We start from the raw sequence: 230686 nt of genomic DNA, 5'->3' as shown, positions 1-230686 counted from the left end.
CGGACGAAACTGTGCCATGTCCGGCGTAAACTCGCGCAAAGGGCCATAGCGACCTTCATACAGCGACCAGTACATCACCAATTGCAGTGCCGGGATATCGATGTTGGTTGCGTTTTCAATAAAATGAACGACCCCATCACCCACTGGTTGATTGACCCCGATCAGGATCGCATTACTGAAGCGCGTATCGATAATGTACACCTGTGGAAACACTGCGATCATGGTAGAAGCCAACGCATTGACCAGCCGATCATCACCGCTTGCCGGTCGTCCGGCATTCACCACTGCAACCCCACGAGGCGTGAGCTTCGCTTTGACTTCACGAAAAAATTCAATCGTTGTAAGGTGAAAGGGAATGTACGGCTGATGATAGGCATCCATTCCAATCACGTCATACTGGCGGTCGGTCGTCGCCAACCAGTACCGTGCATCCTCGTTGTAAGTCGTAAAGTAAGGCGCCTGTGGGGTACCATCGGCCATATCGAAGTAACGACGGCCAACGTCGCTAATTTTTGGATCGATTTCTACTGCATCAATCACTGTATCGGGTCCATAAATTGCCAGAAACTGTTGGGCAATACTACCGGCTGCCGCGCCGAGCAACGCCAGTGAACGAATATCGTCTGGCCGGGTGTTGGGATAAAGGTAGGGTGCAACGCTGAAGTAATCCCATGGGCCGCCGTCGGTGAGGAGATCAAGCGGATCACCGGTTTCGCGGTATTTAAGGCGATAAATGGAATGGAGTGCCAATCCTTCATTAAGAATGAGTACTCGTCGCCGATCAACCGCGCCGTTGTTGTAGAGCACCTCTTGTTCGGCAACTTGAATGTAGTTGTAGCCCGACTCAAATTCTGCAATCAATCGACAGTTGCGACAATCAGCAGCTTTGATCGTTCCTGTAGTGAGCTGATATGCCCCCGCCAGGAGTATAACGGTGAGCACGAACAGCAATTGGCGAGGATCACGCAAGCCAATCAGACTAAGCACGACCAGAAACGCAGCGAAGAGAAAGAGCGTACTGCTAACCCCAATGGTGGGAATCAGAACCAGTACCGTTAGAAAGGTACCGACGATAGAGCCAATCGTTGAGAGCGCTGAAATCGTACCGGCAGTACGCCCGGCGTGTTCAACATCGGTCGCCTGTCGCAATTGCAGCCGAATTGCAAACGGACCAACCATTGCCATTAAGGTCACCGGCACTGCAAAAAGCAGGATTACCCCGATCAGCGCAGCTAAAAAACCACCGGCGGCCACGCTCCGCAGCGCTCCCTGGGCAAAACTGAGGATAGGACGGGCAACAAAGGGGATTACCGCACAACTGATACCGGCCCAACCGATGAGCTGAAATAATAACCGCCAGTCTGGTCGGCGGTCGGCCAGCGTACCACCTAAACGATAGCCTATCGCCAGATAGACCAGCGTCATCCCAATCACAACTGCCCAGATCGGCTGGGAAGTGCCAAAAAAAGGTGCCAGCATGCGCGGCATCACCATTTCAATGCCAAGGGTACCGATTCCGGCCAGAAAGACCACCGTCAGTAGGAGTCGATCATTCACCCTGGTCTGTTCCCTCAACAATAGCGTTTCCTGAGCCATGCGCTATTTCCACTTATCCGCTTGCCGAACGTCTCTCCCACACCCCGCGCCTATCCCTGGCATATCAGTTTGGCTCTGACTTCACCCAACACAGTATCCGACTTCGATCCGACGGTGCCGTGCTCAGATCAGGATGCGTATACTGATGCCGTCCGAGGTGTGATGTGAGTTGGCCGACATCTCACCTGATCGCACTGATAATCAATCGTTCGAGAAGCTGCAAGAGCAGCATTGCCACAATTGGCGAGAAATCGAACATCCCTATATTAGGCATAATACTCCGAATAGGCCCCAAAATTGGCTCGGTAATTTCGTGTAAGACACGAGTCACAGGAAAGTTCCCCTGTGGATCGATCCATGAGGCAAGAACGCGCCCTAGAATCGCATAAAATAAGACTGTAAAGAGAATACTTACGAAACTGATCAAAAAACCCGACATTTTACTCCCTCCCATCGGTATCTGGCGCCTCAAAACGCGCCCGCACTGCTGCGGCATGGGCAAACAGCCCCTCGGCTTCAGCAAGCCGTATCGCTGCTGGACCGATTCGGTTTAGACCAGAGCGATTCAATCCGACCAGTGAAATCACTTTCCGAAAACTATCAACATTGACCGGCGAAGCATAACGAGCGGTTCCCTCAGTTGGCATAATGTGTGACGGGCCAGCTACATAATCACCGAGAACCTCAAACGACTCTTCACCGAGAAAGACGCCACCGGCATTGCGTACAAGACCAACATACGACCATGGATCGGCAATCAATAGGCAGAGGTGCTCAGGAGCGTAGTCGTTCGCCAATTCAAATGCCGTCACCAGATCGGGCACTACCACAATACCACCACGTCGCGTTACTGCATCACGGGCAGCCTGTGCATTCGTCGGCGGGAGTGTTGTGAGTTGTCGTTCAACTTCTTGCTGAACCTGTTGCGCCAACTGCGGATCCGGTGTCAATAAAATCGCGCTGGCCTCGACATGCTCGGCCTGAGCCAGAAGATCGGCAGCAACTGACCTGGGGTTCGCCGTGTGATCGGCAATAATAAGCGTCTCGGTTGGCCCTGGCAAACTCACGACGCCGACTGTACCGTAAACCAACCGCATCGCCTGGATAACGTAACGATTCCCTGGCCCCGCCACAGCTTCGACCCGTGGCACGCTGGCAGTACCGTATGCCAGCGCAGCAATAGCCTGTGCTCCACCGATGGCAAACAAGCGGTCAACCCCGGCCAGATGAGCAGCCGCCAACACAATCGCTGCTGGTTCACCAGTTGCTCGTTGCGGCGGTGAGCAAACGATAATCTCACGTACACCGGCAACCCTGGCCGGTACAGCCGCATGGATCAGCGACGACGGCAATGGGGCAGCACCGCCAGGTACATAAATCCCAACCCGATCAAGTGGCCGCACTAACTGGCCTAACGCTCCTTCGACGGTAAACTCGACCCAAGAGTTGCGCAGTTGCCGTTCGTGAAAGCGGCGAATTTCACCAATGGCCAGCAAGAGTGCATGACGCAGAGTTGGATCGAGATCAGCCGCTGCCGCTGCCCAACGCTCACGTGGAATCTCAAATGTCTCGCACGCTACTCCGTCAAAGCGTAACGTGTACTCGCGTAATGCCGCATCACCATGCTGTCGAACCGCTGCAATGATCTCAGCGACTACAGATGTTGTGTCCGTATCATCATCAAGCGACCTACGACAGAGAATCCCAGCACGGGCGGCATCAAGATCGTTAATGATAGGAATTGTCATCACTGATCACTCGCAAACTAAAAACCGAAACCTGGCAACCAACCTTTACGGCTGCTGTATCATTGTACCGTATTCGCATGATTACGGTCGCGCTGCCAGCGTTACCGTCACATCAAGCTGCTCACTACCACGTTGGATCTTCAGTACGACCTGATCACCAACCTGCAATAAGTCAATCATACCGACCAGTTGATCGCTTGAGAAGATCGGTGCCCCGTTACAAGCGATGATAATATCACCTCCGATTCGCACCGGCAAACCACGATAGGTTGCGGTGGTTGACCCACCCTGCAGACCGGCTGCGGCTGCCGGACTCCCTTCCTGAACTGCACCAACGAGGACGCCCCGATTGATAGCAAGACCAAACCGATTCGCAAACAGGGTGTCAACCGTCGTCATGCTGATGCCCAGCCACGGATGATCGTAACGTCCTTGCTTGATTAACGCTGGCACCACACGAGCTACAGTTTGCGCCGGAACAGCGTAGCCAACTCCTTCAAAATTACTCCCGCCGAGACTGACGGCAATTGCGGTGTTGACCCCGATCACTTCACCTCGCAAATTGAGGAGTGGGCCGCCCGAATTACCCGGATTAATCGCGGCATCTGTCTGTATCACGTTCGGAATACTGAAGCTACCAACACGACGTTCTGGGCCACGCAATGTACGCCCCAATCCACTGATAACACCAACGGTGAGCGTATTCCGCTGACCAAAAGGGCTGCCAATGGCAACTGCGGTTTGCCCGACCTGTAATGTTTCGCTATTCCCAAACGGTAGCGGTTTCACGCCTTCTGGCAGACTGTTTACCTTGATCACTGCCAGATCACTGTCGGGATCACTACCGATCAGATCGGCAATAACCGTTGCACCATTCGCAAAACGTACCTGGATCTGAAATGCCCCCGCAATCACGTGGTGATTTGTCACGATATGTCCCTGATCATCATACAGAAACCCTGAACCCTGACCACTTGGGCCATCTGGAGTAATCGGGGGGTGACCAGGTGGAAGATTAGCACTCTGATCAACCACTACATCTAGACTTACAACGGCTGGATCGACACGTCGGTAAAGATCAACTAACCGTTGTTCAGACTCACTCAATTCTGTTTCCACCTCAACCGAAGTATTTCCAACCTCTATCGGCAGCAGCGGAGCATCGGTTGGCCGAATCGGTGGCGACGTTGGAGTCGGCGCTTCATTACTGGTAACTACCGTTAGATTGGCACGCGCACAACCGGTGACGATAAAAAGGAGCAATATAAGGAGAACCCGTCGCATAGTGTCATCTCCGTCATGGTGAATAGCACAATGGTACGTTTGCAGGTTACACAGTTCATCATACCAGAGAAGAGAGGTGAAGGCTAAGAGAAGTCATTTCCGAACAAGGCGTTGCCGAGTTCTCAGCTTTGGGTCACCTGCGCTGATCAGACAATGCCCAAGCAGAGTGACACCGAGAACTGTACGTATCCGCTCCTGATGACTCGCGAATCGCCTGGATACGCGACTGGAAGGCATCGCCTCTGAGGGGATTGTGGGAGCACAAACCTCTAGAGCGTGAAATCTCCCCTACTGTGCACTAAAGGGCATAATCGGCGCACCAATGAGAGTCTGCGCACCACTGCGTGCGCTGCAGACGGGTGGGGAACTAATCCCGATTGCGCAGCTCTTTTGCTCTTTCCCCATTACCACTGTTGGGAGGAAAAGGACGTTACAAGCCCGCAGTCGCCCTTTACCCCGGTTCCTCTTCATCGTGAAAGAGCGGAGCCAGTGCAAGCGACTGCCCGGAAGGAACGGTATTCTACTACCCCTGGCCAACCGCTCCTTGTTGAGCAGAGGACGGCCATAACCCAGGCCAGATCGAAGCAAAGAAAAGGCCAGCGGCAAAACCGGCTTGCACACCGTTGATCAGCAAAAGCCAAAGAGGTGCAAACCACCAACCGCTATAATGTCCGATAATCTCAAGCGGCCAGAGTAAAAATGGTAGGGCTGCCAATACCAGACGCTGTGACCAGACTAACGACCGATACCAGCGTAACAACGAAGGCGCCCGCTCGCCGATCATCAGCCGGGCCAACCAGAGACCGATAGTAGCCCCCCAACAGCGAGCACACACCGCCATCGGCCAGCCCAACAACCATAACGAACGTTCTGGCGTTGGACAGATATACGTTGCCAGCAGATCACGGGCGAAGGTACCGGTCTCACTCACGAGGGGTAAACCGGTTGCGCGCAAGAGCGGTGAAGCTATCGGTCCCAAAAAGAGAATCCAGAGTATTAGATCGTACACTTGGGGTGACCAGGAACGTTGCGAGTGTGGCGTTGGTAGAGCGTATACAGTCATAGCGCTGTCCATTTCACGATAGCAATCCATCGGTGTGTCATAACCTCATTGTACCAGAGATTATTGATATGCAACACACCCGTGAAATGAGACAGTTCAACGAGAACGAGACAACATCTTCGACAGGCACCGCATATCCCACCAGATACGCGGCAGACGAGCAATCTTCTCGCGTAGCGGGAGATACGCACGTCGGGTATACGAGTCGTAACGATTTTGCTCTATTTTATCGAGAATACCGCGGTAGACACGTGCAGCAGCCGCGACCGCCAGACGTACCTCTGGCGGCAACAGTGCAATGCCGGGCCAACTTTCGTCGTACAACTGATGAGCACGTGCCACCTGGAACTTCATTAACGCAATAAACCGCTCATCATACACGCGGGCTAGAATGTCATCAGCAGTGAGACCAAAGCGTGCCAGTTCATCTTCAGGCAAATACACTCGCTGGCGATCAGCATCCTCGCCGATGTCGCGCAAAATATTGGTAAGCTGCAACGCAACACCGAGCTTGATCGCATAAGGTTGTGCACCAGGTGCTGCACCGGTAATGCCGATCACCAGCAAGCCTACCACCGACGCAACACGATAGCAATAGAGCCAGAGGTCGGCAAACGTGGCATAGCGTGAAATGGTGAGATCCATTGCGACCCCTGCCAGCAATTCGTCGATCAGACTCGGCGAAAGGTTATAACGCTGGCAGGTATCGGCCCAGGCCAATAATACTGGGTGTGAGGTATCAAACCGTGGCCGACGTGCAATCCGGATCCATTCGGCTAATGCCCGTGCCGGATCAGATTCGGCCATGTCAACAGTATCATCGGTAGTGCGACAAAAGGCGTACAATGCCCGCACAGCACGACGCTGCCCTGGTGGCAGAAATTGGGTACTGAAAAAGAAACTCTTTGAATGACGACGAATGATCTGATCGCATATCGCGTAAGCCTCGGCTAACGTTCGCGTTGGCGGTGGCGGCAACTCGTCGGTATGCGATGAGGCAGGAAGATCGCTGAGATGAAGGAGTTGGGCAAGCTGCTCATCTGCTGGCAGCGCCTGGCTCACCGGTAAGCCGTTTCCTCGCGTAAAGATCGAGAGCGAATTCAGCGACACACTGCACTCCTTTTGTCACATATCACGCTTATTTGTAATATACGCAATATTGCGTTTACCGGCAAGTACGAATCACACAGGATCGACCGCTATAAGAACGATCTCTGTGCACGGTTCACCTTCACCATTAGCGACTGCGACTCAGGAGTGACGCAACATTCTCAACGGCTTCCTGGGCATCACGACCTAAAAATGTTCCCGGCATCTTATGCGTCAAGACCGGATTAAGATTGAATGCGCGGCCACCATAGCCGAAGAGTGGCGTAGGCGGTGGCAATTGTTGAATCGCTCGACCGATTTCGAGCAACTGCGTAGCGGTTTCGGTTGTAGAAGCGGACAAACACACTAAATCAGGCTGAATATGACGCACCGCATCAAGCAGGTCCTTCACCGGCACTTCCGGCCCAAGGTAGATCACCTGCCAGCCATGACGAACAAAAAAGACTGATAACATCAGTGCGCCCAGATCGTGCTGTTCACTCGGCGCACAACCAACGAGAATTAACCCTCGCCCCTCTGTAACGTTATAGGTATTGAAGAGACTCGACAACTTACGCCGAATGAACTGGGTTGCAAAATGTTCTGCTGTCACCGAAATGCGTCCAGCGTGCCACTGCTCACCGATTTCAACCATCGTCGGCTGGATCAACTTCAAGAAGACATCTTCCAGCGGGTAGAGTGCAAATGCTTCACCCAGAATCTGCTCGGCGCGTGTCGCATCAAAATCGGTTAACGCAGTGATCAGCCGCGCCTGCATCCGCTCCCACGTATGTGGCTCGGTGTCGACCGCAGTGTTTAGCCACGAAAGACTGGTGTCGCTGCCCTCCATCATCAGGGCAATGGCTTGACTGATAGTAAGACCCTCGGCTGTACGGTCACGTAGCCAGCGAATGGTCGCAATATCACGCTCCGAGTAGAGGCGATGACCACCTTCCGTTCGCTGAGGACGGGGAACGCCATAACGACGTTCCCATGCCCGGAAGGTGTCCGCTGGCACACCCGTCTCCTGTGCGACAGCCTTCGTATTGTATCGTGGCTTGTCTGAGAATTGGGAGAGAAAATGCTGCGGTGCCATAGTTCCGCGACCCTTCACAGTGCTCACAAGGTGAGACAACAGTCTATAAGCATTGATACCTTAGTTCTGCTATACCATCGTTCACGAAAACGTTTGCGCTTATCACGGCCTTGTCACGACCAACCGTGAAGCGTGGTACAATGTCACTAATATTGTATCATGTTGCACAATCACTGTCAATAAATTGCACAATTATACTTTATCTTCGTTGCATTTAATCAAAGCTTCACTCCTATGCGGGCACTTATTACCGGAATTAACGGCTTTGTTGGTGGTCATTTGGCCGAATATCTGCTTGCCGATGGACGGTGGGAAGTTTGGGGACTGTCGCGCTCACCGCACCTGACTCTGCCCCATCTGATCGGCAAAGTAGAGCTTGTCCAAGCCGATCTGGCCGATGCCGAAGCAACCATGCGGGCGCTGGTGCGGGTACGACCAAATGTTATTTTTCACCTTGCCGGTCAACCATTTGTTCCTGAATCGTTTCGTGACCCGGCCGGAACCCTGGCTGCCAATACACTAGGGGCATTGCACATTTTCCTTACCCTGATCGAATACCGTATGGCGACGCGGGTGCTAGTGATCGGTACCAATGAGGAATATGGCAAGATCGATCCTGACGACTTGCCGATTGATGAAGATACCCCTTTACGACCAACGAGCCCGTATGGGGTCAGTAAAGCAGCTCAAAGTCTCCTTGCTTTGCAATACTACTACAGCCACGGCCTTGATCTGGTGCGTGTCCGACCCTTTACGCACATCGGCCCTCGCCAGAACGAACGATTTGTCACCGCCGCCTTCGCCCGCCAGATCGCCCGCATCGAGTTAGGGTTACAACCACCTGTCGTGCAAGTAGGGAATCTGTCTGCCCAGCGTGATTTTACCGATGTACGTGATGTGGTAGCCGCCTATGCCTTACTGGCCGAATACGGTGAAAGTGGGATGGTATACAACGTTGGCTCTGGACGTGCGGTGATGATTCGTGAAGTGCTCGATATGCTGCTGGCAGAATGTACTGTCCCGGTTGAAGTGCGCTTGAACCCAGAACTGATGCGCCCCATTGATGTTCCGCTCGTCGTCTGTGATGCGTCTCGGCTGCGTATGCGTACTGGCTGGCAGCCACACTACACGTTGGCCGAAACCCTGCACGATATTCTGACCTATTGGCGTGAACGGGTACGCACCGAAGTAACAACTACCACTGGCTAAGAAAATCGTCACCAGCGTACCATCTTTTGTAAACTGTTTGTGTTCTGTTCACGTTATACTACGCTCATCATCGACCGGTAGAGAGCTATTTGTAACCTAGCACGAGCAGAGTAGTCTATGAAAGCAGTCATTCTTGTTGGCGGTCAGGGTTCGCGATTACGTCCACTCACCTGCCGCACACCCAAACCAATGCTACCGCTGGTCAATCAACCGTTTATCGAGTGGATGTTGTTACGTCTGCGCGATTATGGAATCCGTGAGGTCATCCTCGCTGTCCAGTATCTGGCCGATCGCTTCCGAGCTGCGCTTGGCGATGGTTCACGGCTGGGTATGAATCTGCACATCGTCGAGGAACCGGAACCACGCGGTACCGCGGGCGCCGTCAAGCATGTTGAACATCTGTTAGAAGGCACAACCTTTGTTTTTAACGGCGACGTGATGACCGACCTTGATCTGCAAGCAATGCTCGATTTCCACCGCGAACGCGGCAGTAAGGTGACCATTTCGCTTACCCCTGTTGACGACCCTACCCAATTTGGGCTGGTTGAAACCGACCGCGACGGTCGTGTCCGCCGTTTTCTTGAAAAGCCACGAGCCGAAGACATTACCACGAATCTGATTAATGCCGGGACGTACCTGATCGAGCCGGAGATCTTCCGTTATGTGCCACCCAATGAATTTTATATGTTTGAGCGTGGTCTCTTCCCGGTGGTGCTACAAACCGGCGATCCGATGTATGGCTTCCCATCACGGGCTTACTGGACCGACATTGGTAAACCGCAGACCTATCTCGATGTTCACCACGACATTTTGATCGGGAAAGTGCAATATCATTTCCGTGGTCAACAAATTGGCGAACGGATCTGGGTGGAAGGCGAAGCCGAGATTCACTCCAGCGCCCACATCGTTGGACCGGTTGTGATTGGTCACGGCACGCGCATTGGACGAGGGAGTCGCATCGTCGGCCCAACCGTCATTGGTTCCCACTGCACAATTGGTCCTGAATGTCAGATCGAAGGCGTTGTTATGTGGGATGGAAATATCATCGAAGAGGGAACAATCCTGCGCAACTGTGTGCTGGGGTACAGTAATCATATCGGTGAACGTAGTCATATCAGTGATGGGGCAATTATCAGCGACGAGTGCCGGATCGGGCAGGAAAACCGCCTTGAACGCGGTATTCGCATTTGGCCAGGCACAACCCTCAATGATCGGGCGATTTCCTTCTGAATACTATTTCGCGGCCAGTAAATCACGGATTTCGATACGTAGACGCTCCGTCAGGGTGGGTTCAGTTGGCGCAGGTGATGCCTGCGCCTCAATTGATGACTTCTGATCCTATTTCGCGGCCAGTAAATCACGGATTTCGATGAGCAGACGCTCGGTGAGGGTAGTCTCAGTTGGTGCAGGTGATGCCTGCGCTTCACGTAGCCGTATCTTCCTGATAAACTGCACAATCAAGAAGAGCACAAACGCAATCAATAAAAAGTTGATAACAGCCGTCAAAAACGCGCCATACGCCAACACCGGCCCGCTCGCCCGCGCTTCAACCAGGGTTGTTGCAGTCTGTCCACCAAGCGGAATAAAATAGTCGCTAAAGTCCGCTCGCCCGCCAAAAAGCAGACCGATGATCGGATTGATAATATCGGTTACTAATGAGTTAACAATTGCCGTAAACGAAGCGCCAATTATCACTCCAATCGCCAGATCGACAACATTTCCTCGCATGATGAACTCACGAAACTCTTTGAACATACGATCCTCCTGATAGGTTGCACACTGTCTTATTGACACTATAGCCCATTCGAGGGAGAAGTGTTCAGATGAAAGCTCCTTCCCCCTGTGTAATGAACAGAGCAACACGCGCAATGAATCTCAATCCAGTCGCTCAAAATGGTTCCTGACCCACAGATTTTCTGAGAGCACAAACCGCTAGCTCACGTTCTACGCACGCTAAAAACTATCGTTCGTTACATCAGCATTGAGGTCGGGTTTGAAACTGTCTTATCGCTGTGATGAGCAGCATACTTACCGGCGATCATCACTTCTCCTCTGTTCATCTTCATTGAAACCATGATAAACGCAGAAAATTCATTTGATTTCAGAGCTAAAAGTCGAGCAATCGAAAATTGATTATTAGTCTAAAAATCTTCACACACGGTTATGAGTTACAGCACTCTACCCTGACGAGTTTGTGATACTGTGTACATAGAACTATGATCGGCAAGAAGTTGTTGGAAAAGAGTCTGCTATGGCACGCCCAAAACGACCGCCTCATCCAATGATTGCCCGTGCTCGTGCGCATCTACGAGCAATTGCACCCGACTTGCAATTTGCACCGTTGATTTTGCGCACGCTCGACGGGCCACCAGGCAGTCCACGTTACGCTGTTTCCGTAGCGCGCTGCCAGAATGTAGGGGCATGTCCTTATGAAATGGCAGACCCTTCGGTCTGTACCGTGCCAAGCTGTGATCTACGCCGTTCGCTACGCCTGTTGCTCAACGCCGATGGCAGCCTGGCGCAAGTAATTGAAGGGCACCGACGCTGGAATCCACGGCCACCTGATGACGTCACGCCCTGACCGGAAGGCAACAAGGAGGTTGCTATGTACCGCCACATTCTCGTTCCGCTCGATGGTTCGGCGCTCGCCGAGCAAGTTTTGCCTCACGTCCATGCCCTGGCCGCTAATGAAGGCACGGTCAAAATCACGCTGTTGCGTGCCGTGCCGCCAATCTTCACAACTACCGTCGATTACAGTGGTTTATTGGCTGCGACGACCGAAGCGCTAAATACGATGGAACAGGAGGCACTCGAATATCTCCAACAGATTGCGAAGCAGTTTCAAAGTGAAGGATATCAGGTACATACCGAGGTTAGTGCACTTCCGCCGGCTGAGGCAATTATTGAGTACGCCGAGAATCATGATGTTGATCTCATCGTGATTGCCACCCACGGTCGGAGTGGGATCAGTCGCTGGGTGTTCGGCAGTGTCACGCAAAAAGTTGTTCAGGTAGCGCCAACACCGGTGTTGGTGATTCGACCAAAGGAAGGGAAATAGTTCGGATCATAGGGATTCGATCAGCCCTTTCACCCCTGGCAGCAGAGCATGACAAACTGCGATAACGGCAGGACAACGCGATGAACAGAGAGTAGTGCCGGTGATTAAAAGGCGAGAGGTGGGTTATGAACCCACCTCTTGCCTCCGAGCGGTACTGGTGAGCCGGGTGGGGATCGAACCCACGACCCTCTGATTAAAAGTCAGGTGCTCTACCTCTGAGCTACCGGCCCGCCAAGGAGTAGTATAGCTGAGTCTGGCTCAGGCGTCAAATGAATGCCAGCGCATTGTGTCGAAGTGATAATGAAGTGTTTGATCATCCTCGTTAAAGAATCTGAAACACCCCAGCACGACTCGGCGCTACGTATTCTCTACGCGGTGAAATGCCTCGGCCAGCGGCAAACCAAACTCCCGCCCACGTTCAGCCGCCCACTGGCGTACCATCTCAGCCAGTTGGGTTTGATCAATTCCTAATTGGGAAACGTGGCAACGCAGTGCCGCCAGCTTCTGCTCGATAGTCGCACTAATGTCTACCACGAAATTCAATACTGGGGCGCCGGTAACAAAGACTTCACGAACTTTGCTCGGTGGATAACCTTCGGCCAGTAATTCGGGAAAATCCCAACTGTTCTGCGCCGCCGGGTATACCGCTGCCAGGGTTGCGTTAGCTGCTGCGAGATGATCGGGATGGAAACGTGGAATTGAATACTGCGGTGTCCATACCCGATCTGGCGACTGACAAACGACACGCTGGGCGCGAATTCGTCGAATCTGACGCACAATGTCGCGGCGCAATTCGAGTGTTGGCTGCAACATGCCGTCTGGGTAATCGAGGAAGATCACCTCTTTCAAACCGAGAACCCGAGCTGCTGCCTGCTGTTCCGCTTTACGAATGTCGCTAATCCGACGCCGTGCTGCCGGACCAACATCGGTAGCATCATCAGGCCCACCACCACTACCATCGGTACAGATCACCAGCGTAATTTCCCACCCTTCGGCAGCCCAGGCCGCAAGCGTCCCACCACAACTGAATTCAGCATCATCAGGGTGAGCAACAACGACCAATGCAGTACGCGGTTCAACGGGTGAATGTTGCATGGTTGCTCCTTAAGACGTTGTTATACTGTGAGGTAGCATACCATAATTTCATCAATATCTTTTCAGTGTTGCTGCCCACACCTGCTTGAAGCGTCCTACTCACTTGCCCGCCGTACCTCAGCCGCTGCTGCTCGTACACGCGCCAGTGCATCACTCGATGGTGGCGGCGCTGGTGAGTTTAGAGTCTGCTCAAATGTCTTGCCAAAATCGGTGAGCCATTGACTGAAACGCTCCATCGATTGCCACGGATTGATAATCCGCCCTAATCCAATGGTTGTAATCGCATTGAGCATATTCCACGGATAGCCTACTAGTTGGTCAATACTTTGCCGGGTAACATTGCCCACGAACGCACCGGCATTAGCGACGACTGTTGTTCCGGCAGGTGGATTGATCACGGCAAATGCCTGCCGTCGTAATTCTTCAGCGTTGGTGATAACGGTGATCGGATCTCTGCCACGTACCGAAGCCTGACAGCCAAGGCGCCATCCAGCCTGTAAGTTTTCATCGCTTAGCCAGATTTTTTCGCGGTCGTTAGGTGGACTAAGCGACTCGGCTCCGGCCAGCACGCGCACTTTGCAGGTCTGACAAAAGCCGGTACCATCACAAACAAAACCAATATGCGCACCATTCCGTCGCGCAACGTCCAGAATTCGCTCACCAGGACGGGCAGTCATCTCGACATCGTTGATAATTACTGATGTCATAGCATTCTCCTTCATAGGGAAAGGGTGTTTATTCTTATTGTAACGCGGTTTTGGTCTAAATAGTGGTATGATTACAATAGAGAGTGAATACAAGACAACGCTTTGCCGTGTTGCACGACGACCCAGTGCTCAGCAAGACCTCCACGGTTTTTCTACGCTGGGTTGTCTGCTGCTGACAGCCAATGTCATTCTACGCCGTCTTACAGCATAATACACCAGTGCTTACACCCCCAGCTACCTCGTCGGCGCTGGCCGATCTAATCTGGCTCAATACTGCCGACATGCTACGCGGTTTTGGGATCAGTCGTCCACCTTGGCTACACGGGCTGGCAACCATCCTGGCTCGCCCGGCAGCACGTCGTTTTGCCCGCCAGCTTCTGACATTCGATGCTTTGGTTGGCACCTCTGGATTACCCACCGCTAGCGCCTGGATTTGTTCACATTTCGCTCCCGGATTAGACATTCTTGGGTATCCCCCGCCAAACACAGGGCCACTCCTGGTTGTTGCTAACCATCCCGGATTGCTTGATGCTGCGGCGCTGATGACCACTCTCAATCGTAGCGATCTCAAAGTGATTGCCATTGCCCGACCACTGTTGCGCGCACTTCCCCACACGAGGGCTACCATCATTCCGGTCGGTACCACTGTGCAACACCGTATGAACGCTGTACGCCACGCTATGCGCCACTTGCAGCAGGGAGGAGCAATCCTGACCTTTCCGGCCGGACGCATCGAACCCGATCCGGCACACGATCTCACGGCGATAGCCAGCTTAACGGCATGGTCTGCAAGTCTCGATCTCTTCGGGCGCATTGCAATCGGGCTACCGGTAGTGACTGCCATCGTCAGTCATGTACAGGCCCCGGCTGCGTTACACCATCCGCTTACCCGTTTGCGTCGCAATCCAGCCGACCGCCAGTGGCTGGCTGCGATTCTGCAAGTGTTGTGGCCGCACCTGGCAACAACACCAGTGCAGGTTCGATTTAGCCCACTACTTCATGCCGATCATGATCTGCGAACAAACGTACAGTTCTGGGCAAAAATCCTTATGCAACAGGCCAACACAACGTGTTTATAGAGGAGTTTCATGGATCGCCGCCATTTCATTGTCGCTAGCTCGGTGCTGGTTGATATGATGGGTTACGGCCTGATTATGCCGTTATTACCCTTCATCGTTAAGACCTGGACGAGCGATGCTTTCATTGTCGGGATGCTCGGCTCGTTGTATGCTGCAACGCAATTGCTGGTTGCGCCCATCTTGGGTAGCCTATCTGACCGCATTGGTCGGCGTCCGGTGCTGCTGCTATGTCTCTTTGGTTCAGCGCTGGCCTATCTGAGCATAGCGCTAGCCAACTCAATCACCTTGCTCGCAGCCGCCATCGCTTTAGGCGGGGCTGCCGGTTCAAGTATGCCGGTAGCGCAGGCCTACATTGCCGACACCACCACACCACAACATCGCGCCCGTGGTTTAGGGCTACTAGGTGCAGCCTTCGGCCTGGGACTGATCGGCGGAGCAGCGATGGGGGGATTCCTGGGTCAGTACGGATTAGCGATACCACCGGCTCTGGCGGCTGCAATTGCACTAGGCAATGCACTGTACGCAACCATTGCCTTGCCCGAATCGCTCCCACCACACCATCGTCACCATTCGACATACTGGTTACAGCTTTTCGCACCTGTATATACCGCCATGCAGATACCAACAATACGGCCACTACTCTTTGCGGTTGTGCTGCTTAACATCGCATTTGCCGGTTTGCAGAGCAATGTTGCTCTCTTCACAATGACCCGCTTTGGGTGGGGGCCAACCCAAAATGCGCTGCTTTTTGTGTTCGTTGGAATATGGGCCGCGATCACGCAAGCCGGACTGCTCAAAATCTTGCATCCCCTGCTCGGTGAAACGCGCCTAGCCGGTGGTGGTATGGGCTTCATGGCCCTGGCGTTTCTGCTGGTTGGTATGGTCAAACAGAGCGACTGGCTCCTCTTCCCACTGGCCGCAATGCTGGCAATTGGGATGGGGCTTGCGGTACCAACGCTGACCAGTATCATCTCACAGCGTGCCGGGAACAATCGCCAGGGAGCTGTTCTTGGCGGTATGCAGGCGCTTATTAGCCTGGCGCTCATCGTCGGGCCGCTCAGCTTTGGTTTTCTCTTTGACCGCTTTGGCCCCGACACCCCCTACCTCATCGGTGGTACGCTGCTCACCGGTGCATGGCTGGTGGTGGTATGGACGTTTCTCCAACCGATACCTGCCCTGCCACCAATTGCTTCTCGTCCTGTGGAAGACTCAGAGGCCTAACTATGACAACTCTCACTCCAATTACCCGTGCAGCGATGGCAGATTTGCCAACCAGATTTGGTCATTTTCAGATCGCAGTTTACCTCGATGCTGAACAAAAAGAACAAGTTGCCCTGTTCTGCGGCCAAATTGACAACTCAGACCCAGTCCTCACCCGTCTTCACTCTGAATGTCTTACCGGCGACATCTTTGGCTCACACCGCTGCGATTGTGGCGAGCAACTAGCTGCCGCACTGACTGCCATTCAGCAAGAAGGACGCGGCGTGTTACTGTATCTCAGACAAGAGGGACGTGGGATCGGGTTGGTGAACAAGATTCGCGCTTACGCGCTTCAGCAACAAGGACTCGATACAGTCGAGGCCAATCGTGCGCTGGGATTTCCCGATGATATGCGCGATTACAGCATCGCTGCCGCCATCCTACGTGATCTCGGCATCACCAGCGTGCGTCTGCTTACTAACAATCCTGCCAAAATGACCAGTCTCGAACAGCACGGGATTCATGTGCTTGAACGAGTACCGCTGCAAGTTCCGGCAACGACCTATAGCGCTAGCTACCTACTCACCAAGCAGCTTCGTATGGGGCATTTGCTCGACAGCCGGTTGTTGTAGGAAAGAAGGGTGACGGTAGGCAGTGTATCACCTGCGGTGTGAACAGATTGAGAAGCCGCTCCTAATGCTTAACCATACGTTGCCGAAGCGCTTCAAACAAAATGATGCTTCCGGCTACACCAGCGTTGAGCGACTCAATCGAACCAACCATTGGAATGGCAATCAAGTGCTGGGCCAGAGCACGAGCGGATGAACTCAAACCGTGAGCTTCATTGCCGATAATTAGTGCTGCGGGTTGACGCCAATCCACCGCGTAGTAAGGCTGTTTACCCGTGCTATCAGCCGCATAGACGGTCAACGAACGCAGCTCGGTACTTACCATTTCCCACGACCATATTCGCAGGGGCAACAGAAAGTGTGCACCCATTGCTGCACGAGCCACTTTTGGATTGAAGGGATCGACAGTTCCAGGAGCACAGATAACGAGACCAACTCCAGCAGCAGCAGCCGAACGGAGAAGGGTTCCCACATTGCCAGGGTCTTGGATAGCATCTAAAACAAGGCGCAGACCGGGTCGCGGTGACAATTCAGGCCAGCGCACAGCCGCCACAACTCCCTGGGGCTGTTCAGTATCGGCAGCGGCAGCAACAGCGGCAGGAGTTGCCGGATAGCAGTTTGGTAACTGACGCAGACGATTCAACAGCGCCGTACCGGCAGGAGTGGATGACAGTTGTTCAGGAGCGTACAGCGCAAGGCGCAACTCAGCTCCGGACGACAGCGCATCGCTAACGAGACGAACCCCTTCGATAACGAAACTCCGCTCGCTTCGCCGATGACGTGCCGATTCGGCGAGCAAGCGGAGCCACTTCACATGCTGGTTTGCAGAACTAGAGATCACACCGGCAGGGAACAGTGATCGGTTCACGCAACAGCAGCCGATTGCGCCTGGGCAACGATCCGAGCAAAAGCTTGCGGATCGCGTACCGCAAGATCGGCCAACATCTTGCGGTCAATCACAATGTTCGCTTTCTTCAGGCTATTCATTAGGCGGCTATAGGTTGTACCGTGAAGGCGGGCCGCTGCATTGATACGAATAATCCACAGACGGCGAAAATCACGCTTACGTCGACGTCGGTCACGATACGCATCAGCAAGTGCGTGCATCACCGCCTCGTGCGCCACCTTGTAATGGCGACTGCGCGCACCGCGATACCCTTTGGCCTGAGCTAACAGTTTCTTGTGGCGCTTACGCACCATTATGCCACGCTTGACACGAGTCATAATTTTTCTCCTTTAACGGATAGGTCAGGGGGTGGCAAACCAAACCCTGAACTTCACCCGCGATCAACTAAAGATATTCCTGCGCGAATAATAATGACCTGACACAGTACTTCCGTGCCGAGCCTACTCTAACCCGTAAGGCAGTGCTCTCTGCAACAAGCGACGGTTAGCAGGGGAAACCGGATGCCCCTTCCCCCAGGCGCGTTGCGAACGGCTGGGTCGGTTACGCTTGTTTCCACGCACACCACGCTGTTGAAGAAACTTACCCGACGCTGTTACCTTAAAGCGCTTTTTCGCGCCTTTGTGCGTCTTCATTTTCATCTTAGGCATTGAACAGCTCCTCTAGTGCCACCGGATGGCGTAACACCGACCGGTATTGCATCAGTTATCGTCGTCTTCGGCGTCCCCGTTCTGCTTCCTCTTCTTCGTCGAAATCGTCTTCCTCGTCGTCGTAATCTTCGTCGAAGAAATCTTCATCTGCTTCAGTATCCTCGATCTCCTCGACTTCTGCGCTACTATCCTCGACGAGTTCTTCTTCCGCAACGACTTCTTCTTCGGCTACCGGTGCCGCCGCAGCCGCATCAGGTTTCGTGCTGGTTGTCCCGCTCTGTGCAGCGCGCTGAGCGGCTGCCTTTTGCGCCTGTTGAGCTGCTTTCAACACTTTTGCCGTTGGCGCCAGCAACATTGACAAGACACGGCCCTCCATGAGCGGTTTCTGTTCGATGACGGCAATATCACTCAACTGCTCAGCAATCTGATCGAGCATCTGCCGCCCAATTTCGGGATGAGCCATTTCACGACCACGAAAGCGCAAGTTGAATTTCACTTTGTCGCCGGCCAATAAGAAGCGCCGCGCCTGATTCGCTTTTACTGCAACATCGTGATCGTCAGTCTTTGGCATGAGCCGAATTTGTTTGAGTTCCGACTGTTTTTGATTACGACGCGCTTCACGCTCTTTCTTGCTCTGCTCGTAGCGAAATTTGCCATAATCAAGCAAACGACATACAGGTGGGACTGCATTTGGCGCGACTTCAACGAGATCGTACCCGCGTTCTTCAGCCATCGCCAGTGCCTCGCGAAGCGGAACAATCCCTACCTGCGTGCCATTCTCGTCAATGAGACGCACTTCACGAGCACGAATACGATTATTGATGCGAAACCGGTCTCTAATGGCGCGACTCCTTCGTCTTGCAAAGGGTGACAGACGCGACAAGCAGGATAGTTATGGTTGCTTACTGTCACCACAACCTGACTTTCCAACTTTTTGACAACAAGATAACATCGCCCCAGAGCGATGCTACGTCAATGCGGCATTATACCAGTCTGTACGAGGTTCGTCAAACGTTGCGGGCAGGAAAACAGGAGTTTCAGCATGCACAGCTTCGAATTACCAGCCGCCTCGAAAGTGCAGGCATCTGGCCTGCGTGAAGTGGAGCTATGACGGGAAGGCGTTGGCTGCCGTATCTTCCTGCGAGAGGGGCAGTGGGAAACTCGCTAGGAGCGTGGGCATCCAGCCTGCGTTAGGTAGCCGTTCTTCAGAAGCGTATTTTAGGGTCTAACCCGCTACAATGACGAACTAGATCGGCGATGAAACAGGGTCTGGCCGTAGATGCTTGTTGGTACGGGAAGCTGCGCAGCGCTTCATACGCGGCGAATAGTTCGTAAATACTCCATTCCCCTCTCCCTACTGCAACCGGAGCGCTAGAGAAATGCGAATGGCTTGCAGGGAATACGTGGTCGTGGTATCATTAAATCTATGCCAGGGGAGCCTGGGTGAACCGGGCTGAGAGGGTGTCTCCAGCGTTACGCTACCGACACCGACCCTCTGAACCTGATCTGGGTTATGCCAGCGGAGGGAGGAGCAAACGGTGCAGATGTACGATCTGCGATTAGTGTATCCGTCCTGCGGTGGCAGGGCGGTTTTTTTACCCCTTCAATCGTTGCCGTCCGTCTGCTGGCGCAAGGAGGTACGCATGACACTCAATGAACGGATTGCCGTATTACGTGAGCAGGTACGCCAGCAGCGTCCCCTCATTCACCACATCACGAATTTTGTGGTGATGAACGACACCGCGAATGTGACCCTGCACATCGGCGGGTTGCCAGTGATGGCGCATGATCGGGCAGAAGTTGCCGAGATGGTAACGGCTGCTGGAGCGCTCGTGCTCAACGTGGGTACGTTGTCGCCTGATTGGATCGAAGCGATGTTGATTGCAGGGCGGCGCGCCAACGAGCTGGGCATTCCCATTGTGCTCGATCCGGTCGGCGCCGGCGCCACTACGTTGCGCACAACGAGTAATCGCCGCTTACTCGAAGAGCTACAGATTTCAATTGTGCGTGGCAATTCGGGTGAGATTGGCGCATTAGCCGGGATGGGTGGCGTGGTAAAGGGTGTTGAGACCGTTGTTGAGGTTGATAACCCACTTGCTGCCGCCCAGGCATTGGTCCGCCAGTACCAAACCGTGGTGGCGGTAACCGGTCGGCGCGACATCGTCACCGATGGGACACGAGTGTTTATGGTCGATAATGGTCACGAATGGCTTAAAACGCTCACCGGCACCGGCTGTTCAGCAACAACGGTGATTGCCGCATTTGCCGCGGTCGAACGTGATTATCCGTTGGCCGCAGCAGCCGCACTTGCCTGTTTTGGGTTGGCAGCCGAAATCGCGGCTCCAGCCGCACGTGGGCCAGCCAGTTTCAAAGTGGCGTTCTACGATGCAATATACCACCTTTCAGCCGACCAGATTCGGACAGGCGCACGAGTGACATTGGGAACAGAGTGAGAGCGTAGCGTCCTAGCCTGATTGAGAGCGTGTCTGAACAATACGCCTCTGGTCTGAAAGAGGAGTGTTTCAGACCCACCCCTGGAAAGGAAACCGTGATGAGCACGGCAAGAACAGTTGACTGGCGGCTCTACGTGATAACCGATGCTGGCCTAGCCCGTGGTCGTTCACATCGAGAGGTGATCGAGGCAGCGATCCGCGGTGGCGCGACTGTCGTGCAATATCGGGCGAAACATGTTTCCACCCGGCAGATGGTCACCGAGGCACAAGAACTGCGTGAACTGACCTATCGTACCGGCGTACCCTTCATTGTCAATGATCGGGTAGATGTGGCGCTCGCAGTTGATGCTGATGGTGTACATATTGGTCAGGACGATATGCCGGTGGCGCTTGCCCGCAAATTGATCGGCGACCGGTTGTTAGGTGTTTCGGCGCACAGCCTGAGCGAAGCGGTACAGGCAGTACAAGATGGCGCCGATTACCTCGGTGTGGGACCAGTCTTTGCGACGCCGACTAAGCCCGATGCTGCCCCACCGATAGGCATCGATGGCCTGACAACCATTCGGCGGCAGATATCGATCCCGATTGTCGCCATTGGTGGCATCAACCAGACAAATGCTGCTGAAGTCATACGCACGGGTGTCAATGGTATTGCGGTGGTTTCGGCAGTGGTGGCGGCAGCAGATGTTACTGCTGCTACCCGCCAACTGATTTCGATTGTATCAGCAGTTCAGGAGCAGATACTATGACGTTACCACGCTGTTTAACAATTGCCGGTTCTGATTCTGGCGGTGGCGCCGGGATCCAGGCCGATCTGAAGGCGTTTGCCGCTCTGGGTGTGTACGGAATGAGCGCGTTGACAGCCGTCACTGCCCAAAATACGGTCGGTGTCCAAGGAGTGATTGAACTGCCAGCGGCGTTTGTTGGTCAGCAGATTGACTCGGTGGTAACCGACATCGGCGTTGACGCTGTAAAAACTGGGATGTTGGCTAACGCCGACATTATTGCCGTTGTCGCTGAAAAGGCCCGTACTTACCACTGGCCGCATCTAGTTGTTGATCCGGTCATGATGGCGAAGAGTGGTGATCCCTTGTTACGGCCAGAGGCTCAACAGGCGTTGATCTCGCTCTTGTTTCCGCTGGCAACGATAGTAACGCCGAATATTCCAGAGGCGCGTGCCCTGACCGGACTTGCGATCACGACAGTGACGGAGATGGAACAGGCAGCACAGATGATTCATGCGATGGGGCCGCGTTGGGTACTGGTGAAAGGTGGACATCTGCAAGGTGACAGTGTTGATGTCCTCTTCGACGGCGCACAGTATCAGTACTTCACCGCGCCACGGATCGAAACCAGGCATACGCACGGCACTGGCTGTACGTTCGCTTCAGCGATTGCTGCCGGCCTGGCAAAGGGGCTGACAGTACCTGAAGCGGTTCAACAGGCAAAGGATTATATTACCACTGCGCTGCGCCATGCTCCTGGTTTGGGGAACGGACACGGCCCGGTACACCACTTTGCGGCCTGGTACGGCGTTAGTGAGGCGTAAAAGGATTGCGTTCCAGGTATACTGACCAGAGGGCAGACACCTGGAACGCAAGAGGAGAATACACAGGGTGCGTTAAGAAGCGCGCCCTTACTTCTTTTCAACCGTGCTGTTGACCACACCCATCAACACCTTACCGAGTTCGGCCTGGGCCTCGATCACTCGCTGCATTGCCTCTTGCCAGCTCTGCATCACCTTTTGCATCTGAGTCGTATCCCAACCACGAGCGATGGTCGTCGGATCTGACTTCTTAAGCATCTCGAACCATCCCTCAATAAACCGGCTCTGGCTCTCGGTAAAGTTGCGCGTCATCTCCAGCACTTGTCGGCTCCATTCCACCAGCGAGGTTGGTGTCATCGGATTGAGACCGGGGATGGTCGGTACACCTGGCACAGAGGGCATCGTCGGCATATTGACACTATTCGCCGCCACTGCCTCGGCCCACATCCGGGTTAGCTCAACCTGCGCCTCAAGGGTCTGCTTCACCGTTCCGCGCCAGCTATCAACCGTCTTCTGCCATGCCTCCGGACTCTGCGGAGATGCCATGTATTGCATTGAGGCCATCCAGCTTTCCCACACCTTCTGCTGCGTGCCCGTCCACATCTTGATCATGTCGTTTACTTGCTTCGACCAGTCCATTGGATCCTCCATTCAGCGTTATGCGCTGTCTTCCCATCGTTGCACCGCACATCTCATGCGGGTCTGTTGTCAGGGTAGAATAGTAGGTTACAATGGAGTTACTAATGCGTTTCATTGCAACCATTTGACAGAAGGAACGCAAATCTCTACCATACTGTCAAATAGTACCGTTGCATCCCAAGAGTTCATGCTGCCGTTTTGGATTCCCGGTAGCGCGCCGACCATTACCATGAGATACCAGGGAGGTCAATGATGACCACAATGGAGATTGCCACACTTCCCAACTTCGTGCATATTCGTGAAGTGGGGCCGCGTGATGGGTTGCAGAATGAGCCGGTCATTCTCAGCACAACTCAGAAGATAAAACTAATCGATCTGCTCGCTGCCACCGGGCTACGGGCAATTGAAGTGGGAGCTTTTGTGCGGCCTCAGAATGTTCCCCAGATGGCCGATACCGAAGCTGTATTTGCCGGTATCGAACGACGACCGGGGGTCGTATACAGTGCAATCGCACCAAATGTTGTCGGGGCGCGACGGGCAATTGCCGCTGGTGCAGATGTTGTTCAGGTATTTCTTAGCGCCAGCGAGAGCCATAATCGAAGCAATGTGAATATGAGTATCGAACAGTCGCTGATACAGGTGGCCGAGATGGCAACACTCGTCCACGCTGCGGGTAAGCCGTTCGATGCCGTTCTGTCGGTAGCGTTTGGCTGTCCATTTGAAGGCGATGTACCAATTGAGCGGGTCATGGATCTGTGCCAGCGGTTGCTCGATCTGGGAGCCGAGCAGTTAACGTTGGGCGACACCACCGGAATGGCACATCCACTCCTGGTACAAGCAGTGGTGCGCGCCTTTCGCGAACGCTTTCCACGCCAGCCGTTACGTCTGCATCTGCACAGTGCGCGTGGCGCCGGACTGGCTAATCTACTGGCCGCATTACAATTAGGTGTAGATATGTTCGATTCGAGCATCGGCGGTATCGGTGGTTGTCCGTTTGCCCCTGGCGCACCCGGCAATCTTTGCACGGAAGACGTGACCCATCTGCTCCACGAGATGGGGATTGCAACTGGGCTGAATTTGCCGGCCCTGATGGCAACCGCCCGTGAACTTGAGCGCATGTTAGGGCATGAGGTGCCGGGTCAGACCATCAAAGCCGGTATCTGCAAGCACTTGCGAGATCGGGGAGAAGGATAGGCAGCGGAGGAGATGTTGCTGCAATACAGAGGTGAACAACGTGGATCCGCGTGATCGAGTAGTCATTATTACCGGCGCTTCAAGTGGGATTGGTGCGGCGACGGCGCGTTGTTTTGCAGAGGCCGGTGCCCATCTGGTGCTGGCGGCTCGTTCGCACGAGGCGTTAGAGCAGGTAGCAGCCGGCTTGCCACGAGCAATAGCTGTGCCAACTGATGTCACCGATCCGGTAGCTTGTGCCCATCTGGTTGAACGTGCTGTTGAAGCGTTTGGACGAGTTGACATCTTGATCAATAACGCCGGAATCGGATTGACCGGCCCAATCACTCATCTGGCTCGCGCCGATCTCGAGCGGGTATTGGCGGTTGATCTGCTGGGGCCGATCTGGTTAATTCAGGCCACAGTACCACTGATGCGTACTGCCGGTCGCGGTCAGATTATTAACGTTTCTTCAGTACTAGCAGCACAGCCATTACCTTTTCTGGGTGGTTATGCAGCGGCCAAAGCTGCACTTGAACAGATCAGTAACGCGCTCCGGATCGAGCTACACGGAAGCGGTATCACCGTTACGGTAGTACGTCCTGGTACTACCCGCACTGCGTTTAATCAGCGAAGGCTAGGACATGGCCGTGAACGACGACGAATTGCACCGCCTGGAGTACCACCAGAAGCAGTGGCGCGCACCATTCTCCGTGCTGCCCGCACTGAGCCACGAATGGTATATGTGAGCTGGAGTGATCGCCTGGCATTGTGGATTAGTCGGATGGTTCCGGGCTTGATCGATTCCATACTAGCCCGTGCGTTTGTTTGGGAAGAGCATTCGGTTCAGCATTGAGGGTATTTCGAGGAAATAACCGTGAATACACCGTCTGTGTTGTTGCGCCAACCGGCTCTCGATCCTGATGGTCAACAGCTTGCCTTCATCGCCGCTGGAGATGTCTGGCTGGTCTCAATCGAAGGTGGAATTGCCGAACGTCTGACCGCTCATCCAGCACGCCATTACCAGCCGCGCTTCAGTCCTGACGGGCAGCATCTGCTGTTTGGGGCCGGACGTGATGGTGCCGGTGATCTTTACGTCCTTGATCTGGCAGGTGGCGCACCGCAACAGCTTACCTTCCAGGATGAACCGTGCTACCCGCAGGACTGGGCAAGTGACGGTGAAGCAGTCTATTTCACCAGTGATATTGAACAGATGGGGTATGGCATCTATCGTGTTGGTATATCTGGTGGGACACCGGCACCAATCTATCTTGAACCATACGAACAGCTCGATCAGGTCGCTGTCGCGCCAGATGGGCAGCAACTGGCATTTGTAAACGTGCGTGAACGCTGGTGGCGACGTGGTCCACACCCCTTTTCGCCCAATGAAGTCTGGTTAGGCCCAGCCTATCCCGACTATCGAGCGCTCTGTCAATATGCGGGTCCTTACGGTCAGAGGTTTCGCTATGCCGGCAAACTGGGGTGGCCGCTGTGGGCGCCCGATGGACAGGGATTGTATATTGTCTGCGATTATGACGGGCACGAGAATCTCTGGTATCTTCCGTTTGGCGAAGGTGAGCCACGTCAGATTACCTGCTTTCGTGATGGCAGATTGTTTTTCCCAACCATTGCCCGCCGGAACGGTGCCATTGTTTGCGAACGAGGTGACGGGCAATTGTGGCGTATTGATCCGTCGAGCGGTGAAGCAGCGCCTATTCCTATCCGGGTACGGATCGATAGCAAACGTACTCCGGTGCGGATCGAGCGCTGGACGAGTGGCTACAGCGAAGTCCATCTCAGCCCTGATGGTAAGAAGCTGGCCTTTGTCGCCCGTGGTGATGTCTTTGCCGATTTTGCCGATAAGGAGACGGATCGCGATCTACGGCAGGGACCGGCTTTTCGCATTACCAACACGCCAGCCCGCGAGCGGAGCGTTGCCTGGACACCCGACTCACAGCGCTTAATTTACCTTTCTGACCGTCACGGTGAAGTTGAACTGTTTCGCTACGACTTCAGCAGCGGTCAGGAATGGCAACTTACCCACGATGGCCGACCGAAAATGTTACCGCGAATTGCGCCTGACGGGAAGGCCATTGCGTACATCCGCGATCAGATGGTCATTGAGGTCATCGATATTGAGGGCAAGTCACCACGTGAGGTATGTCGAGCAAGGTTTGCCGTGGCCGCCGATCTCTGTTGGTCACCTGATTCACAATATCTAGCCTTCGTCGCGCAAGATAGCCGCCTCTTCAGCAATGTCTATGTAGTGCCGGCAAGCGGTGGCGAGCCACGTCAGATCACCTTTCTCAGTAACCTGGAAGGCGGGAATCTGTGTTGGGCGCCAGATGGTAGCTTCATCATCTTCACTACCGAACAGTATCGTTTAGAAGCTCAGATCGCTCGTGTCGATCTCCGTCCTCCACAACCGGTTTTTCGCGAAACGGCTTTTGAACAGTTGTTTGTGAAAAAGGAGGAGCAACCGGCCAAAACCGATGATCAATCTGCCACCAATGCCAGAGCACTCGAACCGCCAAACACATCTATCGTCTTTGAAGGGATTGATCGTCGTCTGCGCCTGCTCACACCACCACAAATGAACGCGATGGCGGGAGCCATCAGTCCCGATGGGAAAGACCTGTTATTTCTGGCGTCAGTAGCCGGCAAGGTCGATGTCTGGACCCTCCCCCTCGATGAGCCTCGAGCCAATCAGCCGCCACGCCAGTTGACTGCCAGCGACACGCGCAAGGGATTTCTACAATTTGCCCCTGATGGTCGTAGCTTCTACTATCTTGAAGACGGGCAGGTAGTGGTGCGTCGCTTCCCCGGCGGGAATGAACCAAACCGGCTCTCATTACGGGCTGAAGTAGAGGTTGATTTTCATCGCGAAAAAGAACAAATCTTTATCGAGGCCTGGCGCGAACTCCGCGATAGCTTCTACGATCCGACATTCCGTGGTCAAGACTGGTATGCGGTTCGTGAGCGCTTTTCCCCCCTGATTGGCGCGGTACACACGACCGGAGAATTACATACGCTGATCAACCTGATGGTTGGTGAACTACGGACTTCACACCTGGGCAGTGGCTTCTACGGTGGTGAGAGTGATGATGGCTTTATCGGTATTCTGTTTGCCGCCGAACCACTGCTGCGTGAAGGTAGGCTTATCGTTGAGCGTATCTTACCCGACGGCCCGGCAGCCCTGGCGTCTGCACCACCGCAACCCGGTGAAGAGCTAATTGCGATTGATGGCACACACCTGAATGGTTCCATTTCTATCCATAAGCTCCTCTTGCGCAGTGCCGGTCGGCGGGTACGAATCAGATTGCGTGCAAATGACGGCAACGAACGTGAAATCGTTGTTCGTGCGATCGGTCAAACTGCATACCAGGAATTGCGTTACCGCGATTGGGTGTTAACCAACGAGCAGTACGTCCATCGGCTCAGTAAAGGACAGATCGGCTACGTCCATATTGCTGAGATGAGCTATCGCGCCTATCAGCAATTTTTGGTCGATCTCGACGCTGAAACGCACAGCAAGGCTGGTGTCATCATTGACGTGCGGTACAATACAGGTGGGCATACAGCGACGTTCATTCTCGATGTGCTGATGCGACGTTCGGCACTGCGTAGCGGTTTTCGCGATCTTGGCACGACTGACGCCAGTCATCTGGCAGGTAATCGCGTGCTTGACCGACCAACTGTACTAGTGACGAACGAACGTTCGACAAGCAACACCGAGATGTTGAGCGAGAGTTACCGACGGCTGAAGCTCGGTAAAGTAGTAGGCCGCCCAACTGCTGGTGCAGTCATCTGGACGTATGAGATTCAGTTGCTCGATGGCGCATGGCTAAGCCTGCCTCGATTATATGTGGTTACGCCGGAGGGTGAAGACTTAGAGGGACGAGGACGACCGGTTGATGTTGATGTTGCTCGGCCACTGGGTGAATGGGCCACAGGACGCGATAGTCAGCTCGAAGCAGCAATCACCACCTTGCTCAAAATCGTTCGGCGAAGACGCTCGTGAAGTGGCGCTTGAACGGTAATGAGCGCCGGGCTAAAAATGACCGTATGTCGTACATCGTTATACGCCGACAACAGTATAATAAGAGCTGTGCATTGCAGAGAAACCTGACCGGCCAACCGCTTACAAGCGCTGTGCGTCTTCACGTCGCTATCGCGGGTCGGGTTACGCGATAGCGATACTTGTGCAGAAAAGTGAGGTTGAAGATGTCGACCCTCGCACCGCTCCGCTTCTCAGTCTGTCTCGATATGATCTTCACCGATCGCCCGTTTGAGCAGCGCCTCGAACATATTGCCGATCTGGGCTTCCGCGCCTACGAATTCTGGACGCGGCGGGGCAAGGATATGAATATCACGATTGCCCTGCAAACGGCATTACGCTTGCACTGTGTAGCCATCTTTGGTAGTGAAGCCTCACCGAATGATCCCGATCAGCGCGCCCTCTTTCGTGAAGAAGTGACGCGCAGCGCTGCCCTGGCAGTTGATCTCGCCTGCGATAATATCATCGTACACGGTGGCATCAGTCGTGCAGACCTGGATTATGCCAGCCAACGGGCATGTCTGATCGATGCGCTACACGAGGCTGCCGAAACAGCGGCTGATGCCGGTTTAAACTTGCTGCTCGAACCGCGTAACCCACTCGACCATCCGAGGAGTTTTCTCTGGTCATCTGATGAGGGGTTCGCGATTATTCGTGAGCTTGGGAAACCGCACGTTAAGTTGTTATTCGACTGCTACCATCAGCAGATCAGTGAAGGCAATCTGACCCGTCGCATTCTCGCAAACCTCGATCTTATCGGTCACATCCATGTGGCCGATGTTCCAGGACGGCACGAGCCTGGTACTGGCGAGATCAACTACGAGCACATTTTCGGGATTCTCCGTGAACACGCTTACAGTGGCTATGTTGGCCTTGAATATACGCCACGAATCGATTCCGCTGCCAGTTTACGTGCAGTACGGATGTTGAGCCAGTGAAGAACGGTGATGATCGATTGCGTTGGGTAAGAATGGGGCGAAGACCAAATCTACGCACCACGGCGCAAGTTTTGTCTGTCCTTGCACATCACCACGAAAGGGGCAGCAGCCAATTGCACGCCAACCGGCAATCGCAACAATAAAAACACGCCGACAATCCAATGTATAATAGCAGTGCACATACCACTCGTGATTGAAATGCTATGGTGTTCCATGACCACGTTGCTCGATGAATTAACTGCGCTCGAACAAGAAGCCCTTACCGCACTTGAAGCCGTTAGCGATGTCACTGCGCTCACCGAATGGAAGAGCCGTTTTATCGGAAAGCAGGGTCGTCTTTCCCGCCTGAGTCGCGGCCTCGGTGCCCTACCGGCAGACGAACGACCACTGGTAGGACAGCGGGTAAATGCCTTACGTGAACAGCTCGAAACCGCATTTGCGGCTGCCAAAGAGCGGCTGGAGGCCCAGGCCATTGCCGCCGAGCTGGCCGCAGAGCGGATTGACGTGACAATGCCCGGTCGTCGTCCTGCGGTTGGCTATGTTCATCTCACCAACCAGATTCTGCGTCAGGTTCAGCACATCTTTGCCGAGATGGGTTTTCAAGTCTGGGAAAGCCCTGAAGTTGAATATGACGCTTTCAATTTTAGCCTGCTCAATTTCCCCGACGATCATCCCGCACGCGACATGCAAGACACCTTTTACATTGAAATGCCAGCAGGCGCGCCTTCAGTGCTCTTACGAACCCATACCTCGCCCGGACAAATCCACGCGATGCGGCGCAATGCCCCTCACCCGTTACGGGTCCTGATTCCCGGTAAGGTCTACCGTAACGAACAGGTAACGGTGCGGAGTGAGATGATGTTCCATCAATTTGAGTTCTTAGCGGTTGGTCGCAACGTCACGATGGCTGATCTGAAGGGGACACTGAGCTTTTTCGCCGAGCGTATGTTCGGGCCAGGCACCCAGGTGCGCCTGCGTCCCAGCTTCTTCCCCTTCACCGAACCCAGTGCCGAGATGGATGTTACCTGCTTCCTCTGCGGCGGAAAGGGTTGTCGCATCTGCAAGTACGCTGGCTGGCTTGAAATCGGTGGTTGTGGAATGGTCCATCCGAATGTGTTACGCAATGGCGGTTATGATCCGGCAGAATTTAGCGGTTTCGCTGGCGGATTTGGTCCTGAACGGGTCGCAATGCTCAAATACGGTATCGATGACATTCGCTGGTTCTACAGCGGTGACCAACGCTTTGTCGAGCAGTTTGGATAATCTATGCGCCGTGATGAATTGAATCGAGCAATTCACGATCTCTACCGTGCCGAACACGAGGCACTCGGTGAACGTGGTGGCTATGAACTGCTTGATGAAGCGCGCCGGTGGGATTTGACTTCCGTCTTAACCAGTGGCGGAGTTATTGTTTTTCCCCATGCTGGTGTTGCCGATTGCGGTCATCAGATAGCAGCGGCCGTCCATGCCTGCCTCGATAGTGGCGCCGATCGCGTACTTGTGATCAGTGTGCTACACGCCTGGAATGATGAAATGGAGCAGGCACGCCGTCGAGTCGCGGCTAGTGGCTCACCTTCAGCCGAGCGCTATTGGGGCATTCAGGGGCCGGGTCTCGACCGGGGGAATGAATGGCAGCTTGATCACGCGCTCTACAGTTTTCGCTTCTTTTGGCAGCTTGAAACACGCCGTCGCGGCATCCGTGGCCCACAAGTGATAGAGCGCTACCCCTACCTGGCCGGCGGTCATCCTGAGTCGCTACCCGGCATCGAAGAGCTGGTAGAACTGGCTCGCGATGCAGTCATCGTTTCAACTGCCGATCCGTTTCATCACGGCATCGGCTACGGCGATCCGCCTGAACAGTCACTGGCTCCAGATGAAGGTGGCCTCGAACTGGCGCGACGCACTATTGAAGAGGGAATTTCCCTTTTAGCAGCCGGTGATTATTGGGGCTACAATCAACATTGTGTGCGGGCTAAAAGTGATGCACGAGATGCAGGTCAAGTGTTCCGTTTCTTACGAGGGCCGCTTCAGGGTGAAATTCTCGATCTGGTCGCGAGCGACGCGACAACACTGTACCAAACCCCACCACCGACATGGGTAGCTGCACCACTTGTGTGCTGGACGAGAGTAATTCCATGAATCGACATCGCTTGTGGCTGTACACTGTCCTCTTTGCCGGTGTACTGATCGCCTCAACTGCATCAATCCTGATCCGCTATGCCCAGGGTGCCGGTATGTCGTCATTGAGTATCGCTGCCGGAAGACTGGGTTTAGCGGCGCTGATCCTGACTCCGCTGGCGCTCAGCCGATCCAGCAACGAAATACGTCGACTCGCCCGTCGCGATGTTCTCTTCGGCATGGGAGCCGGCGTGTTTCTTGCCCTTCACTTCGCCAGTTGGATTAGCTCACTTGAGTATACCTCGGTTGCCAGCAGTGCGGCGCTTGTTTCTACGAACCCGCTCTGGGTCGGGTTGGCTTCATTCTTCCTCTTCCGTGAACGATTACACTGGACGACTCTGATCGGCATTGCGCTGACCTTAGTAGGAACGATCGTGATTAGTATCAGTGATAGCACCAACACCACGCAGAGCAATCCGTTGCTTGGCAACACGCTGGCCTTGATCGGCGCGGTTACCGCCAGCGGCTATCTGCTTATCGGTCGTAACTTGCGCCAACGACTCTCGGTATTAGCGTACATCTGGCTCGTCTACACCAGCGCAGCAGTGGTACTGGTGGTATGGGCTATCGTCAGTGGTCAGCAATTCTTTGGTTTTGCACCTTACGTGTACCTGATTGTCCTCGGTCTGGCGGTTGGCCCCCAACTCCTTGGTCATACCGCCTTCAACTATGCGCTCAGCGGCTTATCGGCCACTTACGTAGCAGTGGCAATTCTCGGTGAGCCAATCGGCTCATCCCTGCTCGCCTTCATCCTCTTCCGTGAAACTGTCGCACTGTTGCAGCTCGTTGGGATTATTCTCTTGCTCACCGGTATTGCCGTGGCCTCAATTGCTGAACAACAACCAACCAGCGAGGGGCAACCCGCCCGGCAGTCTGCCGACTGATCACGGTGTGAGGACGCGCCGCTGTGCACGACTGTACTCTGTCGCACCGCCCGCAATGCGATTACAACAGCACGTTCGGATTGATGACGCACCGCTACCTGTGCACGACTGTACTCTGTCGCACCCTTATCCTAGAGCATGATCAAAAACTCGCATTTCTCACAGGGCTCGTACTGTGACCATGCAACCATTGTGTGGAAGGTTACCACTATTCTTTCGCTCCCGGTTGCACCCTCCCCCTTCCTCTCCCGCAGTGCGGGAGAGGAAGGGGGCCGGGGGGTAGGTGAGGGGGGCCGTTCCCCGCACCATTCTAGAGATGCCATAAAGCCCAGGTTTTCGACCATGCTCTGAGATCATGAAGCGTATAATCCACGATACACACCGTAGAACGCATAGACCGCCCACACATAATGGCGTGTTTCGCTAAAATCAATTGTTTCGACAAACCGATCCGGGTCGGCAACAAGATTGCCACCAGCCCAGCGCTGCGCATTCCCTAAACCGCCATTGTATGCAGCCAGCGCACCGTGCAGACTGCCGCTCATGTCACCGATTCGCCGCCCAAGGTAGAAGGCGCCAAAGCGAATGCTGAGGTATGGTCGGTAGAGATCATCGAGATTGAACTCACTGATACCGAGATTCTGAGCAATGCCGCGACCGGTATCAGGCATGACCTGCGTCAACCCACGTGCACCTACCCATGATGTTGCTGTCGGGTTAAACAGGCTCTCTTGGCGGATGAGCGCGTACAGGAGCAGTGGATCGACGCCGAAACGGCTGGCCTCTCGTTGGACAATGGCCGCATACGGGGTGGGAAAACGGAGTCGTTGCAGGGCGAGTGGGAGAGGACCAGCCTCCGCAGGAGCCAGTCTGGCAATGCGTTCAGCGGCTAGCAACGCCGGATAGATCATCTTTTCCTGATAGGCATAGCGGGCCAGCTCCAACAGACTGATAGGTGTTTCGCCTGCCCGCCGCAGACCATCGAGCCATTCGCCCTGTGCTTCGCTGTACAATCCCACTTCACGCAATAGCCGTGCCCGTTCGGCCACACCGGCTAGCATCGGATCGGCTTCATCGTCTGACCAGTGCTGTATCCAGGCGATAGCTGCACTCCAGTCATCATCGCTGATCGGTGAATCGATGGGTATCGTACCCACCGGTACTGCGTTCAGCTCTTCCGCCGCACGCGCCGCGTAGTAGCTCTCCGGAGCTGCCTGCAACACCTGTTGAAAGAGAGTAGTTGCTCCTTCTTCTCCCAGTTGTTGGGCTACCCGACCGGCCCAGAAAGCACCTAACGCCTGACCGATCCCCTGTCCTCGTTCAGCCAGCATACGCCACAGATCACCAGCACCAGCAAGATCGCCGTTGTCGAAGCGCTGCAAAGCGACCCGATGTAACGCTGCAATGCCAAGGCTAGTCGTTGGATACTGCTGACCTAATGTGAGACGAATTGTCGTAGCGGCTGTGCTTTCTCCTAGCCGGTCGTACAACTGAGCAGCCCGGTCAAGAGCAACCGGCGCCCGCGGATCGCTTGGTTGCTCGGCGGCATATTGCTGGTAGAGAGCGGCTGCTTCTGCCACTGCACCGCTTTGACCATAGGTTTGAATCCAGTCTAGCGCCGCCTGACGACCAGTATCGCTATCCGGTGCCTGGTCACGGGCTGCGGCCAGATCGCTCAGGGCGCCATTGAAATCACCCAGTGCCCGCCGGGCCAGCCCAAGTTGACGGAGCGCTTCAGCCGGATTTTGCGCGTTTGCGATGGCCAGATCGAGCATGGCAATTACATCATTCCATCGCTCTACAGAACGGTACGCCTGAGCAGCAGCGAAGGGATCGAGCAACATATCACCAGTTGCCCGAAGTGCATCGACTACCGCTACCGTCTCTGGGCCGGCAAAAGCAGCTAGCGCCTCACGGCGAAGCGCATTGGCTCTGGTCACATCACCGGCGGCAGCATACAGATCGGCAGCTCGCACGAGAATGCGTGCCCGGTAATCAGACTGGCTGGCGAAGGAGAGGATTGCCTGTGCATACATGAGAGCCGTCTCTGATCGACCCTGATCGATAGCCAGCGCCATTGCCTGTTCGTAAGCGGCAGCCCGCTGCCCGGCAGCCAGCTCACCGTCTGCCGCTCGTACATAGCTTGCTTCGGCTTCAACAAGCCGATTCAATACTTTCAACTGCGCGGCCGCACGGATTGCCGCATACGGTGCCAGTGGTGTGTTCAACGCTTCGTATTGAGCATAGGTCGCAACTGCCGCCTCGTGCATCCCGGCAGCCTCGTGGGCACGCGCCGTTAGAAACAGGGCTGGTGCATACGTCGGCGTGGCTGGGTTTTGTAACAATGGTCGTAACACTTCCACGGTCGATGTCCAGCGGCCTCGATCAGCAAATGAACGGGCCAGGAGCAAACGAGCAGTATTCGTTTCAGGTGCACCTGGAAAGAGTTGTACCACCTGACTCAGCAGGTTCGCAGCCGTCTCGTCATCACCGATTTCAACCGCAGCCAACGCATCTTGCAGCAAGGCAGTGGCTGTTACCGGTGTAGGGATCGGTGTCGCTGGCAGGGCGGCGGGCGTGGCAGTGGGTGATGATTGGGCTGTTGGCGCAACGCAAGCCACAAGCATGGAACAGAACCAGCAGATTACCAACAATTCGGTAACACGACGACAGGATCGTATCAGTGCCATACCTCTTTCCTTCTGTCTGAAAGCAGTATAGCACGTTGGTCCAGTCTCCGACGGTTTCACCGCAGAGGGTGTAAGAGGAGTGAGAACGAGAGGTGGAGGAAGGTTCCCAACCCCGGCGTGTGCGAATGCGATTATAGATGGAGGCCACCTGCTGACCTCTTGCCGTTATTCCGCCAGCAAGGCCCTGACCACCCGATCCCACGTAATGTCACCGACTAGAGGCTTTCCGGCAGCACCCAGCCGCGCCGCAGTTGCTGGATCGCTGGCTAGCAGGTCAAGATGAGCGGCTATCGCTACCGGATCGGGCAGGGAAATAAGGCCATTTTCGTTATGGCGTACAAACTCTAACACACCGCCTGCATCGTCGGTTGTAATCACCGGACGACTGGCGCCAAACGCCTCGACCGTCGCAAAGCCATAGTCTTCATCAACCGGTGCGTAGTACACGGCACGGGCATGCGCGTAAAGGTCGATCAATTCATCATCAGATACGAAACCACGGAAGCAGACTCGTTCACCTAGCCCGTAGTCGGCAGCAAGACGTTGCAGGCGTTCACGGTCGGGGCCAGTACCAACAATGATGGCCCGTACTGCTGTGGAAGTGTGCGTCAGTGCAGCTAAGAGCAGGTCAATGCGTTTGGCTCGATCAAGGCGAGCGGGCGAAAGAATGTAATCGTCATACGACCCCGCCCACAAACGTCCGGCGTAGCGGCTCGGCGGGTAGAGTGGTGTGCTACTCAGACCGTTAAAACGTTCGAGCCGCCGACTCACATTGCGCGAGATCGTATAGCGAGCCCGACATTCACGCAAGGCGCGTTCATCAATCCGAAAGATTTGTTCACGAATAGCGCGATGGGATGGCGAACCATCAAAATCGCTCAACGGCGTACCGTACCAGTCGTAGGCCTGCCGATGCTGGTGTACCAGCCAGAGCACTTTGCGCGGATGGCGGATCAGGTACGAAGGGAACTTCGTGGCGATCACCAGATCCACCGCTTCGCCATTGACATGGCTGACATCGATCAAGCGCCAGGCAAGTGCACTATCGATGATACGTTCAACCGGATGCCACTGAAAGGGAAGAGCAACGACATCAACGGTATGTCCACGCTGCCGCAATTCGTCGCGCAGACTTTCAACCAGATATTCGGCGCCACCCCGTACAAACGGTACCTGTGTTGCACAAATGAGAATACGACTCATGATAAGGGGGGAGATTGCTGCATTTGTGCACGCAAAGCGGCCAATTCGGCGCGCAAAGCCGCATTCTCGGCTACCAGCAGGCGAATGGCACGGGTGGCCGTATCGTTAAAGGCGTTCTGTTGCTCAACAATCGGGTTAATATACCAGCGTAAATAGCGCCGCACGACCTTGTTCACAAAGGCTACGACCTGCTCAAACACATTGCGACCTTCGAGTGGCCAATGTGCACTAACCACTCGCGTATATTCCAGCTCTTCAACCACCCGCTGCAATTCACGCTCAGCCGGTGTTGGTTCGGCAGTCGGCAATGCCGCACGTCGGGCACGAACTTCATCCCGCAACGCAGCGAGCGTAGCGGCGACATCAATCTCGGTACTCATGAAACACCCACACTGGCCCGTTTGAGCAATTCATTCAGACGTTGACCCCGCACCTGGGCAATGTCATCTTGATACTTCAAGATGGCGCCTAGTGTATCCTCCACTGCCTGCGGTGTCAACTCAGTTTGGTCAAGCGCAACTAGCGCCGTCACCCAATCGAGCGTCTCGGCCACACCTGGCAGTTTGTAGAGATCCATGCGTCGCAGCTCCTGGACGACCAATACCACCTGGCGCGCCAACCGCTCACTGGCGCCGGGAACCCGCGCCTTGACGATCTGAATCTCTTTATCCAGAGTCGGATAATCCACCCAGTAGAAGAGACAGCGACGCTTCAACGCATCGTGCACTTCGCGTGTACGGTTCGAGGTAATGATCACGGTCGGCGGCACCTCGGCCCGAATAGTTCCGATTTCTGGGATCGAGATTTGCCAGTCGGAAAGCAATTCTAGCAAGAAGGCCTCAAACTCTTCGTCGGCACGGTCGAGTTCATCAATCAGCAAAATTGGCGGTTGATCGCCGCGTGCCTCAATTGCCTGGAGCAGTGGACGCTTGATCAAAAACTCTGGGCCAAAAATACTCTGCTGGGCAGCGGTATTTTGCGCCGCTCCCTGCGCTTCTAACAGTCGAATCTGAAGCATCTGCCGGGCATAATTCCACTCATAAATGGTCGTATTGACGTCAAGCCCTTCGTAGCATTGCAAACGGATCAACTCGCGTCCCTGCATACGAGCCAGGGTCTTGGCAATCTCGGTTTTACCAACACCGGCTTCACCTTCGAGCAAAAGCGGTTTATTAAGCTTCAGGGCAAGAAAGATCGCGGTCGTTAAGGCACGGTCGGCAATATAGGCATGGGCTGCCAGTGCCGCTTGCAGTTCGTCAATCGACTGAAAAGAGGTATACGTCATAATCAAGCGCTCCACGGCATTATTGTTTCTATTTCATTGTACACCGACTCATCAATCCCGTGCTCAAAGGTCTTCAAGAGCGCCCTGCAACCTTTCATCGGTATTGGCGAGCAATCACATGGGGCGATACCCCGATCAGATATTGCCACCACAACCAGAAATCGTGCAGCAGTTGACGCACAATGCCATTCGTGCGGAAGCGACGCGCCGAGGTAACAACTTGCGCCGGTACAACATAAATGGGTGTTACCGCCCGTGCCCGACGAAAGAGTTCCACATCTTCAAAGAGTGGCCAGTCAGGAAACCCACCCAACGCGGTGAAGAGTTCGCGGCGGATCACCATACACTGATCGCCATAACTGGTGAGCAGCGAGTCAAACCACATGAACCGAGCGACCAGCGCCAGCAAGCAGTTGTTGTCGTCGAACGAAAGCCGAAATTTCGCAATCTGCACGTGTGGATCGGCAAATATGTGTGTAAGGAGCGTGAATGCCTGTGCCGGTAATCGGGTATCGGCATGCAAAAAAACGAAGATGTCACCGCTCGCAACAGCAGCTCCGGCATTAAGCTGTACACCACGTCCACGTGGTGCTGCGACGACCCGCGCTCCGCTTGCCTGCGCTAAGGCTGGCGTCTGATCTCGGCTACCACCATCGGCCACAATCACCTCAACGTCTGGATCGAGCTGACGTACCGCCTGGATACATGTGGTGATCTGATCAGCTTCGTTAAGCGTTGGAATAATTACACTATATCTGGTCATTGTCCCCCTCCACGACAACACTCAGCGCCGACACAGCAGAAAGATATATTCGTGCTTGAAGACATAGAAACCGCCTGCTAGTGCCCGATAGCGCCAGAGTTCCGCGCTCCCCCGCTTCCCCAGAGTGCTGGTAAAGTTCTTAACAATAATACTCTTCAGCCGAAAACCGCATGCCTTAATCGCTTCCATCGCGTAAAAGCCGAGTGGATACCATTCCCCATGGCGGTAGATGTCACCAATCACTAACACTAGATAGCGCTCATGGTCAAGGACAGTGGCTACCCGCCTGGTCAAAGTTACCAATCGCTCGAGAAACTCTTCGATACTCGGTGCATTTGACAAATCGCGCGGGTCATCGCTAAAGCGAATAATGTCGTAGTACGGTGGATGCAGGAAGACCAGTTGCACACTCCGCGCCCCGTGGCGTGCGAGCAGATCGGCAAAATCAACGGTCAGGCTATCGCCCTGTTCGATGGCTGCAACTGTCCCGTGTGGAGCTGGCTCGGCAGCCAGCAATTCCTGCACATGCTGCACCATCGCCGGTTGCAATTCTACCCCCAATGCATGGCGACCGAGCCGCCGTGCTTCGATCAACGTTGTTCCTGATCCGGCAAATGGATCGAGGACCCATTCACCAGGTCGGGTGTAGCGCCGGATAAATTGATGAGGAATCTGAGGCACGAAATTGCCCCAGTAATCGGCACGATGCACTCCAGAGCTATCACGACGCTCGATCAGCCAGAGGCTATCGGTCAGAATGTCATCATATTCTTTCCAGCGATGTAAATCGATGTCACTGGCTGGTGCAAAGCGCGGGCCATCGAGCGCACGTTGCAAGCGTTGGACATAATACCGTGCCCGCTCTAATGTTTGTGCCGTAGCAACCTGATCCAGCTCGGCCAGCAGCACCTCGGGTAAAAAGAGAACTGCCTGGCCATCAGGGGCATGGAGTGGATCGTTCGGATCGGCGAGCCGCTGACGAACGGTTGTCAGCCTGGCACGTAATTCAAGCAGATTTGACGCATCGAGAAGGAATGCTATCGCTGCTGTCAGCGCCGCCCGGTTGAGCTGCCATTGTGGCGAATCGGCATAAAACGGCGACTGAGCCGAAGGCGAACGTCCTGTCATGAACAGTATTCCTATCAGACATAGCTTTTGTTGTAGGTAGTGTATCACAAAATGAGGCATATCTGCCACTTCCCGCTTACTTGCTGAGGGGGCACAGGCGCTCTCGTTTACTGCCCAATTGGGTACCCCCAGAAGAAATACTCTGTGTCCTCTGTGCTCTCCGTGGTGACATATCCACGTCACGGCAATTCCAGGGATTGGCGTGGGGCAATGATATGTTATAATATAAACTGGTAAAGCTAAATATGCGAAGGTAAGCGTGTGACAGCCGAAAATACACTATTTGCAATTGCACAAGAAGTGCAGAGCTGCACCGCATGTAATTTGCATAAAGGACGCACCCGTGCAGTGCCCGGTGAAGGGCCAGCCAATGCACGGATTATGTTGATCGGTGAAGGACCCGGATACCACGAAGACCGGCAGGGTCGGCCGTTTGTTGGTCCCTCCGGCCAATTCCTGACCGATCTGTTGGCGATGGCTGGGTTGCGGCGCGATGAAGTATATATTGCGAACGTTGTGAAGTGTCGTCCGCCGCAGAATCGTGATCCCGAACCAGACGAAATTGCGACATGTACTAAATTATTTTTGATGCGCCAGATTGCGGCCATTGATCCGGCAGTGATTGTGACGCTGGGCCGCTTTTCGATGGGCCTGTTTCTACCTGGTGAGCGGATTTCGCGCATCCACGGTCAACCACGTCTTGTCAACGGCAGACTGATCGTGCCAATGATCCATCCGGCTGCTGCGCTCCACCAGCCCCAAAACCGGCCATTGTTGGAAGCCGATTTTCGTCGTCTGCCTGAGATTCTGGCCGAAGCCGAACGTCTCCATAAGCAGGCTTCGTTCCTCTCTCCCCAGGCCGACGAGCCGCCCGAGCAGCTCCGTCTCTTCTGAGCATTGGCCGCAAGTCGCTTGTGTGCGACGAAGCGATGTCACAGTGTTACCGCCTTTCGCCGATTGGACGGCGAGACAATTTGTTGATGATTATTGTGGCAATGATCCTTTGGGTTTTCGCAGTGTGGAGCATTGCCAGCACACTACGATTGCGTCTGCATCCCGCGGTTTTCTGGTTCGATCTGCAACAGGTATTCACCCAGCCACCCGCGATTGAACAGGCTGTGCCAGCATTGCTGATGCTGGTATTGATCGTTGCTACACCACTGCTGCTCTGGAACTTGATCGCCGAATGGGATGCAACCTTTCGTTTAACCAACGAGGGCCTGGAGTATCAGACGCTGGGATTTCGCTTGTGCTATCACTGGCATAATATTCTCGCTATTCAACCACAACCGGTCGCAGCCGATGAAGCGGTTGTGATTGTGTGTCGGTATGATCCGGTAGATACGTTAAAAAATCCGCTTCACCGCTGGCTTCACCGACAGATGCATGGCCGGCAACGATTGCTGATTGGGCCGGGGATAGAACGGCGTGCAGAATTGTTGCAAGCAATTGAACAGGCAATGGTCACTGCCCAATCCTCGGCAACCACAGCAACCACCGGTATACCGTTAGGGTAGCAATTCGGATGGGCATGTCAGGGTCATGCAGGCCCTGTAAACATACGGCAATGCAACAGCGCATGCGCTATGCGCTACCTGAGTGAAACAAACAGAACAGAAAGGAGTAGGGGGTCGTGTTCAACCGACCCTGGTAGGAACCTATGGCCAAACAACGTCTCCGTGTGATTCCACTCGGTGGCGCCGGAGAAGTCGGCCGGAACATGTGGGTGGTTGAGTATGGCGATGACATCGTCATTCTCGACTGCGGTGTCATGTTTCCCGATGCCGACATGCTCGGCGTTGACCTCGTGTTGCCCGACATCACCTATTTACGCGAGAAGACTGACCACATTCGCGGGATTCTGATCACGCACGGTCACGAAGACCACATCGGCGCAGTACCACATCTGATCGCCGACCTGGGCTTTCCCCCCGTGTACGGCACCAGGTTGACCCTTGGGCTGCTCAGTAACCGATTGCGCGAACATCGTTTACAAGATAAGGTAAAAACCGTCTTAATTACGGAACGTGAACCGTTCCAGGTTGGTTGTTTCACCGTCGAGGCGTTTCATATCGCACACTCGATCCCCGATACGGTTGGCTTTGCAATCACGACACCGGCCGGTCTGCTTATCTATCTCACCGACTGGAAACTCGATCATACACCGGTTGATGGGCGCCCAACCGATCTGGAAAAGATTGCTGAACTTGGCAACCGAAAGCCTTTGGTCCTCATTACCGACTGTGTGCGCGTTGAGTCGAAAGGCTATACCCCCAGCGAAGCAACGGTCGGTGAAGCTTTTGATAACATCTTTGCCACCGCTCCTGGGCGCATTATTGTGGCAACGTTCGCCTCAAATATCAGTCGGGTGCAACAGGTGATCGACTCGGCGGAAGCGTATGGGCGTAAAGTAATGCTGGCCGGTCGTAGTATGGAAACCAATGCTCGTATTGCGTTCGAGCTAGGGTATCTGCGTGCCGATGAAAGCACGATGATCCGGCCTCATGAAATGGCAGCTTACGCCGATGAAGAGATCGCAATTGTGTGTACCGGTAGTCAGGGTGAGCCAATGTCGGCCCTCAACCGCATGGCCAACCGCGATTACCCGCATGTCAAGATTAAGCCCGGTGATACGGTGGTGTTATCGGCCACGCCGATTCCCGGCAATGAGGTAAGCGTTAATAAGGTCATCAATAACCTCTTCAAGCTCGGTGCTGAGGTGATCTACGGCCCTGAAGCCAGGGTTCACGTTTCCGGACACGCCGCCCAAGAGGAACTCAAACTGATCCTGGCCTTGCTCCGCCCCAGCTTTATTGTGCCGTTCCACGGGGACTACCGCCATCTGATGCTCTACCGCAAACTGGCAATGACGGTGGGTGCAGTCCCCAATAGTGAGCATGTTCTGCTGGCTGAAGGCGGATCGATCATGGAGTTTTCACCCGGCTTTGGCAAGATTACCGGTAAGGCGCCGGTCGGGTATATCTACGTTGATGGCACAACCGTTGGCGATGTTGGTAATGTGGTCGTCCGTGACCGCCAGTTACTGGCGAAAGATGGCATGTTGATCGTGGTGGTGAGCATCGATAGCGCGACCGGTCAACTCGTGGCCGGGCCAGACGTGGTCTCGCGCGGGTTTGTCTATATGCGCCAGAGTCAAGACCTGATTGAGGCGACAAAAGAGACGGTACGTGCTGCATTAACTAACAAAAACGGGGGTAATCCTTCGTTCGATGCGGCCTACATCAACCGCAAGATTCGCGACGTGGTCAGCGAATTCCTCTACCGCGAGACTCGTCGCCGTCCTATGGTGTTACCAATGGTCATGGAAGTGTAGCTGTCGTCGCCTGTGCAAGCCGTTGCGGTTTGCCACAACGGCTTGCACACCACGTTATGGATCGATCCGCGGTAAGACAATGCCTGTCTGTCCCTGATACTTCCCCTTCTTGTCGGCATACGAAATCTCGCATGGTTCATCGCTTTCCAGGAACAAGACCTGACCGATACCCTCGTTGGCGTAAATGCGTGCTGGCAGTGGCGTGGTGTTGCTGATCTCAATCGTGACATGCCCTTCCCATTCCGGTTCGAGCGGAGTCACGTTGATGATGATTCCACAACGCGCATACGACGATTTACCGATCACAATGCAACATACGCTCCGAGGGATCCGAAAGTATTCGAGCGATTGCGCCAACGCAAACGAGTTGGGCGGAATATCGACATAATCGGCCTGAATATCGACGAACGAACGCGGGTCAAATCGTTTGGGATCGACTAGAGCATTATAGACGTTGGTGAACACTTTGAAGTGGTTGGTGACCCGCATATCATACCCATACGAGGTCAAGCCATACGAGATGACTCCCCGGCGGACCTGATGATCGACAAACGGCTCAATCATCCCATGTTCCAAGGCCATCCGGCGGATCCAGCGATCAGATTTAACCGACATGGGTAACTCCTATTCTTGTTTCAACCTGCTATATACAATGGCTGCGGGATGCACTATCTACCGTTCACTATCATGATGAACGTGCGTACTACCCCGTTGGCTTCGCTTCCCTTTCCGTTTCTCACGATCCGACGGACGAAACCTGATAGATGTACGAGCAGCGCTGTGCCCCAACCGAATCTTCTTCTGCAACAGGGTATTCTGGATAGACACTTAGCCACTATCATTCACCATCGCCTGATAGACTGCCACATGGCGCCGGGCAATTGCTGCCTGTGTAAACTCAGCCAGGACCCGCTGCCTTCCACGCTGCGCCAACTCGGTACGCAACCTGTCATCATCCATCAATCGCAGCAGAGCGGTACGCAATGCAGCCAGATCACCCTCAGGGAAGACAATCCCAGCATCACCGATCACCTGTGGAATTTCACCACACGTCGAACCAACAACCGGGACACCACAGCTCATTGCTTCGATCAGTACCCGCCCAAACTGCTCTTTCCAGTTCGATTGTGTCCGCGATGGTAACACCAGTACATCAAGCTGGCGCATAACGTCTGGGACGGCGGTGCTGCTCACCGCTGGCTGTATGTCGATCCGCTCCCGAACCCCTATATCGGTTGCCAGTCGCAGCAAACGCGGTTGTTCACTCCCATCACCAACTAGCCGCAAACGGGCCTGCGCCGGTAAATCGGCCAGAACCCTCACCAGATCGGCTACCCCCTTTTCTGGAACCAGACGCCCGACGTAACCGATAGTGAAGGTATCTTGTTGACGAATGGCATCGGACGGAGCGAACAAGTTCGGATCAACCCCGAACTGGGGAATGACACTTAGCGGACCGCGATAGCCGTGCCGCCGCAAAATTGCTGCTGCCTCTTGATTACCGGCAATCGCATGTGATGCGTGACGCAAGTTGTACCGTTCAAACCAAGAGAATGGAGGGGGATAGCGGCGGTCGATGTTTGCCCAATTGTAGAAACAGCAACGTGCACCAATCGCCACACCTACTCGCATGGCCAGGAACGTAGCCAGATTAAAACTCTCTTCATCAATGTGAAACACCTGTGGACGTAACCGATTGAGCAGCGGACGTAGCCCCAGATAAAAGTGAATATGATGATGTCCATTCCAGACAATTGGCAGCGTCAGTAGGGTGTAACCGCTCGTGAAACGACGCTCAAGCGGTATCAATCCAACCCGTGGTTCACGCCAGCCGGTTGGCGCCAGCACGGTTAATTCTACGCCGAGCCGTGCAATCTCCTCCAACTTGCGCTGGTAGGCACCGGCAACCACGGCCTTTGAAAGCATCACAACACGCATACAATGCCTATGCTACGATGGTTATGTCGAAAGCGACTGCCAGACACAACCGGCAATCGTGCAGGCGCATTATAACCTGAGTATTGTATGTGTTTGTTCCGGTGCCTGAAAAAAGCGGGTTGGGAACCCGCCGCTCGTGAATCAAGTCGTTACTCATTCCGCCATCCCCCCGCTTGCGGGGAGATTGCGAGGGGAAGGGAGGACACCAGCAACGTGGACAGGATGATACTCGGTTTACACAAACAGGATTAGTATTAGAGGAAAGGCACAGTTCCTGAATGCCCAGCACCGTGACTTCTAGCAGCGCATTGGCAGAAACTCAATCAGACGGGGGTCTACTCGCTTACGTCAGGACACCAGCCAGAGCCTCGCAATCCCAGGTCACAGTGGTATGCGCTCTGATCAACCCGCTTGCAGTCTGCTAGAATGACAGCGATGAGCGATCTAGAGAGCAATGAACGTGTCACGTTCCCCCTAGGTGGTATCAAACGGATGCAAAAATCGTTGTACCTCCAGCCGATAACCGTCAGGATCGCGGGCAAAGAAATGATAAATCCGGTAACGTGGATTCTCGCGGGGCGGGCCATCAGTGGCTATCCCAACAGTAATCAGCCGCTGATAGATTGTATCAACATCCGCGCTGACAATCGTCAAGATCAAACGATCATCAGCAATCGGTGGCGCCAATTGTTGACATAACCCAAGATACCCACCCCGTGCCACTCGATAGATATGAATCCCGCCCTGATCAAGCACGAGCGGCAAACCGAGCGCAGTCCCATAACAGACTGCACTCGCCTGCAAGTTGGTTACCGGCACAAAGGTGATCGCCGCTGCGTAGGGAAACTCATCCATACCGTCGTGCAAACTCGCGCATAAAGTCGGCTAATACCCTGGCCGATTCAAGCGATACCGCATTGTAGAGCGATGCTCGTATCCCGCCAACCGAACGATGACCGGCCAGACCAACCATCCCGGCTTCCTGAGCTTCGGCCAGAAATTGCTTTTCCAACTCAGGGGTAGCAAGGCGGAAGGTTACATTCATCAGCGAACGCGCCGCTGGTACTGCATGGCCTCTGTAGAAACCATCACTATCATCAATCGCAGCATAGACGAGTGCAGCTTTCTGCGCATTGCGTTCGGCCATTGCCGATAGACCACCCTGATCCTTTATCCACTCCAACACCAGATTGACCATGTAGACAGCAAAAACCGGTGGTGTATTATAGAGCGAGTTGTTTTTAGCAAAGGTTGCATAGCGCATAATCACCGGCAAATCTTTGCGCCCTCGCTCGATCATGTCCTGGCGAATAACCACAACCGTCACCCCAGCCGGTCCTAGATTCTTTTGCGCACCGGCGTACATCAGTGCAAATCGGTTAGCGGTAAAGGGGCGCGAGAGAAAATCACTGCTCATATCGGCAATGAGCGGCACTGCACCAAAATCGGGAAGTTCCGCCGGCCATTGCACACCTTGAATCGTCTCATTTGTGGTCAGGTGCAGGTAAGCGACCTGCGAATCAGGCTCTGGGACGTCAGTCGGTAGACTGCGGTATCCATCAGACGATGTACTGGCCAGCAGATGAACCGTACCCAACCGTTGCGCCTCTTCGTAAGCTTTTTCGCCCCATGTACCGGTGATAATGTAAGCAGCAGTTGCACCTGCGGCGAGAAAGTTGAGCGGGATGAGCGCAAATTGCATCGACGCGCCACCCTGCATAAAGAGCACTCGATACTCGTCACCCAGGCCTAACAACGCTTTTAAATTAGCTTCGGCAGTAGCGTTAACCGCTTCGTACTCCTTACTCCGATGGCTTATCTCGAGGATCGACATGCCACAGCCGCGATAATCGGGCAATTCTGCCTGGACACGCGCAATTACTTCGGGCGGTAAGGCCGCCGGGCCGGGATTGAAGTTGTGGATCATTGGTTCCCCCTTTTCCCTTGCGAGCAGGCTTGCTGTGAAACATAGTATACTCGATATGGTAACGTCTTTCGCTAGCTAGAAGGAAGGAGTTCATGCAGATACTTGTCATCGGTGGTGGAGTAGCCGGCCTGGTATGCGCACGAACACTGCATCGCAAGGGATATGAGGTCACGTTGATCGAAGCCGACGATGGTCTAGGTGGGCGAGTACGCTCGGATCGGGTTGAGGGCTTCACCCTCGACCGCGGGTTTCAGGTACTTTTCACCGCGTACCCTGCGGCACAACGACAACTCGATTTCACTGCCCTTGATCTACGCGCCTTCGATCCAGGAGCTATTGTAGCCTGGCAAGGCCGACACTACATGCTCACCGATCCACTTCGTGACCGCGAGCCAGGTGCACTCCTTGCAGCAGTACTGGCGCCGGTTGTCCCCTTCAGTGATAAGCTACGCACCTTGCAAGTATCGCTGCGCATGCGGCGCCAGACGATAGATGAACTACTGGCCGGTCCTGACCGCACCACCAGTGATGAATTGCGGGCACTCGGCTTCAGTGATCAGATGATTGATCGCTTTTTCCGTCCTTTCTTTGGTGGCATTTTCCTTGACCGCTCGTTACAAACCAGTGCCAAGTGCTTCCGCTTCAATTTCAAGATGATGAGTGATGGTGCAACGGTTGTCCCAAATCGCGGGATGGGTGCTATCGCCGAACAATTAGGCAGCGAACTACTGAAAGCCGGGCGAGTATGCCTCAAGACACGCGCTACTGCGCTATTGCACAACGGTGACACGGTCATCGGTGTCCGTCTGGACGATGGGAGTGAACGCTTAGCCGATGCGGTAGTACTGGCGACACCCGCTCCTGAGACGGCCCGTCTGAGCCAACTGCCGGTGCCAACCGGACAACTCGGTTCATCGTGCGTTTGGCTGGCTACCCGCACCCCATTGTATCGGGGTAAAAAACTCCTGCTGAACGCTGACCAAAATGCCTTCGTCAACACACTTGCCCCCTTGAGCGCAGTTGCCCCAGGATACGCACCTGACGGATGGCACCTGTATGCAGCGGCGATTCTTGGTATTCCCCAAAGTGATGACAGTACCGTCATTGCCCGCACAATGGTGGATCTGAACCGCATATTCGTCAACGACCGCGCAGCAACGACAGCGCTGGCAAATGCTCGCATACTACGGGCCAATCGCATTCCGTTCGCTCAATTCCCTCAACCTCCCGGTCTGCATCCGACACTGCCCGCTAACCGCACAACTCGACGTGGTCTCTACCTGGCCGGCGAATTAACTGAAGCGAGCAGTATCAACGCTGCAATGCTCAGTGGCGAACGTTGCGCCGAAGCAATTCAGAGCGATCTACCCAGGTAAATCACGAGCATACATCTAGAGCCGATCCGAACAATCGTCTCACAGTACAGCGGATGAAACCTGATACCTGATAGATGTACGGGCGCAGCGCTGCTGCGCCCCAACCGATTCTGCGCCAGGGTCTTCCGAATAGGCACTTAGCGCCGATCCGAAAAACCGTTCCCTGACCCATCACGCAGCACGACATAATTTGGCAAATTACCACAACCCATGCTATAATATAGCAGCTTATATCAGGAACGCCGGGCTGCGCCAGCCCGTGCGCGATTACACGAGGAGGAATTGCTCGTGGCGCTCGAAAAAGAAGAAAAATCACAGATTATCAACGACTATCAGATTCATGAGTCTGATACCGGTTCGCCCGAAGTTCAGGTGGCACTGCTGACCGAGCGTATCAACCAGTTGATCGAACATCTGCGCGTGCATACGCACGATCACCACTCGCGTCGTGGTCTACTTAAGCTTGTTGGGCGCCGACGACGGCTGCTGAACTATTTACAGTCTAAGGATCGCGAACGCTATCGTAACGTCATCAACCGGCTCGGTCTACGCCGCTAGTATGATAAGGGTATTCGTTGGTGTGAAATAAGCGACAAAGAGCGCCAGCGGCCTCCGCCGCCAGGCGCTTTTTGCATATTGTCAGGCGCGGCAGTTCGGGATTGGCGTATGCGCATGAACAGGATGCCTATACGCCAGTACCGAACACCGCGCCCCGGTCGCAAACGGCGATTGGATTCGTTGCAAAAAGGGCGCAAAGGGCGCCCCAATCAGGTACGAAACACAGGAGCAGTAGAAGCGTATGACAGAACGTAATATCTATACGGTGAGCGCAGAGATAGCTGGCCGTACCTTAACCTTGGAAGCCGGACGTTTTGCCGAGCAGGCCGATGGCGCGGTTGTGGCTCGCTACGGCGATACAATGCTGTTAGCGACTGTGGTGTGCGCTAAAGAAGTCCGTGAAGGAACTGATTTCTTCCCACTAACCGTTGATTACGAAGAGAAGATGTATGCGGTGGGCAAGATACCCGGTAACTTCTTCAAGCGCGAGGGACGCCCCACAACAACCGCCATTCTCACTGCCCGGCTTACCGACCGACCGCTACGCCCCCTCTTTCCCAAGGGTTTTTACCACGAAGTGCAAGTGATCGTTACCACGTTCTCTATTGATATGGAAAATGACCCCGGCCCGCTGTCAATTATCGCAGCATCAGCCGCGCTGTGCATCAGTGATATTCCCTTTGCCGGTCCGGTTGGTGCGGTACAGATGGGGCATCTTAACGGTCAGTTGGTGGTAAATCCGAAGATGAATGAGATCGCCAACAGCCGTCTCGATCTGGTAGTCGCCGGTACCAAGGACGCTGTGTTGATGGTTGAGGCTGGTGCTTACGAGTTAACCGAAGACGAGATGCTGCAAGCCGTTATCGAAGGCCATGCCGTCTGTAAGCAGATCTGCGACTTGCAAGAGCAACTCGTGCAGCTCTGTGGAAAACCAAAGCGTCCATTTACCCCACCGGTGGTCGATACCTCGCTGGAAGAGGCAATCAGTGCATGGATGGGTGATCGCCTGCGCAAAGCGGTGCGTAGTCCTGTTAAGCAAGAGCGTGAAGCCCAAACCGAAGCCCTGAAGGCAGAGGTGATTGCCCACTTCACTGCGGATGAACCGGAAGAAGAAATCCCTAACCGCACCAAAGAGGTAACAAAAGCTTTTGAAAAGCTGCTCAAGGACGAGGTACGTAATGCGATTCTCGATGAGGGGATTCGGGTAGATGGTCGTCGGATTGATGAGATCCGTCCTATTAGCATCGAGGTAGGCCTCATTCCACGAGTGCATGGTTCGGCGCTCTTTACCCGTGGTCAAACCCAAGTTCTGACGATTACAACTCTCGGTTCACCCGGTGAAGAGCAAAAGATGGACGATCTTGGGATCGAGACGGCCAAACGCTATATCCATCACTATAACTTCCCGCCGTTTAGTACCGGTGAAGTACGCCGGGTAAGCACGCCACGTCGTCGTGATATTGGCCATGGCGCTCTCGCAGAGCGTTCGTTGTACGCCGTGTTGCCCGATGAGAAGGATTTTCCCTACACGATCCGCCTGGTTTCTGAAGTACTCTCTTCTAATGGCTCCTCATCGATGGCCTCGGTGTGTGGTTCGTCGCTCAGTTTGATGGACGCTGGTGTTCCAATCAAGGCACCTGTCGCTGGTGTAGCAATGGGCTTGATCACCGATGAGAGCGGGCGCTGGCAAGTGTTAACGGATATTCAGGGTATTGAAGATGCCCTCGGCGATATGGACTTTAAAGTAGCCGGTACCGCTAAGGGTATTACTGGGCTGCAAATGGATATCAAGACGACCGGAATCACCTACGAGATTATGCGGCAAGCGTTTGCACAGGCGCGTGCCGGACGCCTATTTATTCTCGATAAAATGAATGCGGTGATTAGCACGCCACGGCCAGAGTTGTCGATCTATGCACCACGGATTATGACCATTCAGATACCGGTTGACAAGATTGGCGCCCTGATTGGGCCTGGCGGCAAGACGATTCGCAATATCTGTGATACAACCGGCGCCCAAATCGATATCGAAGATGACGGCCGCGTCTTTATTACCGCACCCGATGGCACCGCCGCCAAACAAGCTATCAGTATGATTGAGGGATTGACCCGCGAAGCCAAAGTGGGTGATATTTTTCTCGGTAAGGTGGTGAGTATTAAGCCCTTTGGTGCGTTTGTTAACATCTTGCCCGGCAAAGATGGCATGGTTCACGTTTCAGAACTCGATGACAAGCGGGTCGAGAATGTGGAAGATGTGGTTTCACTCGGTGATGAGATCAATGTGATGGTCATCGATATTGATCGCGCCACCGGGAAGATCAGCCTCAGCCGACGTGCCGTTCTGACCGGTGAGACACCTGAAGAACGCAAGGCTGCTGGCGCTGCACCACGTCCTCGTCCACGCGAGGAACAACGTGGTGGCCGTGAAGAACCGCGCAGTTTGCGCGAAGAGTTACGTGGACCGCGTCGTGAAGCTGACCGACCTCGACCACGCCGCCGCGATGATTAGGGTGGCATTCGGACGTTGCGCGTGCCGTGCGCCGATATTACCGCGCACGGCCCCTTCATATAACGCGGTTGCCCTTCAACGTATCTTATGACAACACAAACCGCTCTTACACCATATTGTGAGCTCGGGGGTTCCGGCCCCCGTCTCATCCATATCGCGCCTGCTAATGGCTTTCCGCCAGAAGCGTATGTCCCTCTCGCCGCCGGCCTTGCGTCGTTTGGGCGCATCCTTGGGTACCGGCCACGTCCGCTGCGTGTCGATGGGGATTCGCAGCCGGGAGGGACATGGCGCGATTTGGCTGCTGACCTGATCGCCGACTTACAGACCGTAACCAGCGAACCTGTCATCGGTATTGGTCATTCGCTAGGGGGTATTCTCACCTTATATGCAGCCGTGGCACGCCCTGATCTTTTTCAAGGGATTGTGCTGATCGATCCGGTACTCTTCCGGCGACGCTTGCAGGTGCTGATATGGCTTCTCCGTCAGAGTGGCCAGGGATACCGCTTCCCGCTGGCCCAGGGTGCATTACGACGCCGCGATCATTTCGCCAGCGTCGATGAAGCTCGACAACGCTGGCGTGGACGTGGTGTGTTCGCCGATTTTACTCCAGAGGCGCTCGAAGGATACCTGAGCGGTGGGCTGCGGCCGCATCCGCATGGTCAGGGTTATACCCTGGCATGGCCGAAACGCTGGGAATCGCATATCTTTGCCTCTTCACCAATCGACGCCTGGCGTGATCTGCGCCGTCTCACGCTGCCGCTGTTGATTGTGCGCGGCACACGCTCTGATCTGATAACTGACTCGGTCTGGCAACGACTCCATCGGGTTGTTCCCAAGGCCACCTTTGCCGAGATCGAAGCCGGTCATATGCTGCCGATGGAACGCCCCGATGATGTCGCCGGAATTATTGCCCGCTGGTTAACACAAATCATTCTGCCAGGCAGCAACGATCATCGGGTACGTATCGCTTGATGCTTATCAGAATGTTCAGCGATTTCAGTTTTGCATATCTTGACAGCATCTTACCGGCGCACAACTGCCACGTGCGATGAACATCATTTGATTCACAGGTATTTATCCTGATACCAATGCTATCTGTGCAAACCGCGTGTGATGCCCCTACCCACAATTCTTCAGGGCGTGAAACACGATAACCGGCGGTGGATGTCGTTTCAACGTTCTCATCACACCCCGCAGCAATGAGGTAAGGCGAGTGGAGAAGGCTGGTGGACAGCCCTGCCGACCAACTGTTCATTTCACTCGGCATTCCGCTAAAGAAAGCGTATCTTTTTTGTCTCTCAAACGGTTTTATATATAGCATGTTCGTTTCGATATGCTACATTCACTGCCCAGAACGCTATGCGAACTCTCTAAGGTAAAACAAACTTTCGGCAACGAAACATGTCTTATGTCAAATCAACAACACCATCACCAACCATTGTTGCCACCTGAAGCCACCACCATATTGCGGGATGTTTTCGGCTTCAGCAAATTCCGTTCTTACCAGCAACAGATCATCGCACGTGTCCTGCATGGCAAGTCCACGCTAGCTATCTTACCGACCGGTGCCGGGAAATCTCTGACATACCAACTACCGGCGCAATTACTACCGCAAGCTACGGTTGTCATCAGCCCACTGATTGCATTGATGAAGGATCAGCTTGACCGACTACCGCCAGCTCTGCAACAACGTGCGACTGTCATCAATTCAACGTTGAGCGGACACGAAATGCGTGAACGCTTGCGGGCCATCGCAGCTGGTACTTACAAACTGGTCTACATCGCCCCAGAACGATTACGACAGCGTTCTTTTCTGTACGCGCTGCGTCGCTGCGGAGTAGCACGGCTTGTCATCGATGAAGCGCACTGTATCAGTTTGTGGGGTCAGCACTTTCGGCCCGACTATCTGTTCATCAGGCGGGCAATTACCGAATTGGGAACACCACCGGTTCTAGCAGTCACGGCTACTGCGGCGACCGATACGATCAACGCCATTAAAACCATGCTGGGGCCACTCGATGTTATCCAGGCCCCTATCTTCCGGCCTAACCTCTTCTTTCAAGTAGTGCGGATACGATCAGGCATGTCGAGAGTGCGCAGTGTGATTGAACTTTGCCAGCAGATCAATGGCCCGATCATCATTTACGCCCGTGCCCGTCAGCGGTGCGAGGAGCTGGCCTGTGAATTGCGCCTGGCCGGAATCGCTGCTGACCACTACCACGCCCTCCATCCTGATCGAGAAGCCGTACAGGAACGATTCATGAATGGCAAGACGCGGGTGTTAGTGGCAACAGTCGCTTTCGGGATGGGTGTTGATAAAGCCGATATTCGTGCGGTTATTCACTACAATTTGCCGCCTTCGCTGGAAGCCTATTATCAAGAGGCAGGCCGCGCCGGACGTGATGGATGGCCGGCACGTTGTATTCTTTTTTTCAGCGAGAGTGATGCCAATACCCTCCGCCAATGGTTGCAGTCTACCTTGATTACACGCCCAAAGCTACGCGAACTGTATCGGCATATTCGGAAGATGATCGAGTACCCGGTAGGAGTGATCGATCTCAATGCCTTGCAGGATCAATTGGGTAGCGACGGTGAAACACTGGTTCGAGTAGGGATCAGTGTACTCGAACAGGTCGGTGTTTTACGCCGTCATTTCGATCTGCCACTCTCGGCTATCGTCGAGCGTCGCACTGCTAATCTTCATACACCAGACTGGTTAAGACAGTTTCCGCAGGAAGCAGTTGAAATTGATCTGGTGATGCTTGCCCGTCAATACAACCTTCCGGTGCCACAGATCGAAGCCGTGCTGCTCGAAGCCCAGGCCAGTGGTCAACTGTTGTATCGTCCTGGCTTACGATTGCCACTCATCGAATGTTTACCTGTGCCACCTGATGTCGGTGATCGAATTGATCACTGGCTAGCAACGGCGCAACAGTGGCAAGAGCGACGAATTGAAGCAGCAGTCAATTATGCCCGCCAGGCGCGGTGCCGTCATCAGCTTCTGGCAGCCTACTTTGGGCAGCAACTCACGGCATGTCGTACTTCGTGTGATGTCTGTGCTCCGTCACACGCCCTCAGTGTCGGGATACGGAAACGGCACGGTTGATGCAGAAAGGAAGCTCTAGAGCGTGTTGATGCGACCATACGCCGTTCATCTCAAGATGGACATGCTCTCAGCCAGCCTCGGTTAAATACCAGCGACCATCGACCCGAATAACCGGTAGTCCATTTGCTTCGCGACCAATCAGACGCAGCAGGGCACCGCTGCGTTCAAAAACGACATTCCCTGCGGCATCACGCCAGCGTACTGTCATCACCCCATTGACCACTTCAACCAGTGCCGTCATTTCATCGATCCGATTCGCACGGGTACGGTCGTAAGTGATAACCACTTCAGCCTTACTCCCACGTACTGGTTGGAGGTTGTTACGAGCGAAGCTGTCGAACATTTCGCGCATGACCAGACGCTGATCGGCACGTTCGCTGGGCGCAAAATAGCTTGCCAGACGGTTAGCCCACACCTGTCGGGCCGTTGGCTCGCTAAGCGCCGGATCAGCCAGAGCTGTGTTGAAATCCTCGAGAAAGCTCTCTACTACTGCTTCAGGCGTGACTCCGCCTAAACCAATATCTTCATCCAGGCTGACCGTACTACAGCCACTGATCAGCAATAGCAGGCAGCAGCAAAGGAAAAACTGTTTCATCGCAGAGCTTCTTCACGAAAACTACGCGGTGGTGGCGGCAACTCAGCGCGCATGATGTCACCACCACTGGCAATGTAGAGGATCGGACGAGCACTACTGGTATCAATGCTCAATGCCATCAATTGGCTCAGATTCAGATCGTTCCCGACTCGTATTCGTAACTGCTGGATCAGCTCGCCAGTACGTTTGTCGATCTGCAAGATCCGCTCGTTTACTGGTTCAAGCATAAATATGTATCCGGCATCGGGTGGACCGGTGATCACAAAGCGAGTCACTTCGACAATTGGTGGTGAGACATTGCGTGGCGTGATCTGACCTACCTGTTGACCGAAACTAAAGACCAACACCGTACCGTTTTTCTGGAGCAGATAGATACTGCCATCAACGGCCATATCAATCGCCGAGAGCACGGCTGCATCGCGCGTAACACTGGGGTTAAGCCAGAACTCAGGTGTGTCGCCATAGCGCCCCGACGAGAATTTCAATACTTCGCCCGGCTGGACACCCCAAACGTAAAGATTACCGGCATATTCCTCAACATCGAGACGTTCGGGGTTGATCCATATCTCAGAACCACCCAACTTCGAGTAGTTCCACGTGTCATTTTGGCGAAAATAGTAACCGAAGCCGTTTGACGCTTGATCGATTGCGACCACCTGATCGATTCGCCAGAGTGCGGCACGCAATGAACCCACTACAGCGGCACCTACGATTTGTCCTGGTTCGAGATACGGTTCTGGTACTCCACCATCGCGTGGAATCCGATAGAGACGAGCAGCATTGGGGGCACTATCTAGCGCATACAGGTAACGCAGGGCGGTCAGACGTGCCGTATCCGTAACACTACTTGTTGCAGGTGGAACAATAACGCTGCTAAAAACACCGTTGGGGAGCGGATGGGTTGCCAGCAACACGGGTTCGAGGAACGAGATGCGATCAACAGCAGCTAATAACCGTTCGTATTCACGCTCGAGTTCGCTAAAGCGTAACCATAACCCTGGATTCGTCGTCGTGATCTCAGGGCTAGTGCGGGCCGTTTCGATAGCCTGTTGCGCAATGATCAATGCTTCACGGGCGGCGGTTTCATCAGGCGCTGTACGGACTGCCGCTACTCGTTCTTCAGCGGCTACCAGATATTCAGTAGCCAGTTGCAGGTTATTCTGCTGCGAGAGGTTGATCCCGTACAAAATAGCAATCCCCACCACTAAGATGGTAACTACTATCAGTGACCACGGAAATGGCGGAGCAGTGCGGCGATAGGTGAGACCCCGACCACGGGGCACATAACTGCTCACGGTGAGGGCTTTCCGCCGCAATACTCGCTCGCGTCGCCACTCGCGGATCAGATCGCTTACCACCAAGAGAGGCCAGCTCAGTCGTTCAAGCAACGTCAGGGTTTCTGGTGGTCGGAGCGGGCGGCGCAGACCGTATGGACGAGCATCGGTAAACGTATCACCCAGATCAATCGGCGGTGCTGATGGTGGATTTTCGCCTAACATACTCGATGGCGGCAGCGGCATCTGCTGCTGGGCTACTCGTTCGGCCAGCGACTCACCGAGATCAATCGGTGCTGGTCGGGGGGACGGGTTTGATGAATACGTCGGTTGTGATGGTAAGGTAAAAAGTGGATCAGGCTTTGTTTCAGGGGATGCAACAGACTGCACCGGTTTATGGTTCGGTCGCTGAAAAAACTGATGTCTATGCTCTGCCTGGGGTAGAGATGCTGCACGTGATGCTGCCGCATGAACGGTGAAGGCCAGTAATTCGATCTCCGCGAGCTGATCGATGCGCGACTGCACCGCATCCAGAATGGCTGCAACATCAGTCTGGGCAAGGAGCGCCGCCATCGTCGGTGAATCAAATCGCGTGATCAAATCACTATTACTGAGGAGAACCGCATCACCGGGCTGTAATACCGCTCGAAAGAACTCGGGTTCAACGAACAGACTGGCGCCGAGCGCGCCGCTTAATGCAAGCTGTGCGGCATTGACTTGCCCTGGCTCCCAGGATGGATGGGGAGGAATAGCCCGAAGCTTGTTACAGCACCGTAAGAAGACCTGTGCCGGTTGCACCTGAGCGATAAAGAGATCGCCATCAAGTCGTGCAATTGCAGTCACCCCAACAGTCACGCGGTGAGCAGGCGCACACCGCATATTGTCTTGATACAGCGCCTTATTAGCGGCAACTATCGCCAGTCGCAGTGCGGATGCAACACTGGTTGCATCACTCTCATAAAAGACCTGGCGGATACGTTGGGTAACGACCCGACAGGCATGCTCGGCACGCTCAGCCGGACCAATCGGTTCACACAACACAAAAAGTTGCCCACGGGCAGCGGCTGCCAACTGCTGAGGGGCAGGTGTCACGACCAGTGTGCGAGCACTTTCCGCTAAAGTTGTCCCGGCCACCACGACACGGTGGTCAATTTGAAGCTCAAGTGGTTGCATACCACAATGATTATACCAGATGAAGCCATTGTGGTAGCACCGGCAACGTCAGATCGGTCGGGGCGCAGCGTCGCTGCGCTCGCTCGTCAGGGGTCACTCGTGGAGGCAAAGCATCGTCTGGCTTCGCTATGCAACACCATCGAGATCAGGCTGTACATCCATCGTGTTCCAGCCATCGCCTGGGTTGATGCGTTATGACGTGACGACGAATGTCTGGATAGACTCTCACACTGTAGAAAACCGTTACCGACAACGGGTAAGAGGTTACACCCCGGCTCTGTGTGTTGTGCATCGTCGCTCGCTCATCGGCATACCGGCTTCGCCATCCACCTCATCGCGGCCTGCTTTGTCGATTATTTCCCACCACATGAGGAGCAGTACCCCGACGTTTCAAAGCGTAATCGATGCCCTCTTGCAATGTTGCGCGCGTCGTCATATCACGCAACTCAGCACCAATATGCACCAGGGTCTGGGCAATCTCTGGGCTAATTCCGGTCAGCACAACTTGAGCACCGAGCATACGTGCCGCCTGTGCAGCCCGTACCAGTGCACCGGCCACCTGGGTATCAACCACTTTCACGCCGGTAATATCAATAATGGCGACCTGCGCACGATATTCGGCTACCCCATTCAGGAGCGTCTCCATGATTTGCTGGGCGCGCATCGTATCAATCGCCCCGATCAGCGGCATTGCTATCACACCATCGGCAATCGGCATCAGCGGTGTACTGAGTTCGCGCAATGTTGCCTGCTGGGCCGCAATGATCTGTTCTTGCATCTCGGTGCGCTCACGTTCAATGCGGCGCTGTTCGGTCACATTGCGCGACAGAATCAGAATGTCGCGATCACTGAATACCATGCGCGCTTCATACTCTAGTGTCTGATCGCCAATGATAAGCTGGTAATCGAATTGTTGCATTTCATTGGTGCGCTTGAGCTGATCCATATGGTGTAGCACCTGCGCGGCTAGTGGTGGCGGCAGCACTTCGTCAACTCGCTTGCCTAAAAATGCTTCTGGCGGCATAAGCAACTCACCGCTATAGTCGGCTTTGTAGTCGAGAAATACGCCGTCTGGCCTAAGCAAAAACATTAAGTCGGGAATTGCGTCGAGCAATGCACGCTTACGCCGTTCGCTCAAGCGGAGATTCTCTTCAGCTTGCAACTGCTCGGTGATGTCACGATTAATCGAAGCGTAGCCGGTCAGATTGCCATGCTCATCGCGTAACGCCAGTGCTGAGGCCTGAATCGTAATCAGGGCACCATCACTGCGCACATAACGAACCGTTTCCCGTGGCGTCAGGCCCTGCATCACCTGTTGTGCTATCTGTTCGAGTATCGGAAGATCAGCCGGGTAGACAATTTCGGCAACTGCCTTGCCTACCAGTGAAGGATACTGGAGCATCTTCGCCAAAGCCGGATTGTTATAGGTTATAACCAGATGGGGATCAGCTATCGCAATCCCGTCAGGGGCGTTTTCCACGAGCAATTTGAAGGTGCGCAGCTCTTCGGCTTGCAGCTTAATATCGGTAACATCTTCATACATGCCAAGAACACCGATTACCTCACCATCGCGCTGCAACGGTAGTTTGCTGGTGCGCAACCAGATCGTTGTGCCATCACTGCGCGTCAGCGGCTCCTCAATATTAAGTTTGGGGCCATTGCACATAACCTCTTGATCATCGGCCCGATACGCATCGGCCTGATCGCGCCACGGCATTTCAAAGTCGGTTTTGCCAACGATCTCTGCTTCAGAGCTGAGACCGGCATCACGAAGCAGTTGCTGATTACAACCAAGAAAACGCCCGTCACGATCTTTCCAGAATACTGCCTGTGGCAAACTATCAATGATCAGGCGTAACATTGATCGACTTTCGGCTAATTCGTGGCGCAGGCGTTGGATGTGACTGATGTCATGCGCAATCGATGTCGCACCGGCAAACTGGCGTTGATTATCATAACGAATCGCGATTGTCCAAAGTATAGGAAAGATAGCACCCGAACGGTGTACCACCCGATTCTCAACCGTGACCGTCCGCTCACCCCGTTGTACCCATTCGCCCAGCGCCCGTTGTGCTCGCTCGCGATCGTCTGGATGCAAAAACTCTAGCGAAGAGCGACCGATACAGTCTTGAGGAGGATAGCCAAAGAATCGTTCCGCTGCCGGGTTGACATAGGTAAAGATACCATTGCTGTCAACCTCGGTGACCAGTTGATCGGTATCTTCAACAATCCGTTGAAAGCGTGTTAATTCGGCTACCTGTGCCTGCAAACGTTCACATTCTGCCTGCAATATCGCTACCTGAGAATCCTGCATAGTGTTACCTCAGAACAACTTCGTTGGGAATGATTGATTTGCGGGACTGGCGATGGAAGCGACGTGGCTGTATATGGTGCTGCCCCATTATACCGAGAAAACACAGAGACTTCAATGGTTTAGAAAACATCATTACTTTGCAATTGCGCTACATACGTACACCATCGTCACATCCATCCTGGGTAGAGCGAAAAGAACGCAGCCAAAGTGACACCAACGAACATCACGCACCCGCTGCTCATTTCTGCCGAGTACGTGCATTGACGTGTGCCTGCTTCACTCGTACAATGGAACCAGCAATAGCATTGGGTAATACACTCGTAGAAATGAGTTTGACCTATGTTTGAGAGTCTCTCCGACCGACTACAGGCCGTTTTTCAAAAACTCGGTAGTAAAGGAATTTTGACCGAAGATGATGTGCGCGAGGCGATGAAGCAGGTACGCCTTGCGCTGTTAGAAGCTGACGTCAATTTGCGCGTCGTTAAAGATTTTGTGACAAAAGTCACCGAAAAGGCGATTGGTGAAGAGGTCACCAAGAGCCTCACCCCCCACCAGCAGGTTATTAAGATTGTTCATCAAGAACTGATTAATCTATTGGGAACCGAGCACGTGCCATTACAAGAGGCCCGTCCCGGCCCAACCGTGATCATGCTGGTCGGTTTGCAAGGCACCGGTAAAACAACGCTGGCCGCCAAATTAGCGCTCCATCTACGTAAGAAGGGGAAGCGGGTATTACTGGTTGCGGCTGACGTATATCGCCCGGCAGCAATTACCCAGTTGCAGGCATTGGGTCGGCAACTGAATATTCCGGTCTACAGCGAAGGAACGCAGGCCAGTCCTCCAGATATTGCCGAACACGCGGTCGAACATGCCCGCAAAGAGCTATTTAATGTGGTAATCATCGACACTGCTGGTCGGCTCCAGATCGACGAACCGCTCATGCAAGAGCTGGAACAGATTGAGAGCCGTGTGCATCCGATTGAACGCTTGCTGGTCGTTGACGCAATGACCGGTCAAGAGGCGGTGCGCGTGGCCGAAACCTTCAATCAGCGGGTGAAGCTGACCGGCGTAGTGATGACGAAGATGGACGGCGACGCACGGGGTGGTGCGGCCTTGTCGGTACGGGCCGTTACCGGCGTACCGATCAAGTTCCTCTCTACTGGTGAGAAGGTCGATGGTAACACGCTCGAAGTCTTTCACCCTGACCGGCTGGCTTCACGTATTCTGGGCATGGGTGACGTGCTCTCCCTTATTGAGCGTGCTGAACAGCTCTACGATGCCGAACAGGCAAAGAAGATGCAGAAGCGCTTGAGCAAGGGTGAATTCGATTTTGAAGATTTCCTGACCTCGCTCCATCAAATGCGCAAGCTCGGCCCACTACAGCAGATTATTGCGATGATTCCCGGCCTGAATCAACTGGCCCGTAATGAGGAGCTACTCGATGAACGACACATCAAGCGGGTTGAAGCGATTATCTATTCGATGACGCCTGAAGAACGTCGGCGACCGGAAATCATTAAGGGTAGTCGCCGCGAGCGGATTGCCCGCGGCAGTGGCACCTCGGTGCAAGAGGTGAGTCAGTTGGTGAAACAGTTTCAGCAGATGCAGCGGATGATGAAGCAACTTGCCGGTAAAGGTGGTAAAGGCCGAGGCGGGATCGATCCAAATGAACTGCTACGGCGATTACGCTGATCTGTTGCAACAAAAACGCAAATCTGTGTTATACTCTAGGGCTAGTGTGTTATTATTGGTCTGAGTATGAGGAACAAAACGACCTATGGTTAAAATTCGTCTGCGCCGCACCGGCAAGACTAAGCAGCCAAGCTATCGTATTGTGGTTGCCGATTCGCGCTCACCGCGTGATGGTAAATTTATCGAGACCATCGGCTACTATCTTCCAACCCGCCAGCCCAAAGTGCTGGAAATCAAGCCCGACCGTGCTCGTTACTGGCTCAGCGTTGGCGCCCAACCAACTGAGGTTGTCGTCAGGCTGCTAAAGCAGGTAAACATTCTCGACGAGCAGGGTAAGGTCGTAGCCGAGGCGTAATCACTATTACCGGAGGGGCCTCTATGAAAGCGCTCCTTGAATACATCGCCCGCAATCTGGTTGATACACCTGAAGCTGTGCGCATCAAAGAGCGAAGTGGGCGTTTTACTGTTACGTACCATCTTTCCGTTGCACCTTCCGAAACCGGTAAGGTGATTGGGCGCAATGGCCGGGTCGCCAAGGCGATCCGTGATCTAATGGGTGTAGCCGCCGCCCGCCAAAAGAAGCGGGTCCATGTTGACATCGAATAGGTGTAAAGAGGGTGGTAGCGGTCGGTCATTCTGACTGACCGCTTACTCTGCTGTTGGCTACTATGGATGATCTCTTGTATATCGGTGCTCTGGGTGCTCCGTTCGGTGTGCGTGGTCAGATCAAGCTCCATTCTATTTCGAGCCATCCCGAGCATCTGATCCGCCACCTGCGCACCGTTTTCATCGGTCCGAAACGGATTCCACATCAGGTTACACGCCTCTTCATGCACAAACCGGGCCTGATCATTATCCAACTACAAAGTATTACCGATCGCGATGCTGCTGCCGAACTTCGCGGCGCCGAGGTTTATATCGCTGCCAGCGATGCTGCTCCGCTTGCTGACGATGAGTTTTTCTATCACGATGTGATCGGCATGCAGGCTATTACCGAGAGCGGAGAGGGTATTGGTGAGGTGTGCGATATTCTCGAAACAGGTGCTGGCGAGATTGCGGTGATTAAGCGACGCGGACGTGCCGACGCACTTGTCCCAATGGTGCGCGATTTTATTATAGCCATCGATCTGCTTGAACGGCGATTGGTGATTCGCCCAATTGCTGGTCTGTTAGATTAGCAATCGTTCAGCGGGCAACTGGAAGGATCACACGGAACGTTGTTCCCTGATCGGGTTGCGACCGTACCAGCAACTCACCGCCGTGAAAATCTATAATGCTGTAGCAGAGCGGCAGCCCTAAACCGAGACTGTCGAACCGCGTCGAATAGAACGGTTCAAAAATCTTGGGTAATTCCGCTTCAGCAATACCTACCCCAGTGTCACTGATCTCCAGCACAACCGCCTGATCAGATAACTGCCGCGATCCGCCACCAGCCCGCCAGAACAATGCCCGATCTGGTTCGCCATCAGGGGGTCGAGGATAGGTGCGAATATGGAGCGTCCCTCCGTTCGGCATCGCCTCAATCGCGTTCTGAACTAGCGTCTGACAGACCTGCTTGAGATGGCCGATCACTGCGGTGACCCATGGTAAGGTTGAGGTCAGTTCACCGATATACCGAATCCCACGAGCATTCATCTGCGGTCGATAGGCGATAATTACATCATTGATCACCTGATTAAGATCAACCGGACGCCGCCCGTCTAGGTTTGGACGCGAGATGTCGAGAATTCGTTGCACGCGATGAATCAATCCGTCGAGTTCAGCCGCAGCTTTTGTGAGGTAGAGTTCTCGTCGCTCGGGTGGTAAATCGGGGTTTTGCAACAGGCGTATCGTACTGGAAAACGCCTGAAGAGGATTATTAATTTCGTGGGCCATCGCCGCCGAAAGACGACCAATAGCCGCCAGTTTTTCCACTTGGGCAAGCTCGCGCGCTAGCCGTTGTCGTTCGCTGATGTCGCGGGCAATAACCAAAAAGAGGTGTTGTTCGCCTTCAGGTACGACGCTCACACTTACGGCTACCGCAGTCTCGTGACCATCAGCAGTACAAAGCGTTGTCTCAATCTCGTGCTGTTCACTTCGACCATTGACCGCAGTTGCTAACAGGCCAGGCAGGGTAGGGAGTAATCGGTGCGGGTGAAGCTGTAAGAGGGTTTCGTGCGGATAACCTGACAAACGAGCCAGAGCCAGATTGGCATCAAGGACATGAGTACCGGTGACATCAAGCAAGAGCACCGCATCGTTCGCGTGGCGTAGTAAAGCGCGATAGCGTGCCTCCGAGCGCGAGACCTCAGCGTAGAGGCGAGCATTCTCGATCGCAACCGCTGCCTGCCGCGCCAACAGTTGTAGCAATTCTTGATCGGCAATCGTGAAAGCAGTATCCGGTGCCGCCTTGGCTGCATTGAGGACCCCTAAGACGCGCTCACCAGCCATAATCGGTACCGATAAAGCAGTGGTCAATTCAGGGGCCAACAGGTAATGGCGTAGTTCGGCAAACCATGGTGATGAAGTCAATCGTTGATCAATCAACAAAGACTGACGATGACGCACAACCCAACCCGATATACTGCTTGCAACCGGGATCAGTGTACCGATGCCAACGGTATCGGGTAAACCGGTACACGCCACAATTCGTAACGACTGCTCATCAGGCTCCAATAACAGAAGTGACGCCCGTTCGGCGTGCACTTCGCTCCGCACCGTTTCGATGATTAAGGCATAGAGGTGTGACTGATCAAGTTCGGTTAATAAGTGCTGACTGATCTGCAACAGCGGTCGGAGGGTTGCCAACCGGTCACGGGTACGAACTTCCTGCCGTTTACTGACCAATTCGTGCGCAATACTGGTCAGTTCTTGGGCGTGGAACGGTTTGATCAACAAACCGCGCGCCCCAAGACGCATGGCCTGGACAATTTGCTCAACCGAAGCGATACCACTGACTATTAAGATAGGGACGCTAATATCGCGTAACCGGATCAATTCAAGGAGTTGGATACCATCGACGCCCGGCATTGCCAGATCGACGATGACCAGATCAAAGATGGTCTGTTCGAGGGCCTCAAGAGCTATCGTTGCATTGGCGGCAGTCACCACAACAAACCCGGCACGTGCCAGGGTCTGTCGGCATAGATCACGCAAGAGCGGATCATCATCTACAACCAACACTCGACCAGCCCAATGATGCATACAGTTATCCCGCAATCATCTGCGATTACGAGGCCTGATAACGACGGGTCAGCTCGGCCCAAACCGCTTCGGTGGTTACCCCCTGTTGTTCAAGTAGGACCAGGCTATGGTAAATCAGGTCGGCCAATTCGTAGGCTATCTCTGCCGGATTTCCATTTTTCGCGGCGATGATCAACTCGGCTGCTTCCTCACCGATCTTCTTACCTATACGGTCAATACCGCCGTGGAGCAGTCTGGCAGTGTACGAGGTAGCAGGATCGGTATCGCGACGGTCGTGAATGCGGTCAGCCAAGCGGGCCAGAATTGCCACGGCTGGCAGCGGGCCATTCACTTCGCTCTCGCTCAGATCACGGAAGAAACAACTTGGCCGGCCCGTATGACATGTTGGCCCAGCCGGTTCCGCCAGGATAAGAAGAGCATCGCCATCACAATCTTGCAGGATTTCGACAACGCGCAACGTGTGGCCGCTAGTTTCACCCTTCTGCCATAGCCGCTGACGTGAACGACTATAGAACGTCACAAAGCCACTTGTGCGAGTCGCAGTCAGTGCCTCTTCATTCATGTATCCCAGCATCAACACTTCACCACTGCGAGCATGCTGTACGATAACAGGTAGTAACGAAGGTTCAGCAATATCAACCATGGGCTTACTCTGTCTCCGTGTCTGTTTGATAAGGCAGCGGTGGTCACCGCTCCTCGTTAATGGCGGAAATGGCGGCGGCCGGTAAAGACCATTGCTGCACCGGCAGCATCAGCCGCAGCAATTACCTCTTCATCACGCACCGAACCACCGGGTTGAATAATCGCCGTAGCACCGGCAGCAATCGCCGCTTCAACTCCATCGGCGAAGGGAAAGAGCGCATCACTGGCCACCACACTCCCGCGCAGATCAAGGCCGGCCTGCTGCGCTTTCCATACTGCCAGGCGCGAACTATCAACCCGACTCATCTGACCCGCACCGATACCCAGAGTACGGTCGGTAGCTGCGTAGACAATCGCATTTGACTTCACGTGTTTCACAACACGCCAGGCAAAACGTAACGCAGCAACTTCGGCATCGGTTGGTGCCCGTTTGGTTACCACCCGCCACTCCTCGGCTGCCAGCGGAGCACTATCCGGTTCTTGCACCAGCACCCCACCAGGAACGCTGCGGATTTGCCAGCGGGCAGCCCCGGCAACCGGTCGCAGACTCTGTAAAAGACGACGATTCTTCTTGCGCTGCAATAATGTTAAGGCATCAGGATCAAAAGCAGGGGCAATAATAATTTCCGAGAAAATCTCGTTGACCGCTTCGGCAAAAGCGAGATCAACCGTGCGATTGACCGCAATAATGCCCCCGAAGGGGGCATCTCGGTCGGTGGCAAATGCTGCTTCCCAGGCACTGCGGAGATCAGGGGCGACGGCAACACCACACGGATTGGTATGTTTGATGATAGCAACTGCCGCACCCTCATGAGGGGGAAACTCCTCGATCAACTCTTGCGCGGCTGCGGTGTCGAGAATATTGTTATAACTCAGTTCTTTGCCGTGCAACTGGCGGAAAAACGTTCCGAAATCACCATACAGTGCGGCTGCCTGATGCGGATTTTCGCCGTAACGCAGCGATTGATACTTACGCCACGCGAGCGGCAAAATTTCAGGAAGGGGTTCCGTACAGAGATAGGCTGCAATTGTAGCATCATATTCAGCCGTATGGGCAAAAGCCCTGGCAGCCAGTCGTCGTCGCTCGGCAAGTGGCACATCACCGGTACGCAAACCATCAAGCACAACCGGATAATCGGCGGGATCAACGAGGACGATCACATCTGAAAAATTCTTCGCCGCTGCACGCAACAGCGCGACTCCACCGATGTCAATCTGCTCTTGAGCTTCAAGCAAAGAAACATCAGAGCGGGCAATCGTTGCCGCAAACGGGTAAAGATTGACGACAACCAGATCAATCGGTTTGAGCTGATGGGCGGCCAGTTCGGCCATGTGGGTTGGGAGATCGCGGCGGGCCAGCAAGCCAGCATGAATGGCTGGATGCAACGTTTTGACTCGGCCATCGAGAATTTCAGGAAACCCGGTTATCTCACTCACTGCCAGCGCCGGAATACCGGCCTCTCGTAACACTCGCTGTGTTTGACCAGTGGAGATAATCTCAACACCGAGGTTGTGTAATGCCTGTGCGAACTCAACGATCCCTGTCTTGTCGTAAACGCTCATCAACGCACGCACAACATACTCCTCACCCTATTCAAGACCAAACCCTGCCCGCGGCGACGGGCAGGGTCGTGTATCGCCATTGTACCACAAATCAAACCAGCGCCTCACGCGCTCGCTCGCGTAGTTGGGCAGCAGCCTGACTGGCGCGATCAGCACCGATCAAGCGACGCGCTTCGGCTTCAAACGCATCGGCTGCGGCCAACATTTCGGCTGCCGACGCCCGTGAAGGATCGGTGACCCCGGCAATCCGATACGCTTCCTGAAGCAGCACATTGGCGCCAGCGCCAAGATAACCGGCCGCAATCTGTTCAAATTCGGGTGCCAGTGACTCTCCGGCTGCCGTTTCGCGACGCTCGATCAGCCCGCTCTGCATCAATTTTGCAATAATCTCGCAGGTTCGTGCTTCTCCCAGACCACTACGCTGAGCGATCTGACCAACTGTATGTTTGCCGTTGATCATCGTCAGCACCCGCCACTCTTCCGCATCGAGACTAATCTCGACGGTACCTGAAGACGGGTTAGGAACCAGACGGGGCACCATCGACAACGTGGGCGCTGCTTGTTGCTGCGACCAGGTCTCTTGACGATGGATCCCTTCCATGATGATCGACTCATTGCTAACGGTAATCGTGACCTGGGGCGACGTCACACCTTCGTGGAAACGAAACGGGCCGCTCGTCACGGTAAAGAACGCATAGACCGCTTCCAGTGGTTCTAAACCGGGCAGCTTTGCATCAACAATCTTTCCATCACGAAAAAAGATCCAACCGGCCAACTTCTGCGCACCACGCCGGCCATCAATTTCAACTCCACCGGTCTTCTTACTCAATTGCAACAACTGGATGAGGTCAGTGAGCGAAAACTCGCTCAAATCACCTGCCAGCGCCATAGCTGCGCCTCACCTTTGACTAGCGCGTGCGACGTTGCAGAGCAACATCACAGCTTGCTAATGACAACCCGACTGATTGCCCGCAGCGTTTCAAAGACCCCCACGCCTTTGGTAGCGATTGCCTCGATCCGCGGCCAATTCATCTTATTCACACCGAGGAAATGATCCATAGTTGCCACTGGTGTGAGCACCTCTGGCGGCAAATCCCGCTTGTTGTACTGCAATACGATCGGAAAATCGGCAAATCGCTTATTCTGGCGGGTAATATTCTGGGCCAACTCACGCAGGCTGTTAATATTTTCCTGCATTTTGTTCTTGTGCGAGTCGGCCACGAAGACCACCCCATCAGCACCGTTCAACACTGCCACCCGTGTCCGCTCGTAGAGTACCTGCCCCGGTACGGTATACAGATGAAAGCGCGTTTGAAATCCGCGCACCTTACCGAGGTCAAGTGGCAAGAAATCAAAGAAGAGCGTTCGTTCAGTTTCAGTTGCAATAGAGAGGAGATCGCCTTTTACCTCTTTTGGCACCTGGCTATGGATATACTGCAAGTTCGTTGTCTTGCCGCACATCCCAGGCCCATAGTACACAATCTTGCAGTGTATTTCACGCGCAGCGACATTGATCAGAGCCATAGATTCTCTCGCGGAGCCGGTCGGATCACACCCCGACACGACCAATCAGCAGGATGGAAGCGCGGCTAATCACGGAACAACAGATCAATGGTATCTTCCATTGAAGTACGGAAGGCGGAACCAAGCACTTCATCACGCGCCTTATGCTGTTGCCGTACCCGTTCGAGAACGGCAGCCAACTCATCGGTCGCCTTCTTGGTTAGCACCTTCACTAGACCGATATGTGTGCCCTTGTTGAAGATGATACACAGAATCCATTGTTCCTCGATCAACGCGATGAAGATATTTTCGCGCACCCCTTGCTGGAACGATGCCCGAAAATCGCGTTCGCGCAAGAGCTTGGCCACCTCTCGCGAGGAAGCGAACACACCGGCAATTAGGGCACCTAGCGCAGTAATGTCTTGCCGGTCGCCATCGCCTTTCGAGGAGATGACCTGACCACTTTTATCGAGGAGCAATGCATAGTCGCTGCCGGTGTCTTCCACCAGCCGGGAGAGACACTCTTCGATCTGAGCGATCTCTTCCGAAGGTACGATGATACTTGTCAACTGAGGATCCATCGCAGCCTACCTTCACGTATGAGAGTGGCGGGTGTCGATGCGTTACTGCTTCAAATTATAACATACCGTTGTCAAATTGCGCTGAGCGCATCGATCATCTCGTCTCGATGTTTGGCAGCAAGAAAGCGAAGCAAGCCGAGATCATCGCGTGAGTTGGTCAACAACAAGAGCATAGCATCACTACTGATCGGTTCAATAATGACCAGGCCGTCATCGTATTCGAGCACTGCCTGAACGGTACGTCCCTTGGCAACTTCCCGTCCCAGCGCATCAGCCATTGCCAGCCCATTGGATGCTACCGCACCGATAGCATCAATGTCCACCCCCGGGCGAGTGATGCTTTCGATCAAAAGGCCATCAGTGGCCACCACAGCGGCAGCTTCAACGCTCTCGACCATGCGAAATCGGGTTAGAAGCTCTTTCAGCTCGCTACTCATGCTGCCTCACTTTACCACACGCACTGTGTATTATACACTGTCGTTGAACCAGGATGTTTCCATACTATCACTCAATTTCACCAGTTGTATTGTTGCGTTCACGATCTTTCGGGGGGCGACCAGTACGAATATTCCGCAGGGAGTGGATAGTTGCGGCCAGGGCCCGATCAGCCCAACCATAGATGGTTGGGCGACTTTTCTGTAGTTCATCGGCAATTTGGGTGACGTTAGCCCGATAGCCGGGATCAAATGTGGCGAGGTTGATACGTGCAGCCGCAATGATCTGCTGAATCTCTTCGGGCGTTAATTTGTGTTCGCGAATGAGTTTTTGGGCACGTTTGCTGCTTTGGTTGATTTTCATGCCGATCTCCTCGCCACACCGGATAGCAATGGCTTCGCTGCCTGTGCCAGGCATTGGTGGTGAATACTTGCTCACCTACCCTCCTCGCGCTCAGGTTAAACGGCCTACGGTTACCGATCTCCGTCACGTATACCCGTGTACTCAGGAATTCTGAATGTAATGTTATTGGTTGACGGTATAATTTTTTATCATCATACCACGTATCAGCAATATTGTCGAGTCGTTGTGTAAATAGTAACCGGGTGGGCAGAACGGAGGAGAGACCATGCGCACGATACGCCATTGTATGAGACAAGGATTATCACACCGATGTTGAGATACAAGGGCTGTACGCACTTGTGTAATATTTGACAACGACACCTTCTGCGTGGAATAAGAAGTGTAAAAGTTTACACATGCTCACGACGATAGGAGCGTACACTCCTGTGTTACAATAGACGATTATGACCGATCTACGCCTCCGACAACGCGAATATCTACTGCAAATTAGCCGGGCCCTCACGGCACAGCTCGATCTGGGCAGTGTGCTAAATCTGGTGATCACGTATGCGGTCGAATTATTAGCCGGCACACTCGGCTTTATTGCCCTGTTCGACGAAGAAGATGGAATGCTCCGTATTCGAGCCTCAGCGCAATTGCCGCGCGATCTCTGGCCCGCCTTTGCCCCGCTGCTGCACATCCCGATTGCCGAGCTCAGTCGCTACGGCCCGCAGGTACTGCGTGAGGTCTCCCTTGATACCGGTATTCCACTGCGCCAGATGATCGCATTACCACTGACGGTTCGTGATACCTCACTCGGTGTGATCTACGTTTTCCGTGCTGCTCTCAATGTGGCATTCTCGGCTGATGATCGCCAGATTCTGCAAGATTTCGCCGATCAGGCAGCTATCGCCGTAGGAAATGCTCGCCTGTTTCAAAGTGTGTTACGCGAGAAACAGCATCTGAATGCGCTAATTGAGCAGTCAGCCGATGGGGTGATGATTATCGATGGCCGCTGGCGAATTACTACCTTCAACCACACGATGGAATTATTGACCGGCTGGTCACGTGAAGAGGCAATCGGCCGTCCATGCGCCGAAATCCTTGGGATTCGCAATGCACAGGGAGTAAATATCTGCCTAAACGAGTGTCCGCTGCAACGCCATCCCGACCTCGCCAACCCTGTCGTTGAAGGTTGGATTACTACTCGTGATGGGCGTGAGTTGTTTATTCAGAATCGCTATGCACCGCAACGGGGAAGCCACGGCCAACTGTTGAGCGCCATCGCAAATGTACGTGATGTTACGGACCAAAAGATTGAGGAAGAGCGCCAGAACACGTTCATTTCGGTCATTTCGCACGAGTTGCGGACACCAGTGAGTATCATCAAGGGCTTTGCCGAAACGATGCTTCGTCCTGATGGTCAGTTCACGGTCGAACAATACCGCGAAGCACTCCAGGTCATCGGCGAAGAGGCTGACCGCCTGGCTCGTCAGATTCAAGATTTGCTCGATGTCTCACGCATTGCTGCCGGAGGACTACGGCTCGAACGAAGTGATGTGTCATTGCATCTATTGGTGACCGAGGTAGTACGTCGCTTCGCCACCCAGGTTGGTGAGCGGATCGAATTCGAGATACGGGTACCTGATGATATGCCGCCGGTCTACGCCGATTACGAGCGGATTCGCCAGGTGCTGAATAATCTGATCGAAAATGCCGTCAAGTACAGCCCAAATGGCGGCGTCGTTCGGATCGGCGCCCGCGCCGAAGGCGACATGGCCATTGTCTATGTCGCCGATCAGGGGATCGGTATTCCGCCAGAAGAACAAGAGTTGATCTTTGAACGTTTTTATCGAGTCGATACGCGCCTGCGGCGTGACCAGCCCGGCAGTGGTCTGGGCCTGTTTATTGCCAGAGCAATTGTGGAAGCGCACGGCGGTCGCATTTGGGTTGAGAGTCAGGTCGGTCGTGGCTCACGGTTCTTTTTCACCATCCCCTTGAGCCGACGCCGATTACCCGGTGAATAAACGAGATATGATATCGTTATGATACTGGCACTCTTCGTAGTGTTTATCCTGGCACTGATCTTTCGTCAGTCAGCACTGGCGTTGTTGGTGGCAACGATCCTGGTCAGTCTTGGCATGGCCCGTCTCTGGCAGCGCTGGGCATTGCGACGGGTGGAATATCGACGCACGTTGAGTCAACTTCGTGCGTTTCCCGGTGATGAGCTTACACTGACGATCACCATGACCAATCGGAAGCTATTGCCGCTGGCACAGGTTCAGGTGTTCGATGCCATTCCCAACGGGATCACGGTGGTGGGAGCGCCGGTGATCTTTAGCGGAAGTCGCCAGGTCAGCATCATCCGCAGAAGCACCGGCTTACGCTGGTACGAACGGGTCATCTGGCGGTACCGATTACACTGCGAGCGTCGCGGTGCATTTCGCTTCGGGCCGGCCCAGGTGCAGAGTGGTGATCCGTTTGGTCTCTTTCGCACGGCAGAGACCTTTGCTGCCGATGTGACGTTACTCGTTTATCCAAAACTCCTCAATCTGACCGATCTTGGTTTACCGGCCCGCGATCCACTTGGGTTGACACGAGCAGCGGCTCTTGTGCGTGACCCGTTGCGAGTAGTCGGAGCACGTGACTATACGCCTTCAGACCCGCTTAAAGATGTGCACTGGGCTGCTACGGCGCGCACCGGTACCCTCCAAACCCGCGTCTACGAACCGACAACCGCTCACGTGCTGGCACTGGTTCTCGATCTCGATACGTTTGAGTTCTACTTTCAGGGTATCGATCCTGAACTGGTCGAACATCTGATCGGCGTAACGGCTACGCTGGCTCATCATAGTATCAATGCAGGCCATGCGGTTGGATTGTACGTCAATGGCGCGCCGGTTGAAGATGAACATCTGGTACGATTGCCGCCCGGTCGTAGTCCCAACCAGCTTGCTCAGATCATGGAAACCCTGGCCCGACTGACAGCCTATTCAGTGCTACCCGTTGCCCGCTTGCTCCGGTTGATCACCACCGACCTGCATCCCGGGGCTACGATTGTGTTGATCGGCGCAGTCGCGTCTGAACCGGTTCAGGCCGCACTATTGCGGTTGCATGAGCTTGGGTTTCGAATCGTCTGGCTTTTCTGCGGCGACCGACCACCACCACCGATACCCGGCGTCCAATCCCACTGGACACCACGACGAATTACTGATCAACAAGCAATAAATCAATCCCATACCCCAGGGGGGTAATCTGGATTACAGACAACAATCGCCAGGACGTGCTATACTCCCTTTTGTGAGCGACAACAGAGTTGTCGCAAGAGTGATTATGTGTCGAAATTGATACCAGGAGATTGCTGTCGTATGCATCACAAAGTTGTTATCATTGGTTCGGGTCCAGCCGGTCTGACGGCGGCCCTCTATGCGGCACGGGCCAACCTAGAGCCGCTAGTCATTCGCGGTTTGCAACCCGGAGGTCTGATTGCCACCACCAGCGAAGTAGAGAATTATCCGGGCTTCGTAGATGGGATTGGTGGTTTTGAGCTGGCCGAGGCCATGGAGAAGCAGGCAGCCCGTTTTGGTGCAACGTATCTCGATACGATGGTGACGAAGGTAGAAGTAGACCAACGCCCCTTCGTGATCCATACCGATAGCGGCCAGATCGTGACCGCCGATGCCATCATCGTCAGTACGGGCGCTTCACCACGTAAACTTGGGGTACCTGGTGAGGAGGAGCTGGCGAATCGGGGGGTGAGCTACTGTGCAACCTGCGATGGTTTCTTCTTCCGGGGCAAGAAAGTGGTGGTCGTTGGCGGGGGTAACAGTGCGCTCGATGAAGGGCTGTTCCTTACCCGTTATGTCGATGAGCTGGTCATCGTTCATCGACGCGACACTCTCCGCGCCGATCCAATTTTGCAGGAACGCGCCTTCAGTAATCCAAAGGTACGTTTTATTTGGAACTCGGTTGTGATTGCGATCAACGGCAAAGATAAGGTTGAGTCGGTCACATTACGCAATCTGAAGACCGGCGAGGTGAGTGAGCTGCCAACCGACGGTGTCTTCCCGTATATCGGGCACGTACCAAATACCGATCTGTTCCGCGGTATCCTTGAGCTTGATGAAGGTGGCTACATTGTTACCGATGGGCGTACCCGCACAAACATCCCCGGTATCTTTGCTGCCGGTGACGTGACCGACCACATCTATCGTCAGGCGATTACTGCGGCCGGCGATGGTTGTCGGGCCGCAATGGAAGCAACCTGGTATCTGGCCGAGCAGGAACATGCTCGCACTAAAGCAACTACAACCGCCGTCTGAAATAGTTGCCAATTTTGCTCTTCACAGCGTGCGCCGGTGCCAATATAATAGTGCTGAGAGCATACAACGAGGAGGTGCGATATGGCAACGATGCCTGAAAAAGATGAAGAGCTGGTTGATGTCGGCGCACGCGAAGGTTACGAGCACCTCGAACAAGCTTACATCCTGGAGTATCTACACAGTCAAGGACTGACCCTTGAACAAGTACGGGCTATGCCCAAAGAGCAGGCCAAAGAGATTATGCGCGCGGCCTCGCTCTATGCTTCGACCCAAATGAGCGTTGTCGAGGCACGTGCGCATTTGGTGGAAGAACTACACGGTGGGCCACGCTCGTTGTAGGACGGTGAAGATGTCTTGCCAGTAGGAGCGCAAGAGCGGGTTTTCAACCCGCTCTTCTTGTGAGAACTTCAGCAAATCTCTATCACCAAAGAAAACACCATAAACGACGCTAAACTACCCCCTTGCTTCCTTCTGTTGCACAGCTACAACAATGTCTTGTATACTACAGCCGTTACAGGAGCCTTTTCGTTCAGCATAGGAGCATACCGTGACGTCTCAATTCCATGGCAAAGTTGCACTTGTTACCGGGGCCGCATCTGGCATCGGACGGGCCAGTGCCCTCGCGTTTGCCCGTGAAGGGGCACGAGTTGTTGTGGCGGATATTCAGGTCGCGGGGGGTGAAGAAACGGCACAGATGATTACTTCGATGGGTGGTGAAGCACTCTTTATTAAGGCTGACATTTCAAAAGCGGCGGAAGTTGAAGAGTTAATTCGACAAACCGTCACCCATTATGGACGGCTTGATTTCGCCCACAACAATGCAGCCGTTGAAGGTATTATTGCACCTACCGCTGATTATCCAGAAGATGACTGGGATCGCACCATCACCACGAATCTCAAGGGAACGTGGCTCTGTATGAAGTATGAGATACGCCAGATGCTACAACAGGGCGGTGGTGCAATTGTCAATACGGCTTCTGTGGTGGGCTTGGTAGGTGCACCGGGGCTACCGGCGTACTGTGCTGCTAAGGGAGGCGTCGTACAACTCACGAAGGCAGCGGCAATTGAGTATGCTAAGGCAGGCATCCGCATTAATGCTGTTTGTCCGGGATCAATCTATACCCCGATGCTTGAACGTCTCCTTGCCCAACCTGGCGTAGAAGCCAGTGCGCTGGCAACCTTGCCGATTGGCCGAATTGGCACCCCTGAAGAGGTTGCCGGGGCAGTCGTATGGCTCTGTTCGGCGGCTGCATCGTATGTGATCGGACATCTGATGGTGGTTGATGGTGGCCTGGTAGCGCAGTAATCAGTAAAACGTATCACTTGCCTGATCTGGAATGATTTCTGGGGCGGGTACCCAACCCGCCTCTCGCCAATATCGGTTGCACATTTCCTACATCACGTGTTCACGTACCCAACACCGCTTTCAGTACGGCTGAAGTATCGCTGAGATCAGGGAGTAGTGCGTCAGGACGATGCCAGGACAGTTCGGTCATTGTGAAGGGACCGGTTGCCACGGCTACAGTACGAGCGCCAAAGCTTTTGCCACAAGCAATATCACGCGGGGTATCACCGATAATCACGACGTCAGCGGGTAAAAAGTTATAACGATAACGACTAGACGCACGAACGGTTGCAATCAGCGGTAGCGCCAGCCGATCAAAGTGGTCGTCGCCATACGCACCGGCTTCGAGATCAAGCCATGGGAGCAGGCCGGTACATTCTAACTTGATGCGCGCCGCAGCCACAACGTTTCCGGTCAGTGGCGCCTGACATCCATATTCAGTCAAGGCTTGGAGAGCTTCAACAACTCCCGTAAAGACAGTAGAGCGCGCAATTAATGCTTCACGTTGCGCATTCAGCTCGGCAGTATACAATTCGATAAACTCACGCAGGCGCTTATGGGCAGTTGCTGCATCGAACGAAGGGATACTCTCGCGGATAATCTGCCAGTCAGTCTTCCCGGCATACGAAGTCCGCTCGAGATGTACACCGGGGCCTATCAGCTTACGGAGGGCAGTACGCATCGCCTCAGCCGCAATACCATCAGTTGAAAGAAGAGTTCCGTCAATATCCCACAAGATGAGACGTCGTGCGATTGCTTTCATTGCCAGCCACACATCTAGTATGGAGAAGATTGCTCTGCTAATTCGGTAATCACCTGCATCAATTCATCGAGATCAGTAGGTTTCGTGAGGAAACGGTCGAAACCTGCGGCCAACGCTACCCGACGATCACTCTCGCCGAGACCACTCAGCGCAATCGTCGGGCAACGGTGATACACCGGATGGGCACGTAGTTGTTGCACAAGGTCAAATCCATTACAATCGGGCAAGCGCAAGTCGATGATAAACACCGCCGGAAGTGGCACCGATACGGCCAATGCCGCAGCGCCGGTAGCAACGACCGTTACGTTACATCCCTGCCCCTGTAGGAAGATGGTGAACAGTTGCTGCATTAGCGGATTATCCTCGACAAGCACAATCTGCATAACTCCTCCTGCCCGGTGATGCAGCGAGGGTCGACCAGAGGAATCGAACTTGGCGCTGCGTCACAATCCCTTTACGGATAAACGCCACGAGTGAGATTAGCGTCGGCGACTCGTTGTACGGCCAGGAGATACGCTGCGAGCCGTAATGGAATCTGTCTTTGCCCAGCCATCGCGTACACCTGTTGAAATGCACCAACGATAATCCGTTCGAGTTTCTCGTTAATATCTTGTTCGTCCCAGAAGAACTCTTGCAAGCCCTGCACCCACTCGAAGTAAGAGACAATCACACCACCGGCATTTGCCAGAATATCAGGCACAACGATGATGCCTCGTTCACCAAGGATGGCATCGGCTTCTGGTGTCGTTGGCCCGTTCGCCCCCTCGACGATCAGGCGAGCACGGATTCGTTCAGCGTTCTCGCCGGTAATCTGATTCTCGAGCGCTGCCGGTATCAATACATCACACTCTAGTTCGAGCAATTCGCTGCCACTGATCCGTTCGACGCCGGCTGCTCTATAGCCGTCGAGCAGACGGAACGAGTGTTGTTCGGTATGGGCACGCATTGCCGGAATATCAAGTCCCTGCGCGCAATAGTAACCACCGGAGGCATCGGCCACCCCGATCACCTTGCAACCGAGTTGATGCAGCAAATAAGCGGCGGTGCTCCCCACATTTCCGAATCCCTGCACCACCACGCGCAATCCATCGAGCGACCAGCCTAACTGCCGTGCCATCTCACGCACCATCAGCATGACACCACGACCGGTTGCCTCAACCCGACCTAACGAGCCACCAACATTCACCGGCTTACCGGTAATGACAGCGGGTACCGTGTAGCCACGATGCATCGAGATGGTATCCATAATCCAGGCCATGATCTGGGCATTGGTCCCCACATCAGGTGCAGGAATATCCTTTTCAGGGCCGAGCAAGATACTGATCTCAGTAGCAAAACGTCGGGTCAGTCGTTCAAGTTCACCAGGCGAGAGTTGCTTAGGATCAACAATCACGCCACCCTTGGCACCGCCGTAAGGAATATTGACCAGCGCACACTTCCAGGTCATCCACATCGCCAGGGCACGTACTTCATCGATATCAACACTCGGATGGTAGCGAATACCTCCCTTCACCGGGCCACGGCTCAGGTTGTGCTGGACTCGATAACCGGTAAAAACCCGTGTACTACCGTCATCCATCTGTACCGGAAAATTGACCGTCAATTCTCGCTGGGGCACGCGCAGAATTGCCCGAATGTCATCCGGGAGATGGAGCATTTCGGCTGCCTGATCGAACTGCTGTTGGGCAACGTGAAACGGATTGATACGGTGAGACGTCATTGTCTGTGTTCTCCATTGGTATTTAGCTGTTGCTGCTGATACCTGTGCATAATCCGGACGTACAAGAGCAAGGGTTCAACAGTGATGGTTGGCACCGTGCCGGTTACCAGACGTTTCAATCCAGGTCTTTGCGCATGTAGATCCAACCACTTTGACCAAAGAACAAGCGACCAAAGAACGAGTGCCGTACATACAGCGCTTGAAAGCCAAGCCGCTCGTACAACGTGCGGGCCGGCTGGTTCGTCTCGCGCACGTACAGGCCAAGGTAGGTCAGGGCACGTGAGCGAGCATACTGTTCGGCCTGTTGCAACAGTGCACGAGCTACCCCGCGTCGGCGCCAGGCCGGTGCGACCGCAACATCGGCAATAAACCCTTCACCGTGCCCGATCTGGTGATCGAGTAACGATAGCGCGAAGAGTGAGCGAAGCGCCCCCCACCAGCCCAGAATTTCAAAGAATGCCGATTCGGCAAAGCCGCCGCCACTCATCATATCACGAGTTCGCAAACTGGTAGTACCGATGACCTGATTGTCGTATTCGGCCACGAGCATCCCTTGCAAGGCGGCTGCACCCTGCCGGCGCCAACCAACCGCCAACGCTTGGGCGCCACGCTCACCGCCGTGCGGGCCAAACGCAGCGCCAAAGGTGTCGGCAAAGGCTTCACGATGCAGGGCGACGATAGCATCAATATCACTCAGACGTGCCGACCGAATGACAATACCGTTGGCTGATACACCAGACGATATATCAGAGGCGACAGACATGCTCACGTACACTTACTGAGTCTTGAGGCCGGCAAGCTGTAGTTCCAGCCGCTGGGCTATATCGCGGTACATATCACCACGACGCTCGGCAGCGGCTAGCTTGCGTTGCAGGAATACGATATATCCCAACGCGATACCAAAAGCAGCGAGTATAATCCAGCGCATACGCCTCCTCTCTGTTCTTACGTTGCGTATTCTAGCGCAGACCCAATAGAGCTTCAAGTCAGAGGAAATGATCCTGTCTCAGTCAGCAACCGGGCGATGGCGTTGACGCCAGGCGTAGTAGATAGCGATACTCCCCGCGATCGCTGCATTGAGTGATCCAACCTGGCCAATTATCGGTAAACGAACCAGAAAGTCGCACCGCTCGCGCACCAGGCGAGCAATGCCGGTACCTTCGGCACCGATCACGAGTGCCAGCGGCAGATCGAGATCAACCGCATCGATGTCTTGCGCCTGATCGTCCTGTTCGAGACCAACCACCCAGACACCAGCTCGTTGCAATTCTTCAATCGTCTGGTTCAAGTTTGACACCATTGCTACCCGTAGATGCTCGACCGCACCGCTGCTCGCATTAACAACGGCTGGAGTAATTTCAGCCGCCCGCCGACCGGGAATCACGACACCATGACATCCGACAGCCTCTGCCGTGCGCAGGAGAGTACCGATGTTTTGGGGGTCTTGCAGATGATCGAGCAATAGCAGTAAGGCCGCTTCCCGTCGTTCTGTCGCAGCATTGAGACAGGTATCAAGATCAACGTAAGGGTAGGGGCCAGCTTCGAGCATTACCCCTTGATGATTAACATCGCGCAACTGGCGATCCAGCATTTGGCGTTCGATACGCTCCACCGGAATACCGGCTTGTTGCGCCAGATGAATAATTTCGGCGATGACGCCACTTTCCTGGACGCTCCGCGAGAGAACCAAACGGCGCAATGTACGGCGACGAGCACGCAGTACCTCGCGCACCGCATTGCGCCCATAGAGGAGTTCCGTTGTCATGACTATTCACTCAGTACTCAAGCTCACAAAGGTTCCATCGGCGCGAACAGACCTGGCTGGATGTGAGCAATGTTTCACCCAGCCGCCTCGACCCTCTCGCCCCCTCATCGCACCTGAGATTGCAGGTGAAACCGCAATGCCACTACCGTGGTTTACAAACCAAACGCATCTTTAATCCGCCCAAAGAACCCATCGTCGTGGTTGTCGTCGTGGGACGCAAAGGTTTGGGCCAATTCCTGGAAAAGGCGACGCTGGTGATCGGTCAGTTTCGTCGGAACCTCTACCCGAATCACTACGATCTGATCACCGCGACCCTGTTGCCGCAAATAGGGAACCCCCTTCCCACGTAAGCGGAAGGTTTGGCCGTGCTGGGTGCCAGGTGGAAGACGCAGCTTTTCTGTCCCTTCGAGCGTTGGCACACTGACTTCTCCACCCAACGCGGCCTGAGCAACATTGATGGTCAGATTGAGAATAATGTCGTTGCCATCGCGCTCGAAAAGGGGATGCGGCTGAATATCAAGGGCAACGTAAAGGTTCCCCGGTGGCCCACCACGCGGCCCGGCCTCACCTTCACCACTAATCCGAATCTGTTGTGAACTATCGACACCCGCCGGTACGCGCACCGTGATTTTGCGGGTCTGTCGTACCCGACCTTCACCACGACATTCACGACAGGGAATAGGGATTACGTAACCGGTGCCACCACAGGTATCACAGGTCGTCACCGTCACCATATTGAAGATGGGTGCACGCTGACGGATTTCACCGGTACCGCCACAACGAGGACAGCGCGTTGGTTCGGTACCAGGTTCGGCACCAGAACCATAGCATACCGGACATGTTTCGAGACGACGGAACTCGATCTCCTTTTCGGTCCCGAACACTGCCTCTTCAAAGGTAAGCCGCAGTGTATAGCGCAGATCGGCTCCGCGCAGCGGCCCACGGGTGCTGCGTCCCGCCCCGACACCACCGAAAAAGGCATCGAAAATCGAGCTAAAGGGATCAACACCTCCAAACGGATCAGCGCCAACGCCACCGAAACCGGGCGGATTGTGACCAAACCGATCGTACATCGCCCGCTTCTGTTCGTCAGAGAGCACCTCGTAGGCCTCGTTGATCTCTTTGAACTTCGCCTCAGCGTCCGGCGATTTATTCACATCGGGATGATATTGGCGGGCTAGCCGACGATACGCCTTTTTGATTTCATCGGGCGTCGCACTCCGACTCACCCCGAGTACTTCGTAATAATCACGTTTGGCTCCCGCTGTCATACGGTGTCCTCACGACGTGTGCTACCGGCCAGTAGCCTGGTATAAGCCTACTCGCCTACCGATTCATCAACAACGGTACCGGCAGCACCGTTTGATGTTGCCCCGGTTGAGATATGCTGTAACGCAACGGCCAATTCAGCGATACGATTCCGAATCGTCTGCTCGTCATCTTCGGCGACAACACTGCGGAGCGCCATCATCTTCTCTTCGACGGTCGCCCGCACATTTGGATCGACGTGTTCGCCAGCTTCGCGTAACGTCTTTTCCGCAGTGTAAAGCAGGCTATCGGCGTGATTACGGGCGGCAATCAACTCACGGCGGCGACGATCTTCTTCAGCATGAAGCTCAGCATCGCGCACCATCCGCTCAATCTCTTCCTGCGAGAGGCCTGAAGAAGCCGTGATAGTAATACGCTGTTCTTTACCGGTCGCCTTATCGCGAGCACTGACACTCACAATCCCGTTGGCGTCAATATCAAACGTCACTTCAATCTGCGGGACACCACGGGGAGCAGGGGGAATCCCCGACAACTCAAAGCGGCCCAGGCTCTTATTGTAACGCGCCTCCGCACGCTCACCTTGTAACACATGAATCTCGACGCTCGTCTGGTTATCGCTGGCGGTAGAAAAGATTTGGCTCTTGCGGGTCGGGATAGTGGTATTGCGCTCAATCAACGGCGTCATCACACCACCGAGCGTCTCGATACCGAGCGTTAGCGGCGTCACATCGAGTAAGAGCACATCTTTCACTTCGCCGGCCAGCACACCAGCCTGGATCGCTGCGCCGATGGCAACTACTTCATCAGGGTTAACGCTGCGGTTTGGTTCTTTGCCGAAAAAGTTGCGCACGGCTGCCTGGATCGCCGGCATGCGGGTCTGTCCTCCTACCAGAATAATTTCATCGATCTGACCTGGTTGGAGACCTGCATCGCGCAGTGCCTGTCGGACTGGCCCCATACTGCGTTCGATCAAATCAGCGCAGAGTTGCTCAAGGCGGGCGCGGGTGAGCGTTGCATGCAGATGCTTCGGACCGCTCGGATCGGCGGTGATAAAGGGCAGGCTGATCTCGGTCTGCATCAACGAGCTAAGCTCCATTTTGGCCTTTTCTGCCGCCTCTTTCAACCGTTGCAGCGCCACACGGTCGGCGCGCAAATCAATCCCATGCTCCTTTTGAAACTCATCGGCCAGCCAGTCGATAATGCGCTGATCAAAGTCATCACCACCAAGATGCGTATCGCCACTGGTGGCCTTCACTTCAACCACACCATCACTGAGTTCAAGAATGCTAACGTCAAAGGTGCCGCCACCCATATCGTAGACGACGACCAGTTCATCTTTGCCCTTCTTGTCAAGCCCATAGGCAAGGGCACTGGCCGTTGGTTCGTTGACGATCCGCAGCACTTCGAGACCAGCAATCTTACCGGCGTCTTTGGTAGCCTGACGCTGGCTATCATTAAAGTAGGCCGGTACTGTGATCACCGCCTGCGTCACCGGCTCGCCGAGATAGGCTTCAGCATCAGCCTTCAATTTTTGCAGCACCATCGCCGAGATTTCAGGTGGCGCATACTCACGACCGGCCATCAACACGCGCACATCGCCGTTGGGTGCAGCGGTGATCTGGTAGGGAACCAGCTCTTTGTCTTGTTGCACTGAGGGTTCGTTAAACTTCCGACCGATAAAGCGCTTCACGGAAAAGATGGTATTTTCAGGATTCGTTACCGCCTGCCGACGGGCCACCTGACCAACGACGCGCTCGCCAGATTTGGTAACGGCCACCACCGACGGGGTCAGACGCGACCCTTCAGCATTGGGGATAACAACCACATCACCGCCTTCAACCACAGCGACCACCGAGTTGGTTGTGCCCAGATCAATCCCAATTACTTTTGGCATGGGAGCTTACCTTCATCTCAAAAAACGTTCTAGTTCCTAACCGCGACCCACCTTAACCATACTCGGACGGATGACACGGTCGTGGAGCAGATAGCCACGCTGTAATTCAGCAATGACTTTGCCTTCTTGCCCTTCTGCTTCTTCGTAGATCACCGCCTCGTGCAAATTGGGGTTAAAGTCCTGCCCCAACGCCTCAATCGGCTTGACCCCTTCGCTTTCGAGGATTGTACGTAATTTTTGAGCAATAAGTTGCGTTCCCTGCCACCACGGTGTTTCGGCAATCTCAGGTGGCACATTGGCAATCGCCCGCTCGAAGTCATCGAGGACCGGTAGCAACTTCAAAATAAGTGCTGCACCGGCATTACGTATCAGCTCACTGCGTTCGGTTTCGGTACGGCGCTTGAAGTTGCGATAATCAGCCACGGCCCGCATCCACTGATCTTTATATTCGGCAACCTGAGCTTCAGCCTGAGCCAGGCGGTTTTGCAGATCGGCGATCAACGCCTCCGAGTCAACCACTCCGCCATCGGCGGTAGCCACCGATGGCTGAGCCGTCGTCGCGTCTGCTCCTTCGTTCTGCGCATTAGCAGCCGCGTCTTGAACTGCTGTATCGGGTTTCACTTCTTCCGTATTTGCCATAGTTCCCTCACAAGGTATATCTCAATTCACGAAGTTGCAGGAGTATCAACATCTGGTTCCGAAGGACGAGGATTCGCGTAATAGAGATCGGCCAACAGGTTACTCATCAATGATGCGATATAGCGCACTGTTGAGATCGAACGTGGATAGGCCATACGGGTTGGCCCAATCACACCGAGCACACCAACCAACGCCCCCTCGACGCCGTAGCGCGCCAAGATCACACTGTAATCGCGCATAGCGTCTTCGCCGTGTTCGCCACCAATAATCACCTGCACCCCACCGGAGGCGAGGGCCTGGGGAATGAGTGGACCAAGACCGCGGCCACTCTTAAGAATTTCGAGAGTACGGCGTAATCGTTCAATGGCTCGCTCGGCATCATCACGGCCACTGGCAGGCATGAACTCAGGCTGACTCAACATCTCAAGCAGACCATCAGAATAGATCTGCTCTTGCGCCTGCTCTTCAAACGCAATCATCGCTCGCACCACCATATCAACCAGTGTCCGCTCAAACTCGCTGAGAGTGACACCGTTGAAGGTCGCCACGGCAGCCAGCTCTTCAGCCCGGGTTAAGGTTGCATCAGCGAGCAGATCGCTTACCACACCAGCAGCCCGACGCAGGTCCTCTGGTGTACGACCCGGCTCGATGGGCAGGGTCTGCTGTTTGATAATCCCGCCGTGAAAGACGATAACCGCCAGTGCCATTGTTTCGTGGATTGCGATCAACTCCAGGCTCTTGAAGCGAAGCTGCTCGGCGCGGGGAGCGGTGGCAACCGAAGCGTTATGCGCTGTACGGGCAAGCACAGCACATGCCAGTTGCACCCACTGATCAAGTTCGCCACGTACCTGGTAAAACTGGTGGCGAATCATGCGCTGTTCGGCAGGAGAGAGCGATGTGCGCTCCATCAAGTTCTCAACGAAAAAGCGATAACCCGCATCAGTCGGGATACGCCCGCCTGACGTGTGCGGATGGGTCAGAAAACCCAACTCTTCGAGTGCGGCCATATCATTCCGCACCGTCGCAGGCGAGACGGGGAGGCGATATTTGCGCACCAGCGTCTCGGAAGCGACCGGCGTTGCCGTATCGACAAACTCTTGTATGACCAGCTTGAGAATCATCTGCCGGCGTTCGGTCAGAGGTCCGCTCATCGCTGTATCCTGCCTTGCAGGTCAATTGTTAGCACTCGCTAAGTGAGAGTGCTAATGCTTCCAACGTAAAAGGTTGGCGTGCATCTGATGCACGCCGATAAGAAGTATACCATAAGTTGTGCCAATTGTCATGAGGTCATGCCCCCCATTCGCGTTCGCGGGCACCACCGCCGAGGAGGCGTCGGGTTGAAGGGGCATACCCTTCTGGCATCGTGCGGAGCGCAACTGACAGGGTGACCAAATCTGATACGTACACGATCCGAAACCAGAGTGGCAGGTAGGCGATACGGACACCATGGCGGTGCAAACCGCTCAGCCATAGCCGTACCTCTTCCGAGACAAGCGGAATTGTTCCGACAACTGACAAATGGCGGATACCCAGCAAATACCAGGAGCCACGATCGCATAACCCTATCACCACATCGGTGCCACTGTCTAAGAGGGTATAGGCATCGCGAACCCGTGACTCAGGTAGATGTGGCGTATCACCACTGAGGATCAGTAATGGTCCTTCGCTGGCTTCCGTAGCGATTTGAATGGTTGAAGTAACATACGCGGTCGAGCCAGTTACACGAAGTACCAGCGCCTGAAGATCGGCAACAAACGCATGAACCCACCAATTGGCTTCAGGGCCAAAGGTTTCGCGCAGAGCAGCCGATCGGTCGAGGATCAAGGTTACGCGCTGCATGCGCTGCTCCATCTCTGTAGAACACGAAATCACTCTTATTATAGACTGTCGTAGCACTCGCTAAAACAGGAAAATGGCACGAAAGTTAAAAAATTGATGAACATTTTCCCACCGCTTCTATCACTAGAATGAAGCAATCATTACTGATGGTTGCCTGAGTTTTATCAGAACTATACTGCTACCCCTCCTATACTGATACAGAGCAGGCATCATGACCTCTGCTTGCAGGTAAGGAGGAACATAATGGGCACTCGACGAGTCACTCTCGATGGCAATGAGGCGGTTGCGAATGTTGCCTATCAATTGAGTGAAGTGATAGCAATTTACCCAATCACCCCTTCCACGCCAATGGGTGAACTGGCTGATGCATTTGCTGCTAGCGGTAAGCCCAATCTGTGGGGAGTAGTACCGACCGTTTACGAGATGCAGTCGGAAGGTGGCGCCGCAGGCGCCCTCCACGGGGCAATGCAGACCGGCGCCCTAACCACGACGTTTACCGCTTCGCAGGGTCTGCTTTTGATGATTCCCAATATGTATAAGATGGCCGCCGAGCTAAGACCGGGCGTCTTCCACGTTGCGGCCCGGGCGTTAGCAACGCAGGCTCTTTCCATCTTTGGTGATCAGTCAGATGTTATGGCCGCACGAACTACCGGCCTTGGCATGTTGGCATCAGCATCGGTACAAGAGGCGCAGGATATAGCCCTGATTGCCCACGCCAGCTCGCTGGCCGGGAAATTGCCGGTGATACACTTCTTCGATGGCTTTCGTACCTCGCACGAAGTGAATACGATCATCCTGCTCGAAGAGGAAGAGATTCGGGCAATGATCAAGGACGAATGGATTCACGATCATCGCGCTCATGCCCTTTCACCAGAACAGCCGGTGATTCGTGGCACGGCGCAGAACCCTGATGTTGCTTTTCAGGCCCGTGAGCGTATCCAGCCGATCATCGATGCCTTCCCAGCCGTTGTACAAGCACAGATGGATCGGTTTGCCGAAATTACCGGTCGGCAGTACCACCTATTTGACTATTTCGGTGCTCCTGATGCCGAGCGGGTGATAGTAATAATGGGTTCAGGAGGTGAGACAGCCCGCGAAACTGCTTTCTACCTGAACCAGCAAGGCGAGAAGGTCGGGGTCGTGCAAGTGCGTCTCTTCCGACCCTTTGCCGAGGCCGCATTTCGTGCCGTATTGCCACCAACCGTGAAGAGAATTGCCGTACTCGACCGCACCAAAGAGCCGGGGGCTTCTGGTGAGCCGCTCTTCCTCGATGTCGTTGCGGCACTCCGTGGTCAGCCGATCAAGGTGATCGGCGGGCGCTATGGCCTTTCATCGAAGGAGTTTACGCCGGGGATGGCAGCCGCCGTTTTTGCCGAGCTGGCAAAGGAACACCCCAAAGAGCACTTCACGGTTGGGATCATTGATGATGTCAGCCAGAGTAGTCTGAGTTACGATCCCGATCTCTGCATCGATCCGCCCGGTACGGTGCGCTGTGTCTTCTGGGGTCTTGGTTCTGATGGCACGGTCGGCGCCAATAAGAATAGCATCAAGATTATCGGTGATAGCAGTGAGGGCGAGGCTGAGCGTTACGCGCAGGGCTATTTCGTCTATGACTCGAAGAAATCGGGGTCGGTGACGATTTCCCATCTCCGTTTTGGGCCATCGCCGCTGGCAACACCGTATCTGATCGGTAAGGGACAGGCCCAGTTTGTAGCCTGCCACCAGTTCAGTTTCCTCGAACGATTTGATGTATTGCAGTATGCAGCACCGAATGGTGTGTTCTTGCTCAATAGCCCTTACGGTCCTGATCAGGTCTGGCATCAGTTGCCGTCGGTTGTCCAGCGTAAAATTCGCGAGCTGAACCTGCGCTTCTTCGTGATTGATGCAACTGCTGTTGCCAATGAAGTGGGTATGCGCGGACGCATCAACACCGTGATGCAGACCTGCTTCTTCGCAATCAGTGGCGTCTTACCCCGTGAAGACGCAATTGCGGCGATCAAGCAGTCGATCAAGAAGACCTACGGTCGGCGCGGCGAGGCCGTGGTCAAGCAGAACTGGGCAGCAGTTGACCGCACGCTCGACCGGCTGTACGAGGTACCGATCCCACCGCCGACCGAGGACAATGGGTTGCCGATGCGACCACCAGTACCGGCTAATGCACCGCCGTTCGTGCGTGATGTGTTGGGACCGATGATCGCCGGGCGGGGCGACGAGTTACCGGTTAGTGCAATCCCCATCGATGGCTCTTTCCCGACCGGAACGACGAAATGGGAAAAGCGCAATATTGCGCTTGAAATACCAATCTGGGACCCGGCTATCTGCATCCAGTGCAACAAGTGTGTCTTTGTGTGTCCACATGCTACCATTCGTGCGAAGGTCTACCCCGAAGAGGCACTTGTTGGCGCTCCCGAAGGATTCCAGAGCGCACCGGCCCGCTTTAAAGAGTTCCCCGGTCAGCGCTACACATTACAAGTTGCGCCCGAAGACTGCACCGGCTGTGGCCTCTGTGTTGAAGCGTGTCCGGTCAAGGACAAGCGTGCAACCGGTCGTAAGGCGATCAATCTCCAACCGCAACCGCCTATTCGTGCTCGTGAAGCTGCATATTGGGATTTCTTCCTCTCGTTGCCGGATGTGGATCGCACCCAGATTCCGTCTGGCAGTGTAAAGCATACGCAACTGTTTGTGCCGCTGATGGAATTTTCAGGGGCCTGTGCCGGTTGTGGCGAGACACCTTATCTCAAGCTGCTGAGTCAGCTCTTTGGCGACCGCGCAATTATTGCCAACGCCACCGGTTGTTCGTCAATCTACGGCGGTAATTTACCAACAACACCATGGACAACCAACGCTGAGGGGCGCGGGCCAGCATGGTGCAATTCACTCTTCGAGGACAATGCCGAGTTTGGGTTGGGGATGCGCTTAAGTATTGACCAGCAGCTTGACCATGCCCGAATGCTGCTTAATCGCCTCCGGCCCATTCTTGGTGCTGAATTTGTCGAAGACCTGCTGCATGCTGATCAACACAGTGAAACCGGCATTCGTGAGCAACGCGAGCGCGTCGCAATCCTTAAACAGCGTTTGCGTGAACTGCTGAGCAGTGATCCGCCAGAGGCAGCGCAAATGCGTGATCTGCTAGCCCTGGCCGATGTGTTGATCCGACGCAGTATCTGGATCGTCGGTGGTGATGGTTGGGCCTACGACATCGGCTTTGGTGGGCTTGACCATGTGTTTGCGTCAGGGCGCGATGTCAATATCCTGGTGTTAGATACGGAAGTCTACTCTAACACTGGCGGGCAGGCCAGTAAATCAACACCAACTGGCGCTGTCGCCAAGTTTGCAGCCAGTGGGAAAGGTGGGGTCAAGAAGGATTTGGCCCAGATTGCAATGACCTACGGTGATGTATACGTGGCCCGAGTGGCCTTTGGTGCCGATGATGTCCAGACGCTACGCGCCTTCCAGGAGGCCGAAGCGTATCCTGGGGTCTCGCTCATCATTGCCTACAGCCACTGCATTGCCCATGGCTATGATCTACGTCGTGGTCTAGAGCAGCAACGGCTGGCGGTTGAGTCTGGTGTCTGGCCACTCTATCGTTACAATCCGGCCATTCACGAGGGTTCACCATTGACCATCGACTCGAAAGCACCGACCATTGATCCAGAGGTCTATTTGCGCGGTGAAGGTCGTTTCCAGATGTTGCAACAAGCCAACCCGGCTCGCTACGAACAACTGGTCGCCAGCCTACGGCGGCAGGTAGCATTGAAGTGGGCACATTTGCAGTGGATGGCCAATGAGTTAGCTGCCGAGACGAAGGAGGGGCTGCGATGATCGATCTGAGTACGACCTATCTGGGGATGCGGCTGCGCACACCGTTAGTCGCTGCCGCATCACCCATCAGTCGCAACGTTGAGCTGGCTCGTCAGCTCGAAGAGGCTGGCCTGGGAGCGATTGTTATGTATTCGCTCTTCGAGGAGCAGATCATTCAAAACAGCCTTGAGATTGATCGCATGCTTAGTCATGGGGCCGAGAGCTTTGCCGAAGCGCTCAGCTATTTCCCCGAACATGGTGTGTATAGCGTCGGCCCCGAACGGTATCTGGAACAGGTTGTAGCACTGAAAAAAGCGTTGAGCATCCCGGTCATCGGTAGTCTCAATGGCGTCTCGGCAGGCGGATGGGTTCATTATGCCCGTCTCATACAAGAGGCGGGTGCTGATGCACTCGAACTCAATATCTACTTCATCCCAGTTGATACCACCATCACCAGTAGCGCACTCGAGGATATTTACGTCGAGCTGGTGCGTGCAGTACGGGCCGAAATCACGATCCCGCTGGCGGTAAAGATTGGCCCATACATCACAGCACTGCCACACTTTGCTACCCGTCTGCGTGAAGCAGGAGCAGATGCGCTGGTGCTGTTCAATCGCTTTTACCAGCCCGACTTCGACCTTGAACAATTGGAGGTACGACCGAACTTGCAACTGAGTAGTTCGGCTGAATTGCGACTACCGCTGCGTTGGATCGCCTTACTCTACGGACGTGTCCCGCTTGAATTTGCGATCAGCAGTGGTGTCCATAGTGCGATTGATGCCCTCAAAGGGCTAATGGCCGGAGCAAATGTGGCAATGATGGCATCGGCGCTCCTCCGTGGCCGGGCGCCTGATGTGTTGCGCGGTATTCTACACGATCTGGAAGCGTGGCTCACCGAGCACGAGTACGAGTCGATTACCCAACTACGCGGGAGTATGAGCCAAAAAGCGGTAGCTGAACCGGCAGCCTTCGAGCGGGCCAACTACGTGCGCGTCCTTGAAGATTATCGTCCGCCTTATGCGCTGGGCAGTCACACCGATCTAACCGGTCGGATGCTGTATCCCTTTATTGATGAGGTGTAGCCAGAAACGTTAACGGGACGCAGTGCAAGTCACTGCGTCCCGCCGATCACGTGGGGTAAGTGCCGATCAATCGGCGGCAAGCATCCGCTGCTTTTCGATCACCGTTAACCCCAACTGCTCGCGCAACGGTGTGCGAGGTCGCAGGTAATTGCGCACTTCACTGACAATAATCTCAGCGGTCATACGCAATTGGGCCAACCAGGGCGCTGGTGCCATCTTCTTGTGCATGTAGCTATCAAACGTTAACCGTTGCACATCAGGGTTACGGCACATTTCAGTAAAGACCTCCATCTGACGCTCGTTACCATAGCCCCAGATTTGCAAAAAGCGCAGGAAGCGATACATTGTGCCGTATTCTTTCCACCAGCGGCGCTCGTAGTGGCGCAGGTTTGCAGCACTAGGCACATCGAGATACTCGGCCAGGGTCTGCGCAGCCATCTGACCACTCTTCATTGCCCAATAAATGCCTTCACCGGAAGTATGCACCACCAATCCGGCGGCATCACCGATCAGCATTGCCCGATCAAAAGCCATGTGCGGACGCGGTTCCATCGGCAATGCATGCGCTTCGCGCAAAATGACCTGACCACCATCGAGGGCCGAACCAAGGCGACGTTTGAGATTAGCCAGCAATTGTTTGGCAGCCGATCCATGACCAGGACCGGCGCCGATACCTACCGCAATATGGTCACGTTTGGGAAAAGCCCAGGCATACAGATCGGGGCTGACTTCGTGGCCGAGGTAGAGATCAGCAGTTTCTTCCCAACGCGCCATCTTATCAGGTGGCAGCTTGATCCGCTCTTGCATTGCCACAGCCCGCGGCAGATTCGGCAGGCCGAGGAATTTTGCGGTTGGTGAATAAGCACCATCAGCACCGATCACCACATCGGCCCAAACCGAACCCTCATAACCTGAAGGAGTACGGTAGGTAGCCGTCACCCCATGCCGATCAACCCGTAAACCGGTAACCTGAGCGTGGATCAATTCTGCCCCACGTTCCTGCGCACGCTGACGCAAGAAACTATCAAACACCTCACGCCGCACCATCGCCACATAATCATCATCACTAGGCACAGAACCGGCTACCGGCACGTGAGTCTCTTGACCCGACGGCGAAACGATCAGGCACTGACGAACCTTACGATCAATCAGGCTAGTCGGTAAGTCAAACTCACGGAACGCTGCTGGTGGGACAGCGCCGCCGCATGGTTTGGCCTTACTCAGCTCCTTCTCGATCATGATCGTCTCGATACCAAACGACCGCAGCGTAATCGCTGCGGTTGCGCCACCCACCGATGCGCCAACGATCAGAACTCGTGGTGCCATCGAACACACTTCTAGGGGCTGATGCCCATCAAGCTGCCAGACCAATTGCTGCTGCTAACATGCCCCACACATAAAGCATGATCGCAGTTGCATTGAAAAAGACCTCATTGTTCTCTGGATCACGGATGAAGCGCGCATTCGGGATACTCTGCGCTGCCAGTAAGATGGCAACAACCGTTGCCGCCACAGGATGGCCCCAGTAATAGAGTAAACCAATGACTGCAATTTGGGCCACTCCCATAGTTATCACCACCATCCGCGCAGCGATAACCTTGCCATACTGTACCGGAATGGAACGGATACCCATCAGCGTATCGCCACGGATGCTCTTAAAGTCATTAACCGTCATAATCCCGTGGGCGCCGAGGGAATAGAGCAAAGCAATCGTGACGCTCTCGCCGGTGAGTGGAGCAAATGCCGAATGACCGGCCATCCAGGCCAGGCCTTCGTATGAAATAGCAACCAGCGCATTACCGATCCAGCCATTACGCTTTCCGCGAATCGGTCGTAGACTATAGGCCAGGGCGAAGATCAGACCAAGCGCGACAAAAAAGGCCACATTTCGCCCCAAAAATAGCGCAATACTCGCGCCAAGCCATGTCAGCACTGCCGTCAGAATATAGACGTGACGCAACGAAACCTGACCAGATGGAATAAGCCGGTGTGGCTCATTAATGGCGTCAACATCACGATCAGCGTAATCGTTGACCACCTGCGACAAACCGCACAATACCGGGCCAGCCATAAACATACCGAGCAGAAGGCGGCCAATCGATTCGTTCCATCCCAGAGCACCGCTGGCAATTGCCCCACACATAAACGCCCACGTCGGCGCAAACCAGGTTACCGGCTTCATGAGCTGGATGGATCGCGTTAGCCAGACCAGGCGTAGCCGCAGACGTTTGGGTAGCGGAAGTGAAGGTGGTGAAGTCAAACTGGTTCGGTCGCTCATATCGCTCATAGAGCATCGCTCTCTAGCGCGCCAGCGGCGCGGGGGCGCCCAAGCGCCCCCTTCAAGGAGTAGGTTAGCGGCCTCTAATCTGCGGTGGTAGGATCACGACACCGGCATCGTTATCGGGGATGTCGGCCTGATTGATCGAAGCCAGCGGGATATTGTTTCCACGATGGCACGTGTAACAACCGGGAACGTTGTACACCTGTCCATCGCCAAGGCGCTGGTATGAATAGCGACTTGCCGCCCCGGGGCCGGTAGGAATCTCAGGCTTCCCAATCGCACCGTAGCGCGTCCAGTTTTCGGCCAGCCATGTCGTGAGCAGCAACATCCGCTGCGCCTTCAGTTTGTTGTACGCATAAGCCGGGTTAAGCACATTGTCACCGGCGGGATTCAGCTCATAGGCAACGAAATTACGTGAGTTGTGGCAGAACGTACAACCAACCCCCAGCGACCAGGACTGATAGTTCATCACATTCTGGTTAATCGTCACCTGATCTTGTGTGCGCCCGCCATCGTAGGTCAGTGCCAGCGAGCCGCGACCACTTTCCGGATCATTTGGATCGAAAGGTTTCCAGACCTGATAGTTATAGATGTAGTAGAGAATAGCATCCTTCAACAAGACCTGGTCGCGAATAGCTTCGGGCTTCTGAGCAGGATCGAGGATTGCACGTCCATTGGCATCAAGCGGATCAACAGTCACCTTAATCGGTGGTATCGAGTTGATAAATTGGGCGCCGAAGCTTTCAAGATTGTTTGGCGCGTTGTTGTGGCAGGTTGCGCACTGAACGTAGTTACCCTTCCAGGCCGGCAAGTTGACAATAAACTCGGCGTTGACATCACGCACCAGACGCAGCATATTGCGCGCTGCAATCTTTTGCGGATACTCATCACTAGCGAAATTGTTGATATTGTGGCAGTACTGGCAACCAACCCCAAGCGCACCCGAAACGTATTGCTGCATGTACGTCCAGATCTGGGCCGAACTCATCCCGACCAGAACTTGTACATTAACCGTATTCGGATACTTTTGAACCCAGGCCTGACCGGCCTGAACTCCCTCATTCCATGCTTGCGTACCCAGCCAATTCTGGCGGCCATCAGTGGGAGTAACCGGCTTCGACTCGGTGATCACCTTAATACCATCGCTGAAGCTCCAGCGCGCACCGGCTGTTTTCGCAGCCTCCCGTTGGGCACGGCCTAGTGTCAAATCGTAGACCCACCAGAAGGTGGCTGTTGTAATCACTGCGACAACGAGTCCTACCGCCACCGAGACAACGATCGCGAGTTGCCGATCACTTGGTCGTGACGATTGCATGGGTCTCTCCTGATCCAGATCGGCGTCCCCAACATAGTGACGCCAATGCAAGCGTGAGATTGCGGCGGAAGGGCGACGCCGCCCCTAACGATCCTAATAACCAGTATACACCGATTCTCAGTATACACGAATTATTTCTAAAGGTCAATTTTTTATCTATGTGCAAAAAGCCGAATCTCAACCGCCTGCGAACAACAACCGCCAGCAGAGGCGCTGCTGGCGGTTGCCGTCTTACGCGAGCCGTAGCCAGCCCGCCACCACATCAGACTCCGAACAACATACGCACGGTGCTCAGGAGCAGCGCCCCGCTCTCGGCATTCGATAGCCAATTGTACTTCGGGCTGCTCAGCACGATGAAATGGATAAGTAGCGCCACTACAAAGCCGAGAATAGTAAAGATGACGATATTCGTCCGCACTGGGCTGCGAGGTTGCATGAATAATCCCTCCTCATTTTACTCTACACTAAGGAAGCCACGGTTTCCACAGATAGACCAGCAGGTGCGCGATTGCGGCGATGACACCGAAGCCGTAGAACGACTTCACCACAATATCGTGCAGCAGCCAGTCTTGATTGTTAAATAGCGGACGCCATTTCGGTGGAACCAGATCGTCGTCGTCGCGCATGGGCGAACCTCCACTTTTCTGCTATTAGCGAGATTGCGACCGACACCCGGCTGGTCTCCCGCGAAACTTCCGCTACATTCGAGCGCCCTTCAGCGGTATTCGTTGAAGACCATGCAACGGTGGTGTGTTGCCTAAATTATATAGGAATCAACGAAAAATGTCAATCCGTTGCTTTTAAGAAAAAAGATAATCGTAGGTTGCGATTTTTCCCGCATTTCTCGCTTCGACCTCGGCCACCTCTGTGGAAGGCATCATCCTTCATCGCTGCGACTACGAGAGGCACTTCCCGCGCCAGGCAAGGGCATCTCCAGAATGGTTCCGGGAACGGTTGCAGGCAACACAGGCTTCTCTTCGCCGCGGTAGCAACGGGTGGCACCGAGTTCAGCGCCAGTGCTGCGACGCACGCCTGGCGCCCCTCACCTTCCCCCTGCCCTCCCTTCCGCTCCCACACAGTTGTAAAGAGGGGACGAAGTGTGGCTGATGCGAAAGTATGTTAGCACCTCCACACAAAATGATAGGCAGGTTCGCTACATGCCCAATGAGAAATCTGGGCTTTTGATCAGGCTCTTAATCATCTACAAAACCTGGCCGAGATACCCGAATTGCAGGCGAAGATCAATGGGAGAGGTTCGCAAATCACTTCTCCGGCAAGACGGCATCTTGCCCCACCATGCACTGATCGTCCATTGTGTGCCATTCATCGCCTGGGTTTATCTGTTATGAGGCGATAACGCTTATGCGGAACGGGAAGCAGCGCACCTGCATACACACCGTGAATGGGTATGCCAGGGCGCACCCTTTCATAGCCCGGCAATGTTCGTCCTAACAATTGGCTGCTGCGCCGCTTTGTCATACACTGCCCTCCATCACGCATTATTTTTGCACAAACATCGCACTAGTTATCACAATAAAAAGGGCATTGCAGTGCGATTGTGGCAGTGCTATGATAGGGACAATCCATCTCTCATTTGCTTTATGTACCAACGCAGGTACAAAGCAACGAAGCTGCGGCGAGGTTGCCATGATTCAGAAGGAAGATATCGTCATCCGCGTAGCTGGCGAAAGCGGTGATGGCAGCACGGCGACGGGCGAGATGCTCGCGCAAGCGGCTGCCCGTTCTGGTTTGCATGTCTTTACCTTTCGGACCACTCCAGCCGAGATCAAGGGTGGCCCGGTGATGTTCCAGGTTCGTGCGTCGAATAGCCCGGTACGCTCAATGGGCGATGCGGTTGATGTGCTCTTCGCATTTAACCGTGAAGCGTGGGATTTACACCATGCTGATTTGGCTTCGAACGCGGTACTCCTCTACGATCCCGAAGAATTTGAGCTGCCAACCGAGTTTCGTGGTGTCGCTTATCCGGTACCAATTGGCGCCATAGCGCAGGAGGTCGGCAATCGCCGTGGAAAGAATGTGGCAGCGCTCGGTGTGGTGGCCGCGTTGTTTGGCTTAGGTTTGAATAAGCTCGAAGACATTGTACGGGCAAAATTGGGCAAAAAAGCCGACTTGCTAGAGAGCAACCTGGCAGCGTTGCGCGCCGGCATTGCCTATGCTCAGCGGCTGGAGAAACGCGATCCATTCTGGATGGAGTCGGTCGCCGAACACGAACGCTACGTGATGACCGGTAATCAGGCGATTGTCGCCGGTGCGCTACACGCCGGAGTTGAATTCTTTGCCGGTTATCCAATTACTCCCGCTTCGGATATTATGGAGGGAATGGCAGCGATGCTCCCTCAAATCGGTGGCGGTTATATGCAAGCTGAAGATGAGATTGCAGCGATTATGGCTTGCATTGGTGCTTCGTATGGCGGTAAGCGCGCCATGACCGCAACCTCTGGGCCAGGGCTATCGCTGATGAGTGAAGCAATCGGCTATGCTAGTATGACCGAGATACCGGTGGTGATCGTGGATGCTCAGCGAGGTGGTCCCAGCACCGGCCTACCAACCAAGATGGAGCAGTCGGATTTAAATATTGCGCTGCACGGGGGCCACGGTGATAGTCCGCGGATCGTGCTTGCTCCGGCCAGCGTTGCCGAGTGTTTTCATCTGACGGTTTGGGCGTTTAATCTGGCCGAGCAATATCAGACGCCGGTTATCTTACTCAGCGATTATTCGCTCTCGTTCCGCACCGAGACCGTCGAACCATTTGATCTGAACAAGTATCCGCGCGTTGATCGCTTGCGACCAAATGGTGCACTGGCGCCCAAACAGTATCGCCGTTACGAGATAACCGCAAACCTGATTTCGCCGATGGTTGCGCCGGGCGTGGCGTATGCGCAATACACTGCAACCGGCCTTGAACATAATGAGTATGGCAACCCCGATTACACACCGAAGAATCACGCATTAATGACCGAGAAGCGCTGGGGCAAGCTGGCCCCCTTGCAACATTCACGCGAGTACGTTCGCCGCTTTGGCGCCGAGCGGGCCAAAGTAGGAATTATTTGCTGGGGAACTACTGCTGGCCCATGTCGTGGTGCAGTCTATCTGGCCGGTCAGGAAGAAGTACCGGTAGCAATGTTGCAGGTTCAGATGCTGGCGCCACTACCGGTTGATGCGATTAACGAATTTCTTGAACAGGTCGAGATTGTGCTGGTACCGGAAGTGAATTTCCAGGGTCAGTTTGCTAAATTACTCCAGGCTGAACTGGGGATTAAAGTGCTCTCAATGACCAAATATACCGGTATGCCGTTCTCGCGATTAGAGATTCTACGCCAGATTCACGTCCTAAATGGGCTTGCTGAACCGGTATTGTCTTGATGACGATATGCTTCACACGTAGCTTAGATGCGGAGACAATTATGACTGCTGTACCAATTACTACGCCGCCCGTTGTTTACAAACCGTCCGATTACCGCAGCGATCTGAAACCGATCTGGTGTCCAGGTTGTGGTGATTTCGGCGTTTTGGCTGCTATTCAGCAGGCGTTGGCCGCAACGCAAATTAATCCGAAAGACCTGGCTGTGGTCTCCGGTATCGGTTGTAGTTCACGACTACCCGGCTTTTTGCAGACATACGGATTGCATACGGTACACGGTCGTGCGTTACCGGCAGCAATTGGGCTGAAAATTGCCCGCCCCGATTTGACCGTGATGGCAGTGGGTGGTGATGGCGATTTCTTCAGTATCGGGCTGGGGCATTTACCGCACGCTGCACGGCGTGATCTCGATATTACTGTTGTGGTGATGGATAACGCGATTTATGGCCTAACGAAAGGGCAGACGTCTCCGACCTCACCGCGCGGACATGTGACCAAGAGCACGCCTTACGGTCAATCAGCCCAGCCTCTTCACCCACTAGCGATTGTATTGTCGAGCGGGGCTTCATTTGTTGCCCGTGGTTTTTCGAGTCAGCCGAAGCAGTTGGCAGAACTGATTAAAGCCGGGCTTGAGCATCGCGGTTTTGCCTTTATTCACGTGTTAAGTCCATGCGTCACCTTTTACGATACGTATAAACTGTATAAGGAGCTGGTGTACAATTTGCCCGCAGATCACGATCCATCAGATCTCGATGCAGCGATGCACTACGCAGTTGAGCGTGAACGACTGCCGCTTGGCATTTTTTATCGTCGGCCACCACTTGAACCGCTGCCGCGTCCAACTCCAAAGCCGTTTGATACCCAGGCTTATCTGGAACGCTTCCGAGTGTAGCCGTCAATTCTGTCTGTTTCATTGCACAGGAGGGAGGGAAACCTGCCCTCCCATTTTGTTGCAAGTTCGGAGAGAAGTTACGGAACAATCCCACCCCACTGGCGTACTGCGGCGCTACCAAGAGCTTCCGACCGGCAAGGCGCGGGCCTGTGGCCCGCGCTACAAGGCAAGCTGCTCCGCCTCCTGCCGGGTGCTGGCTATACACCGCAAGGCGCAGGCCACAGGCCTGCGGCGCTCCACAAACGTGTCCGACCGGTAAGGCGCAGGCCACAGGCCTGCGCTACCAGGCCTGCGGCGCTCCACAAACGTGTCCGACCGGTAAGAGACGGGCCACAGGCCCGCGCACCCAGGCAAGCGGGCAAGAGGCGGGCCGGAGGCCCGTGCGCCCAGGGAAATAGTGCAGGTTACGCCTGAGCGACCTTTTGATACAATCTGTACACTGGTATTGAATTTTTCTGCTGAGCACGTGAATATGATTCGTATCTACATCTGTCTTGGCCCTCATTGCCGTAGTCGGGGATCAGCCGACATCCTATCAACGCTTGAACAACAACTCCGCCAGGCTCATTTGTTGCAACGGATCGAGTGTATCGCAGGCGGCTGTCAGGATCGCTGTGCACTCGGACCGAATCTACGTATCTATCCAGGTGGACGGAAGATGCACTGCGTCACATTGCAGGCAATAGGGTCACTTGTAGCACAGCTTATCGATGGCGGTGTATAATGCCAGCGTGTACGCTATTGTTATCTATGCGATCCATTATTAGACAAGATGCGTGGACTTTCCGAGAGAACCACTGTGCGACAGGCTGTAACCCGTTATCAGCCATGGGTCGTCCGCCTCGGGCTGACGGCCATTTTACTGTTGGGAATCTATTTTCGGACTCTCAACCTCTTCGACTGGGATTCGCGAACCGGTCAACATCCTGATGAGCGCTTTTTCACCTACGTTGCCTCAACTGTTCGTTTACCAGGATCCATCGGTGAATTCTACGACTCCAGCCGCTCACCGCTCAATCCGCGTAACTATGAGCAGTTTCCGCTGTACGTCTATGGGCCATTGCCCATTATGCTTACGCGGGTTGTGGCAGTACTGTTGACGCCGACTGAAGTATTGCCAGCCCAAGTGCTGACTATCACCGGGCCACCACGAGTTGGAGCGAACCCGACAGCGCCAACCGAAAAACGCACCGATTATGGGCCATTGGTGAATAATCCCGAACGAAACTGGCCGCGGTTGATCCCTCTCATCTGGTTGTTGAATCCGGACAGAGTTGACCTCACCAGTTATGGTCAGATCGTCAATGTTGGGCGAGCGTTGGCAGCAGCGTTTGATGTTGGGAGCATCCTAATCGTCTATCTGATCGGGCGACGTTTATTCAACCGCAAGATTGCGCTCCTAGCGGCACTGCTGACTGCGCTGACGGTGATGCACATCCAGCAAAGTCATTTTTTTGTGGACCCTGCCTTCTCAACCTTTTTTTGTCTGTTGGGGCTGTACTGGACGGTACGGATTGCCCAAGGGGGTGGTATCGGCTCGTATCTGGCTCTCGGTCTCAGCATTGGTGCGGCTACAGCCAACCGCATTACGATGGCGACCATTGGTGGGTTGGCCATTGTGGCAACCATTATTGCCGCACAACGAGCCTTGCGCGGACGTAGTTGGAGCGAGTTGATTAATCGCTGGTTGCAACGTGAAATCTGGCTACTCATTCTGGCCGGTAGCATCTCGTTGGTGACGTTTCGGGTACTGGCTCCTGATGCGTTTATCGGCTCACGTCCTGACTCACCGCTCATTGAAGGCCCATCATTCTTGCATGGGGCTGGATTCTTCGATATTCGACTCGAACCGCGATTTCGCGAGAATCTGACAACGGTGCGGGCGCTGGTTACCGGCGAATACGACTTTCCCCCTGGTCAGCAATGGGTTGGACGACCGGCGTACCTCTTCCCATGGATCAATATGGTTGTGTGGGGGATGGGAGCATTCCTCGGTCTGGCGGCCTGGGGCGGTTGGTTCCTCTTTGCCGGTCGGCATATTCGGCGTGGCTGGCAATGGGCGGTGCATCCTGCACCGTTGATCGGACGTTCGTGGCATCCGGCATGGGTGTTGTGGTGTTGGGTGGCCTTCTACTTCGGGTGGCAAGGCAATCAATTCGCGATCACGATGCGGTATTTGTTGCCGATCTATGGTGCACTCACGATCCTGGCCGCGTGGGCACTGGTCGTGCTGGCGCGCTGGGGACGATGGCGACAACGTACATCTTCACATACCAGGGTCACTAACCGGTTTCGGCGCGTTGGCCTAACAATAGCGCGTATCCTGGTCTGGTCGGCCAGGTATGCGCTCCCGGTAGTACTGGTAGCAACGGCACTATGGGCATACGCCTTCTCGCGCATCTATACTGTGCCGCATTCACGGGTACAGGCAGCACGCTGGCTGGCCGATCATGCACCTCCTGGCAGCTCTGTGATGTACGAGCGCTGGGATGATCCGTTACCGTTGCAGGCAACGAGAAACGCGGCCTGGAACGTTACCTTCTTTGGTATCGAGTCATCACCGTATGCCGAGGATGAACCGGTTAAATACTTTGGTCGTGGGGATGAACCTGGGCTGCTCGATCAGCTCGATCAGGCTGATTACATTACGCTGACCAGCAATCGGGTCTACGACAGCACCTCACGGCTGCGTATGCGTTATCCGGCGTTAATGCGCTACTATCATTATCTTTTCAACGGTGAACTCGGTTTTGAGTTAGTCGCGGAGATTACCTCATATCCAACGATACTCGGCATTCGCATCCCTGATTGGATGGCGGAAGAGGCGTTTAGCGTCTATGACCATCCGCGTGTGTTGATCTTCCGTAAGACACCGCTGTATAGTCGCGAACGGGCTGAGCGACTGATTACCGAGCATGTGGAATGGGGGGAAGTGTACAAATCGCCGTTGTTGATTGCCGACCGGAATCCAACCGCACTGCGCCTGACCGAGAGCATCTGGCCGCGTTATACGAAGAGTGGAGACTGGTGGTCATGGCTGGGAACAGCGCCGTTTACCGCACTATGGTGGATGTTCTGGCTCGAAACACTGGCCCTAGCCGTCTTTGCGGTGATTGGGCCACGGTTGCGCCACCTTCCCGATAGTGGTTTCAGTCTGGCAAAAATCCTGGGATTATTGCTGGTAGCGTATCTGGCGTGGCTAGGGGGTAGCTTGCGTCTGGTACCGTTTAGTCCAACAACCCTCTGGTCAATTGGGCTGATCATACTGGCGCTCGGCGGGGTATCCGGCTGGCGCGAACGAGCGATTCTGCGCCGCATCTGGCAAGAACGCTGGCCGGTTCTGTTCACAGCAGAAATTATCTTTTTGGGCTTTTTGCTGCTCGGTATCACGTTACGCTGGTTGAATCCAGATCTCTGGCATCCGGCACGTGGTGGCGAAAAGCCAATGGATCTCGCCTATCTGAACGCCGTCTTACGTAGTGCAGCTTTCCCGCCATTCGATCCGTGGCATGCTGGTGGATACATCAATTACTACTATTTCGGATTTGTGCTGGTTGGCGCGCTCATTCACCTCAGCGGAGTTGCGCCGGCGGTCGGATACAATCTGGGGGTTGCGACTATCTTCGCACTGACTGCGCTAGGGGCCTTTGGCCTCGTATATAACCTGGTAGCGACACAGGCCCCACAATCCCGACGGACCAATGTAGCCTTGATTGCCGGTGTTAGTGCACCGGTATTGATGTTGCTGATCGGGAACCTGGCTCAGGTTGGCTGGTTCTTGAATGGCTATGCAGCCGAGCAGATGAGGAAGGGCCGCTACGAGTGGGCCTTCTGGGATGCCACCCGAATTGTGCCGGGAACGATTAACGAATTCCCCTTTTTCACCTTTTTGTTTGCCGATCTCCATGCCCATATGCTCGTGATGCCGCTCAGCCTGGCCGCGTTGGGATTGGCATTGGCGTGGATGCGGCAGGGAACGGTACGCCACTGGTGGATTATCGGCTGGTTGGGACTGGTCGCAGGCGCCATTCGGGCAACCAATACGTGGGATTATCCCACCTTTGTCGGCTTAGCCGGAATTATGCTGGCCCTGGCAAGTGGACGGCATTGGCGACGAGCAGGATGGGGCTGGCCTGCAACAGGGCTGGCTGCAATCGTCGTCGGTGTTGCACCGGCACTGATCGGTAATCTGCTCTTTGCGCCATTCATTGCCAACTTCGTTACCGAGTCGAGCGGGATTGCATTCTGGCAAGGGCCTGGCTTCTCTCTGCTCGAGGCCATTATCAACGCCGAACGCACGACTGCCGGTCAACTGTTTACCATTGGCGGTCACTGGGTAGTTCTCTGGCTCTTGGGAATCGGATTGTGGGCGTGGCGTCGGCGTGAAACACTCTTGATAGTGATCGGGCCACTGGCATTCTGGGTATTAGCGCTCATATTCGACTTGGTGGCAGTGCTGCCGCTCCTGGTTATGCTGGTGATAACTGCCTGGGTCCTGTGGCGCATCCGAAATCAGGCTATCAGATTTGTGGTACCGGTACTCTGGACGTTGGCAGGGATCGGCTTGTGGGCGATGGTTGAGGTGGTGGTCGTGCGCGGTGATGTTGGCCGCATGAACACTGTCTTCAAATTCGGCCTCCACTCGTGGATGTTGCTGGCGCTGGCTGCGGCTGCCGCGATGCCATGGGGATGGGCAGCGACCAGGCTCTTGGCACCACGCTGGTGCTGGCTATTACGAGCAATTGGTGGGTTGGTTCTGGCTGCCGGTCTGGTATACCCGTTGACCGCAATACCGGCACGAATTGCCGATCGCTGGAATCCGGACGCGCCACGTACCCTGGATGGCGCAGCGTTTCTGAGCAGCATCAATGCCGCCCAACATGGTCCTGCGTATTCGCTCGATGAAGATGCCGCCGCCATTGACTGGTTACGGCGCAATGCGCGTGGCACACCGATCATCCTCGAAGCGCACCAACCGTCGTACCAGTGGGCAGGACGTATCGCTACCTTCACCGGCCTGCCTACACTGCTCGGTTGGGAATGGCATCAGATTCAGCAGCGAAGTGCAGTGAATGCAACGCCGGTGATCAATTATCGCCAACAGATCATTGCTACTATCTACAATACGCCTGATCCAGATATTGCATTGGCAGCATTAGGACGTTATGGCGTTGAATACGTTTATGTTGGTGGTGTTGAGCGACAGCTTTACAGCGCAGAGGGATTAGCAAAGTTTCAAACACTGGTCGAGCGTGGTGCGCTCGAGCGCGTCTTTCAGACTGGCGAGAGCGTCTTGTACCGAGTGCGCACACCTGGTCAACCCCAGATGCTCACCAACGATCTCCCGATTAGACCGCCGACCATGCGCACAACGCCAGCCCTGGAATTGACGCAACCCGTTCAACAACTTCCCGCAGTTGGTCACCTGGGATGGAATACCGTGCTAAGCGAGCAGCAGTGGCTGGCACTCATTGCCTGGCTGGGGATCTGGTATCTCATTGCTGGCCTGGGTATCTTACCGGCATACGCCGCCCTGGGTCATCATGGCCTGGTATGGGCGCGTCCAATCGGGCTGATCATGCTCGGTTACGCCATTTGGCTACCGACCAGTCTTGGTGTATGGCGATACGACAACGTCGGTGTTCTATGTGGACTGGCAATTATCATAGGGGTAAATGTCGTGCTCTGGTGGCGTGGGGTACGGCCTGATTGGGCGATGATGCGTGCAATCATCCCCAGTGAATTGATCTTCCTGGCCGGTTTTTTCATGATGGTCTGTATTCGGGCCTTTAACCCCGATCTGTGGCATCCGGTTTGGGGTGGCGAAAAACCGATGGAGCAAGGCTTTCTCAACGCTATCTTGCGCAGTCCGGTAATGCCGCCCTACGATCCATTCTACAGCAACGGCTACATCAACTACTACTACTATGGCCTCTACCTGATGTCGTTGCCGATAAAACTGCTCGGCCTCGACTCGGCGATAGGGTTCAATCTGGCGCTGGCAACTCTGTACGGTATGCTGCTGTCCGGTGCTTACGAACTGGGGACACGGCTCGGTGGACATCGGTGGTACGGCATCGTTGCGCTGGCTCTGATTGGGCTGGTTGGAAATCTCACCAGCCTGATCCCTGCCGGTTGGTCGCAGGGGGTACATGGACTGCGCCTGCTGTTGAACGGCAACGTAACGCTCCTGAGTGACTGGTTTGTTGGGCCGAGCCGTGTGATTCCAAACACGATCAACGAGTTTCCGCTGTTTAGTTTTCTCTATGCCGACCTGCACCCACATCTGATTGCCTTACCGTTATCACTGCTGGCGATTGCCTGTGGCTGGCAATTGATACATCGCCCTGGCAAGACACTTTGGGCAATCAGTGCCCTAACCTTGGGAACGTTAGCCGCAACCAATTCTTGGGATTTTCCCACCTACGGACTGCTCAGTGGATTGGCGATCATAGCCGGCACCGTTCGTCGCCACGGTTGGCGTTGGCAACCTCTCGTGCTTGCTGTTACACGCGCAATCGGTCTGGGAGTCGGATCGTTACTCCTCTTTACGCCATTTTTCGATCGCTACTGGCCGATGGTACGCGGTCTCGGATTCGTCACGTCTGGCGTCACCCTGCCATTTGACTATCTCCTCATCTACGGTCTACCGCTCACCATCGTCGTACCGGTCATTATTGGCGCGGCGGTACAGCGCTGGCGCAGCCGGATTCCGCCAAAACCGGGGATGCTACTAGTAAGCGGATTGGGGATCGTCATCATTCTGAGTGCTGCGTTCCCCGAACTTACGCTGCGTTTGTGCTTGCTGATCGTCCTCCTCCTCACCACAGCGTTGTTGGTCCGACGGGCAGCAGGGGAACCGGCATGGTATGCGTTGTTCTTGGCCTGGGTAGCCTGGGCGGTATCTCTGGGCATCGAGATCGTGTACATCCGCGATCATCTCGATGGTAGCGAATGGTACCGCATGAACACCGTGTTTAAGTTTGGCCTCCATATCTGGGTGTTGTTAGGACTGGCAGCCGCCGGTCTTTTACCCAGACTCTTACGTCACCTGATGGTACGTCACGGTACCAGCGCAATGGCAGCCGGCATCGCAGTGATCGCTATTCCCGCATTGATTGCCGGGAGTTACCTACCGGTTGCTATTCCATCACGGATTGTGACCCGTTTTGCGGTTCATACCGAACCAACACTCGATGGCATGGCCTTTATGAAACAGGCAACGTTTACCTACGATTGCAACGCTTTTGGCGGGTGTGAAGCGAACACAACTGCGGTGCAGATTGATTTACGCGGTGATGCAGCGGCAATTCGCTGGCTCAATCAGCAGATCAATGGCACACCGGTTGTGTTGCAATCGAGTCTCTGGTTCTACCGAGCCTACGGAATTCGGATTGCGGCAGCAACCGGTTTACCGACGGTGATCAGCGCCCTGCATGCTGATGAACAGCGTGACCCGGTAACAACCGCCAGACGAGTGCGCGATGTTGAAACATTCTTTACCACCACCGATCCGGAGGTTGCTTTGCGGATTCTGGCCAGGTACGATGTTGATTATGTCTATATTGGTGGGGTAGAGCGTGCCTTCTACCCGACCGGGTTAGCCAAGTTTGCCGTGCTGCGCGATCGCTACCTGCGACCAGTGTACGAGCAAGACGGGGTGACGATTTACGCTGTGCCGCCGTTACCCGATAGTTATCGCTTCTTAAGCGCCGAAACACCACCAGTTGCACCTCCACCACCGCCACCACCCAATGAACCGACGATTGATCTCTCTGAACTGGAAGCGGCAGTGGCTGCACAGCCAACCAATGCACCGCTGGCATTTGGCCTCGCCGATGCCTATCGTCGCCAGGGGCGACTTGCCGAGGCCGTGCAGATACTGGCAACGGCGGCGGCAGCCAACCCAAACGATGTTGGGCTACATCATCTTTGGGGCGACATTTTAGCCGAAGCTAGACGGTACGAAGAAGCGGAACAAGCCTACCTGGCGGCAATCAAGGCCAGCCCGACAGCCGGGAATTACAACAAACTGGCAACGGCGCTGATTGATTGGGGCTGGCTTGATAAAGCAGAGATTGCACTTGGGCAGGCAATGAGCGCTGATCCAAGCGTACCCGACCCCTACTTCCAACTAGCACGCCTCTTTCTGGCCCGTAATCAGCCGCGACTGGCACAAGATGCGTTGCAGCGCTATCTGCAACTGGCGCCAGACGGACGTTGGGCCGCCGAAGCCCGACAGATGCTGGCTCAGCTCAACGGAGGACAGCCATGAGTGGGCTGGCAGGTGAGGTTTTGGTTTGGTGGCTAACAGCGCAGCTCTTTACCATCGTTGGCTGGCCGGCTGCCGTGCGCTTGTTTGGTCATCTTCCCAGCATGGCCTTTGCCCTGGCCCGCCCGCTTGGCCTGCTGCTTACCGGATTTACCGCGTGGTTGCTGGCAATGCTCGGCTTAGGCCGTTTCGAGTTACCGCTGATTGTGATCTGCCTGCTCGTAACCGGCGTGAGTGGGTGGTTCTGGTTATGGCGCGACAAGCAACGCCGCTTACCGCCGCTCAATGCAGTGATAAGCGGTGAAACGATCTTTCTCATCACGCTCATCGGAATAGTCTGGCTCCGAGCGCATGACCCCACACCGTGGGGAACCGAACGCCCAATGGATTTTGCCTTTTTCAACGCCATCCAGCGGAGTGGTCTCTTTCCACCCAAAGACCCGTGGCTGGCCGGATATAGCATTAACTACTACTATTTCGGTTATTTACTGATGGCTGTTCCGGCGATGGTGAGTGGCTTACCACCGGCAACAGCGTACAACCTGGCCCTCGCACTGTTGGCCGGAATGACTGCCCAGGGTGCTGCCGGTCTCATTGAGGTACTATTGAACCTGCTTCGACGACCACCACCCGGTTTGATTCGGAACGCACTCGGTATCTTAGGCGCGCTCATGATTCTGGTTGCCGGTAATCAATCGGGAGTAATCCAGATCATCGTAGGTGATGAACGGGCAGTGGTGCTTGATGACCGTCAGTTGATGACGGCATTGGGGCAGGCAGTTCGGGGCGAATCCGTGATTGTGTTGCCATATCCGACAAACGCACAAGATTTTGGCGTTGTAGAGGGCTGGCGACGATCTGACAAATGGAACAACTTTAACTGGTGGTGGCCATCTCGTTCGTTATGGGATAGCTACACTATTGCCGGTGAACCGCCGCGACGTGAGCGTCGCTATACAATTACCGAGTTCCCTTTCTTTAGCCTGCGACTTGGCGACATGCATCCACACGTGATGGCATTGCCCTTCGCAACTCTGGCAATCGGTCTGGCGCTGGCAGTTACTGCACTGGCGGGTTCCGGCCATGCACCGACCGACACTGGCAACCAGCGTACCGACTGGTTCATCCGCATCTTACACGGTATCATCCTGGGTAGTCTCTACGCAATAAACAGTTGGGAACTACCGACCTATCTTCTGCTTTACTGGGGAAGCCTGGCGCTGACATACAGGCACTCTCCAACGGTATTTCGGTGGTGGCAATGGCTCCGCGAGGTTGTTATCAGCATCTTCATCGCTGCTGTCATGTTTCTCCCTTTTCACCTCACCTTTCGGACACCGGTTGGCGGCGCCACTCCCTGGCTCGATATACCTCTGCTTGGACGGCTAACCAGCATCATCGGCGTTTACCTCGGTGAGCGGAGCGGCTGGCACACTTTCGTCATTATCTTTGGCCTAATGGCCCTGCCGATTATTGCCGGTAGTTACCTCTACCCATCTGGTGTAGCAAACGCCACCGAGTCTGAGACAGCAACACCCCGCTGGTTACGCTGGTTGCCACTGATACTCTTGATCGGTGGTCTCCTGGTTGGCTTTCCGCTGCTCGCACTCGGTGGTCTGGCGGCATACACTGGATGGCGTGCGCTGATCTCCTCCGAAACCGGATTTCGTTTCGGGATGATCGTTGCTACTCTCGGCAGTATCATTCTGTTCGGTGTTGAAATTATCTACATCCGTGATGTCTTTGAGGGATTATCGGCTCGGATGAATACCGTTTTCAAGTTCTACTACCAGGTCTGGCTGCTCTGGGGCATTCTGGCGCCGGTCGCGCTCTGGTGGGTTTGGATGCAGGTGAATGGTTGGCGTCGCATTGTCGCTAGCCTAGTCAGTGCTGGTACACTGCTGCTACTGACCGGTGCATTTATCTATCCATGGCTTGTCGTGCGCGATATAGCGCAAGGGCCGTTGATCGGACTGAACGGTTACACTCCACGTGAACAGACAGCAGCGGGGGTAGCGGCGATTGCCTGGCTACGCCGCTATGTACCGGCAGGGAGTGTGGTGCTCGAAGCGGTAGCGGTGGAAAACGAAGCAGCAGTCGCAGCAGGACGTGAGGCACCGCGTTGTGGTGGTTCGTACAACTGGCAGGGTTTTGGTGGGGTAGCCGCAGCGAGTGGCTTCCCCACGGTACTGGGATGGGTAGGCCACGAGATGCAATGGCGTGGCGGCGATCCCAAGGCGCTCGCCGAGCTAGGGCCGCGCTGCATCGCCGTTGATACCATCTACCGAAGTGGCGATCTCAACCGCATTCGCTCGTTGATCGAACAGTATGCCATCGATTACATTTACGTTGGCGAATTAGAGCGTGAACGGTATCCGACCGACAGTCTGGCAGTCCTGGCGCAGGTCGGAAATGTCGTATTTGCTCAAGATGAAGTTGTTATCTATCGGGTGGTGCGGTAGACCGGTGGTACTTGAGATTGAGTTGCAATATCTCGACCAGACCTCCAGCAAGATGGATGTATACTGATCATGGATAGATTTGTGAACACTGCGAGAAAGGTTGCCCATGCCCAGAACTAGCGATTACGATGTGATTATCGTTGGTGGCGGTCACAATGGTTTGACCTGTGCCGGGTATCTGGCCAAAGCCGGTAAGCGTGTATTGGTGCTCGAACGACGCCCCATTGTGGGTGGGGCCGTCTGCACCGAAGAGGTCATTCCCGGTTACAAGATTGATGTTGGCTCATCAGCCCATATCATGATCCATCTGACGCCGATTGTGCGTGATCTCGAACTCGAGCGTTACGGTCTCGAGTACATTGACATGGATCCGTATGCCTTCTATCCGCTTCCCGATGGTAGTGGTGCGATCTACTTCTACCGCGATGTAGAGCGTACCTGCCAGAGCATCGCCACCGTTAGTCCGCGCGATGCCGAGGCTTATCGGCGCTTTCTTGATTTCTGGACACCACTGAACGAAGCGGTTTTCGACGTTTTTCTCAATCCACCATCGGTCACCCGGCTGTTTGGCAAAGTAGCTTCCAGCATCCCCTACTTGCCCAAAGCAGAACGAAAAGTGCTTGAAGTCACGCGACGGCTCTTTACCAGCTATGCGCAACTCATTGAAGAGACGTTTGAAAGTGAGGCAATGCGGGCTGCTATGACCTGGCTGGCTGCACAAAGTGGGCCACCACCAGATGAAATCGGCGCCGGCGATTTCTTTGGCTGGCATGCAATGCTCCATTACAGTGGTGCGAAACACCCGCGTGGTGGTTCGGGTATGCTGACCCAGGCGATGGCCCGTTCGCTCCAGGCGATGGGTGGTGAAGTGGTGCTCAATGCACCGGTACGCCGTATTCTGGTTCAGAATGGACGTGTACAGGGTGTTGAGACGGCTGACGGACAGCGCTACTCGGCGCCAATTGTTATTTCAAATGCTCATGTCCTGACAACGTTCTTACAACTGGTGGGCAGCGAACACCTCAGCCCCGAACTAGTGCGTCGCCTCAAACACATTCGGATTGGGAATGGCTTTGGCATGACAGTGCGTTGTGCCGCTGAAGAACTGCCCGATTACATTGCGGCGCGTAGCTATGGTCGGCCACACGAAAGTCACCACGGGCTGCAACTGCTTAGCCCAAGCATGAATTATGTACGGCGAGCTTACGAAGACTACCTACGCGGCGAACCGAGTCGGGAGCCAGCGGTCATTGCTATGACTTTTTCGGCGATTGATCCCGATGTTGCCCCACCCGGCAAACACACTGTTTTCCTCTGGGCACAATACTTTCCGTATAAGCTTAGTGATGGCCGACACTGGGATGACATTCGTGAGTCGGTTGCCGACTCCATTCTCGAAGTTCTGTACCGCTATGCGCCAAATATGCGCGGTAAGATTATCGACCGTTTTATCCAAAGCCCGCTCGACCTCGAACGCCGGATCGGTTTGCTACACGGCAATGTAATGCATGTCGAGATGAGCTTTGACCAGATGTTCTTCTTCCGGCCACTGCCAGAGCTGGCCCGTTATCGCACACCTATCCGTGGGCTGTACCTGACCGGGGCGAGTACCCATCCGGGTGGTGGCGTTTTCGGCGCGAGCGGCTACAATACGGCTCGTGTCGTCCTGGCCGATACGCGCACTCGTCGCTGGGGGCCACTAGCCCTTGGCGTCGGTGCACTTGCTGCCGGAGCAATACTGGCGGGGAGGAAGTTATTACGACCGTAATCGGTCGATAAATTGGGCGCAAGGAAAAGATTTGTGGAAGTGGTCGTCGTTATCAATAGGATATTGCTCTTCCGCACGCGGTAGCGGTATCAGATGTAACGACGTCCATTAGCTCGGTCGACTTCATCTTCTCCGGGCAACATGGCAGGTAGGGGCGGGTTTCCAACCTGCCCCTATTAATGTGATACCGTTTTCCGGATAACATCTCTTCGTACTGCCGAGGTAGGGCCTGACAGAATAACTCTGTGATTGCTTCGATGAATGATGTTGTCAATCCTATATTGCAGCAGGTAACGGAATCGCCAATATCTGTGTCATCACTATCGGTACCAATCGTACCAACCGCAGTGCGGGGTAAGGGCGGTAGCTTACCCCTACGATTACCAAATGGCCTGCTTACCGCTCTTTGTCATTAGCTTTTGGCCCGCATCTACCTTGCGTAAACGAACGATGGCCTGTTCCGCTAGCTTTCCCTTTCCCCCCTCGCAAGCATCCTCTTGTAAGCCCCTCTGTAAGATCCTCGCAAGCCCCCTCCTGTAAGCCCCCCGCAAGCCTTACATCTTGCAAAGCAGGGGGAAGGCTACAACCCGAGTTAACTCGCCCCCTATAAGATAAGCCCCCCGCTTACGGGGGGCAGGGGGTGGCTTAATGTGTTCTAGCCGACCACTGCACCAGCGGGCCAGAGGCCCGCGTACCCAGGTACTCGCGGGGGGCGCGATCATCGACCGTGGGGCGTCGGCCCAGAGGCCCGCGTACCCAGGTACTCACGGGGGCGGGAATCATCAACCGTAGGGCGTCGGCCCAGAGGCCCGCGTACCCAGGTACTCACGGGGGCGGGAATCATCGACCGTAGGGCATCGACCCAGAGGCCCGCGTACCCTAGCACTCGCGGGGGCGCGATCATCGACCGTAGGGCGTCGGCCCAGAGGCCCGCGTACCCTAGCACTCGCAGGGGGCGGGAATCATCGACCGTAGGGCGTCGGCCCAGAGGCCCGCGTACCCTAGCACTCGCGGGGGGCGCGATCATCGACCGTAGGGCGTCGGCCCAGAGGCCCGCGTACCCTAGCACTCGCGGGGGCGGGAATCATCAACCGTAGGGCGTCGGCCCAGAGGCCCGCGTACCCAGGTACTCGCGGGGGGCGCGATCATCGACCGTAGGGCGTCGGCCCAGAGGCCTGCGTACCCAGGTACTCGCGGGGGGCGCGATCATCGACCGTAGGGCGTCGGCCCAGAGGCCTGCGTACCCAGGTACTCACGGGGGCGGGAATCATCGGTAGTAAGGATGGGATCATCCATCGTCAGTGTACCTGCGCTGGTGCATCGGTGAACCGAAGCAGAGAACGCTGCCCCCTCTCTGATCCACGGTTCCGCTTGCTGGTACAAGATCTTCATCTACCCCAGTAAACACTCAATATAGACGAGTTGTCAAACTTTATCGGCGCTGGTATGCTAGGCAGCAGGATCACCTTGCAGATAAAAGCGAATCGCTATGGGTACAATATCTTCGCCATCAGCACTCACCGGCTTACGTCTCCTGGCCGACGAGACGCGATGGAAACTGATCACAATGCTGCGGGACAGTGATCGACCGGTTCATGAATTAGTAGCAGGCATCGGGCTGGCACAGAACCTGGTTTCATACCACCTGAACATCTTGCGCCAGGCCGGATTTATCAATATGCACCGCAGTGATGTAGACAAGCGCATTATCTACTATAGCCTCAATCTATTGGCGTTTACCGATTTGCTTGAGCAGATTGGGTACGAATTAGCGCTACCAAACACATTACCGCCTCGTTTACCGTCGATTAAAGTTGCATTTCTATGCCGGGCCAACAGTGCCCGTTCGCAAATGGCCGAGGCGTGGTTACGAGTACTAAGCGGAGGTCAAGTTCAGGCGATGAGTGCCGGTACGTCGCCGCAGCCGATTCATCCGCTGGCGGTTGCAGTGATGAAAGAGGTCGGCATAGCGATTGATCAGCAGATCGCCAAATCAATCAACGCCATTATCGATCAGCGACCTGATCTCATTGTGACAGTATGCGACATTGCTCGCGAGGAGTGTCCGGTGTGGCCAGAACCAGTACGTCATATCCACTGGAGTATTGCCGATCCAGCAGCAGTAATCGATAGTTATGAACAACAGTACGCAGCCTTCATAGTTGCACGTGATGAATTGCGGGAACGGATTCGTGGCTTGTTAGCGATCCTGCCACGTTGGTTTGCCTAAAACACCTTCCTTCGCGCCGAAAGAGAGCTGGTTGAGCACCCGCCGCTGCCTAAGCAATCAGAGTATGAGCAAGAACCTACCAGACTACTCTGGCAACTGCCCGATTGACGAGCGCAATTGCCCCAGTTCAGCGCACACCAGCACCACCTCATCACCATGACGTAACCATGGCCCACTGTCACCGTGAATATCGAGTAGACACCCACCAGCAGCCACTCCGCTCACGATAATTTCCCCTGGCTGTAGCCAGGTATCCTGGCTGGCAAAAGCTATCAGTTCAGCGAACGTAAAACGCATCAAGCCGGTATGATAATAGCCAACTTCACGACCATTGATCATCAGACGTAACGTCAACAACAAACGGCCATCATCGTCACGGTAGTATTCGAGTTCATCGGGAGTTACCAGCCACGGCCCAAGCGAGGTCGCAAAATCACGCGGACGACGTGCGTTCAGCAGCGGATCACGAACCGTCCAGGCATTCACCAACAGATACCCGGCGATATACGCATCAGCCTCTTCAGGCGCAATATCACGGCCCAAACGACCAATGACACACCCTAACGCCATCCCACAGTCGAGTGGCGCCATCGTTGGCAATTCGATCCGTTCATCGGGGCCGAAAATGGCAGTATGTCCGGCAAAACGGAATGCAGGCTGATGGCGATCACCGACCCAATACCCTGCCGCCTGACGTAATGCTGCGGTTCGATCATCAACGAACGCATCAAATTCGCGCAAGGCAATAACTTGAGGTAACGGTGCCACAATGCGCACCTGAGTAACGGGTAAAATCAACGCCGTATCACCGATGGTTAACCCACCGTGCCAATCGAAATCGCCGGCTGTGGCTGTATCGTCACTACCCATCAGATTGACCACAGCCTGCACAATATCAGCGGCAGTCGCCAGATTAACCTCTGGGTGATCATCGCGTAGCAAAGTGAGCATATCCCAGGATACATCAGAGGTATCCTCGTTCACCAACGGAGCAGCAGCAGCCAGATCGATAATTGTGTCGCCGAGTAGGACGCCCGCACGGGCAGGGCTTCCATCAGGTGGAATAAAACTGACAAGACGCACGGCATCCCCTCTTATCAAATTGCAATGAACGCCGGTATGCCTTATATCATAACCTGGATTGTGCTGTGTGAAGGCAAGAAAATAGGAAAGAGAATGGTCGTTCTAAAGCAGCACACAGGGCATACGGATGCACGCAGCTTCCCGTTGCGATGAACGTTCGCAGCCAACTCCTACAGCACGCCATTCTTACCCTGCGGTTTCCCCATACCACGCCCATCCTTGTAGAGTCCTCCTGAGAGCGTGATCAGAAACTCGTGGGTTTGATCAGCCTCTCAGTAGGGGCATCGACTGAAGAGGCGAGCAACGAAGCGCCTCATCAAACACCTGGGTTTGTGATGAGGCGCGACCATGGTATCGCCAGCATGGTGCGGGGAACAATGGCGGGCAACGTCAGCGTCTCTTCGCCGCGATGGAACCGGGTAGCACCGGGTTCAGCGCCGGTGCTGCGGAGCACGCCTGGCACCCCTCACCTTCCCCCTAGCCCCCTTCCTCTCCCACAAGCAACGAGGAAGGGGGAATGTACGGGGCTGGCACCCCTCCCCCTGGCACCCTTCCCCTCTCACAAGCGGCGAGGAAGGGGAAATGTGGAGAAGCTGGCACGAAAGCATGTTGGCACACCCTCACGTCATAGCGCACGGGTACGGGACGTGCCCAATAATAAGACGGGCGTGTGCCCCACACCATTGCATGATGTGGACGAGTAGCCGGTAATATCTGGGGCAACCGGCGCCAGTCAGCAGACGGCATGGGAGTGCCAGAGACGTGCACGAGCAACACGACTAAAAACGGCCAACATTGAAAAGCCCCACACGCCTACCACAGGATGTATGGTCAGGACACATGACTGCGTGCTCTGTCACCCTCTCAGGCGAGCGTCGCGATAACGCTGTGCAGCATGCGGGCAAAAATGCACACATCTACGCAACAATTTGCAGGTTTCTGATCTAGGCAAACTGTGCAAAGCATGCTAAGATATTGCATATAAACAACTCTTGTACACGGCAATCAAAAACAAACGGAGTACTATCATTATGGAGTTTGAACTGACCAAACAATGCACTCTGAGTCGCCTGGATCAGTACATTCTGTTCTACTGGCTCATCTCATTGTTGATCGGCATCCCACTCCTGGGTGATTGGCTAAGGAGCTGGAACGTACCGCTAACCCTCGCGAATCCCTGGTTTGTCGTGTTTTTGCTGGTCAGCTTCGCTTTTAGTCAGGTACTATACGTGATGGTCGCACGCCACGATGGCCGACCCTTTTTGATGGGGCCTACCATCATCTTCAGCATCGGTAACGGCGTCATCGAAACATTGGCATTTGCTACTGTCTATCGCCTGGGAGACTGGATTGGCAACGGTCTGGCAGCTCTGTTCTGGCCTGCCATGGTAGGACCACTAGGCTTTGCGGTTGGCTTTACCGCATTTGTGATATACGGTGGTGTGATTCACGGATTATTCTGGCTGCCATACCTCCCCCCTCACCTCGACGACTCGCCGCGCTCAATGCGGATTCGCAAGCTACGACCACTTGCCGAGATGGCATTGGTGTTGGGCTGGAGTCTGTGCCTCTATCTTTACCAAGACATTTGGACGGTTATTTTTATTCATATTCTGGTTGATCTCGGCCTTATGTTACGTGTGCGACCGCCGGTCTTTCTGATAGCAAGCCGTCAGAGTATGACCGAGTAGCGACTAGCGAGTACGTTCGCGAGTAAGCCGTAGACGCACAGTTGCGCCTAGCCAGAAATCTTCTTCGCCAACAGGCGTCGGAGTATGTGGACGGAGTCTTCTCCGTACCGGGCCGGTGAACACGCCAGAGTGACTGGCAAGATCAACGATCTGCACATTCGTCTCTCCGGCGATCAGGTGGGCGTGCCGCAGCGCGATGTCTGCGCCGAAGACAAGCAGGTGGCAGGCGGGATCGCTGCCTACGGTGAACATCCCGCTGGGGATAGCAACCGTTCGTTCGCCCTGCTCATCGCACAGATGCACATACCAGGTTGGTGCAGGTGCTGATACCGATGTCGGTATTGCGCTGGCCCGCCAACGTTTGACGAGCCGCACGCCCAGTAATCCGGCCACAACTAGCCCAACCAGGAACAATTCGCCCAACCACGACAGCTCGGTTGGGGGCGTCATCATGAGGGCAGCCTGCTGACCACAACCATAAATCGTTACCATCCTGGGTAACGATCCCGCGAATTGCGCTCGCCAGCGTGGATGCTCCAACGCGGTGAGCCGTTGGGGCCGTTGCAGAGCCCCATCTTTCGTCCAGATATACAGGTCTTGCGGCGGATAAGGACACTGCACCAGCAATGCCCATCCGGTTGAGGAGAGCTGTTCAACGCCGAGAATGAGGGGTGATGGCGGCGATAGAGGTACCGGAGGCGTTGTCGTAGCGGCTAGCAAAACCGGCCAGACAACGATCAGCGTAAGCAGGGCGATCGGTGGGATTCGACGATTCATAGGCTCTCCTCACACGGTTGTGCTTTCAATATATAAACCGTATGAGAAGGCAAAAAGTTACACGATTCTGACAGAGTTTTGATGGACAGTTTGCATCAGTAGACTCCCAACTGCTGTGCGTGCTGATCCGTCTCGCTACCGTCGGCAGGGTCAGGTTCGGACGATCGTCATGCGTGAAACCGATCATCACCGTTACACGGTTCCATTGCCGCCCAGCCGTCGATACTCTTCGGGTGAAAGCCCAACCTCCTTGCGGAACACACGACTGAAATAGCTACTGCTGGAAAAACCCACTTCCAGAGCAATGTTGGTAATGCTTTTGTCACTCTCAACGAGAAGCCGACGCGCCTGCAAAACCCGATACCGGTTGAGATATTCTACCGGCGTTGTACCCAGCTCCTGCCGAAAACAGTGGGTCAGATAGTCTTCACTCATCCCGACATAGTGTGCAATATCCTGGCGAGTAATCGGATGAGCATAATAGCTATGGATATAAGCCATTGCTTTCCGAACCAGGATTTGTGCCTGATCGCTCAGACGACGTCGACGTTCGAGGGCGGTCTGCAAATGGGCGAGGGTTTCACTCGCACTGAACATACCTTTACTGAGCACGGTGGTAACCCCTTGACTGAGACGCGCCATGTCTTCCTCGGTAAGGGTGCGCCCGGTAATGACAATGACCGGAATCTCGCGCAACTGTGAATGTTCACGCATCATCTGCAACAAGGTAAAGCCATCCATCTCCGGCATCATCAAATCCAGCAACACCAGATGAACCGCTTGTTGGTGAAGGATGTTCAGAGCTTCACGTCCAGAACGCGCACACAATACCCGATGTAGTGCACCGTGCGACTGCACGATGCGGGCATGGAGTTCGAGCGTATCAGGATCATCGTCAACCACAAGCACGGTATAGGTGGTAGCCGCAGGATCGGTATTGAGCCAGTACTGATCAAGCACGCGCGTTAAATCGGCCAATTCAATCGGCTTGGTGAGATAATTCAACTCGATGATTGCACCGTGGTGTTCGCTCATTCCATAACATAGCAACGGCAGATTACGTGTAGCAGGATTGGCTTTGAGAACGCGAACCGTTTGCCACCATACCTGATCACCTTCAGTAGCATTGAGAACAACGGCACTGTAATTTCGTGCCGAAAGTTCGCTTAACCAGGCCGCACTTTCTTCAACGGAGAAGAAGTGCACAATAAAACCACGTTTTTCCAGATAGTGTTGAAGACGTTCATCGTTCCGTTTGGAAAGCAACAACACATGTGGTCGGACTGAGACAGACGACGGTTGACGACGTGGTTTCCCGATAGGTCGGGCAATTGTTGGAAGACGGAAGAAAAACGTTGATCCTTCACCTTCGATACCACTCGAATGCACACCGATGGTTCCACCGTGGAGCGCGACCAGTCGTTTACAGATTGCCAATCCCAAGCCGATACCGCTGTAGCCACGCTCGATACTGCGCTCTGAACGCTGAAACTCATCAAAAATATGAGCCTGCTCGGCTGCCGAAAGACCAAGCCCGGTGTCACGCACCGAAATGGTCACGGCATCGGCTTCGGTCGTCACCGAAAGACTAACACTCCCCTGACTCGTGAATTTAATCGCATTGACCACCAGATTCAGCGCGATCTGATGTAAGCGTGTGCGATCACCCCACACCCACGGCCCTGCGGCTGGAATGGCATCATGCCAGACGAGATGTTTATCGGCGGCCATTTGCCGACCGATATCGGCTACGGCGCGCATAACCTCACCGACATCAACAACCTCATAAACCAAACGTAACTGACCAGCATCACTACTGGTTAGATCAAGGACATCACCGATCAAGCGACTGAGATGGCGGGCATGGGCATGAATCCGCTTTAGATCATGACGAACCTGCGTCGGCAATTGCTGAACGCCTTCAGCACTCTCACGTAACAGCAAATCACTCATCCCGACGATGAGATTGAGCGGTGTTTGCAATTCATGGCTTACCATTGAAAGAAACCGGCTCTTGAGCCGATTCGCTTCTTCAGCCAGACGGCGTCCTTCGTTAGCCGTGCGATGGAGCTGTGCCGCATTCAGTGCAGCACTGATCTGCTGTACAATAGTGCCATAGAGATCAAGCTGTGCACAGTCAAACACCACAAAACCGGCCTCACCATCAACCCTAGGTAATGGGATCAGAGTAAGACGAAATGGCTCTCTGCTATCCAACCATTGTGCAGGGGGAAAAGTACGGCTCCGAATACGGATGACCGGCTGTTGCGGCATTGTAATCGCCCGCAACCGACACCACGCCACTGGATCATCGCGTTCTGTTTCAAAAAAACCGATCCACAGCAATGGTATCTGTAATTCAGGTAAATACCTTGCCAGGATGTCGTAAATATCGCTCTCGGCCAGAGCAGTCAGTAAACGCGCCGTAAGACGACCAACCCGGTTGCTGATTTGTTGTTGGCCATAACGGTAATGCCAGTGTTGAAAACGCATTGCCGAACTTATGGTGATACGGGCTTCATCGAGCAGCTTCTGTGCCCGCTCATGAAGGGAAGCATTGAGCAAACGGGGGTATACATCGCGTAGAAACGAAATCGCTAACTGCCAGTCGTGAGCATCAGCACCGGTTAAGGCCACCTGTTGCAGCAGCCGGGCAAGAGTTGCGCGAAACCGGTCAGGATCGGCAGATTGAACACTTGCAAGGAATGATTCGAGCAATTGCTGGCAGAAATGCGTAAGCTCCTCACGAGTAAAGCCATGCAACCGTTGACCGAGCAGCTCAGTCATTGACAGAATAACCGACGCCTGCACATTGGCATACACCAGTGCATCAACCTGGAGAGTAATCATTTCCAGGGTATCGGCCAACACTGCATTCTGACTACACCCGCACGACTCACGAATGATCAGCCGGGTTGGTACCTGTATCAATGTCGGCAAAAGTTCGCGGTCGCGGATATGACGTACCATAAGTTCCAGCGCCTGATAGCCCAGCTTGAACAACGGTATCTGTACTGAGGTCAATGCTGGCTCGGCCAATAGGGCTTCAGGTCGATCATCAAAACCGATGATGACAACGTCATCCGGTATCCGTTTTCCATGGTCGCGGAGAGCGGCCATCGCACCGAGTGCCGATTCATCGTTACTCGCCAGAACAGCCGTAAACGGCACATGAGTGGCAAGCAACCGTTTCATGGCACTGTAGCCACCAGAGAACACATGACTCCCAAAAACGATCAGGCGTGGATCAACTTCGATACCAAATCGGGCCATTCCATCCTGAAAAGCGCGCAGCCGATCCCCTGTGTCACCTTCCAGATCGTGTTGGCTACCGGCAATAAAGGCAATCTGCCGATGACCATGCTCGATAAGATGGTGCAGAGCCTGTTGAATACCGGCAGTATTATCGGCAACAATGGTTGGCCCCACTTCCCCTGAACCGACAAAGATGATCGGATGGCCAGCCGCACGGATCGCCTGCACCATCTGCGAACGTTCTGGCCGTTGGAGGGGGTTGATAACAATCAACCCATGGGTATTCCATGGCCCAACCGGAACAAAATTCGTTCCCTCAGCAACCGCAAACCAGGCCGGTTGTGGTGGGTCGTCAATCTGTGCCGATGGCCCCATTCCGCAGGCCAATAGCAAGTTACAACCCATGTCGTGCGCTGCCTGACGAATACCGAGATAGATTGGACTCAGGTAGCTCATCGTCAAGGCGGTACCGTAAAATTGCCAACCGGCGATAACACCGATGGTTGGGCGACGCGAGCGATGCACCATTGCGCGAGTTTTTTGCATAGGCTTCTTGAATGCTACGTGCCGATATATTCTATGATAATACAGTTTCGCATCATCGGTAGATAAGTGCATGACGGTATCAACATACTTGGATACAATAGATGGTGTTTGAGACGAACCAGCAATAAGGATGAACCCATGGAACTTCCTCTTCACATCATTGAAGCCGTTGTTGCCCAGGCCCTGGCCGAAGACATTGGCCACGGCGACCTCACCACCCAAACGGCTATTCCGGCAGCCGTTCAGAGTACAGCACATATCGTCACCCGTGAAGCTGGCGTGGTAGCCGGTTTGCCGGTTGTGATCGCCGTCTTTCACCAACTCGATCCCAGGCTTAAAGTACTGTTACATGTCGATGACGGTGCAACGGTCGCTGCGGGAACCAAACTGGCAACTGTTGTCGGCTCCGCACGCAGCATTCTTAGCGGGGAACGGGTCGCGCTCAATCTGTTACAGCGCCTGAGTGGGATTGCGACTATGACCGCTCAATACGTAGCGGCGGTAGCCAACACCAAGGCAAAGATTCTCGATACGCGCAAGACAACACCCGGCTTGCGCGCCCTGGAAAAATATGCAGTGCGGGTTGGTGGTGGCTACAACCATCGGTTTGGCCTGTACGATGGCGTGATGCTCAAAGATAATCATCTGGCTATCCTGGCCGCGCAGGGTATTGATCTGGTTAGTGCGATCAAGCAGGTGCGACAGCACCTTGGGCCAATGGTACAGATCGAGGTTGAGGTGGAAAGTGTTGACGCGGCAATCGCGGCTGCTGAAGCCGGCGCCGACCTGATTTTGCTCGATAATATGCCCCTCGACCAGCTACGTCTGGCTGTGCAAGCCATTGCCGGACGTGCCAAAACTGAAGCCAGCGGTGGTGTCACCTTGCAAACGGTACGGGCAATCGCCGAGACGGGTGTTGACTATATTTCAGTTGGGGCGCTTACCCATTCGGTACGTGCCCTCGATATTGGTCTCGATTGTGAGGGGTGATCAACGTTTCACGGAACTCCGATCAGGGCCACCGCATCGATTTCACTCCAACTACCATCACGTTGCTCCAACGTGATACGTGCGCTCGTTACACGGGTCAGTGTCTGGTCGAAGGTGATTGTCTGAATAAACGGACACTCTGGCGCTGCTGTCGGTTCAGCCCGATAAACAGTCTGAGCCGTACCCTGCTCGTCAATCACTTCGACTAGCGTCACATAGCCGGGCTGATGATTCTGGTAGATAACCAGACCGGTGGCAAATACCGGCTGCGCAAAGCTCACCGTGAGTATCTCGCGACTATCAGGAGTGGCCGGTGCCCAGGCATTCGGGCTATCCTGACAACCGCCAACATCAGGTGGGCCAACAACCCCGGCAGGATCGTAATCAGGAGCGTAAAAGCTACTCGCAGTAGCAGTCGTCGCCCACTGCTGCGTTGTCTCGCCAGTTGGGAGACTAGTCGTCGGTGCGAGTGCTACCACCGTTGCCAGCGCCGCTGCATCGGTTTGCAAGCGAAAGGCCGAAATGGCACTGTACTCACCACTATTGTCACTGACCCAGACAACACCTCCAGGTGCAGCTACGATACCGTTAGGCAGACTGATCTCGCCGGGGTTGGGAATGCTACCGGCAGTAGCCGGTTGCCCGCCACGAGCAACAATCGTACCATCAGGCGATAACCGTAGGATGGTACCAGCATACGTGGCAAGGTAGAGATAACCGGCACGATCGAGATCGATCACCGGCCCCGCCAGGAGCGTTGGATCAGCGGGATCACCTAGCCGGGCCAGGACAATGCCATCAGGTGCAAGTTTAATGATGGTACCGGCAAAGCTCTCGGCCAGATAGATCATGCCATTCGGATCAACCACCAGATCGGACGGCGCCACATCGTTCGGTAACGTTATTCGTTCGATGAAACGTCCTTCACCGGTGAAACGTACAATACTGCTCACAGCCAATCCATCGTCACCGAGACGTGTATCGAGCGCATAGACACTGCCGTCGGCAGCGACAGCAATCCGTTGCGGCGCCGAGAGACCAAACTGTTCGGGAGCATTCCCATGACCACCCCAACGCCCAAGTAGCGTCCCCGTTGACGTAAACCGGACAATTGCATTTCGTCCGTAATCAGCCACATACAGATCACCATCAGGGCCGAGTGCAACGTCGTAGGCATCGAGCAGCTCATCGGCGCCAAACGTAGTACGTAACGTACCATCAGGCGCAAATACCCAAACACCCTGCCCACTCTCGGCCAGGTAGATGGTCCCATCGGGTGCCGCAGCCAGACCACGAGCCGCGATGAACCGACTGTTGGGAGGACCACTGCGACCACCAAGCCGTAACACAAAACCGGGTGGCCCTGAACGAACAATCTGCGGCTGCGCAGCCATAACCAGCGGAGTTGGTGTTGGTGTTGCTAGCGCCAACATTTCAATAGAGGCCAAGACCTGCTCAATCGTCGCTTGTTCGGCCATCCAGCGCGTGAGTGCCGCCTGAGCCAGAATGCGCAAAATCCGCGTCTCATCAACCAGTACGATGAGACGCCCATGGCCGTTCGGGCCACTGAGATCGGCAACCACACCTTGCGCACGGCCAATCTGTACCGATTGTGTCGGTGAGATTGTATAACCCGCCGACTGAATAGCACTGCTCGCCAGCTCAAATACCGTCTCTGGATGAGCGGTTCCATATTGAGCGGTGAATATGGCTACCGGTATGGTATCGATCAGCAACAGCGGTGCATCAATAACTGTTGCATCAAGCGCTGCTGTTGTCGCAGCAATCCGTAACGCCTGACCTTCTAGCCGGCTCTGCCAGCCTGCCGGTAAACGGAGCCGCAGACCAAGCTCAGCAACGGTCAGGTCTTGTTCCAGAATGATCGCCGTCGGACTAGACGGCAGCGAGGTTGGCGTCGGCGCTGGCGGTGCAGTACAGGACACGAAGACACCAGCCAACAGGATAATAGCGAATAGATAGCACCGCATGCGATCCCTTCTGTCATCAGACCGTAAACGAAGTTGATTGAATAAACCGGCTTTCGTCTTTATCATAGCAAATGCACGCTATCCGATTCTTCAACCCACCGTCTTGTGCCTATCGTACAACAAACCACCAGCACAACCTCTGGCAAACAAATAGCGCACCGGCAGAGATATTTCCTGTGCTCACGATATGACAACATTGCAAGCACCATACCTATTTCATTAACGCTAAGGTTATACCTTTTCGTTATACTAATCGTAGCTCGCTGCGCCGTGCCGTTTGGTGAAGTGCAATATCAATTCTGACAGGCTCCGTTATGAATGGTGCAACTTTGTACAACATCGGTTTTGTCCTTGAACAGGCGCTCGGTCACGTGACCCATGCCAAAAACCTTCAGGCGAACATCAGTCACGATCCCGATGTGCGACCACATTGGGCACTGATTCCTTTCGAGACCTACGGCCTTGCAGCGCGCATTCCCATTTACAAGAGTAACTGGACAGTGCGCGCCGGTTTACGAGCACGACGCTCGTTACGTCAACTGGTTGGAAAAACGACCATTGACGCCCTGTTTTTTCATACCCAGGTACCGGCAGTACTGGCCGCCGGTTGGTTACGTCGTTACCCCAGTATCGTCTCACTCGATGCCACACCCTTACAATATGATCAACTTGGCCCTTATTACCAGCACGAATCGGGGCCGGCATGGCTAGAACGGCTAAAATGGCACCTAAACCGACGCTGCTTTAACCTGGCCCGCCATCTCGTGACCTGGAGTCAATGGGCAAAAGAGGGCTTAATCGAAGGATACGGGGTACCGCCTGATAAGATTACCGTCATTCCCCCTGGCGTCAACGTACACGAATGGCAGCGTCCAACACCGCGTAGCCATCATGAAGGGCCGGTAAAAATTCTGTTCGTCGGTGCCAACCTCGAACGAAAAGGTGGTTTTCTGCTCCTCGAAGCCTTTCGTGCACTACGTCCACTCGGAGTTGAACTCCATCTGGTCACCAAAGATAACGTCCCGCCCGAACCTGGTGTCTTCGTCTACCACGGCATGCAACCAAACAGTGCGCCTCTGAAAGCCCTCTACCACCAGGCCGACATCTTTGCGTTACCCACCTTCGGCGATTGTCTGCCGATGGTACTTTCTGAAGCCGCCGCTGCCGGATTACCGGCAGTGAGCACGCGCATTGCAGCCATTCCTGAAATTGTGCGCGACGGAGAGACCGGGCTGCTCACGCCGGTCGGTGATGTACAGGCGCTCACAGAAGCACTTCGGCGTTTGATTATGCGCCCCGAAGAACGTTTACACTTTGGCGAACAGGCAAGCAAACATGTGAGCCGAGCGTATGATGCTCGCCACAATGCCGGTCGCCTGCTTGAATTGATTAAAGGTGAAGTTGATCTGGCGCGCATGCAAGAGAGGATCGCGGCGTGAATCAAGTCTTGCTGACCGTTTCTGGCGTTATTCCACCCGATCTCGAACAACAAATTGCTACCGGTAAACGACCACGGGCCGACTACCTGGAACTGGCACGCCACTTTGGGGCCGACATCATTGATTATCGAGTGGCCCGCCAAACCGCTGGGCCGATTGGTCGCTTCTTCGAGCGACTGGGTGGACCAAATCTCCTACTGGCATGGGCGTGTTTTACTCGCCGCCACTGTTATCAAGCTATTTTTACCGACGGTGAACAGGTTGGATTACCCCTGGCTGCACTCCTCAAGTTTTTCAGCCCCAATCGTCGCCCCCGCCATCTGATGATCGTGCACATCCTGTCGGTGCCCAAAAAGATGGTCTTTCTCGACCGCTTCGGCGTACAGAGCCACATTGACCGTTTTATCGTCTATTCGACGTGGCAGCAGCGGTTTATCACCGAACGTTGGGGCATACCGATTCAGCGCGTACCGTTTACACCGTTTATGGTGGACGACCAGTTTTTCCACCCCCGTTACGCTCCACCACGCCCCACGCCACGACCGCAAATCTGTGCAGTCGGGTTAGAACGACGTGACTACCCAACCCTTCTCCGTGCAGTAGTCGGCCTCGACGCTGATGTGGTTATCGCAGCAGCTAGCCCCTGGTCGAAACAACGTGACTCAACACAGAATCAACCGATCCCGCCGAATGTCCGGGTACAGAAATTCAGCCAGTACGACCTGCGCCAACTCTACAGCGATAGCCGCTTCCTGGTCATGCCACTTGAACCGGTTGAGTTTCAGGCTGGTGTGACCGCTATCCTTGAAGCGATGGCGATGGAACGTGCAGTGATCTGCACAGCTACACCCGGCCAGACCGACATCGTCGCAGAGGGCAAGACCGGCCTCTACGTACCTCCGCACGACCCGACAGCATTACGAACAGCGATCGAGCAACTTCTCGCCGATCCGGAAACAGCAGTACGTATGGGAAAAACTGGACGCCGCCTGGTTGAGGAGAGCATGAACCTCGACCACTACGCGGTTCGTCTGAGCAATATACTGTACGAGACGTTAACTGAGACCAGTGCCGAACCGCAGCCGATCAAGGACAAGGAGCAGCTATGATGGGGTTGATATGGTGGTTCATCATCGTTGGCTATTGGCTTGTGGGTGGCATACTGGCCTTCATCGTGGCTTATCTGCTCATCCTGACCGGCGCCGCCTTCTTCGCCCGCCGTACAACACCGGTGCGGGCGAACCCTACCACTCGCTTTGTCATCATGATCCCGGCCCACAACGAAGAGCGGCTGCTCCCCGATCTGCTCACGAATCTCAATCAGCTCGACTATCCGCGTGAACTCTACACCGTACACGTCGTAGCAGATAATTGCACAGACCGTACTGCGGCAGTAGCCAAAGCCCACGGCGCCATTGTACACGAACGGTTTGATCAAACACTGCGCGGTAAGGGGTACGCCCTCGAATGGTTATTGCAGCAGATATGGGATCGCAATGAGCCACACGATGCCGTGGTCATCCTCGACGCCGATTCGGTCGTCTCTACCAACTTTCTGCGCGTGATGGACACCCGACTGGCGCGAGGTGAACGGGTCATCCAGGCATACTATGCCGTGCGCCAACCAGAAGGCGCCTGGAGTGCCGGCATTCGTGCGGTTGCCCTCATCGTCTTGCACTACCTGCGCCCGCTCGGTCGCATGGTGCTGGGTGGATCGACCGGGCTAAAGGGCAACGGCATGGTCTTCGCCGCCGATATTCTACGGCGTCATCGCTGGACGGCCTCGTTAACGGAAGACATTGAATATCATATGCGGCTCATTCTGGCCGGCGAGCGCGCAATGTTCGCTCCTGATGCCATCGTCTGGGCTGAGATGCCCGATAGCCTGAGAACCGCACAGACACAAAACGAACGCTGGGAACGAGGACGAATGGAGATGATTCGCCACTACGTTCCACATCTGCTCCGCGAAGGGCTGCGACGACGGAGCTTCTTGCTGATCGATGCCGCTATCGAGCAACTGATTCCACCTTTCTCGGTAGTAACCGGTCTCAGCATCCTGGTACTGTTCATCGCACTGATACTGCGTGATCCGTCCGCCCTGGCGATGGCTAGTTTCATCCTGGTAGGACAAATTATCTACATCCTCAGCGGATTGTTCCTGGTCAGAGCGCCGTGGCCGATCTACCGTTCGTTACTCTTCACCCCCTTCTTCATCATCTGGAAACTGTGGCTGTATGTGCGACTGTTGCTTGGGATCAAGCCGCATGATTGGATCCGTACTGCCCGTAATCGCGCACCGAAGTCGTAGGGCATAACCGAATAACCGTCTCACGGTGTAACGGATGCACCCCATCGATGGATGTAGGTAGGAGCATAGCGCTGCTGTCCTCTAAAGCGCTGGGCCTCCACCGATCTGCTCCTGCGACAGGATAGGTTGAATCGGCGCTCTGTACCCCTCGCCGTGGACACCGGTAGAGACAACGCCTCGCTCCTCCTCGTGAATTTCGCGAATCGTATTTCATCCATCGCCGAGGTTCATCCGTCGTGATGTCATGATGGATTATTTGGATAGGCTCTCAGGTGTGTGGCTAGAGTCCATCAGTTAACGAATCGTTCCCACCGGTCTTGTTTCCCTGACTATGGCTGATCGCGCACAAGCCATTCGATCTGATCAACATAATATTTCGGCACCAGATCACTGCTCGTCTTGAGGTAAAAACCGGTCACATAGGTATATTCCGGTTCGTAGATTAAATCATCGAGCCAGACATATATTTCAGCCCATTCCCCGGCAGCAATCGCCCGATTAAGACCGAGAAAGTAGAGCCGGGTCTCTGGAAACAATGGCTCAGTACTATTGGTCACCCGCCCTTCTAGCGTCACCGAATCGTCATTGGGTAGCCAGTAGGGCACACGATTGCTCCCTACGACCGAGATCGTCATGGCGTCATTGGCAATCGGTGTATCACCACCGCTGAGCCGTAAGCGCAAGGCTGCCACCTGATCGCGCCGTAGTACAAGCCCGCTATCAGGCGTAATGGTAAAGAACAAAACACCGGTACTCTCGCCAGGCGTCACTGCAATCGCATACCGACCCAGCGCCACAACGTTGGTCTGGGTCAGCGTCAGACTGGCAAGCAATGCACTGTTGGTAATACTCCAACCAGCACTGAGCGCATCGCGGTACACTGGTACAACCTGCAACTTGCTGATGTCATTGGTAGTACCACTCACAGCGGTTGGCGTCACCGGCGACCGAGTAGGCAATGGTGTACGGGTTGGCGGTGGGATGAAGGGCGTAGCCGTAGGTCGATCTTGAAAAAAGGGGGCAATGGTTGGCGTCGGTGCAGTGGTAGGTGGAGCGTTGATATTCAAACGGCGACCACAGCCGGTCAAGAGCAAGATAAGGCACAGAATGTAGATTATCCGCATATACATACGATGGTTATCCTAAGTATCACAGGTATTAGCTATGATTGCAACGAGCTTATTGCGCAGGAAACTGTTGACAATCGGTTCGGTAAGCGTCTAATTCCAGATGCTTATGGAGGGCATTCAGCGACATTTGATTGGCTTGCGAGCAAAACGCTTGCGGTGGAAGTTGGTACTCTATCACAAAGACAGGCTTTCCCGACTGAACGAAGGGAAGAAGTTTATCACACTCCTGAAAAGTGAAGCACTCTTCATTGAACAGCCAGTCGAAGTAGGGTAACAAATCAGGGATTTGTGCGAGGTCATTTTTTAAGCCAATGGCAAGGCCAGACGCATGAGCGGCCTGAGCAAGAAAGATATTGTAAGCAAGCTGATCGTCATACGTCAACGGAAAACCTGTATCGTTTACATAACCATTCACATTGTCCGGATCAACACCATCGCAACCCTTCTGCACCGCCAGCTCGAGTCGCGCTTCCATTATAGGGGCAAGAACGTCGAGACGACGAATATCAAGCCATCGCTCCCCTGGCCATCCCACCATCTCTTTGCCTAAGATTTCGGATGGAAATTGGGAAGCATCGGGTCGCCAATCCTCATAAGAACCTGCACTAAAATAGCACATTACGAAAATACCACGTTGGTGTAGTGTTTCTATAATATCAGATGGTGTATCAAATAAATCCAGATTGAACATCTCTACGTTCTCATCAACATCGATCGCACCGGTGTATTGAATTTGCCAGGAAACTTTTAACGGCAGCATCCGATGCCTGATGCCCATTGCTGTGGATGACAGGTCAGAACTGCCGCCTGACAATGGCGTCACAAGAGGTACTTCAGATACACAACTCGACAACATCATCCCAGCCAACACGAAACCCACGACGAGCGCGTATCGCATGTCTAGTGCCTCCCAGGAATCTCACCGTTCTTGTCTTCAATTACAACGATAAATACAACCTTCCTGTAATCGATGGCTAACGACTGCTCAATCTCATCACCGTTGAGCTGTGGTTCGGCTCCCAAACGACTCATGACTTCACTGCAAAAAGGTGATCTTCTCACCACAGAGACCACGGAGATCACAGAGACTAAAGATAATTTTATCTTTCATTGAACATATCCTTTTATTCACAAATCTTAAACGCTCTGCGTGCTCCGTGGTAAGTTTTTGCAGTGGACTCACTCATACGAAAAATGCACAAAAGGCTAAACCCTATTCTGTTCTACCGGCTCAGCCTGAAAGACACGCCAGGGCCAGGCTGGTGCAGGACGTACAGCCGCGATCTGAGGCAGAGCGTTGATCACGCCCATCATTGTGCCGACAAAGACCATACTCCCGCCTTCCCACGACATATCAACGTAGGCGTAGACGAAGTGAGTAAAGATGTAGAGGGTAGCGGTCAACGCAAAGACTCGTAGTTGACCATGCGGCATCAAACGTACCATACGGGCGCCGTAGAGCATCGTCAGTGCCAGCAAAAGGATCAAGGCATAAAATCCGATCACGCCAATCTTCATCCAGACCCACATGATCGAGTTATGCGTGATATACTCCCACCACTCGAATACACTGATGTCGGGAAGGGGAACGAGGAGATGAAACTTGTTTCCAAAGCCAATCCCGGTCAGCGGTGCATTGCGAATAGTAAACATAATGTTAATGTTTTCCAGATCGCGATAAATGTTTGATGCTGCGTCGCGGGCACTGGGCTGACCGATAACTGACCGGACTGCTCTTGCAAGCATCCCCAGCGGCCCCTGATTGTTCCAGAAGACCACCAGGTAAGCTGCAAAACCGAGCGCACTGGTTGGCGCAATAATGTAGAAGAGGCGTCGCTTCTCGATATAGAGCAGCAGAACGATTAAACCAAGGGCCATACCGAGAGTAAGAAAACCGGCCCGCCGAAAATTAGCGATCAGACTGAACAGTACAAACGGCGCCATTAGTGGCATTAAGAAGCGCCGGATTGCGCTGTCGCGATAGAGCCAGGCTGCAACCAGTAAGACGAAAAAGAAGTTGAAGTGAATGGACATCGCGTGCTCGGCGATCCGTTCTACCCCTTCCAGATCCCATTTCAAAACGTCATGCACGTACCAGACGCCAGCGACCCCTTTGGCAAACAATGCAATTGTCGCCACCCAGAAGAGTGTATTCAGTTGTGCACGATTCTCTATTAGATTCCCGGCCAGCAACAACATCAGCGGCAGATAGAAGATTGCTCGTACTTCCCATAATGCAATGACCCGATTCCCACCATTGGCTAATCCGTATACCAGACCAATTGCATTAAACACCAAAAAGACTGCCGCCGGCCAGAACAGAGGGCCAAAGTGGATTCGTAGTCGCCGCTCGGTAGCTGATCGTACAATCCAGACTAACAGAGTCCAGACAATCGTCAGTTCCTGCGGACTAAACGAGAACGAGTCGGATACAAACATGATCGATTCGCGACTCGACAGATTTTTGGTGAAGGGATACCACGGATGGAGGGAACGATCTCCAAACAGGGTTAGGCCGAGGATCGCATACACACCAAAGCGAGGCTGGATTGCCGTTGCGATCAGAACGCCGCCAAAGATGAGAAACGATAACACCGCTTCAGGACTCATGCGGCGGCGCAGGAGTACCAGTACGACTCCGCTCAGGACACAAATCACCAGGAAGAGGATCCACCAGCGGCGTTCGTTACGCCGGGCAACCGTCATGACATCAGGATAACGCGGAACAAGAAGATCGAGCATAGAAGTATAAGTATCCACCGGTTACGCAACTTGCTTACCGGTCAAATCAGGTTAAAGAAGTAGTACCCCGCAACCACCAGCGCACTCAAACCGATCATGATTATCACCAGATCACGCAGACGCCAGTGTGGGGTAAGGATACCGATGAACAGACACAACACGAGAAAAGCCACGAAGAACTTCATAGCTACTCCTGAGGGATCAGGCGCAGAATCCAGCGTGGAGTGGCAATCTGAGCCTGGTTGAGAATAACCCCCAACACCGGCACATGCTTTATATCATTGAGTGCACGTTGAACTTCGGTAACTGGGGTTACTCCCTGCCGCACCACCAGCGCACAGGCCTGGGCCAAGGCCGCTAACGCCAGCGTATCGCTGGTCTCGATCACCGTCGGTAAATCGAACAACACGTGGTCGAACTGCTTATCCAGCGTTTCAACAAGTGTTCGTAGCTCATTGCCACGTGCGAGCAATGGCCGCTGATTGGCCGGCGCCGATCCGGCCGGCAACAGACAGAGACCATCATAATTTGTCGCTAGTAACGCTTCAGCGAGGGTTGCCTGACCACGCAACACCTCAGCAACGCCAGGCAGAGCGGGGATTGGACGCGGAGCAGGCGGTGGTTCACGACGTCGGCTTCCTTTTGGTTGCGCTGGCGGTGGATTAAGCACACTCAACATACCCGGTGCAAGCCAGTTCAGCTCCACGACACAAACCCGCTTACCGGTATCGTGAGCCAGTGTCACGGCAGTGGCCAACGTAATATAACTTACACCTTCGCCTCGCAATGCAGCCGTAAACCCGATCCGACCCGGCAAACGCTGCTCGACGATCAGGTCAGTTAACATCCGCCGGATCTGGGCGATCTGCTCACCGGCGAAGGAGCGGCGCAGATTACCGTCAGCCGTCTCGATGGTTAATGCCAACTCTGTTGGCATCTCATGGGTCTGTTTTTTCCGCAATCTAAACATAGGATCGCCTCACATATCAGGCTGCACCGTGTGAGCCAAAGATTATCTTTGCCAGTAATGAAGTGAAACGCCATGCGACCATCTGATAAACAGCAGCACCGTTACACTTGCGGTTGCAGTGAAGGCTGATCTGCTTCGACAGCAGTAGTCACAGGTGTCGGACTCGGCATCTCAGCGCTTGCTGGGATGAATGCCAGCAATGGCACGCCAAGACCGTTCTGGACATCAATTGGGAAGCGAAGACTGCGATCGAGAAACGCGCCCCCACCGATCAGGCTAGCCGATAAGAATACGCCGATTGCGACAAAGATGATCATGTTCTTAATAAAGCCGGTCAGCGAAAACTCGGCCCGCAATGGAATTTCAGGCTGATCGATAATCTGGTACGTCTGGCGGATCAGACTCTCATTCTTTACCAACGCCAGCCGGGCACTCTCTTCATTCTCTTGGGCAGCACTGAGCCGTTCTTCAGCGCGAGCCAATGCCGCCTTCAACTGATCGAGCTGGAACTGTTCGCCGGGCGGACGATCACCGCGTACCGGTTCAGGATTTGCGCTCAGAAAATCGATCAGTGCCTGACGGGCAGCATCAACATCGGCCTGGTATGGTGCGATCAGCTCTTCAAAAAACTTCTGCGCCGCCATACTCTCTTGAAAATCGTTGTTCATCTTCCACTTTAGATACGTGTCCATCGTCGCCGTGACCATCTGGTACGACAGCTCCGGATCATCGGTTGTGGCCCGAATCTCAACGAGCTTGTCGCCTATTACATTCACGCTAATGGTCTCACGGAAGAAGGTGAACGTTTCCCATACAACGTCTGGGCCGCCAGCCATCAACGGTTCGAGCTTGGTCTGCTGAATTGCCGAGCGCACGAAGGCGTTGGTGGCCAGTAATTCCTGGATTTCATTGGTCGTCGCCTGCGCCGGTGTGACCCACCACGAAACATCACTTTTCGATGAAGTCAGTGATGCCAGCAGACTCTCTTTCTCCACATAAATCTTACCGCTCGAAAGATATTCTGGCGGCGACAAGAGAATGTACCCAACCCCGATTGCGATAGCGAGCATAAACGGGGCGAGACTAAGCAGAGGCCGACGGAAGAAACTTTCCAGGAGCCGCAGAATGATTAACCGTACCATGCCATAAACCTCTTTGCATTGAAATGTCAGCACATGACGTGCCACCTTTTCTACCTACATCATACCAGTAATCACCTTTTGAGAGGTGAACGGAAGCTGTTCAATTCTTCATTCATCACATGAGGAGCCTTACGAAGGTGAGGGCGGTATAGTGCATCAATATGATATATTTTTATACACATCACTCTGCCAACACAGACTACGGTACCGAAGAGTCAGTTAACAATTTCGTTAGTCTGATCCTAATCATATAGCATTCAGTGAACCAATCTGGCACAATGAACACAACTTTATTATCATTGTTATCGATTGAAGGACTTGTCGATGCAGAAACACACCTCACCCAAGCTCTTACGGATTCTCTACGAAGAACTCGCTGCGGCGCAACCGCGTATGTGGTTAATCAGTGGCCTGATTCGCCTTTTGCCGCGCTACACAGCTTCCCGTGTGCGTCCGCTGTTGCTCCGCCTGGCCGGTTTTCACATTGGCCGCAGTACTATCATTATGGGACCGCTACGCCTGCACGGCTTCGGTCCGATTCACAAGCGACTCCGTATTGGTTCGTACTGCATCATTAATACCGACTGCTTTCTCGATCTAAACGATCAGATCACGATTGCCGATCACGTTGGGATTGGTCACGAAGTTATGATACTTACCACTTCCCACCAGATGGGCGGGGCAAATCATCGGGCCGGCCCATTAACAACTGCTCCGGTCACGATTGAAACAGGAGCCTGGATCGGCGCACGAGTATTAATTCTGCCAGGTGTTCAGATTGGCGCCGGGAGTGTGGTGGCTGCTGGGAGTGTTGTCACACGACCAGTACCGGCCAATACGATGGTTGGTGGTATACCGGCCAGACCAATCCGTTCTCTGGCAGAGTAGGCATAATCCGACATCACGGCTATAGATTGCTCTTCGTGGGAACGAACAAGTTATCGCCTGCGATACACCTTCCTTATCTTCAAAGCGAGAGAGAAGTGAGTGGAGGAAAGGTGCAGTGCATTCAGGCACTGCACCACGATGCGTTGCAGAACATTGTCAGACAATAGCTCAGACCGGTTACTCACGACAGGACGTCGGCCAGCGGCCCGCGCTCCCAGGGAAGACGCGCATGTTCAGACACCCTATCCTGAAGCATGATTAAAAAACCTGGACGTTTGATCTGGTTCTACAATGGCATTTCAAACGACTGATGGGAACCGTTGGCAGGCAGAGCATGCATCGCACCTCCGCGATGGCAGAGTTGTTCAATGTGTTCCGTACCCGTGCTGCGGAGTACGCCTGGCGGCCCTCACCTTCCCCCTGGCCCCCTTCCTCTCCCCATGGGGGAGAGGAAGGGGGGAACATTGGGGCTGGAGAGAAAGAACGTTGGCAACCTCTCACGCAATGGTTGCACAGGCATGGTACGCGCCCAATGAGAAATCTGGGTTTTTGATCAGGCTCTTATAGCGTCTACCCGGCGCTGCCCCGCGACACAACCGGTACCCAGATGCGGTACGGTGAAAAGATGGTAATCGTCGCACCACTCTCCTCTTCTTCTTTCGGATCACCATTATCATTAGGATCGGGATCAAGACCGGGATTTGAAATATCCGTGACAATGACGTTCCCTGAACGTGCCGTAATATTCACATAATTGGAAAAGACAATTGGACCCGTAGGCGGCTTAAGCCAGATCACCAACCGTAGACGAGCAGTCTGACCGGCGGCCAGGCTCTGATTAGCGGCCAGTAATTCACGGTCGGTTCGACCATCAAAATTGGGATTAATAGCCAATGCAGTGAAGCCACTTCCACTGATAACGCTTAACTCAACTAGTTCCCAGGTCTCAGCACCGGCAAAGACGGTCGCCAGATCATCGGTAGCCTGTAGCTCGGTGACCGGATCGGCGCCCAAATTACGGATCGTGATCAGGTACTCTAAACGGTAGCCATCCTGATCGTTGCGCCGTTCTTCAACAGCCGGAAACACATATTTGGCAGCACCAACGCCACTCACACATTGCTTGAGATTAATCTGGGTCATAGCGAAATCATCACCGAAGGTGTTGTTGGTTAGACTATCGATCTGGAGTGTAACACTGGTAACACCGTTACCAGTGGTAAAGGCATATTGAATGGGAACCCACCGATCTGGCGTTTTCGACACGACGGTCGTACCAACCGACGTACCATTCACCCGCAGTTCAATGACCGGATCGGCTGCACCATTTGCACTCTTCACCGGATCGAGCAGATTGTCAAAGTAGGCAAAGAAGTTGTAGGTTGTGTTAGGCGCTACTGTAACGACTTGTGTCCACAGGTTAACGCGACCGCCACCAGCGCTGTAATTATCAGCACTCGGATTAGAATAGAAGTAGGTATTGGTAGCCGGAACATCACGCTGGACATCACCCGGAAACGGACGCCCGAAAATGTAAGGGTTTGCCTCGAAGGGGGGATACACAACACTCCCGTTTTGGATAGAGAAGCCACCGCCATTATTGTCATCAGGATACACTCCTGGCCCGCGATTGATGAGCGCCGAGGTAAAACCGGTTGCGCCCTGAGAAAAATCACCATTTTGGACCAGATTGTCTCCTCCGACTACCGTGTTTGCCGGACAGCCGCCAGGACCAATGTTCTGAATGGCAGCACTGGCCGGTTTGAATGGCAGCATGCTTCCCCATACGGTGATAATGACGAGTAAGAATGTGAGTCGTCTGGTCATGTCAACCCCCTTCAGGAAGAAATGTGAGTAAGGTCACAGAGTATGGTGGAAAGGTATAAGGACGATCAGAACGGTGTGCGGTCGGGGTCTCTTCACGAGCGAACGATACCGTCTCGGCCAACAAATCAGAAGCACCTACAACCATCACCTGGACTTGCCAATTTCCCGCCGGTAACCCAACAGAACCTGTAATCGACTGAGCGGTCTTATTGATTGCCAGAACTGACAGTCGCCCATCAGTATGACGTCCGGCGTACACACTTAAGGTTGTAACCGGATCGAGGGTTGTCTTCGTGGTCAAGAGTTCATCACCGAATCTACTCCAAAGCATTAGTGCGTAGTATTGGGGATGTGGTTCAAAGGTATCGGCATGAAGAAGACCATAATCGGTATCATTAGCCGCACGACCATTTGCCAGATCCCATTGATTGGCAATCGCCACGCCATGCACTGCCATCTGCCCAATCGTATCGGCCACAAAGAGCAGATTAACGGCCCGTCGCATAAGTTGGGAGTTATCTGCATCCTGAAACGAAATCATGTTGTACTCGGTCACAGCAATCGGTACCTGGCGGCCTAAATGACGCTCAAAAGCCGAGCGCAGCCCTGCCGTGATCGTTGCCCAACCGCGTTGCGGTTGTTGCAGCGCACCCGCCGGATTTTCAGGCGGTTGAAAGTAGGGATAGTAATGGACAACGTAGAAATCAAGTCGATCACCGGCACCAGCGATCACCCGATTGCCCCAATCATTCCATTCATCGGGGTTCTCAACCCCAACTGCACCGATCTGAATAGTCGGATCAACCTCCTTCATTGCCTCGTAGAAAGCCAGATAACCATCGTAAGAAATACCATTGACGGTGGCGCCGCGTAGGTACTCATCGGGGTCACACGTCCAGACGTCTTCCCAACCCCATTCTGAACAATTTGGACCAACATCGCGTTTCGCTCCGTAAACCTCGTTGCCAACTTCCCAGTATCGAACCGGAAAGGGATCAGGATTGCCCGATGCGGCGCGCAGCCGTGCCCAATGTCCCACCGTTTTCCAATCACGTCCCCGTGCATCAGTACCTATCAATCGCTCATCATCAACTGCACCGTTAAAGAACGCAACGAGCGCTGCCGCTTCCTGCGCAGAACCATTGATCGAAACTGTCCAGATAATCTCAGCTTTGACAGCACGGGCAAAGCGGAGAAAATCCGATGGCTTCGCTGCCCACGGCCAGTAACATCCATCGCCCCCGGCCTCACAATCGGCCCAGGCATAGGCATTACTCCAGCTTCCCCCTGGCATCCGCAACAGACTCAGCCCGAGATCGGCAGTACGCTGAATGAAGGTTTCATTATCCAGCCGGTATGGATTCAGCCAGGCAGGAACGTTAGTCCCTAACAGACGGCGGTCAAATGGTAGCGCGGTGGTCGGATCAATCACAATGAGATGATCAGACACGGCAGAAGCAGTAGGAGCGACGTTCACCGGAGCCGGTGTCGGTGTTTCGGGCGCAGGAGTTGATACAGCAGGTGTTGGTGCTGCGCTTGGCGCGTTGCAGCCTGTCAAAATAGAGATGAGCATCATGAAAAGCAAGAAACGATAAAACATCATTGAAAACCTCTTGAAGCTGTTGCGATAATACGAACGATCGCAATCAGCATACTACACCGGTGCAACATATCATGCCATTGCAAGTTGAAAAATGGATGTTAGCCGTAGTCAATCACGTAGACAGCGTTATAACGTGTTCTGAGCAGTAAAAAGGCAAACGCACGATTGTTGCAGATAACGTTTTTGTCAATTGAGCGGATAGAGATGATGACAGTTTCCACGCTCGAGCACGTTAGTAGAAGAAGATTAAGCAGGGCGCAGCGCTGCTGCGCTCGTACATCCATCGATGTATTCCATCCGTTGGACTGTGAGACGATGTGCGGATAAGCACTTAGTTGAAACGGAGTTTCCAGCGTCTTTAGAACCTTACCTGGATGCGCTGGGTACGCGGGCCTCTGGCCCGCATGGTGAGTACCGCGCCAGAAATCACCTTTCGTTGTTATCGTTACTACCTGGTAGAGATAGATTAGGGGCCTATCCGAAATATCCTGTCGCAGAATGAAGATCGATCGGGGACAGCGGCGCTGTCCCGTCTATCCATATGATGGATTCCATCCGTTGAACCATGAGGCGGGGATTCGGATAGGCACTGAGTGAGCAACCACCCATCGTATGTCTGTGCGTATATATATGGATATACCTGCGTTTATCTCTATAAGGACGATTTCGCGAGTGACATATTCTTCACGCTTTTTCAGCTCACTGTAAGGATTTTGTTCGCACGATCGTGTATAGTGTTAGCGAATGTAGACTCAGAGAGGTGATTTCCATGAGCACTCCGAAATCGAGCCAGACGAATCCTGATGTGAAAAGTCAACGCATGGTTGCTATCTTTGCCGAACGCCGCTTTCAGCGTACCCGCGCCAATCAACGTCTACGTTTAGCCTTATCGTGGTGGGTCATACGTACCAAGCTGATGTCGAGCCTCAAGCGCGTGTTAGATGTTACAGTGGCAATTATTGCTATCATTTTAACCGCGCCGATTATGCTGATCACCGCAATCCTCATCAAACTCGAATCGCCGGGGCCGGTCATCTTTAAGCAGGTACGGGTTGGCAAGGATGGTGAACATTTTTATTGCTACAAATTCCGCTCGATGTACGTCGATGCTGAACAACGGCTGCGTGAACTACAAGCTAAAAATGAAGCCGATGGGCCGGTCTTTAAGATGAAACGCGATCCCCGTGTGACACGGGTGGGTCGGGTTATTCGCAAGCTGAGCATCGACGAACTCCCCCAGCTCTTCAACGTATTGAAAGGTGAGATGAGCCTGGTAGGTCCACGCCCTGCCTTGCCCAGTGAGGTAGCCAAATATACCTACGAGCAGATTGGGCGGCTCCATGCCATTCCCGGTATCACCGGCTTACAACAGGTATCTGGGCGTAGTGATCTTGATTTTAAGCGCTGGGTCGAACTCGATTTGCAATACATTGCTGAACAAAGTATCTGGAAGGATATTGAAATTTTGTTACGTACCATCCCGGCAGTCATCCTCGGTCGTGGTGCATACTGAGAGAATACGATCATGCGTAAACTTTTGGTGATACTGGGTGTGCCGATCGACAATCTGACAATGGCTGAAGCGCTGGATCGGTGTGATGAGTTTATCGCCGAAGGACGGGCTACCGGTCGTCTCCATCAGATTGCGACAGTGAATGCCGATTTCGTTGTTAATGCGCTGCACGATCCGGAGCTACGTCGTATTTTGCAAGAGGCCGATATGGCAACTGCCGATGGCATGCCATTGGTCTGGGCTTCGCGACTGTTGGGTGGGCCGTTGCCCGGTCGTGTTACCGGCGCCGATATGGTACCGGCGCTGGCTGAACGAGCTGCTCAGCGTGGTTATTCCATCTTCTTTCTCGGCGCTCGCGAGGGTGTTGCGGCGAAAGCTGCGGCGATCTTACAAGAACGTTATCCAGGTCTGCGCGTTGCCGGTGTGTTATCGCCGCCACCTAGCTCGGTACTGGAAATGGATCGCTCGGTGGTTGAAACTGTCAAGGCAGCCAACCCTGATATTTTGTTGGTCGCATTCGGTAACCCCAAGCAAGAGAAATGGATTCGGATGTACGCCCACGAGTTGCGTGTACCGATAGCGATTAGGGTTGGCGGGACATTCGATATGATTGTCGGTGTCACCAAACGAGCACCACTCTGGATGCAACGCATTGGTTTAGAGTGGGTGTATCGCCTGATTCAGGAACCGCGTCGGTTGTGGAAGCGATACGTCCATGATTTTGTGTATTTCGGCTATTTCTTCTTCCGCCAATGGTGGGCCATGCAACGAGGAAGCGCACTGAGCATGGTTCCGATCGCGTCTAAGGCGGAACCGGCAGATGCCGCTCCGCCGCCACCGCCACCTCCATTCCCGTGGCCGGTGCTGACTGTCGGGAATCGGCTTGATGTCAGCAATCTCGACCCATTTACCCAAGAAGCCTATCGCCTGCTGGCTACTCATCAGTATGTAATTCTCGACCTGAGCATGACCCAGTTCCTCGACAGTTCAGCCCTGGGCGCACTGGTAGGATTAGCCAAACGTGCGCGCTCGAACGGTGGCGAAATCTTCTTGTTGAATGTGCAAGAACCGATTTTACGCCTCCTTGATTTGCTGAAACTGGATCGGTTCTTTGAACAATTCCCCGATCTTACAGCAATCACCCAACGGATCGAGCAGTCAAAACCGGTCTCCACCACGTCGTCTACAACAATTCACGGCTGGACGATCTTTCCCGCCCCGCGTTTGTTCGATGCAGCAACGGCAGACTCCTTTCTCAGTCAAGCTAGCGAGGCCATCAAACAGGGTAAACTGCTCGTCATCGACTGCACCGGAACGACATTTATGGCTAGCGCCGGGATGGCTGCTCTCGTCAAACTCGACCGTCTGGCCCGCGAACAAAATAGCGCACTGCGCATTGCCGGTTGTAACCACGACGTGCTACGGACGCTCCAGTTGGTACGTCTCGATCAGGTCCTATCGATCTTTCCCGATGTAACAGCCGCAACAACGGCGCCACTGCACAAGAACCATGTGACTGCTGAAGGAGACTGAGGCGATGACCATTGCCTTTCTCATCGCAACTGCTGAAGATCGCCGGTTACCACCATTAACCGATGTCCTGCCCGATGTTTTATTGCCGATTGTCGACCGACCGGTCATGGCGACTACGATTGAAATTCTGGCCCGTGCCGGTATCAAGCGCATTCTTGTCGCATTACACGAACAGACTGCACCGATTACCGCAACGTTTGGCAGCGGGAAACGTTGGGGGGTTGAGATTGAATATGTATCGTTGAATGAGGCCTGGGCTGATGGTGGGGCACTACGCTGGGCGACGCCGTTGATTCAGGAAACGTGTCTGGTATTACCGGGAAATGCGATCATCGACCTCTCGATTGAGGCAGCGCTCGATCATCATCAGCGTCATGGTGCTATGCTGACAGTGATCACCCATGCTCCCCATACGCATCAGCACACGCCATACGCTGTTGTTGATGCCCAAGGACAGATCAGCGCGGTAGTTTCCCAACCCGACTCAACGGAGGCCGTGGCGCTAACTGATGCCTACATTGTTGAGCCGTCGCTCCTCGAACAGATTCCCCTCCGCAATCGCTATTGCATTGCCACCGACCTGATTCCTCATCTCATTGCCCAACACATACCGGTTCACAACTTTACCTTCAGTGGCTACTGGAATCCGCTCACCACACTGGCCGATTATTACGCCGCTCAGCAGGTGTTCCTGTACAGCGCCTACCGCACTACCGATCCCACGGTTACAGAGGGGCCAGGCGAAACAGTACGCTACCCCTCAATTAGCGGGCGTAAAATTGCACCAGGGATTTGGGTCGGCCGCAACGACTCGATCCATCCTAGTGTTCGGATTGCCCCACCGCTGTACATCGGCGATAACTGCTGGATCGGGCGTGATGCCGAACTGGGACCGGGCACGATCATCGGCGCCGGCTGCATGATCGATGATGAAGCCACGGTCACTGCCAGTACGATCTGGGCCGACACGTATGTTGGTCAACTGGTCAACATCAACCAGCGTATCGTCTACCCTGGGGTCATCGTTGATCCGATCACTGCCGAGCAGACAGTCATCGTCGATGCGTTCTTGATCGGACGGGTATCGGCGGTAACGGCTAGTGTTAGTAGGGTTGCTGGTCTCCTTAACCGGATAGGAGCACTGGTATTGTTGATTCTGCTAAGCCCCCTACTCATACTCACCGGAATCCTGGCTACCATTGCCAGTGGTGGGCGCCCCCTCATCGGGTTACCGCGAATTGGCGAGCGTATACTGCTATCGAACGGTCAAACAACATTACGGCCATTAACCCTCTGGCATTGGCGCACACGCCACGCTGACGGACGCTACCTGTGGTTTGGGAGATGGCTGGAAGCGTATGAATTTCACCGTTTGCCAGAGTTATTCAACGTACTGCGTGGTGATCTCCAACTCGTAGGGGTCAAACCACTCACACCCAATGAAGCAGCCCTCTTGCAGGAAGAATGGCAACAACGACGCCACGAGGTTCCCCCTGGTGTCACAGGGTTGTGGTACATTCAGGATTCCTCTGGCAATCTCGATGCCGTTGTCATTGCCGATGTATACTATAGTGCAACCCGATCTTGGCGAAGCGACCTCAGCCTATTGATACGTACACCGTTAGCCTGGTTGCGCCGGATCAGGCAAAACAACAATCCTGTCGGTCAATCATTGAGTGTTGATCTTTCGCCGCCATCCGGGGGGTAAGGGAAGCTGCTGTAAGCAATCACCTACTGCTTGCACTAGAGGAGGTTTTTAATTATGGAAATGAAGCCACGAACAGTTGGGAATGTGGCTGTGCTCGCAATCGAAGGACGGTTTGATGCCAATACAGCTCCTACGGTTCAACAATGGCTGGAACAGGCAACTGCCATGCCTGGGGCGCGGGTGCTGGTTGATCTTTCAGCAACGACCTTTGTTGATTCAACAGCGCTGGCAACGCTGGTATCGGCAATGAAGCGCTGTCAACAAGGCCAGGGCGCATTTGCCCTGTGCGGACTGCGCCGTCCGGTTTTGATGATTTTTGAATTAACCCGGCTTGACAAAGCCTTCAACATCTTTGTTGACGCCGATCATGCTTTAGCTGTCTTGAATTCCTGAGAAACCAACCATGCTGGTCTCGGTACTAAGCTCACAATATCCTCGCTTTCAGGCACTTGCTGAGGCATGGCTGGCCCATGGCGCGCAGACCTTCGGCATCTACGAGCACGGTCGGCCGTTAGCCTGCTGGCCGGCGGGACAGCGTCTCCTCACACCTGATCTAACGGCTACTATCTATCGTTACGATGAAATAGTTGGTGAGTTGCGCCTGACCGGTTTGCGTAACGAAGCAGCTCGACAACGGCTCCAGGCTGAAGCCGCATTGATCAGCTATATTGTGCAGCTTGAATATGAGTTGCAATGCATGACCGCCGATCTGGTGACCAGTCAGGATCAGCAGTTGGCGCTGTATCGCTTAACCCAAGCCATGCGTGATCTGGTAACCATCCGCGAAACGTTGCAAGCGGTTGTGAGTGAGGCATTACGGATGCTGAAGGGCAAGGCGGCTTTTGCTACATATATGTCCACAAATGGGAGTGAGCCGTTGGTTGTACACTCTCCTGATTGTCCATTGAGTCATGAGACTATCTGGCGCTTGTACTGGCAGCTCCAAACTGAAGATCGCCCACTGCTCATCAGAAAAGAAGAAAGTGACACGCGATGGCCGCCGGGTATCAGAAATCTCCTATTGTTACCGATTCGGGTACGTGGCACGATCATGGCTTGCCTCGGTATTCTTGATCGGGTTGAAGGATTCGGGACACCAGAGCTGAAATTGGGACGAGCGATTGCCGACCATACCAGCGCCCAGATCGAACGCATCTTGCTCTACCAGGAGATGATCGAGCAGACCCGGTTACGCAGTGAAATGGATTTGGCACGACGGGTACAAACTGATCTCTTACCGCGCACCTTACCCATCGTCTCAGGATTGGATATCTACGCCTGCTCACGTCCGGCGCTCCAGGTTGGCGGTGATTTTTTTGATTTCATTCAGACACCCAACCATCCATTTATCTTTACGATTGGCGATCTCAGCGGAAAAGGCGTATCTGCAGCATTACTGATGTCGATGACGCGCACTGCCCTGCATAGCAAAGCTCAGTTCATGCCGTCACCAACACCGGCATCTGTGATGCGCCAGTCGAACGAAGACCTTTACAACGACTTTACACGGATCGGTGTCTTTGCAACAGTCTTCGTTGGTATGTACGATGACCGGAATCGTGAAATTGTCTATGCCAACGCCGGCCATGCACCAGTGATCTATCGCCCAGCCAACGGCAGCGCAACCTTGCTGTTAGCCGACAACACCGCGATAGGTATCCTGCCCGTCAATAATTTTCAAAACCGTCATCTGGCAATGAAGCCGGGTGATCTCCTTGTCGTCGCGACTGATGGCTTCCATGAGGCGCGCAACAGTGAAGACGAAATGTTTGGGATAGATCGTTTATTGCATGCAGTAGACACGCTGGCCGAACAATCAGCACAGACAATCGCTGATGGGCTATTTCATGCAATTGATCAGTTTAGCGCCGGTCATCCGCAAGACGATGATCAAACCATTATCGTGATCAAAGGAGCCGCAACGTGAGCCTGCAACACAGTGAAGTGATCCGGCTCGATCTGCCGGCCCGCCATGCCTATCTACATTTGCTGAGTGAAACGATAGCCGAATTATTACGGCAGGCAGGTGCATCGAATGAAACTTTGGTCTACAATATACAATTGGCGGCGCATGAAGTCTGTACAAATATTGTCAGCCATGCCTATCGCAATCGTCAGCGTAATGAAGACCGAATTAACGTGACTCTTACGTTCCATCCACAACCACCTTGCCTGGAAATTGAGTTGCATGATAACGGCGAGACGTTTGATCCAGAACTGGTGCCACAACCAAATCTCAGCGAAGCCCAGATACACGGCTATGGTCTCTTCTTAATTCGCCACTTGATGGATCGCGTAATCTATACAGCGCGTTCCGATGGAAACTACTGGCACCTAGTGAAGTATCTGGAACCCGGGAGACCACAATTATGACAACGATTATGATTGTTGATGATTATGCACCCACGCATCGACTTATGAGCTTTGTGCTTGAACAACACGGCTATACGGTTATTACCGCCATCGACGGTGAACAAGCGTTAAGCCGTCTTTATACCCATACTGTTGATCTGGTTGTGACTGATCTCACCATGCCTCGTATGGACGGCATTGAGCTGGTTCGAGCAATCCGGGCCGATGAACGTTATACTCGCTTGCCGATCATTATGATTACCGGTACTGTCAAAGAACAAGACGAGGTAAAGGCAGCAGGTGTTGGGGTAAATGCCTTCCTCACCAAGCCGGTCGATTCGGATGACCTGGTCAACGAAGTTGATCGCTTGCTCCATCAGGAGTCCTCACGGTATGGAGCGTAGCTTCGGCATATTCGATGGCGTGAGACTAGGAAACTTATCACCTGGAACGACAGAAAACAGCACGTGACGTTCTCGTTAACTCCAGATAGCCATACATTCAGCGAAGTGTTAACTTCCAGGCGTACACTGCCTCCGTCAATACGGGTACCGAGTAAGTGGGCAGCACATGTATGAATACGCTAACGGTTGATATTGTTATCTCAACGTATGGACGCGGCACGGCTATTGATGCCACCATCGCTAGTCTCCGTCAGAACACCTATCCCCACTTTACGCTCTGGGTGCTTGATCAGAGTGAAGACGACACGACCGAGCAATGTGTACGAACTCATGCTGAAACTGACGACCGGATTCGATACGTTCGACGGCCAGTCCGCGGTATCTCGGCAACCCGCAACGCTGGTGCAGCAATGGGCAATGCTCCGTACATTCTGTTTACCAATGATGATTGCGTCCTTGATTCCAACTGGATCAGTGCCCTGATCACAGAGTTACAAAACGAACAAATCTGGCTGGCCTTCGGCGCTGTCTTACCTGGACCACATTTGTCGAATCCTGATGAAATTGTTCTAGGCACCTGCAACGGCCTCCGTCGAATATTTCACCACAACTGGTTCAATTTAGGATTTGGTCATGGTCATAATATGGGTGCACGCCGTGAGGCCTTTGAGCGGCTCGGTGGTTTTGATGAACTAATCGGTGCCGGTGCGCCGCTGGGTGCCTGGGAGGAGCGTGATTTGGGATATCGCGCTTTGAAGGCAGGAGGTACGATTGTCTTCACTCCACACGCCATTGCCTACCATCACCACTGGCAGAGCTGGCACAGTGCTCGCCGCAGCTTTCGCGCTTACGGGATCGGTGCCGGCGCAGTTGCAGGCAAATATATGCGCTGCGGTGATCTCGGTGGAATAGTGATCTTGACTGAGTGGTTGTTTAGTCAGGGATTACGCCAGATTGCTTCAGGCATCTTCAAATGGCATCGTCGCGATAAAGTTTTGCTCGGTCTTGATCAGCTTTATTACCCGTTCGTTGGTTTACGCAAAAGCCTTGACTATCAAATTGATCGGGGAACGTGTTGTTATATCGCACCATACCGACTGAGTAACACCGATCGATCACACAAGGGAGTCGTACCGTGACTAGCGAGGTCTCGACCAATACACCGCCACCTTCACCAATCAGTGGGGCACGTATAGCGCGCAATGCTGGCGCTATGATGGCTGCTCAACTGTTGACCTGGGCAATGGCTTTCGTGGTTGCAATTTTTCAACCACGCATCCTGGGGCCATTAGCAATCGGACAGCTTTCGATTGCCTTCTCCATCTGGATGATTGTCGGTGTATTGATCACCTTCGGTATGGATACCTACCTGACCAAAGCAGTTGCCCGTGAGCCACAACGCACCGGTGTGCTGGTCGGTACCAGTTTGGTAGTACGGATCGGTCTGTGGCTCCTTGGCTGTCTAGCTGTATTTGGCTACGACCTGTTTGCCGTCAATGCCGATCCTACGCAAACCGCATTGATCTGGATCATCGGATTGATGACCCTCTTTTCGGTGTTGAGTGGCGGCCTCATCGCTACTCTCAATGGTCTCGAACAGGTTCATTATGTATCGCTGGTCACTGTTTTGAGCAAAATGGTGTTGACGGTTGTGAGCCTTGCCCTCCTGTTTGCCGGGTTCAATGTGATCTGGATCGGATGGGCGAACGTGCTGGCAGCGCTGGTTGCCTTCTTGGGTGATGCCTTTTTTCTCTTCCGCCAACACCGACCACGCTGGAGTATTGATCTGGCAGCCGCTGGCCTGATGCTCAATGTATCAAAACAGTATCTGGTTACTGCACTAACACTGATGGTCTATCAGCAGATTGACCGTTTATTCATCGCTCTGTTCGCCTCTACTGAAGCGGTTGGCTGGTACGGCACAGCCGTTAACCTCTTCGGAACACTCATGTTCTTTCCGATGGCAATTGGAACAGTCATTTTCCCCACGCTGACCCGTCGCTTTGCGGCCGGTCAAGAGCATCTGGCAATGGCCGCACGGCCGATTTTTAATATTATGCTGGCGCTGAGCATACCGATTGGACTAGGATTAGTTGCGATTGCCGAACCGGTTGCGTTGTTGCTGTACGGTGAAGCCTTCCGCCCCACCGGCGTCGTCCTGGCAGTGTTGGGGATCGTTTTGATCTGTACGTATCTTAATACCGTTCTGAGCCAGTTGTTGATTGCAGCCGATCGCACTGCGGCGCTCAATATCATTATGATTGCCGCCACGGTTGCAACGCTTCCTCTCGATGCAATCCTGGTACCTTGGACCAATCGAGTGTTTGCGAATGGCGCATTAGGTGGTGCCCTGGCTTACACGATTACCGAATTGGGCATCTTGATCGCAGCCATTAAAGTGCTGCCAAAAGGAACGCTCGGTGCCCAGAACTGGCGCGTGGGGGTGCTCACCGGTCTAGCCGGAGCTGGGATGCTGCTTGCCATCTGGTGGCTACGCGAGTCGACGTTCTTCTTCCTGGCCGTACCGTTAGGCGCAGCCGTGTATATCGGTCTGGTGTTGGCGTTTCGTGCCTTGCCTGACGACGATCTGACAATCATCAAAGAGGCGCTGAGTAAGTTGATTGCCCGCTTGCCCTTTATAGGTCGTAAGTTGAAACCAGCTCAACCTGAAGCGTAAGACTACCCCTGAATAAACATTCGCCTGTACCATCTTCAGGGGTTGTGCTGCAATGTGCGCCTGACTCCCCTGACATTCTTTTGCTTACCGTGTGGTAGAGAAAGAGAGGTTTTGCCACGCCAGGCAACAGTTTACCCTACACACCGCAAGTCGCACATCGGAGGCTTTTGCGGCTAGGGCAATAGCGTGGGTAAAGAGCATCACCAGCAAATGTGTGATGTTCGTCGGTTTCATTCCGTTTGTGAGCAATTCGGTCATCGTATCTAACCCGAAGCTGAGCACGTTGCACAAATCTTGGCGACGGTACGAAGTGAACTTCAGCGGCTACTCGCTGTCAGCCAACACTCGCCAGAAAGCGCCAACCATCACCACACGACCGAGCATTGTGCCGACAAACAAGACCGCCAAGTCTTTTATCAGGAGTGGCCCTAAATGTAGCAACGTACCGGTCATCGCCTGACCCAATACCCCACCAATCAATGCAGCGATCAACGTTCCCAATCCGGTGAGGAGGCTGAAGATCGCCACGGCAACCCCGCGTTGAGCAGCCGGTGCTCGTGCCATAAGCAGATTACTCAATCCTTGGTTGACGCCCGGCCAGAAGACTCCGGAAAAGATCGCAGTCAACCAGAGGGGCACAATATTTTCTGGCGTCGAGAGAACCCATCCCAATGGGAGCGGAACCGTCCCCAACACACAAGCAGTGACAACCCGTCGGTAGCCATAGCGATCCATCAACCACCCGACAAGAGGTGAAAAAATGAGGGCAACCGCACTGGTTACGATACCGGTCAAGGCCAGCAGCGAGAAATCAAGCTGGAGGGTTGTCAAACCGTAGGCGTTAAAGAATGGGGCAGCAACCCCGGTCACCAATGCCCAACCAGTAGCCAGGATGGCAAAATGCCGAAATGCAGCTTCACGAAGTGGATCAAAAAGGAACGAACCAATACCGCGCCAGTGTACCGGAGCGAGTGGAGGTTCGGGCTGACGAGCAATCAGCAGCGCTGCACCAAAGGCGGACAATACGGCAATCCCGAAGATCACGGCATACCCTTGTGCGGCGGCGCCTTGAACACGAAAATAATCCAGGATCAACCCCGCACCGTAGATGCTCACCATCGCACTGATTCCCGCCACGGTATTGCGCAAGCCGAAATAGCGCCCTCGTCGATCTGGAGGTACCAGATCGCTCATCCAGCTCAGCCAGGCATTACCGGCCATCCCGTTTAACCCATACGAACAGCCCAAGGCGATGAAGAACACCGCAAGCTGCCACTCTGTTGGCCAACCGGTAAACGGCAGACAAAGTAGCAACGCCCAAATTGAACGGCCTGCCAGCGCCGAAAAGAGCACAATTGCCCGCCGATTTGCGAAACGTGCTTCGAGGTATGCGCTGAGAAACTGCATCAATTGACCGATAAACGGCAAAGCCCCCAGCAGACCAATTTGAAAATTGTTGGCTCCCAACAAAAGGGCAAATCCACTCAGGAAAACACTCCCACCAATTGCACCGGTAATGCTGATGTGGATATTCGCAACCGCTCCTTCCCAGATCGACAGAAGCAAACCTCGCTGCACTTCGGAGGGTGATAGTGGTTGGGGTGATACGGTAGTCTGTGCGGTCTCGGCGGGCGCAACCTGCACACCAGAGGTCGCTGTCACGATTGTAGGATTGGTGCCGGTCATACATGAAACCTCATTTCACAAAAGGCTGCTGCCAACGGGCATTCAGCAATGAAAGCACAACGACGATATGCGACAGCTCATCCCTGTCAGAACGATATGCTATAATCGGCTTGCAGGTCTATACTGAAAAACTGGCAACTAGTATGAGCGCCGGGAGAAATTAACATGAACGTCATCGATCTCCTTTTTGTTGTGCTCTTCTTCGGCGCATTGGCCGTAGGATTCTTTCAGGGCACGATCCGACTAATCATTGTTATTCTCGCGTTCTACCTCGGTACCGTGTTAGCCAGCCTCTACTATCAAAGTCTGGCCGACATCTTCGTCCGTGAACTGGGTGGACAGCGTTTCGTCAGTCAGTACGTTGCCTTTGCCCTCATCCATCTATTCAGTTTTATCGTGCTGACATGGGTCGGTGTATATAGTTTTCGGTATGTACATACGCCACACCATCTTGAAATGGTAGACCGTATCATCGGTACGGCATTGGGGGTGATTATCGGCGGCATGATTCTGGGATTATCGGCAGTACTCCTCTGGAATCTGTTTATTGTACGTGGTTTTGCCAATATTGACTACCCGATTACACGATGGCTAGGCGGACAAATCGGCACATCACTCATGTTGCGCTTCTTTGCCAACGCTGTCTTACCCAGTCTGTATGAACTCATCGATCCTTTCTTGCCCGACGCCGCACGTATCATCTTTCAAGTTCAATAATCCACCTGTAGCCCGATGGCAGACATCCGCTATCGGTTTAGTCTGGAAGCGGAACAACATCTTACAGGTACGAGTGTTGGTATGTCGATCCCGGAATCTACGCTCATCACACTTGAATTCGACGTTATACGCAACCGTCTAGCGCAATATACCGCTTTTTCGGCCTCGCGTGAACTGGCCTTAAGTCTGACTCCGGCCACCGATCCGGATGAAGTCCGCCGACGGCAGGCGCTTACGGCTGAGGCCCGTTTGTTGCTAGAAGAGTGGCCAGAGTTGAGCATTGGTGGTGCCCGCGATGTGCGACGGGCAGCACTTCACGCTGCCCGTGGCGGTATTCTTGACGGAACGACCCTCCGTGAGGTGGCAACAACCTTGCAGAGTGCGGCGTTCGTCCGTCAACGGTTGAGTCGCCTCGATGCACGCTTTCCCCTCTTGATCGATCTGGCTCATACTCTACCGCCATTGCCATCGTTGATCGACGCGATTGAGCGCGCTATCGACGAGGATGGTCAGGTTGTGGATAGCGCCAGCTCTACGCTTGCCCGGTTACGCCAGGAAGTCCGCATCGCTTTTAACCGTTTGCAAGAGCGGCTGCAAAGTATGATCCATTCCAGTGCCCTGGCCGGTGCGCTTCAGGAACCAATTATCACGGTACGCAACGGTCGCTATGTGATTCCGGTGAAGGCCAGCCATCGCCGTGAAGTACGCGGCCTGGTGCACGATCAGTCGGGGTCGGGGGCTACGCTCTACATCGAGCCGCTAGCTATTGTTGAATTGAATAACCGCTGGCGTGAATTGCAGTCGGCTGAAGCCGAAGAGGTGCAGCGTATCCTGGCGACTTTATCAGAGCAGGTTGGTGCAGCAGCCAGTTTGATTAGCAGCACGGTTGATACGCTGGCAAAGATTGATCTGGCTTTTGCACTGGCTCGTTATGCGATTGCTACTAACAGCACTGCCCCCGAAATCGTAGACTGGCGACCCGATAACCCACCATCTACCGAGCCACCATTGTACCTGACTGGCGCCCGCCATCCATTGCTCCCCCCTGAGAAGGTCGTACCAATCAATCTCTGGTTGGGAGGCGAGTTCTCACTGTTGCTGATCACCGGCCCTAATACCGGTGGCAAAACAGTGGCGCTGAAAACGACCGGCCTGCTCGCGCTGATGGCACAAGCCGGTATGCAGATACCTGCGGCGCAACCGTCGCGTTTGCCGGTCTTTCAATACATTTTTGCTGACATTGGCGACGAGCAGAGCATCGAACAGAGCCTTAGTACCTTCTCGTCGCATATGGCAAATATCATTCGTGTGCTGAACACATTAGCGACTGCCCAACAGGAACCGGTCATCAGTGACGATCATCAACTGTTCGAGAATCATCGACCGGCAGCACTGGTACTCTTCGACGAGCTAGGCGCCGGTACCGATCCGGTTGAGGGTGCTGCCCTGGCGCGAGCGATCATTGGCCGCCTGCTCGAATTGGGGGTGTTGGGCATTGCGACCACGCATTACGCTGAATTAAAGGCATTTGCGTATGCTACGCCGGGTGTTCAGAACGCATCGGTTGAGTTTGATGTCGAAACCCTGGCGCCCACCTATCGCTTGAATATCGGCATCCCTGGTCGTTCAAACGCGCTGGCAATTGCAGCACGGTTAGGGCTAGACCCGGTACTCATTGAACAGGCCCGGTCATACATTGACCGCAAAGAGGCACAGGTTGAAGACTTGCTGGCCGGGATTCAGCGTGAACGGGCTGCTACTGCTGCTGAACTGCAACGCGCTGAAGAGCTACGGATCGACGCCGAGCGCTATCGTGATCGGTTGGCTGCTGAACAACAGGCCTTTGCTGCCGAACGCGAAGCGGCACTCGCTGCTGTACGTCAAGAGATTGAAGCTGAACTGCGCGAGGTGCGACAGCAATTACGGCGGTTACGCGAAGAGTTCCGTACCGTAAACCTGTCACGTCAGTGGCTGGAAGAGGCAGAGAAGCGGCTAGCGGCTACGGCTGAGCAGGCGCAGAAGGCGATAGATCACCTGCGTCAGCAGGCAACGCCAGTAGCGCCACCACTAACCGAACGACCACTTCGCGTTGGCGATGTAGTACATGTCACTTCAATCGGGCTAAGCGGCGAGATCGTTGCCATCGACGAGGAAGACAATACGGCTACCGTGCAGGTAGGCGGCTTCCGCATGACCGTTAACCGTAACGAATTGAAACCTGCCAAGGGACAGTCTGCAACTGATCAACGCTTTACGCCATCGCAACGAGACGTTCAGCTTCCCGCACCACCCGATGTATCAATGACCTTTGACATACGCGGCTGGCGGGCGTCGGAAGTAAGTACCCGCCTGGATCGCTATCTCAACGACGCTTATCTCGCCGGTTTGCATCAAGTCCGTTTGATTCACGGCAAAGGTACCGGTGCCTTACGACAGGTTGTACGTGAACTTCTTGCCAGTCATCCGCTGGTGGCCTCGTTTAGTAGCGGTGGTCGCGACGGTGGCGATGGCGTAACGATTGCGACCCTGGTTGATTAGGAACGAACCTCACCGAACAGCGGTTTGTACAGATTGAGACGCCGTAGTACAGTTGCTCATCGGCGTCTCATTGTGCATCCAGGTGCAGCGCAACCCGGTTCAAAGTCACTGCTTGAATCAAAAACACCGGTTTTGCACCGGTGTCATAGTGGTGGGCCCCGTGGGACTCGAACCCACAACCGATTGATTAAGAGTCAACTGCTCTGCCAATTGAGCTAGAGGCCCGCTGAAAATATACAACAACCTTGGCAAATTGTCAAACCGGTCACTTGTCGTAATGAGCGGGATTTTGTACAATGGCCGTATCTCACAATGAGCCCAGTAAACAATCATATGCCGAACGATCGCTATTACCAGGAATATGGTCCTATCTATCGCCGCCGGGTCAGGCAAGGTCTCACCTCTGCTGATGAAGAACGAACTCCGGAAGCGCCACGCCGACCGCGAACGCGCCGACCAGTACGTCACCGGCGACGTACACCTCTATGGAACTGGTTTGTGATCGTGAGTTTTTGCGTTGTCGCGTTTCCCCTCGGTATCATCTACGCTGTTGATGTCATCTACCCTGACATCATCTTGCCGGGGGTTTCGATACGGGGTGAACCGGTCGGCGGCTATTCGCGCGCCGATTTAATCATCGAGCTGCGCCAACGCTATCGTACATTTGAACAGCAACCGGTAACCCTTACATTTCGTGACCGTAGCTGGCGACCGACCCTTACCGATTTGGGGGTCACCTTCGATATTGAACAGCTCGTGAATAACGCTTTTACCCTTGGGCGCAGCGGCGATCCGTTTACTCGTGCGTATGAACTCTGGCTGCTCTGGCGCGAAGGTATCGATCTGACACCCCGCCTGACCGTCGATCTCGCCCAGACTCAGCGTTATTTACTAGGTCTGGCTCCGCAAATTGAGCAGATGCCAACCGACGCCGTCCTTAGCCTGGCCGATGCCCGAGTCGTTGGTCAACCAAGTCGGCCTGGCACGCAACTGTTGATCGATGCCACAGCAAATGATGTGCTGCTGGCGATCCAGCAATTTCAACCCCAAACCGTCGTGGTGCGTACTCGTCAGCTCGCGCCTCTGATTGATGATACTGATCTGGTGATTGCCCAACAAATTGCCGATCAGTTGTTGCGTAGCCCGCTCGAACTGAAGGTAGAAGACCAGACTATCATCTGGACACCAGAACGTCTGGCTGAATTACTCCAGGTGACTCCCGTTAATGGTCAGTTGACGATCCAGGTACACACCGAACGCCTGATCCGTGCGGTGGAGGGATTAGCGCAATTCATAGATACCGGAACGGCTGAACCACGGCTGCGCTTCAGCGATGGACGGCTGCGAATTGTAGCCGAAGGCCAGGCCGGACGACGGCTGCGCCAGACCGATGCAGTGACGGCTATCGCCAATCTTCTCATGCAACCATCACTGATAACGCGCACGCTCGCCTTACCAGTTGAACGGATCGAACCCCACATTACCGCCGAAACGCTCGATAGTCTTGGCATTGTCGAACTAGTGGCTGAAGGACGCAGCAGTTTTGCCGGTTCAGCACCGTATCGAATTACCAACATTCGCGCCGGCGCCGCCCGTATGAATGGTGTGCTCATTGCACCAGGTGAAGAATTTTCTTTCAATCGCCAGTTAGGCGAAGTGAACGCGGAAAATGGTTTTGTCGAGGGTTACGCGATTATCGGCAATCGAACCCAACTCGAATGGGGCGGGGGAGTATGTCAGGTAAGTACAACCGTGTTCCGGGCCGCCTTCTGGGCCGGCCTTCCGATTACCGAACGTCACGCGCATTCGTTCTACATCAGTTGGTACGACCGCTTTGGTCTCGGCCCTAACGGCGATGGTCAGGGTCTCGATGCGGCTATATTCACCGGCGTACAAGACCTCAAGTTCGTGAACGACACTGGTCACTGGCTGTTGATGCAGACCAGTATTGACGAGCAAGCGCAGGTATTGGTCGTCCAACTGTACGGTACCCGTCCTCAGCGAAAGGTGCGGATCGAAGGCCCAATCATTGCGAACGAGGTGCGAGCGCCAAGTGAGCCGGTGTACATTGATGATCCATCGTTACCACGCGGTACGTTGCGCCAGACCGATGTCGCACGCGGTGGTCGTGATATTTCGATCTATCGAATCGTGACCGATACCAATGGTCAAGAGCGCCGTGAGTTATTCTTCACCCGCTTTCGACCCTGGCCCGATATCTTTGTTCGTGGCACGAGATGAAGAACAGCAACTGTGATGAATCCTTCTCATGCACTATTTAACGGGAGCCGCCATGACTTGCCGGTTCTTGTGATGATGGCGCGCCGGCCTGAAGTCGGGAGGGTCAAAACTCGTCTTTGCCCACCACTGACCCCAGAGCAGGCAGTGATGCTTTATACAGCCTTCTTGCACGATCTGGTCGAATTGTTACGTCGTATACCGGCAGTGCACCCTCTCATTGCGTACACCCCAGACACGGCTGGCGATTATTTCGCTGCACTTGCCCCCGACATTGCCCGCCGTCCCCAGCGTGGTATTGATCTGAGCGCAAGGCTCGCTACTATCACCACCGATCTCTTCGACGAAGGCGCGCCGGCAATCGTCATCATTGGAAGCGATAGCCCGACACTCCCTGGGGCATACATTGAAGAGGCCTTTGCCGCCCTCACGAACGGCGCCGATCTGGTGTTAGGGCCAGCCGATGATGGCGGCTACTATCTGGTGGGTTTACGTCGACCAATACCGACCCTGTTCACCAACGTTGTTATGAGCACACCGACGGTATTGCACGATACACTGGTTATCGCTAGACAACTCGGTCTGCGTACTACCCTGCTCGCGCCGTGGTACGATGTTGATACATTTGCCGATCTCAAACGGCTGTACGCCGATCCGGAACCATTGCCGCATACACGCCCCTTGCTCAACCTGATTTTCGGGAAATGAGAAGAACATTGCCCTACCGTGACGCATAAGGTTCCTGGTACACTTGCCCATCCCGACCAAGACGACCACAACCTGAGCGAACGCTATCGCAACGGCGCTAGATCAAAGCGTATTCGTGGTACCAGTCGCTGCCACTCCGAGATACGTTCGCCAACAACCCGACCACCCATCCGCAGGTAGAAACCCACGGCATTCGGATCAGCATCCAGTTCCATCTGGGTTACACCATGAGCATGACATTGAGCAATAGCGTGCTCAAATAACGCTCGTCCTATTCCGCGACCGATCCACGGCGGAATAACCCAGAGGTCTTCAAGGATCGCAGGTGAACGATCCGTAAGCAACCGATACCATCCAATCGCTTGCTGAGCGTTATAAGCTACGTAGACCGATGAACGGGCAATGTCCATCGGTGAGATAATCGGTGAAGCTGCCCATGCGGCGATAAGGTGTTCGGGATACCCCCAGTAACTTTTTGCTGCTACCGCAATAAACTTGAGCGTCGCAGCATCGTGCGGTTGCGCACGAACAATTTCAATCGCTGACATAATATTCAGAATCTGGTTGTATAAACCCGGCTGTGCAGATTATACCAGAACACTCCTTCCATACCAGAGACTGCGAGCCTATCCAAAACATTTCTGAGAGCACTGCAAAAACTCACCACGGAGCACACAGCGTACACAGAGCGTGCAAGGTTTATGAATAAAGAGCGCATGGAAGAAAAATGTTCACAACCCTCTGTTCAATGAACGATAACATTATCTTTCGTCTCTGCGATCTCCGTGGTCTCTGTGGTGGAAAGATCACCTTTTTGCAGTGGAGTCATCTCTGTTTCGAGAGACGAAGGTCATCCTTTACCCGTACTCATTGGAACGCAGTAGGGCTGAGGTATGCCAATGGCTGAAAGGCCAATGTGATGCCCGTTGTACACACCATGGTTGACGACAAATGACAAACCAATGATTGACTTGTCAAAATCACGAACAAACGCGATAATGCTCGAAAAGAAGCAAAGCAAAGGAACACTCGATTATGTCATCACCCAAACCAGAATCCGGGCCGCACATTGGCGAATTCATTGCCATAATGGCGCTCATGACATCACTGGTTGCCCTCTCCATCGACTTAATGCTTCCCGCACTGGCCGATATTGGCACCGACCTCGGTTCGCCACACGCAAACGCCAACCAACTGGTGGTCACAATGGTGTTTGCAGGATTAGCGATAGGTCAACTAGTATATGGACCACTTTCAGATAGCACCGGGCGCAAACCGGCGATCTACCTGGGGTATGCTGTCTTTGGGCTAGGTTCGTTACTAACGATTCTGGCGGTCAATTTCCCCATGATGTTAGCCGGGCGTCTCCTGCAAGGATTGGGGGCGGCCGGGCCGCGAGGTGTTTCTATCGCACTGATCCGCGACCGCTTTGCCGGGCGAGAAATGGCACGGGTGATGTCATTTATGATGGTCGTATTCATCGTGGTACCAATCATTGCCCCAGCATTAGGCCAGGCCATCCTACTCGTTGCCGCGTGGCGAACCATCTTCGTCTTTCTGCTAGGGATAGGAGTTGTATCACTGATCTGGTTTGGGATACGGCAGCCAGAGACCCTCGCACCGCAGCGAAGGGCTCCGTTGTCGGTAAGGCGGATGAGTCGTGCCTTGCACGAAGTCATCCGCAATCCTACTGTCCTCGGTTATACGCTGATGGCTGGAACAGTAGCAGCTATGCTTCAGGCTTACCTCGCCTCAGCACAGCAGATATTTCAAATCCAGTATGCACTGGGGTCACTCTTTCCACTATTCTTTGCCATCAATGCCCTGGCAATAGGTCTGGCCTCGTTCGTCAATGGGCGGCTGGTAATGCGATACGGAATGCACCTGCTGGTAAAGATGGCGCTCTTTGCACTGTGTGGACTGACTATTCTTTTTGCCGGCACAACACTGGTAACCAACGGACAGCCGGAGCTGTGGATGTTGATGGCGTATCTCATCCCATGCTTTTTCTGTATGGGGATTCTTTTCGGCAACATGAACGCCCTGGCGATGGAACCGCTCGGCCATATTGCCGGTGTTGGCGCAGCCGTTGTGAGTTCGCTTTCCACCTTTGTCGCTATTGCACTGAGCGCAGTTATCGGTCAATCGTACAATGGCACTACAACACCGCTAGCGGTCGGCTTTGCTATTCTGAGCCTCATGGCGTTAGGCCTGATGCATTGGAACGAAGGAATGCAACATGCTCCTACCCCCGATTCTGAACCAATGGAACCTTGACAGTCGCGCCGGTCTGTGGTATTATTAACTAATTAGAGATATACAGCATGCTCTCCCCCTGCATCAGTATCATCCACCGCAGTGAGTGCAAACTGTTTGCACTCATACATTGATATTCACATAGCACGGTCTATAGACATACATTCGCTGTAACCTCTTCCGTGTTCAAGATGGACAGGAGTTTGCAGCGTTTTCATTGCTCTACTGTGAAGAGGAGCCATCTCCCCGTATCCCCTCTACTTTCCAGTAGTGGAATGAAGAGCGTTGAACACCCGCTTGCACCGGCACGGTGACGGCCATTACTGCCACGAAACGCCTACCATCAGTGATGGTTGCCTCTTATTTCATTCGTCTATGGAAGCAACCAAGCCAGTTGCGCGGAACATCATCGCTCGCAGAACTGATATGTATAAAACTATTGACATTGCTGTGCAAAGATGGTATGATAACTGTGCAAAGCATTAACAAACCAGAGATAGGAGAATCTCATGATTAAAGTAGGACGGCGCTGCCACATTGAAGGTGTAACCCCTGAGCAAGTATTTACTACACTTTCTGATCCATCCCTGATCGGCCAAATTTTGCCACGTGTTCAGAAGACCGAGTTACACGACCGTGACGATGTTGCCCGTCATGCAAAGCTTGTCACCCATATGTCGATGGGTGGCCTGTTCGGAACCATTCGCTGCGAAGGCGACTTAACATGGCAAGATAATCGCGAGATTGTGTTCACCGTTCGCACACCTCTGCCTGTTGAGACACGCTGGGTAATCAGTCCGGCAATCAACGGTACAGACGTTCAGGTGGTGATGGGCATTGATCTGAAACCACTGCTCGGTGCTATGGCCTCATTTGTACCTGAAAAGACTGTAGCAGACATGTTAGGTTCCGATCTTGAAACAGCACTGCGTGGTGTTGCCAAACAGACGCGGCAGACAGTTTTAGCACGCGCCGCTGCGTAATCATTGTAACTCCCTATCTCTGGTATAATCGCAGAGTACCTGCTCATAGGTGCTCTGCGATCTTTTTTATACCGCTCCGGCAGATGGGTCGGGGGAGACTATGATTGACCTTATGCAGATCGGTCTTGGGTTCGTGCTCAGCATTGTGATCGGCGGGATTGCTTTTGCCCGGCGTTCGTTGAGTGAAAGTGGCTGGTTGGGTGCGATACTGGTTGGAACACTCACGTTTGGGTTTGGCGGTTGGCCCTGGGGTCTGACCCTCATCGTCTTCTTCGTCAGCAGCAGTATCCTCTCACACTACAAAGAATCGATTAAAGAACGACGTGCAGCAGAAAAGTTTGCTAAAGGTGGACGGCGCGACTTTTTTCAGACAATTGCCAATGGTGGACTAGGTGCGTTATGTGCAGTTGCGTATGCGTTGGGTAATCAGCCTCCAGCCCTCCTGGCGGCATTTGTCGGTCTGATGGCAACGGTAACCGCTGACACCTGGGCGACCGAGCTAGGGGTGTTAAGCCCGCATCAGCCACGCCTGATTACGACTCGCCAACCTGTTCCACCAGGTACGTCAGGTGGAGTGACACTCATGGGTACGACCGCAGCCGCAGCAGGTGGATTGTTGATTGGGATAACGATGTTTCTGTTCAGTTGGCTAACGTTACCCGGCGGCTCCCTTCCCTGGTGGATGATTGTGGCAGGATTACTCGGTGGATTGGGCGGCGCACTGTTTGACAGTCTGCTCGGCGCAACGGTACAGGCGATTTATGTCTACCCCGACGGGCGTGAGACCGAACGTCGGATCGCCCGCGATGGAACACCTAATCGCTTCCTTCGCGGCTGGCGCTGGATGGATAACGATCTGGTCAACCTGATTAGCTCAATCGGCGGCGCTGTTATTGCGATAGGCATTGCCGCCCTGGCAGGTGTGCTCTGAACCGGCACTTATGTTCTTCAGCCATTTGCAACGATGGTTGCCCGGCATCTGAACAACAGGGACGGATTCTAAACCCGTCCCTATTATTGCACTCAGCGGCTCCGCCGTAACAAAACCAGCCCGGCAACGATCAATAACAGTGGGAAGAGCAGCGATAGGTTAACACCCAACTGTTCCAGCAAGATAATACCACCTACCCCTATCAAGATCATACCGAGTAAACTCCAATTACGACGGCGTGATGGCGGTGGTGAAAGCTGAACCGTCTCGCCGGTGGCCGGCCCACCAATCGGCTGCCCGGTAAGCGGGTCAAAGCGATACGAGGGATCGGGCGCGTACCCAACACGCGCCTGCCCACCCACTTGACTCTGACCAACAAAGACCTCCTGGTTTACCGGCATCGCACCAGCAGCAGTCGGCATAGAAGGAGTAGGTGGTGTATCCTTCGGCATAATCAACCATAAGACCAGGTAGATTGGCAGGCTAATCCCATTAATGAAAAAGACTAGCACAAAGATCAGGCGAACAATCACCGGATCAACCGCAAAGTAGCGCGCTAATCCGCCACAAACGCCCCCAATCATACGATCAGTGCTGCTACGTGTAAGTCGAGTCTGCATGTATCGGCTCCTTCTAGCCAGGTCATAACGAGTATGTTTATTCATTCTGTCAATTTGACGAAAGTTCTACCAATTGGTTGCAGCTCTGACTGTTATCAAATCTGAAAATGGCGTGGCCGCGCCTATGGCATCACGTCTCTTGCATCCGCCAGTTAAAGGCTTGCACGATTCGCAGGTGCTAAATGCACTTATGCCAATGCAGTTACTCAGCACTTGGTAGCATCATACTGACTGCGGCGTACACCAATCCCTTTTGTTCACCGCCTTCCTCGCACTGACGCCTGCGTTTGGTGAGTGGAACATGGGTTTCACCGCTAAAATGCGTGGCTAGAACGATGGTAACCTGAACAAGGTGAGAGTGCTGTAGACTGCTGAAGCGTAGCTTCAGCAGCCCAAAGAGCGATCCGCTTGCCGACAATTCGGTCACGTAGCACGCAGCAACATCCATGCCAACTGCGGGAAGGAGTTTGGCACTACCATCACCGCTACACAGATTGATCCCGCCCTTGTGATTGCATCCTGGCCCGAATCTGCATCAGCGCATCACGATAGACCGGGAACGTATCGTGCCACAACACCATGCGTACCAGCGTCGGCGTCTGATGTGTTTGCAAATCATCAATGATCGCACGTAATACCAGCGGTGCAGCTCGATCAACCGGAAAGCCATAAATACCGGTTGCGATACTGGGAAAAGCAATACTTTGCAGACCATACTGACGAGCCAGAGCCAGACTTGAGCGGTAAGCACTGATCAACAATCGATCGGCCTCTTCTGGCGGATAGTGTTGAAAGATCGGCCCGACCGCGTGAATAATGTAGCGGGCCTTAAGCGCAAATCCTGGTGTGATCCGGGCTTGCCCGGTTGGACACGGCGCCACCGCAGCGCAGGCCTGTTGTAGCTCAACAGGACCGGCAGAACGGAAAATAGCGCCGCACACACCACCACCCTGTAGCAACTGCTCATTCGCTGCATTCACAATCACATCAACATGCTGGGTCACAATATCGCCCGCGACTAATTCGAGCCGTGAGTGACCGATTGATAATTCTACCGTGTCGTTCATACCCTTCCTCCTTCCCACACGTCTCCATCTCTCTTACCCCGAAGCGTGTGGAAGATTAGAACCCGCTCCTACCGTGCGCCGACGACACTGATCGGCGCACCAACGAGTGGCCTGGCCGCAGACCACGGTCGAAACAGGAAACTGCTGCTCCTACCCACATTTCTCTTCCACCTTCTCTCCTCACCGCTGCCGGATAGTTTGACACAATTTTACCCATGAGCCTTACGATCCTGGTATAATAGTTTTACAAGGTGCGTCAAATATGTTAGGATTCAAGCAAACACATTCACGAACACAGGAGGAGAGAACTATCGAGACCGGAATGATTGCTCGCCGCATCGTCGAGCTGGTCGAAGACAAGCAGGCACACGATATTATCCTGCTTGACATTCGCTCGCAGACAACGATTGCCGATTATTTTATCATCTGCACCGCCGATAACGACCGACAAATGCGCGCGATCATCGACCACGTTGACGAGAAGATTGCAATTGAGCACGGGTTAAACCCGCGGATGGAAGGCAGTGCTGACACTGGCTGGGTTGTGCTCGACTACCGCGATATTGTGGTACACATTTTTAGCCAGTACCAGCGTGAATACTACCGGTTAGAGCGTCTCTGGAGCAAAGCGATACCGGTGGTTGTAGTACAGTGAGGAAACGTATGGGCAAGGAGACTGCACGACGCAGAGCAGCGTCGCGGCGTAAACGGTTTGTTCTGTTCGCCAGTGGGGCAGCGCTTGGTAGTGCAATAGGCCTGCTCGTCGGTTCAGTACTGACGTTCTGGATCGGTGAAGGTGCTGCCCGCGCCATTCAGCGCGGCCTGCGTCGGCTAGGCGGCGATGATGGACGACCGCATTTCGACCTGCTAATGCAGTAAGGCATACTGAAATGGGTAACGATGAGGTTGCCGGCAGGGGATGCTCTCCGTTTGTCTGGGCATAGAGGCAACTCTGGCGTTGTTGTGCGCCAGAGTTGTTTGTATTCACGAAAGGCAGCGGTATGGATCTGGCAGGAAAAGTTGCGATTGTTACCGGTGGTACCGGCGGCTTAGGCGTTGCGGTGGTAGAGCGTCTGCTAATGGCTGGTGCTACTGTTATAATCCCCTACGTGTATCAAGATGCCTTTCAACGTCTGGCAGAACGATTGCCGGCGGTGATCGGCATCCAGCTCGATCTCACCGACGAACCGGCAACGCGCTCGGCATACGCGACGATTGCCAATGATCACGGTGGCATTGATATTTTGGTAAACGCCGCTGGTGGCTTTGCCGGTGGTGAGCCGGTACATCAGACCTCGTGGGAACTCTGGCAATCACAGATTGACATTAATCTGAAAACGGCCGTTATTTCGTGTGCGGCAGCCATCCCACATCTGATCGCTCGCGGTGGCGGCGCCATCGTTAACGTCAGCAGTCGCACCGCCACGCAAGCTGGTGCCAACCTGGCTGCTTATGCCGCAGCGAAGCGGGCCGTTTTGCAATTAACTGAAGCCCTGGCAGTTGAGCTACGTCCGCACAATATCACGGTCAACGCTGTCTTACCAAGCGTGATCGACACACCGGCTAATCGTGCAGCGATGCCGAAAGCAAATTATGAGGTGTGGGTCAAACCCGCTGAGATTGCCGATGTGATCCATTTTCTGGTTAGCCCTGCCGCCAGAATTATTAGCGGAGCGGCGATACCGGTGTATGGGCGGGCGTAGGGGAAGATTGACAGTTTACGACACCTTCTCCTACAATCAGCCATAGCCGTGTTGCCCAACAACTACGGCATCAGCCCGTCGGTATAAAGAAGGGAATGATTATGTCAATAGACGTTCAGAGTCTGCTCCGCGAACTTAACGATCTTCGTCATCGTTACGCAATGCTTGTGCGGGCACTACGTCTAATGATTTACGACTATGATGTCGCCACCGGCAACATTACCTGGAGTGGTGAAACAGAACACGTGTGTGGACGCTCGATCAACGAGCTTGATGGAGGAATTGCGCAATGGGAAGCGCTCATCCATCCCGAAGATCGTGAACGGGCCGTTCGCTTGCTAGGCGAAGCAGAGGCCAGTTTGAGTGAATACGACATTGAGTATCGCTTTGCCCATAAGAACGGCTCGTATGTATGGATTCTCGACCGTGGCTACTTTCTGGTCGGGCCTGACGGTAAGGCGGCCCGGATGGTCGGGATGATGCAGAACATCAGCGATATTAAGGCGATTGAGTTTGAGCGCCTTCAGATGCAGGAAGAGATTATTGCTGCCCAAGAGCGGGCATTACGTGAGTTGAGCACGCCGTTGGTGCCGATTAGCGATCAGGCGGTAGCGTTGCCACTAGTGGGATCAATTGATCAACGCCGCGCCGGGATGATTATCGAGACCTTATTAGAAGGGGTTGCTGCCCGTGGGGCCGAGATTGTGATCATTGACATCACCGGTGTAACGACGGTCGATACCTTTATCGCCGATGCTCTGATTCGGGCAGCACGGGCAGTACGTCTGCTTGGTGCTCAGGTGGTGTTGACGGGGATCAGCCCTGAAGTCGCACAGACGCTGGTCAGTCTTGGCGCAGATTTAAGTGTCTTCGAGACCCGTGCGACGTTGCAAGATGGGATTGCACTGGCGATGAATGGTTTCCCCAGCAGCAGAATGACCGACCGTAACAACGAACGTCGGTACAGGTAGCATATTGGTTTGTCAAAGCTACCTTCTGTTTGCTGGAAGCAGAGATCATGAGGTAGGGGATAAAGGAGTACCAGGTGCACTGACCTTAGAGTGTGATTCAGAAACCCATCTTCAGTTCAACGTGACGCGATGGAATCCCGCGCATTCGACCTGACGTGATGCCCAGATCATTGTTCCGATGCCGGATGATGGTCATATTCCCTCGCCGACGGGTTCGGCGTCGCCAATATCGTTCGTATCGCCACCGTCGGCGCCAATCGGATCACCCGTATTGCCCGCATCAACCGTATCAACAGGCCGTCCCGCCATTGCCGTCCTGACACCGTCGCCACCGTCTGCACCGCACCTGTACCATCAGCGGCACGACGCTGCGTGGTCGGTGTGATCCCCATCGGCGCCCAAACGTAGCCGCGAATGAGAAATGACCACCTGCGGCATGACAACGCGACGAAACGCTTACACGACAATAACGTAGGTGCGGTTCGTGCACTGCACCTACGCAATAGGAACATACACACGATATGAGCCGGTTCAGAAACCTAGTTTTTTTGATCACGCTCTGAGAGCCCGATCAAAAACCCGGATTTCTCATCGGGCGCGTACCGTGCCTGGGCAACCATTTGGGAGGTTGTCAATATTCTTTCGCGCCAGCACCCCGCGTTCCCCCTTCCTCTCCCCGTGTGGGAGAGGAAGGGGGCGAGGGGGAAGGTGAGGGCCGTCAGGCGTGTTCCGCAGCATAGACGCTGAAACCGCCTCAGCAGTCCATAATTCACCTACCCCCTATGTGCCAAAAGCAATATCCAGACACACGCTGAGATGTTATCCGCTTATGCTTAGCAACAGGTAGCGGTATCGCGCACCTGACGACCTCACCTTTCTCTAAGACCAATCCCGTTCGTGAAAACCGTGTATCCTAACCTCTGGATCACGCTGTATGGACGAACGATGCCACTTTCCGCCAGCTATCCCATCTCCCTCTCTCCCAGCTTGCACCCTTCTACCCCCTATCCCCCTACCCCCTCGCTTGCGGGGGGTACTAGAGGCATCGGCAGGATGATTCACGATTTGCACAGACAGGATTGGTATGAGACCCCTTCCGCTCTCATTCTGGGAGAACAAGGGGGAGGTGGAGCAGATAACACGATAAGGGAATATTCAGACACGCTCTTATACCAATCTTGGCTGTGCGACCTGTTTCTAATCCTACTAAACTCATGCGTTAGCGCACGGAAGGCAGTGAATCGATGGGATTGTTGCTGCAAACGTTTGGCCGGATGATACACGGTTCGTTTCGACAGAATTGTATAAGAGCCGCGCAGCTCCCCGTTGCAACTTGGTCTACGGTTAAGCCTCCGTGCTCACGTTGATCATGCTTTCAGCGCATTGTAGGGTTGGGTTCCAGACCCGCCCTGCCGGCATGCTCCTGAGACGGATGCGGGTTCCATTGCTGCCACCGTAAGATGCGGGCCGGAGGCCCGCACACCTAGGTGACGTTCGTCGTCATTGCTCCGCTCTGGTTAGTGAATGTAACCCAAAACTGAAAATTCCAGAAACCCCTACATCATCGGTGTATCAAACACCACCGAAAATCAGAAACGTCGAACCCGCTCCGCATCTACCGCCCGGCCTTGAACTCTGGAAGGTATCCGACCCCGACTGCACTAGCAAAGAGTGGTCGACTTATGCAGAGCATCAGGAAGACGTTTTGCACTACCTAGAAGAACAGCTTTGCAAAGCGCAAGATACCCTGACTCCAGGGAACACGGTGCGATACACCGGTCTGCTGACCGAACTTATGCGCATTTTCGACATACCATTTGAAATTACGCACCAGTGCCTCTTTGTTCGAGTATTTTGGTGTAAAGCCTAATACCCGCTCGGCCTTTTCTACCGACACAAACGAGTCTTCGGTAACGGTACCGTAAGCCCATTTGTAGACTGGCGATAATTTCAGTTTTTCCAGAATCGCCAAAGCCCAGACCATTGGTGCTGCCGGAAAGGTAATAATCTTCTTACCATAACCCGCAGCATCGAGCACTGCTTGAAAATCCTCTTTGATGGTTCCGAACTCTTTTGCACCGATGTTGAAGGTATCGTTGACCCGATCGCGATCAAGGCGTAGGCAAAGAACAATTGCCTCACAGAGGTCTTCAACATCGAGCAACTGATAGCGATTTTTGCCATTTCCCGGCAAGGGGAAGTTCCGCCCATCCATCGCCCAATCGTACAGCATAGCGAAGATGCCTAACCGTTCGGGACCAACGAACGATTTCGGGCGGAGAATCGGAACACACATTCCGGCCCGGCGAAATTCGAGACACAGCTCTTCGGCTTTGACCTTCGCCTCGCCGTAAGGGCCAACACCACTGAGCGGATCGGTCTCCAACAGTGGATGATGATCGGGAATGCCGTACACTGCCGTTGAGGAGATATGGACCACCCGCTCAACGCCGTGCTCACGCGCCGACTCGAGGACATTGCGTGTACCGTCAATGTCGGTTGAGAAGATGTCAGCCGGTGAATAGAGTGGGAGAGCGGCTGCGGTATGAACTACAAAGCGCACATCTTTCATTGCCCGGTCTACCGCTGCCCGGTCGCGAATATCGCCGGTATGCTCTTCGATCTGATTGCGTTCGGGATAATCGAAAGGAGCAATATCGAGCGAACGGACAAGATACCCGCGCGCCAGTAAGTAACGGGTGAGATTGATCCCCAGAAAACCGGCGCCTCCGGTGATTAAAACACGATCAGCCATAGCTTTTCATTCCTACTATTGTTGTAGTAAGGCCCTGATCAAGGCCCCACGTGCGATTATACCCGATAGTCGGCCATCGGGATCAACCACCGGTAATCGTTCAGCCTGATGGGCTAACAATTGCTGCGCAGCCAGGCTCAACCCGGCATCAAGTGCAACCGCCGGCAGTGACGGCTCTACCAGTTCATCTATCGTTTGCCGGGCACCGGGTAGAGCAGTAACCGGCATTGGCTGAGTACGACGTAATGCCGCCAGGAGCAGGTTCCGTTCATCACCTTGCACATACGACAACACCCGCGTGAGTCGTAACACACCGACCAGCCGTTGCTGATCATCAACTACAAATGCCACGTGACCGGGTGCAGTGATTAAGATCGCCAGAGCTGTGGCCAGCGATTGACCAAGCGCAACTCGGGCAGTAGCCGCCTGCATGACCATACGTACCCGCACTTCACCCTGCTCGGTGGAGGTTGACTGTTGTGCCGCTGCCTGTAAGATTTCGTGGTGACCAAACATCCCAACGAGCCGCCCCTGTTCATCAACCACCGGCATCTGGGTATACCCCCACTCGATCATCACTGCCAGTGCCTGCGTGATCGGCGTCGTCTGTGCAACACCCCGCACATCACGATTCACAATTTCGCCAACGGTACGGCCTTTCAACGACGCTAGCACTGCTGTGCCCTCTGCTGGTTCTAATACCTTGAGCAGTTCCGGCGCCAGGCGCAACCCGGCCCGCCATGCCAGCTCGCGAGGAGAAATAACGCCAATCACAGCATCATTGTCGATCACCGGTAACAATTCGCTGCGACCGGCTACAAAATGCTCTAACACCTCAATCAGTGGAGTGTCAGGTGTGATGATCCTAGACGGTTGCTGCATCAGTTCAGACACCATCTCAACATCAAATGGCCCACTTGGGCGCAAGATGCCCTGCGCTACGTCCACCGGCTCAACCGTGATCAGCGCACGCGGTGCAAGCTCGCTGATATACGGTAACAGACGTTTAATTCGCCCAACCGAATCAACCCACTCGATAACTATTGGCTGACGTTCAGCTTCTGGCGCAACCTGACGTTGTGGCCCGAAGCCGGTTAATGCAGCCAACACTGTCGCGCCGGTTGCGCCACTCTGCCGCAAAATGGCAAGCACTGCTTTGTACAACGGTCGATCACCAGCCCAATCCTCGCCATTCAAGTATATGCGCACCCGTTGGATTGCTGATTTCGTCATTGCGTGCTCCTTCCCTGATGGGATGGCAGATTTCCCGACGTAACGAGGCACCCCAGGTAATGTGATCTGCTCTCTATCGTGCTCGATAACAGACATTCTGCAATAGCCCAAAGGTCACTCTTGACAAATGAGATTTTAATGAGAATCATAAGGCTATATCGTTGTATCGCACTAGTTATGTTCATTGGAGGCCGCTATGAGCCGAGAACTTACCCTCATCGGCGTGTCCGGATCGCGAACCGGACAACAGATTGTGGTCAATCGGCGTAGCATGGTGATTGGCAGTGCCCGTCAGTGTGACATTGTGCTTTATGATCGGCAAGTGCTAGAGCGCCATGCTGAGATTGCCCAGGCACTTGAGCGATGGTTTGTGACACCACTCGACCATAGTGCTCTGGTTGCCCTCAATGGTCAGCGGATCAATTCTCGCCAACGGCTGAACCACGGCGATCTGCTGTCGATAGGCAGCGCGACCTTTAAAGTTGCCGACCGCTAACCAGAAGTACCTCCCATGGACAGGACATCCTCGGTGATGGAGGGTGTCCTGTTCTTTTACTTCAGAAGCCAACATCAATGATCGTGCGCCCGGTCCGATCTTGAAAGAAGCCTACTCCATCTTGAATTAGCCCGACGTAGAAGCCCATCCGTGTTTCGCGCTGTAAAATACGCACTCGCCCAATAACCTCGGCCTCCTCACCAGGGTAGAGAAAATCTTCGACGAAGGGCTGCGCCCACGCTTCGGGTGGACGGGGTGAAATAGCCCAGCGGTACGGGTATCGCTTTGGGCCACCACCACTGTTAGCATCCCAATCCATTCCCACACGCCAGAAACCACCAGCCTGAGCAGCGTAAATCCCATTTTCGACCGAAGAGAAGACCTCATCGGTCGTATATTCGTAGCCGCTCGGTGGCCCGTAGGTGCGAATGGGAACGGTACCGGTATTGCGCACCCGAATAGTGACGGTAATAACTTCACCCAGCATCACCCGCTGGGGCGCAATCATCGAGTAGACGATCCGTGCTTCTGGTTGACCGACATCGACCAAAGTGATCTGGCCTTGGCGCTGGACAACATTCCCAAAGGTGTCTTCAGCCCGTACCGTGTAGGTATAAACACCGGCCTCAAGCAGCGAACCGTTGGGTCGCTTGCCGTTCCAGACATGACGCTGCTCGTAGGGGCCTTCCTCTTCGCGGGTCACAACCGGAATGATCTCGCCATTTGGCGCCATAACCTCAATATTGATCGTCGCACTAACCGGTAATCGGTACGTGAATTCGGCGACATCATCAATCGCATCGGCATTAGGAGAAATAACCGGTGGCCAGACCATCAAATTTTCGATTTCAGGTGGTTCAATTGGTTCCCCATCGATGATCAAGGGAAGCCGTCGCTCGTCGCTGGCAGTACCTTCAGCGGCCCGTGCTGCCACCACCAAGGTATATTGACCTGGAGGTAACAAACGGCGCAAGACTTGGGGATCATCAGTCGGTACACTCCCATCGAAGCGCAATATGTAGGGATCAGATGCTGCTGCTCGTGGTTGTGATCGACGCAGTTCATACCGTTGACCGGCAGCATCAAGGATGTAAATATCGACCAGAGCCGCTCGCCCAACCTGATACTGGATCGCTAACGGGGTATCACGCCCTGGACTGTAACGTTCGGCAGTTACCACAACCTCTCCTAGCAATGGCGCCGTACTACATCCACTCAGGCCGAGCATCGTGATCCAGAGCAGGACAATTCCACCGATCACAATGAGCGGTTTTGTAGCACGCCACACAATGTTGCTCATCTGCTATCCTCCATACCCATACTCGTTACTGTAATGATCGTCACCACAGAGACCACAGAGAAAGCTCATGGGTCTTTCGGGTCTGCATTCCCTCCCTCTTAATCGGCTACCGGCTGTTTCACCGGCACGAGCTGGCGTTGTAATGCCCGACCACCGAACAGCGATGGAACAATTGCCAGAGTGGCGATCAGCGCGGCAACACGCATTGCCACATCGTAGCCACCGGCCAGGATTGTTGGCGGAGCAGCCGTAATCGGTGTGACCGGAGCACCATTTAAGGCAAAGACTTGTGAAGCCCATACTGCTCCAGCCAGAGCAATACCACCAGTTTGGCCGACAGTACGCACCACCGCCAGCAATCCACTCGCGACCCCTAACGCTTCTGGAGGAGCATTTCCTAATATCGTACTGTTATTCGGACTTTGAAACAAGCCTACTCCAATCCCGAGCAACACCAGAAAGCCCACCATCTGCGGAAGCGGTGTTGTTGGCGTGCTGAAGCTTAAGCCCAACAATGCCAGTCCGGTTACAATCAGGCCAGCGATCGTCAATACTCTCGAACCAAACCGATCTGACAGCCGACCACTGATCGGCGAGGTCAGCGACAGTGCTATGGGCAGAGACATCAGCATAAAACCGGTTCGCTGGAGGTCGAATTGATACACCAATTGAAAAAAGAGAGGGGTGAGTAGTAAATTGAATGAAATGCCTAGAAAAAGCACCAGAGCTGCCAGCAAATTAAGCGAAAAGGCGAGACGCCGGAAGATACGCAATTGCAACATCGGCTGCGGGTAACGCAATTCCCAGAAGACAAAGAGCACACCACCCATCAGTGCGGCAACAAAGAGACCAATAACTCGCGCATCACGCCAGCCCCATATCGGCCCTTCAGTTAGCCCCAACAACAGGAAGAACAAGGCAGCCGCCATCAGGAACGCGCCAACCAGATCGAACCGCTGTCCGGGTCGTGTCGTTTGATCGGGAGCAATCGCACGTATCGTTAGCCACCAGCCAATGATGCCAATGGGCAAATTTACGAAAAAGATCGCTTCCCAACCAACATAGCGCAGCAGAATCCCACCTAAAGCAGGACCAATCAGAATACCGGCAGCAACAAATGAACCGATGGCTCCCAGCGCCAACCCACGCTCGTGAGCAGGAAAAGCCGTTACCAGCAGAGCCGGACCGACGGCCTGGATCATTGCGGCTCCAATACCTTGCAGAACCCGAAAGGCAATCAGTGCTGTTATCGAAGGAGCAGTTGCGCAGAGCAATGAAGCGACGGTAAAAAGGCCAAATCCGATCAGGTATATCCGCCGCTTGCCGTACATATCTCCCAGTCGCCCCATAATCAAGAGGCTGCATGCAAGGGTCAGCAGATAACCCAGGACAACCCACTCCACGATGTTCAGATTGCTGCCAAATGCCTGCACGAGGGTATTAAGGGCAATATTGACAATCGAGCCGTCAATGGTCGAAACTAATACGCCACTACCAACTGCCGCTAGCGCCCACCACTTACGTCGTTCGTTCACATACCACCTCATCTCTTCTGTAACACATTGTGCATTCTACCGCACTCTGCTGGGAATGACGAAAGACCATCGCCTGGCGGCGCCACCACTCGCCCTCACAACACGCGCCCTGCTCTCTTCTCAGCGCGCACCCAACGCCCGGCGTACCGCTGCTGCCACATCGAGTAAACCGGCTCCAACACCGTTTCCAGCCCCACAGCGATCACCATCACTATGCGGATAAGGACGGGCCGTTTCCTTGAGGATACGCGTGGTTGTGTCGATGTCACCAATGAGCGCAGGATTTGCCGACCACATGAGTGCAACCGCACCGGCAACATGCGGGCCAGCCATTGAAGTGCCTTCGGCACGGTAGTAGCTCTGGTTGGGAAAAGCCGCCAGAATATCAACACCTGGCGCAACCAGATCGGGTTTGGGCCGCAGGCTTCCATCAACCTGTACCGGACCGACACTGCTGAAGATCGCCAGGCGACCCTCAGCATCAACGGCCCCAACCGTCATAACCTCGTCGTAAATCGCAAGTGGCGCATTGAGCGAGCCACAGGCTGGGCCATCGTTACCGGCACTGGCTACCACAAAGACTCCAGCAATGCGTAATGCGCGCACCGCCGGTTGCAGTGACATAACCGTGCAGCCTTCTAAGTCGGAAGGACATCCCCACGAATTGTTCAAAATATGCGCTCCGCGCGTCGGATTCCCGTCACGAAAGGGATCACCTCCAGACGGGTATGGCGCGAAGAGAAATTGCAGGCAATCAAGATAGCGCGGTGCATTACCGAGGTTACGGGCAAGATTGACGCATCCGATCCACGTCGCATCAGGGGCTACCCCAACCTGATTGCCAAGCACAGTTGCCAGTGTATGAGTACCGTGACCACTCACATCATACGGTGCCGGAGCGTTTGTCCAGGGATCGAGCCAGTGATAGGTATGCTCAATACCACTCGCTGTACGACCAGCGTAGGCATCACTCAATTCTGGATGCGTGTAATCAACGCCTGAATCGGCCTGACCGATAATAATGCCTGCCCCCCGAATACCACGCGCCCACACCTCTGGCGCACCAATGGCAACCAGATTCCAAGGTGTTTCTGTCGGAGGCGGTTCGTTCCCTACAGCCGTTTGCGGGCTAATCGGTAACGGTCGCAGATGGGGTACCGGTATTACCTCGGCCACTTCTGGTCGACTCTGGAGCCATAGCCGCACTGGCAGATCGGCTTCTACCTCTAATCCATTGACCAGGTAATACGGTGTGTAACGTATACCCAGGCGGTCAAGCGTTGACCGTAACGGCGCTTGCGTGATCGTGGCGTGACTAACGAGGCGCTGATAGACCGCGGTTCGCCGCTTGTTATAGTCGGCAATTGTTTCCAGCCCATTAAGCACCGCCTGATCGCGCAACACAACAAATAGACGGTCGCCATTCGGCGCCGCCCGACCGCCGACAATGAGCAGCATGACACCCATAACCGCGAGCACGCCTGCACCGATGGTATGTATGCGCCGGTTAGGGAGATAACGGATCAGCAGTATAGCGAGAATCGCCAGGATCGTCTGCCCGATTGCCGCCAGGATCGCAAGATGCAAACCTTCGGGAAAGCTACCGAACAGGAACAGGGGATGCAACGTATCTGAGTCGGTGAACGCTAGCGGCACACCGATATACCACACCCCAAAAAGCGTTCCAACCGACGTAATCGCAGGTATGGTTGCGTCCTTAGCCAACGACAGCAAGAGCCAACCCGCTGCCGGTGTGCTAAATAAAAAGATGAGCGCTGCGTGGTTCGGCCCCAGTGCACGACTGACTATAAGGAGCAGCAAGCCAATTGCGGCTCCTTCAGCTAGCCACACCCCAACGGTCGTTGGTTGCTGCCAGCTCAACGGTGGCCGCCACATCAGCAATCGGCCAACGATCCAGCCAACCACTCCGCCGAGCAAGAGGGCCAACCCCAGATCAAACCATGAACCAGGTGCGCCAATGACCAGCCATGGCAGACTGGTAAGCAAGCCAATACTCAACACCAGTGGCGACCAGTGCCAGTGAAATGGTTGGTGGCGGGTAAGCCAGGTGATCCCCAGTGCGTAGCACAGGCACACGCCGAGCTGTACCAATACCTGAAACTGACTCTCGACTGACGGAATAAGGCTGGTACCGGCCAGCATAGCAGGCAGTGGCAAGGCTGCCAGCCAGCGCAACGCGACATCGCGTACTGCACCTCTGGTCAAGCCAACCCAAATCGCGAAGATGACTGCACTGATGGCAAGGCTGATCCAAATCACGATCAGCCGTCCTCCGCCACCAGCTCCAGACAGGCTTACACCGATTTCAACCAGACGCAAGAACCCGTTGATCGTCAATCCAATCGCCAGTATTACTATCAGCAGACAACCAACTGTCCACGAAATCCGCTGCGATGGTAATGATTGATTGAATGAAGGTTCCATAATCCGTGATATACTTTCTATAGCATGCAATGATGCAACCTGTCCCCAAACCTGCGCGCAGGAGGATAAATTCCCATGAACGATCAATCGCTCACCGGCGTACCTGATCGTAATGATACCATTGCTGAAGGGTTTGCAATTCCCACCGTATCAGGCGACAAACCAGTTCACGAATGTGGCATTTTCGGAATTGTTGCCACTGACGCCGACGTTGCCCGCCTGACATTTTTTGGTCTTTACGCACTCCAACATCGCGGTCAGGAAAGTGCCGGCATTGCAGTGAGTAACGGCCGCAGTATTCGCTACTACAAAAACATGGGGCTGGTAGCCCAGGTCTTTGATGAAGAGAAGTTACGTCCGCTGAGCGGCTACATGGCGATTGGTCATACCCGCTATTCAACCACCGGTTCATCAAAACTTGAAAACGCGCAACCCTTCGTGGTCGAGAGCGCATTAGGCCCACTGGCCGTCGGACACAACGGCAACCTGACCAACGCAGCGGTGCTGCGACGCGAATTGCTACAGCGCGGCGTAGGTCTGACGAGTAGCAGTGACAGTGAGGTCATTACCCAAATGCTGGCTGGGGGCGAAGGGCGCACATGGGAAGAGAAGTTAAAGGTCTTTATGGTGCGTGCCCAGGGTGCCTACTGTCTAACCGTACTGACTCGCGATGCACTTTACGCGGTACGTGATCCGTGGGGCCTACACCCCTTGTGTCTAGGGCAACTAAGCGATCAGGGCTGGGTAGTGGCTTCGGAAAGCTGCGCTCTTGGGACTATTGGCGCAACCTTTGTGCGCGAAATTGAACCAGGTGAGATTGTAAAGATTACGCTCGATGGCCCACAAACGATTACGCTTCAACCATCGTTGCGGACTGCTGCCTGTCTGTTCGAGTATATCTATTTCGCACGACCCGACAGCATACTTCATGGTAAAGTGTTACACGCAATTCGGGTGGCGCAGGGACGTGAACTGGCCCGTGAAGCACCTTGTGACGCCGATGTGGTGATAGCGGTGCCTGATAGTGCGACACCCGCAGCAATTGGTTATGCCCAAGAGTCAGGGATTCCCTATTCAGAAGGGTTAATCAAGAATCGGTATATCGGTCGCACATTTATCCAACCCGACGACCGGCTCCGTCAATTGGGTATCGCTCTCAAGTTCAATGCGCTTCCCGATAATCTTGCCGGGAAACGTGTGGTGCTGGTTGACGACAGCATCGTGCGCGGTAACACCAGTGGGCCGATTGTGCGATTGCTCCGTGAAGCCGGTGCACGCGAAGTACACGTGCGCGTCTCATCGCCACCTATTCGCCATCCTTGCTTCCTGGGGGTTGATATGGCGACCTACCCTGAATTGATCGCACACCGCCTGACGATTGAGGGCATTCGGCAACACCTCGGCGCCGATAGTCTGGCCTATCTGAGCCTTGAAGGTCTGATCCGTTCTACCGGTCGTGATCCGTCAACCTTCTGTACCGGCTGTTTCACCGGACATTATCCGGTTGAAGTCGAGCTGGTTGATAAAGAGGTTTTTGAGGTGCGGTGAAGGCAGCCCATCCGTGTGGGACACGCCGCTAAGATATATGGACTGCTGAAGCATCGTTTCAGCAGTCCATCGTCTCAAAACCTGATCAAAAACCCGGATTTTTCATTGGGCACGTACCTTGCCTGAACAACCATTTGGAACGTTGCCAACACTCTTTCGCTCCCGCACCCCACCTTCCCCCTTCCGCTCCCCGTAGCGGAGAGGAAGGAGGCCAGGGGGAAGGTGAGGGCCGCCAGCCGCACTCCGCAGGACGGACACTGACACGGTTGCAACTCATCCTCTCAGCGTATTCAGATACACACTTAGAGCCTATCCGAATAATCGTCTCACGGTACGGCGGATACAACCTGATAAATGTACGGGCGCAGTGGCGCTGCGCCCCAACCGAATCTTCTTCTACGACAGGGTATTCCGGATAGGCTCTTAGTCATCACCCTCGATACGCTGACGATACGTTGGTGGTTCGCGCAATCGCGTAGCCTGCTCAAAAGCGTATGCCAATCGGATCAGCATCGGTTCCGACCACGCTGTGCCGATGAAGTTGATCGCAATCGGCAAACTGAATGCCATACCTGCCGGCACGGTTACCATCGGATAACCAGCACGGGCAGCGAGTGAGCTACTCCCACCAGGGTAACGGTCACCGCCGATCAGATCAATCGGCCAGGCTAGACCGGTTGCTGGTGCAACCAGCGCATCGAGCTGCTGTTCATAGAGCAGGGTATCGAGTGCCTGACGGCTGGCATCACGACTGGCCGTCAGCGCCTGCTGATATACTGGATCATCCAGGTCACCGGCGGCAGCGGCCCGCAGCAGCAATTCCTGCCCAAAGAAGCGCAATTCTTGATCAGCATGTTGTTCGTTAAAGGCAATCAATTCTGCTAACGAACGTGGTGAAGAAACCGATGCCTGCGGATCAGGAACACGACTCGCCAGGTAACGATTCAGCGCGGCTTTGAATTCGTAGATCAGCACGGTTAGCTCAGCATCATTAAACGATAGCACCTCATCGGGTAGCGAGACCGGATCAACCACATGCGCACCCGCATCACGCATCACCATCAGCGCCGTTGTTAACGCACGTTCAACGTGACGACCAAAACCGGCGAAGCGGTCACTGCGCAAAACACCGATCCGTGCGCCGCGTAGTGCATCAGCCTGGAGACAACTACGGTAGTCAGGACGAGCATGACCGGCAGCGGCCGCCGTTGCCGGATCGCGAGGGTCTAGGCCGGCAATGATGCCGAGCACAGTCGCCGCATCGGCCACACAACGGGCATGAGGACCAACGGTATCTTGCGTTGAGCTGATCGGAACTACCCCTGCACGACTGGTTAAGCCAACCGTAGCTTTGATGCCAACCACACCACACAATGCCGATGGACACGAGATCGAGCCGTCGGTCTCAGTGCCGATTGCCGCAACACAAAGACTGGCTGCCACCGCAATCGCCGATCCCGAGCTCGAACCACATGGGCTGCGCGTCAGAACATACGGATTCCGCGCCTGTCCGCCACGAGCACTCCAGCCGCTTGATGAGGTTGTACTGCGGAAATTCGCCCACTCGCTCAAGTTCGCTTTGCCGAGAATAACGGCGCCGGCGGCCCGTAAGCGAGCGGCAACGGTGGCTTCACTGGCCGGACGCGAGCCGAGCAGCGCTAATGAACCGGCAGTGGTTGCGGTGTCATCTAGCGTGTCAATGTTGTCCTTGAGCACAATCGGTATACCGTGCAACGGGCTACGCGGCCCATGTATCGCACGTTCTTGATCAAGTGCAATCGCCGTTTCCAACGCTGCCCGGCTGACCTCGATGAGAGCGTTGAGGCACGGCCCAGCTCGATTAAGCGCTGCAATCCGCTCGAGGCAGGCCACCGTCAACGCTTCTGCGGTTAGGGTACCGGCTTCCATCGCTGCCTGTAGATCGGCAATAGTTGCTTCGTAAGCTACCGTTCCAATTGAGCTGGTCGGGTCGTTGACCGTCATGGCCTCCTCCAGAGCAGTATCAAGGGCAGGGCGGTAAAGCAATTGCGCTACCCACTCGTCTATCGTCTGCTGATGAGATGGACGAGTGGGTGATATTGCAGTAGTCGCTTACAAGACCTTCACCGGGGTCAGCAGGCCAGGTCGTTCACGATTGGCTGCCTCAATCGCTTCAGCCGATCCCAGCACTGCCACCTGACCGTGATCGCGCAGTGCCGCAGCAGCTTCAGCAAAGGCCACAAAATCGGCAGGCGTTGTCGCTAATACCTGATCACGAATCTGCTGGCGATACTCATCACTGACACTGGTCAGATAACGTACCAGCGCCGTGTAGCCTTTTGCATCCGGTAACTGATAGGCATCCATATCGCCAATTGTTCCGATAATTGCTCGTTCGACCGTTGCCGGATCGAGGGCCACCGTTTGCAGGTACGTAGCCATTTCATCATAGACATCCAGGGTGCGCAGCAGGTTGGGGTCGCGGTACGAGGTTGTGATGAAAAGACCGCTGCTGCGATCATAGCTACCACCGGCGCCATAAGCGCCACCCTGAATCCGAATCCGGTCAAGCAGGTAATCGATCCGCAGATGGCGTAAGACCACCATCGCCGAGCCACTCGGACGAATGCCGTAGAGATGGAGGTTAACCCCCTTCGCGACATAGTTTACCTGCGCCGGAATAATCAGCCCTTCGCCACCATCAGTACTGATCGTCGGCCACGAGAAGGGTGTGTACGGTTGATCTGGCAGTTCGGCGAGCAAGCCCTGCAACATCGGCACGACCGTCTTTTGCCCTTCAGCATCGAGCGTTAGATTTGCGACCAATCCACGTCGGTTGATCAACGCCGAGCGCACCTGTTCCAGATCGGCCAACACACCAGGCCAATCCTGGGTTATCCGCTGCTCGAGTTGGCGTAGGAAGAAGATCGCCGAAATACCACCCATCTGTTCATCAGCCCACTCAGCAGGCGCAAAACGTGCTGCCAGACGCTGACGAGCGTAGGTGTTTCCTGCCGGCACCAACGACGATTCCTTATTGGCACGAGCACGCAAAACAATCTGGCGGAAGCGCTCAGCATTGTCGAGATTCACCGTGAGCAAAATCTCACTCAACAACTTGAGCAGCTCCGACGCCTGTGCCAGTGTGCTCTTGCCACGGACTATCAGCCGACCAACCGGCTCAACCGAGACAAGATCAGTGGCGGTCATCGTTCCTGCCGAAATACCACCAGTTTCACGGCCAATCCGCTGTAAGAGCCGCACAAAATCGGAGGTAGCCGTTCCCATCTCGGTCAGAGCGCGGGCAAAGAGTGGGACGTAAGGCAAGAGATGTGGTGGCAATGCTCGCAAATCGAACGCCAGATCGAGATACACAATACCATTCGTGAACAGTGAATGGCTCAGCAATGGTACGCCGGCCAGTTCGTCAATCTCGGTTGGAATACGCTTGACATGGCGGTCAAGATCAGACAAATGCAGCGTCGGGATAGCCGCCAGCGCTTCTGGTGGATCAGGGGTCTGCTGCCATTCAGTCAGCGCCTGAGTTTCAGCAACCAGCGCCGCCCGCTTGTCGGCATCTAACGTGGCAGCAAACGCCTCGATTCGTTGTTGCTCGGCAGCCGCCAGCCGAGCGGCATGGTCAGGGTCAGGACGCAAGGTAACCCGTGTACGGTGCGGGTTATCGAGCAGCAGCTCGCGGATCATGCGCTCGAAGAGACGTTCGCCATTGGCGACCGCAGCGCGTACTGCGGCCAGCGGTGCCTCAAAGCGCAACGGCGCAATTGGATCATCGTCGTAGAGCCAGGTACCCAACGCGCGCATCATCAGCACCAGACCACGTGGGAAGCTACCGGTATTATTTTCGCGCAGACTGAACTCGAAGGTATTAAAGGCAGCGGCTACAGTTTCAGGATCGAACCCATGTTCAGCCAGATCGTGCAACGTGCGCAGAATCAGCTCCTCAACCTGTTCGGCCCGCGCCGGATCAATCCCTTTCATGCCAACCGAAAACGTATGCTGGAGCAAATCGCTCTCATAACCGCCCAAAACCTCTTCGCCCAGACCCGAATCGATCAGAGCCTTACGTAAAGGCGCGGCTGCGTTGCCCAACAGCATATAGCTCAACAGTTCACGCGCCATGAGCTGGGTCGGGTCGCGATTGTCATCGAGCAGCCAGTTGAGCATAACCATGCCCTTCTGCTGCTCTTCGCTAGCGGCACTGAAGGTATACTCAAGTGTCCGCGGTGCATCGAAGCGCTCCTGTTTCTCGATCTGCGATGGCGGATCGATCCGCTCAAACTGACTGAGATACTCATCGAGGATGCGTAACCGCTCCTCCGGTGGATCATCACCGTAGAAGAAGATACGGGCGTTTGAGGGGTGGTACAACGTCTCGTGAAAACGCTTGAACACCTCGTAAGTCAGATCGGGAATAACCAGCGGATCGCCTCCTGACGAATGACCATACGTCGTGTCTGGGAAGAGCGACTGCTGCGAGTAGCGGTAGAGCATCCCATCAGGCGAAGAGTAGGCGCCCTTCATCTCGTTGTACACCACCCCCTTAATGGTTAGCGGTGCATCAGGTGCCGGTAGTTCAAAATGCCAGCCCTCTTGCTTGAGTATTTCGGGTGTGATACGTGGAAAAAACACTGCATCCAGATAGACATCAACCAGATTGTAGAAGTCTTTCAGATTGGTGCTGGCCACAGGATACGATGTTTTATCAGGAAACGTTATCGCATTCAGGAACGTATGTACTGATCCCTTAACCAACGTAAAGAAGGGGTCTTTCACCGGATACTTGCGTGAGCCGCAGAGCACCGAATGCTCGAGAATGTGTGCAACCCCGGTTGAGTCGCGGGGCGGAGTACGAAAGGTAATACCGAAGCATTTATTTTCATCATCGTTTTCGAGAGAGAGAACTTCGGCGCCGGTTTTGATATGGCGATACAAACGAGCGCGTGTGTTCAATTCGGGAATGAACTCATCGCGCAGTAATTCAAATCCGTGCACACTTGTCATGACCACCTCGTCTGGTACAATACGCTCAATGTTGGTACATACAAGTATTGTACCAGAAGCTGTTGATATGTGGCGACTATGAACCAGGTTACGGTTTCGATCATCTGTACGGTACGTGATGAAGCTGACAATGTTGCGGCACTGCTCGATTCAATGCTTGCCCAGACTCGTGCCGCTGATGAGATTGTGATGAACGATTGTCAGAGCGTCGATGCAACACCGGCGATCATAGCCGCCTATGCAGCGCGTTACCCGCAGATTCGGCTGGTGCGCGGCGGACATAACATTTCTTCAGGGCGCAACAATGCTATTCGGCATGCCCGTGGCACAATCATCGCCAGTACCGACGCCGGTCTAACCCTTGATCCGCACTGGTTGGCCCGCATCATCGCTCCTATCGAAACCGGCGAAGCCGATCTGGTCGGTGGGTTCTTTCATCCGACCCCCCGTTCGCTCTTCGCCCTGGCCCTGGGCGAGACGAACTACCGCCGTAGTTATGAGATCGATCCGGCTGCTTTCCTGCCTTTCGGTAAATCAATGGCATTTCGTAAAGAGGTATGGGAGATGGTCGGTGGCTTTCCAGAGTGGGCCAGTCATTGCGAAGATCTGCTCTTCGATTTGGCCGTCGAACGGGCCGGCTTTCGCCGTACCTTCGTCCCTGAAGCGGTGGTTCACTTTACCCCTCGTTCTACCCTGCGCGCTTTCCTGCGCCAGTACTACACCTACGCCCGGGGTGATGGACGGGCCGGCTTATGGACACACCGCCATCTCCTGCGCTATACCATCTATTCAACCCTGAGTGGATTACTGGCAATTGGGCTGCACAGACCACACCTCAGAGCATTCATTGGCCTGTTGATCGGGTCAGGCGTGGTGGTCTATACCCGTGGCCCCTACCGACGGCTCTGGTCACGGTTGGGCGGTCGCTCGCTCGGTGAACGGTTGATAGCATTGAGCCTCGTGCCGTTGATTCGTCTGACCGGTGATACGGCCAAGATGGTAGGTTATCCGGTTGGCGTATGGCAGCGATGGCGTGCACAAGTATAGACACGTGATCCGATATGACGGGAAAGAGAAGAGTGAGAGCTGAAACACGAGCAGGGCGGAGAACCCTCGCTGATCTTTTTCCGGCCCTTTGCTGTTGTGGGTGAGAGGTGTCAAGTATCCTTCGCAGCATTGCCTCGGAAAACCCAGCTTTGATTCCCACCGAGGGTCACCGTGTTTGCCGGTTCCCTCGGTGATAACTTGGCAACGGCGATCAACATGAACTACGACTCACCGAACATTGCTGACCGACGCATGCGTTGGCTGGTAGAGCGCAGGATACGGTCGATAACCACGACGATTCCGGTAATAATGCCGATCTTGGTGAGGGTACCCAACACGTCGCCCACACCGTCCAGAGATGGTTTTTCAAAGTGGCGCTCACCACGTTCGCGAAACTCACCAAAGCCTCTTCCAGGGCGCATAAACCCCTCACGATGTTCCCTATCCACAAAACGCTCTGAACGAGCGGTATCAGGGTTGATCGGTAGCATGTTTTGCATTCGTAGCCAGTTCATCCCCATCACAATGAGCCAGGCAACACCCAGAATAATGAGGATACGTCCGATCAGCTTCATTGGTTCGCTCCTTCCATTTGGCGCGATACTGCAACCGACCGACTTGCACGACGGACAGGTATGATTCGGCGCAGCATCCCCATAATCCAACTCCAGTGGATCGCAACATGAAGACCCAACAAGAGTACGGTTATATCCGAGGCTTGATGGTGCAAAAACTCTAGGGTGCGATCACGAGCCATTGTAATCCCAAGCAGCGGCAAGGCTTCACGGGAGATTAAAATTCCAGTAGCGATTGTCACTGTAAAGGAGACGAAGAGAAGCGCGTTGAGGAGGTAATTCAAACGTGAACGCCAGGTCGTCTTCGTGAACAATCACTTGCCAATGCTGATAATCCAGGTCCAGTGTAAGGGCAGGTGCGTGATAATCGCTGCGGCGAGTGACAGGCTCAACCACTCATGAATCGTCAGTCCGCTCAAACGAGGAGCAGTCGCGATTAAAAAGGCGAGAAACATCGCCCCATCGATCAGAAAGTTGATCCAATTCTGCTTCATCTTCATGGGAACCTCCGTCGATCAAATTGTCTAGCGTGATCTCTACATCACAGTCTGACAGAGGATTGTGAAAAACTTGTGTAGTCGCTGCGAGAAGAAAATGAAGACTTGCTGCATCAACCCGCCCATCCAACATTAGGGGCAAGATTATTCAACGTTTTCACCTTACCCGGCGGTGGTGAGGAAGAGGGGAGAGAGGAGTGAGGAGAGAGAGCGCTTCCCCCATTGCACTCTCTCCTACCGCTTCCGTTGAAAAGAGGACAGTGCCGATCAATAGCACTGTCCCCCAACGAATGCGCTACACCCTCTCACCGTTCTCACCCCTGGTAAGCGAGGGCGGGGGCCAGGGGTAAGGTGAGGGGGCCAGCCGTGCTGATGCGACGAACGCTGATTTCCACGCAAACCCAGCGGTTGGTTAGCCCATCACCCCTCGATTCCCTGAAAGCGGGGAATTCACACGCATTAAGGTCCTTCTCCAGCCTGACCGCACGACGCAAGCCAGAGGTAAAGGAACCCGTGCGAATCAATCGTAGAAGGGGGGAACGAAATTCCCCCCTTCTCCTCCTGTCTTAAACCAACTTTAGCCGACTAACGGGTTTTGATCCGAAACGGCAGATACAATGGGCAGAAACCTATCGCACTGGTAGCCAGGAAAACCACTGCCAGAATACCGGCAATCCACGCCCATACTCCCGACAGAACGTTCGTAACGATCAGCACGGCTACAACCAATGCCACGACCACACGTATAATGCGATCGATATTACCCATATTCGGTGTCATTTTCCCCTCCTTAATCAATGTTTTGCCCACCAGGTCTGATTTCAGAATAGCAGAACGCTCGCAAATCATCAGTGACAAAGTCACACGAGCGCATTGATAAGAGCACTCCCAAAGCGCAGACCGCCAGCTCAGAGCGTAAGAGCCTATCTGAAATAGCCCGTTGCAGGCAGAGATCGGGATGCGCGGTTCGTGAACCGTCTGTGCATCAGGGTTCACTCGTGGTTTACCCTCACTCTGCTCACTTGTGGTATCGTATGGCAGACCTGACAAACGTGGAGCGTGGTCGTATGCGAATCCTGTTCATCACCGGTGAGTACCCACCTCAGCCGGGCGGAGTTGGCGATTACACCCAACGACTAGGCCAGACCCTGGCAAATGCCGGGCATGAGATTCTGGTCTTAACAATCGTGCAGCAGCGCTGGCGCATCTTAAGAGTTTCACCCGAGGGCGATCAAGCGCTTTCTTCTGATCGTGGAATGGCTAGTTGGCGCCTTATTGGGCTAGGGTCACTCATCAGACATATACGGCGACTCCAACCCGATTGGTGTCACATTCAGTATCAAACTGGCGCCTATGGGATGCACATCGGGGTGAACGTGCTCCCCACTATCTTACGGCATAGCAATATTGCCACTGCGATCACCTACCACGATCTGCTTCCACCGTACCTCTTTCCGAAAGCAGGGATGGTTCGCGAATGGGTTACTCTGCTGCCAGCACGGACAGCGACAGCAGTTATCGTCACTAACCCCGAAGATGAAGCCAAATTACGCACAAGCGGTCTTCAACCACACCTGATTCCCATTGGCGCAAATATCGAGCCGGTACTTCCGCCAGACTATGACCGCACAGCATGGCGTTCTGAACTAGGTGTCACCGGTGATAAAGCGTTGATCGGATATTTCGGTCTCTTGTCACCGAGTAAGGGGATTGATCTCCTGATCGACGTTGTGATCGATCATCCGCAGTGGCACTTACTGATCATCGGCGGTACAGCTACCTCTGCGACCGATCGTGCGTTTGCCGAACAGGTGTACCGACGCCTGAGCATACCCGCTCTCCGCGACCGAGTTATCGTGACCGGTCACGTGACTGCTGGGCAAGTATCTGCCCATTTGAGCGCATGTGATCTGGTTGTACTCCCATTTCGCGACGGTGCCTCACTCCGACGCGGCAGCTTACTCGCCGCACTGGCTCACGGTTGTGCCGTGATCACCACACCACCAGCCTCTTCTACGACTGCCGCTGCCTTAACCGGGGTTGTACAGTTTGCCGCCGCTCGCCCAGATGCCCTGACCACCGCAATAACGACCTTGCTGAAGAACCCGATAGCCCGTACCCGTCTGAGTGAAGCGGCACGCACCGCTGCGCGTCGGTTCGACTGGCAGGCGATCGGTGCTGCTCACATCGAACTGTATCAGTCGTACATGAAGTGCTGAATAGCTCTGCCTTTCCACTGTAGGGGTCGTCATCATTACCGGTTACCGTGATACCGTATCAGCGATGGCTGCGCCAGATCATTTACTCAATGCAAACGACAATCAATCCATACCCTTCACAGCCGACCGCAACGGCTGCCCCCACCAGAGCGCCGCACTCAACGGCACTAAACAGAGCATCGCACCGAACAGGCAAAGGGCAAGGTAGCCCAATCCGGCCAGGATGAAACCACTGCTCAGACTGCCAAACGCTGAGCCAAGGTTGACCAGCAGATCGCTAAGCCCCTGTACTGCACCACGTTCACCGGCTGTTGTGGCATCAGCCAACAGTGAAGAACCGGCAATGTAGCACAAGTTCCAGCCCAAACCCACCAGAAATAGCCCTACCGCTAACCAGGGGGTCAACAGGGATGCTGGCGCGATGAGGGCGCCGGCAATGAGGAGCCAGGTACCGATGATGATGGTCGGGGTGCGTCCCAGTCTATCGATAAGGCGTCCGGTGAGCATCGAGAGGCCAAACATCCCAAAGGTGTGTGCACCAATGACTAGTGAAATGCTATCAAGGCCATGGTGATGATGACTCATGTGGAGTGAGGTGACACTCATTACCAATACCATCACCACTTGCCCCAGTACCATACTGATTAAACCGGTACGCACTGATGGCAGACGTAAAATGGCCCCTGGCGATCGGGTCACGGGTTGAAGCTGATTGACCGAAGTAGTGTGACGCCCTGGATGGATCGCTAACAATCGCGGATCAGGGTGCAAGAACAGGAACAGGGTCAACGCTGCTAGTCCAAAGAGGATCGCACCCCCAAACATTGGCCCGGTCAATTCAGGCAACCCACCGGCAAGCGCGATCTGACCAAGTGGCCCGACGAGCAGTGGACCGCCAACGGCGCCGATTGTGCTGGCAAAAACCACCGTACTGATTGCACTGGCACGTCGATCAGGATGTACGGCATCGGCAGCAGCATAACGACTCTGATCGGTAATCCCTCGTGCTGTACCGACCAGAAATAGCCCGATTAAAAAGAGGGGGAAGGAATGGCCGATGACTGCTATCCCATCGATTAGCATTCCACTTACGCCAAGGAGCATGCCGATGATCAACCCTGGACGACGGCCAAACCGCTGCATCGCCCGTCCGGCCGGATATGCGGCTATCGCTGCACCAGCCAACATCAGCGTCGAGGGTAATCCGGCCAGCGCATCGTTGCCACTCAAACGGGCGCCAACAATCGCGTTGACTGCAATGTTGGCAATAAAGGCGGCTGAGGCTAAGCTCTGCGCCAGGAAGAGGGCACTGATGATCCGGCGCGTCACTGCGGTAAGGTCAAGTGAAGATTCCTGCATGCATGTACTCCCTGGCACCATAAACTTCTGTGTGTATTATAAGAGATTTTTGTCTTGTCAAGTATCAATGATCGCACTGCAATCACGACATCACCACATGAATGAACAATGTGGCGAATCTGGTATTATCTTTGCTACAAAAGAAGGTAAGAGCAGATGTCCCGTCTGTCTACTCTTCCGCACTGTCACTGTTATAGTGCCCTACAGAGAGGTTATCTCAGCAAAAAGCGTATTAATGCTAAAAGACCGATAGCATTTCTCGCCAATAATGACCGTCACTGTAGCGGTAGAAGCGAGTTGAGAACGTGTGCCCACAGCATCCTGATGCCCTGATGCTGCATACCGGGGAAACCGAATCGCACGAGGAGTACCTCCTACATGGCATTCCAAGCAGAAAGACCTGTTCCACGGTTATGAAAATGTTTCGCCGTTTACAACTGATGATCGCCCGTCTGTCCGCCACGCGCCCTGGCGCCTGGTTTGTCCGCGCGTGTATCCAGCCACTTGACCGATTTGTACTCTGGATCAGTGGTGGACGATTCGGTATCGTATCACTGTTTTATCCAACGCTTGTACTGATTACGACAGGCGCTCGTAGCGGGATGCAGCGCCGAACCCCGCTTATCTTTTTTCCTGATGGAAGTCGCCTGGTGTTGGTAGCATCCAATTTTGGGCGCCCGCACCATCCGGGGTGGTACTACAACGTCCTGGCCAACCCGCAGGTACATGTCAATATCTACGGTCACACCTTCTCCTGTCGGGCACGCGAAGCCGTTGGCATCGAGTATCTGGAGCTATGGGAACGGGCCGTGCGTTATTATCCGGGTTTTGCCGCCTATGCTCGCCGGGCCGGACGTACCGTGCCGATCATCATCCTCGATCTCAATACACCCACATAATGACCAATGGTGTGATCAGGCCTTCGATCAGGGCAGCCACCAGCACGAGCGGAGCAATGATCAGGAGCCAGACTTTGACCGTCTGCGCTGCTGCCCACAACAGATTCTCACCAACTGTAAAATTGCCCGGTGTGCTCAACAGCGCAGCTCCCATTCGCAAACCAAGGGCTGCACTGATCAGAAAGGTAGGCAGTTCGATTACGCCGTGCGGGAGCAGATATGCAACAATGAATTGCAGCGGATCGACGATGGTCGCTCCATTCTGGACAAGAATGCGCCCGCTGATATAGCCAATCTGCGCAAAGACAACCGCCGGCACGAGAAACGGAAACACTCCCAGACTGAACGGCGCCAGCAGGTTCGATAAGATGGATACGCGCAAGTTGTTGGCAAAGACAAAACCTGCCAGGAGTAACGACGGCGCCGGACCATAGGCGAGCATTGTCAATGCCTGTTCGACCGGCGGCAACACCAGCGTTTGCGACAGGGTAAGGCCAAGCACCGTTCCACTCACTGCGGCCAGCATACTGACTGCCAGTGGTAAGCGTAATTCGTAAAGCAGGGCTGGAAACTCATAACGGTAGAAGCGCCATGGCGAGAATGGTAATCCGCGATAGGCATAGAGCGGTGTTCCCGCTGGTTGATACTCGCTGAAGAAACGCCGAAACGTTGACCATATCCGTCGTAAGCTCATCGTTTCACGATTCCGCGAAAAGATTGCTGCACGTTGAAATGTCTGCATTCCACTGCGCAAAAAAGCCAGTGCTACCACCGTGATCGCCAGAATCGCCAACCAGACAACATCGAACCGCCGTGCAATAAAATATGGCGCCTGCGCCTGCAATAGCGCAGTGGTTGGCAGTAAGACTGCCGAGGCCATCATCGAGGCTTCCCGTACACTGCCGGCGTGGATCGAAAAGCTCACCGCGCCCGATACCAGACCAACTGCCACGACGATCGTCAACAGACTCATCAATCCCAATAGTGCCGGCGACATGCCATCGGCATAAAGGGCCGGAACATTGATCGCTACCAGGGCATAAAAGAGGTGCTGGGTGATCAGGGCAGTAATCAGCGGAATCAGAAGCGTTCCCACCATCTTCCCCAAAAAGAGCTGCCAATCAGAAATCGGCAACGCACAGAGCGCCTCAAACGTATTCCGCTCGCGTTCCCCAACGAACGACTCCAGCGCCGCCACTAGCGCAAAGCTCATCGGCACAAAGCCGGCCAGTACACCGACGAACGGAACCAGTGGCCCCAATGCCAGGGGATCATCGAGCTGGGGCAAGATAGCAATGATTGCTGCATTCAGACCGACCGGCATTAAAACGGCCAGAAAACTGAGCAACGTCAGCGAACGCCAGTCACGAGTAATTTCTATCATCTCGCGCCGGGCTACAATCCACACCGGATGACCGCCAAAGTGTGTTATCTGCCGCCGTGATCGCCGCTGCAACCACCCAAACCACGGACGACGGATCTGTTCACGAGCCAGCAGTTCTTCCCGACTAAACGCCCGCATACCTGTATGGATGAGCAGACCAACCAGCGCATTCAATCCCAACCAGATACCGAACACCCCATCCCAATGATTGCCGACGATCAGAAAAGCGATCACCTGTACCAACAACGCCAGGGGTACCAGGATCAGACTAGAGAGCAGACTGGCCGCCCGTACCGTAGTGACGTGCGAAGAGATAATCACCGCACCACTCACCATCACCATTGCCATTGTCAGCACCAACGCCAACAAGAGCAGCAGACGTAGCGGATGAAAGGCAACCAATGCTACATCAGGCGCAAACAGGAGCATCACCACCCCAAAGACCACCTGACTGAGGAGTGCACCGATGAGCGGAAGCGCCAGCGCTGCTATCAGCTTGGCAAGGTACAATTCACGATCACTCAGCGGCATTGCCAGCAGTGTCTCAAGCGTATTCCGCTCACGTTCACCGGCAAATGACTCTAGCGCTAGAATGAGCGAAAAGCCAGCCGGTAAAAAGCCAACCAGCAAGATCGCGAACGGAATAATCTGGATAGCCAGTTCGAGTTGTTCGGTAAATCGGATCAGCGCAAGTGCCGCCGCTGAAACCAGAAATGGAAGCGCCAGCGACAGCAAACCTAGCGGTGTCAGCAAGCGCCAATCAGTGAGGGTATCACGCAATTCGCGGCGCGTAATGAGCCACCACGCCGGGAGTGGCTGAAGCGGACGCAAGAGCATAACCGAACGTGCGAGAGAAAATCGTTTCATCACCTTCACCGGGAATGCGAGGCGTGCGGAGCCTCATCTTCTGCCACAATCCGCAAATAAAGGTCTTCTAATCGACGCGGTTGCTCCGCCAAACTGTACACACTAATCCCGGCTGTCGTCAATCGCTGGAGAATAGCCGGATTTAGCGCTTGAGGTTCAGCAGTTTGCCAGCTCAATCGATCACCGTCAATTATCTGTACATCCACCAAATCGCGTACCAGTGCAACAGCACGTTCCTGATCATCAGGATGTACCAAACGGAGTTCAAAGATTGGATCACCGAGTAACTGCTGGCTTAGCTCAGCAAACGAACCACAGGCAATAATCTGCCCACCACGAATGATTGCAATCCGGTCGGCCAGCTCTTCCGCCTCACTCAGATTATGGGTCGTCAGCAGAATACTCCGTTTCGCACCGCGCAACTCACCAATTGCATCACGCACAGTACGGGCACTCTGGGGATCCATCGCCGTTGTTGGTTCATCAAGAAAGAGCACCGGTGGATCGTGGATCATTGCCCGAATCAGCGCCATTTTCTGGCGCATCCCTTTAGAAAAACTTTCAAGCTGACGGTTACGCACCTCCCACAAACCAAACTGGCGCAAAAGTACCTCACTGCGTTGACGGCACTCGACTGCATCGAGACCGAGCAACGCCCCAAAGAAGGCCAGGTATTCCAGCGCCGCCATCCGCCCGTACAAACCGGGATATTCGGTTAGCAAGCCAACCATACGCCGTACCCGTTGGGCATCGCGGACCACATCGTAGCCACAGATACGAGCCTGACCGCTCCCTGGTGGCAAGATCGCTGCCAGCATACGCACCGTCGTCGTTTTACCGGCGCCGTTTGGCCCCAGCAATGCCACTAGCTCACCTGGCTGCACAACCAGATTCAGATCGCGTACCGCAACAAAATCCCCGAATTGCTTACCGAGATGAATCGCTTCGATCATGGGAACTCATTCTACTGGAATCAGGGTTATGATGACCAGTTTCACATTCCGATTGTATTGTAGCCTAAAACCATTACCGGCGAGGGTGGAAACAGCGAGATGGAAACGAATCCAAAGCGCAAAGAAGAGGAACTTGTTCGGATAGAATATATCAGGGTATCTCTTTCAATCAGGCAGGGAACGTAAATCCAGACCTGCGCCTACCTAACCCTTCCCGAATCAACCCTGTGTCCGGCGTAACCGCACTTCAAGCTGGTTGTTATGTTGCGTGCGGATTTCAAACAGACTAACCTTTTGGCTACAATGAGCCACCAGCTTCGATAAACTGGCGTGTCCAAACCAATTCGGACGAAACGTTGGATCAATTTTTCTGAGTTCATGACCGATGACGGCAACACTCACCCAACCTTCCGCATCACGTTTTGTCGCCTGTAAAATAGCTTTACTGAGTAAAACAACAGCTTCACGCAACGGTCGGGTCGGCGCCTGCACTGGCGGAGATGTCACCATCGGGGTCCTAGTGTGCTGGCTGTTGCTGTTGTGAGCAGCGGGTTGCAGTGCAGTAGGCGGAAGATAGCCATCTGCGGTAGCGGGCTCTGGGGTCGTCTGTGTCGTGAGTTCACCCTGATCAGTTGGTATTGCAGGAGGGATAGAGGCATTGTTCGTCTTGCCGACTACTCCTTCCCCTTTGAGTGAAACAAAACGACTACTGACCGCTTTCAGGGACTCAGCAGTTCGTTCATCACCAATGACGATCACCTCTTTACCGGCTTTACGTAATCGTTTCACCAACGGGGTGTAGTCGCTATCACCGGTAATTAAACAAAACGTATCGATGAATTGGTTGTAAAGCATATCCATCGCATCAACCACGAGCAAAATATCGGTAGCATTCTTGGCGGCAGAAACGCGCTCGTGGTGAACCGGTTGCAACTGGTAGCGAGCCACCGGCTCAATCCAGGCCTGGGTACCCGGTCGTGACCAGTTTGCGTACACACGCTTTACCACCAGCCGACCTTGTTGCTCGGCAACCTTCAGAGTGGCCAGAGCACAGGTTGCAGCACAATTTTCACCATCGATCAGAAGTGCCACCCGCCGAGTGCTAGGGGGTAAAAATGGCAACCGCACACGACGCTGCACCCTGCAGGCTAACCACCACAACCACCTGAGCAGAAAAGAGTTCATAGAATGTCTCCAATACTACCTTGTCGTGTAGTCTACAAAGGAATAGTTACCGGTGAATTACCAGGAGTTGCCAGAACAACCGGCTACAACACGATAGACACCCACTCCAGACTCACGCTATACTGAAAATATCTCATACCCTACCTCAAAAGGAGTTCACGATGGAACAACCGCAGCGACATAACGGCCCAGATATGGGCAATCATCTCACCTACTGGAGCATTATTGGGATGACATTACTGCTCTGCTTTGCCTGGCTGCTAACCGGAAGCGTGGTATTGACCCTGATCATTATCGTGCTCGGTTTGCTCCATCTGGCGCAATTCTTTCCCGACGCCGAGGAACTTGTGCGCGCCGATCCAATCTTGCTGACGATCCGACGCTTCTCGTTGCTGCTGGTGATTCTGATCACAGCGATGGCGCTTCTCATTCGCTACATTCGGTTGTAGAATTTAGACATTTTGCACAAAATATTTCCGGTTTTAGTTGTTGAAATCATCCAAACCTTCTGCTATGATGCAGGCAAACGGCCATCAGGCGATGGCTATCCTCAGGTTCAATGAAGAGCTGATCGGGTATTGCGGTGCAGCAGCGCGGAGGTTTCCATGGAACTGCAAGGCTTTTTGCTCGGATTAATCGGTTGGGCAGCGACGGCAGTCTTGGCAATTGGTGCCCGACAACTATCGGCGCTTGAACAACGCGCCGTGATCGTCTGTAGCTGGCTGGTTTGGATGATTCCCGGTTTGGGGACATTTGTACGAACTGGAATTCTCACCATTGATGCAGCAGCTCTCTTTATTGGGATTTCGACAGTTCTACTCGCTGCGCTGCTGCTTATTGGCGTTCGGGGCCGAACGCGCGCCCGCTAATATGGTAATGCGCCTCACCAGCTCGGCAAAGAGGAGTCTCCGGTTAGCCGGATGCATTGTGGCAAGCTTTGGGAATGACAACGACCGCTTCTGCTCACACAACGGCGGTCGTTTCTCTTTGTGATCATCTCTCTTTACCCCACTGCTGGTCAGTACAAGCAAAGCAGGTGCGGAACGACTATCTCTGTGTGCAGGAACATCAGAAAATGATGAGGGGCGGATGCGAAACCCGCCCCCTCATCACCATCATCATTTGTCGACTCGTCTAGCGATACGGCCGGAGCGCGCCGACAAAACGACTCGTCCAGTAAGACCCCCAAATGCTAGAGATTTGCACACCGTAGGCCGGTGACATCGCGTGCACCATCTGACCGTTGCCGATATAGATCGCAACGTGTGAAATACCACGCGACCTACCGGTTGCGTAGAATAGGAGATCGCCAGGAGCGAGATTGTTCAGACTACTGATCACCGCTCCATACCGAGAATTAAACTGAGCGGCAGCAGTACGAGGTAAATTCACGCCGAATTGCCGATAAACATAGGAAGTAAGCCCGCTGCAATCGAAACCGCTGCGTGGGCTAGAGCCACCCCACACGTAACGATAGCCAACGAATTGAACTGCATAGCTGGCAACATCACCACTGGCCGGGATATTGACCGGACCGGTATTCGCCAACCGACTGCGATTCGGTAAAGCTGGAATATCATTGGTGTACGGAACCCGCCGGGCAGCCATCGGTGCAACCCGTAACAGTTCGGCGTAGATCCAGGCTTTCGTACCGTTGGCCAGCTCAACCCGATACCAATCCTTATGTCGGGCAAGCAGTTTCACTTCGGTACCGGCATTAACGGCGCCAATCCGCTCATACGCAGAGCCGGGACCTTTGCGCAAATTGACCGAATTTTCCAGCACGGCACCGACGAGCGGTGGATTAGGATCGGGAATAGAGGCCGCAACCGGAACTCGTTCAACCACACCCGGCGCAATAGTGAGGAACTCTGAGGTCACCCAGCCGTATAAGCCACCGGTCTCAACCAGAAACCAGCCGTTGTACTGCTCAACTAGATTTAGCTCCGCCCCAGCAGAGAGTTTCTTCATACTGACGTAATTGGTACCAGGACCATCACGAAGGTTCAGACCCTCTTCCCGCACGGTCGCCACGCGCGGTGGCGGCGGCGGCGGAATATTGGCCTCGGCGACCGGTTTGAGGTTATAAAAGACCGCTTCAGGCAGATCAACCAACTCAGCCGCAATCCAGCGCAGCGTGGGATCATCGGCAGTACGGAAGCGCAACCACTCACCATAGCGACCAACGACCTCAATCGTAGCTCCGGCCGTGATGCGGGCTACATCATCGTAAGCCAGACCAGGACCATTCCGAACCTTCGCTACATCGGCAGTTACGGTTGCCGGCACGATGAGCGGTGCATTGATTTCACTGCGCGAGAGGATGGTCAGCGGTACCGGTAATGCCTCATCGACGTCAAGTGGTGGATCGCCCACCACCTCACCATTCCGGCGTCTATCAAGATTGAGTGGGCCGGGAATAATGATCGGTACAGCACCACTAATTTCTACCGGTGCTCTTGTTGGCGCCATCACTGCTGGTTTTACCGGTCGTAGTGGCAACTGCCCTAACAGGAGGGCAACCGGAAAGAGGAGCGTGACTACCGAATGGAGGAGATACCGGACGGGAAGCTTACGAATTCTGTTTTGCAGTTCTGGTGCAGTACGAATGAACGAAGCAATCGTCGCAAACGGTCGCGACAGTTGTAGATACCTACTCCGATAGTGAACAGCACGTTCGCGAAGACGTTGAAGTTCTAATGGAAGTAGGTCAGCCGAGCGATCGTGTTGTAGCTCAATCATGGAGCGTTTTTCCTCTTTCTCGCTGCCAATCGGCCAGTGTACGGGTTTTGAACCACGACCACGCACCTGGTGGTACTGGGGATTGGCAGGTTGGGATGCGAAGCCGACTGAGTGGGCCTTATCAGGAATGTATCAGTCGCACTTCAGCTTCTTATCGGCGTTCACACTGTGTTGTAGAACATATGTATTAGCACAGCGTAGCGTCGCAAAGGTATCGAAATAGTAATATATCTTTCGCTATTTGTCAAGAATTGCCAACAAGCACACCAATTTGTTGCTCTATAATGCGAAATATCGCTTACGTGAAACTATGAACTGATGTTTGAATATTAAACATTCTACAGAAAAAAAAAATACATTCCGACAAAGAATATACCTATCGTTGTCTGTTACCGGCGCATATTCTATCAGACAGGTATTTATCAGATACGGTGTATGAAGCTGATACGCACGTTCAGTGCAGCAATGTCTGCCAGTACATAACGGTTGCCTATAGCCATTCGCCAGGTTCGGGTGATCGATCACCGGTAAGGGCCATCACCCTGAAGCCCATCGTTTGCGCCTGACGAACCAGGGCCAGTTGCTGCCCATACGGAGCCACCACGATCAGACGCCGACACCCATCAGCACGAGCACTCGCCAGCAGGCTCGTTACGCTATCGAGGTATCGTAGTCGTTCGGTACCAACGCCGCTGTGTATGAAATCGTGAGCGACCAGATTCGCCTGCGATCCGGCCAGGTAAGCGTACTGCACTGCCTGAGCTGTTAACAAATCGTGCGCTTGTGCTAGCGTTTCCACATCAATGCCATCGGCAGCGTTGATAATCAAAGCATCAGCACTCAGAATAGCCGACTCTGGCAGTGGTTGCGCGGTTGCCCATAGGGTTGCCACAACCAGAGTACCCACCATAGTGAACAGCCAACTTCACAAAGAGATGTAAGATTGCTGGAACCATCGAATCATGAACTATGACACATCATTCAATAACTCAGCTAAGAGCGAACGCACTTGTTGAATGGTAAACGGTTTCGATAATATCGCATCAACCCCGCGCAAGCGCGCTTCATGACGATCAATCTGCTCACTCCAGCCGGTTACCAGCACAATGCGTACCAACGGATCAATGCGGCGAATCTGGGCGGCAACGTCCCATCCCGATAGACCCGGCATCCCAAGATCGGTACAGACGAGCTGATACTGACCGGCGCTGAACCCATCCAGCGCATCCTCACCGGAGGCAAAAGCATCGACGTGGTGGCCGATCCGTTGCAAAATACGTACTAATACATTACGCACTGCCTCCTCATCATCGATAACTAGAATGTGAAGGGCTGGTGTGCCAGCCGGCGGTCGCGACTCTGGCTCAGATACCGGTGGCGTACCAATCGGTAGTAAAACTCGAAATCGTGCGCCTGCCCCCGGCGCACTCTCTACCTCGATCCGTCCACCATGTTGCTGCACAATCCCGCGCACGATGGCCAATCCCATTCCTGTACCGCGAACACCTTTGGTTGAGAAGAACGGTGCAAAGATTTTCTCGTGAAGGGCTGGATCAATACCAATACCGGTATCTTGCACTTCTAGCATAACGGCAGCTTCACCTAACAGTCGTGCTGGGGCAAGCGACGTGCGCAGCGTGATCGTACCACCGTTCGGCATGGCATCAATGGCGTTCAAGATGAGATTGATCACAAGTTCACGCAACGCCGACGCATCACCGGCAATCAGCGGTAGCGGGGCCAAATCGGTATGCACTGCGATAGGCACACCACGGCTCTGCACCTCGTCGCGCCACCGCGGTCGGGTGAGGGCCAGACTTTCTTCAACGACCCGATTCAGATCAACTGCACTATCCGGTGTCGAGCGACTGGTTTGGGCAAAGCCCTGCAATCGCCTGACAGTGGCAGTACCATCAAGCGCAGCTAACTCTATGGCGCGCAACCCCTCTTCGAGGTGGGGATCATCGGTTTCCTCAAGTAATAACTGAACGTGACCAAGGATGCTCGCCAGTAAATTATTGAAGTCGTGAGCCACCCCACTCGACAATTCACCAAGTGCACGCAATCGGTCACGTTCAATTAACTGTTCACGGACTCGCTGTAATTCAGCGTCATGGGCGAGATTGGTGATAGTGACACCGATCAGATGTGCCATCGCCATCACCAGTTCAAGATCGCCCTGACCAAAGATACCCTTTACCGCACTCTCAATGATAATGATCCCAAAGACACGCTCGTCAACCAGGATGGGCACGATCATTTCGGCAGCCGTGGCCGGTAAGCTGGGATGAAGGACATACCGTGCATCACGGGTAACGTCATTCACAATAGCCGGTTGACGATGTCGAACGACCCAGCCGCTAATCCCCATTGTAACCGGTCTTGGCGGAAATGTCTGTGGATCGAGTTTAAGCTGACCACAGGCTGCACGCACTTCCAGATGATCTTCGACGACAACACTGATCAAGACCTGATAATAACCGAACGATTTATGCAGGAGTTGAGCCGCCTCGTGGAGCAACCGATCAACATCGCGCAAGGTCCCGATCCGCACTGTAAACTGCTGGAGAACCTGGAACTGACGTGCTCGTTCCTGGGCTTCACGTAGGAGCCGGACATTATTAATGACCACTGCAATCTGTTCACCAAACATCTGCGCGGTGGCAATATCTTCTGTAGTGAAGGCGTCAGGTGTCCATTTGTCAATCGTTAGCACGCCAATCGTTGCCTGATCGACTTGCAGCGGAACCCCTATCCACGAGCGGATAATGTCGCTATCGGGCACCTTTTGCCAGTTCGACAGACGTTGAACGTCAGGATAGTAGATTACCGTACCCATTTGCCGCAATTCGTTGATCAGCGAACCAGGTCCGGCGTAAAGGGTCACTTGATCGAATTTCGACTGTAGACCACGTTGAGCAAGTAAGCGCACATACTCTTTATCGTGCACGACGAAAATACATGCCGAGTCGAAATTGATAAACCGCTGAAGTTCGACGAGGATTTCATCGAGAACGCTGACCTGATCGATGCGGGCATTGGTCAGCGTTACCAGACGGTGCAATGCTTCAGATCGAACCTGTAGCTGTCGTTCGTATGCTCGTTGACGGGCATACATTATTTGACTGGCGGCAAACGCCAGCAGATCGGCGTCGCTATGCGTCCAGTAGTGGCCTGGAAGACAGGCTACCAGCCAGGCCGGTAGGCCATCGAAGCGTATATCTACAATCAATGCGCCATCGTGCCGCCAACGCTCAAAGTTCTCGCTGGTAACGGGAAGACCGTTATTATCGAACATTGCACCACTGGAGGTACTGGTAATCAGTTGCGGCCTGACTCCCAAGACAGCAGTCAACTCGTGCAATATATTGGCAATTGGATCGTGAACGGTCATGCTGGCGAGCAGAATCCGTTCGCGGGCCATGGCCCGGCGCAGCATCTGGGCAGTGTTAGCGTTGTCGATAGCAATCGCCGCCTGATCGGCAAAGATCGAGATGGTCTCAATCAGCTCTTGACTAAACGGTACCGATCCGATAAACCGGGCCAGACTGAGCGCACCGCAACAATGATCGCGCACAATCAGAGGAATAGCCAGAATCGCTGACGGATGCCGATCAAGCTGTTGAATGTAACGTGGATCGTTCACCGGATCGGTGAGCTGCAGAATCTGGCGATTGGCGACCGCCCAGCCGGCCACCCCTTCGCCAACCCGCAGACGGAACGTGCGCTTATGATCTGGTTGGCTTTCAAGACCCAGAGTTGCTGCTGTTGTCAACCATTCGCCTTGCTCATCGAGTAACCAGATTGAGACCACATCGGCTTCACTCAGCTCACGGGTGACAGCCAGCACGCGCTGTAAGACATCACCTAAATCAAGCGACGAGAGCACTGTCTTGCTCGATGCCAGAATTGTAGCAATTGGTGATGTCAGGCCAGAATTGCCGCTCGGATTGGTTGACTCAGATAGGTTCGTCATGATTCTCATTATACTCAGCGCGGTGCTTTTCGGGGACTTTTTTTACATTTTTCTCACAGATCGTGTAACTTTTGGCCGCTTTCTACGATTTATTTATGAGACCAGTAATTTGCTGGGGGCAAGTCATAGCTGAAGGAGGACGATGATGCGCAGCTTTCGGGGTACGGTCAATCGGGTAGAGCTGATCGGGCGGCTGGGGGCCGATCCAGAAGTACGGCAAGTAGGCAATGGCGTTACCGTTTGCCGCTTCAACCTAGCTACCAATCGACCGGCAGGCAGTGATGAGCAAGGTAAACGTCTGAGCGAAACTGAATGGACAACCGTGGAAGCGTGGGAACGGTTGGCAGAGGTGTGCGGAAACTATTTGCAAAAAGGGCGACGAGTGATGGTGATGGGCAGTCTGCGAACAGATAGCTGGCATGATAAAGAGAGTGGTCAACCACGCTCACGGACTTATGTGCGGGCAGAGGAGGTTATCTTCCTTGATGGAGGAAATGGCAAACAGGATAACGATCAAGAGGAAGAGTAGGTGGGTGTAGCTGAACACGTTCTTGCCGCATCTCAATCCTGACGATGCAAGCCGTGTCTGATCTTACCGACCGCATGCGTCGGCGTGTAGAGGGGGACAGAGGTGGAATTGGCACACTTCGCAGTTAGTGCGCTGTTACCTGGTGCTGCATGAACACAGTGGTGGAGGTAGAGTAGATGACGGTACGTGCGTGAGCATGGCAGAGATAGAGTGGATCAGGGGCGGTTCGTGAACCGCCCCTCTAAAGAGGTAGGGTGGTGATCACTGGCGCACGGCACATTACCGGGCACATCCATCGTGACACCGCTGCACTCATCCACCGAGGTTCGTTGTGCGGGGATAAAGTATCGCATTGCCGCACCTCGCGACTCCATTGGCATTAGGCTGATTGTCCATCATGTTCCAAACCATCGCCTGAGTTTCATCGGTTGTGCGGTGACGACGATCATTCGGACAAGCTCATCGTAGCTGGTGCATAGCACAAACTACATCAGCGTGCGCCAGCGAGGAGTTCCAAACCCATCCCTCACTCCGCCACTGCTGCTGTCACTGCGCGGTTACTAAGAGCCTATCCGAATAATTATCTCACAGTACAGCGGATGAAACCTGATAGATGTATGGGCGCAGCGGCGCTGCGCCCCAACCGATCTTCTTCTGCGACAGGGTATTCCGGATAGACTCTAAAGCGAAGCAGGAATGGAACGGTTTCCATTCCTGCTATGAAGAAGAGGCGCGATAGTATGTATCACTTTAACACGAGCATTAAGTCTGCTCAACATTTACCATCGACTCGGCAGATATTGTTGCCACTTCAGGCTGCGACCGTCCGCTGAACCGCTCGCGCAGTGCGCTAAACAGAACGGTCAATGCTGCGGTCAGTAGTCCAGCACCAAAGATATACGGTGCACCAGGGCCTAGAAGGTCAAACAGTAAGCCTGCTAGGAGCGGACCGGCCACCATCATCAAGCTGTTGAAGGATTGTACCCCACCCAGGATGGAGCCTTGCTCGGTAGCCGTTACCGACTGCGAAACCAGACTGGTAAGCGAGGGGGTAACCATACCACTTCCCAACGCGACCAGACCGATAGCCGGGAAGAGCATCCAACCCGCAGTAGCAAGCCCGGTTGCAGCAAAGCCAATGGCCATCAGACTTAAACCGGCAATGGTCAGGCGGGCTTCGCCAAAACGAGCGACAAGCTTTCTGATGAGAAAACCCTGAACAATGACTGCGATTAAACCGATGAAAGCGAAGATGAAGGCATTTTGCTGAGGGCTAAAATTAAACCGTACATCACTATAGACCGGGAAATTGCTCTGTAAACCGGCGAAGGCCAGGTTGAACAGCACACTCCCCAGGATGAACGGCTGCACACGAGCATCACCGGCAACTGCCATCAGACGACTAATTGGATTAAGATTGCGCTTCTGTGCCTGTGACCGCTTATCAGCCGGGAGTGACTCAGGCAGGCGGAAGAAACCGAATGTCACATTGGCAAAGCTGAGCAGCGCCGCAAAGAGAGCTGGCGCCTGTAAACTTACGTTGGACAGTATACCCCCCAGTGCAGGGCCAAGCATAAAACCAAGGCCAAAAGCTGCACCGATCATGCCTAGACCACGTGCACGCTCATTCGGTGGTGTGACGTCGGCAATGTAGGCCTGCGCCGTACTGATACTCGCCCCCATAATGCCAGCAACTATACGGGCTAGAAATAGCAAGCCGATGACCGTTTCCACACCGAGAAACGTCAGATTCTCGGTGAGCGCAAAAACCAGATAACTCAGACCGGTACCCATCAGGCTGAGCAGCAGGACCGGTCGGCGGCCAAACCGGTCACTGAGAGCACCTAAAACTGGCGCAAAGAGAAACTGCATTAACGCATACGAAGCCGTCAGGGCACCAACGATCAGGGCGCGATTTTCAGCCAGCCATGGCCATGTTGATCGTTCAACAATTTTGACGTATTCGGGCAGCAACGGTAACACAATACCGATGCCGAGCAGGTCGATGAAAATTGTCAGGAAAATGAACGTTAACGACGAACGTGATTTCATAGGATGTGTTCCCATTCTTCTCAATGAGATAGATTGCAACTCAAAAGGTTAACTACGCAAATTATATGACCTTTCACAGCTTTTGTCAATACATTGCACATATTTTGTCCAGATTTGGCAAGGAGTGAAGAGAAACAAGAGCAGAAGAGGCGATTCACAACCACGCCGTAGCAGACCTCTAGATGCCCTGCGCGAGCTTAACCTCCCTCACGCCTTCCTCCTCTTCCCTTCATACAACGTGCACACCGAGCGTCGGGTAGGCAATCAGCGTTGACGGGCGCACGACCAATGCCATGGCAGTGAGGAGCAGCGAGGGGGCCTGGCTGCCAGCAGACGGCACGAGATAGGGATCGTCGTGAACGCCTGGATGCCATTTATGTCGTGTCTCCCGCTATCGTTGCAGTGAAGCCACGTTCAGGATCGTTTAAAAAGCCCTTCCTTCAGGTGGGGTGCACTGATTCTGAGAAAAAATCTCTTGCGGAAAGGTAGCTGTGTTTGCTGCTTTTCTCTGCCGTGAGGATTTTAAACAGCAATGCAGTACTGCTATTCTGTCAGTCCCAGAAGAATAGGTCATCAACAAAAAAGCGCACTGGCGGTTCAGTGCGCTTACGTGGTGCCCCCAGCGGGATTCGAACCCGCGATCTCCACCTTGAAAGGGTGATGTCCTAGGCCACTAGACGATGGGGGCCTGACGCGCAGGCATTATACCATAATTTTTCATTGTTGCAACTGGAAACCAAACGTCGTTGCACCGTGAGACGATTACCCAGATAGGCACCTGGCGCGAAATCTTCTATCGCAGCAGAAGATTGGTAAGGGCGCGGCGCAGCCATCAGGCACATCCCGCGGCTATCGTCCTGGCGGGGCGGCGCTGCGAGGTGGCAGCGTCGGTATGATACTGGTAGGGGCGAGGCGTTGCCTCGCCCTACTGGGGCCAGGTTCATCCGTCATAAACGCGACGATATAAGATATGCGGATAGGCTCTAAGAGGCGAAGAGCACCTGGTATACCGTTGCCGTTCAGGAGTCTGGCAATTCGTCGTAATAATCGGCCAGTCCGGCGAGAGTCATCTGGGCGAGGAATGGCGTCACCTCGTTCCCAAGCGAAGTACGGAACGCACTGTAATCGATAGCCACTGCCGCTTTCCAGTCGCCAGCTTCGGTAAAGCGGGGGAGATAGCGACGTAACTGTGCTGCCAGGAGGCGTCGTGGATTGGGTAAGGCGAAGAGGAGCACTGCCTGCTGCAAATAGGTTGAGAAGGCAGTAATGTTTGTCTCATCGGTGACCGGTGGTTCACCCAGCTTATCGATAATCCGACGAATGATCTCTGGCCCGATGTGCAGGGGATCGAACATCGGATCACGAAAGAGTTCAACACAGTAGGTATCGAGTGCTGCCGGATCACGGTGCATTTCAAGGGCCAATGTTCGTTGACCATTCAGCGCACGTACTGCCGCAGCAATACGCTCTTGTTCGGCTGCATCAGGTGGGTCGGCCAGCCAGGTTCCTGCACAGCGAGTCAGGCGGATGGCCTCTTCTCCGCCCCCGGCTCGATCAACCGCCCGTACTGCACGACCGCGCATAATGGTTTCCTCTCTGTCTCGCAATGGTTCGTGATTGTGTTGCCAAGTATAGCATGATCTTCACGTTTTGTTGTCATTCTAAAACTTGACTTTCTTGCACAAGAAATTGACATTCTACGTCTATCTGCGTACAATAGACACAGAAGTTCATCGCTGTTTAGTGCAAAGGAGCCTACCGTGGCCCGTATCTACAACTCTATCACCGAACTCATCGGCAACACCCCACTCGTGCGCCTGAATCGCGTAAACGACACGCACGCAACTGTAGTCGCCAAACTCGAGTTTTTCAACCCGGCTGGCTCGGTCAAGGATCGGATCGGTCTGGCGATGATTGACGCTGCTGAGCGTGAAGGTCGCATTCGGCCTGGCGAGACGGTCATTATCGAGCCGACAAGTGGGAATACTGGTATCGGCCTGGCACTGGTAGCGGCAGCCCGTGGCTACCGGTTGATCCTGACGATGCCTGAGACGATGAGTATCGAGCGGCGTAAGTTGCTACGCGGTTTTGGCGCCGAGCTGATATTAACACCGGGCAGCGAGGGGATGCGCGGTGCAATTGCTCGTGCCGAAGAGCTACTGGCTGAAATCCCGAATAGCTTTATGCCGCAGCAATTTAAGAATCCGGCCAATCCGGCTATCCACCGGGCGACGACAGCCGAAGAGATCTGGCGTGACACCGATGGGCAGGTTGATATTGTGGTCGGTGGCGTCGGTACCGGTGGCACGCTGACCGGTATTGGTGAAGTGCTTAAACCACGTCGACCGAGTCTACGGATTGTAGCGGTCGAACCAGAGGCATCACCGGTATTGTCAGGTGGTAAACCCGGCCCCCACAAGATTCAAGGCATTGGTGCCGGTTTTATCCCTGATGTTCTGAATACCAGTATTCTCGACGAGATTCAGCAGGTGAGTAATGAAGATGCCTTTGCGATGGCACGTCGTCTGGCACGCGAAGAAGGGCTGATGGTCGGTATTTCGAGCGGTGCTGCCGCAACGGCTGCCTTGCGCGTTGCCCGCCGCCCAGAGAACGCCGGGAAGTTGATCGTCTTTATCGTGCCTTCAAATGGTGAGCGTTATCTCTCCACACCGCTCTTTGCCGAGGAGTAAAAGACGCCCCCACCAATCCATCCTGATGGACGGGCGCAGCGGTGCTGCGCCCCTTTCACATCACTGCTCCCTGTTCTCTCATGATCACTGCTACTAACACGCCAGAAAGAAAAGTTAGGGCACCAATCACCCACATTGACCAGGATATGCCCAGGGTATCGGCTAGAATGCCTGCCAGTAAGGCACCGATCACATAACCGCTATCACGCCAAAAGCGATAAACCCCTACTGCGGTAGCACGCCAGCTCGGATGAGCAACATCACCAATTGCCGCTAACAAGGTCGGATAGACCAGCGCTGTGCCAACCCCTAGCAGTGCACTCGCGCCAACCCATTCCCAAAAGTTGTTGGTTGTCGGTAAGAGCCAGATAGCAATCGCCTGTATCAGCATCCCACCAGCAATCAGCTTTTTCCGCCCGATATGATCGGATATGGCACCGGTCACAAGTTGTAGCAATCCCCAAACTGCCGGATATATCGCCACCAGAATACCTACTTCGCTAAGCGATAAGCCGACCATAGCAAAGAAAACCGGGAACAGGCCCCAGGCCATACCATCGTTGAGATTGTTGATCAGACCTGCCTGACTCACTGCAAAGAGGTTACGATTTCGCCAGCTTGTTAGCAAAAATACCCTGGTAAAAGTTTCTGGTTGAAACGTAGTGGATGTGGCACGATGATGTTGATGGACTTCCAGGGCCACAAAGTCTTTGGTCTCGTGTAGAAAAAAGACTGAAATAAGTAATCCGGCCAGTACAAATATGATACCGAGCCAGAACGGTTCTGGACGAAGACTTGTTACTGCTGCCAGATACCCGGCTCCCAGTGCTGCCAGGGCGACTGCCAGATACCCGGCAGCCTCATTTAACCCCATCGCCAGGCCGCGGCGAGTTGGTACTACCAGATCAATTTTCATGATAACAGTCGTTGACCAGCATAATCCCTGGTTTATGCCGAGCAAGACATTTGCGAAAACGACCCAACTCCAGTCAGGGGCAAACATAATGATCAGCGGTACGGGCAGCCCACTGAGCCAACCGGCAATAAGTGTTCGTTTACGTCCGATTCGTTCACTGATTCCTCCGGCAAACAAGTTTGTGATGGCTTTCACCAACCCAAAACTGACAATGAAATGAAGGGTAGCAAGATGTGAGGCTAACCCAAATTCAGCTCCAGCTAATAGTGGTAAAACCGTTCGCTCAATACCGACCATCCCGCCAACAAAGGCGTTGACGAGTACCAGCAGGGTAAACTGCGACCAATTTTCACGCAGACCGAGGGTGCGTGTAGGTACTACGGATTGTAACTCATTTAGAGGCATCAGAATCACTAGTGGTAGAGCGTTACATATATGGCTTACGCTACAACGTCTGCACAATCGGATATCCGGCCAATTGCCATTCAGCAATCCCTTCCTCTAAACGTGCACCACGGCGACCACTAGCGAAGATGAGTGATAGCGCCTCATCAGCGTAGCTACAGAGTGGGCCACGACAATAGGTCACTATCAGCTTATCCATCGGCAAGTCATCGATTCGGGTTGGCAGTTCGGTAAGCGGGATCGAAGTTGCATCGGGCAGATGAGCAGCAGCAAATTCCTCAGCCGGACGTACATCAAGGAGAAAAATCTCGCCACGTCTGATACCTGCTCGCAATGTTTCCATTGAAATGACCGGAAATTGTTGACGTTTGGGTCGGTACCGTTCGATTGCCCGATCGACACCGGCAAGTTGCTGTACGGCAATATTGCGCACCTCGCTCCAGAGACGTACCACCGCCGGATCGGCCAGACGGTACCGAACGGTCGTTCCCTGCCTTTCGCCGATCACCAGACCGCCCTGTTTCAAGCGTTGCAAGTGTTGTGAAGTGTTAGCTATGCTCATTCCACTGGCAAGAGCAAGCTGTTCGACACTGCGAGGTGCTTGCACGAGCAGATCTAGCAGTTCGAGGCGATGAGGATTGGCAAGTGCCTGGGTCACTATGGCGATTTGTTGAAAGAGTTGTTCTTTTGCCGCTCTGTTCATATTTTCAATAGATTTGTTAAATATTTGAAGACAAGGATACACCATACCATCACCTTTGTCAATCTCTGCGTTGCCAGCTCTAGAACGTAGAGTTAGCGACGGCTCCGACGAAAGAAACGCTGCGATGGATGTCCGGACGCTGCGCTGCGGCACCTAGACCAATCTTCCCCTGCAAGCAGATTTTTCAGATCGTCCTTATTATCAAACTTGAATCAGACAACTCGCGAGAATGCTAATTTGCTATCGTAAAGATACGGACGGCAGATCATCGGTCATCCCAAAACCGCAACGGTATCCCGCAATAGATAGCAGTCTACTGGTGAAACTGTACATAATAGGGTGGGCAGAGCAAATGCGGCTGAGTGACGACAGAACAACGACTAAGTGTTACACACTTGAACTGTCCTTGCCGTTAGATGTAGGCGAGAATCATCCACCGCAGATGTAGAACATTTGCTCGTATAATGTTTAACACCCACCGTAACCCATGTGGGATAATGTGGGATAATGTGGGATAATGTGCGATATGGGGTGTCAACCAATTCTGCCAATCGGGTATAATCTGTCTATCGAAGATCGCTTTTAGCTGACGGAATATCTTCTCGTGAATGCACAACGTTCTCCCTCGCTAAGTAATCTGCACCTGCTTACCGATTTTGTCCAGCGCGTGCGGACAAATGTGGAACAGGTGATCGTTGGTAAGACTGCTGCTATCGATCTCTTGTTGATCGCACTGCTGTGTGGTGGTCATGTGTTAATCGAGGATGTTCCTGGGGTTGGAAAGACTATGCTGGCTCGAACCCTGGCGCTGTCGTTAGGGCTGCGTTTTCAGCGGGTGCAGTGTACGCCAGACCTGCTGCCCAACGATCTCACGGGGGTGAGTGTTTACCGACCTCAGAACGGTCAGTTCGTGTTCCAACCTGGCCCGTTGTTTAGTCATATTGTGCTGGTCGATGAGATTAATCGTGCTACACCGCGCACACAAAGCGCGTTGCTCGAGGCGATGGGGGAAGCACAGGTGAGTATCGATGGAGTGACCCATCGTTTGCCAGAGCCGTTTTTAGTGATCGCAACTCAGAATCCAATTGAGTTTGAGGGCACCTTTCCTTTACCGGAAGCACAGCTTGATCGGTTTCTGCTCCAAATACGCCTCGGTTATCCTTCGCCGGAAGAAGAATTGCACATGTTGACACTGCTGGCCGGTGAGCATCCTATTTTCAAGGTGACGGCAGCAGTTGATGGTTCGCGACTTCCCGATTTGCAACGGATGATCTATGCGGTGCGGGTAGCGCCATCGTTACGCGAATATCTGGTTCGCCTGGCTCATGCTCTGCGTCATCACCCCGATCTGGCATTGGCGATGAGTCCACGGGCGACTCTGGCATTGTTTCGCGCCGGTCAGGCACGGGCAGTATTGGCCGGGCGCGATTATGTGCTGCCTGACGATTACAAGGCGTTGGCTGTGCCGGTTTTGCAACACCGGTTGTTGGTGCGCCCGGCAGCGACGTTGCGTGGTCGTACCAGCGCCGATATACTGGCTGAGGTATTAGAGAGTGTCGAATTGCCCCTAGAGTAGGTCTTGTGAAGGGATTAGAGCGTTGCGATGGTCACTATCTTTGCGCTGTGCCGCTCCTGCAATGAGTTCGGTAAGGTGGTACTTGTAACCAAAGGAAGGGAATCGCCATGGCAGTGCTTACACTCACCCGTGACGGGCCGGTTGCGACCCTAACATTACAACGGCCAACAGTGCATAATGCGTTTAACCCTGAGATGATTGCTGGCATTACCGAAATTTGCACTGAGATTCGGGCTGATCCGGTGCTCCGCGTGCTCGTTATACAAGGTGAGGGACAGTCATTTTGCGCCGGCGCCGATCTGAACTGGATGCAGGCCAGTCTTGCTTATTCGCGTGAGGAAAATCTGGCCGACGCCTCGCGGCTCGATGAAATGTTTACCGCCCTCGATACATTACCGCAGGCGGTTGTTGCGCGCGTGCATGGAGCTGCCCTTGGCGGGGGTGTAGGGCTTGTCTGTTGTGCCGACTATGTCGTTGCTGCTGAAGAGGCAACCTTTGGTCTCACCGAGGTACGATTGGGATTGCTGCCAGCGGTGATCGCCCGCTTTGTCACTGCCAAAATTGGTTTGGGTCACGCTCGTGCACTGTTTGTGACCGGGCGGCGGATCAAAGCGGATCAGGCGTTGGCTATCGGGTTGGTGCACGAAGTAGTTCCCTCAGCTCAGATCGATCAGGCGGTAGACCAGGTGGTCGGTGACCTCTTACGTGGCGGGCCACGGGCAATTGCGCTCAGTAAAGCCCTGCTACAGGTGGTTCGTACCGGTTCCATCGAAGAAATACGTCGCCTGTCGGTTGAGGCCATTGCCACTGCCCGTACCGGTACTGAAGGTCAGGCCGGGGTACGCGCATTTCTCAACCGGCAATCACCACCTTGGGTACCAGAGCGATAGGTTCGGGATGCGCCATTTGTACAGTGTAAGGGTCGGATCGTATGCCTGCTTTTATCGTTCGCCCTGTGACCAGTGCCGATATACCCGCCCTGGCTCGCCTGATTGTTGAACTGTATCATGCCGAATTACCCGGTTTACTGAGCGGCTCCCAATGTGGTCAGGAACAGCTCCTGGCCTACACCCTGCGTGCAAACGGTGAAGCTGCACTGCAGCATCGACTGGTTGTGTGTGATGAGCAGCAGCAGGTTGTCGGAACCGGTATGGTGCAGTTTCCTACCGAACCGGCTTACGAACGTGCGCCACAGGGAACGATCGCAGTGGCGCTGCGTGAGCTTGGGCTAGTACCGACACTCAAGCTAGCGATGGCGGTTGTTCGTACCCTTTTTGGAGTGTATCGCCACACGAACCGACACAGTGCGTTGATCCATTCAGTGGTTGTATCTGCGCCGGTGCGGGGTCAAGGTGCCGGACAACTATTGATGAGCGCGCTGGAAGCTCAGATTCAGGCACGCGGGCTGGAACGTTCTCGTCTGCAAGTGTTGCAGCATAACACGGCTGCCCAACGCTTCTACCAGCGGCTTGGCTACCGCGAAATCTGGCGTCTAGACGGCTGGCGTTCCCGGTTGAGCTGGTCAAGTCTGGTGATGGAGAAGGTGTTGACAGGATAGGTCGGATCGGCGCTCCGTGACTATCGTCGTAGAGGAGGGGCTAGGCGGTGCCTCACCCCTCCTCGTGAATCGCATGACATCAATCGCCGAGGTTCATCCGTCGTGATGTCATGGATGATTCGGATAGGCGCTAAATGGACGTCAGATAGCTCCCTGTGGGCAATCACTCTTGCAGATCAGACCAAAGTTGCAGGCGCTGGCATCAACAATCACCGCATACGTTCCACGAGTATATTCGTATTGAACGCAGCGCGATTCTGTCATCGCACCGCGCTGGCATCCTGTGCTGAAGCATAGCTTTACTCACCTAGGGGGCGACGTGGCGTAAGGCAGCAACCGCTCCGCACGTGATCAAGTCACTGTCGTTGACAATAGTAATGAAGCGAAAACCCAGCGCAGCTAGGTCGGCAGCCCATTCCGGACTGGCGTAAATACCGGCAATCACGTTATGCTGTTGGCAAACTTCAACGACGCGACTGAGAACGGCCCGGAAAGCGGGGGCCGAAAAATCAACCGGTACCGGCAGACCCAGGCTCAAGCTGAGATCGGCCGGTCCGACGTAGAGGCCGGTAATACCGGAGACAGCAGCAATCGCTTCAAGTTGATCAAGGGCACGGGCTGTCTCGATCATCGGCATGATGATTGGGATGCGCTCCACCATCGCTGGCTCGGCTACTCCGTGCACAACGCCAACCCGTACCGGCCCGTAGCTCCGAATACCTTCTGGGGGGAAGCGACAGGCAGCCACCAATGCCCGCACGTCATCTGGCCCGGTAATGAGGGGGGCGATAATTCCTGTTGCACCACGATCGAGCGCACGCATGATTGCTGCCGGCTCGTTCCATGCTAAGCGCACAAAAACCGGACACTGCCGCTGGTCGATAGTGTGGAGAATCTGTAAAGCGGTGGGATCGTCGATCAGGCCGTGCTGGAGATCGATGGTTAGTGACGGAAAGCCGGCTGCTACCAACAACTCGGCACTCCATGGACTAGGGATGGTGAGCCACGCATTATAAACTACTGTGTTAGCGGCCCAGCGTTGACGAAGTTGGTCCGTCATACGTCTATCTCCATCTCATTGTAGAACGGGTATCGAATGCACTGTTATTCATCCGGCTCGTCATTCACCGTTACGCCGAGTGCCCGCTCGATCCGATCAAGACGGGCGCTAACTGTGCGGCGCCACTCTTCTTGTTCAACCAGATTCGCACGGGTACGGTAGAGTATCTCTTCCTGTAACCGACGAACGCCACCGATACGGTCGGCCAATAATCCGATCAGAAAAATGATCAACGCCATTAAAACCAGTACGCTCCCGACCAACAACGACTGATCGTTAGAAGCTGATAACACACCCAGACGGCGACCGATGAAAACCGTCGCTGCCCAGGCAAGAAGAAGAACTCCGGGGACAGCGAAGAAGAGTGCAATATAACTGAATACTTTCAGCGGTTCGTAGGTTGTGTAGGTACGGGCAATGATGGCAGCCTGCCGTTTGACAAAATTCCAGTTACCGCGATGGAGGCGCGAGGGTCGTTGCACAGGGTTAGTTTTTATCGGTACCGCGACAATCGTGAGCCGACGTTTGCCAGCCTGAATCAGATTTTCTACGGTGTATGAAAAATCCGAGGTGACGAAGGTACGAAGCGCAGCTTCACGGGAGAGTGCACGAAATCCGGAAACAGTATCGGGGACGTTGGTCTCGGAAGCCCAACGCACCACAGCACTGCCGACATGTTGAAGCACCTTTTTCAACGGTGAGAAGTGTTCGATTTGATGAACCTGCCGATCACCGATGACAATATCGGCTTTCCCAGCCAGGATTGGGGCGATCAGGAGGGGAATCTCACTTCCAGGATACTGGTTATCGGCATCAGTGTTGACAATAATGTCAGCACCGAGACGTAACGCGGTATCAATCCCGGTCTGGTAGGCGGTTGCCAATCCTTTGTTGGCGGTGTGGCGCACAACGTGATCGGCGCCAGCGCTCAGCGCGACTGCAACCGTGTCGTCGGTGCAGCCATCATCGATCACGAGAACCTCAACCTGATCCACGCCGGGGATCTGACGGGGAACAGCGCGAACAACGTCAGCAATGGTATCACGCTCGTTGAGGGCCGGAATCTGGACGATCAGTTTCATGCCTATCCTGCTATCATCTATCATCCTCGTTACGGGGCAGCTCCACGCGCTGCCCCCTACCCTCGTGTGCGCTATGAAGGCCGATGGATCCTCATTTGGCGCCGACTTCACCGCGGATGAAGCGTTCGGTTAGTTCACGCGCTTCGTAATCGGTGAACTGACGCGGTGGAGTCTTCATAAAATAACTGCTCGGTCCATACAAGGCGCCACCGATCCCGCGATCAAGCGCCAGCTTGGCACAGCGGATGGCGTCGATCACCACTCCAGCCGAGTTTGGCGAATCCCAAACCTCTAGTTTTAATTCGAGGTTGATCGGCACGTCACCAAAGGTGGTGCCTTCCATACGGATGTAGCACCACTTGCGGTCACCGAGCCAGGGTACGTAATCGCTCGGTCCGACATGCACATTCTCGGCGGGGAGTTCATAGCCCAACTGTGACGTTACGGCCTTGGTCTTGCTGATCTTCTTGCTCTCAAGACGCTCGCGTTCGAGCATATTGAGGAAGTCGGTATTCCCGCCGAAGTTCAACTGATAGGTGCGGTCAAGTCGCACACCTCGCTCTTTGAACAGTGTGGTCAAGACGCGATGAGTGATGGTTGCGCCAACCTGACTCTTGATGTCGTCGCCGATAATCGGCAATCCCTTCTCTTCAAAGCGACGTCGCCAGTACTCCTGGCTGGCAATGAAGACCGGAATACAGTTGATAAATGCGCAACCGGCGTCAAGTACCTGCTCGACATACCACTTGGTTGCCATTTCACTACCGACAGGGAGAAAGTTGACCACGACATCGGTGTGCGTCTCGCGCAGAATCCGTACAATATCATCGGTATCCCGCTTCGATTTACGGATCACCGTGCTGAGATACTTCCCGATGCCATCATGCGTCATCCCGCGTGACACCGGTACTCCCAGTTTTGGTACATCGGCGAAACGGTAGGTATTGTTCGGTTCAGCGAAGATTGCCTCGGCCAGATCGCGATCAACCTTGGTATCGGCAATATCAAACGCGGCCGAAAACTCAATGTCGCCGACGTGATAGCCCCCCAGATTGACATGCATCAAACCGGGAATGTCATCGCCATCACGAGCGTTTCGGTAGTAATGAACACCCTGCACTAATGACGAGGCGCAATTACCAACGCCAATAATCGCAACGCGGATCTTCTTGCTCACAGCGCTTCTTTCCTTTCAACATAGCTTCCTGAGGCGGTAGCCGCAACATGGCGGCATGGATCAACACGCCATTGTACTCTTGTTACGGTACTTTGTAAAATAGGCCATTATCCTCCTTCTGGCGTTGGGGTTGGCTCGGTTTCAGGTGATGGCTTAGGCGTTGGGGTCAGCGTGGGCGTTGGGGTTGGCTCAGTTTCGGGTGATGGCTCAGGCGTTGGGGTCGGCATGGGGGTTGGGGTTGGCACCGACACGATAGAGACGGTGACCTCTGGCGGTTCACCCACCAGCCGAACGCCGTCGGGGAGGAGCGGCTGTACCTTGAACTGATAGACACCAACACCTCGCCCGTTTAAGTTAAGCGTTACCACGAGCGGAGTAGCAGCCAATGCGTTCAATCGGTCGCTGGTACCGGCAAAGGTCATCTCAACCACATTTGGCGACACTACCGCCGTCAATCCACTACCGAGCCCGGTGAGTGTCACCTCCACCGGCAAACGTACTTGAAATGGCAGCGGAATTGGTGTGATCTGAACGGTAACCCGTACTGCGTTTGGTTCGTTTTGAGCTGGCGAGGTACCTGCTGGCACAACAAGCGGCACAATTCGCACCACCGTCTCGCGGGCATCGGCAATATCGATCGCTTCAGTTGCCAAAAAACTAATAGTATCAAGCGGGCCAGAGCTACCGGTCAACGTAATTAACGGCGGCTCAACGTTGATGCCGGTGACGACGAAGCCCGGCGCCGGAGTGCCGATAATAACCGGCGACACCGGCACGAGCCGCAGGCCAACAACCGGGTTGATCGGGATGGTAACGGTCACGGTTGCCGGTTGTACTTGTACCCCTTCAACCGGCTGATTACTGGCGTCAACCGGGGTCAGGTTGAGTGTCGCCACGTATGAAGCGCGGAGTTGGGCAATGTTAGCAACAGTGCGGGCCGCAGTTACCCGCATCACCCGACTCTGTGGACCGCTGACCGTAACCGTACTGATCGGAGCGCCGTTGTAGCGCACTTCTGGCTCACCCCGTTCAAAACTAAACGGTGGTGAACCAAGAATGTCCAGATTAATCGGTACCTTTACCGTCTCGATTGGTTCGATCCGGATATTAATAGCGGCAGGTTCAACACCATTGGGGGGGATGCTAAACGAGATATTACTACGGGTAGCCTGGACGTTAATCGGTACCACATGATCACCCGGCCCTAGCCCGCTTAGGTCGGCCACAACCCGAATATCAACCGGTCGTAGTTCCGAACGCTGACGGCGGTCGGTGCGTAGGGTGACATCAACCGAGGGGAAGATCGTCGTTGGTAGACCATTGGCATCAACGACCACCATATCTTCGCTCAGACCAACCACTTGTAGCGTCAAATCGTCGAAGCGCACCGTCTCTTCTGGATTTTCACTGAACGAAACAAATGACCAGAGAGCGAAACTTAAGCCCATTGCCAGTAAGGCGCGTAAGATGGCCGAACGAACGCTACTCATGCCGCCCTCTTCGTCTCTGTGTCAAGCGGCACCTGCATGAGATCGGCTAACATTGTGCGCAGACGTGCCTCGGTGAGATAACTTACGATGCGGCCATCGCTCACCAACGAAATTGCACCGGTCTCTTCTGAAACGACAACCGCCAGCGCGTCAGTCTGTTCAGTAATCCCTTTCGCCGCCCGATGACGGGTACCGTAGCGACGTGGTCCGGCAATATCTTCACTGAGCGGTAAGACCACATTGGCAGCCAGGATGCGGTTCCCGCGGATAATAACCGCCATATCGTGCAGAGGTGCATTCGGATAGAAAATATTGAGCAAGAGCGGTATCGAAATTCGCGAATCGAGGATCACACCACGGTCGGCAAATTCTTGTAACTGAGTGCGCCGCTCGATCACCATCAGCGCACCGACTCCTTGCTGCGAGAGTTGTGCTGCGGCACGACTGATAACATGGATCGTTTCCAGCAACTCTGAGCGGTTGGCTCCGCCGAACGGTCGGCCAAAGAGATCGCTTGAACGGCCCAAACTTTCGAGCGCACGTCGTAATTCAGGCTGAAAGAGCACCGGGATCGCAACAATCAACGCCGGCGAGATAACATTTACCACCAGCCAGTTGAGCAGAGTCAGGCGATCACTGGCAACAGATGGCATCAGAAACGATATTACCAACAGAATACCGACACCACGGAGCAATTGTACGGCTCGCGTGCCACGGACAATTCCCAGCAGCCAGTAGAAGAATGCCGCAACAATGAGAATATCGATTAGCGCAAATGGCGAGGTAAACGGATTTAACCGCGCCCAGAGACGCTCAAGTTCTATCATTGCTAACTCTGTGGCGGCGCCGGCTTGCGTTGTTCAAGCATACGATTGGCGGCGCTCAACATTGCTTCGACTCGTTCCGTCTCAATCCCTGGCATCTTGAGCATCCGCCGACAGAGCTGACTTGCTTGTCCGTATTCTTCGCGCCGCATTAGCATATCGTACAGCATAAAGTAGGCTTCCATGTCCTGTTGATCGAGCGCAATAATCTGGTGTAGCTCGGCGATGGCGTTATCGTAATCTCGTTGTTGGGCGAAGATACGGGCAATCTGCTTTTTCTCGCTGATCGCTTCTTTCGTGCGGCGGGCCAGGGTATGCATCAATGCCAGCCATTGACGGGCATCGATATCGTTCGGCGCAATTTGCAAAATACGATCGTACATTTCGCGAGCGCGTTCGTGATCGCTAAGCATCCAGTACGTTTGAGCAACTTCTTGCAACGAAGCGACCGCATCTTTCAATTGACCGGCCCGTTTTTGTAATTCACTGACACGCACCAGTCCGGCCAGCCCTTGTTCGAGATACCCACGGCGCAGTTGCATCCGAGCCAGACGATCACTCATACCGATATGGTTTGGCGCCAGCCGTACCGCATATTCGAGCATCTCAATAGCTCGATCAAGCTGTTGCCGTTCTTCGTAGTAGGTAGCCATCTCATCAAGTTGCGCAAGCGACTCGGCTAACTTTCCTTGCCGGAAGTACACTTCAGCCAGTTTGGTATAGATGGTACGATCATACGGCAGAAGTCGTTTGGCTTCGAGCAAGGCCTGTTCAGCACCGGCCAGATCGTCACTGATGGCATACGCTTCGGCCATCCGTCGAACCAACTCACCGCGCGATGGCGGCTTAGCAAAAGGATAGCGTATCGATGTTTCAGGAGAAGTCTGATCGGCAACTGCCTGACCACGACGCAACTGTTCAAGTGCTGCTTCGGCCTGGCCGAGAGCGATATAACTATCAGCAGCCGCACGGTAGACCAATGCCGGTGGAAGCATCGGATCGGGTTCGCTTGCCAGCAGAATTTGGGCCTGTTCTAGCTCAAGCAGAGCGAGATGGTGCTGTTCGTGCTGCTGCTGGATCACTGCCAGGAGATAGTGCAGTAAGGCGCGATCGGCTATTAGTAATGCAGCACGGTATTCGGCTTGCACCGCAGCAAATTCGGTGGGATGTTTCTGCAATTGCGCCAACACCGTTGCCAGTGAATCCCAGATCACATTTGGTTGGTCACCCATTAACGCGAGCGTAATATTCAACCGGGCCAGTGCTACCGGATCATCGGGTGAACCCAACTCAAGAGCCTGTCGAAATTCATCAAGCGCAGCTTCAAACCGTTCGAGTTTGAGCAGGGCAAGCCCGTACTGCGCGTGCACTTCACGGTGTTGCGGTGCCCATTGGATCAAGCGCCGAAACTCTTCCAGAGCTTTATTCGTTTGGCCGAGGCGAAAATAGGTGTTGGCAACTTGTAACAGTTGCTGCACTGCTTCATCAATCCTTCCTGCCTGTTTGAGCAGTTCGGCCAGTTTCGAGCGAGCGTTGACGGCATCGGGCGAGAGTTCGATAAAGCGAAAATAGACATCAATTGCCTTTTCTGGCTCGCCACGCACGCGATAGGTTTCGATCAACAACTGATACTTCGCCAATGCCTCTTCGGGGCGCCCCTGTCGCTCGTAGATTTCACCCATACGTAAGTGAATCGGGAGGTAATCAACATTGTGGTGTATCACCTCCATGCAGGCATCCAACGCCGCATCAAGGAGACCCTGGGCAAGGTAGGTGCCACTCAGTTCTAACCATCCCGCCGCCACTTCATCGAGACCGGTTGGATCAAGGGGTGTTGGCGGTGGAAATTCGGGTGTTGATAATACTGTCGGTGCACTCATCCGTTCGAGCAACGGTAATTGCTCGAGAGATGTCGGTTCGGCAGCCGGTGCCTGATCGTCATCAGGTACCGTTCCCGAACGAAGAAAGTCGGTGATCGGACGTATCTTTCCCCAGCGCCCGCTATCTATTTCGGGTTCGGCCGGTTCCGCATCTGCGGAGACAGGCTGAGGCTGCAAGACGCCGGTGCCAATAGTACGGAGCTTGGCAAACATGTTGCGGTCAGCAAGCTCTTTGGCGCGACTCCTAAATTCAGCCGCCCGCTCGCGCCCCCATCGCTTGCTGGCGAGAAAATCGGCCAGCGTACCGTACAACGATGATGCCCGAGCCAGATCGCCTATTTGCTCATAGATCGTGGCTGCACTCTCGTACATCGCGATCAGGTCATCAACTTCCGCTTTTCCGACCGTCTCTAGATCGACCAGCCCGATAGTGAGCTCAAACTCTTGTGCAGCCTGGGGTAACTGACCGAGATCGCGGTAAACTTGCCCTAATGCAAAATGCGCCGAAAGGGCATATTCAGGATCGGTCGCTGCCCGTGTAAGGACACTGACCGCGGCTTTAAGATTACCGTGGGTCTGGTAGAGCAAGCCAAGCGAATAGAGAACATCGGCCCGTTCGAGACCGGCCTGCAAAGCCTGTTCGTAAAGCGAGATCGCTCGTTCTTCATCACCTGCTTGCTGGCACGCTATTGCTTCGGCCACCAGTTGTTCGGGTTGCGAGGCGGAACCCCGGAGAGCACCGGTTGGATACGCAGGACGCAAACCACTCGTGCCGCGCATTGCAGGAGAAGCAACCGGTTGCCCACCGACTTGTTCACGGAGCCGATTTACCAGTTCACGGGCAGTACGCTGGTTAGGTACAAGACGAAGTGCCCATTCTGCTTCCTGCAATGCGGCGGCCAGATCGCCCTGGGCAATGAGACGCTGAGCAATTTCCAGATGCGTGTCGGCAGCTTCAGGCAATGCACCGATGTCTTCATAGAGCTGCGCCAGCCGCCGACGCTGATCATCGAGGTCGGGTTGAAGCGCGAGTAATTCGCGTAACGCCTCGGCGGCCTGCAAGGTACGCCGCTGCGTACTATGGAGATCGGCGAGCGCACGATAAGACTCAACCGCAGACGCAACATTCCCTAATTGCCGATAACACTGTGCAATGTAGTTCAAGAAAAAGGCATTGGTGCGGTCTTTTTCGTATAAATCACGAAATGCCTGTAACGCCTTATCGAACCGGTTCGTCTGGTAGAGCGCGACGGCGGCTGCGGTCAATGCCTCAATATCTTGCGGGAATTCTTGCAATGCCCGTGCTGCCGCCCGTAGCGCATCCTCCCAACGTCCCTGCGCCGATGCTTGCCGACACTGTTCTATCGCTCGATCAAAAATTGCCCGGTTGCCTGCCATAGCGTTTTTCCGCATGTTATCGGCGCTACTTTCCTAATAAAAGCAAAATGAGCGCCTTCTGTACGTGGAGTCGGTTCTCTGCCTGTTCAAAAACTACCGACTGCGGCCCGTCGATCACATCTGCCGTAATCTCTTCCCCACGATGGGCCGGCAAACAGTGCATTGCCAGCGCATGTGGTGCAGCGTGTGCCATTAATGCTGCATTGACCTGATACGGTGTAAAGACCGGACGCCGACGAGCTGCCTCGTGTTCCTGGCCCATCGATGCCCAGACATCAGTATACACTGCATCGGCGCCGGTAACAGCCTCTTGGGGTGAGGCAGTGATCGTTAATGTCGAGCCATGCCGGTCGGCCAGTTGTTCTGCCAGTTCGACAATGTCGGGAGCAGGTCGGTAATCGGGCGGACAACCGATTCGGACATTGACGCCCAGAGTGACTCCTAACAACATCAACGAATGACATACATTATTTCCGTCGCCGACATACGCTAGCGTCAGACCCTGTAAATGACCGAAGTGCTCGCGCAAGGTCAGCATATCGGCCAGCGCCTGACACGGATGTTCCCGATCAGAGAGTGCATTAATGACCGGCACTGAGGCATAGCGGGCCAGTGTCTCGATTGTAGCATGTTTGAAGACGCGAGCGGCAATAATCGCTACCCAACGACTTAAATTGCGGGCCACATCAGGGACACTCTCGCGCCCGCCCATATCGATGTCGTTGGCAGAGAGATAGGAAGGGTGACCACCGAGCTGGGTCATTCCAGCCTCGAAGGCTACTCGCGTGCGGAGGGAAGGCTTTTCAAACACGAGAGCCAGCGTTTGCCCTATCAAAGGACGATCATCGTTCATTCCAGAGCGCCAGGCGGCTTTGAGAGCCGCAGCCCGGTCTAACAATACCTCAACTTCCGTGCGGCTCAGATCGGCTGCAGAGAGAAAGTGTCGCAGTGTCATGGGAATGTCTTTCTATTCAGAACTCATCGACCGGCTTATGGTTGTTGTTCACCATCGCTACCGCAAACGTGTGTACTGACCCATTCGCCCTGTATGTTACGGACGAGGCGTATCGCGGCGGCGGCGGCGCGAATTGTAACGCTGTTCAAGACTTAACCGGCGGTAATCACCTGCTTCAATCAAAATTCGTTCCCGGCAGATCGCAGCATCAAACATTCGCGAGAGAATCCGTGGATCAATGTCCTGCGGGTCACGATTACTGGTGATCACCGTCGGTAGGGCATAATTATACCGATGGTTCATGATCTGGTAAAGTTTTTCCCGCGCCCAGGGTGTTGTATTCTCGGTGCCCAGATCATCGAGAATCAGTAGTGGCACGTCGCGCACCAGCTCAAAGCGTTCATCGTAGGCCGTTTCGGAATTCGGGCCAAACGTCGAGCGCAGATGATCGAGAAGATCGGGCACAACGGTGAAAAGCACCGGTGTGTGGCGGTTGAGCGCTTCATTGGCAATAGCGGCTGCCAGATGGGTTTTACCACAGCCGTACCCACCAAACAAGACCAGCCAGCCCTGCGGACTTTGAGCATACTCGTAGGCACGGGCAAAAGCACGTTGAACCCCTGGTACCGTGCGGTCGAAGGTGGCGAAGGTTTTGTCGCGCAAGGGTGCCAGATTCGAGAGTCGTTCAAGCTCTTCAAAGCGTCGCCGTTCCTTCTCCGCCTGTTTACACCGACAGGTGATCAGCACACCAAAGTTGGGGTCACCATACGGCACATCGAGCGTATAATAACCGGCCCCACGACAGATCGGACACACCGCTTCAGAGGTCGCTCTCGTCGCTTCCGCGGCGGAAGAGGTGTCCGAGTTGGCCATGGGTATATTTTTCAATATCGATAGGTCGTCCGGTGTGATACGGCGCAGATTCTCGTCCATTTGTGGCCCACCTCTCCAGCATGCGCTGAATATAACGCCACGAACGCACGTTCGCTCGTACTGCCTCGCGAATCGCATCTTCCAGCCATTCCGCCGGATAGCGATCACTGGCAGCACGCAGTTCTTCAAGCAGCAACGGCGTTACCAGACCAATGTTTTGTTCGTACAATTCGATCAGGCTTGGTCGTTCCCCATCGAGTTCATCGGCCGGCGGTACAATGCCACCGGCCTTGACCTGTTCTGCCCAGGCGCGGTTAGCCGGTGTATTGATAAGGTACCAGTTGCGTACCCGACCATCACGCGGTTCGACCAGATGTAACACAGTACCCCGCCGTACTGCCGAAACCAGCCCTTCATCGAGCAATTCTTCAAACGAGCGTAAGGCACTGAGTGTTTGTAATGACCGGCGGAGTACATCGTCGTTCAGCAAATCTTCCCAACTGAGTCGACGGGGACGGCTGCGGAGACGACTGATCCGATAGAAGAGATGCAGGGTAACTTTAAGTTCACTCGGCTTCGTAATCGCCGGTAACACGTCGGTAAAAAACTCTGGTGGAATACCGATCAGTCGTTCGGTTGTGAAGCCGCTGAACGTCATAGCTTACCTACTACCGGGGTATGTCCGGTCGTGCTCTTCCGGTTCATGATACATCCTGACTGTGCGTAGCGCATGCAGTACCTGATCGTCTGGCGTCAAGACTAGTTCGATGTCTGGTACACAGAACCCATCGAGCTGACGACCGCGATGGTGCACCGATGCTGAGAATCCATGGTACCACATCTCGACGGTGTGCAGTCAGCGAAGCAGCCTCTTGAACAGGGGTTTCAACGTTTTCATCTACCCAGCAGTGGAGAGGAGCAGAGAACGAAAAACGAAACGAGTGCAGGAAAGAGCATCGTGTTCTGGTTACCCTTCTTACCTCCCCCCAGACCCTTTTCGCCCAGCAGAGAAAGGGAAGGAGCGAAGAGACCCCGACACTGAGCACGCTGAACACCATCCCTCTATATGGAAAGTGATGAACAGAGAGGGATTATTACTCTACAATGTTGTACTTTCTTATACGACATTTCGTAGCAGATCAAAACGAAAGCTGGGCAGCGCGTGCAGAGACGCGCTGCAGATAGGTTCGGAAACGCGCTATACCGCTCTTGACTGCGGTCTGAGCGGGTGAAAATGGAGAACAGCCCGGCCTGAAGAAACACCGGCCCCCGCTCAGACCCGCTCTGGCGTCGCCCAGACCGGCGGGCGTTTCTCGACAAACGCTGCCACACCCTCTTGGGCACAGGGTTCCATCATATTGCAGGCCATCGTTTGACCAGCGATCCGATAAGCTTCTTCGATAGGCAATTCAAGCTGGCGGTAGAAGAGCGATTTACCAATCGCAATCGACACGGCTGGTTTAGCGAGTATTGCGTCAACTAATCGCTGCACCTCGGCATCGAGTTCTGCTGGTGGAACGACCCGGTTCACCAACCCCAGCCGCTGAGCCGTTTCTGCATCGATAAACGCACCGGTCACCAACATTTCAAATGCTGCCTTACGCCCAATATTCCGCGACAAGGCGACCGACGGTGTCGAACAAAAGAGACCAACATTGATACCAGAAACGGCAAAGCGGGCTTCGGTTGAGGCGACAGCCAGGTCACACATCGCCACCAACTGGCAACCGGCAGCCGTCGCTATCCCGTGAACACGAGCAATAACCGGTTGCGGCATCCGCTGAATAGTCAGCATCATTTGACTACAGCGGGCAAAGAGGTCTTCATAATAACTCTGTTCAGGATGGGCCTGCATCTGCTTGAGATCATGCCCGGCACAGAAAGCCTTACCGGCGCCGGCCAGAACCACGACACGGGCTTGCGGGTCAGCCGAAATCATATCAAGTTCATTTTGCAACGCAGCCAGCATCTCTTCCGACAACGCATTAAATTGGCGTGGCCGATTAAGGGTGAGGGAGACAACCCCACGATGATCAACCTCGCGTACCACGTATGGTTCGCCTGCACCTGCGTGCTCTTCCATCGTCATCCTCCTGATAGATGTGTTAACGGGGGGTGATTACCATCATTGTACACGAAAAAGAGTAACAACGCGGGTGTTCCACCATTTCTACCTGCGTTCGGCTATGTCGAATAGAGGTATCGACAGGGGCAATTGTTGACTCTATAATCGAGAGTACCGCGAAGAAAAAATTTAAGCTAACACGCTGACGCGGCAACGGCGCTAGGACTTTATTTCACAGAGAGGTGGAGCATGGCGGTGTCCGAAATGGTAGCGGAAACCAGCGTAGCCGAGGCTCGTCCAATGAATGGACATGAGTATCTGGAAAGCCTACGCGACGATCGGGTGATTTATTTCCAGGGAGAGCGGGTCAAAGACGTTACTACACATCCAGCCTTCCGTAACTCAGCACGAATGGTTGCCCGTTGGTACGATCGTTTGCACGAACTTCATCGGGAAGATGTCAAGCGGGGTGGACCAGAACATTGGAAATGGACAATTCCAACCGATACCGGCAGTGGTGGCTGGACACATCCATTCTTCGCTGGTTCACGCACGATTGATGAGCTGGTGCGAGCACGTGACACAATTGCCGAATTACAACGGGCTGTATATGGCTGGATGGGACGAGCACCCGACTACAAAGCAGCTTTTACCGGTACATTAGGTGCTAATGCCGAATTCTATGCACCATATCAGGAAAATGCTCGGCGCTGGTATCGGAAGACCCAAGAAGAGCTGATCTACTGGAACCACGCGATTGTTAATCCACCAATTGATCGCAACCGACCACCAGACGAAGTGAGCGACGTATACATGCACGTTGAACGGGAAACCGATGCTGGCTTGATCGTTTCAGGTGCCAAGGTTGTCGCCACCGGCAGTGCACTGACTCACGTCAATTTTATTGCTCATTACGGGCCACTGCCAATTAAAGACAAGCGATTTGCCCTAATTTTCGCCGTACCAATGAATGCCCCCGGCGTAAAACTCATTGCACGCACCTCCTACGAATACAATGCCGCTGTAACCGGAAGCCCCTTTGATTACCCACTATCGAGTCGGCTGGATGAGAATGACTCAATCCTGGTCTTCGATCAAGTCTTGATCCCGTGGGAGAATGTATTCGTCTACGGAGATATCGAGAAAGTCAATACCTTCTTCCCTCTTTCTGGCTTCGGTCATCGCTTCCCCCTACACGGCGGTACACGATTTGCCGTCAAACTCGATTTCATTACCGGTCTGATGCTCAAAGCCGTAGAGGCAACCGGTGTGGCCGAATTCCGAGGTGTACAGGCACGACTGGGAGAGATTGTCACCTACCGCAACCTCTTCTGGCAACTCACAGAAGCGATGGTACGCAATCCGATGCCTTGGGTTGATGGTTATCTCCTACCTAACCTGGAAGCGGCTTTCGCTTATCGTGTCATGGCGCCGGATGCGTATGTCAAAATTAAGGACCTGATTGAAAAGGATGTAGCCAGCGCTCTGATTTATCTCCCCGCACACGCTGCCGATCTCAAGAACCCTGAAGTGCGAACCTATCTTGATCGTTTCGTCCGTGGCTCAAATGGCTACAGTGCGTGCGACCGGATCAAGCTCATGAAATTGCTCTGGGATGCGATTGGTACTGAATTCGGTGGCCGACACGAACTGTATGAGCGTAATTACGCTGGCAACCACGAAAACATTCGTATCGAGACACTGGGGGCCGCGACAGCGATGGGTGTGACTGAGCAGATGAAGGCTTTTGCCGAGCGCTGCATGGCTGAATACGATCTCGACGGCTGGACGACGACCGATTTGATCAACCCAACCGATGTCAATGTGGTCATGAGGCAGCATTAGTAAACATAAAAGGAGGCAGTTATGAGTGAACCGATCTTCGACACACATCAGCTAGCCCATGTCGAAATCCTCACCCCAAAACCGGACCAAACCCTCTGGTTTTTCCGCGACTTGCTTGGCATGGAGGTAACCACCCAGCAAGGGCAATCGGTCTATCTACGCGCCTATGAAGATTGGTATCATCATACGCTCAAAATCACCGAGGCCAAAGAACCAGGACTAGGTCATGTATCCTGGCGAGCAAGCTCAGCACAAGCCCTTGAGCGACGGGTAAAGGCAATTGAAGCGTCAGGGTTAGGTAAGGGCTGGCCAGATGGTGACCTTGGTCATGGGCCATCCTATCAATTCACAACACCAGACGGTCACCCAATGGAGATTCTTTGGGAAGTAGAATACTTCCAACCCGACGAGAATCAGAAGTCACCTCTGCTTAATCGTCCCCAAAAGCGTCCGTTACGCGGTGTGCCGGTACGTCGGCTCGATCATGTTAACCTGCTGGCGTCGGATGTAACTGTCAACAAGCTATTCCTGATGGAACAACTCGGCTTCCGGCTACGGGAACATATTGTACTCAGTGATGGCGTGGAGGCTGGTTGTTGGTTAAGCGTATCGCCGCTCGTTCATGAAATCGCCCTGATGCGTGACGGAAAGGGCGTCCGTGGCCGTCTCCACCATGTGTGTTACTGGTACGGATACCCGCAAAATCTGAATGACCTGGCCGATGTCTTCCGTGAGCAGGGCATCTTTATTGAAGCTGGCCCCGGTAAACACGGTATCAGCCAGGCCATGTTTATGTACGTCTACGAACCGGGTGGCAATCGGGTTGAGCTGTTTGGTGATCCAGGATACCTGATTTTCGATCCGGCGTGGAAACCCATTGTCTGGACAGAAGAGACGCTGGCGGCTGGAATTGTCTGGTTCGGTGGCAACCTGCCCGGTGAATTCTTCCTCTACGGCACGCCACTTGTTCACGAACAAGAACCGGCGCTCGCTTCGGATTAATTGGACGGTAAGAAGCGCAGTATCTCTATGAAACTGCGCTTCTCTTTTCTTGATCCCAAGAAGGAGCACCCTATGTTGCAGACGTTGCAAAAAGCAGCGCGCGCTCTAACGCTCTTCACACCAATGCATCCTGAATGGAGCGTTGGTGAGATGGCAAAAGCACTAGAGCTACCCAAATCGAGTGTCTCAGAATTGCTAAGTAGTCTGGCAGAACAGAACCTCTTGCGACGGGTCGGGCCGGGTCGCTATCGTTTGGGATGGCGCCTACTTGAACTAGGGCAGACACTGCTCAAAACGACAGAGTTCCGAGAGGAAGCGCGCACGGTGATGCAAGAGATGGTCGCAACATGGGGTGAGACAATGCACCTGGCCGTGCTCGAGGCAGGAACAGTTGTCTATCTGGAAAAGTTGCGTGGTCAACAGGGGTTACAGGTCGAGCTATCAGGGATTGGAGTACGTCTACCGGCACACTGCTCAGGAGTAGGTAAAGTCTTGTTGGCTTATCAACCTTGGTCTGAAGTCTTGCGTGTCGTTGGTAATGAGCAACTCTATCCATTTACCCCCAACACGATTACGTCACTCGATGTTCTTGCCGAAGAGCTGGCACGTGTTCGCCAACGCGGGTATGCTTACGATCTCGAAGAAGTTTCTATCGGACTCTGCTGTGTCGCAGCACCAATACGTGATTATGAAGGGCAGGTTATCGCCGCCATCAGTTTTTCAACACCGACTCATCGCTTTCGTACCCATCGCGAACAATACACACGTGCCATTATTGAAGGCGCACAGCGTATCTCGGAGCGACTGGGTTACTACGGAGGAACGTCTGCATGCAAGCTGACAAAATCAAGGTCGCCATCCTCGGTTCCGGCAATATAGGAACCGATCTTATGTACAAACTTCTCCGCCAATCAGGAGCAATGGAACTAGCGATGGTTGCCGGTATCGATCCCACTTCCGAAGGGTTGGCGCGAGCGAGGCAGCTCGGTATTCCAACAGCTACTAACGGTATTGAAGCTATTCTAGCCGATCCCGACATTCGGATTGTCTTCGATGCTACCAGCGCCAAAGCCCATGTACGTCATGCCAGGCTCTTACGCGAACATGGTCGGGTTGCGATTGATTTAACCCCTGCAGCACGAGGACCATACGTAGTGCCACCGGTTAATCTCGGTGCCCATCTTGAGGCGCCAAATGTGAATCTCATTACCTGTGGAGGACAGGCTACTATCCCGCTCGTCTACGCCGTCAGCCGGGTTACTTCGGTACGGTACGCTGAAATAGTGAGCACTGTAGCGAGTCAATCAGCTGGACCGGGGACACGTCAGAACATTGATGAATTTACGTTTACCACGGCGCGTGGTTTGGAAGAAATCGGGGGCGCTCGTGAGGCGAAGGCTATCATTATTCTGAACCCAGCTCGTCCGCCAATTTTGATGCGCAATACAATCTATGTCGTGCCAGAAGGTGATTTCGACGAAAACGCAGTACGCGATTCGGTAGCTCAGATGATCGCCGAAGTGCAACAGTATGTCTCCGGCTACCGCTTAAAGAATCTCCCGGTTATCGAACAGCGTACAACACCGTGGGGGAAACGACCGGTTATCATCATGTTACTTGAGGTAGAAGGCGCTGGTGATTTTCTGCCCACCTATGCCGGTAATCTTGACATTATGACTGCCGCAGCACAACGGGTTGGTGAACTCTTCGCACGCCATCTGTTATCGAAACTAGAGGTACCCGTATGAAAACACCCCGCCTGACTGATACAACCTTACGTGACGGCTCGCATCCGATGCGTCATCAGTTTACTCGCCAGCAAGTGGCTGCAATTGTGCAAGCTCTTGATCGGGCCGGTGTTCCGGTAATTGAGGTCAGTCACGGCGACGGATTGGCCGGTTCTTCGCTCCAATACGGATTTTCGCACACGTCAGAATTTGATCTGATCGAAACCGCTCGTAGCAATGCTGAACGTGCTCGGATCGCAGCGCTTATGCTGCCGGGAATCGGTACCCGTCGGGAGTTAAAAGAGGCAGCGGCCCGTGGTGTACAGATAGTTCGGATTGCGACGCAGTGTACAGAAGCAGATATTTCTGAACAACATTTCGGTCTGGCAAAAGAATTGGGATTAGAGACGGTTGGCTTTTTGATGATGGCGCATATGCGTTCTCCGGAAGAGCTGGTCGAGCAAGCTAGATTGATGGAGGCATACGGCGCCGATTGTGTCTATATTGTTGACTCCGCCGGAGCAATGCTGCCCCAGGACGCAGCAGCACGTGTCCGCTCCCTGAAAGCAGCTCTGTCGGTGCAGGTTGGCTTCCATGCCCACAATAATCTGGGGCTAGGCGTAGCCAATACTCTGGCAGCCCTCGAAGCAGGGGCCGATCAGATTGATGGTTGTTTACGTGGATTAGGTGCTGGCGCCGGAAATGCAGCAACTGAATTGCTGGCAGCAGTACTTGACCGGTTGGGTATGAATCCTGGTCTTGATGTGTTTGGACTCATGGACGCGGCTGAGTATATCGTCGCACCGATCATGCCGTTTCAGCCTTTTCCTGATCGCGATGCTATTACCATTGGCTATGCTGGTGTTTATTCAACATTTCTGTTACATGCCAAGCAAGCTGGTGCCCAATATAACGTTGATCCGCGCGAAATCCTGGTTGAATTGGGTCGCCGCCAGGCTGTAGCCGGTCAGGAAGACTGGATCATCGACGTAGCTCTCGATTTGAGCCGCCGACGGCAATCAAGTACGCAGAGGGGGCATTTGTATGAGTAAACAAACAGCAATGACTTCGACGCCCCAGGCTATCGACGCACGCCTCTTTCGCACGACGATGGGTTGTTTTGCTACCGGCGTAACGGTTATTACCACTGTCCACGAGAATCAGATACATGGCATGACAGCTAATGCGTTTCTGTCAGTCTCGCTCGATCCGCCGCTCGTGCTCGTTTCCATAGGATGCCACGCACGCATGCACGGTATGTTAGCACTTGGTCGTCGCTATGGGGTAAGTAAATTGAGCGAAGACCAGGAATATATTAGCCGACACTTCAGTGGGAAGACAATACCTGATTTCCAACCATCATTTATCTGGCAAGTAGATACACCACTACTGGCAAATGCACTGGCACATATCGTGGCACGCATTATTGACGTACATCCGGCTGGCGATCATACTCTCTTCATTGGTTTAGTTGAATACCTAAACTATCGCGAAGGGCGTCCACTCCTCTTTTTTCGCGGTCAATACGGTAAAATGGCTGCGGTCTCATCGTGAGCAGCGCCAACGTATTTTCCACGAGATGACATTCGACGGAATAAATGTATGGCTCAACAGGTGATGACCGGTCTCCATACAACAAACTTCCACCAGCAAGGATCACTCGATGCCCCGGCGATCCTGTTTATTCACGGCTCTGGTCCCGGTGCAAATGGCTGGTCAAACTGGCATCTAGCCTTGCCAGCGCTGAGTGATCGGTGGAATTGTATTGCTCCTGATCTGATAGGCTTCGGCGATAGCCATCATCCCGATCCTGCACCAACTGAGATTCGACGTTGGATGCGACTATGGATCGATCAGATGTTAGCACTTATCGATACCCTGGGTTTAAAGCAGGTCGATTTAGTTGGTAATTCAATGGGTGGAGCAGTAGCACTCCATCTTCTGATGGAAGCACCACAACGGTTTCGGCGAGTAGTCCTGATGGGTTCGATCGGTGCTCCATGTCAGCTTACCCCAGAACTCGACCGCTTGTGGGGTTTCTACGACGACCCTTCAGCAACATTACTTGCTCAAGCAATCCGCTGGTTTGTGTATGATGACACCTTTGTGCAAGACCGTCTTGACGAGATTGTCCGCGTTCGTTATGCGGCAGCAATGCGCCCTGACATTCGCCGTTCATACACATCAATGTTCCCAGCGCCTCGTCAAGCGCATCTTGATGCCCTAGTTGTACCTGATGCAGCCCTACGTCGAATTACGCATCCGGTCTTACTCATACACGGCCGCGATGATGCTATTGTCCCACTCGATACGAGCTACTATCTGCTTGAGCGACTGCCCAATGTCGAACTACACGTTATTGGACGCTGTAGCCACTGGACCCAAATTGAGCATAGCCATCGTTTTCATCAGTTGGTGAGCGCATTCTTTGCCGAGCAATGAGGATGAAGATGATGCTGCTTTTACGCATTACGATGCTCGAAGGGCGGAGTACAGAACAGAAAACGGAACTAGCTCGTGCACTCGCGAAAGCCGCCGCGACAGCATTTCAGGTACCATTGGAAGAAGTGCGTCTTATTATCCAGGAAGTACCGCCAACGCACTGGATGGTTGGCGGTACATCGATGGCAGAGTTACGTCGGCAGCATACATCCTCAGAACAATCGTAGAAAGCAAGTACGACACAACTATGGAAAACAAGATGGATTTGAGCGCTGCTGAGATAATGCTGGCTCAGGCGATCAGTAAAGCGCGTGTGATGCGCCAGACGATTAGCGGTCGAAACACCACTTGGCAGGTCGATCTTGACGGTGCCTACCGTATCCAACGCGCTCATTACCCTGATGCTCAGTGCATCGGTTATAAACTCGGTCTGATTAGCCAGGCAAAACAGCAGCAAATGAGTCTGGAGCAACCGATTTACGGTCGTATTACCCGATCAATGATCTACCGGCAAGAAGTGAGCTTAAACAACTTTATTCAACCGCGCCTGGAGCCAGAATTGGCTATTGTACTGCGCCATAGTATCCCTGCGGGCGCCACACCAGGCGTGGCAATGCGCGCCATTGGTGGTATCTTCCTTGGGGTAGATATCCTTGATAGTGTGTGGACGGACTATCGCTTTAGTGCGACGGAAGTTGTAGCTGATAATGCCTCAGGTGGTGGTTTTTTGCTTGGTGAACGTTTACTTGAACAGATACCAGACGGCGACCTATCGCTCTACCTGAACGGTGAACTCCGCACCTCTGGCCCAATTGCTGCACTCGGCAACATCGAACAACAACTCTGTTGGTTAGCCCAAACGGTAGGCGAACTAAAAGCTGGTCAAATCGTCTTTCTTGGCTCACCGGCTCAGGCCATACCGGCAGTAGCAGGGGTTGTTGAAGTCGTTTGTGGGAGTAGTATCCTTCAGGTACAGTTAACAGGAGTAGTCTAATGGATTACCCTTTTTTCCATGTCAGTCACTATATAAATGGTCAATTTATTGATCGTGGACCAAGATTTGATATTTACTACCCGGCAACCAATTACGTCATTGGTTCGGCGCCAGAGGCTGGCGCTGAAGAGGTAGATGCCGCTGTACAGGCCGCCGTTCGTGCCTTTGGTCAATGGAGTCGCATGTCGTCAGCCGAACGGCGCGTACTCCTTAAACGGTTTGCCCAGCTCATCCGTGATCACGAAGCTGAACTGGCAGCAATCGAGACATGGGATGTTGGACGTCCAATTGCCGAAAATAAAGCTGGTTATATTGCCCGAATCGCAGCCAACATCGAATTCTTTGCCGATTTTGCTGTTACCCATGGGAGTGAGGCTTATCCGATGGATAACGGCTACATCAACTACGTGCTCCGCCAGCCGGTCGGCGTTGCCGCTTTGATCACACCTTGGAATATTCCCATGTTACAGGCTACCTGGAAGATGGGGCCAGCACTGGCCTTTGGCAATACCGTTGTTTTAAAACCAGCAGAGCTGACGCCTATTGGCACCTGGCGTCTAGCACAATTAGCGCATGCTGCCGGTATACCTCCAGGAGTGATCAATGTTATTCACGGGTTTGGACCCGATTCGGCTGGCGCCCTTCTAACAAAGCATCCCGACGTCAAACTTATCTCTTTTACCGGCGAAACAACAACCGGTACGATCATCATGGCGGCAGCGGCACCAACCCTCAAACGAGTCTCTTTTGAGCTTGGCGGAAAGGGTGCCAACATTATCTTTGCAGATGTTGATCTTGAGCGTGCTGTTTCGATTAGTTTGCGTTCCTCGTTCTTCAATCAGGGAGAATTTTGTCTCGCCGGGCCACGGATACTCGTTCAACGACCGGTGTATGAAGCCTTCCTCTCGCACTTCCGACAAGCTGCAGCGCAACTTACAGTTGGCAATCCGTTTGATCCTGATGTACGGGTTGGCGCACTTATCTCGCGTGAGCATTTCACACGTGTCAGTAACTATATCGATCTGGCTAATACTGGTGGTGCCAGTGTTATATTGGGAGGTACTCCACCAGTTCTGCCTGAGCCTTTCGCACAGGGTAACTTCCTCCAACCGACCATCATTATTGATGTCAAACCGCATGATCGAGTGTGTCAAGAGGAGATCTTCGGCCCAGTCGTAACAGTTGCTCCGTTTGACGACGAAGAAGAAGCAGTTGCAATCGCTAATGGGGTCAGCTATGGCCTTTCAGCAGTTGTGCAAACACGCGATGTTGGCCGTGCAGTACGTCTGGGATCAGCACTTGAAGCCGGTACAATCTGGGTTAATGACTTTTTTGTTCGTGATCTCCGGGTTCCTTTTGGGGGTATGAAACAGAGCGGAATTGGTCGGGAGGGAGGACATTACAGCCTTGAGTTCTACACGGAGGTCAAGACGATATGTCTGAGCAATCAGTAACCGGTAGCGTCACTGATGAAGGAATGATTGATACCCTGGCCCGAAGACTTGATCAGGCCTGGGAAGCGCGATTTACTATCGCTCCACTCACCGAGAGTGAGGGAATCACCGACGCAGCCACTGCCTACCGAATTCAGACGCGCTGGACAGAATTGCGCGTAAGCCGCGGCGAGCGAATCATTGGCCGCAAAATTGGACTGACCAGTAAAGCTGTGCAGGAGCAAATGGGGGTATCAGAGCCAGATTATGGAACACTTTGGGCCTCGCGCTACTTCCCGATCAGGAATGGTCGTGCCGAGGTACCCTTTGACTACTTTCTACAACCGCGGGTTGAAGGTGAAATTGCATTTTTGATCGGTGAAACGCTCGATTGGCCCGATATTACGCCTCAGCAGGTACTTGCAGCAACCGAAGCACTGGCCGCTGCCATCGAAATTGTTGACAGCCGAATTGATCGCTGGCGTATCAAGCTGGCCGACACTATCGCCGATAATGCTTCCTATGGTGGATTGACTATTGGTAGCTGGAGTACGTCTATGCGTAGTAGCGACTTGCGCAC

General features: G+C 54.1%; 194 protein-coding genes, 3 tRNA genes and 1 riboswitch (2 of these 198 only partly in view). Of the genes, 93 read left to right on the top strand and 104 right to left on the bottom strand.

The genetic code is table 11. The features are described from left to right. The 7 genes from QTO31_RS06420 to QTO31_RS06390 all read right to left on the bottom strand — a co-directional run. Positions 1-1557: the 5' portion of a spermidine synthase gene (locus QTO31_RS06420; protein WP_236631084.1), read on the bottom strand. The gene continues 78 nt to the left of window position 1, outside the view; only the first 1557 of its 1635 coding nucleotides appear in the window; the start codon lies at positions 1555-1557; its stop codon lies beyond the left edge, outside the window. 220 nt (positions 1558-1777) lie between these two features. After that, complete coding sequence (locus QTO31_RS06415) at positions 1778-2035, bottom strand: YggT family protein (RefSeq protein WP_028457079.1); 258 nt, start codon at positions 2033-2035, stop codon at positions 1778-1780. A 1-nt stretch (position 2036) separates the two neighbouring features. Then, positions 2037-3344, bottom strand: a complete 1308-nt coding sequence (hisD, locus tag QTO31_RS06410) for a histidinol dehydrogenase (RefSeq protein WP_031457823.1) — start codon at positions 3342-3344, stop codon at positions 2037-2039. A gap of 81 nt (positions 3345-3425) precedes the next feature. After that, positions 3426-4628 carry a S1C family serine protease gene (locus tag QTO31_RS06405; protein ID WP_301428471.1) on the bottom strand — a complete coding sequence of 401 codons (1203 nt, stop codon included), beginning with the start codon at positions 4626-4628 and terminating at the stop codon, positions 3426-3428. Positions 4629-5151: 523 nt separating this feature from the next. Further along, the gene (locus tag QTO31_RS06400; protein WP_031457821.1) at positions 5152-5691 is read right to left on the bottom strand and encodes a DUF2085 domain-containing protein; all 540 of its coding nucleotides are present in this window, start codon (positions 5689-5691) and stop codon (positions 5152-5154) included. A gap of 96 nt (positions 5692-5787) precedes the next feature. Beyond that, positions 5788-6801 (bottom strand): phytoene/squalene synthase family protein, encoded by a 1014-nt coding sequence (locus QTO31_RS06395; protein ID WP_031457820.1) that lies wholly within the window; start codon positions 6799-6801, stop codon positions 5788-5790. A gap of 127 nt (positions 6802-6928) precedes the next feature. Further along, on the bottom strand, positions 6929-7798 hold the full coding sequence (locus tag QTO31_RS06390; RefSeq protein ID WP_236631083.1) for a B12-binding domain-containing protein: 870 nt from the start codon (positions 7796-7798) through the stop codon (positions 6929-6931). A gap of 312 nt (positions 7799-8110) precedes the next feature. Here QTO31_RS06390 and QTO31_RS06385 point away from each other — a divergent pair, with 312 nt between their 5' ends. After that, entirely contained in the window at positions 8111-9085 is a 975-nt protein-coding gene (locus tag QTO31_RS06385; RefSeq protein WP_031457818.1) for a GDP-mannose 4,6-dehydratase, read from the top strand. A gap of 117 nt (positions 9086-9202) precedes the next feature. Continuing rightward, entirely contained in the window at positions 9203-10315 is a 1113-nt protein-coding gene (locus tag QTO31_RS06380) for a sugar phosphate nucleotidyltransferase (RefSeq protein WP_031457817.1), read from the top strand. A 108-nt stretch (positions 10316-10423) separates the two neighbouring features. On the opposite strand, the gene mscL is transcribed toward QTO31_RS06380, so the two are convergent. Beyond that, complete coding sequence (mscL, locus tag QTO31_RS06375) at positions 10424-10840, bottom strand: large conductance mechanosensitive channel protein MscL (RefSeq protein ID WP_031457816.1); 417 nt, start codon at positions 10838-10840, stop codon at positions 10424-10426. A 496-nt stretch (positions 10841-11336) separates the two neighbouring features. Here mscL and QTO31_RS06370 point away from each other — a divergent pair, with 496 nt between their 5' ends. Further along, a complete protein-coding gene (locus QTO31_RS06370; RefSeq protein ID WP_301428470.1) occupies positions 11337-11666 on the top strand; it encodes a hypothetical protein in 330 nt (109 codons plus the stop codon). Positions 11667-11690: 24 nt separating this feature from the next. After that, positions 11691-12143, top strand: a complete 453-nt coding sequence (locus QTO31_RS06365; RefSeq protein ID WP_031457814.1) for a universal stress protein — start codon at positions 11691-11693, stop codon at positions 12141-12143. A 155-nt stretch (positions 12144-12298) separates the two neighbouring features. Here the strand turns inward: QTO31_RS06365 and QTO31_RS06360 are convergent. The 3 genes from QTO31_RS06360 to QTO31_RS06350 all read right to left on the bottom strand — a co-directional run bounded on the left by QTO31_RS06360 (position 12299) and on the right by QTO31_RS06350 (position 13945). Beyond that, positions 12299-12373: transfer RNA gene (locus tag QTO31_RS06360), tRNA-Lys, on the bottom strand. 127 nt (positions 12374-12500) lie between these two features. Beyond that, on the bottom strand, positions 12501-13238 hold the full coding sequence (locus QTO31_RS06355; RefSeq protein ID WP_301428469.1) for a PIG-L deacetylase family protein: 738 nt from the start codon (positions 13236-13238) through the stop codon (positions 12501-12503). A 95-nt stretch (positions 13239-13333) separates the two neighbouring features. After that, positions 13334-13945, bottom strand: coding sequence for a 2Fe-2S iron-sulfur cluster-binding protein (locus tag QTO31_RS06350; RefSeq protein ID WP_301428468.1), 612 nt, complete (start codon positions 13943-13945; stop codon positions 13334-13336). A gap of 182 nt (positions 13946-14127) precedes the next feature. Between QTO31_RS06350 and QTO31_RS06345 the strand changes: the two genes are divergently transcribed. Genes QTO31_RS06345 through ribA form a run of 3 tightly spaced genes read left to right on the top strand, consistent with a single transcriptional unit; the run spans position 14128 to position 16856 of the window. Continuing rightward, entirely contained in the window at positions 14128-15024 is an 897-nt protein-coding gene (locus QTO31_RS06345; RefSeq protein WP_051871032.1) for a 1-acyl-sn-glycerol-3-phosphate acyltransferase, read from the top strand. A gap of 9 nt (positions 15025-15033) precedes the next feature. Further along, positions 15034-16245 (top strand): MFS transporter, encoded by a 1212-nt coding sequence (locus QTO31_RS06340; RefSeq protein ID WP_301428467.1) that lies wholly within the window; start codon positions 15034-15036, stop codon positions 16243-16245. Between the two features lie 2 nt (positions 16246-16247). Next, positions 16248-16856, top strand: coding sequence for a GTP cyclohydrolase II (gene ribA, locus QTO31_RS06335; protein WP_031457809.1), 609 nt, complete (start codon positions 16248-16250; stop codon positions 16854-16856). A gap of 61 nt (positions 16857-16917) precedes the next feature. Here ribA and QTO31_RS06330 read toward each other — a convergent pair whose 3' ends face one another. From QTO31_RS06330 to infC, 4 genes are all read right to left on the bottom strand, one after another. Continuing rightward, positions 16918-17667: a TrmH family RNA methyltransferase gene (locus QTO31_RS06330; RefSeq protein ID WP_301428466.1), complete on the bottom strand. Its 750-nt coding sequence runs from the start codon at positions 17665-17667 to the stop codon at positions 16918-16920. A gap of 50 nt (positions 17668-17717) precedes the next feature. Further along, complete coding sequence (gene rplT / locus QTO31_RS06325) at positions 17718-18077, bottom strand: 50S ribosomal protein L20 (RefSeq protein ID WP_031457807.1); 360 nt, start codon at positions 18075-18077, stop codon at positions 17718-17720. Between the two features lie 123 nt (positions 18078-18200). Further along, positions 18201-18407: a 50S ribosomal protein L35 gene (locus QTO31_RS06320; protein ID WP_031457806.1), complete on the bottom strand. Its 207-nt coding sequence runs from the start codon at positions 18405-18407 to the stop codon at positions 18201-18203. Positions 18408-18462: 55 nt separating this feature from the next. Continuing rightward, the gene (gene infC / locus QTO31_RS19250) at positions 18463-19203 is read right to left on the bottom strand and encodes a translation initiation factor IF-3 (RefSeq protein ID WP_411278387.1); all 741 of its coding nucleotides are present in this window, start codon (positions 19201-19203) and stop codon (positions 18463-18465) included. A gap of 625 nt (positions 19204-19828) precedes the next feature. Further along, positions 19829-19952: riboswitch (TPP riboswitch) on the top strand. Between the two features lie 98 nt (positions 19953-20050). On the opposite strand from infC, the gene thiM reads away from it, so the two are divergent. The 3 genes from thiM (at position 20051) to thiD (ending at position 22409) form a co-directional block, all read left to right on the top strand. Beyond that, positions 20051-20860 carry a hydroxyethylthiazole kinase gene (gene thiM / locus QTO31_RS06310; RefSeq protein WP_301428465.1) on the top strand — a complete coding sequence of 270 codons (810 nt, stop codon included), beginning with the start codon at positions 20051-20053 and terminating at the stop codon, positions 20858-20860. Between the two features lie 98 nt (positions 20861-20958). After that, complete coding sequence (gene thiE / locus QTO31_RS06305; RefSeq protein ID WP_301428464.1) at positions 20959-21609, top strand: thiamine phosphate synthase; 651 nt, start codon at positions 20959-20961, stop codon at positions 21607-21609. After that, the gene (thiD, locus tag QTO31_RS06300; RefSeq protein WP_301428463.1) at positions 21606-22409 is read left to right on the top strand and encodes a bifunctional hydroxymethylpyrimidine kinase/phosphomethylpyrimidine kinase; all 804 of its coding nucleotides are present in this window, start codon (positions 21606-21608) and stop codon (positions 22407-22409) included. The genes thiE and thiD overlap by 4 nt, the downstream gene beginning before the upstream one ends. An 87-nt stretch (positions 22410-22496) precedes the next feature. Here thiD and QTO31_RS06295 read toward each other — a convergent pair whose 3' ends face one another. Continuing rightward, positions 22497-23045: a hypothetical protein gene (locus QTO31_RS06295; RefSeq protein WP_301428462.1), complete on the bottom strand. Its 549-nt coding sequence runs from the start codon at positions 23043-23045 to the stop codon at positions 22497-22499. Between the two features lie 252 nt (positions 23046-23297). Here QTO31_RS06295 and QTO31_RS06290 point away from each other — a divergent pair, with 252 nt between their 5' ends. The 7 genes from QTO31_RS06290 to QTO31_RS06260 all read left to right on the top strand — a co-directional run bounded on the left by QTO31_RS06290 (position 23298) and on the right by QTO31_RS06260 (position 32272). Beyond that, positions 23298-24239 carry a hydroxymethylglutaryl-CoA lyase gene (locus QTO31_RS06290; RefSeq protein WP_031457799.1) on the top strand — a complete coding sequence of 314 codons (942 nt, stop codon included), beginning with the start codon at positions 23298-23300 and terminating at the stop codon, positions 24237-24239. 40 nt (positions 24240-24279) lie between these two features. Then, a complete protein-coding gene (locus tag QTO31_RS06285) occupies positions 24280-25071 on the top strand; it encodes an SDR family NAD(P)-dependent oxidoreductase (RefSeq protein WP_301428461.1) in 792 nt (263 codons plus the stop codon). 21 nt (positions 25072-25092) lie between these two features. Continuing rightward, on the top strand, positions 25093-28236 hold the full coding sequence (locus QTO31_RS06280) for a S41 family peptidase (RefSeq protein WP_301428460.1): 3144 nt from the start codon (positions 25093-25095) through the stop codon (positions 28234-28236). 203 nt (positions 28237-28439) lie between these two features. Further along, positions 28440-29210: a hydroxypyruvate isomerase family protein gene (locus QTO31_RS06275; RefSeq protein WP_301428459.1), complete on the top strand. Its 771-nt coding sequence runs from the start codon at positions 28440-28442 to the stop codon at positions 29208-29210. Between the two features lie 213 nt (positions 29211-29423). Then, positions 29424-30473 carry a phenylalanine--tRNA ligase subunit alpha gene (gene pheS, locus QTO31_RS06270; protein ID WP_031457795.1) on the top strand — a complete coding sequence of 350 codons (1050 nt, stop codon included), beginning with the start codon at positions 29424-29426 and terminating at the stop codon, positions 30471-30473. A gap of 3 nt (positions 30474-30476) precedes the next feature. Next, complete coding sequence (locus QTO31_RS06265; protein ID WP_301428458.1) at positions 30477-31349, top strand: hypothetical protein; 873 nt, start codon at positions 30477-30479, stop codon at positions 31347-31349. Next, on the top strand, positions 31346-32272 hold the full coding sequence (locus QTO31_RS06260; protein ID WP_031457793.1) for a DMT family transporter: 927 nt from the start codon (positions 31346-31348) through the stop codon (positions 32270-32272). Before QTO31_RS06265 ends, QTO31_RS06260 begins: the two co-directional genes overlap by 4 nt. Positions 32273-32625: 353 nt before the next feature. Here the strand turns inward: QTO31_RS06260 and QTO31_RS06255 are convergent, their stop codons facing one another. From QTO31_RS06255 to QTO31_RS06230, 6 genes are all read right to left on the bottom strand, one after another. Next, positions 32626-34962 carry a transglycosylase SLT domain-containing protein gene (locus QTO31_RS06255; RefSeq protein WP_301428457.1) on the bottom strand — a complete coding sequence of 779 codons (2337 nt, stop codon included), beginning with the start codon at positions 34960-34962 and terminating at the stop codon, positions 32626-32628. Between the two features lie 165 nt (positions 34963-35127). Next, positions 35128-36165 carry a glycosyltransferase family 4 protein gene (locus QTO31_RS06250; protein ID WP_301428456.1) on the bottom strand — a complete coding sequence of 346 codons (1038 nt, stop codon included), beginning with the start codon at positions 36163-36165 and terminating at the stop codon, positions 35128-35130. Further along, positions 36162-36545, bottom strand: a complete 384-nt coding sequence (locus QTO31_RS06245) for a hypothetical protein (RefSeq protein WP_031458075.1) — start codon at positions 36543-36545, stop codon at positions 36162-36164. Before QTO31_RS06245 ends, QTO31_RS06250 begins: the two co-directional genes overlap by 4 nt. Then, positions 36542-37450, bottom strand: coding sequence for an AAA family ATPase (locus tag QTO31_RS06240; RefSeq protein WP_028458457.1), 909 nt, complete (start codon positions 37448-37450; stop codon positions 36542-36544). Before QTO31_RS06240 ends, QTO31_RS06245 begins: the two co-directional genes overlap by 4 nt. Positions 37451-37544: 94 nt before the next feature. After that, positions 37545-38213 carry a TIGR04283 family arsenosugar biosynthesis glycosyltransferase gene (locus tag QTO31_RS06235; RefSeq protein WP_031458074.1) on the bottom strand — a complete coding sequence of 223 codons (669 nt, stop codon included), beginning with the start codon at positions 38211-38213 and terminating at the stop codon, positions 37545-37547. Between the two features lie 21 nt (positions 38214-38234). Then, complete coding sequence (locus QTO31_RS06230; RefSeq protein WP_301428455.1) at positions 38235-39341, bottom strand: TRM11 family SAM-dependent methyltransferase; 1107 nt, start codon at positions 39339-39341, stop codon at positions 38235-38237. A 261-nt stretch (positions 39342-39602) separates the two neighbouring features. Between QTO31_RS06230 and QTO31_RS06225 the strand changes: the two genes are divergently transcribed. The 3 genes from QTO31_RS06225 to QTO31_RS06215 all read left to right on the top strand — a co-directional run bounded on the left by QTO31_RS06225 (position 39603) and on the right by QTO31_RS06215 (position 42675). Continuing rightward, positions 39603-40235: a uracil-DNA glycosylase family protein gene (locus QTO31_RS06225; RefSeq protein WP_301428454.1), complete on the top strand. Its 633-nt coding sequence runs from the start codon at positions 39603-39605 to the stop codon at positions 40233-40235. A gap of 35 nt (positions 40236-40270) precedes the next feature. Continuing rightward, complete coding sequence (locus tag QTO31_RS06220; protein WP_301428453.1) at positions 40271-40858, top strand: hypothetical protein; 588 nt, start codon at positions 40271-40273, stop codon at positions 40856-40858. A gap of 143 nt (positions 40859-41001) precedes the next feature. Next, a complete protein-coding gene (locus tag QTO31_RS06215; RefSeq protein ID WP_031458070.1) occupies positions 41002-42675 on the top strand; it encodes a ribonuclease J in 1674 nt (557 codons plus the stop codon). Positions 42676-42729: 54 nt separating this feature from the next. Here QTO31_RS06215 and dcd read toward each other — a convergent pair whose 3' ends face one another. From dcd to serC, 4 genes are all read right to left on the bottom strand, one after another. Further along, positions 42730-43290, bottom strand: coding sequence for a dCTP deaminase (gene dcd / locus QTO31_RS06210; RefSeq protein ID WP_301428452.1), 561 nt, complete (start codon positions 43288-43290; stop codon positions 42730-42732). Positions 43291-43503: 213 nt separating this feature from the next. Continuing rightward, positions 43504-44613, bottom strand: coding sequence for a glycosyltransferase family 4 protein (locus QTO31_RS06205; RefSeq protein ID WP_301428451.1), 1110 nt, complete (start codon positions 44611-44613; stop codon positions 43504-43506). A 474-nt stretch (positions 44614-45087) separates the two neighbouring features. Further along, the gene (locus tag QTO31_RS06200; protein WP_031458067.1) at positions 45088-45468 is read right to left on the bottom strand and encodes a VOC family protein; all 381 of its coding nucleotides are present in this window, start codon (positions 45466-45468) and stop codon (positions 45088-45090) included. After that, complete coding sequence (gene serC, locus QTO31_RS06195; RefSeq protein ID WP_301428450.1) at positions 45461-46540, bottom strand: 3-phosphoserine/phosphohydroxythreonine transaminase; 1080 nt, start codon at positions 46538-46540, stop codon at positions 45461-45463. Before serC ends, QTO31_RS06200 begins: the two co-directional genes overlap by 8 nt. 92 nt (positions 46541-46632) lie before the next feature. Between serC and QTO31_RS06190 the strand changes: the two genes are divergently transcribed. The 5 genes from QTO31_RS06190 (at position 46633) to QTO31_RS06170 (ending at position 54089) form a co-directional block, all read left to right on the top strand. Beyond that, positions 46633-47916, top strand: coding sequence for an NAD(P)/FAD-dependent oxidoreductase (locus tag QTO31_RS06190; protein ID WP_301428449.1), 1284 nt, complete (start codon positions 46633-46635; stop codon positions 47914-47916). A gap of 288 nt (positions 47917-48204) precedes the next feature. Further along, positions 48205-48474 carry a 30S ribosomal protein S15 gene (rpsO, locus tag QTO31_RS06185; RefSeq protein WP_028458446.1) on the top strand — a complete coding sequence of 90 codons (270 nt, stop codon included), beginning with the start codon at positions 48205-48207 and terminating at the stop codon, positions 48472-48474. 241 nt (positions 48475-48715) lie between these two features. Beyond that, complete coding sequence (gene pnp, locus QTO31_RS06180; RefSeq protein WP_301428448.1) at positions 48716-50983, top strand: polyribonucleotide nucleotidyltransferase; 2268 nt, start codon at positions 48716-48718, stop codon at positions 50981-50983. 87 nt (positions 50984-51070) lie between these two features. Beyond that, positions 51071-51955 (top strand): alpha/beta fold hydrolase, encoded by an 885-nt coding sequence (locus QTO31_RS06175; RefSeq protein ID WP_051871042.1) that lies wholly within the window; start codon positions 51071-51073, stop codon positions 51953-51955. Between the two features lie 436 nt (positions 51956-52391). Then, entirely contained in the window at positions 52392-54089 is a 1698-nt protein-coding gene (locus tag QTO31_RS06170) for an ATP-dependent DNA helicase RecQ (RefSeq protein WP_031458062.1), read from the top strand. Between the two features lie 67 nt (positions 54090-54156). On the opposite strand, the gene QTO31_RS06165 is transcribed toward QTO31_RS06170, so the two are convergent. After that, positions 54157-54684 (bottom strand): hypothetical protein, encoded by a 528-nt coding sequence (locus QTO31_RS06165; protein ID WP_031458061.1) that lies wholly within the window; start codon positions 54682-54684, stop codon positions 54157-54159. Beyond that, entirely contained in the window at positions 54681-57131 is a 2451-nt protein-coding gene (locus QTO31_RS06160) for a hypothetical protein (RefSeq protein ID WP_301428447.1), read from the bottom strand. Before QTO31_RS06160 ends, QTO31_RS06165 begins: the two co-directional genes overlap by 4 nt. A gap of 6 nt (positions 57132-57137) precedes the next feature. Here QTO31_RS06160 and QTO31_RS06155 point away from each other — a divergent pair, with 6 nt between their 5' ends. Next, the gene (locus QTO31_RS06155) at positions 57138-57329 is read left to right on the top strand and encodes a hypothetical protein (protein WP_031458059.1); all 192 of its coding nucleotides are present in this window, start codon (positions 57138-57140) and stop codon (positions 57327-57329) included. A gap of 133 nt (positions 57330-57462) precedes the next feature. Here QTO31_RS06155 and QTO31_RS06150 read toward each other — a convergent pair whose 3' ends face one another. Next, on the bottom strand, positions 57463-59445 hold the full coding sequence (locus QTO31_RS06150) for a PAS domain-containing protein (protein ID WP_301428446.1): 1983 nt from the start codon (positions 59443-59445) through the stop codon (positions 57463-57465). Positions 59446-59784: 339 nt separating this feature from the next. Between QTO31_RS06150 and ffh the strand changes: the two genes are divergently transcribed. The 4 genes from ffh (at position 59785) to rimM (ending at position 62315) form a co-directional block, all read left to right on the top strand. Beyond that, entirely contained in the window at positions 59785-61137 is a 1353-nt protein-coding gene (gene ffh, locus QTO31_RS06145) for a signal recognition particle protein (protein ID WP_031458057.1), read from the top strand. 85 nt (positions 61138-61222) lie between these two features. Then, positions 61223-61492, top strand: coding sequence for a 30S ribosomal protein S16 (rpsP, locus tag QTO31_RS06140; RefSeq protein ID WP_031458056.1), 270 nt, complete (start codon positions 61223-61225; stop codon positions 61490-61492). Positions 61493-61515: 23 nt separating this feature from the next. Then, positions 61516-61743 (top strand): KH domain-containing protein, encoded by a 228-nt coding sequence (locus QTO31_RS06135; RefSeq protein WP_031458055.1) that lies wholly within the window; start codon positions 61516-61518, stop codon positions 61741-61743. A 62-nt stretch (positions 61744-61805) separates the two neighbouring features. Continuing rightward, a complete protein-coding gene (rimM, locus tag QTO31_RS06130) occupies positions 61806-62315 on the top strand; it encodes a ribosome maturation factor RimM (RefSeq protein WP_031458054.1) in 510 nt (169 codons plus the stop codon). A 7-nt stretch (positions 62316-62322) separates the two neighbouring features. Here rimM and QTO31_RS06125 read toward each other — a convergent pair whose 3' ends face one another. The 8 genes from QTO31_RS06125 to QTO31_RS06090 all read right to left on the bottom strand — a co-directional run bounded on the left by QTO31_RS06125 (position 62323) and on the right by QTO31_RS06090 (position 69407). Next, positions 62323-64320, bottom strand: a complete 1998-nt coding sequence (locus tag QTO31_RS06125; protein ID WP_301428445.1) for a response regulator — start codon at positions 64318-64320, stop codon at positions 62323-62325. A gap of 25 nt (positions 64321-64345) precedes the next feature. Further along, positions 64346-64963: a bifunctional phosphoribosyl-AMP cyclohydrolase/phosphoribosyl-ATP diphosphatase HisIE gene (gene hisIE, locus QTO31_RS06120; RefSeq protein WP_301428444.1), complete on the bottom strand. Its 618-nt coding sequence runs from the start codon at positions 64961-64963 to the stop codon at positions 64346-64348. Between the two features lie 56 nt (positions 64964-65019). Next, complete coding sequence (gene purH / locus QTO31_RS06115; protein WP_031458051.1) at positions 65020-66537, bottom strand: bifunctional phosphoribosylaminoimidazolecarboxamide formyltransferase/IMP cyclohydrolase; 1518 nt, start codon at positions 66535-66537, stop codon at positions 65020-65022. 79 nt (positions 66538-66616) lie between these two features. Then, entirely contained in the window at positions 66617-67414 is a 798-nt protein-coding gene (locus QTO31_RS06110) for a DUF4388 domain-containing protein (protein WP_301428443.1), read from the bottom strand. A gap of 47 nt (positions 67415-67461) precedes the next feature. Further along, positions 67462-68049, bottom strand: coding sequence for a GTP-binding protein (locus QTO31_RS06105; protein WP_031458049.1), 588 nt, complete (start codon positions 68047-68049; stop codon positions 67462-67464). Between the two features lie 65 nt (positions 68050-68114). After that, complete coding sequence (locus QTO31_RS06100; protein WP_028458431.1) at positions 68115-68609, bottom strand: roadblock/LC7 domain-containing protein; 495 nt, start codon at positions 68607-68609, stop codon at positions 68115-68117. Positions 68610-68680: 71 nt separating this feature from the next. Then, a complete protein-coding gene (locus QTO31_RS06095) occupies positions 68681-69046 on the bottom strand; it encodes a roadblock/LC7 domain-containing protein (protein WP_028458430.1) in 366 nt (121 codons plus the stop codon). 67 nt (positions 69047-69113) lie between these two features. Next, entirely contained in the window at positions 69114-69407 is a 294-nt protein-coding gene (locus QTO31_RS06090) for a hypothetical protein (RefSeq protein ID WP_028458429.1), read from the bottom strand. Positions 69408-69850: 443 nt separating this feature from the next. Here QTO31_RS06090 and QTO31_RS06085 point away from each other — a divergent pair, with 443 nt between their 5' ends. The 5 genes from QTO31_RS06085 (at position 69851) to QTO31_RS06065 (ending at position 75014) form a co-directional block, all read left to right on the top strand. Next, the gene (locus tag QTO31_RS06085) at positions 69851-71413 is read left to right on the top strand and encodes an ATP-binding protein (RefSeq protein ID WP_031458046.1); all 1563 of its coding nucleotides are present in this window, start codon (positions 69851-69853) and stop codon (positions 71411-71413) included. Between the two features lie 18 nt (positions 71414-71431). Then, positions 71432-72640 (top strand): DUF58 domain-containing protein, encoded by a 1209-nt coding sequence (locus tag QTO31_RS06080; RefSeq protein WP_301428442.1) that lies wholly within the window; start codon positions 71432-71434, stop codon positions 72638-72640. A 114-nt stretch (positions 72641-72754) separates the two neighbouring features. Continuing rightward, on the top strand, positions 72755-73708 hold the full coding sequence (gene trxB, locus QTO31_RS06075) for a thioredoxin-disulfide reductase (protein ID WP_301428441.1): 954 nt from the start codon (positions 72755-72757) through the stop codon (positions 73706-73708). 81 nt (positions 73709-73789) lie between these two features. Next, a complete protein-coding gene (locus QTO31_RS06070; protein WP_301428440.1) occupies positions 73790-74047 on the top strand; it encodes a hypothetical protein in 258 nt (85 codons plus the stop codon). Positions 74048-74255: 208 nt separating this feature from the next. Continuing rightward, the gene (locus QTO31_RS06065) at positions 74256-75014 is read left to right on the top strand and encodes an SDR family oxidoreductase (protein WP_301428439.1); all 759 of its coding nucleotides are present in this window, start codon (positions 74256-74258) and stop codon (positions 75012-75014) included. 100 nt (positions 75015-75114) lie between these two features. Here the strand turns inward: QTO31_RS06065 and QTO31_RS06060 are convergent, their stop codons facing one another. From QTO31_RS06060 to QTO31_RS06010, 11 genes are all read right to left on the bottom strand, one after another. Then, positions 75115-75816 (bottom strand): HAD family hydrolase, encoded by a 702-nt coding sequence (locus QTO31_RS06060; RefSeq protein WP_301428438.1) that lies wholly within the window; start codon positions 75814-75816, stop codon positions 75115-75117. A 14-nt stretch (positions 75817-75830) separates the two neighbouring features. After that, positions 75831-76199: a response regulator gene (locus QTO31_RS06055; RefSeq protein WP_031458040.1), complete on the bottom strand. Its 369-nt coding sequence runs from the start codon at positions 76197-76199 to the stop codon at positions 75831-75833. 71 nt (positions 76200-76270) lie between these two features. Next, the gene (locus QTO31_RS06050; protein WP_031458039.1) at positions 76271-77536 is read right to left on the bottom strand and encodes a Glu/Leu/Phe/Val family dehydrogenase; all 1266 of its coding nucleotides are present in this window, start codon (positions 77534-77536) and stop codon (positions 76271-76273) included. Between the two features lie 115 nt (positions 77537-77651). After that, a complete protein-coding gene (locus QTO31_RS06045) occupies positions 77652-78299 on the bottom strand; it encodes a GNAT family N-acetyltransferase (RefSeq protein WP_031458038.1) in 648 nt (215 codons plus the stop codon). A gap of 12 nt (positions 78300-78311) precedes the next feature. Continuing rightward, positions 78312-78464: a hypothetical protein gene (locus tag QTO31_RS06040; protein ID WP_173424539.1), complete on the bottom strand. Its 153-nt coding sequence runs from the start codon at positions 78462-78464 to the stop codon at positions 78312-78314. 78 nt (positions 78465-78542) lie between these two features. Next, positions 78543-79301, bottom strand: coding sequence for a 23S rRNA (guanosine(2251)-2'-O)-methyltransferase RlmB (rlmB, locus tag QTO31_RS06035; protein WP_031458037.1), 759 nt, complete (start codon positions 79299-79301; stop codon positions 78543-78545). Positions 79302-79453: 152 nt separating this feature from the next. After that, positions 79454-80572, bottom strand: a complete 1119-nt coding sequence (dnaJ, locus tag QTO31_RS06030) for a molecular chaperone DnaJ (protein ID WP_031458036.1) — start codon at positions 80570-80572, stop codon at positions 79454-79456. A 47-nt stretch (positions 80573-80619) separates the two neighbouring features. Continuing rightward, positions 80620-82464 (bottom strand): molecular chaperone DnaK, encoded by a 1845-nt coding sequence (gene dnaK, locus QTO31_RS06025; RefSeq protein ID WP_301428437.1) that lies wholly within the window; start codon positions 82462-82464, stop codon positions 80620-80622. Positions 82465-82500: 36 nt separating this feature from the next. After that, positions 82501-83103, bottom strand: a complete 603-nt coding sequence (gene grpE / locus QTO31_RS06020) for a nucleotide exchange factor GrpE (RefSeq protein WP_031458034.1) — start codon at positions 83101-83103, stop codon at positions 82501-82503. 26 nt (positions 83104-83129) lie between these two features. Next, on the bottom strand, positions 83130-84254 hold the full coding sequence (gene hrcA, locus QTO31_RS06015) for a heat-inducible transcriptional repressor HrcA (protein ID WP_301428436.1): 1125 nt from the start codon (positions 84252-84254) through the stop codon (positions 83130-83132). A gap of 136 nt (positions 84255-84390) precedes the next feature. After that, the gene (locus QTO31_RS06010) at positions 84391-84942 is read right to left on the bottom strand and encodes a DUF2064 domain-containing protein (RefSeq protein ID WP_301428435.1); all 552 of its coding nucleotides are present in this window, start codon (positions 84940-84942) and stop codon (positions 84391-84393) included. A gap of 243 nt (positions 84943-85185) precedes the next feature. Between QTO31_RS06010 and nifJ the strand changes: the two genes are divergently transcribed. Both nifJ and QTO31_RS06000 read left to right on the top strand, forming a co-directional pair. Further along, positions 85186-88764: a pyruvate:ferredoxin (flavodoxin) oxidoreductase gene (gene nifJ / locus QTO31_RS06005; protein ID WP_301428434.1), complete on the top strand. Its 3579-nt coding sequence runs from the start codon at positions 85186-85188 to the stop codon at positions 88762-88764. Then, complete coding sequence (locus tag QTO31_RS06000; protein ID WP_031458030.1) at positions 88761-89825, top strand: dihydroorotate dehydrogenase-like protein; 1065 nt, start codon at positions 88761-88763, stop codon at positions 89823-89825. Before nifJ ends, QTO31_RS06000 begins: the two co-directional genes overlap by 4 nt. Before the next feature lie 66 nt (positions 89826-89891). On the opposite strand, the gene QTO31_RS05995 is transcribed toward QTO31_RS06000, so the two are convergent. The 5 genes from QTO31_RS05995 to pufB form a co-directional block, all read right to left on the bottom strand. Then, complete coding sequence (locus tag QTO31_RS05995; protein ID WP_031458029.1) at positions 89892-91151, bottom strand: geranylgeranyl diphosphate reductase; 1260 nt, start codon at positions 91149-91151, stop codon at positions 89892-89894. A 28-nt stretch (positions 91152-91179) separates the two neighbouring features. Further along, positions 91180-92103, bottom strand: coding sequence for a chlorophyll synthase ChlG (chlG, locus tag QTO31_RS05990; RefSeq protein WP_236631100.1), 924 nt, complete (start codon positions 92101-92103; stop codon positions 91180-91182). A 73-nt stretch (positions 92104-92176) separates the two neighbouring features. Beyond that, entirely contained in the window at positions 92177-93421 is a 1245-nt protein-coding gene (gene puf2C / locus QTO31_RS05985; protein WP_301428433.1) for a cytochrome c-554 Puf2C, read from the bottom strand. Positions 93422-93683: 262 nt separating this feature from the next. Continuing rightward, positions 93684-93857 carry a light-harvesting antenna LH1, alpha subunit gene (gene pufA / locus QTO31_RS05980; RefSeq protein WP_301428432.1) on the bottom strand — a complete coding sequence of 58 codons (174 nt, stop codon included), beginning with the start codon at positions 93855-93857 and terminating at the stop codon, positions 93684-93686. Positions 93858-93885: 28 nt separating this feature from the next. Then, positions 93886-94047 (bottom strand): light-harvesting antenna LH1, beta subunit, encoded by a 162-nt coding sequence (gene pufB, locus QTO31_RS05975; protein ID WP_012257957.1) that lies wholly within the window; start codon positions 94045-94047, stop codon positions 93886-93888. A gap of 1021 nt (positions 94048-95068) precedes the next feature. Here pufB and QTO31_RS05970 point away from each other — a divergent pair. From QTO31_RS05970 to QTO31_RS05940, 7 genes are all read left to right on the top strand, one after another. Next, positions 95069-96805, top strand: a complete 1737-nt coding sequence (locus QTO31_RS05970) for a 2-oxoacid:acceptor oxidoreductase subunit alpha (protein ID WP_301428431.1) — start codon at positions 95069-95071, stop codon at positions 96803-96805. Positions 96806-96846: 41 nt separating this feature from the next. Continuing rightward, positions 96847-97695: a 2-oxoacid:ferredoxin oxidoreductase subunit beta gene (locus tag QTO31_RS05965; protein ID WP_301428430.1), complete on the top strand. Its 849-nt coding sequence runs from the start codon at positions 96847-96849 to the stop codon at positions 97693-97695. Between the two features lie 472 nt (positions 97696-98167). After that, a complete protein-coding gene (locus QTO31_RS05960; RefSeq protein WP_301428429.1) occupies positions 98168-98419 on the top strand; it encodes a (2Fe-2S) ferredoxin domain-containing protein in 252 nt (83 codons plus the stop codon). A 75-nt stretch (positions 98420-98494) separates the two neighbouring features. After that, positions 98495-105970, top strand: coding sequence for a DUF2298 domain-containing protein (locus QTO31_RS05955; RefSeq protein ID WP_301428428.1), 7476 nt, complete (start codon positions 98495-98497; stop codon positions 105968-105970). Next, positions 105967-108429: a DUF2298 domain-containing protein gene (locus QTO31_RS05950; protein ID WP_301428427.1), complete on the top strand. Its 2463-nt coding sequence runs from the start codon at positions 105967-105969 to the stop codon at positions 108427-108429. Before QTO31_RS05955 ends, QTO31_RS05950 begins: the two co-directional genes overlap by 4 nt. Positions 108430-108535: 106 nt before the next feature. Next, the gene (locus tag QTO31_RS05945; RefSeq protein WP_301428426.1) at positions 108536-110197 is read left to right on the top strand and encodes a phytoene desaturase family protein; all 1662 of its coding nucleotides are present in this window, start codon (positions 108536-108538) and stop codon (positions 110195-110197) included. A gap of 1489 nt (positions 110198-111686) precedes the next feature. After that, positions 111687-112427 (top strand): ArsR family transcriptional regulator, encoded by a 741-nt coding sequence (locus QTO31_RS05940; RefSeq protein WP_301428425.1) that lies wholly within the window; start codon positions 111687-111689, stop codon positions 112425-112427. Between the two features lie 84 nt (positions 112428-112511). On the opposite strand, the gene QTO31_RS05935 is transcribed toward QTO31_RS05940, so the two are convergent. Next, complete coding sequence (locus QTO31_RS05935; protein WP_301428424.1) at positions 112512-113510, bottom strand: fumarylacetoacetate hydrolase family protein; 999 nt, start codon at positions 113508-113510, stop codon at positions 112512-112514. A 1031-nt stretch (positions 113511-114541) separates the two neighbouring features. Here QTO31_RS05935 and QTO31_RS05930 point away from each other — a divergent pair. Further along, positions 114542-115201, top strand: coding sequence for a hypothetical protein (locus QTO31_RS05930; RefSeq protein WP_301428423.1), 660 nt, complete (start codon positions 114542-114544; stop codon positions 115199-115201). A 3-nt stretch (positions 115202-115204) separates the two neighbouring features. On the opposite strand, the gene QTO31_RS05925 is transcribed toward QTO31_RS05930, so the two are convergent. After that, positions 115205-115978 carry an FHA domain-containing protein gene (locus tag QTO31_RS05925; protein ID WP_051871044.1) on the bottom strand — a complete coding sequence of 258 codons (774 nt, stop codon included), beginning with the start codon at positions 115976-115978 and terminating at the stop codon, positions 115205-115207. A 192-nt stretch (positions 115979-116170) separates the two neighbouring features. Continuing rightward, on the bottom strand, positions 116171-119779 hold the full coding sequence (locus tag QTO31_RS05920) for a substrate-binding domain-containing protein (protein WP_301428422.1): 3609 nt from the start codon (positions 119777-119779) through the stop codon (positions 116171-116173). A 138-nt stretch (positions 119780-119917) separates the two neighbouring features. On the opposite strand from QTO31_RS05920, the gene nadC reads away from it, so the two are divergent. Beyond that, positions 119918-120769: a carboxylating nicotinate-nucleotide diphosphorylase gene (nadC, locus tag QTO31_RS05915; RefSeq protein WP_031458082.1), complete on the top strand. Its 852-nt coding sequence runs from the start codon at positions 119918-119920 to the stop codon at positions 120767-120769. Between the two features lie 8 nt (positions 120770-120777). Here nadC and QTO31_RS05910 read toward each other — a convergent pair whose 3' ends face one another. Continuing rightward, the gene (locus QTO31_RS05910) at positions 120778-122757 is read right to left on the bottom strand and encodes an NHL repeat-containing protein (protein ID WP_301428421.1); all 1980 of its coding nucleotides are present in this window, start codon (positions 122755-122757) and stop codon (positions 120778-120780) included. Positions 122758-123071: 314 nt separating this feature from the next. Here QTO31_RS05910 and QTO31_RS05905 point away from each other — a divergent pair, with 314 nt between their 5' ends. From QTO31_RS05905 to QTO31_RS05895, 3 genes are read left to right on the top strand one after another with little or no spacing between them, the layout of a single operon-like run. Next, positions 123072-124196 (top strand): glycosyltransferase family 4 protein, encoded by a 1125-nt coding sequence (locus QTO31_RS05905; RefSeq protein WP_301428420.1) that lies wholly within the window; start codon positions 123072-123074, stop codon positions 124194-124196. Then, on the top strand, positions 124193-125305 hold the full coding sequence (locus tag QTO31_RS05900; protein ID WP_301428419.1) for a glycosyltransferase family 4 protein: 1113 nt from the start codon (positions 124193-124195) through the stop codon (positions 125303-125305). The genes QTO31_RS05905 and QTO31_RS05900 overlap by 4 nt, the downstream gene beginning before the upstream one ends. Continuing rightward, entirely contained in the window at positions 125302-126507 is a 1206-nt protein-coding gene (locus QTO31_RS05895) for a glycosyltransferase family 2 protein (RefSeq protein ID WP_031458086.1), read from the top strand. Before QTO31_RS05900 ends, QTO31_RS05895 begins: the two co-directional genes overlap by 4 nt. 329 nt (positions 126508-126836) lie before the next feature. Here QTO31_RS05895 and QTO31_RS05890 read toward each other — a convergent pair whose 3' ends face one another. From QTO31_RS05890 to QTO31_RS05860, 7 genes are all read right to left on the bottom strand, one after another. After that, on the bottom strand, positions 126837-127637 hold the full coding sequence (locus QTO31_RS05890) for a hypothetical protein (protein ID WP_301428418.1): 801 nt from the start codon (positions 127635-127637) through the stop codon (positions 126837-126839). Between the two features lie 49 nt (positions 127638-127686). Beyond that, positions 127687-128535 carry an endo alpha-1,4 polygalactosaminidase gene (locus QTO31_RS05885; RefSeq protein WP_301428417.1) on the bottom strand — a complete coding sequence of 283 codons (849 nt, stop codon included), beginning with the start codon at positions 128533-128535 and terminating at the stop codon, positions 127687-127689. Positions 128536-128537: 2 nt separating this feature from the next. Further along, positions 128538-128669, bottom strand: a complete 132-nt coding sequence (locus tag QTO31_RS05880) for a hypothetical protein (protein ID WP_269077975.1) — start codon at positions 128667-128669, stop codon at positions 128538-128540. A 174-nt stretch (positions 128670-128843) separates the two neighbouring features. Then, positions 128844-130379: an O-antigen ligase family protein gene (locus tag QTO31_RS05875; protein ID WP_031458089.1), complete on the bottom strand. Its 1536-nt coding sequence runs from the start codon at positions 130377-130379 to the stop codon at positions 128844-128846. A gap of 41 nt (positions 130380-130420) precedes the next feature. Further along, positions 130421-130564, bottom strand: coding sequence for a hypothetical protein (locus QTO31_RS05870; RefSeq protein ID WP_173424540.1), 144 nt, complete (start codon positions 130562-130564; stop codon positions 130421-130423). 2 nt (positions 130565-130566) lie between these two features. Beyond that, positions 130567-131316, bottom strand: a complete 750-nt coding sequence (locus tag QTO31_RS05865) for a CpsD/CapB family tyrosine-protein kinase (RefSeq protein ID WP_236631101.1) — start codon at positions 131314-131316, stop codon at positions 130567-130569. 134 nt (positions 131317-131450) lie between these two features. Then, positions 131451-132491, bottom strand: coding sequence for an LPS biosynthesis protein (locus QTO31_RS05860; protein WP_031458091.1), 1041 nt, complete (start codon positions 132489-132491; stop codon positions 131451-131453). A gap of 324 nt (positions 132492-132815) precedes the next feature. Between QTO31_RS05860 and QTO31_RS05855 the strand changes: the two genes are divergently transcribed. Further along, positions 132816-133379, top strand: a complete 564-nt coding sequence (locus tag QTO31_RS05855) for an acyltransferase (RefSeq protein WP_031458092.1) — start codon at positions 132816-132818, stop codon at positions 133377-133379. A gap of 570 nt (positions 133380-133949) precedes the next feature. On the opposite strand, the gene QTO31_RS05850 is transcribed toward QTO31_RS05855, so the two are convergent. Then, the gene (locus tag QTO31_RS05850; protein ID WP_031458093.1) at positions 133950-135206 is read right to left on the bottom strand and encodes a hypothetical protein; all 1257 of its coding nucleotides are present in this window, start codon (positions 135204-135206) and stop codon (positions 133950-133952) included. A 1-nt stretch (position 135207) separates the two neighbouring features. Continuing rightward, positions 135208-136809 (bottom strand): alpha-L-arabinofuranosidase, encoded by a 1602-nt coding sequence (locus QTO31_RS05845; protein ID WP_031458094.1) that lies wholly within the window; start codon positions 136807-136809, stop codon positions 135208-135210. 769 nt (positions 136810-137578) lie between these two features. Here QTO31_RS05845 and QTO31_RS05840 point away from each other — a divergent pair. The 9 genes from QTO31_RS05840 to QTO31_RS05800 all read left to right on the top strand — a co-directional run bounded on the left by QTO31_RS05840 (position 137579) and on the right by QTO31_RS05800 (position 146996). Beyond that, positions 137579-138322: a sugar transferase gene (locus QTO31_RS05840; protein WP_031458096.1), complete on the top strand. Its 744-nt coding sequence runs from the start codon at positions 137579-137581 to the stop codon at positions 138320-138322. 12 nt (positions 138323-138334) lie between these two features. Beyond that, entirely contained in the window at positions 138335-139855 is a 1521-nt protein-coding gene (locus tag QTO31_RS05835; protein ID WP_301428416.1) for a WecB/TagA/CpsF family glycosyltransferase, read from the top strand. Positions 139856-139859: 4 nt separating this feature from the next. After that, a complete protein-coding gene (locus QTO31_RS05830; RefSeq protein WP_301428415.1) occupies positions 139860-141563 on the top strand; it encodes a sugar transferase in 1704 nt (567 codons plus the stop codon). A gap of 54 nt (positions 141564-141617) precedes the next feature. Further along, positions 141618-141956, top strand: coding sequence for an STAS domain-containing protein (locus QTO31_RS05825; RefSeq protein ID WP_301428414.1), 339 nt, complete (start codon positions 141618-141620; stop codon positions 141954-141956). A 10-nt stretch (positions 141957-141966) separates the two neighbouring features. Then, positions 141967-143490, top strand: a complete 1524-nt coding sequence (locus QTO31_RS05820; protein ID WP_301428413.1) for a PP2C family protein-serine/threonine phosphatase — start codon at positions 141967-141969, stop codon at positions 143488-143490. Further along, positions 143487-143936: an ATP-binding protein gene (locus QTO31_RS05815; protein WP_031458101.1), complete on the top strand. Its 450-nt coding sequence runs from the start codon at positions 143487-143489 to the stop codon at positions 143934-143936. Before QTO31_RS05820 ends, QTO31_RS05815 begins: the two co-directional genes overlap by 4 nt. Further along, a complete protein-coding gene (locus QTO31_RS05810) occupies positions 143933-144319 on the top strand; it encodes a response regulator (protein WP_301428412.1) in 387 nt (128 codons plus the stop codon). Before QTO31_RS05815 ends, QTO31_RS05810 begins: the two co-directional genes overlap by 4 nt. A gap of 170 nt (positions 144320-144489) precedes the next feature. Beyond that, the gene (locus QTO31_RS05805; protein ID WP_031458103.1) at positions 144490-145458 is read left to right on the top strand and encodes a glycosyltransferase family 2 protein; all 969 of its coding nucleotides are present in this window, start codon (positions 144490-144492) and stop codon (positions 145456-145458) included. Then, positions 145455-146996, top strand: coding sequence for a flippase (locus QTO31_RS05800; RefSeq protein WP_031458104.1), 1542 nt, complete (start codon positions 145455-145457; stop codon positions 146994-146996). The genes QTO31_RS05805 and QTO31_RS05800 overlap by 4 nt, the downstream gene beginning before the upstream one ends. A 324-nt stretch (positions 146997-147320) precedes the next feature. On the opposite strand, the gene QTO31_RS05795 is transcribed toward QTO31_RS05800, so the two are convergent. Then, positions 147321-148682 carry an MFS transporter gene (locus QTO31_RS05795; protein WP_301428411.1) on the bottom strand — a complete coding sequence of 454 codons (1362 nt, stop codon included), beginning with the start codon at positions 148680-148682 and terminating at the stop codon, positions 147321-147323. A gap of 165 nt (positions 148683-148847) precedes the next feature. Here QTO31_RS05795 and QTO31_RS05790 point away from each other — a divergent pair, with 165 nt between their 5' ends. Continuing rightward, positions 148848-149399, top strand: coding sequence for a CvpA family protein (locus QTO31_RS05790; RefSeq protein WP_301428410.1), 552 nt, complete (start codon positions 148848-148850; stop codon positions 149397-149399). A gap of 81 nt (positions 149400-149480) precedes the next feature. Next, positions 149481-151937, top strand: coding sequence for an endonuclease MutS2 (locus QTO31_RS05785; RefSeq protein WP_301428409.1), 2457 nt, complete (start codon positions 149481-149483; stop codon positions 151935-151937). Between the two features lie 149 nt (positions 151938-152086). Here the strand turns inward: QTO31_RS05785 and QTO31_RS05780 are convergent. Continuing rightward, a tRNA-Lys gene (locus tag QTO31_RS05780) sits at positions 152087-152162 on the bottom strand. Between the two features lie 108 nt (positions 152163-152270). Between QTO31_RS05780 and QTO31_RS05775 the strand changes: the two genes are divergently transcribed. After that, entirely contained in the window at positions 152271-154178 is a 1908-nt protein-coding gene (locus QTO31_RS05775) for a VanW family protein (RefSeq protein WP_301428408.1), read from the top strand. A 15-nt stretch (positions 154179-154193) separates the two neighbouring features. Further along, positions 154194-154883 (top strand): TIGR04282 family arsenosugar biosynthesis glycosyltransferase, encoded by a 690-nt coding sequence (locus QTO31_RS05770; protein WP_301428407.1) that lies wholly within the window; start codon positions 154194-154196, stop codon positions 154881-154883. Positions 154884-154966: 83 nt separating this feature from the next. Here QTO31_RS05770 and QTO31_RS05765 read toward each other — a convergent pair whose 3' ends face one another. Beyond that, a complete protein-coding gene (locus QTO31_RS05765; RefSeq protein WP_301428406.1) occupies positions 154967-155431 on the bottom strand; it encodes a GNAT family N-acetyltransferase in 465 nt (154 codons plus the stop codon). A gap of 487 nt (positions 155432-155918) precedes the next feature. Between QTO31_RS05765 and QTO31_RS05760 the strand changes: the two genes are divergently transcribed. From QTO31_RS05760 to QTO31_RS05750, 3 genes are all read left to right on the top strand, one after another. Continuing rightward, entirely contained in the window at positions 155919-157160 is a 1242-nt protein-coding gene (locus tag QTO31_RS05760; protein WP_031458111.1) for a multidrug effflux MFS transporter, read from the top strand. Between the two features lie 488 nt (positions 157161-157648). Beyond that, positions 157649-158122 (top strand): SRPBCC family protein, encoded by a 474-nt coding sequence (locus QTO31_RS05755; protein WP_031458112.1) that lies wholly within the window; start codon positions 157649-157651, stop codon positions 158120-158122. A gap of 100 nt (positions 158123-158222) precedes the next feature. Continuing rightward, positions 158223-159053, top strand: coding sequence for a DUF92 domain-containing protein (locus QTO31_RS05750; protein WP_031458113.1), 831 nt, complete (start codon positions 158223-158225; stop codon positions 159051-159053). Positions 159054-159145: 92 nt separating this feature from the next. On the opposite strand, the gene QTO31_RS05745 is transcribed toward QTO31_RS05750, so the two are convergent. Together QTO31_RS05745 and QTO31_RS05740 are read right to left on the bottom strand one after the other, a co-directional pair. Continuing rightward, positions 159146-159673, bottom strand: coding sequence for a PspC domain-containing protein (locus tag QTO31_RS05745; protein ID WP_031458114.1), 528 nt, complete (start codon positions 159671-159673; stop codon positions 159146-159148). Between the two features lie 485 nt (positions 159674-160158). Further along, positions 160159-160740 carry a macro domain-containing protein gene (locus tag QTO31_RS05740; protein ID WP_031458116.1) on the bottom strand — a complete coding sequence of 194 codons (582 nt, stop codon included), beginning with the start codon at positions 160738-160740 and terminating at the stop codon, positions 160159-160161. A gap of 322 nt (positions 160741-161062) precedes the next feature. Here QTO31_RS05740 and rsfS point away from each other — a divergent pair, with 322 nt between their 5' ends. From rsfS to QTO31_RS05720, 4 genes are all read left to right on the top strand, one after another. Further along, positions 161063-161395 carry a ribosome silencing factor gene (gene rsfS / locus QTO31_RS05735; RefSeq protein ID WP_031458117.1) on the top strand — a complete coding sequence of 111 codons (333 nt, stop codon included), beginning with the start codon at positions 161063-161065 and terminating at the stop codon, positions 161393-161395. 8 nt (positions 161396-161403) lie between these two features. Then, positions 161404-161619 (top strand): hypothetical protein, encoded by a 216-nt coding sequence (locus QTO31_RS05730; protein WP_028458358.1) that lies wholly within the window; start codon positions 161404-161406, stop codon positions 161617-161619. Between the two features lie 122 nt (positions 161620-161741). After that, positions 161742-162443, top strand: coding sequence for an SDR family NAD(P)-dependent oxidoreductase (locus QTO31_RS05725; RefSeq protein ID WP_301428405.1), 702 nt, complete (start codon positions 161742-161744; stop codon positions 162441-162443). Positions 162444-162544: 101 nt separating this feature from the next. Then, a complete protein-coding gene (locus QTO31_RS05720) occupies positions 162545-163414 on the top strand; it encodes a PAS domain-containing protein (protein ID WP_301428404.1) in 870 nt (289 codons plus the stop codon). Between the two features lie 1714 nt (positions 163415-165128). Here QTO31_RS05720 and QTO31_RS05715 read toward each other — a convergent pair. Then, positions 165129-166169, bottom strand: coding sequence for an NAD-dependent epimerase/dehydratase family protein (locus QTO31_RS05715; RefSeq protein ID WP_031458120.1), 1041 nt, complete (start codon positions 166167-166169; stop codon positions 165129-165131). A 15-nt stretch (positions 166170-166184) separates the two neighbouring features. Further along, a complete protein-coding gene (locus tag QTO31_RS05710; protein ID WP_301428403.1) occupies positions 166185-167402 on the bottom strand; it encodes a DUF190 domain-containing protein in 1218 nt (405 codons plus the stop codon). Positions 167403-167598: 196 nt separating this feature from the next. Here QTO31_RS05710 and QTO31_RS05705 point away from each other — a divergent pair, with 196 nt between their 5' ends. Continuing rightward, complete coding sequence (locus QTO31_RS05705; protein WP_031458122.1) at positions 167599-167898, top strand: FHA domain-containing protein; 300 nt, start codon at positions 167599-167601, stop codon at positions 167896-167898. Between the two features lie 61 nt (positions 167899-167959). Here QTO31_RS05705 and QTO31_RS05700 read toward each other — a convergent pair whose 3' ends face one another. The 3 genes from QTO31_RS05700 to QTO31_RS05690 form a co-directional block, all read right to left on the bottom strand. Next, a complete protein-coding gene (locus tag QTO31_RS05700; RefSeq protein ID WP_301428402.1) occupies positions 167960-169198 on the bottom strand; it encodes a hypothetical protein in 1239 nt (412 codons plus the stop codon). Positions 169199-169296: 98 nt separating this feature from the next. After that, positions 169297-170733 carry an MFS transporter gene (locus QTO31_RS05695; RefSeq protein ID WP_301428401.1) on the bottom strand — a complete coding sequence of 479 codons (1437 nt, stop codon included), beginning with the start codon at positions 170731-170733 and terminating at the stop codon, positions 169297-169299. 120 nt (positions 170734-170853) lie between these two features. Continuing rightward, positions 170854-173178, bottom strand: coding sequence for a S8 family serine peptidase (locus QTO31_RS05690; protein ID WP_301428400.1), 2325 nt, complete (start codon positions 173176-173178; stop codon positions 170854-170856). Between the two features lie 75 nt (positions 173179-173253). Between QTO31_RS05690 and purF the strand changes: the two genes are divergently transcribed. Further along, a complete protein-coding gene (gene purF, locus QTO31_RS05685) occupies positions 173254-174726 on the top strand; it encodes an amidophosphoribosyltransferase (RefSeq protein WP_301428399.1) in 1473 nt (490 codons plus the stop codon). Positions 174727-175149: 423 nt separating this feature from the next. Here the strand turns inward: purF and QTO31_RS05680 are convergent, their stop codons facing one another. Both QTO31_RS05680 and QTO31_RS05675 read right to left on the bottom strand, forming a co-directional pair. Continuing rightward, the gene (locus QTO31_RS05680) at positions 175150-176721 is read right to left on the bottom strand and encodes an amidase (protein WP_411278400.1); all 1572 of its coding nucleotides are present in this window, start codon (positions 176719-176721) and stop codon (positions 175150-175152) included. A gap of 96 nt (positions 176722-176817) precedes the next feature. Continuing rightward, positions 176818-179727 (bottom strand): insulinase family protein, encoded by a 2910-nt coding sequence (locus QTO31_RS05675; protein WP_301428397.1) that lies wholly within the window; start codon positions 179725-179727, stop codon positions 176818-176820. Positions 179728-179805: 78 nt separating this feature from the next. On the opposite strand from QTO31_RS05675, the gene QTO31_RS05670 reads away from it, so the two are divergent. After that, positions 179806-180774: a glycosyltransferase gene (locus QTO31_RS05670; protein WP_301428396.1), complete on the top strand. Its 969-nt coding sequence runs from the start codon at positions 179806-179808 to the stop codon at positions 180772-180774. Between the two features lie 221 nt (positions 180775-180995). Here the strand turns inward: QTO31_RS05670 and QTO31_RS05665 are convergent, their stop codons facing one another. The 4 genes from QTO31_RS05665 to QTO31_RS05650 form a co-directional block, all read right to left on the bottom strand. Beyond that, positions 180996-181349, bottom strand: coding sequence for a hypothetical protein (locus QTO31_RS05665; RefSeq protein ID WP_301428395.1), 354 nt, complete (start codon positions 181347-181349; stop codon positions 180996-180998). Beyond that, the gene (locus QTO31_RS05660; RefSeq protein WP_301428394.1) at positions 181346-181633 is read right to left on the bottom strand and encodes a DUF4405 domain-containing protein; all 288 of its coding nucleotides are present in this window, start codon (positions 181631-181633) and stop codon (positions 181346-181348) included. Before QTO31_RS05660 ends, QTO31_RS05665 begins: the two co-directional genes overlap by 4 nt. 30 nt (positions 181634-181663) lie before the next feature. After that, complete coding sequence (locus QTO31_RS05655; RefSeq protein WP_301428393.1) at positions 181664-181849, bottom strand: hypothetical protein; 186 nt, start codon at positions 181847-181849, stop codon at positions 181664-181666. Positions 181850-182431: 582 nt separating this feature from the next. Further along, positions 182432-182626 (bottom strand): DUF2892 domain-containing protein, encoded by a 195-nt coding sequence (locus tag QTO31_RS05650; RefSeq protein ID WP_031458132.1) that lies wholly within the window; start codon positions 182624-182626, stop codon positions 182432-182434. 287 nt (positions 182627-182913) lie between these two features. Between QTO31_RS05650 and QTO31_RS05645 the strand changes: the two genes are divergently transcribed. Then, positions 182914-184065: a glycosyltransferase gene (locus QTO31_RS05645; RefSeq protein ID WP_031458133.1), complete on the top strand. Its 1152-nt coding sequence runs from the start codon at positions 182914-182916 to the stop codon at positions 184063-184065. Positions 184066-184167: 102 nt separating this feature from the next. Here the strand turns inward: QTO31_RS05645 and QTO31_RS05640 are convergent, their stop codons facing one another. After that, positions 184168-185424, bottom strand: coding sequence for an MFS transporter (locus tag QTO31_RS05640; RefSeq protein WP_301428392.1), 1257 nt, complete (start codon positions 185422-185424; stop codon positions 184168-184170). 419 nt (positions 185425-185843) lie between these two features. On the opposite strand from QTO31_RS05640, the gene QTO31_RS05635 reads away from it, so the two are divergent. After that, entirely contained in the window at positions 185844-186323 is a 480-nt protein-coding gene (locus QTO31_RS05635) for a nitroreductase/quinone reductase family protein (protein WP_301428391.1), read from the top strand. Here the strand turns inward: QTO31_RS05635 and QTO31_RS05630 are convergent. The 3 genes from QTO31_RS05630 to QTO31_RS05620 form a co-directional block, all read right to left on the bottom strand. Then, the gene (locus QTO31_RS05630) at positions 186307-188574 is read right to left on the bottom strand and encodes an ABC transporter permease subunit (protein ID WP_301428390.1); all 2268 of its coding nucleotides are present in this window, start codon (positions 188572-188574) and stop codon (positions 186307-186309) included. The genes QTO31_RS05635 and QTO31_RS05630 overlap by 17 nt on opposite strands. A 5-nt stretch (positions 188575-188579) precedes the next feature. Further along, positions 188580-189527, bottom strand: coding sequence for an ABC transporter ATP-binding protein (locus QTO31_RS05625; protein ID WP_301428389.1), 948 nt, complete (start codon positions 189525-189527; stop codon positions 188580-188582). 219 nt (positions 189528-189746) lie between these two features. Continuing rightward, a complete protein-coding gene (locus QTO31_RS05620; RefSeq protein ID WP_301428388.1) occupies positions 189747-190655 on the bottom strand; it encodes an NYN domain-containing protein in 909 nt (302 codons plus the stop codon). A 218-nt stretch (positions 190656-190873) separates the two neighbouring features. On the opposite strand from QTO31_RS05620, the gene QTO31_RS05615 reads away from it, so the two are divergent. Continuing rightward, positions 190874-191161 carry a hypothetical protein gene (locus tag QTO31_RS05615; RefSeq protein ID WP_031461180.1) on the top strand — a complete coding sequence of 96 codons (288 nt, stop codon included), beginning with the start codon at positions 190874-190876 and terminating at the stop codon, positions 191159-191161. Positions 191162-191317: 156 nt separating this feature from the next. Then, entirely contained in the window at positions 191318-191581 is a 264-nt protein-coding gene (locus QTO31_RS05610) for a hypothetical protein (RefSeq protein ID WP_031461179.1), read from the top strand. A 265-nt stretch (positions 191582-191846) separates the two neighbouring features. Here QTO31_RS05610 and QTO31_RS05605 read toward each other — a convergent pair whose 3' ends face one another. From QTO31_RS05605 to QTO31_RS05595, 3 genes are all read right to left on the bottom strand, one after another. Then, positions 191847-193454 carry an SH3 domain-containing protein gene (locus tag QTO31_RS05605; protein ID WP_031461178.1) on the bottom strand — a complete coding sequence of 536 codons (1608 nt, stop codon included), beginning with the start codon at positions 193452-193454 and terminating at the stop codon, positions 191847-191849. 490 nt (positions 193455-193944) lie between these two features. Then, complete coding sequence (locus QTO31_RS05600) at positions 193945-194346, bottom strand: hypothetical protein (RefSeq protein ID WP_301428387.1); 402 nt, start codon at positions 194344-194346, stop codon at positions 193945-193947. Positions 194347-194421: 75 nt separating this feature from the next. Then, complete coding sequence (locus QTO31_RS05595) at positions 194422-197430, bottom strand: GAF domain-containing protein (RefSeq protein WP_236631303.1); 3009 nt, start codon at positions 197428-197430, stop codon at positions 194422-194424. A 142-nt stretch (positions 197431-197572) separates the two neighbouring features. On the opposite strand from QTO31_RS05595, the gene QTO31_RS05590 reads away from it, so the two are divergent. Beyond that, entirely contained in the window at positions 197573-197959 is a 387-nt protein-coding gene (locus tag QTO31_RS05590; RefSeq protein WP_236631302.1) for a single-stranded DNA-binding protein, read from the top strand. A gap of 762 nt (positions 197960-198721) precedes the next feature. Here the strand turns inward: QTO31_RS05590 and QTO31_RS05585 are convergent. The 3 genes from QTO31_RS05585 to QTO31_RS05575 all read right to left on the bottom strand — a co-directional run bounded on the left by QTO31_RS05585 (position 198722) and on the right by QTO31_RS05575 (position 201594). Continuing rightward, positions 198722-200011, bottom strand: a complete 1290-nt coding sequence (locus tag QTO31_RS05585; RefSeq protein ID WP_031461395.1) for a tetracycline resistance MFS efflux pump — start codon at positions 200009-200011, stop codon at positions 198722-198724. A gap of 611 nt (positions 200012-200622) precedes the next feature. Next, positions 200623-200699 (bottom strand) — tRNA-Glu (locus QTO31_RS05580). A gap of 331 nt (positions 200700-201030) precedes the next feature. Next, positions 201031-201594, bottom strand: coding sequence for a hypothetical protein (locus tag QTO31_RS05575; protein ID WP_031461396.1), 564 nt, complete (start codon positions 201592-201594; stop codon positions 201031-201033). Between the two features lie 177 nt (positions 201595-201771). Here QTO31_RS05575 and cysK point away from each other — a divergent pair, with 177 nt between their 5' ends. Further along, positions 201772-202701, top strand: a complete 930-nt coding sequence (gene cysK / locus QTO31_RS05570) for a cysteine synthase A (RefSeq protein ID WP_301428386.1) — start codon at positions 201772-201774, stop codon at positions 202699-202701. A 55-nt stretch (positions 202702-202756) separates the two neighbouring features. Here the strand turns inward: cysK and QTO31_RS05565 are convergent, their stop codons facing one another. Both QTO31_RS05565 and QTO31_RS05560 read right to left on the bottom strand, forming a co-directional pair. Beyond that, positions 202757-204022, bottom strand: a complete 1266-nt coding sequence (locus QTO31_RS05565; protein ID WP_301428385.1) for an MFS transporter — start codon at positions 204020-204022, stop codon at positions 202757-202759. A gap of 40 nt (positions 204023-204062) precedes the next feature. Then, positions 204063-204725 carry an ArsR/SmtB family transcription factor gene (locus tag QTO31_RS05560; protein WP_301428384.1) on the bottom strand — a complete coding sequence of 221 codons (663 nt, stop codon included), beginning with the start codon at positions 204723-204725 and terminating at the stop codon, positions 204063-204065. Positions 204726-205329: 604 nt separating this feature from the next. Here QTO31_RS05560 and QTO31_RS05555 point away from each other — a divergent pair. The 3 genes from QTO31_RS05555 (at position 205330) to QTO31_RS05545 (ending at position 207859) form a co-directional block, all read left to right on the top strand. Further along, positions 205330-206301, top strand: coding sequence for an AAA family ATPase (locus tag QTO31_RS05555; RefSeq protein ID WP_035419427.1), 972 nt, complete (start codon positions 205330-205332; stop codon positions 206299-206301). Between the two features lie 107 nt (positions 206302-206408). Then, positions 206409-207191 carry an enoyl-CoA hydratase-related protein gene (locus QTO31_RS05550; protein ID WP_031460073.1) on the top strand — a complete coding sequence of 261 codons (783 nt, stop codon included), beginning with the start codon at positions 206409-206411 and terminating at the stop codon, positions 207189-207191. A gap of 41 nt (positions 207192-207232) precedes the next feature. Continuing rightward, positions 207233-207859 (top strand): GNAT family N-acetyltransferase, encoded by a 627-nt coding sequence (locus QTO31_RS05545; protein WP_031460074.1) that lies wholly within the window; start codon positions 207233-207235, stop codon positions 207857-207859. A 307-nt stretch (positions 207860-208166) separates the two neighbouring features. Here the strand turns inward: QTO31_RS05545 and QTO31_RS05540 are convergent, their stop codons facing one another. From QTO31_RS05540 to QTO31_RS05495, 10 genes are all read right to left on the bottom strand, one after another. Further along, positions 208167-208919 (bottom strand): HpcH/HpaI aldolase family protein, encoded by a 753-nt coding sequence (locus QTO31_RS05540; RefSeq protein ID WP_301428383.1) that lies wholly within the window; start codon positions 208917-208919, stop codon positions 208167-208169. 44 nt (positions 208920-208963) lie between these two features. After that, on the bottom strand, positions 208964-210001 hold the full coding sequence (locus tag QTO31_RS05535) for a glycosyltransferase family 2 protein (RefSeq protein ID WP_301428382.1): 1038 nt from the start codon (positions 209999-210001) through the stop codon (positions 208964-208966). 91 nt (positions 210002-210092) lie between these two features. Continuing rightward, positions 210093-211178, bottom strand: coding sequence for an inositol-3-phosphate synthase (locus QTO31_RS05530; RefSeq protein WP_301428381.1), 1086 nt, complete (start codon positions 211176-211178; stop codon positions 210093-210095). Positions 211179-211285: 107 nt separating this feature from the next. Continuing rightward, complete coding sequence (locus QTO31_RS05525) at positions 211286-212668, bottom strand: YbbR-like domain-containing protein (RefSeq protein ID WP_031460078.1); 1383 nt, start codon at positions 212666-212668, stop codon at positions 211286-211288. Further along, positions 212665-213495, bottom strand: coding sequence for a diadenylate cyclase CdaA (gene cdaA, locus QTO31_RS05520; protein ID WP_031460079.1), 831 nt, complete (start codon positions 213493-213495; stop codon positions 212665-212667). Before cdaA ends, QTO31_RS05525 begins: the two co-directional genes overlap by 4 nt. Before the next feature lie 2 nt (positions 213496-213497). Then, positions 213498-216770, bottom strand: coding sequence for a tetratricopeptide repeat protein (locus QTO31_RS05515; protein ID WP_031460080.1), 3273 nt, complete (start codon positions 216768-216770; stop codon positions 213498-213500). Between the two features lie 25 nt (positions 216771-216795). Further along, positions 216796-217725, bottom strand: coding sequence for an ornithine carbamoyltransferase (gene argF, locus QTO31_RS05510; protein WP_301428380.1), 930 nt, complete (start codon positions 217723-217725; stop codon positions 216796-216798). A 96-nt stretch (positions 217726-217821) separates the two neighbouring features. Then, positions 217822-218499, bottom strand: a complete 678-nt coding sequence (locus tag QTO31_RS05505; protein ID WP_031460082.1) for an ATP-binding protein — start codon at positions 218497-218499, stop codon at positions 217822-217824. Positions 218500-218545: 46 nt separating this feature from the next. After that, on the bottom strand, positions 218546-219256 hold the full coding sequence (locus QTO31_RS05500; protein WP_031460083.1) for a DnaD domain-containing protein: 711 nt from the start codon (positions 219254-219256) through the stop codon (positions 218546-218548). Positions 219257-219871: 615 nt separating this feature from the next. Further along, the gene (locus QTO31_RS05495; RefSeq protein WP_031460084.1) at positions 219872-220681 is read right to left on the bottom strand and encodes an enoyl-CoA hydratase; all 810 of its coding nucleotides are present in this window, start codon (positions 220679-220681) and stop codon (positions 219872-219874) included. 231 nt (positions 220682-220912) lie between these two features. On the opposite strand from QTO31_RS05495, the gene QTO31_RS05490 reads away from it, so the two are divergent. From QTO31_RS05490 to QTO31_RS05440, 11 genes are all read left to right on the top strand, one after another. After that, entirely contained in the window at positions 220913-222508 is a 1596-nt protein-coding gene (locus tag QTO31_RS05490; protein ID WP_301428379.1) for a 4-hydroxyphenylacetate 3-hydroxylase N-terminal domain-containing protein, read from the top strand. 21 nt (positions 222509-222529) lie between these two features. Next, a complete protein-coding gene (locus QTO31_RS05485; RefSeq protein ID WP_301428378.1) occupies positions 222530-223510 on the top strand; it encodes a catechol 2,3-dioxygenase in 981 nt (326 codons plus the stop codon). 72 nt (positions 223511-223582) lie between these two features. Further along, positions 223583-224389, top strand: coding sequence for an IclR family transcriptional regulator (locus tag QTO31_RS05480; protein ID WP_031460094.1), 807 nt, complete (start codon positions 223583-223585; stop codon positions 224387-224389). Further along, positions 224341-225258 (top strand): acetaldehyde dehydrogenase (acetylating), encoded by a 918-nt coding sequence (locus QTO31_RS05475; protein ID WP_031460087.1) that lies wholly within the window; start codon positions 224341-224343, stop codon positions 225256-225258. The genes QTO31_RS05480 and QTO31_RS05475 overlap by 49 nt, the downstream gene beginning before the upstream one ends. Next, positions 225255-226289 carry a 4-hydroxy-2-oxovalerate aldolase gene (gene dmpG / locus QTO31_RS05470; protein ID WP_031460088.1) on the top strand — a complete coding sequence of 345 codons (1035 nt, stop codon included), beginning with the start codon at positions 225255-225257 and terminating at the stop codon, positions 226287-226289. The genes QTO31_RS05475 and dmpG overlap by 4 nt, the downstream gene beginning before the upstream one ends. Beyond that, a complete protein-coding gene (locus tag QTO31_RS05465; RefSeq protein WP_031460089.1) occupies positions 226282-226791 on the top strand; it encodes a flavin reductase family protein in 510 nt (169 codons plus the stop codon). The genes dmpG and QTO31_RS05465 overlap by 8 nt, the downstream gene beginning before the upstream one ends. Before the next feature lie 48 nt (positions 226792-226839). After that, positions 226840-227679: an alpha/beta fold hydrolase gene (locus tag QTO31_RS05460; protein WP_301428377.1), complete on the top strand. Its 840-nt coding sequence runs from the start codon at positions 226840-226842 to the stop codon at positions 227677-227679. 8 nt (positions 227680-227687) lie between these two features. Beyond that, entirely contained in the window at positions 227688-227906 is a 219-nt protein-coding gene (locus tag QTO31_RS05455) for a tautomerase family protein (protein WP_236631229.1), read from the top strand. 32 nt (positions 227907-227938) lie between these two features. Further along, on the top strand, positions 227939-228673 hold the full coding sequence (locus QTO31_RS05450; RefSeq protein WP_031460092.1) for a 2-keto-4-pentenoate hydratase: 735 nt from the start codon (positions 227939-227941) through the stop codon (positions 228671-228673). Next, positions 228673-230127: an aldehyde dehydrogenase gene (locus QTO31_RS05445; RefSeq protein WP_301428376.1), complete on the top strand. Its 1455-nt coding sequence runs from the start codon at positions 228673-228675 to the stop codon at positions 230125-230127. Before QTO31_RS05450 ends, QTO31_RS05445 begins: the two co-directional genes overlap by 1 nt. Further along, positions 230109-230686, top strand: the 5' portion of a protein-coding gene (locus QTO31_RS05440) for a 2-keto-4-pentenoate hydratase (protein WP_031461450.1). 244 nt of this gene lie beyond the right edge of the window; 578 of the gene's 822 nt are visible here — the first part of the coding sequence; it begins with the start codon at positions 230109-230111; the stop codon falls past the right edge of the window. The genes QTO31_RS05445 and QTO31_RS05440 overlap by 19 nt, the downstream gene beginning before the upstream one ends.

Source organism: Chloroflexus sp. MS-CIW-1, from assembly GCF_030444705.1.
Classification (GTDB): Bacteria; Chloroflexota; Chloroflexia; order Chloroflexales; family Chloroflexaceae; genus Chloroflexus.
The sequence above is the reverse complement of the archived record's forward strand: the minus strand, read 5'-3'. Positions and strand labels throughout refer to the sequence as shown.

What these genes read in the sequence shown, in the direction of transcription:
- QTO31_RS06415 (WP_028457079.1), bottom strand. Translation starts at nt 2,035, where the DNA reads ATGTCGGGTTTTTTGATCAGTTTCGTAAGTATTCTCTTTACAGTCTTA.
- hisD (WP_031457823.1), bottom strand. Translation starts at nt 3,344, where the DNA reads ATGACAATTCCTATCATTAACGATCTTGATGCCGCCCGTGCTGGGATT.
- QTO31_RS06405 (WP_301428471.1), bottom strand. Translation starts at nt 4,628, where the DNA reads ATGCGACGGGTTCTCCTTATATTGCTCCTTTTTATCGTCACCGGTTGT.
- QTO31_RS06400 (WP_031457821.1), bottom strand. Translation starts at nt 5,691, where the DNA reads ATGACTGTATACGCTCTACCAACGCCACACTCGCAACGTTCCTGGTCA.
- QTO31_RS06385 (WP_031457818.1), top strand. Translation starts at nt 8,111, where the DNA reads ATGCGGGCACTTATTACCGGAATTAACGGCTTTGTTGGTGGTCATTTG.
- QTO31_RS06380 (WP_031457817.1), top strand. Translation starts at nt 9,203, where the DNA reads ATGAAAGCAGTCATTCTTGTTGGCGGTCAGGGTTCGCGATTACGTCCA.
- mscL (WP_031457816.1), bottom strand. Translation starts at nt 10,840, where the DNA reads ATGTTCAAAGAGTTTCGTGAGTTCATCATGCGAGGAAATGTTGTCGAT.
- QTO31_RS06370 (WP_301428470.1), top strand. Translation starts at nt 11,337, where the DNA reads ATGGCACGCCCAAAACGACCGCCTCATCCAATGATTGCCCGTGCTCGT.
- QTO31_RS06365 (WP_031457814.1), top strand. Translation starts at nt 11,691, where the DNA reads ATGTACCGCCACATTCTCGTTCCGCTCGATGGTTCGGCGCTCGCCGAG.
- QTO31_RS06355 (WP_301428469.1), bottom strand. Translation starts at nt 13,238, where the DNA reads ATGCAACATTCACCCGTTGAACCGCGTACTGCATTGGTCGTTGTTGCT.
- QTO31_RS06350 (WP_301428468.1), bottom strand. Translation starts at nt 13,945, where the DNA reads ATGACATCAGTAATTATCAACGATGTCGAGATGACTGCCCGTCCTGGT.
- QTO31_RS06345 (WP_051871032.1), top strand. Translation starts at nt 14,128, where the DNA reads ATGTCATTCTACGCCGTCTTACAGCATAATACACCAGTGCTTACACCC.
- QTO31_RS06340 (WP_301428467.1), top strand. Translation starts at nt 15,034, where the DNA reads ATGGATCGCCGCCATTTCATTGTCGCTAGCTCGGTGCTGGTTGATATG.
- ribA (WP_031457809.1), top strand. Translation starts at nt 16,248, where the DNA reads ATGACAACTCTCACTCCAATTACCCGTGCAGCGATGGCAGATTTGCCA.
- rplT (WP_031457807.1), bottom strand. Translation starts at nt 18,077, where the DNA reads ATGACTCGTGTCAAGCGTGGCATAATGGTGCGTAAGCGCCACAAGAAA.
- QTO31_RS06320 (WP_031457806.1), bottom strand. Translation starts at nt 18,407, where the DNA reads ATGCCTAAGATGAAAATGAAGACGCACAAAGGCGCGAAAAAGCGCTTT.
- thiM (WP_301428465.1), top strand. Translation starts at nt 20,051, where the DNA reads ATGACACTCAATGAACGGATTGCCGTATTACGTGAGCAGGTACGCCAG.
- thiE (WP_301428464.1), top strand. Translation starts at nt 20,959, where the DNA reads ATGAGCACGGCAAGAACAGTTGACTGGCGGCTCTACGTGATAACCGAT.
- thiD (WP_301428463.1), top strand. Translation starts at nt 21,606, where the DNA reads ATGACGTTACCACGCTGTTTAACAATTGCCGGTTCTGATTCTGGCGGT.
- QTO31_RS06295 (WP_301428462.1), bottom strand. Translation starts at nt 23,045, where the DNA reads ATGGACTGGTCGAAGCAAGTAAACGACATGATCAAGATGTGGACGGGC.
- QTO31_RS06290 (WP_031457799.1), top strand. Translation starts at nt 23,298, where the DNA reads ATGACCACAATGGAGATTGCCACACTTCCCAACTTCGTGCATATTCGT.
- QTO31_RS06275 (WP_301428459.1), top strand. Translation starts at nt 28,440, where the DNA reads ATGTCGACCCTCGCACCGCTCCGCTTCTCAGTCTGTCTCGATATGATC.
- pheS (WP_031457795.1), top strand. Translation starts at nt 29,424, where the DNA reads ATGACCACGTTGCTCGATGAATTAACTGCGCTCGAACAAGAAGCCCTT.
- QTO31_RS06265 (WP_301428458.1), top strand. Translation starts at nt 30,477, where the DNA reads ATGCGCCGTGATGAATTGAATCGAGCAATTCACGATCTCTACCGTGCC.
- QTO31_RS06260 (WP_031457793.1), top strand. Translation starts at nt 31,346, where the DNA reads ATGAATCGACATCGCTTGTGGCTGTACACTGTCCTCTTTGCCGGTGTA.
- QTO31_RS06255 (WP_301428457.1), bottom strand. Translation starts at nt 34,962, where the DNA reads ATGGCACTGATACGATCCTGTCGTCGTGTTACCGAATTGTTGGTAATC.
- QTO31_RS06250 (WP_301428456.1), bottom strand. Translation starts at nt 36,165, where the DNA reads ATGAGTCGTATTCTCATTTGTGCAACACAGGTACCGTTTGTACGGGGT.
- QTO31_RS06245 (WP_031458075.1), bottom strand. Translation starts at nt 36,545, where the DNA reads ATGAGTACCGAGATTGATGTCGCCGCTACGCTCGCTGCGTTGCGGGAT.
- QTO31_RS06240 (WP_028458457.1), bottom strand. Translation starts at nt 37,450, where the DNA reads ATGACGTATACCTCTTTTCAGTCGATTGACGAACTGCAAGCGGCACTG.
- QTO31_RS06235 (WP_031458074.1), bottom strand. Translation starts at nt 38,213, where the DNA reads ATGACCAGATATAGTGTAATTATTCCAACGCTTAACGAAGCTGATCAG.
- QTO31_RS06230 (WP_301428455.1), bottom strand. Translation starts at nt 39,341, where the DNA reads ATGACAGGACGTTCGCCTTCGGCTCAGTCGCCGTTTTATGCCGATTCG.
- QTO31_RS06220 (WP_301428453.1), top strand. Translation starts at nt 40,271, where the DNA reads ATGTCACAGTGTTACCGCCTTTCGCCGATTGGACGGCGAGACAATTTG.
- QTO31_RS06215 (WP_031458070.1), top strand. Translation starts at nt 41,002, where the DNA reads ATGGCCAAACAACGTCTCCGTGTGATTCCACTCGGTGGCGCCGGAGAA.
- dcd (WP_301428452.1), bottom strand. Translation starts at nt 43,290, where the DNA reads ATGTCGGTTAAATCTGATCGCTGGATCCGCCGGATGGCCTTGGAACAT.
- QTO31_RS06205 (WP_301428451.1), bottom strand. Translation starts at nt 44,613, where the DNA reads ATGCGTGTTGTGATGCTTTCAAAGGCCGTGGTTGCCGGTGCCTACCAG.
- QTO31_RS06200 (WP_031458067.1), bottom strand. Translation starts at nt 45,468, where the DNA reads ATGGATGAGTTTCCCTACGCAGCGGCGATCACCTTTGTGCCGGTAACC.
- serC (WP_301428450.1), bottom strand. Translation starts at nt 46,540, where the DNA reads ATGATCCACAACTTCAATCCCGGCCCGGCGGCCTTACCGCCCGAAGTA.
- QTO31_RS06190 (WP_301428449.1), top strand. Translation starts at nt 46,633, where the DNA reads ATGCAGATACTTGTCATCGGTGGTGGAGTAGCCGGCCTGGTATGCGCA.
- pnp (WP_301428448.1), top strand. Translation starts at nt 48,716, where the DNA reads ATGACAGAACGTAATATCTATACGGTGAGCGCAGAGATAGCTGGCCGT.
- QTO31_RS06175 (WP_051871042.1), top strand. Translation starts at nt 51,071, where the DNA reads ATGACAACACAAACCGCTCTTACACCATATTGTGAGCTCGGGGGTTCC.
- QTO31_RS06170 (WP_031458062.1), top strand. Translation starts at nt 52,392, where the DNA reads ATGTCAAATCAACAACACCATCACCAACCATTGTTGCCACCTGAAGCC.
- QTO31_RS06165 (WP_031458061.1), bottom strand. Translation starts at nt 54,684, where the DNA reads ATGAAACAGTTTTTCCTTTGCTGCTGCCTGCTATTGCTGATCAGTGGC.
- QTO31_RS06160 (WP_301428447.1), bottom strand. Translation starts at nt 57,131, where the DNA reads ATGCAACCACTTGAGCTTCAAATTGACCACCGTGTCGTGGTGGCCGGG.
- QTO31_RS06155 (WP_031458059.1), top strand. Translation starts at nt 57,138, where the DNA reads ATGATTATACCAGATGAAGCCATTGTGGTAGCACCGGCAACGTCAGAT.
- QTO31_RS06150 (WP_301428446.1), bottom strand. Translation starts at nt 59,445, where the DNA reads ATGCAGGATTCTCAGGTAGCGATATTGCAGGCAGAATGTGAACGTTTG.
- ffh (WP_031458057.1), top strand. Translation starts at nt 59,785, where the DNA reads ATGTTTGAGAGTCTCTCCGACCGACTACAGGCCGTTTTTCAAAAACTC.
- rpsP (WP_031458056.1), top strand. Translation starts at nt 61,223, where the DNA reads ATGGTTAAAATTCGTCTGCGCCGCACCGGCAAGACTAAGCAGCCAAGC.
- QTO31_RS06135 (WP_031458055.1), top strand. Translation starts at nt 61,516, where the DNA reads ATGAAAGCGCTCCTTGAATACATCGCCCGCAATCTGGTTGATACACCT.
- rimM (WP_031458054.1), top strand. Translation starts at nt 61,806, where the DNA reads ATGGATGATCTCTTGTATATCGGTGCTCTGGGTGCTCCGTTCGGTGTG.
- QTO31_RS06125 (WP_301428445.1), bottom strand. Translation starts at nt 64,320, where the DNA reads ATGCATCATTGGGCTGGTCGAGTGTTGGTTGTAGATGATGATCCGCTC.
- hisIE (WP_301428444.1), bottom strand. Translation starts at nt 64,963, where the DNA reads ATGGTTGATATTGCTGAACCTTCGTTACTACCTGTTATCGTACAGCAT.
- QTO31_RS06110 (WP_301428443.1), bottom strand. Translation starts at nt 67,414, where the DNA reads ATGGCGCTGGCAGGTGATTTGAGCGAGTTTTCGCTCACTGACCTCATC.
- QTO31_RS06105 (WP_031458049.1), bottom strand. Translation starts at nt 68,049, where the DNA reads ATGGCTCTGATCAATGTCGCTGCGCGTGAAATACACTGCAAGATTGTG.
- QTO31_RS06100 (WP_028458431.1), bottom strand. Translation starts at nt 68,609, where the DNA reads ATGGATCCTCAGTTGACAAGTATCATCGTACCTTCGGAAGAGATCGCT.
- QTO31_RS06095 (WP_028458430.1), bottom strand. Translation starts at nt 69,046, where the DNA reads ATGAGTAGCGAGCTGAAAGAGCTTCTAACCCGATTTCGCATGGTCGAG.
- QTO31_RS06090 (WP_028458429.1), bottom strand. Translation starts at nt 69,407, where the DNA reads ATGAAAATCAACCAAAGCAGCAAACGTGCCCAAAAACTCATTCGCGAA.
- QTO31_RS06085 (WP_031458046.1), top strand. Translation starts at nt 69,851, where the DNA reads ATGACCGATCTACGCCTCCGACAACGCGAATATCTACTGCAAATTAGC.
- QTO31_RS06080 (WP_301428442.1), top strand. Translation starts at nt 71,432, where the DNA reads ATGATACTGGCACTCTTCGTAGTGTTTATCCTGGCACTGATCTTTCGT.
- trxB (WP_301428441.1), top strand. Translation starts at nt 72,755, where the DNA reads ATGCATCACAAAGTTGTTATCATTGGTTCGGGTCCAGCCGGTCTGACG.
- QTO31_RS06070 (WP_301428440.1), top strand. Translation starts at nt 73,790, where the DNA reads ATGGCAACGATGCCTGAAAAAGATGAAGAGCTGGTTGATGTCGGCGCA.
- QTO31_RS06060 (WP_301428438.1), bottom strand. Translation starts at nt 75,816, where the DNA reads ATGAAAGCAATCGCACGACGTCTCATCTTGTGGGATATTGACGGAACT.
- QTO31_RS06055 (WP_031458040.1), bottom strand. Translation starts at nt 76,199, where the DNA reads ATGCAGATTGTGCTTGTCGAGGATAATCCGCTAATGCAGCAACTGTTC.
- QTO31_RS06050 (WP_031458039.1), bottom strand. Translation starts at nt 77,536, where the DNA reads ATGACGTCTCACCGTATCAATCCGTTTCACGTTGCCCAACAGCAGTTC.
- QTO31_RS06045 (WP_031458038.1), bottom strand. Translation starts at nt 78,299, where the DNA reads ATGTCTGTCGCCTCTGATATATCGTCTGGTGTATCAGCCAACGGTATT.
- QTO31_RS06040 (WP_173424539.1), bottom strand. Translation starts at nt 78,464, where the DNA reads ATGCGCTGGATTATACTCGCTGCTTTTGGTATCGCGTTGGGATATATC.
- rlmB (WP_031458037.1), bottom strand. Translation starts at nt 79,301, where the DNA reads ATGACAACGGAACTCCTCTATGGGCGCAATGCGGTGCGCGAGGTACTG.
- dnaJ (WP_031458036.1), bottom strand. Translation starts at nt 80,572, where the DNA reads ATGACAGCGGGAGCCAAACGTGATTATTACGAAGTACTCGGGGTGAGT.
- dnaK (WP_301428437.1), bottom strand. Translation starts at nt 82,464, where the DNA reads ATGCCAAAAGTAATTGGGATTGATCTGGGCACAACCAACTCGGTGGTC.
- grpE (WP_031458034.1), bottom strand. Translation starts at nt 83,103, where the DNA reads ATGGCAAATACGGAAGAAGTGAAACCCGATACAGCAGTTCAAGACGCG.
- hrcA (WP_301428436.1), bottom strand. Translation starts at nt 84,254, where the DNA reads ATGAGCGGACCTCTGACCGAACGCCGGCAGATGATTCTCAAGCTGGTC.
- QTO31_RS06010 (WP_301428435.1), bottom strand. Translation starts at nt 84,942, where the DNA reads ATGCAGCGCGTAACCTTGATCCTCGACCGATCGGCTGCTCTGCGCGAA.
- nifJ (WP_301428434.1), top strand. Translation starts at nt 85,186, where the DNA reads ATGGGCACTCGACGAGTCACTCTCGATGGCAATGAGGCGGTTGCGAAT.
- QTO31_RS06000 (WP_031458030.1), top strand. Translation starts at nt 88,761, where the DNA reads ATGATCGATCTGAGTACGACCTATCTGGGGATGCGGCTGCGCACACCG.
- QTO31_RS05995 (WP_031458029.1), bottom strand. Translation starts at nt 91,151, where the DNA reads ATGGCACCACGAGTTCTGATCGTTGGCGCATCGGTGGGTGGCGCAACC.
- chlG (WP_236631100.1), bottom strand. Translation starts at nt 92,103, where the DNA reads ATGAGCGACCGAACCAGTTTGACTTCACCACCTTCACTTCCGCTACCC.
- puf2C (WP_301428433.1), bottom strand. Translation starts at nt 93,421, where the DNA reads ATGCAATCGTCACGACCAAGTGATCGGCAACTCGCGATCGTTGTCTCG.
- pufA (WP_301428432.1), bottom strand. Translation starts at nt 93,857, where the DNA reads ATGCAACCTCGCAGCCCAGTGCGGACGAATATCGTCATCTTTACTATT.
- pufB (WP_012257957.1), bottom strand. Translation starts at nt 94,047, where the DNA reads ATGCGCGACGACGACGATCTGGTTCCACCGAAATGGCGTCCGCTATTT.
- QTO31_RS05970 (WP_301428431.1), top strand. Translation starts at nt 95,069, where the DNA reads ATGATTCAGAAGGAAGATATCGTCATCCGCGTAGCTGGCGAAAGCGGT.
- QTO31_RS05965 (WP_301428430.1), top strand. Translation starts at nt 96,847, where the DNA reads ATGACTGCTGTACCAATTACTACGCCGCCCGTTGTTTACAAACCGTCC.
- QTO31_RS05960 (WP_301428429.1), top strand. Translation starts at nt 98,168, where the DNA reads ATGATTCGTATCTACATCTGTCTTGGCCCTCATTGCCGTAGTCGGGGA.
- QTO31_RS05950 (WP_301428427.1), top strand. Translation starts at nt 105,967, where the DNA reads ATGAGTGGGCTGGCAGGTGAGGTTTTGGTTTGGTGGCTAACAGCGCAG.
- QTO31_RS05945 (WP_301428426.1), top strand. Translation starts at nt 108,536, where the DNA reads ATGCCCAGAACTAGCGATTACGATGTGATTATCGTTGGTGGCGGTCAC.
- QTO31_RS05940 (WP_301428425.1), top strand. Translation starts at nt 111,687, where the DNA reads ATGGGTACAATATCTTCGCCATCAGCACTCACCGGCTTACGTCTCCTG.
- QTO31_RS05930 (WP_301428423.1), top strand. Translation starts at nt 114,542, where the DNA reads ATGGAGTTTGAACTGACCAAACAATGCACTCTGAGTCGCCTGGATCAG.
- QTO31_RS05925 (WP_051871044.1), bottom strand. Translation starts at nt 115,978, where the DNA reads ATGAATCGTCGAATCCCACCGATCGCCCTGCTTACGCTGATCGTTGTC.
- QTO31_RS05920 (WP_301428422.1), bottom strand. Translation starts at nt 119,779, where the DNA reads ATGCAAAAAACTCGCGCAATGGTGCATCGCTCGCGTCGCCCAACCATC.
- nadC (WP_031458082.1), top strand. Translation starts at nt 119,918, where the DNA reads ATGGAACTTCCTCTTCACATCATTGAAGCCGTTGTTGCCCAGGCCCTG.
- QTO31_RS05910 (WP_301428421.1), bottom strand. Translation starts at nt 122,757, where the DNA reads ATGCGGTGCTATCTATTCGCTATTATCCTGTTGGCTGGTGTCTTCGTG.
- QTO31_RS05905 (WP_301428420.1), top strand. Translation starts at nt 123,072, where the DNA reads ATGAATGGTGCAACTTTGTACAACATCGGTTTTGTCCTTGAACAGGCG.
- QTO31_RS05895 (WP_031458086.1), top strand. Translation starts at nt 125,302, where the DNA reads ATGATGGGGTTGATATGGTGGTTCATCATCGTTGGCTATTGGCTTGTG.
- QTO31_RS05890 (WP_301428418.1), bottom strand. Translation starts at nt 127,637, where the DNA reads ATGTATATGCGGATAATCTACATTCTGTGCCTTATCTTGCTCTTGACC.
- QTO31_RS05885 (WP_301428417.1), bottom strand. Translation starts at nt 128,535, where the DNA reads ATGCGATACGCGCTCGTCGTGGGTTTCGTGTTGGCTGGGATGATGTTG.
- QTO31_RS05880 (WP_269077975.1), bottom strand. Translation starts at nt 128,669, where the DNA reads ATGAGTCGTTTGGGAGCCGAACCACAGCTCAACGGTGATGAGATTGAG.
- QTO31_RS05875 (WP_031458089.1), bottom strand. Translation starts at nt 130,379, where the DNA reads ATGCTCGATCTTCTTGTTCCGCGTTATCCTGATGTCATGACGGTTGCC.
- QTO31_RS05870 (WP_173424540.1), bottom strand. Translation starts at nt 130,564, where the DNA reads ATGAAGTTCTTCGTGGCTTTTCTCGTGTTGTGTCTGTTCATCGGTATC.
- QTO31_RS05865 (WP_236631101.1), bottom strand. Translation starts at nt 131,316, where the DNA reads ATGCCAACAGAGTTGGCATTAACCATCGAGACGGCTGACGGTAATCTG.
- QTO31_RS05860 (WP_031458091.1), bottom strand. Translation starts at nt 132,491, where the DNA reads ATGGTACGGTTAATCATTCTGCGGCTCCTGGAAAGTTTCTTCCGTCGG.
- QTO31_RS05855 (WP_031458092.1), top strand. Translation starts at nt 132,816, where the DNA reads ATGCAGAAACACACCTCACCCAAGCTCTTACGGATTCTCTACGAAGAA.
- QTO31_RS05850 (WP_031458093.1), bottom strand. Translation starts at nt 135,206, where the DNA reads ATGACCAGACGACTCACATTCTTACTCGTCATTATCACCGTATGGGGA.
- QTO31_RS05845 (WP_031458094.1), bottom strand. Translation starts at nt 136,809, where the DNA reads ATGATGTTTTATCGTTTCTTGCTTTTCATGATGCTCATCTCTATTTTG.
- QTO31_RS05840 (WP_031458096.1), top strand. Translation starts at nt 137,579, where the DNA reads ATGAGCACTCCGAAATCGAGCCAGACGAATCCTGATGTGAAAAGTCAA.
- QTO31_RS05835 (WP_301428416.1), top strand. Translation starts at nt 138,335, where the DNA reads ATGCGTAAACTTTTGGTGATACTGGGTGTGCCGATCGACAATCTGACA.
- QTO31_RS05830 (WP_301428415.1), top strand. Translation starts at nt 139,860, where the DNA reads ATGACCATTGCCTTTCTCATCGCAACTGCTGAAGATCGCCGGTTACCA.
- QTO31_RS05825 (WP_301428414.1), top strand. Translation starts at nt 141,618, where the DNA reads ATGGAAATGAAGCCACGAACAGTTGGGAATGTGGCTGTGCTCGCAATC.
- QTO31_RS05820 (WP_301428413.1), top strand. Translation starts at nt 141,967, where the DNA reads ATGCTGGTCTCGGTACTAAGCTCACAATATCCTCGCTTTCAGGCACTT.
- QTO31_RS05810 (WP_301428412.1), top strand. Translation starts at nt 143,933, where the DNA reads ATGACAACGATTATGATTGTTGATGATTATGCACCCACGCATCGACTT.
- QTO31_RS05805 (WP_031458103.1), top strand. Translation starts at nt 144,490, where the DNA reads ATGAATACGCTAACGGTTGATATTGTTATCTCAACGTATGGACGCGGC.
- QTO31_RS05795 (WP_301428411.1), bottom strand. Translation starts at nt 148,682, where the DNA reads ATGACCGGCACCAATCCTACAATCGTGACAGCGACCTCTGGTGTGCAG.
- QTO31_RS05790 (WP_301428410.1), top strand. Translation starts at nt 148,848, where the DNA reads ATGAACGTCATCGATCTCCTTTTTGTTGTGCTCTTCTTCGGCGCATTG.
- QTO31_RS05785 (WP_301428409.1), top strand. Translation starts at nt 149,481, where the DNA reads ATGTCGATCCCGGAATCTACGCTCATCACACTTGAATTCGACGTTATA.
- QTO31_RS05775 (WP_301428408.1), top strand. Translation starts at nt 152,271, where the DNA reads ATGCCGAACGATCGCTATTACCAGGAATATGGTCCTATCTATCGCCGC.
- QTO31_RS05770 (WP_301428407.1), top strand. Translation starts at nt 154,194, where the DNA reads ATGAATCCTTCTCATGCACTATTTAACGGGAGCCGCCATGACTTGCCG.
- QTO31_RS05765 (WP_301428406.1), bottom strand. Translation starts at nt 155,431, where the DNA reads ATGTCAGCGATTGAAATTGTTCGTGCGCAACCGCACGATGCTGCGACG.
- QTO31_RS05760 (WP_031458111.1), top strand. Translation starts at nt 155,919, where the DNA reads ATGTCATCACCCAAACCAGAATCCGGGCCGCACATTGGCGAATTCATT.
- QTO31_RS05755 (WP_031458112.1), top strand. Translation starts at nt 157,649, where the DNA reads ATGATTAAAGTAGGACGGCGCTGCCACATTGAAGGTGTAACCCCTGAG.
- QTO31_RS05750 (WP_031458113.1), top strand. Translation starts at nt 158,223, where the DNA reads ATGATTGACCTTATGCAGATCGGTCTTGGGTTCGTGCTCAGCATTGTG.
- QTO31_RS05745 (WP_031458114.1), bottom strand. Translation starts at nt 159,673, where the DNA reads ATGCAGACTCGACTTACACGTAGCAGCACTGATCGTATGATTGGGGGC.
- QTO31_RS05740 (WP_031458116.1), bottom strand. Translation starts at nt 160,740, where the DNA reads ATGAACGACACGGTAGAATTATCAATCGGTCACTCACGGCTCGAATTA.
- rsfS (WP_031458117.1), top strand. Translation starts at nt 161,063, where the DNA reads ATGATTGCTCGCCGCATCGTCGAGCTGGTCGAAGACAAGCAGGCACAC.
- QTO31_RS05730 (WP_028458358.1), top strand. Translation starts at nt 161,404, where the DNA reads ATGGGCAAGGAGACTGCACGACGCAGAGCAGCGTCGCGGCGTAAACGG.
- QTO31_RS05725 (WP_301428405.1), top strand. Translation starts at nt 161,742, where the DNA reads ATGGATCTGGCAGGAAAAGTTGCGATTGTTACCGGTGGTACCGGCGGC.
- QTO31_RS05720 (WP_301428404.1), top strand. Translation starts at nt 162,545, where the DNA reads ATGTCAATAGACGTTCAGAGTCTGCTCCGCGAACTTAACGATCTTCGT.
- QTO31_RS05715 (WP_031458120.1), bottom strand. Translation starts at nt 166,169, where the DNA reads ATGGCTGATCGTGTTTTAATCACCGGAGGCGCCGGTTTTCTGGGGATC.
- QTO31_RS05710 (WP_301428403.1), bottom strand. Translation starts at nt 167,402, where the DNA reads ATGACGAAATCAGCAATCCAACGGGTGCGCATATACTTGAATGGCGAG.
- QTO31_RS05705 (WP_031458122.1), top strand. Translation starts at nt 167,599, where the DNA reads ATGAGCCGAGAACTTACCCTCATCGGCGTGTCCGGATCGCGAACCGGA.
- QTO31_RS05700 (WP_301428402.1), bottom strand. Translation starts at nt 169,198, where the DNA reads ATGAGCAACATTGTGTGGCGTGCTACAAAACCGCTCATTGTGATCGGT.
- QTO31_RS05690 (WP_301428400.1), bottom strand. Translation starts at nt 173,178, where the DNA reads ATGGAACCTTCATTCAATCAATCATTACCATCGCAGCGGATTTCGTGG.
- purF (WP_301428399.1), top strand. Translation starts at nt 173,254, where the DNA reads ATGAACGATCAATCGCTCACCGGCGTACCTGATCGTAATGATACCATT.
- QTO31_RS05675 (WP_301428397.1), bottom strand. Translation starts at nt 179,727, where the DNA reads ATGACAAGTGTGCACGGATTTGAATTACTGCGCGATGAGTTCATTCCC.
- QTO31_RS05670 (WP_301428396.1), top strand. Translation starts at nt 179,806, where the DNA reads ATGAACCAGGTTACGGTTTCGATCATCTGTACGGTACGTGATGAAGCT.
- QTO31_RS05665 (WP_301428395.1), bottom strand. Translation starts at nt 181,349, where the DNA reads ATGAAGCTGATCGGACGTATCCTCATTATTCTGGGTGTTGCCTGGCTC.
- QTO31_RS05655 (WP_301428393.1), bottom strand. Translation starts at nt 181,849, where the DNA reads ATGAAGATGAAGCAGAATTGGATCAACTTTCTGATCGATGGGGCGATG.
- QTO31_RS05650 (WP_031458132.1), bottom strand. Translation starts at nt 182,626, where the DNA reads ATGACACCGAATATGGGTAATATCGATCGCATTATACGTGTGGTCGTG.
- QTO31_RS05645 (WP_031458133.1), top strand. Translation starts at nt 182,914, where the DNA reads ATGCGAATCCTGTTCATCACCGGTGAGTACCCACCTCAGCCGGGCGGA.
- QTO31_RS05640 (WP_301428392.1), bottom strand. Translation starts at nt 185,424, where the DNA reads ATGCAGGAATCTTCACTTGACCTTACCGCAGTGACGCGCCGGATCATC.
- QTO31_RS05635 (WP_301428391.1), top strand. Translation starts at nt 185,844, where the DNA reads ATGTTTCGCCGTTTACAACTGATGATCGCCCGTCTGTCCGCCACGCGC.
- QTO31_RS05630 (WP_301428390.1), bottom strand. Translation starts at nt 188,574, where the DNA reads ATGAAACGATTTTCTCTCGCACGTTCGGTTATGCTCTTGCGTCCGCTT.
- QTO31_RS05625 (WP_301428389.1), bottom strand. Translation starts at nt 189,527, where the DNA reads ATGATCGAAGCGATTCATCTCGGTAAGCAATTCGGGGATTTTGTTGCG.
- QTO31_RS05615 (WP_031461180.1), top strand. Translation starts at nt 190,874, where the DNA reads ATGGAACAACCGCAGCGACATAACGGCCCAGATATGGGCAATCATCTC.
- QTO31_RS05610 (WP_031461179.1), top strand. Translation starts at nt 191,318, where the DNA reads ATGGAACTGCAAGGCTTTTTGCTCGGATTAATCGGTTGGGCAGCGACG.
- QTO31_RS05605 (WP_031461178.1), bottom strand. Translation starts at nt 193,454, where the DNA reads ATGATTGAGCTACAACACGATCGCTCGGCTGACCTACTTCCATTAGAA.
- QTO31_RS05595 (WP_236631303.1), bottom strand. Translation starts at nt 197,430, where the DNA reads ATGACGAACCTATCTGAGTCAACCAATCCGAGCGGCAATTCTGGCCTG.
- QTO31_RS05590 (WP_236631302.1), top strand. Translation starts at nt 197,573, where the DNA reads ATGATGCGCAGCTTTCGGGGTACGGTCAATCGGGTAGAGCTGATCGGG.
- QTO31_RS05585 (WP_031461395.1), bottom strand. Translation starts at nt 200,011, where the DNA reads ATGAAATCACGTTCGTCGTTAACGTTCATTTTCCTGACAATTTTCATC.
- QTO31_RS05575 (WP_031461396.1), bottom strand. Translation starts at nt 201,594, where the DNA reads ATGCGCGGTCGTGCAGTACGGGCGGTTGATCGAGCCGGGGGCGGAGAA.
- QTO31_RS05565 (WP_301428385.1), bottom strand. Translation starts at nt 204,022, where the DNA reads ATGCCTCTAAATGAGTTACAATCCGTAGTACCTACACGCACCCTCGGT.
- QTO31_RS05560 (WP_301428384.1), bottom strand. Translation starts at nt 204,725, where the DNA reads ATGAACAGAGCGGCAAAAGAACAACTCTTTCAACAAATCGCCATAGTG.
- QTO31_RS05550 (WP_031460073.1), top strand. Translation starts at nt 206,409, where the DNA reads ATGGCAGTGCTTACACTCACCCGTGACGGGCCGGTTGCGACCCTAACA.
- QTO31_RS05545 (WP_031460074.1), top strand. Translation starts at nt 207,233, where the DNA reads ATGCCTGCTTTTATCGTTCGCCCTGTGACCAGTGCCGATATACCCGCC.
- QTO31_RS05540 (WP_301428383.1), bottom strand. Translation starts at nt 208,919, where the DNA reads ATGACGGACCAACTTCGTCAACGCTGGGCCGCTAACACAGTAGTTTAT.
- QTO31_RS05535 (WP_301428382.1), bottom strand. Translation starts at nt 210,001, where the DNA reads ATGAAACTGATCGTCCAGATTCCGGCCCTCAACGAGCGTGATACCATT.
- QTO31_RS05525 (WP_031460078.1), bottom strand. Translation starts at nt 212,668, where the DNA reads ATGAGTAGCGTTCGTTCGGCCATCTTACGCGCCTTACTGGCAATGGGC.
- cdaA (WP_031460079.1), bottom strand. Translation starts at nt 213,495, where the DNA reads ATGATAGAACTTGAGCGTCTCTGGGCGCGGTTAAATCCGTTTACCTCG.
- QTO31_RS05515 (WP_031460080.1), bottom strand. Translation starts at nt 216,770, where the DNA reads ATGGCAGGCAACCGGGCAATTTTTGATCGAGCGATAGAACAGTGTCGG.
- argF (WP_301428380.1), bottom strand. Translation starts at nt 217,725, where the DNA reads ATGACACTGCGACACTTTCTCTCTGCAGCCGATCTGAGCCGCACGGAA.
- QTO31_RS05500 (WP_031460083.1), bottom strand. Translation starts at nt 219,256, where the DNA reads ATGACGTTCAGCGGCTTCACAACCGAACGACTGATCGGTATTCCACCA.
- QTO31_RS05495 (WP_031460084.1), bottom strand. Translation starts at nt 220,681, where the DNA reads ATGGAAGAGCACGCAGGTGCAGGCGAACCATACGTGGTACGCGAGGTT.
- QTO31_RS05490 (WP_301428379.1), top strand. Translation starts at nt 220,913, where the DNA reads ATGGCGGTGTCCGAAATGGTAGCGGAAACCAGCGTAGCCGAGGCTCGT.
- QTO31_RS05485 (WP_301428378.1), top strand. Translation starts at nt 222,530, where the DNA reads ATGAGTGAACCGATCTTCGACACACATCAGCTAGCCCATGTCGAAATC.
- QTO31_RS05480 (WP_031460094.1), top strand. Translation starts at nt 223,583, where the DNA reads ATGTTGCAGACGTTGCAAAAAGCAGCGCGCGCTCTAACGCTCTTCACA.
- QTO31_RS05475 (WP_031460087.1), top strand. Translation starts at nt 224,341, where the DNA reads ATGCAAGCTGACAAAATCAAGGTCGCCATCCTCGGTTCCGGCAATATA.
- dmpG (WP_031460088.1), top strand. Translation starts at nt 225,255, where the DNA reads ATGAAAACACCCCGCCTGACTGATACAACCTTACGTGACGGCTCGCAT.
- QTO31_RS05465 (WP_031460089.1), top strand. Translation starts at nt 226,282, where the DNA reads ATGAGTAAACAAACAGCAATGACTTCGACGCCCCAGGCTATCGACGCA.
- QTO31_RS05460 (WP_301428377.1), top strand. Translation starts at nt 226,840, where the DNA reads ATGGCTCAACAGGTGATGACCGGTCTCCATACAACAAACTTCCACCAG.
- QTO31_RS05455 (WP_236631229.1), top strand. Translation starts at nt 227,688, where the DNA reads ATGATGCTGCTTTTACGCATTACGATGCTCGAAGGGCGGAGTACAGAA.
- QTO31_RS05450 (WP_031460092.1), top strand. Translation starts at nt 227,939, where the DNA reads ATGGATTTGAGCGCTGCTGAGATAATGCTGGCTCAGGCGATCAGTAAA.
- QTO31_RS05445 (WP_301428376.1), top strand. Translation starts at nt 228,673, where the DNA reads ATGGATTACCCTTTTTTCCATGTCAGTCACTATATAAATGGTCAATTT.